Below are 230,686 nucleotides of genomic sequence, written 5' to 3'. Positions count from 1 at the left end.
CTGGCAGTCTGGAAGCCTTTAATGCACGCCATACCGATTTCGAAGAGCGTAACGTAGTGCACTTTTTATGCGCCGATACCGACAACGATATTTCGATTATCTCCGCCCTTGCCAGTGCCCGGGAGAACCTGAGAACGACCCGGGATGTGGTTCCCCGGGAGATTTGGGAAGAGGTGAACCAGCTCTATCTGAGTGTGGCCGATCATGCCGAAAATGGCGTGAGTCCACGCCGTCGGGATAGTTTTCTCAAAAGCGTTATCCGAGGCTGCCAAGCGCTGACAGGATTGATTGAAGGCACGCTAAGCCATGGCTCAGCGCGCACTTTCATTGAGCTGGGGCGTCAGTTAGAGCGGGCCGATATGACCACTCGCATTGTTGACGTGCGCTCCGCCAGCCTGCTGCCGCAAAACCCGGAAGAGCTGCTGCCGTTTGAGAACTTGCAGTGGATGAGCGTGCTTAAGTCACTCACCGCCTACCAAATGTACCGTCAGCAGGTGCGTTTGCGCGTACGTGGCCCCGATGTGCTGCGCTTTTTGCTGCAAGACCCGAACCTGCCGCGCTCGATTGCCTGTAGTCTGGAGACACTGGGCCATGAGCTGGCGCTACTGCCGAGACAGGATCGCCCGGCGGCCACCGTTTCGCTGGTGCGTGCCGACGTGGTGGATGCCGATATTCAAGCGCTGGCCCACTCACCCAGCAAGCTGCACCTGTTTATCGACGAACTGCAGATCGGCTTTGCCGCCATCCACGATACGCTTAGCGCCACCTACTTTGTGAATGATGACAGCGTGCCCCGTGTCACCCAAACCCAGAGTCAGAGCCAAAGTCAAAGCCACGCGGGGGATAACGATAACGACTAGCCGGTAACGGAATTACGTTCTAACGGATTGGCGGCCTGTACGATTTGATGCAGATAGGCCAGCTTCTCGCGCACCGCCGGGGCAAGCACCCCAGGGGCCAAATCGAGCAGGCCCATATCCCGGTTGAGTTCATTCACTGCCATCCCTACCTGGTGAAAGGCAATCAGCATACTCTCCAGGCTGCCGTCGTACTCAACGTGGGTAATACCCATGTGCAGTGCGGTATCCAGCACGGCGACCATATCCAGGTAATAGGCAAATGTTTCGGCAAAGTCCTCCCAGGGGTGCATGGTGGCGTAAGCGGAGATGAAGCGGTTAGGCCAGTCGGCAGGGGCTCCCTGTTGGTAGTAACGCTCTAACGCTTCTGCGTAGCTTGGCCGGTGGTGGTTGCCAAAGACCGCTCGGCAGGCCTCTTCATCGCGATCCTTAACCAGCACATCCCAATAGTAGTGACCGATTTCGTGGCGGAAATGACCTATCAGCGTGCGGTGGGATTCGTTCATATCAACCCGTAAGCGCTCGCGTTCAACGTCGTCGGCCTCTTTAACGTTGATGGTGATATGCCCCGAGGCATGGCCGGTATACACCTTCTCCTGCTTGGCGGTAGAACGCCATAAGCCCTGATCGGGCAAGGCATCAGCCATAAACGAAAAGCTTAACGGCACTGCTATATCATCCTCTTGGGTGCCGTGGGGGAGTTTAAGCAAATCCAGAGTATGAAATAGCCGTCGTTTTGCTGCTTCAAGTGCTGCCCAGCGTTCGCGGTGGCCTGCTACATTGAGGTCGGGTATGACTTCGTTATAACGGCAGCAGTCGCAGAGTGTATCCGCATGCCCGCGCTCCAACACCACCATTCGGTTGCAGACATTCTCAACAGCGTAGTTGTGGCACTTCATTAGCGGTGTATCGCAACCTGGATGGGTACAACGGTAGCCGCCGTTATCCAGGGGCTCAATGGCGGTAATATTGCGACAAACAGGGCACCAGCCCACCTCTGACTGACAGGCAAGGCAGTGGGTGTTTTCGTAGAACAGCGGATTGCCACAGCGGCAGTGAAAGTCCTGCATAGATAATCCCCTGTGTTTAAACACGTGCACTCTGATAAGCCGAAGCATAGCCAGCGTGGCACCACAATGGAAAGGCTAATTGACCTCCTGCTGAAGATTTAGTTTACTCATGCGACACTTGATTGACGTTAACGTCAACTTACTGCTATACCCTGTGTTCTTGCCTTAACGCAAAACACTTTTTAAAGACCGCTTTTTTATCACCGTCAAGACCATAGCAACCATAGTCGTAAATACACAATCATAAATAGGAGCAGCGCTATGTCCGTCCGCGAAATTACCATGTATATCGATGGTCAGCCCGTGCAGTCACAAAGCCAGGAGTGGCGCGACGTGGTCAACCCCGCCACGCAAGAGGTCGTGGCTCGGGTGCCGTTCTGTACCGCTGACGAAGTGGAGCGTGCCATCAGCAGTTCGAAAGAGGCGTTTAAAGAGTGGCGCAAAGTGCCGCTGGGTAAACGTATGCGCATTATGCTTAAACTACAGGCACTGATTCGCGACAACACCTCGGAACTGGCGGCCTTGATTACTGAAGAGCACGGTAAAACCCTGCCTGATGCGGAAGGCGAAGTCGGTCGTGGTTTGGAAGTGGTGGAGCACGCCTGCTCGATTACCTCCCTGCAACTGGGTGAATTAGCCGAAAACGCTGCCAACGAGGTGGACGTTTACACCATGCACCAACCGCTTGGGGTCGGGGCTGGGATTACCGCCTTTAACTTCCCCATTATGCTGCCCTGCTTTATGTTCCCGTTGGCAATTGCCACCGGGAATACCTTTGTTCTTAAGCCGTCGGAGCAAGATCCCAGTTCCACTATGCGCCTAGTGGAGCTTGCCCACGAAGCCGGTGTGCCAGCAGGCGTGCTCAACGTAGTGCACGGTGGCCCGGAGGTGGCCAACCAAATAGCCGATCATCAGGATATCAAAGCGCTGTCATTCATCGGCTCCACCCATGTGGGGTCGCTACTCTACAACCGTGCGGCAGCAGCAGGTAAACGCATGCAGGCGATGATGGGCGCCAAGAATCACTGTGTGGTAATGCCTGATGCAAACCGCAGCCAAGCGATCAATAACTTGCTGGGCTCAGCCTTTGGTGCTGCGGGCCAACGCTGCATGGCGAACTCGGTAGTGGTGCTGGTTGGCGAGGCGCGCGAGTGGCTAAGCGATATAGTCGATGCGGCGCGAGCAATGAAAGTAGGCCCGGGCACTCAGCTTGATGCAGATCTGGGCCCGTTGGTGTCACCGGCCGCCCGGGATCGTGTCCTGCGTTTAATCGATGCGGGGGAAAAAGAGGGCGCCAAGCTGATGGTCGATGGGCGTAAGGTGCAGGTAGAGGGTTACCCCAATGGTAACTTTGTGGGGCCAACCCTGTTTGCTGACGTTACCGCCGATATGACCATTTATCGCGAAGAGATTTTTGGCCCCGTGCTGTGTGTGGTCAGCGTTGAAACGCTGGATGAGGCGATCGCCTTTATCAATGCCAACCCCAACGGCAACGGTACCTCCATCTTTACTAACTCAGGTTGGGTGGCGCGCCGTTTTGAAACCGATATCGACGTTGGTCAAATTGGTATTAACGTACCAATCCCCGTACCGGTCGCTTACTTTAGTTTCACCGGTTCAAGAGCTTCAAAACTGGGTGATTTAGGGCCTAACGGTAAGCAGGCTATAGCGTTCTGGACACAAACCAAAACCGTTACGGCACGTTGGTTCGAACCAGAAAATGTTTCCAGCGGTATCAATAGCACGATTTCGCTGGGTTAAAGAGCCTTGCTTCCTGTATTAACAAAACTGGCCCTGCGTAAAGCAGGGCCAGTTGATGGGGGAGGTGCTGGCCTTCCTTGCTAAAAATTATCGAATAAAGGTAGGCTTTCCTCGAGTAGTTGCTCGATAGGGCCGAGCTGGCTTTCATGCAGCACTAACATTGACTCTCCCTCCATGAAGTGTTCAGCGGGCGGAACCAGTAGGGCGAATTCACCCTCTTCAAGGTGAAATTCGTGTATTTCGCGCATACCCAACGGGGTCATGCACTGAGTGCAGCGGTAGGTGTCATCTTCGCCATAAATCAGCCGATGGTACATTTTAAACAGCGTATACAGGGCTAAACCGCCCTCAAACGCGGGCCAGCGGGCTGGGGTATCGCGAATGTCATTGGTAAGGTCTTGCCCTTCAGCTTTGGCGTCTGCAATTGCATCGGCGAGTGGGGCGGCAAGGATGGCGTTTTTGTCGGCAGGTAACGGCGTGTTGTGCTTGGAGGCTTGTTCAAAATCCTGTACCGCGCGCTTAAAGTCAGGCACACCACCGAGCGCGTAGTCGACATGCTGTAAGTCTTCAGGCTCAAAGCCGCCGTTTTCCCAGCCATGGATAACACGAAGGGTCATCTGATCCCGTTTCATTGGGCGTGCAAGTAACATATGCAGCATAATACGAATGTGCAACTGGCGCTCATCGGTATCATTTTCAAATGCTCGATAGGGGTCAGTAAACAGCTCATTTAGACGACCAGGGGTATGTTCCTTGGCTTCGGCTTCGTTTTGGTTCATGACAGTGTCCCTTTGAACGAACTGTTTATTAAGAGTAGCGCGCGGTTTTTATCACAGATCGATACATCAGTATGGCGAGCAGGTTGGCTGATTAAAAGCCTCTTAATTTAGCTTTTTGTTACCCATCGGCTAAACCGTTTTTACCAGATATTTAAATTTAACAATAAAGAGGTGAACATGTCTGCATCATTAAGTCGTTTTAACGTTCCTGAAACACTGGATGACCTGCCGGAAGATATTCGCAGTACCATTTTAGCGGTTCAGGAGAAAGCGGGTTTCGTGCCCAATGTGTTTCTGATGCTGGCCCATCGCCCCGCTGAGTTTCGGGCTTTTTTTGCCTATCATGATGCGTTAATGGAGCGCGAATCGGAAACGCTCACCAAAGCCGAGAAAGAGATGATTGTGGTCGCCACTAGTGCACGCAACCGCTGCTTATATTGTGTGGTCGCTCACGGTGCCCTGGTGCGTATTTACAGTAAAGACCCGCTGCTCGCTGATCAAGTGGCGATCAATCATCGTGTAGCGCCGATTAGCGAGCGCCACCGTGTTATGCTCGATTTTGCTATGCACTGCGCTATCGATGTGGGTGAAATGACTGATGAATGGCTCTCCCGCCTGCTGGAAGTAGGCTTTAGCCAAGAGGACTGCTGGGATATAGGCGCCATCGCGGCGTTTTTTGGCCTGTCGAATCGGTTGGTCACCCTGGCGGGCACGCCGCCCAATGAGGAGTTCTACTTAATGGGGCGTGTACCTCGCTAACATGCGGCCACGGTATCCTAAGCTTTACTAAGCGGTTATTCTGATTGAGAATAGTTCCTGAATCAGTTCTTAACCTCGTATCTACATTCACTGTCGCCAGGGGAGCCCTGCTTTAAAGGGCTGAGATGCGCGCTGCGCAGACCCTGGAACCTGATCCGGTTCGTACCGGCGGAGGAAGCGCGACATGCTTTATTTGACGTCAGCCGTGCTTGGCGCGGCGCTGTGCTGCTTTGCTTATTTAGGCCTGCGAGCTCGCTGGGTGGATGGCCCACTTGACGACTATGTCACTGCTCGTAATTCGCAAACGGCTTCTACCCTTGGACTCTCCTTTCTAGCCTCCGGGATGGGGGCATGGATTCTCTTTGCGCCCCCTGAAATTGGTGCCTTTGTTGGCCCGCTGGCCCTGGCAGGCTATGCCCTTGGCTCTGCGCTGCCATTTATCGTTTTAGGGCTGTATGGGCCAAAGATTCGCCGTGCGCTGCCCGAGGGGCGCAGCATCGCCGAGTTTGCTGAGGCGTGCTATGGTGCGGGTGTACGGCGCTGGGTAACGCTGGTATCCATTGCCTATATGGCCTGTTTTTTAGCCGCCGAGCTAACCGCCATTGGGGCAATCACTGCGTTACTTTCCGATGTGCCCCCTGCACTGGTGATTATTGGCGTAGCGCTTACTACGCTGGTGTATACCGCAGCGGGAGGCCTGCGAGCCAGCCTTGCCACTGACCGCTGGCAGGCGTGGCTGCTGTTGGTTCTGCTGTGTGTGGTGGGGATCATGGCGCTATGGCGACTTCCCACTATTCCCGCTGAGGCTGTGCTTCCTTCTATTCCCGTTTCCAGTGCGCTCAGCGTAGCGTTAACGCTAGTGATCGCGGTTACTGCAGCTAACCTTTTCCACCAAGGCTATTGGCAGCGCGTGTGGGCTGCGCAAGACGATCAGAGCTTGGGGCGCGGAGCATGGTTAGGTGGGGCGATGACGGTGGTCGTCGTCATGGTCATTGGCGGTTTGGGCGTTTTGGCTGCCATGAGTGGTGTGCAACTGGGAGAGCCACCAATGCCGTTTTTTGCTCTGCTAAGCGATGCGCCTGTTTGGTTGACGCTACCCGCCTTGATATTAGCGGTGACTTTAGTCGCCTCCAGCGTTGATACGCTGCAAAACGGTATTGCCTCGCTGGTGGTCGCACGCAGCGAGCAGAAGGGCGTTTCACTGGTGGCTGCCCGCTGGGTAACGGTGGTGGTGATGATTCCGGTGGTATTGATTGCCTTACAGGGGCTGTCGGTACTGCGGCTGTTTTTGATTGCCGACTTGCTGTGTGCCGCGATTGTGGTGCCTGTATTGCTTGGCCTGTGGCAACGTATGACGCCAATTGCAGCCATTGGGGGTGGTGTTGCAGGTTTGCTAGGTGCCATTCTTCCTGGGTGGTTAAGCCAAGGAAGCCTGATAGCAGGGATCTTGGCTGCCAGTTTTCCAGGCAGTATCCCTACCCTGGGGCCATTCGTCGGTGCGTTAATCGCCTCCACGTTAACGAGTGTGCTGCTCGCGTTTTCAACCAGAAAAAAGTGAGATGTAAGCAGTAAAGAGCTGATCGCGTTATGCTAGCAGAATAATAGCTACCTCATGGTTGATATGACAATGAGTTTCCCCACGGCACCTGACGAAGATGCGCGGTTAGCAGCCCTTTATGAGCTTGCACTTTTAGACACCCCTGAAGAGCCTGCTTTTGACCGCATTACGAGGCTGGTGACCAAGCTGCTAAACGTGCCTATCTCGACGGTGACGTTGGTAGATGCGCAACGGCAGTGGTTTAAGTCGAGTATTGGCGTTGAGACCCAAGAGACATCTCGCGATGTGGCTTTCTGCGCTTATACCATTTTGTCCTCAGAGCCCTTTATTGTTGAGGATGCCAGCCAAGATGCCCGTTTTTCTCAAAACCCCTTAGTGGCTGCTCCCGATGGCATCCGTTTTTATGTGGGTATTCCATTACACTCTTTGCAAGGCTTGGCACTGGGGTCACTCTGCGCTCTCGACACTAAGCCACGCGTCGTGAGCGCGGATGAGTTAGCGACCTTGCAAGACTTAGCGGCAATAGCGACAGAGGAAGTGCATTTGCGTGAGCGGGTGGTGCTGGAGAAGAAAAATGCCGAGGCATATCAGCAACAATTGAATGAATTACACCGCAGTATGGAGTGCCAAATCGAGCGGCGTACCAATGAGCTCAATTTAGTCATCGAGTCAGCTTATGATGCCTATATCAGCATTGATGCCCACGACGTGATTTTGGACTGGAACCGAGCAGCGGAGGTGATGTTTGGTTGGCCGCGCAAAGAAGCACTGGCAAGGACAATAACGGAGCTTATTTTCCCCACCGGATTACCTCCCAGCAATAACCGTGCTGCCATTATATCGACGGCACGACGCCGGGATGATACTGAACTACCTGTTGAAATTCGTATTAAGGCGTTAATGATTGATGGGCGCGAGCGGCGCAGCCTTTTTATCCACGATATTACCGAGCGTCAGCAGCTTGAGCGACTGCGCGATCAACAGGCGCGTGAAGACGTGCTTACCAAGCTACCTAACCGACGGGCTTTGGATGAGCGCTTACCTGAAGCAATGGCTCGCACTCGACGTACCCAGCAACCCTTAGCCGTGCTGTTTATGGATCTGGATGGTTTTAAAGCGATTAACGATATCTATGGCCATGCCATGGGCGATGAACTGCTACGCGTGATTACTAAAAGGTTGGTGCAGGCTATTCGTGAAACCGATTATGTCGCGCGCTGGGCCGGGGACGAGTTTGTTTTACTCTTGGAAGGCAGTGAGCCTACGGCCATTGAGCAGTTGGCTGACAAATTAATCCAGGTAGTTCAAGAGCCAATGGCTGCTGGCAAAGCAGCGCTAAACGTCAGCGTTAGCATTGGGGTTGCTCTGTATCTACCCGCCAGCGCAGAGACCGCCAACGAACTGCTAAAGCGTGCCGATGTGGCGATGTATGAAGCCAAGCGCTCTGGAAAAGCCCAAGTGCGTATTGCCCACCCTGTTGATAAAGCTTGTTAAGCACCAGGGAAACCTTCAAGGACGAGCATGATTCGAACGATTTTGACCACCCCAGAAGGCGAAACTCACGAGGGCGATGAACGCCTAATGGCCGTGTGGCACTCCAACCCTGGCAGCCATATCTGCATCGATATGCAGGGCGAGTCCCAACAAAGTGAGCGGGCGATTTTAGAGGCGTTTGAGTTCCATCCCATGGCGATTCAGGATGCCCACAAAGAGCGCCATCCGCCAAAAATCGAAGAGTTTGATAATCACACCCTAATTATTTATCGTGGCATCTCCTCCTTCGATGCCGAACTAAATTACCTGCCCCAACAGGTCTGTTTCTTTGTGGGCGAGCGATTTCTGGTCACCCTCCATCCCGGCCAAGCGCTCTCCATAGAACGGCTATTCAACGAGCACGGTAAAGCCCTACTGGCCCACTCGCCGGAACATGTCGCGCTGAGGGTGATGTATATTTCAGCGGGCTTTTATATCGATAGCCTACTTGAGTTCGAAACGGCGTTAAGCGACCTGGAAGACGAGCTGCTCGAAATGGTAATGATGTACTAATGCGCAAGATCATTACCTATCGCTCGCGGCTGGTTAAAATGCGCCGCATCTTTAGCTACCACCAGGGTATTACCCAAGAGCTCATCGCTTATGACTATGAGCATTTACCGCGGGAGGAGAGCGAAACCCTGCACGCGATCAACGATGTAGCGGATCGCTTCGAGCGCCTCTATACCTTGACCCAAATGTACTACGACATTTGCGGTGACCTAATCGATGGCTATATCTCTATTTCCTCTCACCAGCTAAATATCACCATGCGGGTGCTGACGGTGATTACCGCGATCTTCGTGCCTCTTACGTTTATTGCCGGGATTTACGGTATGAACTTCGAAAATATGCCCGAGCTGCGCTATCAGTACGGCTACTTTTTTGTCTGGGGAGCCATGTTGGGTATTGCGGGTATCTTGATTTGGCTATTTAAGCGCAAGCATTGGTTTTAGCCCGTGAGCGAAAAGTTGACGCATGCATAGGTGGTCGGTGGCTGAGTGTGGCATCCTCTCCAGTGACCAATACTATAAGGCATAAAGCCGTCGACTAGCGTTTTCACTGGGAGTTGTTCCATGACGATTATGATTATCGGGCTGCTGATTTTTTAGGCAGTCACTCTGTACGTATTTTTGCTGAAAACTGGCGCCAGCAGCAGATTGCCAAACACGGTGAATCCACTTGGAAAGTCGCCTATGCGGCGGTCTCCATCGTTGGCCTGGCCATTGCGATTTATGGTTTTGGGCAGATGCGCCTCGCCCCTCTCTATATCTGGTACCCGCCTATGGGAATGCGCCACGCGGTGGCGCTGCTGATGGTTCCTGCCTTTATTATGCTGGTGGCGGCCTACATTCCGCATAACGCGATTAAGGCCAAGCTCGGCCATCCCATGATGCTGGCGGTAAAAATCTGGGCGTTTGCTCACCTGCTGGCCAACGGACGCTTGGGCGATATCATCTTTTTTGCTGCCTTTCTTATCTGGGCTATCCTGGCGTTTAAAGCCGCCAAAAAGCGCGACCGCCTGACACCGCCTGCGCCCGTCAGTACGCATAAAATGGCCACCATTGCTACCGTGCTCGTCGGCTTGATAGCGTATGTGTTGTTTGCTTTTTATCTGCACACAGTGCTGATTGGCGTCCCTGTTTTTAGCTAATCAGTTTTGAGCAGTTTGACGTTAGCCCAACCTAGGAGTTACTCCATGGCCGAGACGACACACACGGTGCCCACCACCATGGCTGCCATGCTATTGACCGGGCATGGCGGTATCGAAAAGCTGGAATACCATCAGAATGTCGCCACGCCGCAGCCCAAGGCGGGCGAGGTGTTGGTTCAGGTTACCGCTACGGCGAAGAATAATACGGACCGCAAGGCGCGTGAAGGCCTGTACCCGACCAAAGACAAAGGTGATGTGACTTCCTTTGCCATGGGCGGCACCCCAACCTTAACCTTTCCACGGATTCAAGGCGCCGATGTTGCTGGCCGTATAGTGGCGGTTGGCGAAGGCGTTGACGCCAAGCGAATTGGTCAGCGCGGACTGCTGGATTTTAATATTTACGCCGATGAACGCCGGGATATCAATCTAACCCCAGATTACTTTGGCCACGGGGCTGACGGCGGTTTTGCTGAGTATATCGCCGTGCCTGCGGAGCAGTTTTATCACGTGCCTAACCCAGAGCTGCATGATGCCGAACTAGCCTCAATGGGCATGTGTTCGTATCAAACCGCTTATCATATGATGACTGCCGCCAAGGTGGGGGCCGGAGAGCGCGTTCTGGTCAGCGGTGCCAGCGGCGGTGTGGGCACCGCGCTCATTCAACTCTGTCGCATTGTGGGCGCGATTCCTTACGCAGTCAGTCAACTTGATAAAGCCGAGGCGCTCAAAGCACTCGGTGCAGAAACGGTGATTGACCGTGGTGATCTGCCCACTTTTGTTGAGCGGGTGCTGGAAAGCACGGGTGGCAAACCGATTGATGCAGTAATGGATTTGGTCGGCGGTGAGATGACCAATCTGTTTATCGACACCATGATTGTCGATATGCAGGGGCGTAAGAGCTACCCGCGCCTCTCCATTGCCGGTGCCAGCGGTGGCAACCTTAGCGAAATGATGTGGACCCGCATCTATCTTTATCAAGTACAGATATTTGGCGTTTCCCACGGCACCCGAGAAGAGGCCGAACAACTGGTGGCGTGGATTCGCAGCGGGGAGTTAAAACCAGTACTTCACGCCGCCTTTAAGTTGTCTGATCTGCACGCTGCCGAGCGCTATTTTGTCAATCGGGGTAGCAACTACCTGGGTAAAATCGTGCTTGTCCCCGATGCCCAGTGGGCACTCCATGGTGCGCCGTTCGCCCTTGAGAATTCCTCCACTGCCGTTTAGGAGCACCGCCAGTGCCTAACCTTCATACTATTCAGCTAATGGACACCCATGCAGGAGGCGATGTTAGCCGTATCGTCACGGGGGGGATAGATAGTCTGCCTGGCGCTACCGTGCGCGAGCAGATGGAGTATCTGCGCGATGACGCCGACGGTTTGCGCCGACTGCTGCTCGAAGAGCCCTACGGTATCCCGGAAATGTCGGTGGATCTATTGGTGCCGGCTTGTCACCCTGAAGCGGTGGCGGGCTACATCATTATGGAAGTGATGGGGTACCCCATTTACTCCGGATCCAACACGCTGTGTACTGCGACAGCGGTGCTTGAGAGCGGGATTGTCCCCAAGCGGGAAGGTATACAGCGGTTTAAGTTGGAAGCCCGGCGGGGTTAGTGCAAATCGAAGCGAAAGTGCACAACGGTGTGGTGGAATCGGTGACCTGTGGCGGCTTGCCCAGCTATATCGATACCTATCGCGATAAGATTCACGTGCCGGGTATTGGCGAAGTGACTTACTCCATCGCCTATAGCGGTGGCTTTTACGCTTTGGTCGACGCCACTGAGCTGGGCTTTAAGCTTTCCCGTGATGAGGAGCGTGCGCTTTCGGAGTGCGCCTACAAAATTGTTGAAGCGATAAAAGCGCAGCGAGGCTTTTCCCACTACACCCTGGGCGATGTAGGGCCGCTGCCATTTTTGCACTTTATGGGCCCTGAAGAGCAGATAGGGGAGGGGTATACACGTTCACGGTCAACGACCTACGTTCATCCAGGTGTTATTTGCCGCAGCACAACGGGCACCGGCACCTCGGCACGTCTAGCGCTAATGAATTACGAAGGACGTTTGAATGTAGGTGATAAGCTAGAGACGGTATCACTGCGCGAGACGGGGTTTATTGGCACCTTCATTGGCACCCATCAGGAAGGGGCTTACCAGGTCGTCGAAAACACCATTACCGGCCGCAGCTATGTACTGGCCCACTCGGATATCGTTATCAACTGTGATGACCCGATGGTCGCGTGTGGCGAGCTACACCATATATTGCGCGACCGTCACCCGCCGGAAGCCCTGCCTTTAGAAACGTAGCCTTTGGAAACATGGTCTTTAGAAACATAGTCTTTAAAAACATAGTCTTTAAAAACATAGCCTTCGACTACCAAGCGTTCCCATACCGGGGTCTTTTCGGCCTCGGTCATGCTGCCCCAAAGCGCAATTTCATCCAGCGTGCGGCCACACCCTTCGCATACCGATGTGGTTGGTTCAATCTGACAGATCTGTATGCAGGGAGAAAGAGGGCGCTGAGCGGGAGGTGTGGAGTCTTTAGTCATTAAGAGGCCGACACCTTACCGCGCAGCGATTTAATTTTGCCCTTACGGGTTTTGTGATCGACGCGGCGACGCTGTGAGCCTTTGGTGGGCTTGGTGGCGCGGCGTACTTTTTGCTGTTTGGTGGCGCTTTGTATCAGCTCTTTTAAACGCGCCAACGCATCCTCTTTATTCAGCTCAAGCTTACGATGGCTTTGCGCTTTAATAATCACCACACCCTCTTTACTGATGCGTTGATCAGACAGCGCCATTAAGCGCTCTTTATAATGAGTAGGTAGCGTGGAGCTGGGAATATCGAAGCGCAAATGCACCGCTGAGGAGACTTTATTGACATTCTGTCCGCCCGCACCTTGGGCGCGAATCTGACTGATATCAATCTCCCAATCAGCCAGGGTAACGTTGCTAGAAATGGTGAGCATTAATGGCCTCTGTGCTACTTATTGGCTTATAGGCTAGCACAATTGGCACAGAGGCGGTGGCCGTTACGCTCTCTAGCACGCTCAATTAACGGGCTAGATTGTTGACGGGTTGACCATCAATATACGCCAGCAGGTTGCTAAAGGCATCGCCAAAATAGAGCTCGTAGCTATCTTTTTCCACATAGCCAAGGTGGGGAGTGGCGAGCAAATTGGGTAATTCCAGCAACGAGTCTTGGAGCACAGGTTCAGCATCGAATACATCGACTGCTGCCTGACCAGGGCGCCCGGCTTTTAGCGCCTGCTCTAGTGCGCCGGGCGCCACTAACTGAGAGCGGCTGGTGTTGACCAGTAACGACGTTGGCTTCATTTGGGCAAGTGATTCAGCGTTGACGATGCCCCGGGTGTCGTCATTCAGGCGGAGGTGCAGGCTCAGTATATCTGAGCGCTGGAACAAGTCAGCCTGGCTTTCGGCCACTTCTAGCCCGACATCAGCAGCCCGTTGCCGAGTACCCTCACGGCCCCACACCAACACCTTCATTTCAAATGCTTGACCGTAGCGTGCGATTAAGCTGCCGATTTTTCCGTAGCCGAAAATACCCAGTGTGCGTCCTTTGAGACCGGTGCCTAGCGTGCGTTGCCAGCGGCCCGCTTTCAAATTCCCAACTTCTGCCGGTATGTGCCGCATAGCCGAAAGCACCAATCCCCAGGTAAGTTCTGCAGCGGCGTACGGCGAACCTGTCCCCGTCATTACGGTGACGCCATGGCGGCGGCAAGCTTCCATATCCACATGGGCAGCACCCCCTCCTGTCTGGCTAATCACTTTCAGGTTGGGCAGGCGCTCAAGTAGGGCCGCCGTGATCGGTGTGCGTTCGCGAATAAGCACTAACGCCTCTGCCTCCTGGAAACGTGCACTCAGCGCGTCAAGGTCGGTCAGCGTATCGTGGTAAACCTTTACATCGTGACCATCTAGCTGTTTGAAGGCGTCTAAATGGCGCACACAGTCTTGGTAATCATCAGGGATAACAATCTTCATTAAATGGAATCCTCAAACTGGCCGCATCGATAATGGCAAAACAGAGCGTTGTGGGCTTTGCTGTTATAAAGTGATACTAACCTGAAATCTTGCCACCAAGGAGTCATCAATGAGTGATTACCTATTAGAGGATGCACCGCTAAGCCCGGGGGTTATATACCGGCTGCTATCCGGTAGCGTTTGCCCACGGCCCATTGCCTGGGTATCTACCCAGGATAAGCAGGGAAATGCCAATTTGGCGCCGTTTTCCTTTTTTAATGTGGCCAGCGTAAACCCTCCAGTGCTGGCGTTTTCGCCGCTACTGAATGGTAGCGGCGAACGTAAAGATACCGTGCGCAATTTAAATGAAGTACCAGAGTGTGTCGTGCACGTGGGTAGTGAAGGGCTCATTGAAGCGCTGAATACCACCAGTGCCAGTTTGCCGCCAGGGGAGGACGAGTTTGCCCTGGCAGAGCTTGAAAAGGCTGAAATGATGGGCGTTAGCGTGCCGCGGATTGCCAACGCGCCCGTGGCGTTTGGTTGCAAACTGTTCGATATGATTAGCTTTGGAGATCAACCCTTGGCAGGCACATTAGTACTGGCTCAAGTCGTCTCCATCCATATTGATGATTCGCTGTGGGACGGTCGCCATGTGGATATGGATTTACTCAAACCTGTTGGACGTCTAGCAGGCAGCGATTACATCCGCATTAGCGATCGTTTCGCTATCGAAAGGCCCGCTTAGCAACCGGTTGAGATTTTAAGAGCATGATTTTTGGGATCATTTGGCTTGCTTTGTCAGCTTGTGAGTGAGTGTTACAGAGTGGGTAACAAACGTTACTCATTAATTAACGATAATTAACCTTTAGTCGTATATTCTCCTGCCGATAGTAATACACAGACAGTAATACTCAGATAGCAATAAACAAAAGTTCGGTAATGTGGCGAAAGTGTGAGGGGAAAGCTACGCACTTTCGCCCATGCTACTTACGTGGGGAAGTGATCTAGCTATTAAGGAGCAGATCAATGCGACGATTGGGAACCAAGTTGTTAAGAAAGACCTTGCTAAAAAGGGCTTTATTCACAATGGCTGTATTAGGCGGAGTGTTTGCTCCCCTATTTGCGCAGGCAGAGCTTACCTTTGGCATTGTCGCCCCGTCCAGTGGAGGCGCTGCACCGCTTGGGTTGGGCATGCAAAAAGGTATCGAAACCTACTTTGCCGAGGTCAATGCGGCGGGCGGGGTTAATGGCGAAAATTTGTCGCTGATTGCACGAGATGATCAGTACAAACCGCTACAAGCCGCCAGCAATACCCGACAGATGATTCAGGATGACGATGTACTGGCGGCGATTGGTAATGTCGGCACACCCACCGCTACGGTGACCATTCCCATTTATAATGAATATAAGACTTTGCTTTACGGTGCTTTTACCGGCGCCGGGGTGCTGCGCAAGTCGCCGCCTGATCGCTACGTGATCAACTACCGGGCCAGCTACGTACAAGAAACTGCCGCGATGGTGGATGGGTTGCTGGAAGCCGGTGTATTGCCCGAAGAAATTGCCTTCTTTACCCAAAACGATAGCTTTGGCGATGCGGGATACAATGGTGCCATCCAGGCATTAACTGCCCATGGCGTCGATAATATCGCAGCACTCGCCCATGGGCGTTTTACGCGTGGCACGCGCAATATCCATCAGGGGCTAGCGACTATTCTGGAAGCACCAGTGACGCCTCGCGCCATTATCATTGTCGGTACCTACGGCCCCGCCGCTGATTTTATTCGTGAAGCGAAAAACGACTTACCTGACGCGGTATTTTTGAATGTCTCTTTTGTGGGTAGCCAGGCGCTTATGGATGAACTTGGTGAACTGGCCGAAGGCGTCATTATTACTCAGGTAGTGCCCCCCCTGGATGCTGACTTGCCCGCCGTAGAAGCTTACCGTGCAGCGTTGGATGCCCATGCCAGTGGTAGTGAACCGGACTTCATTTCGCTCGAAGGTTACCTGGCCGCGAAGCTCTTTGTGGAGGGTGTGAAAGCCGCCGGTGCCAACCCAGACCGTGACGCTATCGTGGATGGCTTGCTCGGTTTGGGGTCGGTTGATATTGGACTGGAAGAGCCCGTTAGCTTGGGACCGAACGACCATCAAGCCAGTGATGCGGTGTGGCCAACTATTATTGCCAATGGCCGCTTCGAGTCGGTGGAGTGGGCGAGCTTGTTGCCTTAAAGCTTCGATTCACAAAGCTTACGTTACCTGTAAGACCCTGACACAAGTGAAAACAGATAATGAAAAAAACCTTAAGTATTCGAGCAATGCTGATCAGCCTGTTCTTAGCAGCGGTGCTGGGCGCCGTGGTACTGGCGGCAACCGGTTGGACGACCAACCAACGGCTGATCGACTCCCAGCGATATATTACCAATGAAGTATTGCCGCTTCAGAATGCCAGCATGGGCATGGTGCTTACCATGGGGGCCTTTGGCCAACGCCATGCGGATTTGCTTGCCGCAGAAAGCATGACTGGTATAGATGAGGCCACCACTCAAGCGGCACTGGATGAGCGTTTTAATGATGCACGGCAAGGTCTCCATGAGGTTGGTCAAGGGCAAGGGTTGAGTGAGCTGGATAGCCACTATCAAGCATTGCTTGAGGGAGATACGGCGCTGGAGGCCGTACGCCGTGAAGAGCTGAGCCTACAGACCCAGATGGCTGAGCGCATCAGCGCAATGCAAGCGCTTATTTCTCAAGTAATGCTAAGTGCCGAAGATATTGCCGGGCGTACGGCGTTAGCACAGGTACGTAGTGACCGTGAGCAGCGCGTGTTAATGGAAGCTTGGCGCGAAGATGGCATGACCACGCTGCCTACGCAGTTATTAGATAATATGTATACGGTGCAAGCGGATATCGGCCGCTTAAGCGGCAATGCACGTATGGCATTAGCGCAGCTATCTGACCTTGGACGCCAGATGATGCAGACGAATAGCGCCGATGCACTGGTCAACTTGCGCCACAATGAAATTTCTCAGCAGGTGGGTTTAGCTCGCCAATCACTGGCGGCGATCGCCGACGCTCCTAGCACCGAAGCAGATCAGCGCGCGCTAATCAACGATTTAGATGATGTCATCGTAGAGCTGGATGGGTTGATGGTATCCGATGATAACGCTGTCTATGAGCTTCGTTTACAGCAGTTGGAGTTAAGCGCCCAGGTGCAAGCGGCGCTCACTAATGTTGCCCAAGCCATGACTCAGATGCGCACGGCGCTAAGTGATGTCGAAGCGTACACCGTTGCTCAGGCGGATAGTGCCGCAACGCAAGCAGAGACGCTAGCCAACGCTGGTCGCTCGTTACTGATCATGGTCACTCTAGCGGTTATCGTGTTACTTGCGATTTTTGGCTGGCGCACCATGGTGCGTGTCTTGGGGCCCTTAGTCGCCATGCGTCGGCAGATGGAAAACATCAGCGGCGCCGCGGGTGAAAATGCCGACTTGTCCATGCGCCTTGAGCTAAAGCGTAACGACGAAGTGGGCCAAACTGCTCAAGCGTTCAATAATATGATGGATACCTTTGAAAGCATGGTGGCGCAAATCCGCGAAAGCGCTGAAGCCATCGCGGCCAGCAGCCGTCAAATTGCCGCCGGTAATGAAAACCTCTCCCAGCGTACTGACCAACAGGCGGCGTCATTGGCGGAAACGGCCTCAAGTCTGGAAGAGATTACTGCCACGGTGAAGCAAACCGCTGAGTATGCTGATCAGGCCAAAGACGCCAGCGGCAATGTCGATCAGCGTGCCCGCGCCGCAGGCGATGTGTCCACGCGCACGACGTCGGCGATGAGTGATATTCGCGAGGCAAGCGAGAAAATTACCTCGATCATTAAAGCCATCGACGATATAGCCTTTCAAACCAACTTGCTGGCGCTCAACGCATCTGTTGAAGCGGCGCGTGCAGGAGAGCAGGGGCGTGGGTTTGCCGTGGTGGCCCAGGAGGTTCGCAAACTAGCCGGACGCAGCGCCGAAGAAGCCGCCCAAATTCGCCATTTGGTAGACGATAGTGTCGCCAAGGTAAGCGAAGGTGAGCAGTTGGTAAACGCCTCAAGCAAACACCTGCAGGAAATCATTGATAGCCTGAGTGAGGTAACACGCTATGTTACCGAAATTGCGGGAGCGACCCATGAGCAATCGGCTGGGATCGACCAGATCAACCAGGCGATTTCGCAGTTGGATCAAGTGACCCATCAGAATGCCCGCTTGGTACAAGAAGCGACCACTGCCAGCCACACGTTGGATGATCGTGCCGGTGACATGCATGCGCTGGTAGGGCGCTTCCGTGTTAGCGACCATGCCGGACAACCTCAACTGACGCTGCCGCCGCAGAAGGAAGTTTCACTGTAGTATTGACCTACTACCCGATGGCTGGGCGCGCTTGCTAGTCTGATCTAACACGCCCCGCGTGTGCTCAAACACTCGATCAATAACCATAAGATAGATAAGAGGAGCACTGAGATGAGCAGCAAGCGCATTTTAATGATCACCGGTGATTTCACCGAAGATTATGAAACCATGGTGCCATTTCAGGCACTCATGGCCGTTGGCCACCGTGTCGATGCTGTCTGCCCTGGGAAAGCCTCAGGCGATACGGTGGCGACGGCAATTCATGACTTTGAAGGTGATCAAACATACTCCGAAAAGCCCGGCCACCGCTTTGCATTGAATGCCGATTTTGCCAGCATTAACCCCACCGATTACGACGCCTTGGTGGTGCCTGGTGGCCGTGCCCCAGAATATCTTCGTTTGAACAAAGAGGTGCTAACCATGGTTCAGCACTTTTTTGAGACCAACAAGCCCGTGGCGGCGATTTGCCATGGTGCTCAGCTATTAGCCGCTGCAAAAGTACTGGAAGGGAAGCAGTGCTCCGCTTATCCGGCCTGCCAGCCGGAGGTGGAGCTTGCCGGTGGTCACTTTGCCAATCTGGAAGTAACCGATGCGGTAACCGATGGCAACCTGGTTACTGCCCCTGCATGGCCTGCACACCCAGCTTGGCTTGCGCAGTTTATGACACTACTGAATAAGTGATATTGGTCGCAGGAACTTATGACGCTTGCGCCCGGCAGTTGCCGGGCGCTCTTGTTTGCCGTGTCCATAAATGCCGCTATGCTAAGCGTAGATACCAAGACACGAGAGACAACGCCCATGTGTAAGCTCTTTATTCAAGCCGACCCGTCGCTTTGGCGCAGCGAGACGCACTCGCTGCGCATCGATGGTATGGTCACCAGCGTGCGTATGGAGAATTACTTCTGGCACATTCTTGAAGAGATTGCCCAGCGGGATGGAATGAACACCGCGCAAATGATTACCCGGCTGTATCACGAATCCATTGACGCTGGGCATGATTTGGGTAACTTCACCTCGTTTTTACGCGTTTGTGCCCTGCGTTATCAAGCGCTTCAGTTGAGTGGAGATATCCCCACCCATCACCAGGTGCCTATCGCCACCCTGGATGCTGAGCAAATTTTAGCGCGCGAAGATAGCCATAAGCGCGATCAGATACATTAACGAATACGAGCTATTTAAGCCGCGCTTCCAGCGACGTTAAAAACGCTTCGATTCTTGCCGCGTTTGTGCCCACATCGCTGGCGCCCAGGCGCGATGCCGAGCGCATGTCTACCTGCACCCCGTTTTCAATCTCGGTTAAGCGAATGACCACATCATCCTCAAAGCCAAACCAGCGGGTAGTTGCGGTGGCTTCTATGTGATTGTCGGTGATACGGGCGATCCGCCAGCCCGCCTCCTCGGCCTCAGCCTGGGCGGCAGCCAGCACCGTTTGCGGCGCTTCGTCCAGGATCAGTGGCTTGATATAAGGGTAAGCAGCCTGCTGCTGCTGAGCGGTGGTATCGCCTGGATAGTCGACCGCGTTAGGTGCCGCTTCTCGTGCGTCAGCTAACGCTTCAAAGGCAGGAGGGTTTTGCGTATCTGTGGTGATGTCGTGAATCGCGGGCACCTGTTGAGCGCGTTGCCAATGCTGCCAGGGTATGTAAAGCAGTGCAGCCGCGGCGACGATGACCAGTGTGGCGATGAATGCCGGCCTGGAACGACGCACCAGCATGCTAAACAGCAGCGTGATAATACTGATCGCTATTGCGGCTCCGGCGGCATAGACGCCGTTGCGAAGTAAGTTAAACGCCTCACCTAAGCTGACGAGTTCGCCCCGGTAAGCAGGCCCAGCGCCCGCCATTATTAGGGCCGCCACCGCTAGCAGCAGAATGGCCAAGCCAGCCAGTATACCTGGCCAACGGCCTCCACGAGAGCGTACCGTTGTTAGTCGCGTTACCATGTTCTCTCCTTATCACCGCGTATTTCGCTATTCTTAGCACAAATACTTCGCCAATGGGCAGTGTGAACGTTTTAAACCAGACGATAGGATAGATATGACCGATAACGTAGCCGCGCTTCGCCAGCTACTGCTCAGTGCACCGCCTGATGCTCTACCCATGACGTATCAGCAGGTGGCTAGTGCACTAGCGCTCACGCCGCCGCGCACTATTGCTCAAGTCACCCAGGCGTTAGAGCAGTTAATGCGTGAAGACGCTGCCCAGCAGAAGCCTTTTATTGCGGCACTTGTCGTCAGCCGCCGAGGCGATGGTCTGCCCGCGGCTGGCTTTTTTGAACTGGCGGTCGCCCTAGGCCGCTTTCCTGCGGATACTGTACAGCATGAGACGGCTTATCGGGCTGAATTTCAGCGTGCTCTGAACGAGCGTTAGAAAGCCGATAAAACCGCAAATCCTTAGATTTCGCCACGCTGACTCGGCGCTTTACGCAGTGGATCAAGCAGCGGGCCAAGCCCGTTGTGATCGATTTCATGCATTAAATGCAGCAGCTGACCAATCTCCCCGGAGGGAAACCCTTCCCGTGCAAACCAGTTTAAATAAGGGCCGGGAAGATCAGCGATAAGCCGACCCTCATACTTGCCAAAGGGCATGGTACGCGTCACTAATTTTTCCAGATCCTCTGGCTTCATCCATTTACTCCTTTTTCAGGTCGCTGGGCGATTTCACCAATCAGATGAGCAAGCGCCCTAGCGGGTTCGTTTAAATGGCCGCTGGTAGGATGAATCAGACCCACATCGCGGTGAAAAGTGCGCTCGCCTAAATCAATCGCACGCACTCCCGATGGCCAGCGTGGCTGTGCTATCGCTTGGGGCACCAGGGCAATGCCTACTCCTTTGGCGACGAGTTTAACAATGGCTTCCAGTTCATCGACTTCGCATACTTCACGCACGTTGCAGTGATTGTGACGAAGGAAGCGATCTACCTGACGGCCCCCAAAAGAGGCACGGTCATAGCGGACAAACGGCTGCTGGGTGATGAGTTCCTGCCACTGGTCGCCGTCAATATGGTGCGGGACGATTAATCGAAAAGGCTCATGGGCTAGGGGCGTCCAGCGCAAATCGCTGTGCAGTGAAAAGGGCGGGCGAATAATCACTGCCATGTCCAGCTCCCCAGCGTCGACTTGATTCACTAGTTGCATAGATAGCCCAGGTACTACGCGAGTGCGACATTCGCGATAGAGGTGATGAAAGCGAGCTAGCACATCGGGCAACAGCGAGCGCTGTATCGAAGCGATGGCGCCAATGTTGACTCGTTGATTGGCTGGTTGACCCGCTGTGGTGTCACCCAGTGTGCTGTAGAGGGTGAGCAGCGCATGGGCTTGCTTTAACGTTTCCTGACCACGCTGGGTCAATATGGCGCCCCGCCCTTTGCGCTCAAACAGGGCTATACCCAGCGCTTCCTCAAGACGTTTCATCTGTGCGCTGACCGCTGCTTGAGTCAGGCCGATTTTGTTGCCTGCGGCGGCGAAGGTGCCTTCCTGTGCAACCGCAATAAGCGTTTTTAGCTCGCGGATCATTGATAAATCCTTTTTGTGAATCAGCTAAATAGTTATTGATTTTATTTTCCCATGAGCCGCCTTAGGATGAACAGAGTGGAGCCTTATAAAGTGCCCGCTAACCCTGATAACTTCCCATAATATGGAGAATGACCATGAGCCTTTCACCCTTCCATCTGGCGATTCCCGTTTACGATGTTGCGCTAGCCCGGGCGTTTTATAACGATGTGTTTGGTTTGGAAGAGGGGCGTTCCAGCGAGCAGTGGGTCGACTTTAATTTCTTTGGCCACCAACTGGTCATTCATGAACAGCCCAAAACGCCAGGGCAAGAGAGCGCACACACCAATCCGGTAGATGGACACAACGTGCCGGTGCCGCACTTTGGCGTGATCTTGACGTGGGACGAATGGGAGGCCTTGGCCGAGCGCTTGAAAGCGAGGGATACACAGTTTGTGATTGAGCCTTACGTGCGCTTTAAAGGCGAGGTCGGCGAGCAGGCCACTATGTTCCTGCTCGACCCATGTGGCAACGCCCTGGAATTCAAAGCGTTTAAAGATATGAGCCAGGTCTTTGCAAAATAAATTTTGCTAAATAAGCCCTGCGTTAAATCTCGTTTTAAGCTCGTAACGCCTGTTCCTGGCGGCGATGCTGAAGCGGCGGCTCGCCAAAGTAGCGCTTATAGTCGCGGCTAAACTGAGGCACGCTGCGGTAACCCACTGCCGCAGCTGCCTGTTGTCATTTCAGCTTCACGCCTGACGGGTGGTTCTTGCTGCTAGCATACCCGGTAAGATCATCAACCCAGCCAGCAACCAAGCAGGCCAACTACCCAAGCGAGTGAAGGGGGTCAGGCCCTCCATAGCGTAGAACTCGCCAGTAAGCGTTGTGGTTTCAAACTGTGGGGCGCGTTCAACAATTTGCCCATTGGGATCGATAATAGCGGTAATGCCGTTACTGGTGGCACGCACCACATAGCGACCATTCTCTAACCCACGTAGGCGTGCCATCTGCAGGTGCTGGTGGGGGCCGATCGAGGCGCCAAACCAGGTATCGTTAGACACCGTCATGATCACACCGCTGTCTTGGGCTCGGCGAGCGACCAACTGCGGGTAGATGATCTCATAGCAAATGGCATTGCCAATTGAGATCCCGGCGGCCTGCATCGGCGTTTGCTCCGTTGCACCTTTGGTGAACGTGGACATGGGTAGGTCGAAAAAATCGATCGCCCCGCGCAATATGCTCTCCAGCGGCAGGTACTCACCAAAAGGCACCAAGTGCTCTTTTTGGTAGCTGCCTTCTACGTCGCCAACGCCAATCACGCTATTGAAGTAGCGCTCTTGTTCGTCGCGCTGAACGATGCCGGTGAGTAGGGCGACGTCGGGGGGCAGGTTCGCTTGCACCCGCTCCAGGACTGGGCGAGCCTGGGTTTCCATCATTGGCAGGGCGGTTTCTGGCCAGATGATCAGGTCGACCTCATCAGCGACTTCGCGGGTGAGTTCACTATAGGTATTCGCCGCCGTGCGCTGCCCTTCGGGCGTCCACTTCAACAGCTGCGGCAGATTGCCCTGTAGCAGTGCCACACGGGTAGGTTCGCTTTCTGGCGTGGTCCATTGTTGGGGGAGTGCCAGGGGGATTAACCAAATAGCCGCAAGGGGGGCGAGTGTCCACCACTGGCGGCGAAGCAGCAGCTCAGCCCCCAGCGCGCCGCTAAGTGCGACTAGCAGCGAGAGCAGGTAGACGCCGCCAACGGGCGCCCAGGCGGCCAGCGGCGAATCGACAAAACCAGAGCCCAGTAGTAGCCAGGGGAAGCCGGTAAACAGGTAGGTACGCAGCACTTCGCCCAGCACCCAGGCGCCCGCAAAGCTGATAAACGCGAGGCGGGCGGAGGTAAAGCGTCGATAGAGCCAGAAAGTGCCAGCAAAAAACAGCGCCAGAATCGTCACGAACAGCGCGGTGAGGAAAACAGCTAGCGGTACGCCGGTGTAGCCGTAGTCGTGGATAGAAACATACACCCATGAGGTGCCGCTGGCGAACAGTGCCACGCCGTATAACCAGCCTTTCAGAGCCGCCTGGGCGGGGGTTAAGGTGTGCAGGCCAACATAGAGCAGACCAATCGCCACCGGACCTAGCCACCAAAGCTCAAAAGGGGAAGCCGTTAGGGTGGTGAAACCGCCCGCCACCAGGGCAGCAAGCAGCTGTAACAAAAACGCGGGGGGGAAACCCATAGCGATAACCTATCTACGGTAAGGTGCAAGAAAGTGGGTAGAGAGCAGCACGACAGCAAGCGCCTAGTCGGGCTTGTTCTCCTGGTCATCATCCTCTTCATCACCGCGGCGGGTGTCGCGGTAGGCTTCGAGTAGACGAATGCGCCGAGTGTCGGCATTGAGAATCACAAATCGCCAGCCGCCTAGAATGGTGTGTTCACCGCGCCGAGGCAGATGGCCAAATTGCTGCATTACCAGGCCGCCAACGGTATCGAACTCATCGTCAGAGAACTCGGTGTCAAAGCGTTCGTTGAAGTCTTCGATGGGGGTCAGCGCACGAATAGCAAAATGGCCATTCTCTAATTCGCGGATATCATCCTCTTCATCGGTATCGTGCTCATCTTCAATGTCGCCGACGATCTGCTCAAGGATATCTTCGATGGTGATAATGCCCGCGGTGCCGCCGTACTCATCCACCACCACCGCCATGTGATTGTGGGTATCCCTAAACTCTTTGAGCAGGCTGTTGAGCCGTTTTGATTCAGGGATAAACATCGCCGGGCGCAAAATGTCATCTAACTTGAACGCATCACGCTGGGCCTGTGTCTGGGAGAGTAGGGGGAGCAGGTCTTTGACCAGCAGAATGCCTTTTACATCATCCAAGTTCTCGCCAATCACCGGATAGCGGGAGTGACCGGTTTCCTGAATCAGCGGTAGGTAGCCGTCGCTGGTTTGATCCAGCGCGATGGCGGATACCTGGGAGCGGGGTATCAGCACTTCGCGAACCTGCTGGTCGCTGATCTCAAGGGCGCCTTCGATGATCATGATGGCGTCCTGATCCAGCTTTAGTTTCCCTGCGGTATGGCGTAAAAACGTCATCAGCTCATCCCGCGAGCTGGGTTCGTCATTGTCTCCGGAAAGGGCGCCAAAGAGTTTCTCGAGCCAGGATTTTTGATTGGGGTTGCTCGATCGGTCTTCGCTCATGCGTCAATTCTCTCGTTTGCGGGCAGACAGTTGCTATCTCATTGACTAGGTCGTCAGGTAGCTGTTTTATCACTGAAACGTGGGATAGTACCAGATTAGTTGCTACGTGATTTAACGCACCTACCGCCAAATAATAGAGAGTCAGGCTTTTAAGCGTCATCACTATTGGGCATGCGGGTGTGGTCCACATAGGGATCGGGGATGTTTAGCTCCGCTAACAGCTCGCGCTCAAACTGCTCCATCTCCTCTGCCTCTTGATCATCCATATGATCGTAGCCCATTAAATGCAGGATGCCATGCACGACCATATGGGCGTAGTGATGCTCAATCGGCTTACCTTGCTCAGCCGCTTCCTGGGCCACCACGGCATGGCAAATCACTAGGTCGCCGAGTAGCGGTAATTCCACACCCGGCGGGCTCTCAAAGGGGAAGGACAGCACGTTGGTGGTTTTGTCTTTGCCGCGGTAGTCGCGGTTGAGCGTTTGGCTTTCGAGTTCGTCCACAAAGCGAATAGTCACTTCAAGGCGCTGATCGTCTGGGTGGTGAGCAAACACACAGTCCACCCATTGGGTAAGCTGTGTTAACGAGGGGAGCTGGGGATCGTTGATCGCCGCCTGGCGATCAACGATGCATCCATTCTTTGTACCTTCACTCATCGCGAACTATCCCAAGCGCCTTCACGTGCCTGCATGCGTGCATCGCGCTCTTGCTGGCGCACTTCGCGGCGGGCGCGCTCTTCCACTTCCTGCTGGGATTCAAACATATCGTAGGCTTCGATAATGCGCTGAACCAGCGGGTGGCGTACCACGTCCTTGGCGGCAAAGTGGGTGACGCCGATGCCTTGAGTGTCTTTCAATACGTCGAGCACCTGAATCAGCCCCGAACGCTGGCCCTTGGGTAGGTCGACCTGGGTCACGTCGCCAGTAATCACGGCTGTAGAGCCAAAGCCAATCCGGGTCAGAAACATTTTCATCTGCTCCGGGGTGGTGTTCTGACTCTCATCCAGAATGATATAGGAGTTATTGAGCGTACGGCCGCGCATATAGGCCAGCGGGGCGATCTCAATCACCTGGCGCTCAATCAGTTTTGCGACTTGCTCAAAACCGATCATTTCGTACAGGGCGTCGTAAAGAGGGCGCAGATAAGGGTCGATTTTCTGGGCCAGGTCGCCGGGCAGGAAGCCAAGTTTTTCACCTGCTTCAACCGCCGGGCGTACGAGCAGAATACGACGTACTTCCTGCTGATTGAGTGCTTCTACCGCGGCGGCAACGGCAAGGTAGGTTTTACCGGTACCCGCAGGCCCAATGCCGAAGTTGATATCGTGTTCGCGGATGCTAGAGACGTAGCGTTGCTGGTTAAGCCCGCGCGGTTTGATCATGGTGCGCGGGGTGCGCATGATCACTTCATCGCCGCTGCCGGTGCCGTCTTCTTCCTCTTCCAGCGCTTCAAGCCCTGACTCTTGCAGGAACAGGTGCACGGTATCGGCGTCGAGTTCGCTCGCCGCTGTCTCGCGATAGAGGTGTTCCAACACGTTTGCCGCTGCTTTGATGCGGTTGGCTGGGCCCGCTAGTTGGAACACATTGCCCCGGTTGCGCAGCGTCACATCTAGGCGGCTTTCAATCAGCTTCAAATGCTCGTCCTGCTGGCCGCAAAGGCTAGCAAGGCGCTGCGGATCATTGGGTTCAAGGCTTAAGGTGATGATGCGATTGGCCTGAGGTGTTGGCTGGCTCAAGAGTGGGGAACCCCTCGTTAGTGTGTGTATCGTTCAGCTTACTGCCCCACCAGAAGCGGGGCAATGATCTATGCTAACTGAAAGGTACTTTATACAGTACGGTGCCGAGAGCAGGTTTCCGCGAGGGCGCTGTGAACCCTTCCTTGGGCGCTACTTTTGCCATCTGACCGCCATGGATGGCGGGAATGCCGGAATTGTTGGGAACCCTTTCCGGCCCTGGCAAAAGACCCTTGCTACAACCTGTTCTCGCACTCGTTATCGGGCATTTATAAATGCGTTAAACAATCAATAGCGCTCAGGTGAGGCAAGCTCACCGCGAAGCGAATTGGGAAATGCCTCGGTGATCTCTACATCGACAAAGTAGCCGATCAGCTCGGTGGGGTTGGCAGCGCGGAAGTTAACCACGCGGTTATTCTCGGTGCGACCTGAGAGCTGGCCAGGGTCGCGGGGCGAAAAGCCGTTAACCAGTACACGCTGTGTGCTGCCGACCATGCGGCGGCTAATTTGTGCGGTTTGCTGAATGATCCGCTCCTGCAGAATTGCCAGACGCTGCTTTTTGACACTCTCCGGCGTTTCATCCGGCAGGCCAGAAGCAGGTGTGCCGGGGCGTGCGGAGTAAACGAAGCTGAATGAATGATCGAAGCCGATTTGATGAATTAAATTCATCGTCGCTTCAAAATCCTCTTCTGTTTCGCCGGGGAAGCCGATGATGAAATCAGAGGAGAAGCTGATGTCCGGGCGATTGGCGCGGATGCGCTCCATCTTTTCGATGTATTCGGCCGCCGTATGCCCGCGCTTCATGGCAGTAAGAATACGGTCTGAACCCGACTGTACCGGTAGGTGTAGGTGGCTCACCAGCTCAGGGATATCGGCAAAGGCGTCGACCAGGCTGTCGGTAAACTCCACCGGGTGTGAGGTGGTAAAGCGGATGCGGTCAATGCCCTCTACCGCCGCCACACAGGCAATCAGTTCGGCCAGGTCGATTTCATCGCCAAGCTGGTTCTCACCACGGTAGGCGTTAACGTTCTGGCCCAGTAGGTTGATCTCGCGCACGCCCTGGTCGGAAAGATGGATGACTTCATCCATTACCGCTTCGAAGGGGCGTGAGACTTCTTCACCGCGGGTATAGGGTACCACGCAGAAGGTGCAATACTTGGAGCAGCCTTCCATGATCGATACAAACGCCGTCGCACCGTCGGAGGTGGGCTTGGGCAGGTAATCGAACTTTTCGATCTCGGGAAAGGTGACATCCACGGCAGCAATCTGGTTGTTACCACGGGCATCCAGCATGGAGGGCACGCGGTGAAGGGTTTGCGGCCCGAATACCATGTCCACGTGAGGGGCGCGCTTGCGAATGGCTTCGCCTTCCTGGCTCGCCACGCAGCCACCTACGCCAATCACCAGGTTCGGATTAGCGTCTTTCAGTTTTTTCCAGCGTCCCAGCTGATGAAACACCTTCTCCTGCGCTTTTTCGCGAATCGAGCAGGTGTTGAGCAGAATGACGTCGGCTTCACGCTCATTATCAGTGAGTTCGAGCTGGTGAGATTCGCCGAGCAGATCCGCCATGCGGGAGGAGTCGTACTCGTTCATTTGGCAGCCGTGCGTTTTGATGAAGAGCTTCTTCGCCATCGGTACCTGTCATCTATGAGTCGTCGGTGGACGAGGATGAATGGAGTGTTGTCGCGCGGTCGGCAAGTATGCTGTGCCAACCACTGTCATGTATAGGCGCATTATACGGATACAGGAAACCAGCGGCTAGCGTTCATCCATAATCGATACTTGACCCTCACGTTTCTATGAGTATACTACGCACCGTGTTTGAGCAGTTCCTCGATAGCTCAGTTGGTAGAGCAAATGACTGTTAATCATTGGGTCGCAGGTTCGAGTCCTGCTCGAGGAGCCAATCTTTCGCTGGGTTTTTTTAATCTACCTGGTAATGGTTGGGTTCTGTTTTAGACACGACAACTTACAATGTTCCTCGATAGCTCAGTTGGTAGAGCAAATGACTGTTAATCATTGGGTCGCAGGTTCGAGTCCTGCTCGAGGAGCCAAGTTGTCCTGCTGTTGATTGATATCTATACGTTGTTCCTCGATAGCTCAGTTGGTAGAGCAAATGACTGTTAATCATTGGGTCGCAGGTTCGAGTCCTGCTCGAGGAGCCATTTAGTTTTCCGCACCACATCCTTTCCTTTTTTTGTTTCCCGATGCTAACTATGGCGTCAGGGTGTTTTGTCGTGTCTGTCTGTTGCGTAACCGAGTGGTGCTTACCGCCAGCGATGGTTGTGACGTAAACTATATACAGTGCATAGATGGTTAATCGGTCTGGGGCCTTTATGGTGGGTAAAGTAAATACACCGCAAGCCTTGCAGGTGTTTAAATGTTTAAGCGATGAAACGCGCTTGATGTTGGTGCTTCTGGTGGCTCAAGAGCAAGAGCTTTGCGTGTGTGAAATGACCCATGCGCTGCAGGAGTCGCAACCTAAGGTGTCGCGCCACTTGGCGCAACTGCGTCAGTGTGGGCTACTGAGTGACCAGCGCGAAGGCCAGTGGGTCTATTATCGGCTTGCACCAAAGCTACCTGCATGGGCCCTTGAGATTATTCGCGCGGGGAGTCAGGGCAGTGCCGTTCAGTTAGCGGCGCTGACTCGGCGCTTAACTAAAATGGGTGACCGGCCAGCGCGTCTGGCGGCGCTATGTTGAAACTAGGTTTAAGGCCAGAGTGTTAAAACCAAAACGCCGCCCCTTCGCAGGAGGCGGCGTTTTTTAACTGGCTTATTTTATTCGGCGTACTTAGCGCTTTGCGGCTAGCCGCTGGGTGTCTTGCAGGTGGGCGTAGTCGAGCAAAATTTCAGCCGATTCGAGTACATAGGCGCGATCAACGGCCAGTGCGTCATCTTCGCCGTTTTCCTCTTCACTGGCAGCCTCTGCGTCTTCAATTCCGACGCCTTCGGTAGCATCCGTCCGGGCATCCATCCACTCGTCCAGTTCTTCAAGACCCAGCGCGCGCCGGCGTTGGTTTTCCAGCGAAAGCTGCTCGGCTTCCTGGGCTTCCATTTCTCGCTTACGCTGCTCGCGGTTTAAGCTCACGCTGGTGTGTTGCTCGCGTAGCTGGCGGGCCAGCGCGGACTGACGCTCTAAATAGCGGAAGTTAGCGTTGTCCTGAGCGCGTGTATCGTGCTGGGCAATCAGCTTGTCCAACACCGTTTCGGGTTCGCCATAGCGGCGGTATTGAACATTCTGCACGGTGTCCCAGGCCAGGGCGTTGTCCAGGCTGCTTTCACCGATACGCTCGGGGTCAATCAGGCTGGGGAAGTCGATATCCGGCTCAACGCCACGGTTCTGGGTGCTGTCGCCGGAAATACGATAGAACTTGGCGCGGGTTAGCTTGATTTGTCCATGGCTCAGGTCGTTAAGCGTCTGCACCGTGCCTTTGCCAAAGGTGGGCGTGCCCAGTACCAGGCCGCGACCATAGTCTTGAATGGCACCGGCAAAGATCTCTGAAGCGGAGGCAGAAAGGCGATTCACCAGCACCCCTAGTGGGCCGTCATAGAGCGTACCGGCTTCGCTGTCACCATACAGCTGAATACGGCCCTGGGCATCACGCACTTGTACGGTGGGGCCGCGATCAATAAACAGGCCAATAAGTGAGTTGGCTTCTTGTAACGCGCCGCCGCCGTTGTTGCGCAAGTCAAGTACGATACCTTCCACACCCTCTTCTTTAAGCCGTTCGACTTCCTTGGCAACATCACGGGTAGTGCTGCGATACTCCTCTTCACCCGCTTGCCAAGCGTCAAAATCAACGTAGAAAGTAGGGATGTTAATCACCCCAAGGCGGTGAGGTTCGCCGTCGCGCTCGACTTCAATCACTTCACCGTGAGCGGCTTGATCTTCAAGGCTGACGGTGTCGCGGGTAATCTCAACGGTCTGGGAGCGGGTCATATCCACCGCTTGGGCGGGCACCACGTCCAAACGAACCACGGAGCCTTTGGGGCCACGGATGAGATCCACCACGTTGTCGAGGCGCATGCCTACCACATTGACCATCTCGCCCTCTTCCTGGCCTACAGCGATAATGCGATCCGCTGGCTCAAGCACGCCGGCGCGCTCTGCAGGGCCACCAGGCACAAGGCTGGAGACTTTGACATATTCACCGTCCGACTGAAGTAGGGCGCCAATACCTTCAAGGGAGAGGCTCATCTGAATATCGAAAGATTCGCCCTGGCGGGGGGAGAGGTAGCCAGTATGTGGGTCGATACTGCTAGTAACGGCTGCCATCAGTACGCCAAATACATCCTCAGACTCGGTTTGCTCCAGCCGTGTTAGTTGGCCTTCATAGCGTTGGCGCAGGTTGTCTTCAATCTGTTCGCTATCCTGGTCGGTCAGGGCAAGCGTTAAAGCGTCGTTTTTAAGCCGCTTGCGCCATAGCTCGTCAAGCTCGCTTTGCCGGGATGCCCAGGGTGACTCTTCACGATCAATTTCTAAACGCTCATTGCTTTCGAAATCGAAATCAAGGCCTTCGTCCAACTGCGCGAGCAGCGACTCAAGGCGCGCCCGCTGGCGCTCACTGAAAGCGTTATAGAGATTAAACGCATCATCCAGCTCGCCATTGAAAAGGGCGTCTGCCATGCCCGTCTCCAAGTGACGATAGGGCTCGATGTCGCTGCGTAGTAGGTAGGCGCGCTGGCCATCCAGAATGTCCAGATAGCGTTGGAAAGCGTCCTGCGACCACGCTTCGTCAAAAGTAATATCAGCATAGTGGCCGTAGCGGAGCGAGTCCGCAATTTCCACTGCCGCCTGGCGTTGTTCATCGGTCGGTTCAAGTTGCGCGAAGGCGGCTGGGCTGGTAATAACCAGCATGACAGCCAGGGCGACCGAACGCGAAAGCGTTGCAAACAAGCTCATCAGTCAAGCTCTCCCGGATTTGTGTACACTCATTCTTCCCTAGACTCGCATATGACCCATGAGTTGCGTAGGTCGAGGGAGTATTGTAGCAGGTCACCTGCGCTATGAGACTCAATCATTACTGTTATGAGGATTTCCATGTCCGAGACTTTCAACGCTGATCGTTTAACGCGGTTATGCGATTTTCTGCGCCAGTCACCGACCCCTTGGCACGCTGCCAGTAATATGGCCGCGCGATTGGAGCAAGCCGGTTTTCAGCGGCTGGAAGAGAAGGCTAGTTGGCAGCTAACGCCAGGCAAGCGCTACTACGTCACCCGTAATGACTCCTCAATTATTGCGTTTCAACTGCCTGAGTCTGAATTGACGGCGCTGCGGATGATGGGGGCTCACACCGATAGTCCGGGCCTGCACCTAAAGCCCAACGCTACTCAGTGTTCCGCTGGTTGGCTGCAGATGGGCGTGCAGGTATACGGCGGTGTTTTGTTGGCGCCGTGGTTTGATCGTGATCTTGGGTTGGCGGGGCGGGTGTATGTGCGCCATGCCGATGGCCGCTTGGAAAGTGTGTTGCTCAATATCGACAGGGCGATTGCCGTGGTGCCAAGCCTTGCGATTCACCTGGATCGTGATGTCAACGCTGGCCGTCAGATCAATCCGCAGACGCAAATGGCGCCGGTGTTAATGCAGAGCGACTCTGCCACTTTGGAGCAGCTGTTGGCGCAGTGGGTAGAAGAGCAGCATGGGCTGCGTGCTGTGGAAATAGTTGATTTCGAATTAGCCTTTTACGACGTTCAGCCACCCTCCTTGGTGGGCGTGAAGCAAGAGCTGGTAGCGAGTGCCCGACTGGATAACCTGCTCTCCTGCTTTATAGGTTTAGAAGCGCTGCTTGCTTGCGATGGCAGCCAGGGCGCTTTGTTGGTGGCCAACGATCACGAGGAGGTCGGCAGTGCCAGTGCCTGTGGTGCTCAAGGCCCATTCTTGGCGGATGTGCTAAAGCGCATTAATGGCCAAGTGGGCAAGGGGGGCGACGAGTCGCTGATTCAACTGATTCAGTCGTCGCTGATGATCTCTTGCGATAACGCCCACGCGCTCCACCCTAACTTTCGCGATAAGCACGATGAGCGCCATGGCCCGGCGATTAACGGTGGCCCGGTCATCAAGGTGAATGCCAGCCAACGTTACGCCACCAATAGTGTCACTGGCGCGCTGTTTCGCGATGTGTGTCGTGAGGCTGACGTACCCGTGCAGTCGTTTGTAACCCGGGCGGATATGGGCTGCGGAAGTACGATTGGCCCGATTACCGCCACCGAGTTGGGTGTGCCCACCATTGATGTGGGAGTGCCTCAATGGGCGATGCATTCGATTCGGGAGACCGCGGGTACTAAAGATGTTGAGTGCCTCACCCGTGCTCTAACGCAATTTCTAAACCGCCCGACATTAAGCTAATCTAAGCAAATAGGTGAATTTTATTTAGCAGTAAGCGTTTGGCAACATAAAATAAAAAAGCCCGCTAATAAAATTAGCGGGCTTTTAATATGTTTGGTGGCTACGCCCTGATTTGAACAGGGGACCCCATCATTATGAGTGATGTGCTCTAACCAGCTGAGCTACGTAGCCTTTCAACGGGGGCGAATGATACTGATAACCCCGTCTTTCGTCAATCTTTTATTGTCGTAAGTGTGCTGGCTGCTGATTACACATTAAAACGGAAGTGCACTACATCGCCATCTTTGACAATGTACTCTTTGCCCTCCAGGCGCCACTTGCCAGCGTCTTTGGCTGCCTGTTCGCCGCCTAGCGATACGAAATCCTCGTAGGCCACCACTTCAGCGCGGATAAAGCCTTTTTGGAAGTCGGTGTGAATCACGCCTGCGGCTTCTGGGGCCGTGGCGCCCTCTTTGACTGTCCATGCGCGCACTTCTTTAACACCGGCCGTGAAGTAGGTTTGTAGGCCTAGCAGTGAGTAGCCCGCGCGAATCACGCGATCAAGGCCTGGCTCATCCATGCCCATCTCGGTTAAGAACATTGAGCGCTCTTCGTCATCCAGCTCGGCGATTTCGGCTTCCAGCTGGTTGCATACGGGCACCACCAGTGCGCCTTCCTCAGCGGCGATTTCATTAACAATATCCAGGTAGGGATTGTTCTCGAAACCATCTTCATTAACGTTGGCGATATACATGGTCGGCTTCAGCGTCAAAAAACCGAAGCTTTTCACCTGGCGCTGCTCTTCTTCGCTTAAGCCAAAGCTGCGTAGCGGCATGCCTTCCGCCAAGTGGGGCTGGATACGGTCAAGAATTGCCTTGGTGGCAATGGCATCCTTGTCGCCCCCCTTCACCGAGCGAACCAGGCGCTGGCTGGCTTTTTCGACGGTATCCAGGTCGGCCAGCGCCAACTCTAGATTGATTGTTTCGATATCGGCGCGTGGGTCGACCTGGTTGGCTACATGGATGACGTTATCGTTGTCGAAGCAGCGAACGACGTGGGCAATCGCTTGTGTTTCACGAATATTGGCCAGGAACTTGTTGCCCAAGCCTTCGCCTTTGGAGGCTCCAGCAACCAAGCCTGCAATGTCGACGAACTCCATGGTCGTGGGCAGTACTTTCTGCGGCTTGACGATCTCTGCGAGCTTATCAAGGCGCGGATCCGGCATCGGTACGATACCCACGTTCGGCTCAATGGTGCAGAAGGGAAAATTTTCTGCATCGATGCCTGACTTGGTCAGTGCATTGAAGAGTGTGGATTTGCCGACGTTAGGCAGGCCGACGATGCCGCAATTGAAACCCATAAAATGTTCCTGAGAATAAAGTGGTAGGGCGTAAAAGTAACCGCCATTCTACGAGATGCGCAGGCCGTCAGCTACCGGCGTGACTAGCCGGCTTTTGGCGACGTCTATTCTGGCTTGAAGCTATGTAGCTGGTTCATGGCTTTGGCCCAGTCACCCGCGAGCGCTAGCGGTAGCGTGGCGATGCACTCATCCAGGGCACGAAAAATAGCTTCGCTCTCGGCCTTGCCAGGACGCCCCAGCACATAATTCGTCACCTGCCGCGCCTCGCCGGGGTGGCCAATGCCAATGCGGGTGCGGTGAAACTGCTTCTGATCGCCTAATGCGCTGATAATATCGCGAAGGCCGTTGTGGCCGCCGTGACCACCGCCGGTTTTGTAACGTGCCTGGCCGGGGGGGAGGTCGAGTTCGTCGTGAGCAACCAGTAGGTTTTCAGGGGCGAGTTTGAAAAACTGGCACAAGGCTGCCACCGCAGCGCCACTACGATTCATAAAGGTGGCGGGGTTGAGTAGGTGCAACTCATGGTCGCCTAGGCGTACCTTGGCGTAGTGGCCAAAAAATTTCTTTTCTGGGCGCAGCTCTGCATGGGCGCTCTGCGCAATCGCTTCTACCAGCCAGAAACCGGCGTTATGGCGTGTGGCGGCATACTCTGCGCCGGGGTTACCTAATCCAATAATGGCTGTTACCTGGCTCATCTTCCCACCTCATAAAAATATCCAGAAGAGCAACACTATCCAGAAAACATGGTTGACGCCGTCCCAGCGATGGCCCCAAAAAAAATCAAGCGCCGGGGCGCTTGATTCTAACATCATGTCAGCACCACCAGGGCTATGCAGGCATAGCCCCAGCAGAAGTGCTTGACGGAGGCTTACTCGGCGCTGGTGTCTTCTTCACCTTCGCTTTCACCGTCTTCATCTTCATCAACACGCACTTTTACTTTAGTGATGCTGAGTACTGCATTGTCGTGCTCTTCACCGTGGGACAGGTCAACCGAAGTGACGCCGGCCGGCAGGGTAAGGTCAGACAGGTGCAGGGTAGTGCCCAGCTCCACGGCAGTGATGTCGACTTCGATAAAGTCAGGCAGATCTTTCGGCAAGCAACTGATGGCAACTTCGTTGGCCAGTACGTGCAGTTCGCCGCCTTGGTCTTTAATGCCGACACACTTCTCTTCGCCCGTCACGTGCAGCGGCACGTTGATGGTGATTTCGTGAGTGGCATCAACGCGCAGGAAGTCGGCGTGGGTCAGCAGCGGCTTGAAGGGGTGACGCTGCAGGTCACGAACAACCACTTGCTCTTCTTTGCCTTCGATCATCAGTTTGATGACGGAAGAGAAGAAAGACTCATCTTCAATCGCTTTGTAGAAAGCGGTTTTTTCAACAGCGATGGACTGCGCGCCTTTTTCGCCACCGTATACAACGGCTGGCACTTGCTGGTTCGCACGACGCAGGCGGCGGCTCGCACCTTTCCCCAGGTCGTTACGAACGCTGGCTTTCAGGATAAAATCAGACATGGAATTGCCTCTTAGTTAAAGTAAGGAATACGCTGCCGACCGCGACCAGACGACAGCGCTTCCGTGGCCCCAAAAGGGGGGCTTTATCGTCAGCGAATTAGTGGAACATCGCGCTGACAGATTCTTCATTGCTGACCCGGCGAATCGCTTCCGCTATCAGGCCTGCAACGCTCAACTGGCGAATTTTTCCGCTCCGACGAGCAACGTCAGATAGCGGGATGGTGTCGGTCACCACCACTTCATCCAGTACGGAGTTAGTAATATTGTCGACCGCTGGGCCGGACAAAATCGGGTGTGTCGCATAGGCCACTACGCGCTTAGCGCCGTGGTCTTTAAGCGCTTCACCGGCTTTGCACAGCGTGCCTGCGGTATCGATCATATCGTCAACCACAACACAGGTGCGGCCTTCAATCTCGCCAATGATGTGCATCACCTGGGCTTGGTTAGCCTGGGGGCGACGCTTGTCGATAATGGCAAGATCGGCATTCAGCTGTTTGGCGATGGCTCGAGCGCGAACCACACCGCCTACATCAGGAGAAACGACCACAAGGTCGCTGTAATTCTGACGTTCAATGTCATCAAGCAGAATGGGGGAGCCGTAGACGTTGTCGACCGGGACATCAAAGAAGCCTTGGATCTGGTCTGCGTGTAGATCCATGGTCATTACACGGTCAACGCCCGCTTTAACCATCATATCCGCCACTACTTTAGCGGAAATCGGCACCCGTGCGGAGCGCACGCGGCGATCCTGGCGGGCATAGCCAAAGTAAGGCAGTACCGCTGTGATGCGAGTTGCCGAGGCGCGACGCAGGGCGTCGACCATCAGAATCAACTCCATCAAATTGTCATTTGTCGGTGCACAGGTGGATTGCAGGATGAAAACATCCTTACCGCGCACGTTCTCATTGATCTCGACTGCGATTTCGCCGTCGCTGAATTGACCCACCGTGGCGTTACCCATACGGCTGTCTAAGCTCTCGGCAATTTTTTGAGCGAGTGCGGGATTGGCATTCCCGGCGAAAACCATCAATTTTGACACGCGCAGCCACCTTTGCAGTGTTGGGGATCAGGGGAGAAAACGCAGATCATACTTAGGCCATATATAAAATGAAATTGGCTGGGGTACCAGGATTCGAACCTGGGAATGCCGATACCAAAAACCGGTGCCTTACCACTTGGCGATACCCCAACAATGGCCCTTCGTTAGCCGGGCGCTTTCAACTGCCCAGAGCGGGCTCTTACTAAAAGCCCAGAGCGGGCTTTTACTAAAAATAGCCCAGTGCAGCATGTAGAGGAGAGGTGTTGAGTCCGCGTGCAACCCATGTCGGCCAGTATTGTTCCGCTAATTGCGCGGTTGCCTGTGCTGTTTGCTGTGTTTCAAAAGTAGCAAATAAACAAGCGCCCGTGCCGGTCAACCGGCTGGGTGCGTGCTGTGCGAGCCAGTGAAAGGCTTCCGCAATTGGCGGATAGCGTTCCTTTACCACGGCTTCACAGTCGTTGCGCCACTCCGGCGCTCCCCCCTGCAGTGCGCGCGCCATAGTAATGGGGCGGCTGTCACGTGTCAATTGCGGGTCTTGGAAGACGCTGGGGGTGGAGACACTTATTCTGGGGTGAATAACCACAAACCAGGGAGTATCAAGCATGACCTTAGTGAGTTGTTCGCCGACCCCTTCGGCCCAGGCGCTATGGCCGTGGACAAAGACCGGCACGTCAGCCCCAAGACGAAGCCCGAGGCGGGCTAATTCTACAAGCGATAGGTTGAGCTGCCAAAGGTGGTTAAGCCCCACTAACGCGGTGGCTGCGTTGGAGCTGCCGCCCCCGAGACCGCCGCCCATGGGCAGTTGCTTTTCAATCTTAAGCGTAGCCCCTAATGGTGTGCCGCTATGGGTTTGCAATAACCGTGCTGCGCGCACGACCAAATTGTCATCGTGGCTAACGCCGCTCACCTCACTGATCAAGTGGATCTCCCCGTCACTGCGGGGAGTTAGCGTAAGCTGATCGCATAGATCGATAAACTGAAAAAGCGTTTGCAGTAAGTGGTAACCGTCATCACGACGGCCCACGATATGCAGCATGCGGTTCAGCTTGGCCGGAGCCGGGAGCGTTAACGGCGCGTTCATGTAAAAGCCTACCTTTACTCGCTGGCTTGCCACTGATTAACGACCAGCGTAATCCGCACATCATCGTAATGCATGACCATGCGACGGGGTAGCCACAGGTCGTCGACTTTTTCCCAGTCGCGGTAGTCAATTTCCCAACCGTCCTGTGCAAGGTGGCTTGGGAAGCCCAGTTCGTCGGTTTCTAGCTGATAGCTGCTGGCGTTGTCGCTATCCGGGTCACCGGGCAATCCGCGTACCCAGTTGGGCATGGCGGTGACGGGTAGCGACCAACCCAACTGCTCTTCCATTAGTGCTTCTGGGGTTTCTGCCTCAAAGCGGCCGTCGCTATTGGAGAGCGAGAAACGTCCCTCGCGACCTTCGAGCACGTTGCGCCCGCCGCCAAAGGGGCCGCTGATCAGCATACGGAAATAGTGGGGGGTTTGATTCCAATCCAGGTTGGTGCTGACATTCTCTTCTGGTGTACGCAATCCGGCTTTGCCGACCAGTGTCCAGGTGTCGAACGCCTCTACCTCAGCTTGCTGGCGTTCCCACTGGCCTGCCTGGCGGCCGCCTTCATCCATAGGCGCCTGGGAAGCACACCCGGCGAGTAAGAGTAGCGTAAAACCGGCAAACCAGAGGCGCGAAGAGTGTCGTGTCATTGGCCAGCGGCGGGAAGGGGACGTCAGTGTCAACATAAACAGGCTCCGTGTTAGGTAGTTACGGCGTAATACGCTTAAAAAGTGTGGTTCGCAGAGTTAGGGTGTCTCTGGCGGCGTTAGTTCAGGGTAGCGTTCAAGCAGCTCGTCGATCAGCGGATGCTGGTTCGTTCGCTGCATGATTTGCTGGATCAGTTGGCGCGCCTCGTCATCACGCCCCAACGCTTTGAGTACTTCGGCTAAATGTGCGGCAACTTCTTGATCAGGTAGCTGCGTGTAGGCACTTTCAAGCCAGGGTAACGCTTCTTCAGGCTCCCCGAGACGGAAGTAGACCCAGCCCATGCTGTCGAGTACCGCAGGGTTGTTCGGGTCGGCCTCGTAGGCGCGCTCAATCAGCTCAAAGGCTTCCTGTAAACGTCCAGGCAAGTTAAGGTCAGCCAGGGTGTAGCCAAGGGCATTGAGCGCTTCGGCATTGTTTGGGTCGGTGCGCAGTATCTGACGTAAATCCTGCTCCATGCCCGAAATATTGCCTGCTTCCCAGCGTCGCATAGAACGCATATAAAGTAGCGATGCATCATCAGGCGTACGGCTAATCTCGCGGTCTAATAGCGCATCGGCATCCGCAGGCTGATTTATCTCGTCCAGCAACTGCACTTCAAGCATCACCAGCTCAGAGAAGTAGTTATCGAAACGCATTCGCTCAATACGCAGGAAGGCACGAGCATCCAGTAGGCGATCCTCCTCAATCAGCATCTGCGCTGCCGCCGCGCGAGCAGGTAAAAATTCACTGCCCTCGCTAACTTGGCGGTAATAAAGCAGCGCATTATCGATATCGTCTTGCGCTTGAGTGATCGCGCCAAGTAAGTAATAAGCTAAATCCGGCACCTGTGGCTGGCCGATAAGCGGCTGCAACAAGCGTTGCGCGGGTTCGGGGTGGCCTTCCTCAAGATAGAGTTGGGCTAGCGATAAGCGTAGATCCTCATTACCGCCATGGCTTTCCAGTAGGGCGTTAGTCTGCACTTCCGCGGCACTAATATTGTTAAGACGAATTTCCGCCTGAGCCAGCAACAGAATGAAGCGCACATCGTCAGGCGCAAGCTCCAGGCCCTGCTGGGCAGCGCGCTGAGCAGTGGGGTAGTCCTCAACTTCCAGTGCCAAGCGTGCTTTCACTAACCATAACGCAGCGGATTCTGGGTCGAGTACTTCGACTTGATCAAGACGCCGCTGCGCCGGTGCGGTGTCGCCAAGGGTAGCCTCGATCAAAGCCGTGCCCAGCAGCACATCGCTGTGGTGTGGCAACTGGTCAGCGTTAGGGCGAGCTAAATGCTCCTGCAACTGCTGGGCAATTAACCTCAATGGCGCCTCCTCTTCTGCCGCGGCAATCTCGGCAAAGGCGGTGATATCGCCGTGGCCGCCCGCTTCGACGATATCCAGGCGCTGTTCGAGGCTGTCTAACCAATCGCCACGCTGGAGTGAGAAGGCCGCCAGCAAACGATTAGGCGCTTCTGCCTCAGGGTCAAGCTCTCGCCAGCGTAGTGCAGAAGCCTCTATTAATGAGGCTTCATCGCCAAAGCGCGCCGCAAAGGTGGCACGTTCAGCCAGCGCTGGCTCGCGGTAGCGCTTAGCCGCTTCCAGGTAGCCCTGGCTTGCGTAGCGATAGTCGCCACGCTGGCCCGCAAGCTCGGCGCCGAGTAGCGTGCTGAGTCCACTAGCATCAAGCCCCCGAGTGATCGGCGGCGCATTGTGCATCGGATCCTCGCCCCAGGTGCCGAGAGGGCCATCCTGTGGGCTGGGTGTTGATTGGCAGCCACTCAGCAGTAGAGCCGCAGAGGCAGCCGCGGGTAATAGTATTGAATGCCGTAACATAGCGCTCACTAATGAGAAGCCCGAACAGGTGGAGCCCATTAATACAGGGCCCGATAATGAAAAGCGAGGTCGCATGCGTCTCTCGATTAAGTGGCCGAATGCCCAGCATAGCGGCTTGCCTGCCTGCGGCAAAGTGGTGTGGGCCAGATGATAGCCTGCTGTGATAGAATGTTCCTCCTTGAAAAAGTGGTCAGCAAACTTTATGCCTACTTATGACAGATTATTGTAGGCAGCGCTTGAACCACGCAAAAGACTTGTTTTAGCAAGCCGTAACCGATGGCGCAGCTGCTTATCTCAAGAGCGGCTGACAAAAGTCCGACACACTAGCGAAGACGCATAACGCATGACGCTTCTTGCCCTGGGAATAAATCATCGTACCGCCAGCGTGGCCGTGCGTGAGCAGGTGGCTTTTACGCCAACGCAGCTTGAAACGGCGTTGGCAGAGTTGCGCGACCTGCCACAAGTTAGTGAAGCGGCGGTGCTCTCTACCTGCAACCGCACGGAACTTTACTGTGTCACGGATGCGGCTGGCGAACAGGCAGTACTCAATTGGCTCGGACGCTTTCATAACTTACGCGTCGATGAGCTGACGCGCTGTGCCTACCACTATTTGGACAACGATGCAGCGCGCCATTTAATGCGCGTAGCGGTTGGCCTGGATTCTATGGTGCTGGGCGAACCGCAGATACTGGGCCAGTTGAAAGATGCCTATCAGCAGGCGCGTCAATCCAAGGGGTTGGGCGGCGAGCTTGAACGTCTGTTCCAACACACCTTTGCGGTAGCCAAGCAAGTGCGTACCGAAACAGGGATCGGTAAAAACCCTGTTTCAGTGGCCTACGCTGCGGTCAGTATGGCCAGCCGCATTTTTGATGATTTTAGCCGTTCACGGGCGTTGCTCATTGGCGCCGGTGAAACCATCGAATTGGTCGCTCGCCATTTGCACGAAGCGGGCGTTCGCCAGCTTACTGTCGCCAACCGAACTCGTGAACGGGCTGAACTGGTGGCAGGCCCCTTAGAGGGAACGGCGATTACCCTGCAAGAGATTCCTGACGCCCTTGAACACGCCGATATTGTGATCTCTTCCACCGCCTCACCTTTACCCATACTTGGCAAAGGCATGGTGGAGCGCGCACTTAAAAAACGCCGCCATCGTCCGGTATTTATGGTCGACATCGCGGTGCCTCGGGATATTGAGCCCGAAGTGGGCGAATTGGCCGATGTGTTTCTCTATACCGTGGACGATTTGGAGGAGGTAATCCAGGAAAATCGTCGCCACCGACAGGTGGCTGCTGATCAGGCCGAGTCGTTGATTGAACACGGGGTGGGGAGTTGGCAGCACGAGCGGCGTATTCGTAGTGGCGGTGATCTGATTCGCGACTACCGCCAGCATGGCGAAGCGCTGCGAGATCTTTCCCGCGACCAAGCGCTGGAACGGCTGGCGCGGGGTGAAGACCCTGCTAAGGTCATTGAACGCTTGGCCCACCAACTGACCAACCGTTTGCTCCACCAGCCTACCCAGGCGATACGGGATGCGGCGTCTGAAGAGCAGCACGACTTGCTGAATGCCGCTCCACGCCTGCTGTTGCCTATAAAACCTGCATTCGAGACCACGCCTGCGCCCACGGTTAACCGCCAGAAGGATGATACGCCCGCATGAAAGAGACGCTACGCCAACGCTTAGACAGCTTCACCGAACGCTTTGAAGAGCTGGCGATGCTGCTATCGGATCCCGAAGTGATCAATAACCAGCAGCGCTTTCGCGACTACTCTCGTGAATACGCTGAGTTAGAGGAGCTGGTGGCTGCCTGGCAGCGCTACCGTGAGATCGAAACCAATATGCACGAAGCCGAGCAGCTAAGCCGTGATAGCGACGCTGACATGCGCGAGTTGGCGGAGATGGAGTTAAGCGAAGGGCGTGAACGCTTAGCCGAGCTGGATCTCGAATTGAAGCGCTTACTGGTACCGAAAGACCCCGACGATGGCCGTGGGGTGTTTCTGGAAGTGCGTGCGGGCACGGGCGGTGACGAGGCGGCTATTTTTGCCGGTGATCTGTTTCGCATGTACTCACGCTATGCGGAAAAACGCGGTTGGCGGGTCGAGGTGGTGAGTGCAAGCCACGGGGAGCAGGGAGGCTACAAAGAGATTATTTCACGGGTGAAAGGCGAGGGTGTGTACGCCCAGCTAAAATTTGAATCCGGCGCTCATCGTGTGCAGCGGGTACCGGCGACCGAATCTCAGGGCCGCATTCATACTTCTGCCTGCACCGTTGCGGTAATGCCTGAAGTGGATGACGTGGGCGATATCGATATTAATCCTGCGGATCTGCGTGTTGATACTTACCGCTCCAGCGGCGCTGGCGGTCAGCACGTTAACACCACCGACTCTGCAATCCGCATTACCCACCTGCCCACCGGTGTAGTAGTGGAGTGTCAGGAAGAGCGCAGTCAGCATAAAAACCGTGCTAAAGCGATGTCGCTGTTGGCCGCTAAGTTAAAGCGTAACGCCGTCGATAGCCAGCGTCAGACGCAGGCGGATGCTCGCCGTTCACTAGTGGGCTCCGGGGATCGTAGTGAGCGCATTCGCACCTATAATTTCCCCCAGGGACGGATTACCGATCACCGTATAAATTTGACGCTTTATAAACTCAATGAAGTGGTTAGCGGTGAGCAGTTGGATGATGTGATTAGCCCGCTGATTCATGAGTATCAGGCAGAGCAACTCTCGGCCCTTCAGGACGTCTGATGTCCCTTGATGCGCTGCTTAAACAGGCCGCCCAGCGCTTGCAGAGAGCGGGTTCCAGCTCGCCACGTATTGATGCTGAAGTGTTGTTATGCCACGTGCTTGGGCGTGACCGCACTTGGCTCTACACCTGGGGCGATAAAACATGCTCCCTCTGGGAACAGGCCCGCTTTGATGCGCTAGTGGCTGCCCGTGCTCAAGGTACGCCGGTTGCCTACCTCACCGGCGAACGCGAATTTTGGGGGCTGCGCCTAGCGACGTCGCCTGACACTCTGATACCTCGGCCCGATACCGAAACCCTGGTAGAGCTTGCGTTAGGCTGTGTGAGCCAGCCCACAGGCCGCATGCTCGATCTTGGTACGGGCACTGGCGCCATTGCCCTGGCATTCGCCAGCGAGCAGCCCGACTGGCAAGTATTGGGTGTGGATCTGCGCTTTGAAGCGGTCGCATTGGCAACCCGTAACGCACAAGCGCTGGGGATTGCCAACGCCAAATTCTTACAGAGCGACTGGTTTGCCGCCTTGGGAAACCATGTGGAAGAGGGGGAGCGTTTCGATATTATCGTTAGTAACCCCCCCTATATCGCCGCAGATGACCCTCATTTAGGTGAAGGCGATGTGCGTTTTGAGCCTCGCTCAGCGCTTGTTGCTGGTGCCAGTGGGATGGCGGACTTGCTACATTTGGTGAGCTCGGCGCAGCGTTATTTAGCGGCTTCAGGCTGGCTACTGCTTGAACATGGTTACAGCCAGGCTGACAAGGTGCGTGGGGCGCTCAAAGACGCAGGTTACCAAAACGTTGAAAGTGTTCGTGACCTGGGGGGGCATGAACGGGTTACCCTGGGTCACCTTTAATAACTGCCTGATTCATCAGTATTGGATCCTGCCATGAAGCCAAAAAATAGAACGCTGGACCGTATCGACCTTAAAATCCTGCGCTGTTTGCAGGAGAATGCGCGTATTTCATACGTTGATTTAGCTGCTGAAGTGGGCTTATCCACAACCCCTTGCCTTGAGCGCGTTAAGCGTTTGGAGAAAGCAGGGATTATTCGTGGTTACCAAGCCATCCTTGATCCGCGGGCTCTGAAGGCCAATTTATTAGTCTTTGTCGAGATCAGCTTGGAAACGCAGTCGCCAGCGGTCTTTGATGAGTTTCGCCGTGCTGTCGAGAAGCTGCCGCAGATTCAGGAGTGCCACCTCGTCTCGGGGCAGTTCGACTACATCTTGAAGTGCCGCATTCCCGAAATGGCTGCTTACCGTCAACTATTAGGCGATGTGGTGTTAACGCTACCGGGCGTAAAAGAGTCAAAAAGCTACGTGGTGATGGAAGAGGTAAAAGAGAGCTTCAATTTACACATCCCCGCCTTCGAGGAATTTGAGGATAAGTAAGCCGATGATGGATGACCAGGCGCTGCTGCGCTATAGCCGCCAAATCATGCTGCCCGAAGTGGATATCGAGGGGCAGGAGCGCCTGCAGTCTGCTCATGCAGTGATTATTGGGGCTGGTGGCTTGGGCTCTCCGGCAGCGCTCTATTTAGCTGCCGCGGGGGTAGGGCGCATTACCATCGCTGATGCCGATCACGTCGAGCTTTCCAATCTTCAACGTCAAATTGCCCACCAGCACGCCAGTATTGGTTTGAATAAAGCGCACTCTGCCCAGGCCAGCATGCAGGCACTCAATCCTCACTGCCACGTGATTGCATTAGATCAGCATGTGGCGGGCGAGCCGCTGGAGCGCTTAGTCGCTTCGGCGGATGTGGTGCTCGACTGTACTGATCGTTTCTCAAGTCGCTATGCGGTGAATGCCGCCTCACAAAAGACCGGAGTACCGTTGGTGTCTGGGGCAGCGATTCGCTTTACAGGCCAACTGGCGGTATTTGATCCCCGCGACGTAACTTGCCCCTGCTACGCCTGCCTCTATCCACCCGATGACAGCGGAGACGAAGCGCTTAGCTGTGCAGAAAGTGGGGTAATGGCGCCACTGGTGGGCTTAATCGGCTGCTTTCAGGCGGTAGAAGCCTTCAAGCTGCTGAGTGGTGCAGGTTCTGCCCATCAGGGGCTCTCCACCTTTGATGGCTTAAGCGGGCAGTGGCGGCATTTTCAAGTACCCCGTGATCCCGCTTGTCCGGTGTGCGCTCAGCGCCATTGATGCTGCTGGCAACGCTTTAATCGTTTGCTTTTACTTCCGCTGTCTCTTGCTCCGCTGGGTCGGCACTAAGGGGTGCACGTTTATCGGCGGTTGTCTTGGGCGCGTTAGCGCCTGAGGCGCTGTTCAGTGCAGCCGTTTTGGTTGTGCTTTCAGTGGCGTCGTTAAAGGCACTTTTCAGCATTTCGTTGTCGGGATCCATATCGATGCTGCCATGGAAAACACTGCCATCTTCCAATACCAGACAAGGAGCAACAATGGTGCCTGAAACCTGGGCACCTTTGTGGATCGTCGCGCGGTGCAATACCACTAAGTTGCCAATGACTTCACCGGATACATGTAGGGTGTGGGCGAATACATCGCCATTGATATACCCATTGACACCTAGGGTAACGGTATGCTGTTTACAAGTGATAACGCCGCTGACGCGCCCCTCTACCGTCAAATCTTCATCGCTATTAATATCCCCCTCCACTTGTGTATGTCCCCCAATTACGGAGAGGCTTGGACGCGCACTGCTGGTCGCGGTGCTGGGCATTGCTGATGAGCGCGTATCAGGTGCTATTGGCGTCGCGGCCTTGTTTTCAGGCGGGGCATTCTTGGCTTTGTTAAACATAGGGTGACTCCTAGTGAACGACGCCAGAGCGCCTTTGGGGTACATGGTAATGAGCATTAAATACCTTAATCGGCTTGGAGACGTCTTAAAGCCTGGAGTTAAGCCAAGTGAATGGGCTTATTCACGCCGCCGCAATATAACAGAACGAGTATAACGTTAGCTGGGGCAACTACATCTAAAGCGGCAGGAAGGGTATGGGCATTCAAGTATGGTTTATTGTGCTGGGCGTTGGCGTAATGACGCTGATCGTATGGGATGGCAAGCGACGTAAGCTAAAGCAGCGCTCCTCAAGTGCGGCTGGTATAACGCAAAAAAACAGGCAGTGGAGGCTGCGCCCATCTCCAATCAACCCGCTGAACCGATCTCACCACCCCAAGCAAATGCCTCTACTGTGTCGACTCCCAACATAGAGGGTATAACGAGTGGCAGCCGCATTGGGTCAGCCACCCACATTCTAGGCAAAGTGATCGCTGATGAGCCGGTACTTATTAAAGGCCGCTTAGAGGGTACGCTCATAGCGCCAAATCACCCTGTCTCTGTGACCGCCTCTGGCCACGTAGCGTCTTATATTGAGGGGAGTTGTGTCGATATTGACGGGCATATGGTGGGTACGCTTAAAGCCAATACCAAGGCCACGCTGCTATCGCGGGCACGCTTACAGGGGGTGGTCGAGGCTCCTCGCTTGGAGTGTATGGCAGGGGCTTGGCTTCAGGTAGACGTGGCTCAATCTGCCAACCGCCAAAGGGTTGCCATGGTGTTGTAAAGGCCATGTTAGGACGGGATCTAAATTCACCCTATAGCATTTTAGATTATTTTATATTGGCCGATATGATGTTGAATAAACTATAAATATTAAGGAATAAACCGAATGAAGCACCTCTCTATCAAATGGAGCCTGACTGCTGCGTTAGCCCTACTGGTGCTTATGATTGGCTTGATCAGTGGCCTTGGATTTTACTCCAGTCATAGTAGCTCGCAGGCGCTTGAAGAATTGGCTGCCACCAACGTCCGGCTCGTTAACTTAGCCAACCGCACCCAGGTACACGCACTTAGAGCGCAAACATTTTTAGACCGTTCGGCAAGTTTCAGTACCCAGGGTAATCCGGAAAAAGGGCAGGAAAGCCTTGCCATGGCCACAGAAGCGGTAGCTGAGGCAGAGGAGCGTTTTGATGAGTTTCGTGCTGTGCCAATCAATCCCGACGGCGCGCTGGCATCCCACCGTGATGCGATTATCAGCGCTTATGATGCTTTTGTGACGGAGGGTATTTCGCCACTGCTCGAGGCCGCGCCTTTTCAAATTCAACGCAGGCAAGAGGAGCTGGGGGCATTAAGCGCCGAACTGGATCTGGCCATGAGTGGTTTTATCTCTTATACAGAGGAGCGCGGCGCCAGCGTCCTTCAACGGCTCAATCGCTTGGCAACGACTATTGGTGGCATTGCCATTACCCTTTTAGTGATTTCACTCGTGGCGGTGGTGGTGATTCGGTGGGCAATGATGCGTAGCGTTGTGAGACCCCTTAGACGTGCCAGTGAACACTTTGCGAGGATTGCCGACGGCGATCTAACTGACCGGATTGAGGATCGTGGGCGCAACGAAATTGGTCAGTTGTATAGTGGTCTCTCGGCTATGCAGGAGAAGTTAAAACAACTGGTGATGGCGTTGAGAGGCAGTAGCGAGCGGGTGTTCAGCGGGGCAGGTGATATCTCTGTAGGAAGCCAGGATCTCTCTTCACGAACTGAACAGCAAGCCTCGGCTCTCCAGCAAACGGCCTCAAGCATGGAAGAGATGTCGACGACAGTCAGTAAAAACGCTGAAACAGCTCAAGAGGCGGATCAGCTTTCGGTCGCGGCGTCACAATCGGCGGAGTCAGGAGGCGAAGAGGTGGAGCGCACGGTGCAACTCATGCGCGAGATTGCCGCCAGTGCCAGCCAAGTCAACAATATTATCGGCGTTATCGACTCCATTGCCTTCCAAACCAATATCTTAGCACTCAATGCATCCGTTGAAGCCGCTCGGGCCGGTGAGCAAGGCCGTGGCTTTGCCGTGGTGGCCAGTGAAGTACGTTCACTAGCGACGCGCAGCGCTGACTCTGCTAAAGAAATTCGCCACCTGATTGAGCAGACCACCACGAAAATTAACGGTGGCGCTGAACAAGCGGAGCGCAGTGGCCAGACGATTCATCAAACGGTGGATGCTATTCGCCAGGTCACTACCCTGATGGGCGAAATTTCGACCGCGACGCGGGAGCAAAATAGTGGCATTGAGCAGATTAATGCTGCCCTTACCGAAATGGACTCGGTCACCCAGCAAAACGCGGCACTCGTGCAGCAAACCAGCATGGCCGCTAGCTCGCTAGAGGGGCAGGCCCGCGAGCTGGCCGACTTGATGGCGACCTTCCGCATTGATGAGAACACTGCCAGCGCTGTTGCGATGACGCATAAGGGCGCCTCACAGCAGCAACAGGTCGGCGGTCGCAGTGATCTCGCGCCGCGCCCTCATGTGACGCAAAGCAAAAAAGAGGCCGCCGATGAATGGGATGAGTTCTAGTTCTTAATAAGCTAAAAGCCGCCGACGATAAGTACGCTTATCGTCGGCGGCTTTTTTACATCTAGATAGGGGATTAACGCTTATGCGCGGGCAGCAACGCGCAGCCGCACATAATCTGCTGTCCAGTTTCCTTGCTCATCACGAAGACTGTGGCCCAGCAGCGTTAAGGTATTTTCCAGTACGGCATCGCGCACATCCTCGTCGAGCCCATGCAAGAAAGGGCTGGCAAAGGTTTCCAGCCACCCGATCATTCCAGCAGGCAGTAGCGTAGGGCGGGGGATTAGCTCAATGCTTTCTACTTTGAAACCGACGGTTTCCAGCATATGGCCATACTCGTGCGTTGTAGGGAAGTACCAGGGGTGACGCCCACGGGCACTAATGCCCCGAAACTGCAGGGCGGCGATCAAGGCGGTACAAATAGCAGCCACATTGCCATGACCGCCGAACTCCGCGACAAATCGGCCTCCCGGCTTTAAGGCACGCTTAACGCCAGCAAGCACTGCCTGGGGGTCTAGCATCCAGTGCAGCGCCGCATTGCTAAACACCGCATCAAATTCATGATCGAAAGGCAGTTGATGCCCATCAATGACTCGGGCGGTGATGCCGCGTTGGCGGGCGGCGTCAACCATTTCTTCTGAAGCATCTACCCCGAGAACATCAGCGCCCAACTGTATAAGGCGCTCTGTCAATGAACCGTCGCCACAACCAAGATCCAAAATACGTTCGCCGGGTTGAGGCGCTAATAGCTTGACCACTTCACTGCCTAGCTTAGGTACAAAGTTAGCATTCTGGGCGTAGTTGCTGGCATTCCACTCTTGCCCGGGTGCATTTTGAGAGGTATTGGTCATATTGGCTTCCTGGCGACGTTATTATTCCGCCACATGGCAGTTATCAGCGTATAGCCTTAACAGTATAGCTTGCTGGTGTCTAACTTATTAGATAGACAATGAAAATCTAATAAATAAGTCGCCATCGGCTCTCTGGTTGATAGCTTAGATATCGGCTCCGGTGCGCAACTTTTAATAGCGTTCTAGCAAAAAAAGCTACAAATATGCGATTTGTCTGCGCAGTGAGGTTGTAAATGTGTCCATTCGTACCGTGCTACAGCATTGATACTCCTATTGGCGTAATTGCCGATACCCATGGTGTTCTGCGTGATGAGGCTCTTTATCTACTTGACGGGTGCGAGCTCATTCTGCACTTGGGGGATGTAGGCAGCAAAGAGGCGGATATAAAGATCTTGCAACGTTTGGAGGCAATGGCGCCAGTGCACTGCGTAAAGGGCAATATCGATACGCCAACGTGGGCAATGAGTTTGCCCATACACCAGGACATCATTGTGAACGAAAAACACCTGCATCTTGTCCACCGCTTAGAGGATTTTGATCCAAGGACTCCCTGTGCGGCTGTTCTGCATGGCCACTCCCACAAGCCACGCAACGAACATCAGGAAGGAAAGCTGCTCTTTAACCCTGGTGCGGCGGGAAAGCGGCGATTCAAGCTGCCTATTACGCTAGGCAAATTATGGATTGATGAAAGTGGCGTGCGCGGTGCAATTATCCATTTGCTGTAGTCAGTTTTAAAACAATCAGCCAACCCCGTCATGTTGTACGAATCTGTTACTCTATCGGCTAGTTATGTCAGATAAGCGTTATCCAGAAAAGCGAGGCTCCATGAACGACGTTATTAAGTTACTGAAATCCCACCGTTCGATCCGCAAATTTAGTGATCAGCAGATTTCAAGCGAGTTACTGCGCGAGCTAATTCAAGCCGGCCAGGGTGCAGCCACATCCAGCCATGTTCAGGCATATACCGTTATCCATGTAAAAAACCAGGCGAACCGTGAGCAGATAGCCGAGCTGGCCGGAGGACAAGGCTATATTGCCACCTGCTCAGACTTTCTGGTTTTCTGCGCCGATATGAAGCGTCCAACGGAAGCTTCAGAGCGCACGGGTGCGAACGTTGTTCGCGGCATGACGGAGCAACTGTTGGTGGCGACAGTAGATACAGCGTTGATGGCTCAAAATGTAGCGGTAGCCGCTGAGTCTGAGGGACTAGGAATCTGCTATATCGGCGGCATCCGTAATAACCCCCAACAGATTAGCGATCTGCTACGCCTACCCAAGCACGTTTACCCGGTGTTTGGTATGTGCCTTGGCTATCCTGACCAAGCGCCTGAAGTAAAGCCACGCTTACCCGTGGAGGCGGTTCTCAAAGAAGACTACTACACTGAAGACGGTGAGCAGGTAGAGGCCTTCGACACCACGATGCAGGCTTATTATCAGGCTCGCAGCAGTAGTAATAAAGATACCGACTGGTCCCACAATCTTAAGCCCCTGTTCGATAACAAGTTGCGCCCTCATATGCGCGATTTTTTGATCGAGCGCGGTTTCGAAATGAAGTAAGGGGTGCAGCACACTTTTTACAGGACTTTTGGAGAAGAGAGCTTTAGTCACGCGACAGAGGTTCTCTTCTCCTTGCTTTCAGGAGCTTTACCGTATGCGCGTCTTTTCAAATCCCGTCGGATCCGGCTCTCTATGGTTCGACAATCTCGCCACCGCAGACGGTATCCCCGTTGCCTATGACCCCCAGGCCCGTGCCTTTGTGCCCATGCCGCCTTTCTGCATCAACCGCGACATTATCGGCTGTAACTGGATCGCCCCTAAAGAAGGCGCTTTTTGTCGCGCTTGTGCTATGACAGCGCTGGCGCCCGACCCTAACCTGCCCGATGCGATGCCAAATTGGGCAAAAACAGAAGCAGCCAAACGCTGGGTTTTAGATAACCTGGGCCGTTGGCACTGGTTCCGCCCGGAAGATCCAGGCGCACCGCCGGTTTTCCATCTATTGGCGGAGGGGCGTTCGCCTGTCCCCATGGGGCACATCGAGGGGGTGGTGACCATTAGTGTGGCCGAAGTAGACCCTGTGTTAGTCACGACCCGTCGAGAAGCACTAGAAGAGCCCTACCGCACGATGATCGGACATATGCGTCACGAAATTTCGCATATGCTTTGGTGGCGGCTCAGCTTACGTGAAGATTTCCTGGATGCTTTTCGCGAGATGTTTGGCGACGAGCGTCAAGACTATCAGGCTGCGCTACAGCGCCACTACCAGGATGGCCCACCGCCCGATTGGAAAGAGCACTATTTAACTACCTACGCCTCAGCACACCCACACGAAGATTGGGCCGAAACGGCCGCGCACCTGCTGCATTTAACTGATATTGCCGATAGCTTTGCAGCATCAGATCTGGCTTCGCCGGAGCTGCCAAGCCCCCAGTGGGATCCTTATGCCGAGCCTGATGCCGAGCGTTTAATATACGTGGCAGCAGCGCTAACCGTCGGGGTTAACCATGTTAACCGCTCGATGGGATTACCGGATCTGTATCCGTTTGTGCTATCAGAGATGGCTCGTCGTAAGCTTGCCTTTGTCCACGACTGGTTACGCCGGGGCGCGCAAGGACTGTGACCCGGAACGCTGATACCCCTGCTGATTGCCACCGTAATAGTGAAGAATTGTGGTGATCATCTATACTGCAATTCAAGGCTTTATCCGCATGCCTATAACAATAAAGTCGATGGCGCCATAAGCCATCGGTTACTCTGCATGGAGACTGTATATGACCCTGGATCGTGCTTACTACCTGTTGGCTGCCTTCTACAGTTTGATGGTCATCATTGGGGTGATTGCCATATTGGCTGGAGGGGGAACGCTACTTGCTCCCATTCATTTGCTGTTGGGTGCATTAGCCGTGATTGGACTATGGGGATACATCCTCAAACGAGGGTTCATGAACCCTCGTATGTGGAGGCCCTTGGCCGGTGTGCTGGCGGTGGGTGTTGTGGTTCAACTGGTCATCATGCTGACATCATCGCTTTCGAGCGTTTTACTAACCTGGATGCTGACCAGTAGCATATTCTCCGTCATGCTGGTGATTATGCTTTACCGTTATGGCGATCGGGATCAGCCCCTCTGGGCATCCGACGAGGAGCGCACTGCCGCTCAGCAGCTAGACTTGTTACTCAGCGAGCACTCCCCAATTACGGCAATTAAGCGTGACGGCTCCCGTGAGAATAGCGTGAAAGTGTCTAAATCGAATGAAGGTTATAAAGCAAGCGTGACGCGGCGCTCGCAAGAGGGTCAAGAGAGCTTTGAAGAGCGTTTCCACTATCCCGAAACGCTAGTGTTTTTTTTGGAAAAATTTACCAGTGTAACGGTTAATGACTTTAGACGCTCATCATCATTGGATGAACGTGGAGGGGCCACCGTAGAAATATAAACGCAAGGCTCAAGTTGTGAGAGGGGTGCTAGCAAATTCATGAGGCACTTCTCTCAATTGGAGCGTTAGTGTTTCTTGTATATGTTGATAGAGTGGTAAAAGTGTTAGTTTTAATCCGTTTTCTGCTTGTTGCTTATTGATGTAGTAGGCGCTTCTGCGACCATGGAAGTCGATCGTTTCGCCTACCTTGGTGAAGTGAAACCCAGTAAGGGAGAGAAGTCTAGGTAAACTAGGTTCCATCATTGCAAAAACCTGATTTTTACCTAGTTGTCTACCTAAAACATAGCCTGTGATAAATAGGCTGGTAGCTAGTAAAGGAAAAAGTTTTCTCTCTTCAGTAGAAAAAGCAGGAGTATCATTCATGGAATTAGAAGTAGTAGACACAATCTCCTCCTTAGGCCTTGTTCTAAAAAGACGATTTACAGCCAGCCGAGAAATTTCATAAAAACTCTCTGGATCTAATTTGTCGGGATGTAGTTCAGCGTGTGTCAGGCTATCACGTCCATAAGACTGCAAAGGAAGCTGGTTAAGCGGATAGAGGTTAGAGGGAGTTGGAACAACAACTCGCACGCAGCCTGCTACTAGTCCAGTTCTGCGATGTTCAATCAAACAGTGAATAGAGTTTTGGTCATAGATATCAAATTCGAGTTTTTTAATGGGGTCGCTGGCTTTTTCATATTGAAGCTCTTCACAGTAAACGTCATGCCTTAGGCGATAAACCAGCTCTTTCTCATGTGCGGCTATGCAAAGCTTGAATTTGAATTCTTTAATGAATCTCTCAATCAATACATCTGGTGATTCCCTATTGTTAGCTTTCTGCTGTGAAGGCTTCATGCGCTATCCCTATTTAAACCCAGAATGAAATTTACGGTAGATTTTTGGTTATACCAAACGCTGTGTTAAGTTTTATTGGTCTGCCAAGGTGGTATCCTTGCCCATAAGTTATGCCGTAAGTCTTTAAGATTGGTAATATTGTTTCCTGGTCAACAAATTCCGCAATCGTTTGTTTACCAAACCCTTTAGCAATGTCTGCAATAGCACGTACGATAACGCGGCTGTCAGGGCTGATTAATAAGCTGCGAATAAAGGAGCCATCAATTTTTATATAATCGACGGGCAACTGTCCTAGATAGTGGAAACTGCTAAAGCCAACCCCAAAATCATCCAGCGCGGTGCGGCACCCCAGGTCGCGTACTGTCTGTAGTACGCCGCGTGCGGTAGAGAAATCAGTCACCGCCGCTGTTTCTGTGACTTCCAGTATTAGGTGATGAGGGTCAGCTCCACTGGCAGTCAGCTCGTCAGCCAAATACTGTTTTAAGCCTCCATCGTGAAGGGATTGCCCGGAAAGATTCACTGCTAGAGTAATACCTCGATCCTGCAATTGGCTAAGTGCTTTTAAACTGTGTCGCAATACCCAGCGGTCTATTAAGATAATTTGTCCGCTCTGTTCAGCAATAGGAATAAAATGGGCGGGAGAAATAAGGCCGCCATCTGTATCGCGCATTCGCAGCAGTACTTCGTAGTGTTTTACGTCATTGTCTTCCAAGCGCATGATGGGCTGCACCATTAGCTCGAAGCTATCCTCTTCAAGTGCATTGCGTATGCGATCAACCCAGTAAACTCGTTCTTGTAGTTCGTCCTTTGCATTCTCTGATTTGGAAAGAAGATGCCAGTGATGAAGACCACTTTCCTTGGCTTTGTACATAGCCACATCAGCACTGGCCATAAGGTCGGCAGGTGTGTTGCCATGGGTGGGAAATAGAGCAATGCCAATACTGGCAGTTACGCGGTGCCGTCGCTCGCCGACAACGAAGCCAATACTATCCATCAGTTGGACTATATATTGCGCCACACTGACTGCTTGATCTGCATTGGTGTCTTCTAACAGGAGTGCGAACTCGTCGCCACCAAGGCGGGCAATAACACCACGGCGGCCAAGGTTATGAAGGAGGGTGTCGGCCACTTCGCTTAATAATTTGTCGCCCACATGGTGACCACTCAGCTCGTTTACCTCTTTGAATTGGTCTAAATCCAGCAGCAGTACCGCCCCATTTTTTTTCGAGGGACGATCAAGAGCTATTTGCAGCGCATGTTGGAAATAGCGACGGTTGTATAGCTCTGTCAACGGGTCGCGTTCTGCCAGCCAGGTTAGACGTGCTTCGGCAGCCTTACGATCGGTAATATCGAGCCCGATAGATAGGCGAGATACTTTCCCCTCACTACCTGTTTGTAACGGTGCATGGTACCAAGCAATAGTATGAAGCCGGTGATCGGGCGTGCGTAGCGTTTTCTCTTCTTGCTGGGGATGGGAAAACGTATGCACAGCGGTAGGGGCACCTGCCCCGAAAACATCAACAAAATGTCTTCCAAGCAGCGAAGCCTCATTTAGTCCCAACATCAACTGCGCATACTCATTGGCTAGGCTGATCCGACCAGTGCCGTCTTGGGCAATAATAAATACCTGCGCTGTGTCTAGCAGGCCACTAATGAAATCACGCTCTTCAGCTAACTCTTCAATGCGCTCGGCTAGTTGATGACCGCGCTCCTGCACTTCGCCTTCTAACAATTCAAGTTGCTTCGAGAGCTCGAGCGTGCTGCTCTCAAGCACATCTATCTCATCGGGGATCCGTCGCCGGTGGCTGGGAATGGCGGAGTGTATGTCGCTGAACTTGCCGTCGGCTAGGGCAGGGAGCAGCCCGGCGATTCTTCGTAACCTAGCCATTGGGCCTAGCAATATGACTAATAACAGTAGTTCAGCGGCAATCCAGCCGAGCACACCTACGAACAGCAGCATGCGGGTATCCTGATTAATCGCCTTAATTTGCTCAGTAATGTCTGATATCAGCAGGAAGTACCCGGTATTGCTACGTTCATTATCCTCTTCCATACGTACTGCGCTGAGTTCTAAATGTCTGCCGCCATACTCAAGGCTGAGGGGGGCTTCCATCAAACGGCGAACAGAGGTCGTATCGGCGGCTTGCTGTAGAGGTATTAAGCTATGTTCTTCGCTGGTGAGTGCCAGCAACTGACCATTCCACGCTTGTAACTGCCGTGTCGCGGTTACCTGGCTGTCTTCAACGGGCCCTGTTACGAGTAGCGCGACTTCGCTGCCAGAAACTTCTTTGGCTTGCCGAGTGACATCGGCTAGCGAGCGGGACAACACGACCATACCGACACTTTCGCCCTCTTCTAGCACCGGCACGGCAGCGAACTGCTGGCAGCTAGTTGAGCAGCGAAGCGCTGAGAGAGGTAGTTCGGAATTGATGACACGCCTTACCCAGCTCAGTAGGGGGAGCTGTCCTTGCGAATTCCCGGTGCCCCAACTGCCCAAGACTTCTCCGTTAGTATTAATGATTAGAATCTCATCAATCCCTGCCTCCAGCTGTAGAGCGGGCCACTGGGCGTCCAGAGCTTGCCCGACCTCGGCTGAACTGCCTGTTTTAAGGGCACTCCAAGGCTCGCAGAGGCGGCCGTTAAGCCGGCTAGCTGCCGTAAATTTTCCGATGAGCGGAGTATCGCTAAGCGGATTTCTCGCTGCTGGCGTTCATGGTGCTGAGTTCGACTTTCCTGAAACTGACGAGTTAAGTTGTCGTGACCTAGCCAAGTGAAAAGTGATACCAGCGCTAAAAGCAGCAGGCTACTTAACGCGATAACCCTCCAGGTCAGGCTAAGGCGCTGAGGCGCTCGCAAAAGGGTAGGTGTTTTCATTGCGGTAACGTCCTAGCCAGGAGTGAGGGGAGCCTTAAAAGCGCAACGATAGCTGGAATAACCACATGTTCCATCTGCGGCTTGTTGCTGATGAATCTGGGTTGTCCTGGATGGGCAGCCAGCCAGTGCCGTCCACATGGTGATATTCCCCTGCCAACATAACTTGAGGATGCGGTGTCCACTGCAGGCCAAAAGTTAGATCATCTGCAAATTGGGTATGTGCAGGCCCCTGGCCATTAGCCTCATACGCTTTCCCCGAGGCGTCATTACGATTACTGATTAAACTGTCATATCGTATTAGCCACTGCCAATCGTCATAAAAGCGTCTTGTATATTGTAAATACCAACTCTCACCTGTGGTATCAAAATTCAAAGAGGACTGATCGAAGTTTTTTAAACCTGAGCGGCGCAGCGCGTATTCAGCCGTTAAACTCCAAAGCTCTTGATTGTACTGGAGGGAAAATACCCAAGGTGTAAAGTAGAAATCTCCGTCGCTTACTCCCGGTTGGTGTGACTTTATTCGGGATTTCACTTCGGCCTTGCTCACCGCTGCAACAACGCGCCCCCCGTCATGCTCATAGCGAACCTGTGCAATGGCGGATTGCTGCGGATCGAAGGTACCCGCAATACGATTCAACTGAAGAGTTTGGTTTAAGTCATCTCCAGCCTGGGGTTCACCTAATCCAACCTGCCCCCGTAGAACTCCATTGTTCAATCGCTCTTCCAAATAAAACGTCACTCCGTCGCCTGTAAGAGCCATTGAGCGTGTTCGATCAAAGTAGATAGACTGAGGTAGCAAGATACTTGGTCGTGTAAAGGCTACATCGCGTGTTTGGTTATAAAAACCAAAAGGATTTTTAATTCGGCCTAGTTGTACGCCAAAGTTACGCTGTTGATTAGAGATCATTTGATAATCGATCAGACCGTAATCCAGTTTTGGTTCTGCATCGCTGATATCGCCACCGGCTCGACGACTCAGCACCTGAGCAGCAACAAGCACATCCTGATGAGGACGTAAGGAGACATTAAGGCCGACCTCGGTGAATTCTAAGCTGCCTTCATCTCGACTACTGTGGCCAAAAAAATTGTTATCGTCAGTAATAACCAGCGCCTGACTAAGAAAACCGTGCACCTGCAGAGTATCCAGCACCTGTTCATCGCTTTGGGCGTCAGCAGATAACCCCATCACAACGGTGCCTAGCACAGCGGCAACGGCTCGGCATTCATTCCATCGAAATGACTTGGACGCTATCATCCAGATACTCCCTTTCAAGATACCCAATAGCACCCGGTGTCGAGGCGACGCGCTCGCGCATCTCTTCCTGGTCATTTACTCGGTTGGGGGCTTGCCCGGTACCTGAAAAAACCATGCGATCCCAGGCTAATTGAAGTTGGTGCGGGTAAACCGCCAACTGCTCTTTGGTAAAACGAGCATGCAATGGGTTGTTGTTACTAAAAACGAAAACCCTAACCGCTTGGCCATCCGGCCAGGTGCGTTGGCGCATGGCGAAAATCGCGCGGGTAGTATCACGGTTCAGCCAGTGGGTAGTGACGTCAGGGTGAGCCACTAAAAAAAGCGGTGCTTCTCGAGCGATGGCATTCGTTGTTGCGAAAGTGAACCCCACCAAGACAATAAAGGTGGTCACTGTCAGTAAGGCCAATCGTATTAGAGAGCCGCTTATAACGGGTAATGGCATTGGTGATGGCTTACTGGTTGATTGATGAACGCCAGGTTCATGCACGGTGCAGCTCTACTCTGCACTGAAAATGTGTATGAATTGATGACGTGTTCTCCCTCGCAGCACTAACAATACTGTTTTTATATTCAGCCATGATAGTATGACTGAAAGATAAACATCTAAAGTAACTGTGCCGTATCGATACGGCGTATACGCAAACACTACATCAATTCAAGAAAAATAACAGAAAGTTATGTCAACGAATAACGAGGATAAGCTGAGGCTATTCCATTACCGTATGTTTCTACATAATAGCTAATCGTCTGGGCGACACTGAGATTGGCATCTATCTAAAAGGAGCATCCACTATGTTTACTGGCCTCAGTGCATTTCCGCTAACCCCTGTGAGCGAGCAGGGCATCAAGGAGTTTGAGTTTGCCCGTTTGGTTGAGCATTTAGCTGAGGCTGGGGTGGACTCCATTGGCGTGCTGGGCTCGACGGGGAGCTACGCCTATTTAAGCCACGCTGAGCGTGCCCGTGTTGTGAAGCTTAGCGTTGAAAATGCAGCGGGTGTGCCTATTATCGCGGGCATTGGTGCGTTACGTACTCGTGATGTGCTGGCCCATGCAGAGAGTGCTCAGGAGGCAGGCGCCAGCGGGGTGCTGCTTGCGCCAGTTTCCTACCAAAAGCTCACCGATGACGAGGTATTCGACCTCTACGCCACGGTATGTCAATCGCTGAGTGTGCCGCTCTGCGTGTACGACAACCCTGGTACCACCCATTTCGAATTCAGCGATGAGCTGCATGGTCGAATCGCCCACTTGCCCCAGGTTCGCTCTATCAAGATTCCCCCGGTGAACAGCGATATTCAAGCAGCAACGGAACGAGTTGCACGGCTGCGCAAGCTAATCCCCTCTGATGTCACCATCGGTATTAGCGGCGACGCGGCGGCAGCCATCGGTCTAAATGCGGGGTGCGATGCCTGGTACTCGGTTATCGGTGGAATATTCCCGAAAGCAGCGCTGGCACTCACCCGAGCTGCTCAGGCGGGGAATGCCCAAGCGGCTCAGCAGCTTTCAGAACAGCTTGAGCCACTGTGGTCGCTTTACCGTGAATACGGGGGGAGTCTGCGAGTAGCGGCTACTATTGCAGAAGTCACTGGCAGAGTGAGCCAGCCCTGTTTACCTCAGCCCTTGCAAGCGCTGCAAGGGGATGATCGCAGAAGAGTGGAGCAGGCACTGGAACAGCTTGGGCTTGATTAACGCTAAGCCTTTGTGCAATAGACCTACCCTCTCTGAAGCCTAAGCGCCGACCTTGAAACTATTCACCAAGGCTTGGGCTTCTTTTATGGAAGTCAAACGTACAAACTGTATATGCGCATAGCGGGGGTTAATCATATCGGCAAAGTAGCGTTTCCGGTTTTGTCTCCATGTTTTAAGCGACCATAGCAGAACCGAATCACGGCTTAGAAATGTTTTGCGGAAGCTCTCGCGATTACCTGTATCAGGCCAGAGTTCCTCTTGGCTGATGATGCGTTTAACAGCACGGGTGAGGGCTTGGCTAAATACTCGCCAAAAAGGGTAGTCGATCCACACCACCATATCCACATCACGCCACTTTATATGCCGAGTGCGGTCGAAGTTACCGTCCAACACCCAGCCTTCGGGTGAAGCGGCTAACGCCTTTTCCAGGGCGACAAAAAACTCGTCATCTGGTGTGCCTTGCCAGTCAGCTCGCCAGAATAGTTGATCAAGCTGAACGCATGGGGCGTTCAAGGCGTCCGCGAACTGCTTTGCAAGGGTACTCTTGCCACTGCCACTGGTGCCGACCACGTTTATTTTCATGGTGAGTCCTCTTTAAGTGGCGAAGCATCTTATAAACTGATCCGTCAATGGGCAACTGATACCCATGGTCAATTCCAGAGATCAACCAGGCTTGTAAGGTGCTAAGCATATTTAAACGTCAACGCTGAGGCGCAACTACTAGGGTAATCAACCTATGATCCACTCAGAGCATCATCGATCTCACCGTAACGGTTGGCTGCGTGCTGCTGTAATGGGCGCTAACGATGGCATCGTTTCGACGAGTAGTTTGATACTGGGCGTTGCCGCGGCCAGTACCACTCAAAGTGATATTATGTTGGCGGGTATTGCGGGCTTGGTGGCAGGTGCCATGTCGATGGCCGCAGGCGAGTATGTTTCGGTAAGCTCACAATCAGACACCGAAAACGCTGACCTTGAGATCGAACGCAAAGCACTGGATGAGCATTACGAACTAGAACAGGAAGAGCTTGCGGCTATCTATGAAACCCGCGGCTTGGCGCCTGAACTGGCAAAGCAGGTCGCTGAGCAATTGATGACCAACGACGCCCTGGGCGCGCATGCGCGAGATGAGGTCGGCATCACCGACACCAGCCAGGCTCGCCCACTTCAGGCAGCACTCTCTTCCGCTACGACGTTCACCATCGGTGCACTGCTACCGCTGCTGGTCGCGTGGTGGGCACCAAATGCACTGCTGATTCCACTAGTAGCGCTGTTCTCACTGCTCTTTTTAGCCTTTCTGGGTGCTATTGCTGCCCGAGTGGGCTGAGCACCCATCCTAAAAGCGGCGGCAAGAGTAATGTTCTGGGGCGCGCTCGCCATGGCTTTAACATCCGCCATCGGGCACCTGTTTGGCGTGATGGCTTAGAGGCAAGCTGCGCCGACACTGCTCGCATCCCGGGGTTGAATTCCACCTAAGTGCCTGCACTCATAAGGGAGTAATTGATTCACAAGGAGCCGTTATGACAACGTTAGTGATTGGCGCGAACGGACAGATTGGTAAACAGTTTTGCGAGCTGGCCCAGCAAGCCGGCACGCCTATTAAAGCAATGATTCGTAGTGAAGAGCAGGCGTCGTGGTTTAAAGAGCGCGAAATCGACACCGTAATAGCCGATTTGGAAGGCGAGTTTGAGCACGCCTTTGAAGGCTGCGATCAAGTGGTCTTCACGGCGGGTTCTGGCCCCCACACCGGGCCAGATAAGACGCTGATGATCGACCTTTATGGTGCCATTCGTACCGCCGACTTAGCCAAGCAAAAAGGTCTTTCACGCTACATTATGGTGAGCGCCATGCGGGCAGAAAAGCCGCTGGAGGCACCTGAGAAAATGCGCCCCTACATGGCTGCGAAATTTGCAGCTGACGCGCATCTACGCAATAGCGGCCTTCCCTATGTCATTCTCAAGCCCGGAAGGCTAACCGACGAAGCCGCTAGCCAGCAGTTTGCCAGCACGGTGGAGGAGTCTGGCGATAACCAGATCTCCCGTGCCAATGTGGCTCACGCACTGTTGCATGTGGTGCAAACCCCAGGTGTTGTAAACCAAGAGTACCTACTGCTGGATGGTAAGCGCCCGATTAGTGAGATTGTTCAGTAGGCAACTGGCCGCCACTCACGCATTCACCCCCTTCATGCCCTCCGGTGTATAGCGCTCGCCGATGACCGGATGGAGTGCAGTGGCCGCCTCAAGCTTTTGCTGCTCATCGGTGGTCAGGGAGATGGACGCCGCTGCCGCATTCTCTTCAAGGTAGCGCAGCCGCTTGGTGCCGGGAATCGGCACAATGTTATCGCCTTTGGATAGCAGCCAGGCCAGCGAGAGCTGCGCAGGGGTGCAGCCTTTGAGTGCTGCCATGTCACCAATCACCTCAGCGATTCGGCGGTTAGTATCCATGGCCTGTTCAGAGAAGCGCGGCAGGTTAGAACGAAAATCGTCTTCGCCGAAATCAGCGTTTTCTTGAAACCTACCCGTTAAAAATCCTCGGCCAAGAGGAGAGTAGGGCACAAAGCCGATGCCGAGCTCCTTGCAGGTGGGCAGTACCGCTTGCTCCACGTCCCGTGTCCACAGCGAATATTCGGTTTGCACAGCGGTGACCGGATGTACCGCATGGGCACGGCGCAAGGTATCAGCGCTGACTTCGCAGAGGCCAATGTGGGCGATTTTTCCTTCTGCCACCAACTGGGCTAAGCCCTCCATGGTCTCTTCAATAGGGGTTTCCGGGTTAACGCGGTGAACGTAGTAGAGATCGATCTGTTCGATGCCCAGCCGCTTTAGCGACGCCTCGCAGGCTTGGCGGGCATAACGGGCGCTGCTATCCAGGCTACGCTGATACTCGCCGGGGTTGCGCACAATGCCAAATTTGGTGGCGATACTTACGTTTGGCTTATGACTGGCAAGAAAACGGCCAATCAGCTCCTCGTTATGGTGTGGCCCATACATATCTGCCGTATCGAAAAAGTTGATCCCCAGCTCCACCGCTTGGGCCAATACGCGAAGCGATTCGCTATCGTCTCGGGGGCCATAAAACTCGCTCATTCCCATGCAGCCTAAGCCAATGGCGGAAACGGTTAGGTCGGTTCCGAGTGTACGTTTTTGCATGCTATGTCTCCTGTCATTACTTACGAAACCATGGCTCATCAAGAGATCGTGAGCCGTTTTCGAGTGCTTGTTGAAACGCGCAATAACAGCGTGGCACTATCCAATAATGAAAAAAATTAACGATTTCGGTAAGCCGTTTACCAGTTTTGAAAACCAGATGCCCCGTGGTTGGGTATGGGATGACACACGAGCCTTTCTGGCGGTGGCCCGCCATGGCACTTTGAGCGGCGCAGCAGCGGAACTCCACCTGGGTATCGCGACGCTCTCCCGACGTATCGAGCGGCTGGAAAAAGCCTTAAAGCTGCCGCTGTTTGTTCGCCAGCAGTCGGGCTATCAGCTTACCGAGGAAGGGGCCGGGCTAATCGAAAAAGCCGAAGCGCTGGAAGCCGCCGCAGCGGCCTTCTCTAGCGGCGGCGCACTCGCTACGCAACTGAGCGGCAGGGTGCGTTTGGCCACGGCTGAAAACCTGGCCACGTCGTTGATTCTGCCTGCATTGCCACAATTTTATGCTCAGTACCCCGGCATCACACTTGAGCTGGTGACCGATATCACCACCGTTAATCTGCACCGCCGCGACGCCGATGTAGCACTTAGAATGGTCAAGCCCGAGCGGGGTAATGTCACCCTTCGTCGCCTTGGCACCCTGGGTTTCGGGCTATACGCCAGCCCTCATTATGTAGCGCAGCGTGAGGCTCACCACGATGCTGGCAATTACGACACCGACGCCTTTATCACCTGGGGCGAAACGCAGGCGCACCTGCCTGCCGCCCAATGGGTTGAGCGGGTTCTGCAAGGGCAGGAACCGGCGTTAACCACCACCTCGCTGGCGACCCAGCTAGCGGCGGCGAAAGCGGGGCTGGGGATAGCGGTGTTGCCGCATTTTCTGGCGTTGGAGGCTGGACTGGTGTGTGTCGCTGCGGATATTGGCGTGGATCAGCCCATCTATCTCGTTATTCAGACGGATCTCACCCAATCAGGCCGTACCCGGGCCGTGGCGGACTTTCTGACTGAGCTGGTGGCCAGTAACCGCAAGCGCTTGAGTGGGTGATATAGTCACTAATTACTCACTTTTTATCTTACAGGCCATCCATGACACCCACTGATATTGGCAGCGCCTACGATCAGATCACCCACCTCTGGGAAAGCGAAAAATTCAATCTCGCTAACGGGATAGAGGCGCACAAAAGGGCGCTTTCGTTTGTGAAGGGCCGAGGAAAGGCACTCGATATCGGTTGTGGGTGTACCGGCCGCTTTATCGACTTCTTGCAACAAGAAGGCTTTACGCCTGAAGGCGTGGATATTTCCGATGAAATGCTGCGCCTCGCTAAGCAGAAGCACCCTGACGTGACCTTTCACCACCAGGATATTTGCCAGTGGCAGCCGCTGGAAAAATACGACTTTATCACCGCCTGGGACAGCATTTGGCATATTCCGCTAGTGCAGCAGGAAAGTGTGATGACCAAACTTATCGGAAGCCTGAATAAGGGTGGGGTACTGATCTTCTCTTTCGGCGGTACCGACGAACCTGGTGAGCATACCGATAGTTTTATGGGGCCCGAGGTCTACTACTCTACGCTTGGCACAAACGGCTTCGTATCCTTATTGATGAAGTTAGGCGCGGTGTGCAGACATCTGGAGTACGATCAGCACCCGGAGTTGCATACTTATTTGATAGTGCAGAAAAGGTAGCGTCGTGCTTTTCATCAATTAACTATTATCAGGACTGATCGTAATGTCCGCCGATGGCAAAAATATAAATGGCTTTGTCATCGAACCGGTAGATCAGCCGATCTCTGTGTGAAATGCGCCTTGACCACAAGCCAGAAAGATTGTGTCTGAGTGGCTCGGGTTTTCCGATACCAGCCGTTGGATCGTCAGAGCGGAGCATTTCTTTTAAGAGTTTGCAGAGCGCTTTATGCAGCTTCTTATCTGTTTCACGCATTTTTTCATAGGCTTCCCACGTACGGCCCTCAAATACCAGTGATCTCATTCATCTGCTCATTATCAGGTTGGTATCCTTGACCACGACTATGGGTATCTAGAGAAGCCGCAATTTGTTGCATGAGGTCTCGGTTCTGAAGCACATGCAGTGTTTCTTGCTCTCTTTCCCAGTCCTCAGCGCTAATCACCACAAACGCCTCTCCGGCACGACGGGTTACCTTTAAGGGTTCGTGCTGGCTAATCACTTGTTCTACTACGCTTTTCAGGTTGTCTCTGAATTTGTTAACACTGATAATATCCATAACGTCACCATAATGTACGGAAATTCCGTACAACTATATCTCACTAGCTCCGACAAGGCCAAGCGCAGCGATAGCTTTATCGCTGCGCTTGGCCTAGATTTCCTGAATTCATAGTTGCACGTGCTGGTAATATTGTGCAGCTAATAATACTTTGTCTGCATGATGTTGCTGTCTAAAAATCTGCTAATGGTCGATGTGAATGGTCAGTCCCTCTTTCCCCATAGCAATATGGTCAGCGAGTATATTTTGCTGATACTCCCCACCATTTTGCCGCCGGAATGGAATAGGAGATTCATTAAAAAGATTTTCGAGGCGTAGACGCCAAGCGGCTAGCTCCTTCGCTACGCTGACTTTCGAAAGTTTGCCGGTGCCATACACGGCATGGGTTGGCAGTACATCCATACCTGGGAAAAACAGGGCGCCGTGGGTGATGGGGAATAGCAATTCCTCCAAGGGGCCATTAATACCTCGGGGTGAATAGTCCTCCGCTGGGCCACCCACCATTACCGACAGTAATGCCCGTTTGCCTTTGAGAATACCGTCTCCATAGCGATAACGATTGCCTTCATCTTTGTATCCGTAAGCAAATCCATAGGCGTACACCCGGTCTATCCAGCCTTTGAGAATGGCGGGCATACCAAACCACCACAAGGGAAAGTGGAATATGACGGCGTCGGCGGCAAGCAGCTTGTCCTGCTCTGCGGCGACATCCTGCGTCTGCTGGTGAGTGGCATAGGCGTGCTGCGACTCTTGAATAAAGCCTAGCCGGTCATTGTTTATACGGTTGGGGAAATCGTGCTCATCAAACGTCGCTTTCCAACCCATGCCATATAGGTCTGACTGCAGCACGGTTTGGCCTTGTTGCTCCAGTATTTGTACCGTTTCAGTTACGAATCGGCGGGTCAATGATGTGGGCTCTGGGTGCGCATACACAATTAATATGGTCTTGGACACTCTAATGCTCCTACAGGCGAATTTACTTAGTGGATACGCTAGAGATTGTGGGCAAGAATAAGCTATCAATGAAATTAATAGTTTTATGACCTACTATATAAAATATGGATACTAAAAGGCTGGATCTTAATTTGTTGGCGACCTTAGAGGCTTTGCTTGAAGAGCAAAATGTCACGAGAGCCGCCGCACGGCTGCATCTTAGTCAGCCTGCCGTTAGCGCTCAGCTGAGCCGCCTTAGGGATATGTTCAACGACCCGCTGCTCATTCCGGCTCACCGCGGGATGATGCCTACCACCAAAGCGTTGGAGTTACTTACCCCACTACGTATTGCACTGGATCAGGTGCGAGAGACGCTGATAACGCACCAGCACTTTGAACCTGCCCAAGCGTCGCTGACCATTACGATTGCATGCACCGATTACCTTCAAGCGGTCATTGGTTTGGCGGTCATGAACGAATTAAGGCGTCAAGCACCTGGCATTAGAATCGCCATACGTAGTCTGGAGCCACCCAGGCTGGAAGCTCAAATGGCACGGGGTGAAGTGGATCTTGCACTCATGACACCCGAAGAGGCGCCCAAGGTTTTACGAATCAGGCCGCTGTATGATGAGAACTATGTGCTGGTTGGGTGCTGGAATCACTCACAGCTAAGTGAAGAAATGACGATTGAAGAGTATGTCCAGCTCGAGCATGTAATCGTTTCGCTCAGCGGAGGCGATTTTTCCACTCAGGTGGATCAGGTCTTACAAACATTGGGCTATAGACGCAATGTTGTTCTGTCGACATCTTCATTCCTGTTCGTCCTTGAGATTGTTGCTCACTCACGTTTTGTAGCACTGGTGCCGCGGCGTTTAGTTGCCCAGCGTTCCGACCTTAAAATTGTTGAATCCCCCATTAAATCACTGGGATTCAAAGTCGGTATGGTGTGGCATGAGCGCAATCATGGTCACAGCGCGCATCGTTGGGTGCGTGAGCAAATATCGCGCATCCTTTGCGTGAAATAAACGTTCATCAAGTAGTCATATTAGCAGCGGTCAGCCCCCAGCTCCCGCTTGAGCCACTCTGCCAGTGGCTCGCTGCGGCGAGGGTGGGTGAGTAAGTCGGCTTGGCTGGGCAACCACAGGCACAGCCGGGCGGGGGTTTCGATACTTCCCCAGGGCGCAATTAGCCGCCCGCTCCTCAGGTCGTCTTCCACCAATAGCCTCGGCGCGATGGCGATACCCAGGCCCGCCACTGCCGCTTCCATCAAGTAGTAAAGGTGATCGAACCCCTGGCCTCTGCTTAGCGTCGCTTCAAGCTGTGCTAGCTCCAGCCCTTTGGCAGTGGCCCACTGCGGCCATGCCTGGGGGCGGGAAGATGTATATAAAAGCTTATTGGCAAGCAGCGATTCGGGCTTGGTCGCATCGCACTGGGCCGCCAGCTGCGGGCTTGCCACCGCACATATCTGCTCTTCCATCAGCTCGAATACCTCAACACCTGTGGGCCAGGGTGGCTCGGCAAATGCCAGGGTGGCGCTGGCATCCGTTTGCGTGCCCGGCTGCTCGCTTTCACTCACCACTACCTGCAATTTCAGCTGGGGCAGCTCGCGGTGCAGGCGATCCAGACGGGGAATCAGCCAGCGCGCCAGCAGGCTGCCAGGGCAGGCCAGGGTGAAGGGCGCCTCTTCCACGTCACGCTTGAGCGCTGCACAACTATCCTTCAAGCGTGAGAACGCTTCACCCACACCACTCTGCAGCCGCTCGCCGTGTGGTGTCAGCACAATGCCACGGCCCGCTTTGGTAAAAAGCGCCACGCCAAAATGGTCATCCAAGCTCTTTAGCTGGCGGCTAACAGCACCGTGAGTCACGCTTAGTTCATCGGCAGCGGCGGTCACGCTACCCAAACGGGCAGTGGCTTCAAAGGCGCGCAGAGCGCTAAGCGGCGGCATGCTGTGTTGCATGAGACATCCTGCTGATAGTTGACTTAAGCTCACATGTTGCTGACATCTTATCGATTTTTATCCCCACCTGCTTGCGCTACTTTCACTACATTGTTTGATAACGCATTCAGAGGTCGTGATGAATCAACCTGTAGACGTATCCCAGAGCCTGCCCGATGCCAACGGGCTATTCGGCAGCTTCGGCGGCCGCTTTGTCGCCGAAACGCTAATGCCACTGATTCTAGAGCTGCAAGACGAATACACCACCGCCAAGAACGATTCCGAATTCCAGCGCCAGCTGGCCTACTTCCAGGGTGACTACGTGGGGCGGCCAAGCCCGCTCTACTTCGCCGAACGGCTGACCGAGCACTTTGGCGGGGCGAGCATTTATCTCAAACGCGAAGAGCTGAATCACACCGGCGCGCACAAGATCAACAACTGCATCGGTCAGGTGTTGCTGGCCAAACAGATGGGCAAGAAGCGCATCATCGCGGAAACCGGTGCGGGCATGCACGGCGTTGCCACCGCTACCGTTGCGGCGCGCTTTGGTTTGCCCTGTGTCATCTATATGGGCGCAACCGACATCGAACGCCAGCAGCCCAACGTATTCCGCATGAAGCTGCTGGGCGCGGAAGTCATCCCCGTTACCTCGGGCACAGGCACGCTAAAAGATGCCATGAACGAAGCGTTGCGCGACTGGGTAACGAATGTCGACGACACCTTCTACATCATTGGCACCGTAGCGGGGCCACACCCGTACCCCGCGATGGTGCGTGATTTCCAGGCGGTAATCGGACACGAAACCCGTACGCAAATGCTCGAAAAGCACGGCCGACTGCCGGATTCGCTGGTGGCCTGCATTGGCGGTGGTTCAAACGCTATGGGGCTGTTTCACCCCTTCCTGAATGACCTTGATGTGAAGATGATTGGCGTGGAAGCGGGTGGCAAGGGCGTTAAAAGCGGGCTGCACGCGGCCAGCCTGAACGGTGGCACCCCCGGCGTGCTGCACGGCAACCGCACCTACTTGCTGCAAAACGAAGATGGTCAGATTATCGACGCTCACTCGATTTCCGCCGGGTTGGACTACCCCGGTATTGGGCCAGAGCACGCATGGTTGCATGAGCAGAGGCGGGTCGAGTACGTCTCTGCCACTGACGACGAAGCGCTGGAAGCCTTCCAGGTTTGCTGCCGCCAGGAGGGTATTATCCCCGCCCTGGAGACCGCCCATGCCCTGGCCGAAGTGGCCAAGCGTGCCCCCAGCCTGCCACGCGAGCACTTAATGGTGGTCAACCTCAGCGGCCGTGGCGATAAGGACATGACGAGCGTCGCCCATCACCTTGGCGATAAATTCGGAGTGAAAAACGTATGAGCGCGATCCAGGACAACGCGATGAACACTATCGTGAATCAGACCATGCACAAGCCCACGCGTATCGAACACTGCTTTAGCACACTCAAGCAGCAAAACCGCCCGGCACTGATCAGCTACCTGACCGCCGGCGACCCGGATGCCGACACCTCCCGCCGCCTGTTGCACGGGTTGCCAAAAGCGGGGGTGGATATCATCGAACTCGGCATGCCGTTCAGCGACCCGATGGCCGATGGCCCCGCCATCCAGAAAGCCGCGCTGCGCGCCTTGAATAATGGCCAGACCCAAGTCAAAACGCTGGAAATGGTGCGCCGCTTCCGTGAAGAAGACAGCACCACTCCCATTGTGCTGATGGGCTACTACAACCCCATTTACTGCTACGGCGTCGAGCGCTTCTTGACCGATGCCGCCAAGGCCGGAGTAGACGGCCTAATCGTGGTAGACCTGCCGCCCGAGCACGACGAAGAGCTCTGCCAGCCAGCGGCGCAACACGGCATTGATTTTATTCGCCTGGCCACGCCGACCACCGATGCCAAACGCCTGCCCAAGGTGCTGGCGAACGCCTCCGGGTTTATCTACTACGTTTCCGTGGCGGGCGTCACCGGAGGCAGTGCTCCCACCCCAGAACGGTTGGAAGGCGCAGTAGCCGAGCTTCGTGAACATACTGAACTGCCCATCGCCGTTGGTTTTGGCATCCGTACAGCCGAACAAGCGGCCATGATCGGCCGCTTCAGCGATGCAGTCGTCGTCGGTTCTGCACTCGTTGACTGTATCGAAAATGCCAACACGCCTGATGAAGCTGTGGAGCGTGTGCATGGCCTGGTAAGTGAACTGGCGGAAAGCGTCGGGGCTTGCCGGGAGGTGGTTGAGCCGCAAGTTTGCTGATCAGGGTATACGTCCCTTACTTACCGATTAACGCTGCTGTTGGGAAATGTATCGCCTCTGTTTGGTATCAAAGATTGAGCCAAGCCTTCGTGAGCAGCTAATCTAAGCACTTGGGCATATAGTCTAATGCTAATGAAGTACTTTGCTGCGAGCCTAGAGAGGCGATTTTCATGAACCTGACCACGCTACTGCTGTTTATTCCGGCCTGCTTCGCTCTCAATATGGCGCCAGGGCCTAACAATCTGCTGTCACTGACCAATGCCAAGCGCTATGGCGTTAGGGCCGCTTGTCTAGCAGGTATTGGGCGGTTGGCAGCCTTTGTTGGCATGATTACGCTGGCTGCTACCGGTTTGGCGACGCTGCTTTACACCTCTGAAAAGATTTTCCTGGTCATCAAGGTAGTAGGTGGCCTCTATCTGATATGGCTGGCGTATCAATTATGGGGTGCCGACAGCACTGAAAGTGTTGGCGAAAGCACCCAGCCCAAGAGCCTGTTTGAGCTGGCGCGACAAGAGTTCCTGCTTGCCGCTGGTAATCCAAAAGCCATCCTGATTTTTACTGCATTCCTGCCGCAGTTTGTGGAGCCCAGCGGCAATGTAGGGCAGCAATTTATAGTGCTAGGTGCGCTGTTTTTGCTGCTGGAATGGGTAGCGATTGCCGGTTACGCCTATGCAGGCAGCTTTTTAAGCCACTGGTTTTCACGCCCCGCCATGCGGAGTTTATTCAACCGCGGCTGCGCAGGCTTATTGGCCAGCGCAGGAGTAGGGCTATTGCTTGCTAAAAAAGAGTGAGCAAGCTTTAACATGGGAGGCAGCTTTAGCTCGTGACCTTCCCAGGCTGTCTATAGACGTTGGGATATCGAAAAGATAATAGGTGATATACCTTCAACCTGATGCATTAATAAGGTAGCGCTATGAACATTCAAGAGCTTGTTAGTGAAGCAGAGTCATTACCCGTTGAAGAGCGTGCAAGAGTAGTTGATGCGCTGCTGCGTAGCCTCAATTCTCCTGAATCCACTATCGACAAGCAGTGGGTCAATGCTGCCCAATGTCGTTTAGATGATATCCGGGCGGATAGGGTGGCTACCGTTTCAAGTGAGCAAGTGTTCGCTAATCTGCGCGCAAGGCTTGAAAGATGAATGTTCGCTTTCACCCAGAGGCGGAAGCAGAGCTAGCTGAAAGCACATAATACTATGAAGCCATTGAACCTGGCCTAGGATGGGTCTTTGCACTAGAAGTGCACTCAGCCATCGAACGCGCAAATAGCCACCCAGAAGCATGGGCCGTATTAGAGGGTGATATACGCCGTTCGGTGGTACGCTGCTTTCCTTTCGGTGTCCTTTATGCTTTTGAGAACGAAGATATTTTTGTTCTCGCTATCATGCATTTACATCGTGAGCCACATTGTTGGAAGCATCGGCTATAAGTTAGGTCACCATGTTAGGTTAATAAAAATTGTTCCTTGGCGTCACTTTTCTGAACGCGCTTAAGTGGTACATAAACCACGAGAGGCCTGCAAAGGGCGGGGATTCTTACCCAGGTTTTAGGAGAAAACGCTCAGCAGAATACGCAACTGATTAACAAACAGCGAGGTAGCAACAAGTGGCCTTTTCGGATGCAGAACGAGGCGCGCTTTTGAGCGTGAAGGGCGTTGGCCCCACCGTTATAAAGCGTTTTGAAGAGATAGGTATCGATTCATTCAGCACGCTTGCTGCCCGCGAGGTCGATGAGATAGCCGATAGGGTGGCCGACATGCTGCAAACAACTTGTTGGAAAAACAGCCCACAATCCAAATCAGCTATTGCCGCTGCCATTGCTAGGGCGCAAAAAGGGCTATAAAAGCCTGTAAATTAGATAAACCTGGACAAGTAAGGCAGTTGCGATTTCGAGTGAGCAAGTATTCGCTAACCTCCAGGCAAAGCTCGAGAGATGAAGGTGCGCTTTCAACTTGGGGCGGAAGCAAAACATCGTCAGCATTCTGATAGCGCGAGCCATCACGTCATAGTTGCTATACTCAATCATTAGATATATATCAGGTACACAGCGATGCGGCTGACAGAGAATGAGGTCAATGTCGTTAAGAGCTCGATTCAAGAAGTGTTTGGCTTAGATGCCGATGTGACGCTGTTTGGGTCGAGAACCAATGATGTGGCAATAGATCAGGTCGCTCACAGCCAGGGAATTGCGCTAGTGACCTAAGGTTCTATAAAACAGAGAGAAATAATGGGAAAGCTCTTTTCACTGGTGGTATTGGTAGCGCTTGGCTATGCAGGTATCTACTTCTATTACGGCGTTGTGGTTGAACGGGAAGTTCAGCAGCAGCTGGATGACCGCGGCCTCTCTGCCGTCAGCGTGGATAACATTGAGTATGGGGTGCTGGCGCCTATTAACACGATCGCGAACCTAGAAGTAACCGTCACTTATCGCGGCTCTCAGGCGACGCTGGATTTAATAGTAAAGGGTCATCCCTTATTCTCTGACGAGGTAAGTGTCGAATTCGACGGGCTGCAAGCTCTGCGCTTAGGCATCGGCTTCGGCCAATAGATAACGCCTCTGTCGTCTGAAAAAACAACTAAGGAGCAGGCTATGAACCAGCATGAAAAGCTCAACTACGTCGAGTTCGCCGCGAAAGATTTAGCTGCAACAAAAGCGTTTTTCTCAGCGGCGTTTGGTTGGGAGTTTGTCGATTACGGCCCTGAATACACCGCGTTTTCAAACCAAGGGCTAGATGGCGGCTTCTACCAAGCGGATGCCTGTAACCAAACCTCAAACGGTGGCGCACTGCTGGTTTTCTATAGCACTGACATTGACGCAACGCTTAACAAAGTTGAGAAGAGCGGAGGCGAAATCATTCGGCCCATTTTTGAGTTTCCCGGCGGCTGCCGTTTTCACTTTCAGGAGCCCAGTGGCAACGAGTTTGCGGTCTGGTCGGAGTTGCGCCCCTAATCAAACAGTCAAGTTAGAGAGCCATAGATGTGAGCGGCACCCACACATGCTCATAGCCAATCGATAACGCCACGGCTATCAGCAACCCTGCCATCACCCAATTGAAGCGCTTAACGATGTTGGCGTTTCCAATACGCTGGCCCACTAAACTGCCGATCACGATATAACTGCCAGGCGCGCCAGCGGCCAACATCGCCAGCCCTAACGCCCAAACCACTAAGCTAATCCCCTCAATACCCGCCGCAGGAAACTGCAGTGTGGTAATGGGCAGGGTGGCCACAATGGCTTTGGGGTTAAGCAATTGCATGACCAGCCCATCACGATAATTGACCAGCCGTGGGGCGTTGTCAGGCTCGCTTATATCAACACTTGAACGGGCAATCTTGCTCGCGAGATAAACAATATAGCCGCATCCCAAGGCGCTCACTACGATGAGTGCTTCATCATCGATCCATGCCGCACCCGCCCAACCCAATACTAGTAAGTACGCCAGCATCGCAGTGCCTACCCCAAGGCAAAACCCAACCGACTGCCTGGCTTGCCCATTGATGCCAATATTCAAGCCAAGCAGATTCACAGGCCCAGGTGAATACATCGCGCCTAGGGCATAGGCGACAATTCCTAACATGGTTAAACCTCTATGGTGGTATTTAGGTGTTAGCGTGCGATATCACGCTGGTACTGATAGGGCGTCATGCCATAAATGCGCTTAAAGCGGCGATTGAAATGGCTGAGGTCGGCAAAGCCATAGCGCAAAGCGACCTCCGTTAGGGAAGCGCCCAGGTCTAGCGCCGAACGGGCCGCGTTAATCCGGCAATTAATCACATATTGGTGGGGTGTGATGCCGTAATGTTGACGGAACAGACGCAAGAAATGGTACTTGGATAGGTGTGCTGCCTGGCTGATGTCATCAAGGGAGATATCGGCGTCCAGGTGTGCATGAACGTACTCTTTCGCCAGGCCCAGCAGCGCATCGGGGCGGTTAGTCCCGTGGCTTGGCTGGGTCATGCCGCCAAGCTGCACGGTTCGCTCGATTACCTGATAAAGCGCGTTCTCCTGGTCGATACAGCTACCAGAGTGAGAGGTAACTAAGCGCGCCAATTCCAGAATGGCATTGCGTAGCCAAATGTCCTGAACAAGGGTGTTCTTTGAGCGAAAGTCAGCCGTGTGCTCGTGCCCCAGTGCGTTAGCAAACAGAGCGTTAACCTGTTCAGGGTGGGCATACACCATCAGGTAATCCAGCGTGTGCTCCCCGCCCGGTTGGCCGTCGTGAACTTCCTCCGGATTGAACAGAATAACGTTGCCCGGTGGGCTGCGGTGAAACTGCCCGCTGCTGAAGAAATCCTGGCGCCCCGCCAGCGTTACACCGAAGGCATACTCCTCGTGGGCGTGGCGGTCGTAGCTGAAATCCTCAATCGCTGCGTGAAGCACCGTTAGCGTTGGCACGTGCTGGCTCTTGATGAATTGAAATCGGCTTGCGTTACTCATGCCGCCCCCTCCTGATTAGTCACACCGTCTAGCTTATGCAGCCCTGCCTCTTAATGCTTGTACATAATTGCTAATCAGCGGTAACCACGAACAGGATGACGTTTTTACGCCGGTGACTGCTTGCGAGCCAGCACCAGTAATAATACCAGCGCGAAGGAAGCGGCCGTTAATAAGGTGCTGATAGCGGCGATGGTTGGGTCGATCTCGTCGCGCAGCGCAGTGAACATGCGAACGGTCAAAGGCTGGTTTTGACCACCCGAAATAAATAGCGCCACCATGGTTTCGTCCAGCGCCTGAATGAACGCAAAGATCGCCCCGGTTACCACACTCGGCATGATCTGCGGCAGGGTGACGCTCATGAAGCTACGGAAACGATTCATGCCCAGGCTTCTGGCCACCATCTCCTGGGTCTGATCAAAACCGTGCAGGCCTGCGGTTACCGCAGTAATTACATAGGGCAGCGCCAGCATCACATCCGCCATGATCAAGCCTGGAATGGTATAGAGCATCCCCGACAGGGCGTAAATGAAGAACACGCCAGTGGCAACAATGATGATCGGCACGATCAATGGCAGCAGAAGCACGAGCTTCAGATAACGCATCAGCCAGTGAGTTGAGCTATTGATGGCATAGGCGGCTGCCACGCCAATCGGTGTGGCAATCAATGCCGTGGAAAACGCCACGATCAGACTTGTCTTCGCTGCAGACATCCATCCCGGATTATTGAAGAAGGTATCGTACCAGCGAAATGAGAAACTGCTGGGCGGAAAGGAGAGGAAACGGCTGTCCGAGAACGACATGGGCACAACGATTAGCAGTGGCAGGATCAAGAAGATCAGCACCACGACCACATAGCCAATAAAACTTATTCGACTCAAGGATAGTTTGTTCATTTTGCACCCAGTATCTTCTCAAGGGGAACGAGGCGGCTCACCACATAGAAAATAACCAGCACGCAGATCAGCAGCACGACACTAACCGCGCTGGCGGCGCCCCAATCGCTATACAGCTGGATGTTGCGGCTGACCAGCATCGAAGCCATGACCGTGCGCCCCCCGCCTACTAGTTCGGGGGTGATATAGAAGCCGAGGCATAGCACGAACACCAGTGTCATACCCGCCAACACGCCACTAAGCGAAAGAGGGAAGAACACCCGCATGAAAACGTGCAGAGGCGTGCCTCCAAGGCTCGCGCCAGCCTGTATTAGATCGCCGGGAATTTTCTGCATAGTGGCGTAAAGCGGCAAAACCATGAAGGGCAGCAGGATATGCACGGTGGCGATGATCGTGCCCAGCTCGTTATGCACCAGCGCCAGCGGCGCATCGATAAGGCCTACGCCCAACAGGGATTCATTCACCACGCCTGAGCGTTGCAGCAGAATCAGCCAGGCATAGGCCCTCACCAGAACACTGGTCCAGAATGGCAGAATCACCAGCGCCAATATCAGCATCGACCAGCGCCGTGGCAATATCGAGGCGGCGTAGGCAATGGGGTAACCCATCAGCAGCGCCAGCAGCGTCACGATAAAGCTGATGCGAAACGTGACCCAGAACGTATTCCAGTAGATACCTTCCGTGAAGATTCGCTGATAATGCTCCAGCGAAAAACCATTGGCATAGAACGATTGACCAATCAACCAGCCAAGGGGGATGAGGAGCAGCACGAAAACCACCAGTACGGCAGGTGACATCAGGAGCAGCATGAGCGCATGCTCGCGCCGCCGATAGCCCAGTGACGCATCCCGGTGACGAACGTGAGGGTAATTATTGTTGATGGCGGTCGCTTTCAAAGGATGTCTCCTATCGGGAAGTCGACAAGCGTTACCGCAACTCGCAGGAGTGCTACGGCAACGACGCGCTTATCGCTGCATAAACTCCAGCCAACGACGTTCCGCCTGTTCACCTGCCGAAGAAGCCCACCACTCGTATGACATCAACACCTGACGCTCGGCATTTTCAGGAAAACTTGGCAACTCCCTGGCACGCTCATCAGGAATCTTACCCGTGTCGAAGGCGGCCGGGTTACCGGGGCCGTAGTCGATATGCAGAGGCAGGTTGGCCTGATACTCAGGGTCGATAGCTGCGTTGATGAACTCGGCGGCGGTCTCCTGATTGGGCGCGCCTTCGATAATGCACAGGTGCGTGTTCTGCAAGACCCCATCGTTATAGGTGAAGTCAGCATCAGCGCCTTCATTGATGATGGCGCTAACTCGGCCATTCCACATCATCAACATATCCACTTCGCCATCGTAGAGGAGCTGCGCCGACTGCCCGCCGGAGGTCCACCAGGTGGTGATATGCGGTTTGATCTCCTCGAGCTTGGCGAAGGCCCGGTCAACATCCAGCGGATAGAGCTCTTCTCGTGCAACACCATCAGCCATCAAGGCGGCTTCAAGCGTTCCCAGCGGGTGGTTGCGCAGAGCACGGTTACCGGGATACTCCTCCACATTCCAGAAGTCCTCCCAGCTTTGCGGCGGATTGCCATCGAAGGCCTCTGGATTGTAGGCCAGTACGCTGGAGTAGAACTCGTAGGCAACCGAGTAGGGCGTCTTATACTCCTCGGGCATCGACTCGGCGTTAGGAATCTGGCTGAAGTCGAGTTCCGCAATCAGCCCTTGATTGCCGCCCCGCACACAGTTCAATGGTGGGGTGTCGACCACGTCCCATACCGCCTGGCCGGTGGTGCCTTGTGTCTTGATCATCGGCCAGGCGTCGGGGGCACTCTCCTGACGAATGGTGATGCCCAGCGCCTCAGCAACCGGGTCAAGAATGGCCACCGTCTGGGCCTCCTGATACGCGCCACCCTGAGAGACGAACGTGATTTCGCCGTCGGCCAGCGTTTGCCCGGCGCCAAGCGCACCAACAACCATTACCGAGGAACCAAGCAAGTATTTGAAGCAGTTAGTATCTTTCATCTTGCGACCTCCAACTGAGTAAATGCTTCCGACGCCCAATCAGCGCCCGATTGCATCAAGGAACTGGTAGTAACCCGCTACCAGTCGAATACCGACTTCACGCAAGGGGTAAAGCGGGACGGCCTTGAGCCGATCCGCGGCGAGCAGCGCCACGTCAGGGCTTTCACCCATGGCGTAGTCTGCCGCCAACCGCCCGAGCAATGTCGACATGGCCACGCCAGCGCCGTTGTAACCGGCGGCGTAGCAAACACGGTCGTCAAATCTGCCGACATGGGGTAAAGCATCCAGCGTCATGCCCACATGCCCCGACCAGCGATAGGCAATGCCGATATCGGCAAGCGCTGGAAACAGCGACACCATGGCGCTCTGCAGGGAATCGAACGCCGCCTGAGAATCACGCTTCCCAAACGCCCCACGACCGCCAAATACGATCCGTCCATCGACCTTGCGAAACCAGCGCATCATTCGTCGGGTTTCGCCATAGCTTCTATCCTTGATCAACAGGTAGTTCTGCAGCGCCTCTGGAAGAGGGTGAGTGGCGATAATCGAACTTCTAAACGGCACCAGGCGCGCCTTGATCGTGGCACTGACAGGCGTAATGTCCGAATAGGCATTAGTGGCCAGGATCACCTGTCGTGCCTTGATCTCACCGTTTGGCGTCGTGATATGAACACCATCGTTCAGGCGGCGAATGCTAGTGGCCGGAGTTCGCTCGAAGACAATCTCGCCATGGCGTTGGTTGAGCCCTTCCGCCAAACCCCGCACATAGTCGAGAGGGTGCAAGGTACCTACGCCAAGCCCTAAAACCCCACCCTTAAACGCATGAGACCCAGTCTCTTCAGCTACCTCGCCAGCAGAAAGGCAGCGCAGCGAATCATCGCCCATTTCCCGCCGCATCCAGTTGGCTTCCTCGGTAATCTCTTCCAGAGCCTTGGCCGTATGGGCACAGCGCAGGTTGCCGCAGCGTGTGAAGCGGGCGCTCTCCAGGCTATAAAACTGAATCAAAGCGTCCACCTCGTCCACTGCCTGATGGCAGAGCCGGTGCATGGCAGTGGCGACCGGCACGCCGTGGGCCTGGGCGATGCTGGGAAACGATAGTCGGAATTTGGCGGATACCACTCCGCCATTACGTCCGCTTGCGCCCCAGCCGATAGGGTTGGCATCCACCACAATCGATTGAACGTCCCTTTCTGCCAGCCGGTGGGCCGCTGTTAATCCCGTGTATCCTCCCCCGATTATTGCGACATCGACGGTTTTATCGTTGGAAAGACGCGAAAAATTCGGGGCAGTCTTCGCCGTATCACGCCAAAGCGAAGCAATCTGGGATACCGGCTGAGGCCCATTCATGTCACACCTTCTCCACGGCGTCGGCCAACGCCTTCAGCGTGGGAAAATGGAAGTCTGGCGTTGTCACCTGTGCCGGTTCCGGTGTGCCGCCGAACCCCGGCTGGCCTTGACGACGCTCAATCCAGCAAGTGGTGTAACCCAGTTCCTTGGCAATGCCGATGTCGTGGTACTGGCTCTGGGCGACATGCAGTATTTCCGAGAACTGATAGCCATGGGCTGTCTGACGGCCACGGTTGTAAGCGAAGAATTGAGGATTGGGCTTGGCTACACCGGTCTCGTCGCAGGTCACGCTATCGTCGAATGGATTGTCGAGAATATGCGAGTAGCAGGAGAACGCTGTGCGATCAGCATTGGTCATCGCCACCAGGCGATAGTGTTTACGAAGGCGCTTCAGTGCCGCCACCGAATCCTCAAAAGCGGGCCAACGCAGCACCGCCAACTGGAAGGCGTCGGCCGAAACCGAATCCGCAGGTAGCTTCAACTCCTCCGCCAGCGAGCGATAGACATCCGCCATGGCACTGCTCGAACGGCCAGGGTAGCGATCCCGCCCACGTTTGTAGGCCTCGAAGATGGTGTTGTCGCTCAGGTCTTGAGCAGCATGGCCACCAATTCGACGGACAGCGTCCAGTACACCGGTTTCGAAATCGATCAGCGTGCCCACGACATCGAAGGTAAGAACTTTAAAATTGGAAAGTTCCATGATCGTGTATGACTCCTTGCTAAGGTGCTTTAAAGTTATATCAGGCAACGTTGGTCGCCGGAGTGGGGCATCCCGAACGAGGCACGATGATGGTGTCCTCTGGATGCAGTACCACGCTCAAGCGCTCGCCGAGCGGTGGAATCTGTAGCCTTGCGGCATGGTGGCTGGGTTGACGCAGACTGATGGAGATGCCGCCTTCCAGTTCGAGGAACAATCGCAGGCTATCGCCCTGGTAGACGGCCTCCATGATTCGGCATGGCAGGCGATTGATGCCCGGTTCATGCTGGCCGTCATCGATCAGCAGTTTTTCGGTTTGAATCGCCAGCAGTAGTTCGGCATGAGGAGTGATAGGCTTGGCCGAACGCAGTGTTTGATCGCCTAACCGGACAGTATGCTCATCGATGCGGATCACCGGGAGCAGGGTGGAATCACCGATGAAGCTGGCCACAAAAGAGTCTTTAGGATTGTTGTGCAGCGTTTCGGGGGCGCCGATCTGAACCAGTTCGCCATCCTTAAGGATCGCGACCCTGTCGCTCATGGTCAGTGCCTCACGCTGGTCGTGGGTCACATACACCACGGTAGCCCCCAGCTTGCGATGCAAGCGGCGCAGCTCTATCTGCATCGTCTCGCGCAACTGCTTATCTAGCGCTGAAAGCGGTTCGTCCATCAGGATTAGCCGTGGCTCGAACACGATTGCTCTGGCAAGAGCGACCCGCTGCCGTTGGCCGCCTGAAAGTTGTGATACACCCCTATCCTGATAGCCATCCAGTTCCACCATGGCCAGCGCCTGACGAACCCGCTCCGGCCATGTTGACTTGGGGAGGCGACGAGCCCGCAAGGGAAAGGCGACGTTTTCGCCGACACTCATGTGAGGAAAGAGAGCGTAACTCTGAAAGACGATGCCGATGTTGCGCTTGTGCGGCGGCATGTAGGTCATGTCCTGATCACCGACCCATACTGACCCTGAAGAGGGCATGACGAACCCGCCCAAGGCGCCAAGCAAAGTCGTTTTTCCCGAGCCCGAAGGGCCCAGCAACGACACGAATTCACCCGGCTCAATATTTAAGGTTATGTCTTTCAGGGCTACCGTGCTGCCATACCGCTTACTGATGGAGCGTATGGCAACCCCCACACTGTCTCGCTCATCCATAGGATTTATCACCTTTCATTGTTGTGATGCCTATCGGTTGTCATTGAGTACAGCAGATAAGGGGGGCACGGACAATTGCGAAATTCTTGGTGGTGGCATAACCTGAAATCATGCCTACATTGCGCCGACAACTACCCAGCGCCAACGCCCTGTTTGTTTTTGAGTCCGCGGCCCGCTGCGGTAACTTCACCAAAGCTGCCGCCGAGCTCGGGGTTACCCAGCCGGCGGTCAGCCGCATGCTGGCGCTTCTGGAAGAGTATCTGGAGGTTAAGCTGTTCTTGCGCACGCCCGGTAAAACCGAGCTGACCGAGAGTGGCGAGATACTTTACCAAGGCGTGGTCGACGGCTTTCATAATATCGAAGCGGCGATTCAGGAAATTCGGGCGCGCAGCACCGGGCTTGAAACCGTCACGCTATCGGTGTCAACCGCCTTCACCACCCATTGGCTGATGCCGCGCATGCACAGGCTGCAGGCGCAGCTACCCCATATCGATCTGCGCTTTCAGCTGATATCGGGGTCGGTCAGCGGCTCGGTCGAGGATGTTGACCTGGGGATTCGCTTTGTTACGGGGGAGGACATCCTGCATGATGCCTCTTTGATACTGCCGGAGATACTGGTACCGGTCTGCAGTCCGGCCTATCGAAAGCAGCAGCTCGAATCGTCCGGTAACGATGTCTCCACCACCCTGATTAGCCTCAGCGATAGCCGCATAGACTGGTTTGAGCTTTTGCCCAATTTCCATCTGCAGGCTTATGGAACGACGCATTCACTGGTTTTTTCGGACTATGCCGTCGTGATCCAGGCGGCCCTGCTGGGCCAGGGTATCGCCATCGGCTGGCTGAATATCACATCCCACTGGCTGGAGACCGGCTCGCTGGTTCCCGCCACACCAACCGCGATTGCCACCGAGCGGCTATGCCACCTGGTTCACTCACGTAAGAAGCCGCTAAGCGATGCAGCCAAGCAGGTTCGGGAGTGGATAATAGAAGAAACACGCAATGACGTTGCGAATGTGGCGAAGCAGTATCCCGAGTTGAAGCTTGAATCCTTTCTGGCTAAGGACTTCTGATTTTTCAGTCGATAAAAGCCTCCCACTAGCAACTCAATAGATAGTACGTGGGTGCTAAGCGCTGGTAAGTGGCCGCCACACATGCGCAAACCCAATCGTTAGCGCCACGGATGCTTGTACATAATTGCTCATCGACTGTGCAATGATGGCCTAACGATAGTGAACACCGCCAAGTATTCGGCATGGGAAAGCTCTTTTCACTGATGATTGTGCTGGCATTGGCCTTCCTGCTTGCCGACCGCGAGGATCACCCGCTGGTGGGCCGGGTGCGTGAGGCGCTGGTGGCGGCGGTGGATCCAGCCAGCGGCATCATCCCCTCGTTCGCGGAGGGAGAGGGGGTGGCGGGTGGTGAACACCGCAACGTTCTGACAACTTGAGAAACGCGATGAAAAAGCTTTTATCACGTTAGTTGTGCTCGCGCTGGATTTAGCGGTGTAAGGGCACCCGGTGTTTTCAGACGAGGTAAGCGCCGAGTTCGACGGCCTCCAAGCGATGCGCCTGGACATCGGCTTGGGGCAGGGTGATGATTAAAAAGCCAGGATCAAAAAGCACAACAAAACAAAGGAGCAGGGCATGAACCAGCGTGAAAAGCTCAACTACGTCGAGCTTACCGCCAAGGACTTGAACGCCACTAAAACCTTTTTCTCAGCGGTGTTTGGCTGGGAGTTCACCGACTACGGCCTGGAATACAGTGCGTTTTCCAACCAGGGCTTGGATGGCGGCTTCTACCAGGCGGACGCCTGCAGCCGTACCGACAACGGCGCCGCCTTGCTGGTGTTTTATAGTGCTCAGTTGGAAGAGACCTACACCAAGGTGGTGGGCAATGGCGGCGAGATCGTAAAGCCGATTTTTGAGTTTCCCGGAGGCTTCCGTTTTCACTTTACTGAACCCAGCGGCAACGAGTTTGCCGTGTGGTCAGAGGGACGGGGCTAAGGCCAGTCGAGAGCACCGATATTAGCGATATAAACTAGGCGATCTCAATTTCCTACCACCCTCAAGCAACAGGCACAGTACCACCATCAATCACATATTCCGTAACCGTGATGGTAGCCGCCAGCGGTGAGGCCAGAAACGCAATCAGGTTGGCTACTTCAGAAGGCTTTGAAGGGCGGCCAATCGGGATGCCGCCCAGCGAATTCATGATGATCTGTTTGCCGCCTGCGTAATCGGTGCCTGCATCTTGGGCAATCCGCTCGGCCAGCGCAACGGCGGCTTCCGTCTCGATCCAGCCCGGCGACACCCGAACCACACGCACCCCTTTGGGTGACACCTCTTTTGACAAGCTCTTGCTATAGGTGGATAGCGCCGCCTTGGCCGCCGCGTAAGCCGTGGTCGATTCGGGCAGGGGGAGCTCACGCTGAATGGAGGTCACGTGGATAATCACTCCATCGCCCTGGGCAAGCATGCCGGGCAGTAGGGCACGATCCAGCCGTACGGCGGGAAACAGGTTGATGTCGAGCTCACGCTGCCACTCCTCCTCCCCAAGGGCTGCGAATCCACCGCCGGGCGCGGATGAGCCACCCAGCACATGAACGATAATATCCACGCCACCCAAGCGTTCGTTGACCGCATCGGCCACCGAGGAACAGCCTTTGGCCGTCGTTAGGTCAGCGGTTACAAACAGCTCATCGGGCAGGTCGGCGGGGCGAGTACGGGCGGTTGTTAGCACTTGCGCGCCTTCCTCGCGAAAGAGTGCCACCACGGCAGCGCCAACCCCTTTGCTACCACCGGTGATCAATACGCGTCGCCCGTTCAAGTTCAGGTTCATTAGTGAATCTCCAATGACTGGATTTGCGCATCGGCAAGCTGAAAAGTGTGATCCAGTTGCACCGGGCTGCCGGGGAAGTCGCCGGTCACGGTGGCGGTAACCACCATCGTGTTGTCTTGATGGGAAACACTGACCGGCTCGACGCAATACTCAATCTTGGCACGGGTGGCGCGCAGCCAGGCTTGAATAGCCGGGCGCCCGCGGTGCGTCTCGCCTTCATCAAACACACAGGCATCTTGGGTAAAGCAATCGCCAAGGTGGGTGTCGTCCGCCCCGTTGCTGATGCTGAAGTAAGTGGTGATCGCGTCTGGCAGTGACAAACTCATGATGGTCATCTCTCGCAAGGGTTAATATGCGAGAATCTTCTGCCTGGAATTACGCGTTAGCAAGAACGCACAAAAAGGTAAGTGGCTTACTCATGAGAAAGATTTATACGCCTGCTACCGCCGCAAGCGATGTGGAAAATGTATTAAAAATGCTGGAAGGGCGCTGGAAGCTGATTATTCTCTTTCATCTGTTCGATGGGAAAGTGCAGCGCTACTCCGATTTTGGAAAACTCATCCCCGAGATCTCCCAGAAAATGCTGGCCCAACAGCTGCGCCAACTGGAAGCGGATGGCATTGTGGCCCGAAAGGTCTATCCCCAGGTGCCGCCAAAAGTGGAGTACCGCCTGACCGAATGGGGGCAAACGCTCTGCCCGGCGCTGGATGCCTTGCTGAAATGGGCAGAGCAGAAGTAGCACTTCAACCACCCTGCCCAGCAGACTGAACAAGACGATACCACCACCCAATGAGAGCCGCCTGATGCACTACCGCACCATGACCATCAACGACTACGAAGCCGCCATTGCCCTGTGGAGCGAAAGCGAAGGCGTGCGGCTGCGCGATGCGGATTCCCGAGCAGGCATTGAGAAGTACCTGCTGCGCAATCCCGGCCTGAGCTTTGTGGCAGAAGGAGAAAGAGAAGGGGAACTGGTGGGAACGATCATGGCGGGCCATGATGGCAAGCGCGGCTATATTCAGCACTTGTCGGTGGCGGATTCCCATCGCCGCAAAGGCATCGCGACAAAGCTGGTCAACCTTTGCCTGGATGCACTCAAAAACGAAGGCATCCTGAAATCGCACCTGATGATCCTTCCCGAGAACGAAGCCGCCCAGACGTTTTGGACAAGCCAGGGCTGGGCCTATCGATCAGATATTTTGCTCTATTCGTTCGTGAATGGAGATAACCATAACGTTTAGTTTTTATACGTTATGGGATTGGATTGACGCAGGTTAGCCTACACCGGGTCGGTTGGCATGGAGGCGCACTCATTATTGGCAACTTTCAAGATAAATACTCAATGTTTCTGAACGTGAGCCGATAATGCTAAACGGTGACTAGCAGGGTACGTTCTGTCCGAACTCTTGCAGTTACCGAGATGGCTTTCACCTGCCCAAAGACAAGTACTGCGGGCTTCTACGAGATCTTTCCATGCTACTTCTGAATCGAAGCGTTAAACTACGGCTGGCCGTGAGTTTAGGCGCGTGCATCCTGATGTTAATCGTCGTCGGTACTATCGGTCTCTTTAGCCTCAGTAGCGCCAACGATGCCCTCAATAGAACTTATGAGGGTAACGTGCTCACTTTGGGTAACCTTACTAAGATTAACCAAGCCCTGCTCGGCAATCGGGTGAAAATAACGGCCGAACAGCGTGATCGGAATCCAGCATCTGCCATTACGACACAACAAGAGATCGTGGAGAACGATGCCATTATCGACGCCGCCTGGAGTGATTACTTCCCTGATCGTGTGTCTGATGATCAAGAGCGTGCGATAGCCGAAGAGTTCATCGTCTCGCTTGCCAGTTTGCGTGCTGGTATCGACGAGATTAACGAGGCAATGATCGGCAATGATTATGATGACGCAAGGGAGATTGCCACCACCACGCTACGTGCCGCATACCCTAAAGTACTCACGGCTATTCAGAGTCTCATCGAACGTAACAGCACCCAAGCCGCCGCCAATAACCAGCAGTCATCTAGTGACTATATTTGGACGCGCAACTTCGTTATGGGGGTTATGGCGGCAGCAATCATCTTCAGCATTCTGCTCGCAATATGGTTGATTCGCGGCATCATGACCCCGCTGAGTAAGGCGCAAGCGCTCGCCAACGCCATGGCAGAGGGCAAACTGGATAACCAAATCCACATCACCTGCAAAGATGAATTCGGTGACATGTTGGCAGCGTTAAAGAGCATGGAAACGAAGTTTTCACAGGTGGTGATGTCCGTGCGCAATAACTCCGAGTCTGTCAATAGTGCCGCTGATGACATTGCTCGGGGTACTGAAGATCTGAGCAGCCGGACTCAGCAGCAGGCCGCCAGCATCGAAGAGACAGCCGCATCAATGGATGAAATCACCTCCACCGTGAGGCAGAACGCTGATAACGCCTCAGAAGCTGACAAGCTCGTTTATGACGTTAGCCAGCAAGCCAACGCCGGTGGGGAGGTTGCAGGCCAAGCCGTACAAGCAATGGAGGGGATCAATGCCTCAAGTCGCAAAATCGCGGGTATCGTGGGCTTGATTGAGGAGATTGCTTTCCAAACCAACCTGTTGGCGCTGAATGCGTCGGTTGAAGCGGCACGTGCGGGTGAGCAGGGGCGCGGATTTGCGGTAGTTGCCAACGAAGTACGCAATCTGGCGGGGCGCAGTGCCAATGCGGCCAAAGAGATCAAACAGCTGGTCGATGAAAGTATCGGTCAAGTGGACAACGGCTCTAAGCTGGTCAACCGAGCGGGTAAATCACTGGAAGATATCGTCAGCGGTGTACAGCGTGTCTCGGTATTGATGGGTGAGATCGCCACCGCCAGCCGCGAACAGTCCCAAGGGATCGAGCAAGTCAACACGGCCATTGCGCAGATGGACAGTGTCACCCAGGAGAATGCGAGTCTGGTGGAAGAGTCCAGCGCGGCAGGCCGTTCACTGCAAATTCAAGCGGCGGCATTGTTGAAAGAAGTGTCATTCTTTAGAGGGGCGACCACGGGGCAGCACCAGACCGCATTACCTGCAACAGTACGACACAATGCCAGTCAGCCACGGGCCGCCCAACGGCCGAAGCCCCACGTTCTGGGGAGCCAGCAGGGCACTGATGAATGGGCATCTTTCTAAGTGCCTGAGTAGTGAGAAGCGCCCCAGCCGGGGCGCTTCTGTAATAGGGGAGACTGACGTTTTGTGTTCAGCGGCAGATCACCGACTCCGCTGCAGTCATACCCTTGTCGGGTCGCCAGCATTATTTGTATCATGATGAGTCTTTCCGCGCTAAACAGAGGTAGTTGTCCAATGAACCATTGATGCCCGCCGTTGCAATGACGGCCAGTCTCCATTAGCCCCTGACCCAGGGGGAGAACTCGGCATCGCTGGAATCAACTATGACCACTACCCATCTCACCTTAAAAGGTGTCTCCTACGTTTTGTCGGATGGCAGAACGCTTTTTACCGACCTTTATGAGCAGTTCGATACACGCCCAACCGGGCTGGTTGGGCGCAATGGTATCGGTAAAACAGTCTTGGCCCAAATCCTCGCGGGCCAGTTGCAACCCACCACTGGCGAATGTCAGCGCCCCAACAGCGTGCATTACCTTGCCCAGCAAGTAGCCCCGCCCAAGAGTGCTTCTGTCGCCGATCTCGCAGGTATTCAACCAACGCTGGATGCGCTGGCGCGAATAGAGGCTGGCAGCACTGCCATAGAGGATTTTGAGGCCGTGGATGAGCGTTGGGATATGCCCCAGCGATTTCGCCATGAACTTGAACGCAGCGGCCTGGGCTATCTCGAGGCCAGCACACCGGCCAGCACGCTGAGCGGTGGGGAAGCCATGCGGATTGCCTTGATGGGCGCTATGCTCTCGAATGCCGATTTTCTGATTCTTGATGAGCCAAGTAATCACCTTGATCGACCCAACCGTCAAGCGCTCATCGAACAGTTGCAACGTTGGTCGCGTGGGCTGATCGTGGTTAGCCATGACCGGCAACTACTGGAATCCATGGCGCGTATTGTGGAGCTTTCCCCCTTGGGGCTGCACAGCTACGGTGGCAACTACACCTTCTATGCAGAAGCGAAAGCTCATGAGCAGCAAGCGGCGATTGATCAGCTCAATCAACATAAGCTGGAGCACCAACGCCAGGAGCGGGCAATGCGCAAACAGCGTGAACGCCAGGAGAAACGCCAAACCCGCGGTAAACGGCAGGGTAAGGAAGCCAATCAGGCTAAGGTGATACTGGATGGGCAGAAAGAGCGCAGCGAAAACTCCACCGGCGCGTTGCGCCAAAAGCAGGCGGCCAGCCGTGAACAACTGAACTGGCGCGTGCGGGAGGTGGCAACGCAGGTAGAAGACGCAATTCACATCACCCTGCACGAGATACCCGTCAATCAGGTCGCCAAGCGCTGTTTGGCAGAATTGGAGAGGGTAGAGCTACCGTTCGTGATGGGAGCCACTCGTCAGATTAGCCTACTGCTAAGAGGGCCGCAGCGAATCGGAGTTGTCGGCCCCAACGGCTGCGGTAAATCCACGCTGCTCCGCGTGCTAGCGGGCCAGATCGAACCATTATCCGGAACCTGCAAGGTGACTCCAGAAAAGGCTTATCTCGACCAGCGGCTGGAGAGTCTTGAGCCCGAAAAGAGCGTGCTCGAACAGCTGCAACTGGCTAACCGCTCAACGACGGAAGGCGAGTTGCGTATGCTACTGGCCCAACTAGGCCTGGACGCGCAAAAGATCACCACACCCAGCGGACTATTAAGCGGAGGTGAACGTCTGAAAGGTGCACTGGCCTGCCTCCTCTACGCCGACTCACCACCGAAACTATTGCTGCTGGATGAGCCAAATAACCACCTCGACCTGCCATCGGCACAAGCGCTGGAAACGCTGTTGCGCAGTTACCAAGGCGCGTTAGTGGTGGTATCCCATGATGATGCGTTTCTGGGAAACCTCGCCCTGACAGACCGCTTGCTGGCAACCGAGCAAGGGTGGCATTTGGAGCCTCAATCCAGCTGAGCTTCTATTGCGGCCTTGTCGATCACCGACCAGACTTCCTGAATCTTATTATCACGGAAGAGGTAGAACGCGTTCTCGCAAAACGTCACTTTTTTCCCATTGATAGGTAAGCCCAGGAAGCTGCCATTAGGCGTTACATCGAAGCGCAGCCTGCAAGTGACATAGGGTGAATCAACGGCCAACAGCTCAATATTGAAGTGCAGATCCGGTATCTGCTCATAATCGGCTTCCAGCATGGCGCGATAGCCATCAATCCCCAGGCGCTGGCCGTTGTGGTGGACATCGTCATGCACGAACTGGCCAAGATTCGTCCAGTCTTGATTGTTGAGGCAGGTGATGTAATCACGGTAGGTCGCTTTCAGGTCATGTTTGTTCATGTTGTTCTCCTTTCCTAGTCAGGCGTGAAGGTATTCGCCACGGTGCTCCTGGCTCAGTATTATAAGCAGCCTAAACCAAAACCACAGAAGTCATCATCCATGTCATGCCCACCGTGCCCCCATTGCCAATCCGAATTCGTCTATCAGGATCAAAGCCTGTTCATCTGCCCCGAGTGCGCCCACGAATGGAACCCTGCTGAGGCTGAGGCGGAAGACTCCGTGACGGTAAAAGATGCCCACGGCACCCTGTTAGCGGAAGGCGATAAGGTAACGATGATCAAAGACCTCAAGGTCAAGGGCAGTTCACTGGTGCTCAAGGTTGGCACCAAAGCCGTGATCAAACGGCTCGTGGATAGTAAAGATCACCAACTGGACTGCAAAGTCGACGGCGTCGGCGACATGATGGTGACCGCCCATTTTGTGAAGAAGGCCTGACTAAAATCTGAACTTACCTGACAAGCGTGCCGCCGATGACTGCCAACCGACATTACCGCTGGGTTATTCTGTTGATAGCCACCCTTGCGCAAGCAGCGGCCTGTTTTTTCGTGCAGGGTATCGGCGCCATCAGCGTTTATATACAGGCAGATATGGGGCTCTCCGCATTTCAGATTGGAGCGCTGGTTTCGGCGGCCCAACTGGTGCCTTTGGTGGGGTTGTTGGTTGCCGGGGAGTTGCTGGATAGGTTCAGTGAGCGTTTAGTGGTGGGGGCAGGCACTCTCATAGTTGGCGTTGCGCTAAGCGCTGCCGTGCTGGCTGAGAGCTACTGGGCCATGCTGCTGTTTTTGGCCATCGTCGGGGCGGGCTACAGTACCGCCCAACCCGGTGGTAGCAAATCGGTAGCTGCCTGGTTTAATAAATCCCAGCGCGGTTTTGCTATGGGCATTCGTCAGGCAGGCTTGCCTCTTGGCGGGGCGCTGGCGGCGATCGTACTGCCAACCGTCGCGATCACCTGGGGATGGCGCGCCTCTTTTCTGGTGGGTGGGCTGATTGCGATCTTCGGGGCGCTGATCTTTATGCTCTTTTATCGTGCCCCTGCTGGCGCGGTGCCGGTCGCAAAAGCCTTTGAAGGTAGCCTAACAAACGTCGTCTTGTCGCGACTGGCGATGATTCGCGAACCGGCCATGAAACAGATTATGGCGTCCGGTATTAGTTTAATCTCGGTTCAATACGGTATTTTGATTTTTACCGTGCTTTATCTGCACAGTCGTTTGCAGATGGACGTGCTGCAGGCCGCGACGTTGCTATTTGTGGCCCAGGGTGCCGGGGTTGCCGGGCGTATTTTGCTGGCGGCCTGGAGTGATCGCTGTCGCTCGCGCTATTTTCCGGTCATGGTGTGCATGGTAGCGGTAATCGTCGGGTTGCTGGTACTGGTTTGGCTACCGCTCAGTTCAATGTTTATGCTGGGTTGCTTGATGGGCTGGTTGGGTTTCTTTGGTTTCGGCTGGTACGGCCCTTGGGTGGCTTATGTGGCGGAGTCGGCACCCGCCGATAAAACCGGCTTTGTGCTGGGGCTGGCCATGGCGATTAACCAACTGGCAATTGTGTCGGTACCGCCACTGCTGGGGTGGATGCTGGATATAACGGGCAGCTTCATGCTCGGCTGGAGCCTGCTGATTACCATGACACTGCTGGGGCTACTAATGACCATCCAACGGCAAGGAGACGTGAATGAAAGCCATCGTGTTTGACGTATTTGGCACTATTGTCGATTGGCGCTCCAGTTTGATTAACCAGTTCCGGGCGTTAGAAAAAGAGTTGGGAATTGAGCTACCCAGCGAAGCGCTGACGGATCAATGGCGTCAGCATTATGCGCCCTCTATGGACCGGGTGCGTAAAGGCGAAATTCCGTGGACGGGATTGGATGATCTGCATCGGGAAAGCCTAGTCACACTGCTCAAGCAACACGGGATTACGCTAGACGAAGCGACCATTGATCGCGTCAATCACTTTTGGCACCAGTTAGACCCATGGCCGGATGTTCAGCGCGGTCTTCAACAATTGAAAGAGCACACCATCATCGCCACCCTGACCAACGGCAATTTGTCGTTAATGGTGGACGTTGCCCGTTATGCCAAACTGCCATGGGATATGGTGTTTTGCGCCGAGCTATTCCAGCACTATAAACCTGACCCAGAGGTCTATTTAGGGGCTTGCCGCCTGCTGCGCCTGCCGCCTGAAGAGGTGATGCTATGCGCAGCGCACAATTACGACCTGGCGGCTGCCCGTGCATTGGGAATGAAAACGGCGTTTATACCCCGGCGTACAGAGTATGGCCCGCAACAGAGCAAAGATTTAACAGCCGAGCAAGAATGGGATTTGGTGGCTGAAGATCTCGTCGCGTTGAGTGAGCTTCTAATAGGATACTAGCCATTTCGTGCGCCCGCAGTGTCCTCAACAATAGATCCATTCGCCGACGGTTAACCAAAACTTAGCTAAAAGATGGAACAGTCATGCACTCGTTAGCCGCCCAATGGATAGTGGGTCTACTCAGAGAGAGAAATATCCCGTTTCAAATCTGCGGAGGGCTCGCCGCAAAGGGCTATGGTGCTGAGCGAGCGCTGAATGATATTGACCTGTTTGTCCCCGATGAGCATTTTATGACAGTGGTGCAGGCAGGGCAGGCGCACATATCCAAACCCGCTGCGCACTACTGCGAAGAGGGCTGGGATTTAACCTATGTCCAGTTCAAGTATAAAGACATTAAGGTGGAAGTAGGCAACGCTGAAGGTGCCCACATTTTAGATGCCGCCAGCCAGACTTGGGTACCGCTCCATATAGCTTTTGATCGTTATGAAACCGTCAATTTATTGGGCCTTGCGCTTCCCCTGATGTTGAAGGAAGACTTGATCCGGTATAAATCTATGCTCTCAAGGCCAGTGGATATCGACGATGTTCGTGCCATAAAATCGGAGATTAAGATGCAAGCGTCAGTCTATGACAAATGCGGAGATCCAACGGTTCTGCGCTATGCGGATGTTCCTGACCCAGAGCTCGGAGCATTTGACGTGCTCATCGAAGTTCAGGCGATCTCGATAGAGGGTGGTGATTTAATCAACCGCCAGATGACGCCCCCTCCGCAAGTAGATTACATCGTGGGATATGCAGCGGCAGGCGTTGTCGTTGCATTGGGTAGTGCGGTGCGTACGCGCAAGGTTGGTGACAGAGTAACGAGCTTCGGATTGGATGGTTCGCATGCAACACTACGCGCTATTCCCGAAAGCCAGACTTGGCTCGTTCCCGATGGCGTTGATATTGCTGAGGCTGCGGTGTTGCCCATATCCTTTGGTACCGCACATCACTGCCTATTTGCGCGCGGCGCACTCCAGAGTGGAGAGACCGTTTTAATACAGGCTGGTGCGGGTGGTGTCGGTATTGCCGCTATTCAACTTGCGAAACGGATCGGCGCTACTGTCATTACCGTTTCAAGCGGCTCGGAACGGCTTGCGAAACTCAAATCACTGGGCGCTGATCATGTCGTCGACCATCAAAGCGAAGACGTGGTTAAGGCAGTGTTTGAGTACACACAGGGCAGGGGAGTTGATCTCGCTGTTGATCCTGTCGGATCGACTTTGCAGACTTCGCTTCAGTCGCTGGCCCCTGAAGGGCGCTTGGTTTTCGTCGGTAATGCGGGAGGCGGCGAGCTCACTGTGGATCTCTGGCCAGCGCTACAGGCCAATCACTCTCTTTTTGGCGTCTTTATGGGCACACAATTCGGGTACCCAAACGTCGCGGCCACGGTGGATCGTATGCTCGACGATGTCGCTAACGCCAAGCTCAAGGTTCTTATAGACCGGCGCTTTCCCTTGGAGAATGCGGCCGATGCCCACGAGTATGCTGAACGTGGAAAGCCGTTTGGTCGGGTGGTTATGCATCCTTGATACTCCTCTTCTAGATCCCCGCACTCTCCTTAACCACTGCGCCACGCAACGTTTCAGCGAAGCTTGCCAGAGCGGGTGTCCAGGTCTTGGGTTCGAGGGCGGCAAAGTAAGTATCGACATTGGCGATGGACGAGGGCAGTTCCAGGGTGTGAATTCCAAATCGGTGTTGGTGGGCTTCGACTGTCCCACGGGGCAGCACCGTGTAGCCCATTCCAGCCGCGACACAGCCTAGCATCGCGTCTAGTGAGCCAAATTCAAATATCCGGCCCGCATTAATCCCATGGGAGGCCAGCAATAGCTCGATACGCTGACGGTAGCTACACCCTTGGCGAAACGCCAGAAATGCCGACGTCATCAGCTCCTGAGAAGAGGGCATCGTCATCATCGGCGTTGAGCCCACCAGTACAAGCTGCTCGCTGAAAGCATTGAGCAAGTGATAGCAGCCATGCTCAAGTCGACCTGCCACAAAGACACAGTCCACCTGCCCGTCCAGCAACAACTCGACCAGTTCCGCCGTTGGCCCGGTCTTGATCTGGATATCAACGTCAGGCTGCGCTGCGTGGTACGCCGCCAGTATCGGCGGCAGGCGCAGGGCGGTCGTGGTCTCCATGGCGCCTATACGTAGCCGTCCACACGCTTTCTCCTGGCCTTTGAATAGCGATACCGCTTCATCGTGAGCGTTCAGCATGCGTTCAGCGTACTCCACCAATGCCAAACCAGCGCTCGTAGGGCGAACGCGGCCCAGGCGCTGAATAAGCTGGACGCCTAGCTCATCCTCAAGTTTCTTGATATGAGCCGTCACGTTGGATTGCACCGTGTGCAACTGATTTGCAGCCGCCACGAAACTGCCCGTTTCGGCCACCGCCATAAATAGCCGCAGTGATTTAAGTTGCATACCCCATCTCCCCGCCAAGCGATTGTTATGTCAAAAGCGCCATCTCGACAAAGCGTTATCTCAAAAAAGATAGTAGCTATCAAAATTAATCGTTTCTAGAAATAGTTCTTCACGCGTAGTCTGGCTGTGTACCAACGCGCTGCCCACCTTGCCTGAATGGCGGCACGAAAAGGACACAAGATGATGAATCGAACACTCACTGCCCAAGACCGACCCGCCCTAATAACCGGGATAATGGCAACCTTGGCGGGAATTGGCATTGCGCGCTTTGCCTATACGCCGCTACTACCCGCGATTATTCAGGAAGGCTGGTTCACTGCCAGCCAAGGCGCCTACCTGGGGGCCGCCAACCTGCTGGGATACTTTGTCGGCGCGCTCTGCGCCCACGCGTTGAGTGAGCGCTTCTCTCCCCGCTTAGTCATCGGCGCAAGCTTCGCGGCTATCGCCCTCAGCTTTATGCTTTGCGCTGGGGCGGGCGGTTTCACCTGGTTCTTCTTCTGGCGACTGGTATCCGGTATTGCCGGGGCCATTTTAATGGTGGTTGGCCCCTCGCTGGCGCTGGCGGCCACGCCTCCTGAAAGGCGAGCCAGCGTTGGTGCCATGGTGTTTACCGGTATTGGTCTCGGCGCGCTGCTTTCGGCATCCATTGTGCCCATGCTTCTTGAATTAAGCCTAACGGTCACCTGGGGGACGCTGGGGTTGCTTTGCATTGCGGCGGGTCTTTTAGGTGACTGGGGAGTTAACCACTTATCCGTAGCTTCACCTTCGGCAGCTAGCCCGTCGGCCAATAGCCAAAAGGGCGTTGCGGGAGTCAAGCTAGTGGTGTGGCTGGTCATCGGCGCCTATGCCCTGGACGCGGTCGGGTTTGTGCCCCATACCGTGTTCTGGGTGGATTATCTTGCCAGGGAAAACGCCCTGGGTAACCACGCCGCTTCCCTACAGTGGGGCATCTTCGGTTTGGGGGCCGTGTGTGGGCCGCTAATGGTGGGCGTCCTAGTGCAGCGTGTGGGTTGGCATCGCGGCTTGGCGATCGCTTTTGTGGCGAAGGCCGCCGCTGTCTTGCTGCCGGTGTTCTCGCTAGCACTGCTCAGCCAATCCGCCTCCTCCTTTATTGTGGGGGCGATGATCCCCGGTATTGTCGCACTCACCTCCGGGCGCATTGCTGAATTAGTAGGCCCGACCGCACACAAGAAGCTATGGGGGCAGGCAACCGCTGCTTTTGCGGCTGCCCAGGCGCTGGCGGGATATGCCATGTCTGCGCTTTATGGTGCCTGGGAGACCTACGCGCCACTGTTTGCCATTAGCGGCATTATGCTCGCAGCAGGCTTTTTGTTGGTGCTGCTTAGCCGTGGTGTACAGCAACGCCACGCGCACTTTACTCAGCAATCTACATCACATCCTGGGAGGCAATAATGGAACTCTACCTAAACGCTACATCACCCTATGCGCGCCTGGCGCGAATCGTTTTACTGGAAAAAGGCCTAGCGGAAAGCGTCACGCTGAAGTGGTGCGACCCTTGGGCAGACGATGCCGATCTATTAGAAGCCAATCCCGCCGGGCGTATTCCGGCGCTGGTAACGGAGGAGGGCACCGCGCTAAGTGAATCAATACTGATTGCCGTTTATCTGGATGGCGTTAGCCCTAACAAGCCGATGATCCCCACGGCTGGTTTAGGTGAGGTGCTGCACCTGACCGGGGTGGGTCAAAACCTGATGGATGCCGCGTTCAACACCGTGATTGCCAGAAAGCATTACGGCAAAGAGATTGATGCTAGCGAGCTGGGCCAACGGCGTTCGCGAGCCATGCAGCGGCTACTGAAACAGTTGGACGGTGAGCTTGGCGAAGAACAACAGAGCTTAACTATCAACCTGGGCCACATCGCCACCGCAGTGGCGCTGGATTATCTAGCCTTCAGGCTGCCAGAGGTGAACTGGAAAAAAGACTACCCGCAGCTTCTGGCATGGCACGCTAGCGTGACAGCACGTGCAAGCTTTGAGCAGACTGCATTCAGTTAGTATCGCTGATTGGCACCAACGATTTTCTAAATTGACACTTCCCGCGCTTATCACTCATGCCAGGTTGTATATTCAAAATAAGAATATTAAAAATCTCTTTTATGCTTTTTAGTAAATTAAGTATGCACTAAAATGGCGCCCTTTCTGAGCCAGGCCGCTGGGCGATTGCCGCCGCGTTAGGCCAACGATAGGGATGTCACCATGAGTGAGCCAGCAAGTGATCAAGAGGGGGCGCACTTCAAGCGCAGCATGCAGACGCGCCATTTGGTGATGCTCTCCTTGGGGGGCGTGATTGGCACCGGGCTGTTTTTGAGTTCCGGTTATACCGTGCAGCAGGCCGGGCCTATTGGGGCAGTGCTGGCCTATCTGGTGGGTGGCATTGTTGCTTGGCTGGTGATGATGTGCCTGGGCGAGCTGGCGGTGCATATGCCCAATTCAGGCGCCTTCAGCGCCCATGCCAGCCGCTATATCGGCCCCGGCACCGGCTATATGGTGGCCTGGATGTACTGGCTCACCTGGACGGTGGCGCTAGGTTCAGAGTTCACCGCAGCGGCGGTCTTTATGGGGCGCTGGTTTCCCGACATCCCCGGCTGGTACTGGAGCGGCTTGTTTGCAGCGATTGTCTTTGGTGTTAATGCGTTTACCTCGCGCTTCTTTGCCGAGTCTGAATTCTGGCTTTCACTGATCAAAGTGATTGCGGTGGTGGTGTTTGTGCTGGTGGGCGCCGTGGCGATTATTGGCTGGGTACCGCTGCATGATGCCGCTGGCGCAGAGGTCGCCTCACCGGGGCTATCGGCACTGTGGGGAGAGGGCGCCATGCCGCCCAACCTGATGGCCATTGGTACCGCCTTACTGGCAGTGATGTTTGCCTTTTCCGGCACCGAACTGATTGGCATTGCCGCCGGAGAAACGGTGGATCCGGCCCGCAATGTGCCCAAGGCGATCCGCGCGACCCTGTGGCGATTGATCCTGTTTTTCGTCGGCACCATCGTCGTGATTGCGGCGCTGTTACCCCAGGATCAAGCCGGGCTCAGTCAAAGCCCCTTTGTGGCCGTATTCCAGCGCCTTGGCGTGCCGGGCGCAGCCGATATCATGAATTTCGTGATCATTACCGCGCTGCTTTCGGCGGCCAATTCAGGGCTTTATGCCTCGTCGCGCATGCTATGGACGCTCGCTGACCAAGGCACCTTGCCCAAGTCGCTTGGCCGCCTCAACAAGCGTGGCATTCCGATGAATGCGCTCTTACTCAGCATGGTCGGTGGCCTGGGCGCGCTGTTCTCCAGCGTTTATGCCCCTGAAACCGTCTATTTGGTGCTGGTCTCGATTTCCGGTTTGGCTGTGGTGGTGGTCTGGATGGCGATTGCGCTTAGCCAGTTTAACTTCCGGCGCCACTACCTGCGTGAAGGCGGGCAACTGAAGGATCTGGTTTATCGCACGCCGTTCTACCCCTGGGTGCCGATTATTGCGTTTGCAGCCTGTCTGGCCGCGTGCATTGGCATTGCCTTCGACCCGCATCAACGCGTGGCGCTCTATTTCGGTGTGCCTTTCATTGGCCTGTGCTACCTGGTGCACTTCGTGCGCCACCGTTCGGCCTCCCAACGTTCTGAGCATTCGCCCAACGCCGTTGAGGAAAAGACCGCATGAGTGAGTTAAATCCGATCAAAGCCCTGTTGGCCGACGTACCCTTTATGGTTATCGACGGTGCCTTGGCCACCGAACTGGAAGCGCTCGGCTGCGACCTCAATGACGCCCTATGGTCGGCGCGCTTGTTGGCGCAAGCCCCGGAGAAGATTCGTCAGGTGCATCAAGCCTACTTTGAAGCCGGTGCCGATTGTGCGATTACCGCCAGCTATCAGGCCACGGTGCCGGGTTTTACGCAGGCGGGAATGACGGCAGAAGAGGCGCGGGCGTTGATTCAGCTATCGGTCACGCTGGCGCAGCAAGCGCGGGATACGGTCTGGCAGCCGGGCCAAACCGATCGCCCCAAACCGCTGGTGGCCGCATCCGTCGGCCCTTATGGCGCGTATCTGGCGGATGGCAGTGAGTACCGGGGTGGCTATGATCTGGATCGCGCCGGGCTGGTTGAGTTTCACCGTGAGCGTTTTGAACTCTTGCTGGCCGCGGGGGCGGATCTACTGGCCGCTGAAACTTTGCCCTCATTGGAAGAAGCGCTGGCGATCACCGATTTGCTGGCTGAGCACTCAGGCTCCCAGGCCTGGATAACCTTCTCGGCGGAGGATGGCCAACACATCAGCGATGGCACGCCAATTGAGGAGTGCGCGGCTGCCCTGGCCAACTGCCCAGGCGTGGCGGCGATCGGTGTGAACTGCACGGCCTTGGCCCACATTGAATCGCTGATTCAGGCGATACGGCGTCAGTGCGATCTGCCTATATTGGTCTACCCCAACTCTGGGGAAGTGTACGACGCGGTAACCAAAACCTGGCACCCGGCTCTGTGTGATCATACCGATGCGGATATTTCCGGGCTGGCTCAAGGGGTAGAACAATGGCTGGCAGCAGGTGCGTCAGGCATTGGCGGATGCTGCCGGACGACACCGGAGGATATTCAGGCTCTGGCCCAGTGGCGGCGGTCGCGCTAGCTGGGTGAGTAATAGGTATGAACTAGCAAGTAGCGCCGCTTTCGCCGCTACCCAGGCGATGGTGATCAATTAAAGGCCATCCCCGTCGGACGTATTCCCGCGCTGATAACGGAGGAGGGCACCACGCTAAGCGAATCAATGCTGATTGCCGTTTAGATAGCGTAAGCCCCAACCCGCCCATGCCTGCCAGCAGCCAACGTGGGGAATGTGCTGCACCTGGCGGGGCTGGGCCAAAACCTGATGGATGGCGCTTTCACGACCGTGATTGCCAGAAAGCATTATGGCCTAGCTGGGCCAGCGGCTATTAAAACAACTGAGCAGTGAGCTTGGCGCTAAACAGCTGCACGCCCGACCATCAACCTGGGAGGAAATCGCTATTGCGGTCGCGCTTGATTATTTAGCCTTCAGGCTGCAAGAGGTGAACTGGGGATAAGCGTACCCACAGCTTCAAGCATGGCACATTGGTGTGACTGCACGTGTAAGTTTACAGGAGACTGGGTTCGCTTAGCAGAGCCCACGCCAATACCATTGCTGCCTTCATTGCCTCGCTACCGTGGGGCGTTCTCCCTAGCCAATTCTGATATGCAAAGAAGCACAGAGCTCTGCACGTGCTGCTTAGCTATAGTCTAAAGTGTCAAGAAGTAAACATGGGTTTCAGCGGACTTAACTGCTAATCTGAAATGACTAGAGCGAAAAACCGTCGCAGGGACAATCTAAATGCAAAAAACTCATGTACTGAGCTTTACTGCGTTAGTTAGCGCGTGCAGGTTGATGCGTAAAATTCTTTAAACGTAAGGTTTATGACACAAGATCAAAGTGTTTAATTGAATTTAATTTTTTATGAAAATTGAGGGAGAACTTTTAATGTCTGATAGTGTGAACGAGTCATTAGAAAATATTGCTAATAAAGATATTCAAAGCTCGCATTTAATATCAATTAGTAGATTTAATAAGAGAAGCAATAAGACAACAAGGTTAATTGGCAACGAAAGTGTTGAAAACTATGTTAAAGGCCAGCATCGAGAGTATAAGTTTTTACTGGAAGAACCGTTTTTTATCCAGTCTATTCGTGTAGAGACTGAGGGCTATCTTAATTATAAGACAGCTGACTTTTTTGGAATAGTCTTTCTGGGGCTAGTGTAAAAAAAGAAGTCAAAAAAATTCTAACGAAGTTTTTGTAGTAAGAGTTAATGATTTTGTAAAAGATTTTTGTTTTAAACCAAGTAGGCAGTATAGTGGAGAGACTTTAATAAAAAAAGTAACGGTTTACGGGTTAAGCGCTTTTGAGTTTGAACGTGCGCTTTCTGATGCTGGTGATTTAGATGCATATCGTGATGAATTGTTATTAGCTGCTCAGGAAAAAGTAGATGAGTTTAATGAGCTTAATGAAAAGGTAAAGGTGTTAGATTTAAAAGAAGATGAGCTAAATGATAAAGTTGTTTTATTAGAAGAGGAGAATGAAAAAAAGAGGCTTTGATTGCTAGCCTGGAGAAAAAGCAAGCTGAAATTAATTCGGATATAAATCGACGAAATGCGGAAGAGAGTGAGGTGAAATTAAGAGTTGCGAAACTTGATGATGATATTGATAAGAAAAATAAGCAAAGAGAGTCTTTAAATCAAGAGATTGTAAATAAAGAACGAGAGCTGAAAAATTTGCAAAATGATGTGAACTTGTTCCCAACAGAAATAAGTGGGTTTGTTTCTCAAGGGGCTCGAAATATTTCAAGGTATACAGTTCTTGCATCCTTACCGATTTTTATACTTGCATATGTTACTTTCTATGTTTTTAATAGTGCAGCAGACTTCTTGCAAGCATACAGTTTGGTTACAACTGATAACATGATTGCAGTTTTTCTCTCTCGCCTTCCATTTGCAATGGTAGCTCTTGGTATTGTAGGCGCATCTTACAAAATAGCGAAACTATTTATAAGTGAGATCATCAAAATAAATACTCAAAGATTGAGCCTTTCTAAAATAAGTATTATTGCGAAAGATGTGTCTGAGGCTTCAGAACAAGGTCTTGATATGGATGAAGAGCAACGCTATAGTTTGCGTACAAAACTAAAAATGGAACTTTTGCGGTCTCATCTCAAAAGTTATGTAGAAGATGAATACTATAATACAGTTCCACTTAAGAAAAAAACTGTTGAATCAAAAGAAGATATTGAAGTGGAATAATAAATTTATTTATATTTCTAGAGATGCCTATTAATTTTATTTGATAATGCTTTGTGCCTTATATAAAAAAATTTTTATTTCTTTTTTCTGTATTATTATTGTTTCTAATAATTAATGTATTACGGTCAATGGCTTTCCTTGGATATCGCCAGTTTTTTTATGTTCTTTCTCTAGTTTTTAATATTTAGTCTGGATTTTTTTAAAATCAAGTTTCTTAGATGATTTGTTATCATGACCCTCGGTAATCCTCCCACTATTAGAGGGCTTCAAAAGTGGAGTTTGAGCGCTAAGTCCTAAAATAAATGTCTAAATCGTCTCTAGTGAAGACGATGATTAGATAACAGCAGAAATAAATACATGGATGGCGATAACATTACAACTACACTTGTCACCGCAGTTCACCTGATTAATTTTAGCCCGTTGAATATGCTTAAAAGACGACAAAGTATTGAGAATCTCATCGGTATAACAGTGCTAATTAAAATGAATTTTACTGTTAGCTAAATGGGAGGTCATACTGCGCGGGCTTTTTATCATATATAGGAAATGGAAATAGATCGTTTTCAAACTCAATAGCTCTTTCTATGATTTTTTTGAGAAGCTATACGGTGCGCCGCCTTGTAATAGTTCATTGACTATTTCTGATTGGCTGTATTCTTGTGTAACTTTCGAAACTAAAATTGAAAGTGATTGGTCGCAATATTTAACATTGTTTCTATATATTGAAGTTAATATTTTTTTAGTAATTTTAAGTTGGATGGAGAAGTCGGATTAACTACTTTAAGGTATCCGCTTTTAATATCATTAATATAGTTGTCTCCGCAGATTAGCTTTTTGTCTTTAATGTCGTACATTATTGCTTCATAATTAGTTTGCGTAGTTTTAAGGAGCGATATTGGGCTTTCATAAACTATTGCCCCAGTCTTAAAAGACCAAGTTTCTTCTAGGGGCCAAATATCAATAATCCAACGATTGAATGTTATACGATAACCTCCAAATTTATTTTTTATAGATAGTTCTTTTAGTTCTCTTTCTTGAATAATTCCTGTGTACACAATATCAATATCTGATTTGAAATTATTTAAACCATGAATGGCTATATCTCTTATAACCCCACCAAAAATATAGGGTCTTCCGTGAGGGAATAAGAGATTTATAAAACGCATTAAAGGTTTTTGAGTTGGCGTAAAAGAATCACAAAAATATACCATTCTCTTTTGTAATGATTCTAGACTATCAACAACGCTATATTTATCTTGAGCTGATGTGGTTTTCATAAAGAGGTATGATTTCGTCATGCATTCTGATTAAAAAGTTTTCTGTCATTCCAGAAATGTAGTCAGTCATTAGCTGATAGCGATAATAATCTAATTCTTGATCTCTTTTGTTCTCTTTGCATTTTTTAAATGCTCGTTTGAATTCTCTTAGATAGTTTTTTGAAATTAAGGATATGATATATTTCTGATAGTGATTTTGGCCTTTTAAGTTTTCATCAATGTTTTCAAAACCTAACCATAGAGCATCCATTAGCTTTTTTATATAATTACCACCAGTTAGTTCCAGTTTTAGTACTTCTTTGTTGTTGAATCCATAGTGAGCTGTGAATTTTTTCAAGCACTTGAGCTCATTTTTATGTTTAAAATTATCCGAGATTTCATAGTAGCTAGGCTCGTTTTGTTTTTTCCACTCCAGAGAGTCATTTATGAAGTCTTCATTGAATTTATTGGTGGCTTCTGAGAGAAGCTTGTTTATGACTATGGAGCGGAATATCTCCATAGATACTTCTCTAGTTGTATCACTTGTTAGTTTTTCTTCGCTCCTGCTGTTGAAGTCGACTATTTTTTCATCGATAGTTTTATATATGCTTTCAAAAAATCTTTATCTATACTGCTGTCACTGCTAATCCAGTTTTTTAAGTCATTAAATGATGCGTAACCCTTCTTGATAGTGTCTTCCACATCTATAGTGGCATAAGCGATATCGTCACAAATTTCCATTATAAAAGTAAGAGGGTGACGCTGGTGGTTGTTTAGTCCAGTATGTTTCCAAATATCTTCAGCGATTTCTTTTTCTGAATAAAAGATCCCTGCTTTTTTGTAAGGGCCTAAGTTATTGTTAAGTGAGGGGTACTTTATTATTGTAGCTAAAGTGGCATAAGTGAGATCCATGCCATAATCACCATCAGCAGCATGTAATCGGGTGACTAAGCGGAACGTTTGAGCATTTCCATCAAAGTGAATAAAGTCACTATAGATTGAAGGTGTAGATGTTTCATTTTTGTATTTGTCAGCTAAGTGCTTTTTAAACCAAACTCTTATTGCCTCTTCTCCTTGATGACCAAAAGGAGGGTTGCCTAGGTCATGAACAAGGCCTGAGGTTGCTAAGAGAGATGGGATGTCACGCAATAATCTTTTATCGTTTACGTCAGATTGGTTAAAAAAACCATTGCAACATAAAGACACTCCAGCGCCTCTAGCTAAATTCGATACTTCATGAGAGTGAGTTAAGCGTGTTCTAACAGTATCATTTTCATCCAGGGGAAAAACTTGAGTTTTATTTGATAAGCGTCTTACAGGCGCCGAGAATACAATTCTATCATAATCTCTTTCAATTTCCGTTCTGTCTACTTTATCGACACTGACTTTTTTTAGAGTTTTATCAGGATTTTTTCTTCTGTTTGAAGATAGTAATTTCTCCCAGTCAAGAATATTGGTATTTGATATGTCTTTTTTTGAGCTTTAAAGAATCGCATTATTTTCATCGTTAACTCGTTCTACTGTTAAATATATGCTTAACATATAACGCTAGCATAGTTTTTGTAAACCACTAACCCTCATAACCTCCCTAGCCACCGCATCATTCAATATCCCGCGCTTGGCTTCGATTAGCGTGAGCCAATCACGGGCGCGGGTGATGCCGGTATAGACCAGTTCACGGGTGAGAATCGGGTTGGGTGTTTGCGGTAGCAGTAGGGCGGTGTGCTGAAACTCCGAGCCTTGGGATTTGTGTACTGTCATCGCGAACACGGTTTCTACCGCGTGTAGGCGGGAAGGCAGCACCCAGTGAATGGGGTTTTCCGGGTCGCTGGTCGGAAAGGCGACTCTTAATAATGACCTACCGGGAGAGCGTGGATCAGGCACCGCCATTGTGATGCCGATATCGCCGTTCATCAGTTTTAGGCCGTAGTCGTTTTGGATGACCAGCACCGGGCGGCCTTCGAACCAGCCTTTCTCTAACGTGTGGTCGTTGCCAAACAGCAGCTTTTCGCGGCGCAACGTTTTGGCGATGCGCAGGTTTAATCCTTCTACCCCCAGGGGCCTTTGCGTAGCGCGCACAGCAGCTGAAAGCGGCTGTAGGCGTTGAGTACTTGCTTCGCCCAGGTATCGTAAATCTCACCGTTCTCTTCAAATGCCAAGGTGGTATCAGGCCGTTCACTCGCCAGGGTATTCAGGTAGTGCTGGTAGCCGGTGGGCGGTGCAATTGGCTCGCCCTTGAAATTGGTGCGGCCTTCGCCTGCGTTGGGAAAACTTTGCGGGCTGCCGGTGATTACCAGGCGCTCTAGGGCGCTGTCTTCGTTTTGTGCATCTGGCTTTAACACTAAGTGGTGCAGGTCGGCGTAGCCGTTATTCAGTACTCCATGCACGGCTTGGTGTTTATCCCGTTCCCGCATTGCCTCACTTAGCGGCTGGTTAATCGCTTGGGCGAGCTGGCCGATACCGCTTTGAGCATTAAAACGGTGGCTTACCCGCAGCATGGTAATGGCTTGATCCAGCGGTTGGCCGTCCGGGTCGATTAATGCCTCTGGCAGCGGGTGGTCGGTGAGTTCGGCTAGCCACTGCGCCGTGGCGGGTGTGTAGTGGGCCGCGTCGGCGCGGCGGCATAGGTCGCCCAGCACGGCGCCTGCCTCTACGGATGCCAACTGGTCTTTATCCCCCAGCAGCACCAGCTTGGCGCTGCTGGGCAGGGCGCTGAGCAGCGCCGTCATCATTTCGATATCCACCATTGAGGCTTCATCTACCACCAGCACATCCAGCGCTAGCGGGTTGGCGGCGTTGTGGCGGAAGTGGCGGGTGTCTGCTCTGGCACCTAACAGTCTGTGAAGTGTGTTGACTTCTGTGGGGATAGTGGCTTGAAGCAGCTCTGTGGCTTTTTCTTCGTCGATGTGTCGAACCAAAGCTGAAGCTGCCTCCCACAATGATATTAGCCCTCTGAAAGGTAACTGGCTCACTTGCCCGGCGATGGATTCATTTAGCCGTGCGGCGGCTTTGCCGGTGGGAGCGGCCAGGCGAATGCGCAGCGGGTGGGCGTTGGGCTGGGCCAGTTGCAGGGTTTGCAGCAGTGCAAGCAGGCGCACCACGGTGGTGGTTTTACCGGTGCCGGGGCCGCCGGTGATGATTGCAAACGGGCTGCGGGCAGCGAGCGCGCAGGCGTTTTTTGCCAATCCAGCCTATCGCTAGCGGGGAATAATGTTTCTAACGCGCTTTTGAGTAGCGGCCTATCCGCCGAACTGTTTAACGGGCTATCCACACTAACCCGGTGGGCGATTTCCTGGTGCAGCGTTTGCTCGAACTGCCAGTAGCGGCGCAGGTAGAGTTTGCTGGTATTACCGCTGTGGCTTACCACCAGCGGCGTATTGCCGGGGCCGTCGCTGATCAGTGTGGGGTGGTTGAGCGCGGCTTGCCACTCTGGCAGCGTTAGCGTGGCCAGCACATGGCTGGGCAGCGGCGGCGGGTCGTTCAGGTCGTCGCCTTCCGGCGGCAGCGAAAGCGCAAAATCCGGCGCTTCCAGCGTAGCGGCTATATCCAGGCACACATGGCCTCGGCCAAGCTGGTGGCTGGCCAGCGCCGCGCCTAGCAACAGCAGCGGCGGGGCGTTTTGGGTTTCGCGGTCGAGAAAGCGCACCAGGGCCAGATCCAAATCCCGCAGCCAGCCACGGGAAACCCAGCGCTCACACAGCAGGAATAGCGCGGCGGTATCGCTTAGCGCGGGGTGCGGCTGAGCGGCACTGGTGGTGGATTCTGTCGGTGGTGTTACCGATGCGGTTGAATCAGGTGCAGCGGCCGGGGCGTCATCGTAGAACAGGTCAAGATTCATGGACTCGTTCTTGGAGGCCGTGTCTCGCTTACTCATACCAGTGCCTCCTGGTTGCTTGCTGCTGACGCTGTTGCTGAGCCTGTAAAGAGTGCATCCAGCGCTTCGATCAGCGCGACCGGCGCAGGCACGGCGTGTACCCCACGGGCGGTGGTGCGGCTGCCGCGCAGAAATACCGTCATCGAGCCGCCCAGGTGCTGGTGTGGGTCGTAGTCGGGCAGGCGCGCTTTCAGCAGCCGGTGAAGGGCGAGCATATACAGCGCCGCTTGCATGTCGTAGCGCTTTTCGAGCATGGCGTTGCGCAGGGCGTCAGCGGTGTAGGCGCTGTCGTCGCTGCCCAGGTAGTTGGATTTCCAGTCGAGCACATAGAAGCGGCCTTCATGCTCAAAGGCGAGGTCGATAAAGCCCTTGAGCATGCCGTTGAGGGTGTCAGCATCCAATACGGGGCGCGATACCCCTGGCAGTAAGTGGTCACTGACCAGCTCATCCAGCTTGCGCGTTTGTACCTGGTGCGCGGCAAACCAGAACTCCAGTTCCACCTGATAGCTTTCGAGTTCGCATAGCGCCACTTGGCTGCCTTCGCTGGGATGTGACAGCGAAAGAGGCAGGGGAAGCGGTGTGGCGAGCAGTTCTTCCAGCCAGCCCGCCAGGGTGTCGTGCCATGCTTGCCAGCCGCGCAACTGCACGCGCCGCCGCAGCATGTCTTCCCGGGCGTCGGGGTCTTCTAGCGCTTTGTTAAAGCCTAGCTGGCCCGCCCACTCTAAAAGCCCGTGCAGAAAGGTGCCGGGGCCTGGGCCACGCGGAAACCGGTGCAGGTGAAACGCTTCGGTGTTGATGGCGTTGTCGTGGGGTTCATCCAGCACTTCCAGGGTGGTGGCCTCCTGGGGCGTGGTGGGTTCCGGCGTGGGCGTTGGCAACGCCGCGCCTGGAATCGATTCTGAGACGGCGCCTGATGTACGCAGCGCCGAGTAGCTGGCGATCCACCATTGTTCACGGGCGGGGCGCAGCGGCGTGCGGGCGTGGCCCAGCGCCTGCTGTTCCGGTGCCGGGGTGAAGCGCAGCGCGGTGGGTTCCGGGGCGGGGCTTAGTGCGATATCGCTGCCTTTCACTAGCTCGCCTAGCGCTTGGGTAAACCCGCTGGGGGCGATGGCTTTGCCGCCGTTGATCAGGTGACCGATGGCGCTATTCTCGCTGCCTTTTAGCGGCGCCAGCCCCAGCCAGGTGGCGTGGCGGGCACGGGTGAGCGCCACGTAGAGCTTGCGCAGGTCTTCGCCCAGGCGTTCACGGTCGGCGGTGGTAAGCGTGGCTTCATCGGCGCTTAGGCTGAGTTGCAGCGTGCCGTCGCTATCGTGCCAGCGCAGCGGCAGGTCGGTGTCGCTCACCGGGCGGTGGTTGGCGATAAACGGCAGGAACACCAGCGGGTACTCCAGCCCCTTGGATTTGTGAATGGTCACGACCTTGACCAGATCTGCGTCGCTTTCCAGGCGCAGCTTGTGGCTGTCGCCGTGGCTATCCGGGTCGGCGATGGCTTCGGCCAGAAAGCGAATCAGCGCGTGTTCGCCATCCAGTTCCTGGCTGGCATGCTGCAGCATTTCACCCAGGTGGAGCAGGTCGGTTAGCAAACGCTCACCCTCGGCAAACTCGCCCAACAGCCGTGCGGCGATATCAAAATCAACCATCAAACGGCGCACCAGCGGCAGCACGCCTTGGCGCTGCCATAGGCGGTGGTAGTCGCTGAACTGCTCGACCCGCGCTTCCCAGGCCAGCTCGCTCTGGTTGAGGTGGTCGAGTGCTTCAAGGCTCAGCCCCAGTACTGATGTTGCCAGGGCGGCGCGCAGCTTGGCTTCCGCCTGGCGGGAGTTGGCCTGGGGCTCGGCGCAGGCGCGCAGCCAAATGGCTAGCTGCGGGGCAATGGGGGAGCTGAACACCTTGTCGTGATCGGAAAGGTAGACGCTCTTGATGCCCCTGCTGGCCAGCGCCAGACGAATCGCCCGCGCTTCCTGCAGGCCGTTGACTAGCACGGCCATGTCCGAGGGGGCCAGCGGAGTGAGTCCGTTATCGTGGCTGTCATTAGCCACTTTCGCAAAGCCCGCCTGCTGTTGGCGGCCTGCTTCCAGTAGCGCGGCCATATGCGAGGCACAGCGCTCGGCCATCTCGGTTTGGTAGGCGGTTTTGGAGAGCGGTTCTTCGCTTTCAAGCGGCCATAGCGTCATCGCGGGTAGCGGTTTGCCGTTGAGTACCAGGGTGTCAGCGGTGCCTTTGGCGTTGACGGGGTTAAACGGCAGTGGGTTGTCGCCACCTTCTGCGCGGAAAAGAAAGGCCCCGGCATCGTGCTGGTCGGCGTAGCTGAAGCAGTGGTTGACCGCTGCCACCATGGCTTGGCTGGAACGGAAGTTGGTGCCCAGCGTGACGTGGCGGCCCTCAGTATGCTGGCGGGCCTGCAGGTAAGTGAAGATATCCGCGCCGCGGAAGGCGTAGATCGCCTGCTTGGGGTCGCCAATCAGCAGGATGGCGCTATCGCGGCGGGGCGTTGCGACGTCATACACGGCGTTGAAGATGCGGTACTGGATCGGGTCGGTATCCTGGAACTCGTCGATCAGTGCCACGGGGAACTGGCGCTGGATCTGCGCGGCCAGGGCTTCTTTGTTGGGGCCTTTCAGGGCGCGATCCAGATGGGTGAGCAGGTCGTTGGGGCCCATCTCGGCGCGGCGTTCCTGTTCGCGCTCCAGTCGGGCGCGGCACCATTGTACGGCGTGAATCAACAGGTCGTTGCGTGGCTCGGGTAGGGCATCCAGCGCTTTCGGTAGTTGTGCCAGCGCTTCCCAGGCTTGCGGGCAGGGCGGTGCGCCCTCTTTCCAGATATCGGCCATGCCGTCGGGGGTCATGCGTTTCCAGGCGGCGTCGGTGAGCGCCGGGCGGTCGGCATCGCTTTCGCACCACTCGCGCAGTGCGCCTAGCCAGTTGGCGCGGCTTTTGGCGTTGAAGCTTTGGCCCTTGAAGGCTTTGCGCGTGGCGGCCTCTTCCAGGGCGGGCACTAGTTCGTCCAGCCAGGCGGCCCAGGGGGCTTTGAGCTCGTTGAGCTGGGCGGCGCGTTCGGCCTGGGTGGCGGCCAGGGTCTTGCTGGGTTCGGGCTTTGCGCCGCCAAGCGCTTCGCTTTCGGGCAGTAGCCTTTGCAGCGGGGCGTGCAGGTCGTCCGGTGATTTCCAGTAGCGGGTGACAATGCCGAGGGCGTCGCTGTCCAGCGGGTAGTAGAAGCTGCGCCAGTAGTCGCGCACCACTTCCTGCTCCAGTTCGCGCTGGTCGTTTTCCAGGTTGAGGGAGAACAGGCTGCCGCTGTCGAAGGCGTGTTCGCGCAGCATGCGGTAGCACCAGCTGTGGATGGTGGAAACCGCGGCTTCGTCCATCCATTCGGCGGCCAGCGCCAGGCGCCGGGAGCAGGCGGGCCAGGTGGCAGGGGCGTATTGGTCGCGGAGTTGGAGGAGTAGTGGATCTGCCCCTCCTTCTACGTCCTCAGCTCGAAACACTTCTGCTGCTTCTACCAACCGGTTGCGGATGCGTTCGCGTAGCTCTTGGGTGGCGGCGTTGGTGAAGGTGACGACCAGAATTTCCGGCGGCGTAAGCGGGCGGATAAACGCGGTGTCGTCATCAACGCTGTGGCCACCGAGCACCAACCGCACGTAGAGCAGGGCGATGGTGAAGGTTTTACCGGTGCCCGCGCTTGCCTCTATCAGTCGGCTGCCGTGGAGCGGGAGGCTCAGGGGGTCAAGAGATGTGATAGAAGGCATGGCGGTATCCCGAGCAGTATTCACTGGTCAGCACGGCAGGGCGCTGTAGGACGAGGCTTGTCCAATGCTTATTTGAACACGAGAAGGTAGCTGGGTAGAAGTCGGGCTTTTCTGGAAGTCGTTACTATGACTTTTTCAGGCTACCTGTATTCAATCAATAAATACACATCATTGTTTACAGTTATTGAATAGGTTCTGGTTCTTAATTTAAAAAGTGCATTTTAACCAGTGTGCTTGAGTAGAGATATAAAGCTGGCGTGGCTTAGTCATTGAGACCGCCGTCTTTTATATATTTTATTTGTCGTTATAAAGGCGGCGTAATGGGGCGTTCCCGTAAGCTATTGATGATCGCCTCGGCTGCTTTAGTCAATATACGTCCCCTGCGAACACAGAGGATCGTCGTCGCAGAGGGGAGCTCGTTTTCTGCGATATCGACAATGGCCATGGTTTGGTGCTTCTCTTCATGGCTCACCGCGTAGTCGGGTAATATGGTGAGGTTACCGGTCTGCATGACGTGTACCTTGATCAACTCGATGTGGTCGAGTTCGAAGCCAATCCTGGCGGTAAGATCCAGCCTTAACAGGGAGGTATCAAGCGCTCGCCGAGTATGAAACGTTGGATCGAGCATTGTAAGTTCGTAAGAGGTTAAGTCTTTCAGGTTCAACGTACTATGCTTGGCCAATGGGTGTTGGTGAGGCATGGCCGCCTTGAATTGGGTCGTGAATTTTTCAACGATACCGATATCAGGATAGAAGTCATCTTGCATGGTAATTCCGAAATCCACCTGATCATTTTCAAGGGCCTGGTAGACGGCCTCTGCCCCTGAAATACGCCCTTTGAATTCGACGAGTGGATGGGCTTTTTGAAACTCTGCAATGGCAGGGAACAGCCAGGCCCTGGCAACGCCTTCGATAGTGGCATACCTCACCGTGCCTGCCGTCAATCCGTGTATATCGGCTATTTTGGCTCTTGCCAGCTCCATTTCACGCATGGTGCGCTGCATGTGGAGCGCCAGAACCCTGCCTTCTTCCGTAAGCAGCATCCCATCCGCGCAGCGATCGAACAGCGTTGTCTGGAAGCTGTGCTCAAGGTTCTGTATTTGGCGACTAATGGCCGAAGCGCTGACATGAAGGGAGAGTGACGCCTGGCGTATCGACCCCGTTTCCGCGACAGCCAAAAAGTACTTGAACATTGAAATTTGCATGTTGGTTCCCTGTTTTTTAATTAAAACAATAATGTAGATAGGTGTTCACTTTTCGGCAACGAGTCGTGCTAACAATAGCGTTTTTCTCATACCCTGGCCCTTCCTATCCTCTACCTTACTGCAATGCAGTACTTGGGTATCTCTTGATAGCGACAATCGTGAGCTCAGTAAGCTATGTGAAGGCTTGTATAAATATGTGTCTGTAAACAGGTCTGTAAATATAGCTTAAGGAAATTCGAGACGCTTGCTCAACACGGTTTGTTATAAAACTAACAAGTAAAGCTAAAAAGAGATGTTGGCTTTGGCTCTACGCTTAAAGGTGACTTAAATGTTGACAGGAATGAATCGGAAGTTGTTCTGGTTAGTGCTTATATTGGCACTTATCGGAAGCTGGCTTCCCTACTTTAATATTCTCAATGAACTGGTGTGGGTAGGCCCACTATCTCTGCCTCTGGCCTGGGTATTGACCTGTAATATAGTGCTGACACTTTGTGCCATTGCACTTTATCCACTCTACTTCAAGCCACTCTCTGAACGTATTGATGCATTTGAACGTAAGGAGGGCGGGCATGAATAGCACCGCTGTCACTATCATCATACTGATCGCGTTCATCGCTATCTTTGTCGTGATATCGCTGCGTGCCCGGCAGCATAATGCGTCGACCATTGACGATTACGTCGTGGGTGGGCGCTCCATGAATACCGCGCTGCTGCTGATGTCCATGGGAGCGACTTACTTTTCTACCTGGACGCTGCTGGGTTCATTCGGTGTCTATTATCGGGAAGGGATCTGGTTCGCGGGTTTTACCACTTGGGCGATCATTCAGGGCAGTGTGTTTATTTGGCTGTTTGGCACGCGCATTTGGTATATCGGTAAACGCTTTAACTTCATTACTCCTGGGCAAATGGTAGAGCACTACTACTCGAGCCCCACGCTTCGTTTGCTGTTTTCCATTGTCGGTATCATCGCTTTGGTTCCGGTGATGCTGATTCAGGTAACGGGCAGTGCCCGTGCCCTGGAAAGCCTGACCGGCGGTGCTATCCCCTATGCCGTTGGGGTTATCGTGACCTCGGTGGTGGTCGGCTTTATCGTGCTCTGGGCGGGTTTCAGGGGCACCGCATGGGCGGATGCCTTTATGGGGACATTCTTTGCCACGGTACTGGTGTTCACGGCGGTCTTCATCATCGGTAAAGCGGGCGGCTGGTCGTTCCTGCAGAACGTGGCCGAAGTCGAGCCACAGCTATTGACGAATAAAGGCAATCCGGTGGCCATGCTGGAGTTATGGGTCGGGCTGAGTTTTGGCGCCTGGGCGTTGCCCCACATGTGGCAGAAGTTCTACTCGGCGCATTCAGCGAAAGTGTTGGGCAAGGTGGCCATGTTCACCCCTTTCTGGAACTCCTGGATGATGGCCTGCATTCCGCTGGTGATAGGCCTTTCTGCCAACATTCCTGGGCTGGTGCCAGGGGCGGCAGACAATAGCGATGCGATTCTGCCCCTGATCTTTGCTGAATATGCACCCATTCTCGGCTCCTTTGTGGTCGCCGGTATCCTTGCCGCTGCCATTTCTACCATCAACAGCCAATTGCTCTCTTCGGCAAGCCTGGTGGCTGAGGATGTATGGCGCAGGTTCTTCGATAAAGAGATGAGTGAAAAGCGTTTGCGGCTGGTCAATAAGGTGGTCATTGGGCTGATCACCAGCATTGTTCTGGTGCTTGCCCTTAGCCCTTCCGGGGCTGGCTACTTGGTGCCCGTCGCCTCCCTGGGCTTCAGCCTTGGCTTGCAGCTGGTACCCACCGCGCTGGGGATGCTCTATTTCCGCTGGATTACTCCCGCTGGGGCGTTAACCGGGATGGTGGCGGGCGTCATCACACTGTTCGTGAGTGCTGCTACCGATTTCACGCTGTTCTTTGGCCCGGGTATCAGCGCGATCATCGTCAATGGCCTGTTGGTGGCCGTTGTTAGTCGCTTTACCCAGGCTGCGCCAGTGAATGGCGACAATGACTACCATGCGCTGTTCGCTCAGCTCTATGGCAAGCAACCTACGCAAAAGGTAACTGCTCATGCAATCAACTAAAAAAGTCGCCGTCGTTCAGGCGGGATCCCATCCCTTTGACCCTATGTTGACCGCTGAAAAGGGGGCAAGGTTAATCAGTGAAGCTGCCGCCAAAAAGGCAACGGTGGTGGTTTTTCCAGAAGCTTTTTTGGGGGGCTACCCTAAGGGTGCAAGCTTCGGTAGTCCGGTAGGCAAACGAACCGAGGAGGGACGTGATGAGTTTCTGCGCTACTACCGAAGCGCCATCGACCTTGATGGGCCGGAGCTGACCCTGATTACCGATGCAGCTCAGGCACATAACGTCTTCGTGGTCATGGGGGTGATTGAGCGTACGGCCTATACCCTCTACTGCACGGTACTGTATATAGATCCTGAGCAGGGCTTGGTGGGCAAACATCGCAAACTGATGCCTACTGGCGGTGAGCGTATCATCTGGGGGTTTGGCGATGGCTCGACGCTGCCGGTTTTCAAGACCGGTGCAGGTACGGTGGGTGCGGTGATTTGCTGGGAAAACTATATGCCCATGATGCGCTCGGCCATGTATGGCAAGGGGGTCGATGTATACTGCGCGCCCACCGCTGATGACCGTGATACGTGGCTGGCCAGCATGCAGCATATCGCTCTTGAAGGACGTTGCTATGTGTTAAGCGCCTGCCAGTATCTGACTAGGGGCGATTTTCCCGACGATTATGACTGCCTGCTGGCACCGGCGAGTGAGCCGGAAACGATACTGATGCGAGGCGCGAGCATGATCGTAAGTCCCATGGGAGAAGTTCTTGCCGGCCCGCTGTTTAACGAGGAGGGCATCCTCTATGCCGAGGTCTCCCAGGACGTCATCGTACGCAGCAAGCTCGATTTCGACCCGGTCGGACACTATGCCCGCCCGGATGTATTCAGCCTGCATGTGGATACAGAAGCGAAGTCGCCGGTAAGAAGTGACTGATCACGTTTAAGCTTGCTGTGAAATCAACTCATCCGATGGCTGTTTCATGCTCCACTGGATCAGCCATCGTTGAGATGGAGTATTGCCATGACTTTTCATATCGACTACCCCCGAGTGGTACCCGAGCGGCGGCCACCCGGTCATGAGCCGGCGGCCCCCCGCTATACATTGCGCTGGACACGGCCGGTCAATCGACTCTGCTGTGTCTATTTTGGCATCCAGGGGCGCGAGCTTGCCTGGGATGACCAGGCGGCGTTTTTCAGCCGTATCAGAGACTCCTTTGTTATCGACTCCGCGGCAGAAGCCCACGAAACGCTGCGCTTTACCGATGAAGCGGGCTACACCAATGCGGTGCTGGTCGCTTACTGGACCGATCCTTCGGTCTATATGGAGTGGTTGCGGGATGCTGCGTTTATCCAGTGGCTGGCACAGCCACAGCGCACTGACGATACGTTCGGCTATTGGCGGGAGACCATCCACGTCCACTATGACCGTCATGAAACGATCTACTCAGAAGGTAATTATCTAATAGGGTTGGGGCGTTGTCCTGACACCAAGGTGGTTCCCATGACTACCAACGGCTATTTTGGCGCTGCCCGTGACCGCTTTCCGGTCTCTGCGGTGGATCCACTCTCGAGCACCTTTAAGGTGAAGATGCCTGCTCCGGGTAGCAAAACGACACTTGGGCGACGTTTGTTTGCTCAAGTGCCTCATAACCTGACCTCGATTCGATCCGGTCAGTATTGGGGGGAGGCGAAGCAGGAACAGTTTGACGACTACGAGGAGTCATTACGCCCCAAATTGATGGAAGGTATGCAGTACTTGCTCGACCATAAGGAGGAAACGGGCACGCTCTGCTTGAGGGTCATGTCAAACCTTGATGATAATGGTGACGAGCGTTACGAAACCTCGGTACATGCTTACTTTGCTTCTTTGGAGGAGATGGAAAGCTGGGCCAGTTCACATCCTACCCATAAAGCCATTTATGACCATGCCATCGCGAAGAATAGGGAGTATGGCAAAAAGCGTGAAGTGGTGACCTGGCATGAAGTCTTCCTGTTAACCGAGGGCGTGCCATTTGAGTACATCAACTGCCACCCTGAAACTGGCATATTGCCATTTTGCACGCTTTATGAGCGTTGTTAATATATTGCTGGTTTTAAGAACGTCCTGACTCATGCCGCTTCCTCACTTTCAACCGGGCTCGACTGTGCCAAGGCGATTGCTTGGAAGGGTGTGGGTTCAGCCGTCGAGTCATAGGTCACGATATCTACAGGCAGTTGGAGGCGTTGTTCGAGTGCCATTTTGAGTTCGGCGCTGGCAAGCAGCGGAATCGTTGTCTGGGAGATCAACAGTAGCTCCACATCGCCGCCTCGCTTTGCATCATCAAGACGCGGGCCAAACACATGAACATTGACATCTGTGCCCATGAATTCGTGCACGCCTGAAAGAATGGCGGCGCGCTGTGCTTGGGTAAGACGCATGAAGACAGCTCCTGCTTGTTAAAGTCTAGTCCTGACTGAATGAGTCTCGGCTACTTAATCAATAGGCAGAGCTTCAGCTAAGGCTTTCTCCTGGAGCGGGCTTGGTTCATCGGACGGATCATAGGTTATAATGTTAACCGGCAGCTTAAGATACTCTTCCAATATGCCTTTAAGTTCGTCGCAAGAAAGTTCGGAGATCTCTGTCTTGGAGGTCAACAATAGATCCACACTGCCGCCTAGCTTGGTATCATCAAGTCGTGAACCGAAGACAAGAACTTCCACATCAGCATCAATATACTCTTCCACCCCGGAGAGAATGATCGCGCGATGTGTTTGAGTAATACGCATGAAGTCAGCTCCTTAACTGTATGACAGCCCCGCCACCTGATAATCTTATTGCCGAGCCACTTTAGGTGCATTTTAGTTTACGCTACCGGCGGCTTCGGTTCACTCTAACGATGGGATCTCATGCTGACATCGCTGCTGGATAATGACTTTTATAAGATCACGATGCAGAACGCCGTGATCAAACGCTTTCCGTATGCCCATGCGCGCTACGCCTTTATCAATCGTGGCGAGCATGCTTTTCCTGAAGGCTTTGGCGCCGAACTTCGCCGCGAAGTCGATAAGATGGCATCGCTGCGATTGAGCGATGGCGAGAAGCGCTATCTCGAAATCACGTGCCCTTATCTCGACCCGACGTATCTCGATTTCCTTGCCGGGTTTCATTACAACCCCAGCGAAGTGATCGTCGAGCAGCAGGGCAGTGAACTTTCGGTGATCATTGAAGGGCCCTGGTACCGCACTATTCTGTGGGAAGTGCCGCTGATGGCGTTGATCAGCGAGCTGTGGTATCGGCTGCGTGGCGTAACGATCACACCTGACGCCGATGCGAAGATTGAGCAGCGTGCCAAGGAGAAGATCGAACTCTATCGCCGCTTGGGGCTGAAAATTGCTGAGTTTGGCACCCGGCGGCGCTTCTCTTCTGACGTTCACGACCGGGTGGTTGGCGCGCTTAGCCACCACGGCGGCGAGGCGTTTAGTGGTACCAGCAATGTGCTGATGGCCATGCGCCACGGCGTCAAGCCGATCGGCACCCACGCCCACGAGTGGTTTATGTTCCACGGTGCCCGCTTCGGTTTCAAAATGGCCAATAGCCTGGCGCTGGAACATTGGGTGGATGTGTATCGCGGTGATCTGGGGATCGCCTTAACGGATACCTTTACCTCACGGGCCTTTTACGACAGCTTCGATAAGAAGTTTGCCAAGCTGTTCGATGGCGTTCGCCATGATAGCGGTGACCCTATCGAGTTTGCCTCCCAGACCATAGAGCACTATGAGCGCCTGGGGATTAACCCGCTGAGCAAGACGATTATCTTCTCCGATGCGCTAACACCGGAGAAGGTCGAGCGGATCCAGGCTTTTTGCCAGGATCGTATCGGTATGGCGTTCGGTATCGGCACCAACTTCACCAACGATGTGGGCGCTGAACCGATGAATATGGTGATCAAGATGGTCGAGGCGCGCCCCGAAGGGCAGGGCTGGCTGCCGGTGATCAAGCTTTCCGACGTGGCGGAAAAGAACACCGGCGACCCGGAAATGATCGCGCTGGCGAAGCGGGTATTGTCGCTGAATGGGCAGATTATTTAGCCAAAGGCTGGTTGCTTTCGCTGATCGTTTATTCCTGGTTCGGTAACGTTAAGTCACCCCTTGACCGAACGGTGCAGCGGCGCGTAGAGCGCCTCGGTCAGCGTGACGAAGCTATGCCCTAGGGCGCGCTCGTTAAACAGTCGCTCAAAACTAGGCCATTGGTGGGAAAGGTAGGCGCTTTGGGCGACTTCCCCGGTTTGGAAGCGGCCGCCTTCGTAGGCGGTTTCGGCGGCGGCGTAGGCGTCGCTGTCGGGTTCTGATTCGGGAGTGCCCAGCTTGGCGAGCCAAGCGAAAGCTGCCTGGGGGGCCAGCGGTAGCGGGGCCTGCATACCATCGCACCAGGCGCTGAGTAGGTTTTGTAGCTGGTAGTGTGCATTCTCGGCGTCTAGCGGTTCCAGCCGTACATGGCCCGCTTTTGAGAGTAGCTGGGTGGTCATCGGCCGCTCAATGTTGCCCGCCAAGTGGGCGACCCAGGGGGGGAGCAGGTGCTGCCAGCGGTACTGGCCACGACCGCGCCCTTGGCTGACCAGGCTACTGCTGAGCAGTAGCAGCCGGCAGCGGTTGCCTTCACTATCCTGGCGAAGCTCTCCCAGCCAGTCTTCCAGTGTTACCCTTCCTTGAGCTCTTTCAACAATGCTTTCTTCAACAACATGCACCGCCTGTGGTGCGGCTACTGCGTGGGGCCACTCTTGCAGTGCGTCTTCGTAAGCATCAAACAGCGCCTCCATCGGTTCCGCCAGCGCTTCGCGCATCCGTTCACCAAAGGCGCCTACGGCCAGCACGCCCTGGCCTTTAAAGCGTTCCAGTGCCGCATGCAGCGCTTCGATACGCGGCTGGCCGTTATCCACGGCGTGGCGCTGGGCGGCGATTAGCTGATCCTGTAGTTGCCAGTTCTGTAGCCCGTCCAGGGTGAAGGGCTCTACATCCAGTTGAGTGAGTTCTTCCTGCTCGAAGTAGACCCCTAGCCGGTTATTGAAAAACGCTTTGGCCGGTTCACGCAGAAAGCCGCCTAGCTGGGCCAGAGTTAAGGTGTTCTGTTGTTCCCTGTCCGCCTTAAGCTCAGGTGCTTTTGAGCCTTGGGTACTTTCGCTACGCGGGACGTGTAGGGCGTGCCATTCATGCGCGTAAGTAAAGAGCCTAGCTTGAGCGGGGGAGTCGCTGGCGTGTTCGGTAAAGTAGCGGCGGCTAAATGGTTGCAGCGGGTGCTCGGTAGTCAGGGCTTCCAGCAACGGCTCGCCGGTTTGCGTTCGCCAGCCCGCTGCCAAATGGTCGCGCAGTTGGCCCACCAGCACCGAGGGTGGCATTGGGTTGTTGTCGATCTGGCTGCGGCCGACCCAGCTAATGTAGAGCTGCTGGCGGGCAGAGAGCAGTGCTTCCAGAAACAGGTAGCGGTCATCTTCGCGGCGGGAGCGGTCACCGGGTCGGTAGTCACTGCCCATCAGGTCGAAGTCCATCGGCGGCTGGGAACGCGGATACTCGCCGTCGTTCATGCCCAGCAGGCACACATGCTTGAAGGGAATCGCCCGCATCGGCATCAGGGTAGCGAAGTTTACCGCCCCAGCAAGAAACCGCTGGGAGAGGCTGTGCTCATCGATTTGCCCCAGCCAGTGTTCACGCACCATGGAGAGCGGCATTGGGTCAAAAAGCTCGGCTTCTTCGGTACTGTCCAGTAGCTGCTGAAGCGCGGTTTCCAGCTTGGTGAGCATGACGCTCTCTTGGGCGTCGTCGGTCAGGAAGTAGGTTTCCAGTAGCTCCCGCAGCCGGGCCACCCAGGTGGCGGCATCAGTGGGCTGGCAGAACGTTTCCCAGGTGTTTTCCAGCTTTTCCAACAGGCTCGCCAGCGGGCCTGCCAGTGAGGCTTCCAGACCACCAATGTCATCGAATGGCTCGATGCCTTGCCAAGCGTCGGCGCTGCCTACCGTATACCCCAGCAGCAGGCGGCGCAGGCCAAACGCCCAGGTGTTTTGGGTGAGGCCCTCGGGTAGATCCAGCCGAGTGCGCTGTTCGGCATTGAGTCCCCAGCGGATACCCGCGCCCTCGATCCATCGGCTGAGGGTGGGCAGGTCGTGCTCATCAATGCCAAAACGGGTGCGCAGCGCGGGGACTTCCAGCAGGTCTAACAGGTCGCTTACCGAGAGGCGCAGTTCCGGCAGGCGCAGCAGTTTTTCCAGCGCAATCATCAGCGGCAGGCGGTGGCGGCTGGCCTGATCCGACAGCGTATAGGGAATGTAGCGCGGGTCGTCGGGGCGGGCGTTAAACGCATAGCTGCTGAAAGCGGAGCGGTACTGGCCGAAGACGGCTTCAATATGCGGCGCGTAGCGGTCGATGTCCGGCACCATGACGATGATATCCCGCGGGCGCAGGTCTGGGTCGGCGCTGAAGGCCGCGAGCAGTTGATCGTGAAGAATCTCCACTTCCCGCTGGGGGCCGTGGGCGATATGAAACACGATAGAGGCGTCGCTGGCCGGGTCTAAGGCGGGCCAGTGGGTTTGGGTCTCTGCTACCGGGCGCAGCTCGCGGATATCGTCCTGGAGCTGGCTGAGCAGGCAACTGTGTTCGCCATCGCTAAACGGCTCGAACATATCGATGCGCAGCGCCTGCTGCTCGAATAGCGTTTGGTAGTTGCCCGAATCGTCGTGTTCATCGAGCAGGCGCAGGTAGTCGCGTCCTTGCTTGCCCCAGGCGGCCAGCAGCGGTTGGGCGTGCAGGTGCAGGGCATCACTGGCGTCGCCAGTGCCCAAAACATCTAACGCATCGGGCATGCCTGCCTTGCGCCGCTGGCGGTAGCGGCTCGCGCGTAGCAGGTCTTTGTGTTCGATAATATCCGCCCAGTAGAACTGGCAGGGGTTGTGCACGCAGAGCACGATTTGGCAGCAGCGCGATAGCGCCGCCAGTGCTTCTAATGTCTGTTGCGGCAGCGAGGAGATGCCGAAAATAATCAGCCGCCGGGGCAGGCCGTGTGGGCAGTCCTGGCCTTCAAGCTGAACGGCGGCTTCCAGAAAGCGGCTGTGCACCTGGGCGCGGCTGCTGTTAAGGCCTGCATCGCCAAGATTATTAGCCACATCATCGCGTAGTGCGCGCCACAGCTCTGGCTGCCACAGCTGGTGTTCTTCCAGCGGGCGGGCTTCGCCACGGGCGGTGATCAGCACATCGTTGCCCTTCGCCCAGGCGTCCAGCCAGTCGGCACGATACACCTGATACTGATCGAACAGATCCGCCAACCGCTCGGCCAATTGGTAGTGCTTGCGCTGGTCGCGGTCGACCTCTAAAAAGCGCGCCAGCGGTGCGAACGCTTCCTGCTCGGCTAGACTGGGTAGTAGGCGCAATAAGCGCCATATCAACCGCGACTTATCAAACGGCGAGGTTTCGGGCACTGCCTGCTCGTCATGGGTCAGCTGCGTCAGCACCGTGCGGTAGGCCTGCCATAAAAAACGCGCAGGTAGCGTGACGTTGAGTGCCGCCGCTATACCTGCGCCGCCTTGGGCCTGGTCTTCAGCCAGCGCCAGCTTCAGCCACTGCCCGATACCGTTGCTCTGCACCAGAATGGTCTCATTCTCCAGCGGGCCGAGCGGATGGAGACGCATCCACTCTACCGCCAAGCCGCGCAAATCTTCCAGGCGATTGGCATGCACTACCATAAAGCCCGGCGTTAGCGGCGTTTGTGAAAGTGGCGAGTTTGCAGACATGCACGGTGTTCCTTAATGGATGGTTCCTTCACGGCGGTGGCGGAGAGGTTAAGTGTATGGTGCCATAAGTTTAGTTCTGAAGCTTGAAACCCTAGCGTCCTGCTTTAGATTTGCTATGATGAAAATACGATGCATATGAGTTGCATATTGGCTGTATAAGCGTAGCAGGAGGTTGCCCATGGCAATTGACACTGTAAAAGAATCCCTTAATGAGTCATCCGGGTATCTGGTGCCTGATTCGTTTGAGCGGTTTTTGGCTGATTTGAAGGGCGCTGCTCGAGAAGATCGCCACCCACTGATTAACCCGAAGTTGTTTGCCAGTGCATTGAGCATCGATATCCAAACGCTTGCTAGTCAAGCGCACGTGCATCGTACGACGATCTCACGTGCTCAGGGGGCAGAAAAACTTCAACGTTATCTTCGTGATGCACTTCGTGTGCTCGGTGCAGCGGCGGATATTAATGGTGACTTTCATGACGCTCTGTTTTGGTTTCGCAACGAGCCGCTTAGCGCATTTGACTATAAAACACCCGAGCAACTCGTAAGTGAAGGGCGCGCAGAAGACTTGTTGCGCTATGTTCAGGCGCTGCAAGCAGGTGTAGCGGGATGATAGTGCTGCCGGAGCTGAAAACTCAGGCATACCGTGTACATGTTCCGCGCTGGGCATTTTCGCCTACTAGTGGGGCTGGAGCGAGAGAGCATGGAGGAAGGCTAAACCGAGTTGGCGTCGATGCATTATACTTGTCGCTAGAGGAGCAAACAGCGTTAGCGGAGTACAAACAGCTTTCTGCATTAATGCCACCTGGGCTGATTGTTAGCTATACGGTCAGCGTGACGACTATTATCGATTTTCGATCAGGCTATAACTCGAAATGGGATAGCCTCTGGCAAGAGCTTAACTGTGACTGGCGTAAGTATTGGTTTAATCAGCGTATTGAGCCGCCTAGCTGGTTACTAGGCGATATGGCGTTGGAGCAAGGTGTTAAAGGAATACTGTTTCCTTCTTTGGCACATGCTTCAGGTACTAATCTTGTCCTCTATACCGAAACGTTAACAGAATACGATAGTCTAGAGGTCTATGATCCGAAAGGTGATTTGCCCCACAACGCGCGCTCCTGGCAGTAATTGTTTTATTTTGATCTTCTTTTAAGACAGAGGTCATGTTGTAGAGCTAGGTATCATAAGTTAATCGTTTTCCGCGATGCTCGCTAGGCCGTCCTAGCTGCCCGCTTCTGGCCGCGATAGCGGTTTAATAGATAGGCGCATTCCCAAGGAATTAGCGACCTTGCTGATGGTCGAAAATGCAGGATTGCCTTCCCCCGAAAGAGCTTTATAGAGCCCTTCCCGGCTCATTCCAACGTCTTTGGCGAGTTGGCTCATGTTGCGGGCACGGGCGATATCACCAAGTGCGGCGGCAAGAAGAGCAGGATCATTTTCTTCCATTACTGCATCAAGATAGGCCGCAATATCTTCCTCAGTTTGAAGATAATCAGCAGTATCGTAGTGACTGAAAGTAACATTAGGAACGGTCATGGGGTTACTCCTTCCATTGCGCGGCAATGGCTTTGGCCTTTTCGATATCATGGGGCTGACTGGTTTTATCACCACCGCATAGCAGCACCACGATCACAGGCCCCTTGGTAATATAATAGACGCGGTAGCCTGGCCCATAAGGAATTCGCAGTTCAGAAACGCCTTTACCGACCGGCTTCACATCTCCGCTTCAACCTTGGCGCGGGCACGGATATCGCGAAGCTCTCGTAGCCATCTATCGAAGACATCGGTTTTAATCAACTCGACCATATTGATAACTATAGTTGGCAGTTCTGCGAGTGTCAACTTTGGTTGACGCCTAATCAAAAGCAAAGAAACGATGGGGGAACGCTATGATGTCAGGAGTTAATCATCTTGCGGGATGCGATATATATCGCCAAGCTATGCGGATACTGTGAGCCAAGCAAAGAGGAATCCCCAATGAGCGAGTCATCGCAAAACTCCCGCCGCCACTCTTCCCAAGTGGTCGATGGCCCCGGCAAAGCCGCCAGCCGCGCCATGCTGCGCGCCGTGGGCTTTAACGACGAAGATTTCAAAAAGCCTCAGGTGGGGATTGCTTCTACCTGGAGCATGGTGACGCCGTGCAATAGCCATATTAATGAACTGGCCGAATTTGCCCGCGATGGCGCCGATGCGGGCGGTGGTAAGGGTGTGATTTTCAATACCATCACCATTTCCGATGGTATTGCCAACGGCACCGAAGGGATGAAGTACTCGTTGGTATCGCGGGAAGTAATCGCCGATTCCATCGAAACCGTCGCCGGTTGTGAAGGCTTTGATGGCCTCGTGGCCATTGGTGGCTGCGATAAGAATATGCCCGGTTGCCTGATGGGGCTGGCGCGTTTGAATCGCCCCAGCGTGTTCGTCTATGGCGGCACCATTATGCCCGGCAAGGGGCATACCGATATCGTTTCGGTCTTCGAGGCCATGGGCGCGCACTCCCGTGGTGATATCGACCTGATCGAGCTTAAGAACATCGAAGAAACGGCGATCCCTGGCCCTGGCTCCTGTGGTGGCATGTACACCGCCAACACTATGGCCTCGGCCATTGAAGCCTTGGGCATGAGCCTGCCGGGTAGCTCGGCGCAAAATGCCATCTCTCAAGAGAAGCGCGACGACTGTAAAGCGGCGGGTGAGGCGGTGCTGGCGCTGCTGGCCGACGATATCAAACCTTCCGATATTATGACCCGGGAAGCGTTTGAGAACGCCATTACTGTGGTGATTGCTCTGGGCGGTTCTACCAATGCAGTGCTCCATCTGATCGCCATGGCGCGCACCATTGGCGTTGAGCTGTCGTTGGCCGATTTTACCGAGATTGGTAAGCGTGTGCCGGTACTCGCTGACCTGCGCCCCAGCGGCCACTATATGATGAGCGAACTGGTGGCGATTGGCGGTATTCAGCCGCTGATGAAGATCCTGCTGGACGCGGGTCTGCTCAACGGCAACTGTTTGACCGTCACTGGTAAAACGCTGGAAGAGAACCTGGCCGAGGTCGCGCCTTATCCTGCCGAGCCGCCGATCATCGCACCGCTGGGCAATCCGGTTAAAACCGAAAGCCATCTGCGCATGCTCTATGGCAACCTTGCTCCGGAAGGTGCGGTAGCCAAGATTACCGGCAAAGAGGGTACTCGGTTTTCTGGTTCTGCGCGGGTGTTCGGCTCCGAGGAAGAGGCCCAGGCGCGCATTAACGATGGCACTGTAGTTGCCGGCGATGTGGTGGTGATTCGCTATGAAGGACCGAAAGGTGGTCCCGGTATGCGCGAAATGCTCACACCGACCTCGGCGATTATGGGCCGTGGTTTGGGTAACGATGTGGCGCTGATTACCGATGGACGCTTCTCCGGTGGCAGTCACGGTTTTGTGGTCGGCCATGTGTCACCGGAAGCTTTTGACGGCGGCCCGCTGGCGCTGGTGGAAGATGGCGATACCATCACCATTGATGCCGAAGCGGATACCATCGACGTTGACCTCTCCGATGAAGAGTTGATGCGCCGCCGCGCTGCCTGGCAGCAGCCAGAACCCCGCTATACACGGGGTGTGCTGGCTAAGTATGCGCGTTTGGTTAGCTCGGCCAGCACCGGCGCGGTGACCGACCAGGAGTAATCCGTGTTGCCGCTATGAACGTATCGTCATGAACATGCTGTCATAAACAATTAAAGCGCAAGGCTTACTATAAGAGCCTTGCGCTTTTTTATTGGGATAACAGGTGGCCGAAATGGTGGAGCAATCGCAGGTACGCGGGCGTATAGGTGAGGTGTTTTGGGTATTTTTAGCACTCGGCTTAACGTCCTTTGGCGGTCCGGTAGCGCACCTGGGGTATTTTCGCACGGCCTTTGTGGAGCGCCGCCAGTGGCTCTCTGAGCAGGCCTACGCAGATCTAGTGGCGCTGTGTCAGTTCTTGCCGGGGCCAGCCAGCAGTCAGGTGGGCTTTGCCCTGGGCTTACTGCGTGCGGGGCCTTGGGGAGCTGCCATGGCGTGGCTAGCGTTTACACTGCCCTCGGCAATTATCCTGGTGCTGTTTGCGTTTGGCGCGGCGGTGCTGGATGGCCCCGTTGCCAGTGGCATTATCCACGGCTTAAAAGTGGTGGCGGTGGCGATTGTAGCCCATGCGGTGTGGGGGATGGCGCGCAATCTCTGCCCGGATAAAACCCGCACGGGAATCGCGCTTGCGGCGGTGTTTACAGTGGTATTGGTCAGCGGCCCGCTGGGCCAGGTCGCGGCGATTATCTTGGGGGGCTTGGTCGGGCTAGCGCTGTGTCGCGAAAGTTCTGCTGTCACAGCAAGTGAATCGCTGCATTTTCCGGTAACGCGGAAGGCAGGCATGGTGGCGCTGGGAATGTTCGCAGGGCTATTGATTCTGCTGCCGCTATTGGCGGGAATGGCTGCGTGGCTGGATATCGCCGATGCGTTTTATCGTTCAGGTGCATTAGTGTTTGGCGGCGGGCACGTGGTGCTGCCGCTGTTGGAAGCGGAAGTGGTGCAATCGGGCTGGGTGACGCCGGATGAGTTTTTGGCTGGTTACGGTGCCGCCCAGGCGGTACCGGGGCCGCTGTTTACCTTTGCGGCTTATTTAGGCGCGCTGCTGCCTGGGGTTAATGGTTTAGTTAGTGTTTTGCTAGCGCTATTGGCCATCTTCATTCCTGGCTTTTTGTTATTGGTGGGCGTGCTGCCTTTCTGGAACCAATTTCGTCAGTGGGGCAGTGCCCAGGCGCTAATGCGCGGTGCCAATGCCGCAGTGGTGGGCATTTTAGGTGCAGCGCTTTACCAGCCGGTATGGACGAGCGCGATCATTGGTGCGGAAGAGTTTGCCCTGGCGCTTACCGGTTTCTTGCTATTAACCGTATGGAAGTTGCCCGCTTGGGTAGTGGTGGCCCTATTGGCGGTTGCAGGGGTATTTATTCCTCTTCAGTAGATGTCGATGCTTCAAACTGCAGGCATGATGGTTAATAACCTAACGCTTGTATCGCGTGCGTCTCAAGTTTTACCTACTCAGTGGTTATCTTCTACGCTGGTAAAGGTGCAATTAATGGCAAACTTGGGAGACGTCACTATGACTGACATGGGAGTGTGTGCTTGTACGGGCTGTGAGCATCAGGTCTCCAGCGAGCATGCGGCTATCAGTGAAGGGCGCACCTATTGCTGTACTGCATGTGCCGCTGGCCACCCTGCAGGAAGGGAGTGTATTCATGAGGGGTGCGCCTGCAATGAACTTAATCGTCCCCCGGCTGGGGAAGAGGTAATGGAAGAGCCCAGTAATATGCAGTTTTAACCAACTACATCGCTTTGCTGCAACATTGACAAGGAGTCTGCAATGTCTAGACAAGCTCGTATCGACCCCGTTATTGATGCCGACGATCTAAAAGAGACTGTCACAGGGTGGCTGGTGATTGATGAGACAGTGCCCGAAAACGAAGTCGTCGTTTCCGAACATACCTCCAAAAAGGAGGCTATTCAGGCTGCAGAGGCGTTAGAGCAGCGCGAAGATTAACGGTTATCGAAAGATAAAACGCCTCGCTTAAGCGAGGCGTTGATTGGCTCTCGGCTATGGCGCCTCCAGCTCTAAGGTGCGACGCAGGGCGTGAAGTTCATCTACCCCCAGGTGCTCTAGCCTTCCGGCGAGCAAGTCGCTAATTTTTTGAACGGGAAGTCCTGCCCGGCGGGCAATTTCTCGGCTTCCTAGGTCTGATACGGCGATCAGACGCGTGATGATACGCATTAATCGCGTACGTTTTTCAAGTTCCCTGACGTCGAGGTCAGGGCTGCTTCGCGGAGGATCAAGCTGTTCCGCAGTGGCAGTTGCGCGTGCCGTGCTCATGTGGCTCCATCAGTCTGAAATGACAATCACACAATGCCGCCAACTGGTGCGTATTTCAATGCCTATTTTGATGAAAATTTCACGACCTCGACAAAGCCCGCAAACGCCGTGGCTCTGGTAGACTATCCGCCTTCCAATTTTGATGTGTGCCTGATGCAGCGCACGCTGTTTTTTTAATTCGGTTTCGCTTTTTTTAGGCCGTTGGGCCGAGGAGTTTTGCATGTCGTCGAACAGCGCACCCAAGGTGGGCGTGATCATGGGATCCAAGTCTGATTGGCCGGTCATGGAGCATGCGGTCTCCATGCTGGAGCGTTTGGGCGTGGCTTATGAAACCCGTGTGGTCTCGGCGCACCGCACGCCTGACCTGCTGTTCGATTATGCCAAGAGTGCTGCTGAGCGTGGCTTACAGGTCATTGTCGCGGGTGCGGGCGGTGCTGCGCACCTGCCAGGTATGGTGGCCTCGCAAACACCGCTACCTGTGCTGGGTGTGCCGGTGGAGTCGAAAGCCCTTAAAGGCTTGGATTCACTGCTCTCCATTGCCCAGATGCCCGGCGGCATCGCGGTGGGCACCCTGGCGATTGGCAAAGCGGGCGCCACCAATGCGGGATTGCTGGCGGCGCAGATTGTTGGACTACAGGATGCGTCCGTACGCAGCGCGGTTGAAGCGTTTCGCGCAGAGCAGACACAAAAAGTCCTCGATAACCCTGATCCGCGCCCCGAGCCGGAAGCGGAATAAGGAGCCTGTCCATGAACTCTGGTATTGCAAAGAGCGCCGTCGTCAAAACCGACGTTGCAAAAAACATCGGCGTACTTGGCGCAGGCCAATTAGGGCGTATGTTGGCGCTGGCAGGTTATCCGCTGGGGAATCGTTTTACCTTTCTGGATACCACCGGTCACCCCAGTGCAGGTATCGGGGAAGTGATTGTCGATCCTGACAACCAGCACTTGGCTGAGTTTTTGGCCAAGGTTGATGTGGTGACTTACGAGTTTGAACACCTTCCTGTTCAACTGGTGCGTGAAATTGAACAACACAAACCGGTCTATCCCAGCAGCCGCGCCATTGAAGTGTGCCAGAACCGGGTCGAGGAGAAGACGCTGTTTGATCGTTTAGGCATCCCCACACCCGCTTACCGGGTGGTCGAGAGCGCCGAGCAGCTCGAAGCGGCCGCCCGTGAATTGGGTTGCCCGGTGGTGGCTAAGTCGGTCACTGAAGGTTACGACGGCAAGGGACAGGCGGTATTAAAACAGCCAGAGCAGGCTTTCGAGGCGTGGAGCGCTATCGGTCATTCACAGTTGGTCGTTGAAGCATTCGTCGACTTCGTGCGTGAAGTCTCGATGATTGCCGTGCGCGGTCGCGATGGTGAGGTGGTGTTCTATCCCATGGCCGAAAACCAGCATGTGGATGGCATTCTCCGCTACTCCGTGGCACCACTGCCTGACCTGGATGCCAGCGTTCAGCAGACCGCTGATGGCTATATTCGGGCGCTGTTGGATGAGCTGGATTACGTGGGTGTGCTGGCGCTAGAGCTGTTTCAAACCCGCGATGGCAGTCTGCTGGCCAATGAAATGGCCCCCCGGGTGCATAACTCCGGCCACTGGACGATGGACGGCGCAGTGACCAGCCAGTTTGAAAACCACCTGCGGGCGATACAGGGCTTACCCTTAGGCGATACCCAGGCGATTGCGCCTACCTGCATGATTAACGTGATTGGTCGTGAAGGCGACAACGCAGCGATTCTGGCGCTTGCTAATACACATCTGCATCGCTATGACAAAGCTGAGCGCGCCGGCCGCAAGCTCGCCCACGTGAATATCCTCGCGCCTAATCATGCCGAACTACTGGAAAAAGTGAACGCCTGCAGCGCGTTACTACCGGAGGCGCCAACTCCAGCCTTAAGCTTTTCCATTAAGCAGTAGCTACTGAAGCCGCTTATTATTCGGGCGGCTTTTTACGCTCAGTTGTTTTTCAGATTGAGACGGCTAGTTAAGCCAACTGACCGATGAGCAGTAGCCATAAGGCGATTAATGCAAAGTGGCCGGGGTACCAGGCCAGCCATAAACGGCGTGGCATAACCAAACGGACAGGTGGGATTCGTTGCGCTACGCCTGCGGCAAGCAACAGCACGATGACACACGTGCCTACGGTAAACGACTTGGCCATATCAGAGGCATTCATCTGCCCGGCTATCCAGAGTACTGGAAAGGCCGCTAAGCCTGCCCATAAGCGCGCCTGAAAGTGGCTCTCTGCCTGGCTCAAGGCGTGCATGGCGAACATTAACAGCGGAATCAGCAGCAGCCCGTTGTGCCCGTATTCCACCCAGAATCCGAGCAAGTACCAAACGGTAACGCCTACCGCCGCGCCTGCTAACAGCCAGGGTAAACCTAACGTTTGCTGCTGGTAGTGTTGCCAGCCTTGACGCACTAAGGTGCCTAGGGCTAAACCACTGGCCAGGGTAAAGCAGACGTTGAGGATAAAGGCGTCTGATGCACGGGGCATCATCATATAGGGAAGTTGGGCGACCAAGCCGATAACCAAAATTCGTCGTGAGTAGCGTAGCGGGTTGCGGGTATTAAACAGCCCGTGCCAGGCCACCATGGCGGCAAACAGCGGAAAGGCGATACGGCCAATGGAAGATCCCGCCCAGCTTAAATCCCAGTCCCCGGGCAGCACATAGCGCGTGAGGTGATCCACGGTCATGGTGATCAGTGCCAGCCACTGCCCCCAGCCGGTCCAATGGGAAGAAGGGCGAGGGAGCGTGCCTGCATGCGGGCTAGTCGAGTGAGCCATAAAACCTCCGTGTTGAACATGCGCAATGATACACAGACAGAGGTCGCTTTACCTAGTTCACTGAATTGGCTACGTTTGACAGAAACGCATCACCCCGGCATTTGCCGGGGTGATGGTTGTTGTGACAGCCATTCAAGCTTGCTGTGAGGATTACTCGGCTTCACCAAAATAACGGGTATAGATTTCGTCGTAAGTGCCATCTTCTTGCACTTCAGCCAGGGCTTCGTTGAACTTCTCGGCGAGCGCTTCATCGCGCTGACGGAAGGCGATGCCAAAACCGTCACCGAAGTACTCTTTAGGCTCACTGATGCGCTCGCCAATCACCACGTACTCAGCATCTTCGCTTTCCAGCAGCGTGGATTGGCCAATCGGGAAGTCGAGGAATACGATGTCCAGACGCTCAGCTTCCATATCCAGCACCATATCGTCGGCAGTGGAGTAGCGGCTAATCTCGGCCACGTCACTAAAATTATCGGTGACGTAGTTGTCCTGCAGGGTGCCACGCTGAACGCCGATGGTCATGCCTTCCAGCGTCTCTTCAGTGGCTTCGCTGATGCCCAGGTCGCTGGCAGCAAACCATGCTGAGGGCATAGTGATGTAGGGGTCAGAGAACAGCACTTGCTCGCGACGCTCGTCGTTAATGGTCATTGACGACATGATGGCGTCGTAGTTGCGTGACATTAGGCCGGGAATGATGCCGTCCCACTCCTGCTCGATCCACTCGCAGGTAACGCCCATACGGTCACACAGCTCGTTACCCAGGTCGATGTCAAAACCAGTGAGTTCTCCTTCAGCGGTGCGGAACTCCATAGGCTCGTAAGGAACGTCAACGCCAATGCGCACGTTTTCGTAATCACGCGCCTGTGCCGAGGAAGCGGCGGCTACTGCCAAGCCTAGCAGTGAAAGGGATAGTAGTTTTTTCATCTTATTACTCCGTAGAAAGCGGGTTCACTTGAAAGAGAGCCCCGTTTTTAACTGACAAATAGTTGTTAGCCGACAATTAAACTAACCCAGGTTGGCGTTGACGAAAAGGGGGCGTTGGCTTGTGAACCAACGTTTGTTTGATGGTTGCACCGTTTTTCCATCATCGACCGCTTTTCCATGATTAAGCATCTTGCGGCCGCAGGTGTGCGAGTAGCTTTTTCTCTAAATAGCGGAAGAAGAACAAAATCGCGAAGGTTAAGCATAGATAAATCGCAGCCACGAACAGAAACGCTTCGAACGGCGCGTAGTAGCGGGCGTAGACAAAGCGAGCGGCACCGGTGAGATCCATCAGCGTCACCACGCTGGCAATAGCGCTGGCGTGAAGCATAAAAATCACTTCGTTACCGTAGGCGGGCAGGGCGCGACGAAAGGCGCTGGGTAAGATGATGCGGCGCATCATCAGGCTCTGCGACATGCCATAGGCGCGGGCGGCCTCAATCTCGCCTTTAGCCGTGGATTTGATGGCGCCGCGAAAAATCTCGGTGGTGTAGGCGGCGGTATTCAGCGTGAAGGCAATCAGCGCTGGATAGAAGGCTTCACGCAGCACTGGCCACAAAAAACTCTCTTGGATACCGTCAACAAAGACCACGCCGTAGTAGATGATATAGAGCTGAATCAACAGCGGTGTGCCACGAAATACATAGGTATACAGATAAACCGGCAGACTAATCCATCTATGCTTGGAGCTGCGCATAATGGCCAGCGGTACGGCCAGAATTAACCCTGCCACAAGCGATAAAAATACCAGTTGCGTGGTCGTGACCAAGCCTTCCCAGTAGTATCCCATTGTATTGGCGGTGAAGATGGTGTTGCCAGCGAGAAGGTCATTGAACCAGGTGGAAATATCGAGCATATCACTGACCTCCAAAGCCGATGTCGTAGTGTTTCTGCAGGCGCGCGAAAATCCATTCAGACACGCTGGCGATGAGCAGGTACGCTATGGCGACGGGTAGCAAAAAGGTAAACGGCTCGTGGGTCGCCCGGGAGGCTTCCGCGGCCACACGCACCATATCGGTTAAGCCAATGACCGACACCAGTGCGGTGGTTTTGAGCAGTACCATCCAGTTATTAGATAACCCCGGCAGCGCGTGGCGCATCATTTGCGGAAAGCGAATGCGTCGAAACACCAGACCATCGCTCATGCCATAGGCTTTACCGGCTTCAATCTGGCCGCTATCCACCGCCATAAAGGCGCCCCTGAAGGTCTCGCCCATATAAGCGCCGAAGATAAACCCAATGGTAATGACGCCTGCCGCGAAGGCATTGAAATTAATGTATATATCGATGCCGTAATCGTAATAGAGAATATCGCTGATGGCGTTAACGCCAATCTGGCCGCCAAAAACAGCAGCATCATCAAGACAAGATCGGGTACGCCGCGAATAAGTGTGGTGTAAACCGTTGCCGTGCGTCTTAAAAACCAGTTGCGCGACATCTTTGCACTGGCGGTCAGTAGCCCCAAAATAATCGCTAAAATCAGCGACAGCACCGCTAATTGGATGGTGACGCCTGCCCCCTCGATCAGCCGGGGACCATAACCTTGCAAATCAATCATGGTGAGCCTCGCGGATCAGTATTTAGGTGCCAGGAACTGCTGCAGACGCGGTGATTGCGGGTTTTCTAGCACTTGCGCTGGGGGGCCGGCTTCTTCCACCAGACCTTGGTGAAGGTAAATCACTTGGCTGGAGACATCCCGGGCAAATCCCATCTCGTGCGTCACCACCACCATGGTGCGGCCCTCTTCAGCGAGGCCGTGCATGACTTTCAACACATCACCCACCAGTTCAGGGTCAAGGGCAGAGGTGGGCTCGTCAAACAGCATTACTTCTGGATCCATCGCCAGTGCGCGAGCGATCGCACCGCGCTGCTGCTGGCCGCCGGACATTTGTGCAGGGTAGGCGTTTGCGCGGGCGGTTAAGCCCACCCGATCGAGCAAGGCGTGAGCCTGTTCCAAGGCCTCTTTTTAGGTTTTTTCAGCACATGTATCGGCGCTTCGATGATGTTCTCCAACAGCGTCATATGCGCCCACAAGTTAAAGCTCTGGAACACCATGGAGAGCTTGGCACGCATCTGTACCACCTGTTTCCAATCGGCGGGTTCACGGCCGTGCTTAGTGGTTTTAAAGCGAATAGGTTCGCCATGAACAATGAGGTCGCCCTCATCGGGCTGTTCCAGTAAGTTCATACAGCGCAAAAAAGTACTTTTACCCGACCCAGAGGCACCAATCAGGGTAATCACATCGCCCTTTTGGGCTTGTAGTGAAAGACCTTTCAGAACTTCCGTATCGCCAAAGCGTTTTTTAATATTACGCACTTCAAGGGGAGTAGGCGTAGCGGCCATATCATTGGCTCCAGTACAGAGTTGCCGCAGCAACATATGGGTTTGATGCGGCTGGCGCGAAAAAAGGGGCGATTCTATCAGGCTGGGCGCATTATGCGCGCTTTCCTTATAACATTATGCACTCGACGATAGTCGAATCGACATCGACAGCCCATTTATCGCCTCACCATTATTATTGTCTTAATTAAAGTAGTTCCGGCTTGGGGGATTAAACGATAGGCGCCACCAACAGCGCGGCGCGGGCGCCCACTTCTACCTGGGCATTGGGAAACACCACATAGAGGGGAGTATCGCCTACCCGGAATTCACCCGCCTTAGCGTCTTGGGCCAGCAGTGTACCCGGCTCAAAGCAGCTGAAGTTGGCCGTGTCCTCGGCAAAGCAGAGTGTAAACTCCTCCGAGTGACGCATTAACTCGTGTTGAACCTGGAAAAACTGCATTTGCGTGGTGGGCTGATTCGGCGGCGTATGTCCTTCACTCAGCGCGGTGAGTAGTGTGCGCATCGGTTGCAATGATGCCATATCGTTGTGGCCAAAAGGCGCTACCCGCCCTAGCTCAAAGGTAAATGCCTGAGCGCCATGATAGTGCTTGCTGTAGTGGGAGAACGTCCAACTGTGCTGGTGTTGATGTAGCACCGCCTGCATATCCGCCGCCGCTAACCAGCCCCACTGCTCGGCAGCGGTGGAAGATTCGGCAAAGGGTTCCACGACGAAACGGGGGTAGCGGCTATCCCGAATGGCGGTATGTAGGTCGTAGTGCAGTTTGGGTCGCCCGGAATGGCGGGCATAAAAACCATCCACCGCGGCCATTAATTCCCTGGCGCGATCTGGTTCCTCCCCCTTGGCGGTGAGTTCACGGCTAAATAGCCGGTTTAAATTGGTGGTCAGAAAACGCTGCTGCGCCTTAAGCGCGGGCAGGTTGCCTAAAATCACCAGCACGGGCGCGGCAAGCGATATGCTGCCTGCTTCTACGCCGCTTAACCACTCTCCTATCAATTCAACCGGCGCAGTCTCATTGCCGTGGATGGCCGCTGAAAAGATGCACGCGTGAGCGCCCTCCCTAGCCGTGTTGGGAGAGAGTTCCAAAATGCCAGGCGCATGCAAATGGTAAGTGCCGCTGGCGAAGACGCCTTGGCTGGTGGTGGGGAGTTGCCCATCAAGCGACCAGTCGAGCCATTGGCCTAGCATTGTCGCTCCTCAGTTAACTGTTTTGAGTATCGTTGTCAGTATAAAAGCGAGCCTAGGTTTACCATGCTGGGCGTATGCCACAAGCCTGCAGGTCGTTCGCGTGTAAAAGCCTAGCGTATTCGTGAAAAAGCGTAATCATGAGACAAGCGGGAACTGACAAGTAGCTTTCTTTAATCGCTAACAACAAAAAACGCCCATGGTGTGCATGAGCGTTTTTCAATTTGTTCATCCAGTTACGCTGAACGCTGACGCTGCATCTCTTCTTGGTACTCCCCAGCGAGAGACGTCTTCTGTTTATCTTGCAGGCCCCGGCCAGCCAATTGGAAAACCTCTTGCTCCTCTTCATCGAGGTGATGGGTGACTAAATCCTGGAGCTGTTTGGCGTGGGTGAGCCAATGAGTTGCGCTGTAGTCAGTTTCATCGAGCAGTTCTAAAAGCTCATCAATTTCATGATGTTCAGCAACGCTATGGCGGGCTTTTTCCTGGGTCAGGTCAATCGACATCATCGGGATATAGAGCGCCCGCTCTTCGGCGGCGGCGTGATAGCGCAATTCGGCACGCACCTGCTGGTATAGGTTATCGCGCTCGTCGCTATCTCCATGTGTTTCAACTAAGCGGGCGAGCAGATCGCGCTGAATGTCGTGATCCTGGCGCAGGGCTTCAAAAATCGTCATTCCAGACTCCTTGGATACGTTTGATGTAGGCACGTCAAAAGTTAGTGGTGGTTGGCGTAAAGTGCAAGGTGGCGTGCGTCGATGAAATCGACGCCCACGGACGAAAACATTCGCTTTTTTCTACGTTTAAGTGCGCTATGTTGTTTGTATTACCTTTTGGGCGAGGCCCATTGCGCGACTCATTAATGAAGGTCTAAGTGAAGGAGATAGTAATGACGAAGGTACTGGTACTCTATTATTCCATGTATGGTCATATCGATACGCTGGCCAAGGCCGTGGCAGAAGGTGCAAAAGGGGTAAGCGGCGTAGAGGTCACCGTCAAGCGCGTGCCGGAAACCATGCCTGACGAAGCATTCAAGAATGCAGGCGGTAAGCAGGATTACGATACGCTGGAAGCGACGCCTCAAGAGCTTGCCGATTATGATGCGATTATCTTCGGCACTCCGACCCGCTTCGGTAATATGGCCGGCCAAATGCGTACTTTCCTGGATCAAACCGGTGGTCTATGGGCGAATGGCGCACTGCGTGGCAAAGTCGCCAGCGTGTTCACCTCTACCGGTACGGGCGGGGGCGATGAAATGACCATTACCTCTACCTGGACCACGCTCGCCCACCACGGTATGATCATTGTGCCGATTGGTTACGGCCTAGAAGAGCAGTTTGATATTTCTAAGGTAAGCGGTGGTACACCATACGGCGCCGCAACGCTGGCCGGTGGCGATGGTTCGCGCCAGCCGGACGAGCGGGAACTGAAAATTGCCCGTTTCCAGGGCGAGCTGGTCGCGAAAACGGCGGCTAAACTGGCCAGTTAATGGGCTCACTAGCCAAGCCATATACGAGTTAGTCATGGTAAAAGCCTCGCTGGACATAACCAGCGAGGCTTTTTGGGTTGGGATATGGAGGCTGGGATTATCGCCTTACTACGCTCCTCGCGCTGCCGTGTAAATGGTGTAGACAGATTGACTGGCCGTCATAAATAGCCGATTGCGGCCCTTGCCCGCAAAACACACGTTTGAGCAGACTTCGGGTAGCAATACTCGGCCCAGCAGGGTGCCTTCCGGTGAAAAGACCACTACTCCGTCGATACCTTCGCCACCATTGGCACTTGACCAGATATTGCCATCCTCGTCGCAGGCCATACCGTCGAAAATCGTGTCTTCGCTGGTCACGATAACTTGCCGATCGCTGACACTGCGCCCCTCATCCCCCAGCGACCAGCGAATAATTCGCGCGGGTTCGTCGAAATGGGTGGGGGCACTGTCACTGGCGTAGAATCCCTCGCCATCCGGCGTTAATACAATACCGTTTGGCTTATAAATATCGTCGGTCAGCATGATGGGCTCATCCAGGCTGTCATCGACGTAATAGATGGCCGTTTCTAGCTCCAGGTCTCGTTTTTTGCCCTCGTAATCGAAGTGAGCTCCATAGCCTGGATCGGTGAAGATCACTCCTCCAGAGGGCAGTGCCACCACGTCATTGGGGGCATTGAGCGGTTTGCCCTGATAGCGGTCGGCGAGCACCGTTGTGCTGCCGTCCCACTCGTAGCGCAAAACGCGTGAGGGGTAGTGTTCGCAAGCAATTAGCCGACCCTGGTGGTCGAAAGTATTGCCGTTAGAGTACCCGACATTGTCTCTCAAAATGCTGACTTCACCAGTGGATTCGTCCCAGCGCATCTGCTTGGCACGGGGTATGTCGCTGAACACGACATAACGACCTACGGCGTTCCATGCTGGCCCCTCTGTCCACAGTCCTCCACTCCAGTGGCGCTCTAGAGGAGTGTTAAAAATCATGTAATCACTAAAGCGGGAATCTTCGACTTTCCAGGCATCAATTGGGTAGCGTTCCGGGGTGGAGCCTGGTGAGCTCTGCATAGCAAAAAGCTGGGGCGATGTGCCAACAGCGGCCAGGGCGGCCGATGCCGAAAGGAACTGACGGCGTCCAAGTTTCATAGCATTGTCCTGATGGTTGTTTGTTGATGTTGTTATGAGCGGAGTGAAACTAACGTTTCTTCCACCCTCAGGACAAATGTAGAACATAGGTGCTCGAAGAGCATACATAGGCTGTCCGATTGGGTTCAATCGGACAGCCAAATGCTATGACATAGCTGTGTCAGTGCGAAATAGCGTTGGCAATTGCCTTGCCTAGGCTTGCAGTGGTGCCTTCGCCACCCACATCCCGGGTAAGTACGGTGGTATCGCCTTCACTCAACACGTTTTCAATGGCGGTTACCATTGCATCGCCCGCTTCTTTATAGCCCAGGTGCTCCAGCATCATCGCGCCTGACCAGATCTGACCGATCGGGTTGGCGATACCCTTACCGGCGATATCCGGCGCGCTGCCGTGTACGGGTTCAAACAGGCTGGGAAAGTTGCCTTCCGGGTTGATGTTGGCCGAAGGCGCAATGCCAATGGTGCCGGTGCAGGCGGGGCCGAGATCAGAAAGAATATCGCCGAACAGGTTGCTGCCTACCACTACATCAAACCAATCCGGGTGAAGAACGAAGTTGGCGGTGAGAATATCGATATGAAATTTATCCACTGCAATCTCAGGGTAGCCCTTGGCCATTTCGACCACCCGTTCATCCCAGTAGGGCATGGTGATAGAGATGCCGTTGGACTTGGTCGCAGAGGTGAGCTTTTTACGCGGGCGGGTTTGGGCCAGCTCAAAGGCGTACTTCAGTACCCGGTCAACGCCGGTGCGGGTCATAACGGTGTCTTGAATCACCACTTCCCGGTCGGTGCCTTCAAACATTTTACCGCCAACGCTTGAGTACTCGCCTTCGGTGTTCTCACGCACGACGTAAAAGTCGATATCGCCGGGTTTCCGGCCTGCCAGCGGGCTTTTGATCCCAGGCATGAGCTTGCAGGGGCGCAGGTTGATGTACTGATCAAAGCGGCGCCGGAATTGCAGTAGCGAGCCCCACAGGGAAATATGGTCGGGCACTTTATCCGGCCAGCCCACCGCGCCATAAAATAGCGCATCGAAGCCTTTTAACTGCTCAAACCAATCATCCGGCAACATCTGGCCGTGTTCGAGATAGTAGTCGCAGCTACCAAACTCAAAAGTGGTGAACTCGAGATCGATATTAAACCGCCTGGCGGTGGCCTCAAGGGCGCGAATGCCTTCGGGCATGACTTCGGTGCCGATGCCGTCACCGGCGATAATGGCGATACGGTGGGTCATACTGGTTCCTTATCTTGTGGGTTGCTTTTTATGCTTGTGAGTCGTGAGTCGTGAGTCGTGAGTCGTGAGTTGTGAATAGTAAGTAGTAAGTAGAGTGTAGCGGCTATTTTGGTGGAGATAATCAGGCTACTATTCAAGCTATTGTTGCGTAAAAGTATAGAATGGCTGGGGAGAGGCATGGCGCATCTGGATGATTTGGCTTTTTTTCAGCTCTTGGCGCGGGCAGGTAGCCTCACCGCGACGGCTCGTGAGCTGGGAGTGTCGCTCTCGGCGGTGAGCAAGCGGCTTAAACAGTTGGAAGCGCGCCTGGGGGTAGAGCTGGCGTCCCGCACCACGCGGCGGTTGACGCTGACGGCGGAGGGGGAGCGCTATCTGGCCCGTGGCGCTTTGATTTTAGATGAGCTGGGTGAACTGGAAAACTCACTGGGTGAGGGGCTGACCAAGCACTTAGCGGGCGTTTGCGGGTTAACGCCACCTTTGGCTTTGGCCGTCGTCATATCGCGCCACTGCTGTCGCGCTTTTGTGCCGAACACCCCGAGGTGGAAGGGTGGTTAGAGTTAACCAATTTTCCGCTCAATTTGAGCGACCATGGTTTTGATATTGGTATTCGCGTGGGTGAGCCGCCGGAATCGCGCTTGGTCGCTCGGCGTATTCTGGCCAATCGGCGGGTGCTCTGTGCGTCGCCTGCCTACATTGCCATGGCGCCGCCTCTGCAAGTACCGGCAGATTTACAGCAGCACGCCTGTTTGGTGATTCGCGAGAACGACAGTGACTTTCCACTTTGGCGCTTTGAACAAAACGATCAGCCTGCACAAGGAGGCGTTGGCAAGGTGCAGTCGATAAAGGTCAGCGGTCGATTAGCCAGCAACGATGGAGAGGTCATTACCCGCTTAGCCTTGGACGGCCACGGTATCATGCTGCGCTCCTGGTGGGACGTGAACGAACACCTTGCCAGCGGTGCATTAGTTGAACTGCTGCCTGGCTGGCAAGGCGTGAGGGCGGATTTTTACGCGGTGTTCGAGCAGCGCCGCCATGTGCCCGCCCGGCTACGCGCTTTTATCGATTATATTCAGTGTGAGATGACCGGCAGGGTCTCGGCGCTGCCAGCGGGATAAGGCGTTATCGGCTGGGGCACGCCTCGCCCTGGGTAATGTCGATCAATTCATCGGTGGGGAAATCCAGTTCGGCTGCTCGCTGGCGCAGGTGGTTTTCTGCCGCGCTATCCATCTCCGGCGTGCGCGAAAGGATCCACAGGTAGTCACGGTTAGGGCCTGCCACTAGCGCCCATTGGTACTCCTCATCCAGCGCAAGGACGTTATAGCCGCCGTAGAAGGGGCCAAAAAACTCACTTTCAGGCGCCCGACGTTTTCGTCATCAATAAAGTAGGCGCGGCCTTCGGCTTCATCCCACGCTTGCTCCTCAAGGTTGTAACCGCGGTTGATCACTCGCACACCGCCGTCATCGCGCAGGCTGTAAGTGGCGGTAACGCAGTCAAGACCGCGTTCAAAGGAGTGATCCAGGCGAGCTATTTCGTACCACTGGCCCAGGTAGCGGTCTAGCTCAAAGCCCGTGACGGGCTCGGTGCCATCAGGGATGCCGGTACACCCCGTGAGTAGGGCCATGGTGATGACACTGCTTCCTAGCACTGCTTTCATTAACGCGCTCCTTGGCGAAAAATCATCGGGATCGGCTATCTTAAGGACTATTTGACGCTATTTTGCCATACAAGAAGAGCACGTTGGTGATGTCGTGCCGTTATTAAACAGCAAACAAAGGAGTGTTTATGTGGTTCCAACAAGAGATCCATTTCCCCGAAGTGGCGCGCGGTTTTCATTTGATTACGGATGATATAGCCCGCGCGCTGCCATGCTTAAACGACTGCCATATTGGCATGCTGCATTTGCAACTGATGCATACCTCTGCCTCGTTAACGCTCAATGAGAACACTGATCCGGATGTGCGCCACGATTTAGATGCGTTTCTGCGTCGACTGGTGCCCGAAGATTTACCCTATTTCCGCCACACCCTGGAGGGGCCTGATGATATGCCCGCCCATGTAGCCGCTAGCCTGTTGGGTACACAGCTTACCCTGGCGGTGAGGGATGGACGCCTGGCCTTAGGTACCTGGCAGGGCATATGGCTGGGGGAACACCGCAATCAAGCGGGGCCACGGCGGTTACTGGCTACCCTAAACGGGTGCGAGGCGCGCTAACCTGGGCCGCCAACTCTAGGCAGCGTTGCTGTATAGTAAAGGCGTTTTTAGGCTCAAACCGCCAGCGTGGCGGCTACATCATGTTTATTATTGAAAAGCGCTTTTAAATGCCTCGACGCTCCTTTTTTCGCCTTTCCCGTCAGCGCTGGTTGCGGCTGTTCTTTTACCTTAATCTCGCCCTGGTGGTGGGGCTAATTGCTCACCAAATTTGGTTGTATGTCGCAGAACCCAAATTTGAGTCGGTGCATACCCTTGAAGTGGCTGATATACGCGAGGTACTGAGGGATCGAACCGACTACCGCTTTGCGGTGGTGGGCAATATCAATAACTCGGTAAACGTGTTTCAGGAGGAGATTGTGCCGCTCATCAATCAGGGCGGTATCGACTTTCTGGTTTCTGCGGGCAATGCCGTGAATGGAGGGCGACAGGAGAGCTACCAAGCGATCTATCAGAGCCTGGAGACGCTCAATGTCCCTTACTTACTCACCTACGGCGAAAACGAAGATAGTGATTTTGGTAGCTACTTGTTTTACGAATACTTTGGCCCCCATTTTTACTCCTTTGTCGCGGGTAATAGCCACTTTATCTTCCTTGACGGCACCGGGAAGTCTTCTACCTCCTGGCAGCTTGATTGGTTGGAGCGGGAGCTTGCGGCCTCAGAAGCACAACATAAATTTTTGTTTGTTGGTTTGCCGCTGCACACTGTGGTGAGCGACGCGCCGCTGTTTGAAGCGGACAATTACCTCAATGATCCCCGCCTGGCTGATGGAATTATGGCGCTGGCGGAGGCGCACGATGTCGATACCGTGTTCTCCGCCAACCTGACGCTTTTCTCTAAGCAGACGGTTAATGGGGTGGATTACGTCACCACCGGTGGTGCGGGCGGCATCCTGATCGATGCCGACAGTAGCTTTCACCACTACGTTATCGTCGATGTCGACAGTGACAGTGTGACTATTGCACCAGTACGTTTGAACGTGAATAGCCCTGGCTGGTGGCGGATGCTGAGTAGTGTGGCTTCTACGGTGTATGCATTTTTCTACGTGAGCTATACCCGGTTTTTGCTGATTGTGGGGGTATTGGCGCTGCTCGCGATGCGCTTGCATCGGCTGATTTTTGAAGATCGCGACTACTACCCCGATTTTGATATCGACCCGACGCCTTTCCTGGGTAAATCTTTGCGCGTAGCGATGGTGTCTAATAACTACTTCCCCTTTGTGTCGGGGGTGTCGGTCTCCGTGGATCGACTGCGCAATGGCTTATGTGATCTAGGCCACACCATCCAACTGTTTGTGCCGCGCTACCGAGAAACGTGGCAGGACGACAGTTCGATAAGACGCATCCCCACGCTGATGGCGTTTGGCCAGAAGGGCGAGTTCCGGTTAACCAATCCCTTTAGCGCGCGTTTTCGCCGCTGCCTACGGGCGTTCGGGCCTGATCTTATTCACGTCCACCACCCTTTTTGGCTCGGTTCCATGGGGCTGTTTATGGGCCGTCGGCTCAAGGTGCCGGTGATCTACACCTATCACACCCGCCTGGAGCACTATGCCCACTTTGTGCCATTGCCCGGTGCGCTGTTTCGTAATCTGATCTCGCACTACCTGATCAAGCGCTTTTCCAACCGCTGCCAAGGGGTGATTGTGCCGACCCACTCCGCAGAGGAGTATCTGCGCATGATAGGGGTGAAAACCCCCACGCTGGTGCAACCCACGGGCATAGATGTTGCTCGGTTTGCCCAGGTTGAAAGGAGTGCGTTGGAAGCGTTGCGCGAGCAATTAGGTATCGACCCTGCGAGCAAAATATTGATCAGCGTCTCGCGGATTAGCAAGGAGAAAAATATTGGCTTTATGCTGGAAGCCCTCGCCGAGCTTAAGGCACAGGGGCACGCCGATGTTCATCTTCTCCTGATTGGTGATGGGCCGGATCGAGCGGCGATTCAAAAACAAATCGATACTTTGAAACTGACCTCGCAGGTCACCTTGGCAGGAGCGGTGCCGCCGGAGCGCATGGCACTTTATTACCATCTAGGCGATATATTTGTGTTCGCTTCGACTTCAGAAACCCAGGGCATGGTGATTCTTGAGGCGATGTCGGCGGGGTTGCCCGTCGTGGCGGTGCGTTCCAGCGGTATCGATGACGTGGTACGCCAGGGAGTAAACGGCTTCAAAACACCGCAAAATCGCCAAGCGTGGGGGCAGCAAGTGGTGAAGTTAAAAGATAACGCAGAGCTACGCCAGCAATTGGGCAAGCAGGCCAGCCACTTTGCTGAGGAGTTCGATATCGTCAATTTCGCCTCAGCCGTGGCGAGCTTTTACGCTGAGGTGCTGGCCAAGTATCACTCGCCCTCACGGTGAGGCTGTTTTTTTGCTGCTTGGCGATGGCTGGCATAACGTTTAAGGCCTATTAACAGGCCGACTCCGGCAGCGAGTCCGACAGCCGCGAGGATGAGTTCTTTAGCTGAAGCCGCGGTGAAAAGGGCGCCGAGTTGGCTGCCCAATAGGATCACCGCTGCCAACCCAGGCACGATACCCAGGGTGGAGCCAATCATATAGTCGCGGAACTTGAGGTGGAAGGCGCCCGCCAGCATATTGGTGAGTGTGAACGGGGCCAGCGGCAGCAGGTTGATCACCGTCATGGTACGAATGCCGCGCTTCGATAGATAGCCGGAGAGGCCGCGTAGATGGCGCCCGCCATAGTGCATGAGCGCCTCTCGACCTAGCCAGTGGCCTACCCAGTAAGATACAACCGACGACGTCAATGTTCCTAACGTGGCGTACACCAGCCCCCATATCGGGCCAAATAGTAAGCCTGTTATGACGACCAGTAGGCTAAGCGGAAACATCACCAACAGGGCGCTGGCGTAAGTGACCATCACCGCGGCAAACATCCAGGGCGCGGTACGCCACTGGCGAACGTAGCCGATCAATTCGCTAAGCCGCGCCTGGGTGAGTAGGTCGTAGCGCTGCAGTAACTGCCACATGACGCCCAGCAGCACGACGACTACCAGCAGGCCTACGCCCTTGCTCAATGTCCGCGACATGCCCCCCTCCCATCGGCGAAAAAAGCGCTAGCATACGCTAGCTATCCGATGGGATGAAGGTGCGTTTACACCAAGCGTTAGTTGGCGAGCTGTGCTTCAATGACGGGCCAGGCTGGGTCGCCGTCAGCGGTGGTGACGTCTGCCAGCATGGCTTCTATGCGTTCCGGGTGGTCGTTGATCCACTGTTCGGCGACATCATTAAGGTCTTGCTCTTCCTGGCCATACGCCTGAATCATCCAGCTCTGCTCTTCAGCCGAAAAGGTAAACTGCTCAAAGAAGGTCACCACATTGGGGTTGGCTTCAGCATAGCCACTGCGCAGCAGCGTTAACACATCGCTTTCACCGTTGTTCTCACCAAATAGGTTTTCGGGATCTTCCAGGTAGCGCATGGGAAGATCAAGGTTCATCCAGTGGGGCGTCCAGCCGACCCAGACAATCGGTTCTTCACGGGAGATGGCATCACGTGCAGCGGAAAGCATGCCCACTTCACTGGTATCGACTACCTGCCAGTCACCTAGACCCCAAGTGTCGTTATCAATGGCATTGTGGAGAATCTCACTAGCGGCGGAGCCGGCCCCAAAGCCATAAATTTTACCGTCGAACTGGTCACGGTTTTCGTCTAAATCAGCAAAGCTCTGAATGCCGTTCTCATACAGGTATTCCGGCACCGCCAGGGTCATTTGCGCACCATCGACGTTATTCGCTACGTCAATCAGTACACCCGACTCCTTGCGGGGATCGAACATCTCACGCTGGGCAGGCAGCCAAGCCCCTAGGAAGGCGTCGATATCGCCGCTCTCGATACCCTGGTAAATCACCTGCAGGCCGATTTCCTGGGTACTGGTTGCGTAGCCGAGTGGGTTTAAAAGCTGTTCGGCGATGGCCGTTTTTACCGTAATGCCGGGCCAGGCGGGCACACCGAAATCGAGGGTTTGATCGTCGGCATGGGCCGCCGAGGCAAACATCGCGGTAGTGGCGAGGGCAATGGCTGAGGCGAGAGGCTTGAGGTGTGTCATAGGATCTCCTTGCTTGGTTTTTGTCTGGATAGGTGTTGTCGTTCAACAGTTATTATTGGATGCCACTAAACGTTGCGGGCCAGCACGCGTAGGCGTGAAGCCAGCATATCGCGGTCTAAATAGGTGCCCTGTAAATGGCGTGCGCCGCTGTTGGGATCAAATGCGCGCCGCCCGTGGAGTACCCGGCGGTTATCAAAAGCGACCATCTGCCCTGGGAGAAGGGTGAACTCTATCTGGTGCGCTTCGCTGTGAAACAGCTTCCATAGCAGGGCGTAGGCGCTGTACCAGGCATCCATCTGCTCTACCGGCAGATGAAGGGCATCTCGAATCCAGTTGTTTAAGCGCATTTCGACCAGGTTACCCGCGCCATCCAGGGTGATCACCGGTGCCCGCATGGAGATATCGTGGGTTTCATCCTGAAAGCGAAAATCAATCGGCGTTTCGCTAAGAATCGCCAGCGCTGCCGGGTCTTGCCGACGCAGGGCTTCGACCACACGCGCACCATCGGCAAACAGCGATTCGCCGCCGCTGGCGCCATTCTGTAGGCAGTAGAGCAGCTGAATATCCGGCGGCTGTCGCCAGTTGGGCAGGTCGATATGCAGCGGTAACCCCACCGCGGTATAGGCCGCGTTATTGGGGTTGGGTTTGGAGCGCACGTCAAAGCGGGCGCCAAAGTTGGTAGCGCGCTGGGGGCCAATACGCTCGGCTAAACGGCTCACTTCCTCTTCCACCAGTGGGCCATCGGTCATCAATGCCAGCCCGTCCCGTAGCATGGCGGTCAACCAGGCTTTTTCGCCCTGAGGGGTTAAAAAGTCGCTATGGCGGATGCGCTCGGGAGCAAAGTTATCTTCCCACGATGCAACCCTGGGAACGGCTGAGGCGAGCGTGGCTTCTGGACGGCGCTGATAGAGCCAGCCGCTATGAAAGGCACTGACATGACCATCCAGCCAAGTAAGGTGCAAGTGACCATCCAGTAGCGCAACGCTGGGCGGCTCGGTGATGGCTTCTAGGGGCAGGTAGAGTCGTTCACGGGTCTGCGGGTGGCGGCAGGCTGGGCAGGCGCAGTGGTCTCGTAGCCAACGCAGGGGCAGGGTCGTTTGTTGACTATCTTGCCACGTTAGCGCTACGCCATGCTGAGTCAGCGTCGCTTGAGTGAGTGCCGGGCCTGAGTGATAAGGCGTTAATTCGCCCATATCGGGGATGTGGGGAGCCGTTAGTGAGGCTTGTACAGAGATATTCATGATAACTCCAGTTAACTTCCTTAGCGGCAGTGCCCCAGAAGTATTGGTGTAAGGGCTTTGCTTAAAGGGTTGTGCATAAAAGGTGTACGTAAGCGTTATTTAGGATGAGGAGTAGCCGCGGCAGTGACAAACGATTAATCTGACCCCTTAGATGTCATTTTATTTATAGGTCTCTTTTTCATGAGTCAGTTACCGCCTCTGCTATGGCTGCAAGCATTTGAATCAGCGGCGCGCACTTTGAGTTTTACTGCCGCCGGCAATGAGCTGGGTGTCACTCAAGCGGCCATTAGTCAGCGCGTCAGGCTGCTGGAAGACCGCGTGGGGCAGAAGTTGTTTGTGCGTCATGCGCGCAGTTTGACGCTCACCCCCGCCGGGCAGGCGTGGCTGCCAAGTATTCACGATGCCTTTGTGCGTATTAGCGAAGGCACCCTGGAAGTGTTTGGTAGCACCTCCGAGCAGCCGGTAACGCTGCGGGCCACGCCGGTTATTCAGCAGTCATGGCTGGCGCCGCGCTTGATGACTTTCCACCGCGCTCACCCCCAGGTGGCGATTCGCCTGGTGAGCGCTATCTGGCCGGACGACTTTGGCCCCGAAGGAGCAGATATCGAGATTCGTTATGGCAAAGGGGAGTGGACGGGCATCGAAATGCAGCCGCTAGGCGAAGAGCAACTGCTGCCGGTTTGCTCGCATGCCTTAGCGGAGATGCTAACCGCGCCGAGCGATCTAGCTGGGCATACGTTGCTCCACGCAGTGGGGTTTGGCGTGGGGTGGCCGGGGTGGTTGCAGGAAGCGGGGGTTGCCCACCTTGAAGCGCAGTGCTGGTCGCTCACTTGCGATAATCAGGTGATGACGTTGGCCTTGGCTAGCCAAAGTGGTGGTATCGCTCTAACTCACCGCCGCTTAATGGAGCAACGTAGCGATTTAGTGGCGCCTTTTGAACTCAGTGTACCCAGCGAAGAGCGCTTCTGGCTGGTTCGCCCTAGCCGTCGGATTGTGAGCGATGAAGCTGAATTAGTGTGGCGATGGCTTTGTGATTCAATAGCGTAAGAGGTTATGACTGTTTTTAGCTCTTTTTCCAATTTTCTTGCCATTTTGGTGCAGCCGTGAAGAATGATGCGCCTTCATTGTTTAAAAAGGCGTGACTTTCATGGATTTTACTCTTCCTCCGCTGCTGACATCGCTGGTGGATCGCGGCAACGGCCTGCTCTGGGGCAGTGTGTTGATTTACCTGCTGATAGGCGCAGGGCTCTATTTTACGGTGCTGACCCGCGGTATTCAGTTGCGCTATTTCGGCCATATGTTCAAGCTGCTGGGCAGTTCCCGCCAATCAAATGGTGGTATCTCTTCGTTTCAAGCACTCTCAACCAGTCTGGCGGCCCGGGTAGGCACGGGTAACCTGGCCGGTGTCGCGGTGGCTATCTATTTTGGTGGCCCTGGCGCCATTTTCTGGATGTGGATGACCGCCATGGTGGGTATGGCTACCAGTTTTGTGGAGTCAACCCTGGCTCAGGCGTATAAAACCGACCACGGTGATAACACCTTTCGTGGCGGCCCTGCACGTTATATCGAGCGAGGCCTGGGGCTGCGCTGGCTGGCGGTCTTGTTCTCTATCTGTTTGATTATTGCCTTTGGGTTGGCGTTCAACAGCGTTCAGGCCAACTCTATCGCCCAGGCCATGGAGCAGGCATTTGCCGTTCCCACCTGGGCAATGGGGTTAGTTTTGATGGTGGTGGTGGCGCCGATCATCTTTGGCGGTTTGAAGTCGATTGCCAAGGTGGCTGAACTGGTGGTGCCGCTCATGGCGCTGCTCTACTTAATTCTGGCGCTGGTGGTAGTAGGGTTGAATATCAGCGACTTGCCCGCAGCGATCATGACCATTGTGCGCAGTGCTTTTGGCTTTGAGCAGGCGGCCGGTGGGGCGGTAGGCTACGCGGTTTCCCAGGCGATTATGAACGGCATTCAGCGCGGGCTATTTTCCAATGAAGCGGGCATGGGCTCGGCGCCCAATGCGGCAGCCACCGCCTCTACGCGGCCCGATCACCCCGCTGCCCAGGGCTTTATTCAGATGCTTGGGGTGTTTCTCGATACGCTGGTGATCTGTACTGCCACGGCGGCCATCATCATTATGGCCGGGCCTGAATTGATGGCCGGGGACGAGAACAACGGCATCCAGTTGACTCAAATGGCGCTTTCCAGCCATGTGGGCGAGTGGGGCGGTATGTTCGTCGCGGTGGCGATTCTGCTGTTTGCGTTTACCTCGGTGATTGCCAACTACTCCTATGGCGAGTCCAACATTGAGTATCTGGCCGGGCGCCGCGCCCCGGTTGCCGTGTTTATATACCGCTTAGCGGTGCTGGCAATGATCATGATTGGCTCGGTGGCAAGCCTGGGGGCGATTTGGAACTTTGCCGACCTCTCTATGGGCATGATGGCGATTATTAACCTGGTCGCTATTTTAATGCTGTCGCCGGTGGCTTTCTCGCTCTTCCGCGACTACGAAGAGCAGTTGAAAGCGGGTAAAGAGCCGGTATTCGACCCCAGCCGTTTCCCCAAGCTGGTTAATAAAGTCGATCCCAAGGCCTGGCCCAAGAAGTAATCGAGCTTAAGTAAACGAGCTAGCCATTTAATCCACTGACTGCGCCCCGCCTCGCATTTTGCGTCGCGGGGCTTTTTATTGGTCGTCGCACAATTCGATTTAATCGAATACAAGTCGGAAAACGTTGCGCTTTTGCTTATTGGAAAGCGCCGTAGAATAGCTCCCATTCCTTCCCCTTAATGATTTTGGAGCTTTCAATGACAACGCGTGCCCTGGTGATTACTTCTTCTATTCTGGCTGAAAATGGCCAATCCAATGCGTTGGCGAATCGCTTTATTGAACAGGCGAATGCCAGTAACGATATCGAGGTCACCCAGCGTGATGTCGTCAAGAACGCACTGCCCCATTTGGATATCAGTGAACTAGGGGCTTGGCAAGTGGCGGCCACAGAACGTAATGCCGAACAGCAGGCGTTAGCCGCGTGCTCGGATGAACTGCTGGCTGAGCTACGCGCCAATGATGTTCTGGTGATTGCAGTACCGATGTATAACCTGGGTATTCCTTCACAGTTAAAGGCGTGGTTTGACCGTGTTCTGCGTGCCGGTGAAACGTTCCGCTATACCGAAAACGGCCCGCAAGGTTTGGTAGAGGGGAAGCGAGCGATTATTCTGGCCGCTCGTGGCGGCATGTATGCTGGCACCGAGATGGATAGCCAAACGCCTCATCTGAAAACTATGCTAGGTCTGATGGGCATTAAAGAGGTTGACGTAGTCTATGCTGAAGGCCTGAATGTGGGTGAGCAACAGCGTGAAGCGGCGATCAAAGAAGCTTTCCAAGCGATCGATCAATTGGTTGAGGGGCTTTAAGCACGTTTAGAAGCGCTCTCAAGGCATATCTTAAAGCATAGAAGGATAATCACATGGCCCGGCCGGAACTGCTCGAACAAATCTACACCATTGTCGATCAAATTCCACCGGGGCGTGTCACCACCTATGGCCGCATAGCCGCCATGACCGAAGGCGCTACGCCGCGCATGGTGGGTTCAGCGATGCGGCATCTGCCGGATGGCCACCAGTTGCCTTGGCATCGCGTGATCGCATCGTCTTTGAAACTTGCCGATCACGGTGGCGCTGAACGTCAGCATCGTAAGCTACGCGATGAAGGGGTGTTGTTTGATGCCAAAGGCCGCGTGCCAGCGCACCTCGTTTGGCCTGATTAAGCTATATAAAACACTTTTAGAAACAACAACGCCGCCCAATTTGGGCGGCGTTGTTGTATTTATGAATTGCGTTGGTGAGCCTTCTCGCGATTCACGATTCAATCCTCCAAATTAGCCCCCGACTTCCACGACCAGTCGCGCCAGCGTAGATCAAACAGGTCTTTGCGGCGGTCTTTAAGGTTGGTCACCGACCCTTCGGCACGTACTACCGTTAGGCGGGTGAGATCCAGATCCGAGAAGAAGATCATCTCGGTATTGGGCGTGGTTTCCGCTAGTACGGCATCGTGGGGAAACGCGAAGTCAGAGGGCGAGAACACCGCTGATTGGGCGTACTGGATATCCAGGTTTTCAATCGAAGGCAGGTTGCCGACGCTGCCGCAGAGTACTACGTAGCATTCGTTTTCAATTGCCCGCGCCTGAGCACAATGGCGCACCCGCAGGTAACCGTTTTTGGTGTCGGTCCAGAAGGGCACAAACAGAATGTCCATATCCTGGTCGGCCAGCAGGCGGCCAAGTTCCGGGAACTCCACGTCGTAGCAGATCAGGATGCCTACGCGGCCTGCGTCAGTATCAAACACCTGTAGCTCATCGCCGCCCTCGATCACCCAGTCGCGGCGCTCTTGAGGGGTAATGTGCAGCTTGGCCTGGCGCTCAACGGTGCCGTCGCGGTGGAACAGGTAGGCGATGTTGTAGAGGCGATCATCGTCACCTACTTCAATCATCGAACCGCCAACAATATTAATGTTGTAAGAGACCGCCATACGCGACAGTTCAGTTTTAAAGCGCTCGGTAAAACCGGCCAAAAAGCGAATCGCGCCCATTTGATCCTGCTGGGCGGCGCGATCCTGTAGGCCCATCAATGGCGCGTTAAACAGCTCTGGGAAAACGGCAAAGTCACTCTGGTAGTCGGAGAGCGCATCGACAAAGTATTCGATCTGCTGAAGCGCGGCTTCCACCGAGGAAAACTCACGCATCTGCCACTGCACCGCGCCCACCCGCACCTGGGTCGGCTTGTTGTCGAGCACGCTGGCCGCGGGTTCAAACAGAATATTGTTCCACTCCAACAGAGTGGCGTAACCCCGCGACTGCTCATCTTCCGGCAGGTATTTGCGCAGTAGGCGCTTTACCTGGAAGTCGTTGGCCTGCTGAAAAGAGAGGATCGGATCGTAGATCTCTTTGCGGGAGACTTTATCGATGTATTGAGCGGGGGTGAGCTCATCGGCATGCTGGTGATACTCAGGGATCCGCCCACCGGCCAGGATCGCCCGCAGGTTCATGGAGCGGCACAGCTCTTTACGCGCTTCATAAAGGCGGCGGCCCAGGCGGTAGCCCCGGTAGTCCGGGTGAATCAGTACATCCAGCCCGTACATCGCGTCGCCATCCTCATCGTTGAGGATGATCTCGCGGTGGCCGATCAGGTCATCGTACTTATGCGGGTTGGAGAATTCGTCGTAATCCACCTGTACGGTGAGCGCTACGCCCACCAGAAGGCCGTCGTCTTCAATGGCGATTTGGCCGTCGGGGAATTCCTGAATTAATTTGTCGATGGTGTGCTTCGGCCATGACCCGCCGATATCGTGATAGACGGCGTCCATCAATGCCTTGAGCTGATCGTAGTCATCGCTCATTAGGTTGCGCAGATTCAGATGCAGTTCTTCCAGGGACATATCAGGGCTTTCCAGCGTTAGAAATCGACGGCCATTCTAGCATTATCGGGCGCTGCTCGGCTTATCCGAGGTTAAACCGCGTGTTAACGGGCGTGTCAGCGTTTGCGCCATGATCACCCCGGCCAGAATCAGCAGCCCACCGGTAAAGTGGAACCCCGCCACTTGTTCACCCAAGAACGCCATCGCAATCAACGCACTGAATAGCGGCATCAAGTTGATGAAAATACTCGACTGGTTGGCACCAATTTGACGTACTGCGCGCATCCATAGAAAGGTGGTGATAACAGAGGCGGGGATGCCCGCATAAACGATGAGTCCGATGTTTTGGCTATCAATAGGCGTCATTGGCCCCATCAAATAGGGCGGTAGCAAGAACAGCACCGCAAAACAGACCTGAGCGTACAGCATCACCCAGGGCGGTAAATTCATCGACCAGCGCTTGAGCATCACGCCATATAGCGCGTAGCAAGTGGCGGCTACCACCATCAGCGCATCTCCCAGGGCTACCTGGAGCTGTAGCAGTGAGAGGGGATTGCCGCGGCCCAGGAGCACGGTAACCCCCACGAAGGCCAGTACGCCGCCTAAAACGCCACCTAATGAGGGGGGCTCGCGCAGAATCAGCGCGCTCAGCAGCACCGTTAACAACGGCACCATGGCGGCGAGAATCCCCATGTTCGTAGCGGTCGTCGTTTCGGCCGCCACATAGGCCAGCCCTTGCCATAGACCCATGCCGAGTAGTCCAAGCAGCGCTAGCTTAGGCCACTGGCGGCGGATTTCGTCACGGTGACGTAACGTTGCGGGGAGCACAAAGGGGGTCATCACCGCCAGAGCAAGCAGCCAGCGTAAAAAAGCGATACTGCTTGGCGCGATGGCGCCTACGCTAAGCTGATTAATGGTCATATTGCCCGACCAGATAAGCACGGTGGCGAGCGGCGGCAAAAAATACATCAAGGGCATAGCAACGGTTCCTTATCGTTAGCCGGGTAATGTGCCGCGGATTTGCACGCTGGGCAAGCGGTTGGCCCCAGTATCTAGAAACCAAACATCGAGAGACCCGGTATCGAGAGACCCGTATCTAGGGGCTATACGTGGCGTTAAGGATGTCATACGCTTGTTTGAATTTGTTTTATAATGCTTCTAATAAAATTAAGGAGACTGTGATGAGCCAAACGCCCGCGTACCCAAACCTGTTTCGCCCACTGACCGTAGGCCATTTAACCCTGCCCAATCGCGTGTTGATGGGCTCAATGCACACCAATCTGGAAGAGGCGCCCAATGGCTTTGAGCGCTTAGCGGCCTTTTATGCCGAGCGGGCGAGGGAGGGCGTTGGCCTGATTGTCACCGGCGGTATCGCGCCTAATCCAGAGGGCGCGGTGTTCCAGGGTGCCAACGCGCTTATTGATGAAACGCAGTTGCCGGAACACCGAGGGGTGGTTGATGCCGTGCATGCTGAGGGCGGCCACCTGTGTATGCAGATTCTCCATGCTGGACGTTACGCCTACTCGCCGGATTTGGTAGCACCTTCGGCTATTCAGGCGCCGATTAACCCCTTTATGCCTAAAGCACTCGCTAGCGAAGAGGTTGAGCAACAAATTGCCGACTATGTTCGCTGTGCCAAGCTTGCTCAACAGGCGGGTTACGATGGTGTTGAAATCATGGGGTCAGAAGGCTACCTGATCAATCAGTTTATTTGCCAACGCACCAACCAGCGTGACGATGAGTGGGGCGGGGCGTTTGAGAACCGCATGCGCTTTGCGGTCGAGATTGTGCGTCGGGTTCGCGCGGCGGTGGGGGAGCGCTTTGTGATTATCTTCCGTCTCTCGATGATCGATTTGGTGGAAGAGGGCAGCACCTGGGAAGAGGTCGTTACGTTGGGGCAGGCGGTCGAAGCTGCCGGGGCGAATGTGATCAATACTGGCATTGGCTGGCACGAAGCGCGGGTGCCCACCATTGTCACCAGCGTGCCCCGCGCCGCCTTTACCGAAGTAACCCACCGCATTAAGGAGGCACTCTCCATCCCGCTTATCACCACCAACCGTATCAATATGCCTGAGGTGGCCGAGCGCGTACTGGCAGCAGGCCACGCGGATATGGTCTCCATGGCGCGACCTTTCCTGGCTGACCCCGCCTGGGTGCGCAAAGCTGAACAGGGCCTGGCGGAAGAGATCAATACCTGCATCGCCTGTAATCAGGCCTGCCTGGATCACACCTTTGCTGGCAAGCTGACGTCTTGCCTAGTTAACCCTCGCGCTTGCCATGAAACCGAACTGACTATTGAGCCGACACAAACGCCCAAACGGGTAGCCGTAGTGGGCGGTGGCCCGGCGGGGCTGGCAACGGCTGTGACAGCCGCAAGCCGCGGCCATAGTGTGGTGCTGTTTGAGCAGCGCAGCGAGCTGGGCGGGCAGTTTAACTATGCGCGTAAGATTCCCGGTAAAGAGGAGTTTAATGAAACCCTGCGCTACTACCGGGTAATGCTGGAGAAATATGCGGTAGAAGTACGTCTAAACACTACGGCAAGCGCAGAAACCCTCGCCGATTTCGATGAGGTGGTGATGGCCACCGGCGTTCAGCCCCGGGAACTCAATCTTCCAGGTCACGACCACGACAAGGTGCTGAGTTACGCCGAGGCGATCGAATCCCCTGAGCGCGTTGGCCGTAAAGTGGCTGTGATCGGTGCGGGGGGCATTGGCTTTGATGTGTCTGAATTGCTGGCGCACCAAGGCCACCCGGCACTGGACATTGTCGAGTGGTGTGACGAGTGGGGCGTGGATTTGGCGGTGGGCGAACGGGGCGGCCTAAAAGCACCCGCGCCGCCTGCGGTTCCCCGTGACATTGTCATGCTCCAGCGTAAAACTTCAAAGCCCGGCAAGTACCTGGGCAAAACCACCGGTTGGGTACACCGCGCATCGCTTAAGCAGCGGGGGGTAAAAACCCTTACCGGCTGCGAATACCTCAAAATCGACGATGAGGGGTTGCACATTCGCCGCGACGGTGTCGATCAAGTGCTAGACGTTGACAGCATTGTCGTGTGCGCCGGGCAGGAGTCGGTGCGAGATCTGCTGGCGCCGCTGGAGCGTTCGCGTGCGGCGGTACATATTATTGGCGGCGCGGATGAAGCCAGCGAGCTGGATGCCAAGCGCGCCATTGAGCAGGGCACTCGTTTGGCCGCTGGCCTGTAGGCTGGTTAGAGTAAATTTTATAAACGCCCATTCACTAGGTGTGAGGGCAGGTTGAAGCGAGGGTCTTTCGCCATGGCCGGAATAATGTTCCCGACAATGCCGGCATTTCCGCCATCCATGGCGGTCAGATGGTGAAAGTAGCGTCCATGGATGGATTTACAGCGCCCTCGCGGAAACCTGTCCTCGTCACCGGTGCGTCATGAGATAGTTCTGTGCAGGAACGTTGAGCAGGTGACGTTAGCCCATAAATGGCGATAGACTAAATGACTAATCTAACTATTAAGCATGGTTAGATATTAAAGGCGCGAGTGGCACCCAGCTCGCGCTGTTCGATCGCCAGATAAAAGGACTGTCGTCATGACCTCGGAGTGTAGCCCGCGATTTTTAGCCAGTGATAACACCTCCGGTATCTGCCCGGAGGCGATGGAATACCTGTTGGAAGCCAACCGTTGCGATGATTTGGCTTACGGCAACGATCTCTGGACCGCACGCGCTGCGGATCGCTTCCGCGAGATGTTTGACTACGACTGCGATGTCTTCTTTGTTTTCAACGGTACTGCCGCCAACTCCCTGGCACTCTCAGCCATGGGGCGTAGCTACCACAGCGTGATTTGCCACGAGCTGGCGCATATCGAAACCGACGAGTGCGGCGGTCCTGAGTTCTTCTCAAACGGCGCTAAGCTGCTTACCTCGCCCGGCGCCAACGGCAAACTAACCCCAGAAGGCATTGAAGCGCTGGTCACCAAGCGCAGCGATATTCACTACCCCAAACCCAAAGTGGTATCGCTCACTCAAGCCACCGAAGTGGGCACGCTCTACTCCCGGGAAGAGCTTATGGCGATTCGCGCCATTGCCGATAAGCATGACCTGCGCCTGCACATGGACGGCGCCCGCTTTGCCAACGCCTGTGCCAGCCTAAATATGTCACCGGCCGAGCTTACCTGGCAGGTAGGGGTAGATGCATTGTGTTTTTCGGGTACCAAAAACGGTCTGGCGTTTGGTGAGGCGATCCTGTTTTTCAACCGGGAGCTGGCCGAAGATTTCTCCTACCGTTGTAAGCAGGCGGGGCAGTTGGCCTCCAAAATGCGCTTTGTCTCAGCCCCATGGTTAGGACTACTAGAGAGCGGTGCCTGGTTAACCAATGCCCAGCATGCCAACGAGATGGCTCGCTATTTATCGGAAGGGTTGCAAGCGCTGCCGGGCGTATCGCTTATGTTCCCTACCCAAGCCAATAGCGTCTTCGTTGAATTGCCGCCCTCCGCTATTGAAGCGTTGAAAGCCAAAGGGTGGACCTTCTATACCTTTATAGGCGCAGGCGGCGCCCGTTTTGTGTGTGCTTGGAACACTACCGTTGAACTGCTGGATGCCCTGTTGGCCGATATACGCTTGGTGCTAGCACACTAAAGCCTGTCATTGCGCTCTTGAGGGCGCGGCTGTATACCCATCAACCAGTGACACCGCTGCCAATGGCAGCGGTGTCACTGGTTGAGTAGGTTGCGTTTATTGTTGACGCCTGGACTAACGCAACTATTCGTCGGAATAATTCTCTTATCTATATCGCTGCAGCGTTGAAGGTTTTAGTCATCACTTTTTGCTAATGCTGACTACGCTAAAAAAGCGACACCTCGTTTGGCACACCGTTGCGAAACACTTGGTTTGACGGTGACTGCCTGGGGATGGGCCACAGGAGAGTTCCATGAGCATCTTTGATCACGTTCAAGACCGTTTTTCCCGCGTTCAGCAAGAGGACATGAGCCTTGAGGAGTATTTGGCGCTTTGTCGTCGTGATCCGAAGGTTTATGCCAGCGCCGCCGAGCGCATGCTGGAAGCTATAGGCGAGCCTGAAGTGATCGACACGGCGAAAGATCCGCGTCTATCACGAATTTTTTCCAACAAAGTGATTCGCCGCTATCCTGCCTTTGCCGAATTTCACGGTATGGAGGAGGCCATTGAGCAGATCGTCTCCTACTTCCGTCATGCGGCCCAGGGGCTGGAAGAGCGCAAGCAGATTCTTTACCTGCTTGGCCCGGTGGGAGGCGGTAAATCGTCACTTGCTGAACGTCTTAAACTGTTGATGGAACGGATACCTTTTTATGCCATTAAAGGGTCGCCGGTTTATGAGTCGCCGCTGGGCCTCTTTTCGCCAGAAGAGGATGGCGAGCTGCTGGAGAAAGAGTACGGCATTCCACAGCGCTATTTACGCAGCGTAATGTCGCCTTGGGCAGCGAAGCGGCTGAAAGAGTACGGCGGCGATATTTCCCAGTTCCGGGTCGTGCGTTTGTACCCATCACGGCTTAACCAGATCGCTATCTCCAAAACCGAGCCGGGGGATGAAAACAACCAGGATATCTCGTCGCTGGTGGGTAAAGTCGATATTCGCCAGTTAGAGCTCTACTCCCAGGACGACCCGGATGCCTACAGCTTCTCCGGTGGTCTATGCCGGGCAAACCAGGGGCTGATGGAGTTCGTGGAGATGTTCAAGGCGCCGATCAAGGTGCTGCATCCACTGCTTACCGCCACCCAAGAGGGTAACTACAACCCCACCGAAGGTATGGGGGCGATTCCCTTTGATGGTGTGATTCTGGCCCACTCCAACGAATCGGAGTGGCAGGCGTTTCGCAACAACCGCAACAATGAAGCGTTCCTTGACCGGGTGTATATCGTTAAGGTGCCTTATTGTCTGCGGGTTACCGAAGAGATCAAGATCTATCAAAAACTGCTTGAGGACTCTTCGCTTAACGCCGCGCCCTGCGCACCGGACACGCTGCGCATGCTGGCCCAGTTCTCGGTGCTATCGCGGCTAAAAGCGCCGGAAAACTCCAATATCTACTCGAAAATGCGCGTCTACGACGGTGAAAATCTGAAAGACACCGACCCACGCGCCAAGTCTATTCAGGAGTACCGTGACGCCGCTGGCGTCGATGAGGGCATGCAGGGGCTTTCTACACGCTTTGCATTCAAGATTCTCTCCAAGGTCTTCAACTTTGATAGCACCGAGGTAGCCGCTAACCCCGTACACCTGTTGTATGTGTTGGAGCAAGCATTGGAGCGTGAGCAGTTGCCCTCGGAAGTGTTTGAGCGCTACTTGGGCTTTATCAAAGAGTATATGGCGCCGCGCTATGTGGACTTTATCGGTAAGGAGATCCAGACCGCTTACCTGGAGTCCTACAGTGAGTATGGCCAGAATATCTTTGACCGCTATGTGACCTACGCAGACTTCTGGATTCAGGATCAGGAGTACCGCGACCACGAAACCGGTGAGTTGCTAGACCGCCAGGCGCTCAACGAAGAACTGGAGAAAATCGAAAAACCCGCGGGCATCTCGAACCCCAAAGATTTCCGCCACGAGGTGGTCAATTTTGTGCTAAGGGCGCGAGCGCAGAACAATGGCATGAACCCAAGTTGGCAGTCCTATGAAAAACTCAAAGGTGTTATTGAACACAAGATGTTCGCCAATACCGAAGAGCTGCTGCCGGTGATTTCGTTCAATGCCAAGGCTTCCCGCTCGGATCAGAAGAAGCACGAAGACTTTGTGGCGCGGATGGTCGATCGCGGCTACACCGAAAAACAGGTGCGGTTGTTATCCGAGTGGTATCTGCGGGTGCGCAAGTCCCAGTAAGGAGTGGCGTGCTTAAGATGGGCGTTTAAGGAGGTCGTATGACCTACTTTATTGATCGAAGACCGAACGCGAAACATAAAAGCGCGGTAAATCGTCAGCGCTTTTTGGAGCGCTACCGTAAGCATATCAAGCGTTCGGTTGAAGAGGCCGTTAACCGCCGCTCCATTACCGATATGGAGCGCGGGGAGAAAGTCTCCATTCCAGCGAAGGATATCTCCGAGCCGGTCTTCCAGCACGGGCCGGGCGGGGCGCGGAATATCGTTTCCCCCGGTAATAAAGAGTTTGTCGCCGGTGACAAAATCCGCCGCCCGAGTGGCCAGGGAGGCGGCAGTGGCACCGGTGAGGGCGGCGCCTCTAATCAGGGCGAAGGCGTCGATGAGTTCGCTTTTACCCTTAGTCGCGAGGAGTTCTTGGAGTTTGTGTTTGATGGCCTGGAGCTGCCCCATCTACAGCGCAAGCCGCTGAAGTCGCTGGAAGAGGTCAAAATGGTGCGGGCAGGGCTCTCCCGGGACGGCGTGCCGTCGCGGATTAGCATTACCCGTTCGATGCGCGAAGCCTATGCCCGGCGTATTGCTATGCGCGCGCCGATTAAGCGGGCGCTAAGAGAAGCGATTGATGCCTTGGAGGCCGAAGAGCGTAAAGACCCGGTACTGCGTAATCCAGCTCGCATTGTCGAGCTGAAAGCCGAAATTGAGCGCCTGGAAAAGCGCATTGCCGGGGTGCCGTTTATTGACACCTACGACCTGCGTTACCACCAGCTAAGCGCCCAGCCACAGCCCTCCAATCAAGCGGTGATGTTTTGTGTTATGGATGTCTCCGGCTCGATGACCCAGAACCACAAGGACATCGCCAAGCGGTTTTTCCTGCTGCTCTATCTATTCTTGGAGAAGCACTACGAGAAAGTCGAGCTGGTGTTTGTGCGCCACCATACGGCTGCCCGGGAAGTCAGTGAAGAGGAGTTTTTCTACTCCCGGGAAACCGGCGGTACGATTGTTTCCAGTGCGCTGAATCTGGTGAATAAGATTATTGAAAAGCGCTATCCCGTTGGCCAATGGAATCTCTATGTGGCCCAGGCCTCCGATGGCGACAACTGGGACGATGACTCCAATATCTGCCGCGACCTGCTGGTCAAACAGCTTATGCCGCAGCTGCAGTACTACGCCTACGTTGAGATCACGCCCCATGACCATCAGTCACTGTGGCATGAGTATGAGAGCGTGGTGAAAGAGTTCCCCGAACGCTTTGCCATGCGCCAGATTGTGGAGGCGGGCGATATTTATCCGGTCTTTCGTGAGTTGTTTAAGCGCCGCTTAAGCCAGTCGTCTTGACCGTGTGTAGAGGAGTGGGCTATGAGTGCGACCCGCAAGCGTAAGCCGATTGCTACCGGCTCCGATTGGAACTTCAGCGTACTGGAGCGTTTTGATGCGGAGCTGGCAAGGCTCGCCGATGAGTATCGGCTGGATACCTATCCCAACCAGATAGAAGTCATTACCACCGAGCAGATGATGGACGCCTACGCCAGTGTCGGTATGCCGGTGGGTTACCACCACTGGTCATTCGGCAAGCAGTTTCTGGCCGTTGAGCAGGCGTACAAGCGCGGCCAAATGGGCTTGGCCTATGAGCTGGTGATCAATTCCGACCCCTGCATCGCTTATTTAATGGAAGAGAATACGCTGATGATGCAGGTGTTGGTGATGGCCCACGCCTGCTACGGCCACAACTCTTTCTTTAAGGGCAACTACCTGTTCCGCGCCTGGACCGACGCCTCGTCAATCGTTGATTACCTGGTGTTTGCGCGTAAATATATCGCCAAGTGTGAAGAGCGCCACGGGGTGCAGGCCGTTGAGCAGTTACTGGATGCTTGCCATGCGCTGCAAAACTACGGAGTCGACCGTTACAAGCGCCCATCGCCGATCTCCGCCGAAGAGGAAGCGAAGCGTCAGGAGGAGCGCGAAGCCTATCTGCAGACCCAGGTTAATATGCTCTGGCGTACTATTCCGGAGACATCCACTGGGGAAGCACCGCTACCTGGCAGCCTGCATGCAGAAGATGATCCGCTCGGGTTGCATAGCGGCGGTCAATACCCGCCGGAGCCCCAGGAGAATCTACTCTATTTTATCGAGAAAATGCGCCGCTGTTGGCGCCATGGCAGCGTGAAATCGTGCGTATTGTCCGCAAGCTGGCGCAGTATTTTTATCCTCAGCGGCAAACCCAGGTAATGAATGAGGGGTGGGCGTGCTTTTGGCACTACACGCTGATGAACCGACTCTACGACGACGGCAATGTCGATGAAGGATTGATGCTGGAGTTTTTACAGTCGCATGCCGCAGTGATTAACCAGCCCGCGTTTGACAACCCTCACTTCAGCGGGATTAACCCCTATGCCCTAGGCTTCGCGATCTTTATGGATATTAAGCGGATCTGTGAAGCGCCCACCGATGAGGATCGTGAGTGGTTTCCTGATATTGCAGGCACTCCGTGGCGGGAAACGCTGGAGTTTGCCATGCGCAACTTCAAGGATGAGTCGTTTATCCAGCAGTTTCTATCACCGAAGGTGATGCGCGACCATAAGCTGTTTTTGGTCGTGGATGATGATCAGGTAGAGACGCTTGAGGTCGCAGCGATTCATAACGAGCAGGGCTACCGGCAGGTGCGTGAGGCACTTGCCACCCAGTACGCACTCTCCGTCCGCGAACCCAATATTCAAGTGGTCGAAGCGGCTATTCGCGGAGATCGCTCTTTGACCCTTCATCATGTCCAGGATAGTCGGCGCCCTTTGGGGCGCAGTGTCTATCCCGTTATTCGCCACCTACAGCAGCTATGGGGCTTTCCCGTTCATCTCGTCTCTTTGCAAGAGGGGCGGGTAACGCGACGTTTTCACTGGCCGGTAGAGGATGAAAGCCCGACCTCTTAGCCGCTAGCGTGTCTTCAACAAAGCTACCCCGCTCAAAAGGCGGGGTAGAGGTATTTATCAGCGATCAAGTGTTAGATGCTTAAGCTTGGGCGGTCCAGGATTGGCACCAGCCAGCAGGCGCTACGCTATTCTCCGGAAATAGCTGGCAGCCCTCGTTTTCTGCTTTGTAGAACATGCAGTTATCGCAGCGTTCGCCCTCTTCATACGCAGGGTGATCGCTGGCTTCACTGGCGTCTTCCACGTAGTTCAGCGCTTGGGCATTGCTTGAGGAAGGATCAAGGCGTGGCAGCTCTTGGGCGAAAGCATTTTTAGAAAGAATGCCCGCTCCCAGTGGCAGGGCCGCAAGGCCCAGCATGCTGTTGCGCATAAAGTCACGACGGCTTTTATTAGCCATGATTACTCCTTATCGTCACGGTCTGACGTTTGGTCACGTTATCGGGTGGTTCTCCACCTCTTTATGCTCCGCATCATCATATAAGCCGGAGCTTTTGGCTGCATCTTTCAATCCTATACTTCACTACATGCTAGCGGATGTACAAAGGTTGTGCGAATACTGGTGCAGGTATAGCGACAATTGGTCACGCTGTCGCCGAGTGCTGCGCTCGCTTCCTCGTCGCTGCTATACTCTGCCCAGCTTTGACACTACTTTTATGACCATTTTCTCTCAACTTTTGACTATTTTCTCTAACCTATATTTCTCTAAAGAGGCGCGCCATGCAAAACGCAGTCATTTTAATCAATACCGATAAAGGACAGGTTAAGGCTGTGGCCGAGCGCCTGGCCGATGTAGAGGGCATTAGCGAAGTTTACTCCACCTGTGGCCGCTACGACTTAGTAGCCATTGCTCGCACCCGTGATTTTGAAAGCTTGGCCGAATTGGTGACGGAGCGCCTGAACGCTGTAGAAGGCATCAGCGATACCGAAACCCTGAATGCCATGCAGGTTCACTCCCGCCACGATCTTGAAACCATGTTCTCTTTGGGTTGGTAGCCCTTTATTATTTGGTTACACGCAAAGCGTTCACGAACGCAGTAAAAATGAAAAAACGCTAATGTAAGCATTTAACAAGGGGACAGTCTGTTGGGAACATCGCTTTTGAGCTGGCGTCGGCAGGGGCGACGCCTGGGCATTGCCGTGCTTTTTTGGTGGTTGGCACAGGACTATGGGAGTTTCAGGAGCGCCAGCATAAAGATGCTTACACCTGGATGGGGGTGCCCACTTGGGAGGAGTTTCGCCCTACCACGATGCACCGGGTATTGCGCAATGATGGCTACTTGGTGGGCTGGTCCGATGTGCGGGTCAATCCGCTATGGGTAAGCTATCAGGTTGAAGCAGTAGACGACTCGAGCATTGGCCCAAGGCCAAATTTTCAAGCCGATTGGCGCACGCTATGGCCGATAGGCACCGATAGCTACGCCGGTAGTGGCTATGATCGAGGGCATATGGCGCCCAATTATGCGATTGCCGCCGTGCATGGTCGAAGTGCCCAGGTCGATACCTTCCTAATGAGTAATATGACCCCCCAGCGGCCCAACCTGAACCGACAGCTCTGGCAGCGCTTGGAAGAAGCGGTCATGGATCACTTCGCGCCGCGTTTTGACCGTTTGCAAGTGATTACCGGCCCCATTTTTCCAGAACACTTTATGGATAACGTCTTTAATCGCGTTGGGCTGGTTGAAGTGCCGGAAGCGTTTTATAAAATCATCGTGGTGCCGCATAGCGAAGGGCCTCTCGCGCTGGCCTTCATCATGCCGCAAGACGTGCGCGGCAATGAGCCGTTAGATGACTACTTAGTGACCATCGATGAAATTGAAGCGCGCACAGGACTTAACTTCTTCCCAGACCTGACACCACCGCTTGAGGCTGTACTGGAAGGCGAGCTGCGTACACAAGGGTGGGCGCTGGAAGAAGTAGCGAAGCGGCCAGGGCGTTATCAATAGTCGTTTAAGTACTTAGCGGCTGACCTATCTGGGAGTCGTCTTTATCCAATACCCAATGGCGGAAGGCGCGCATGGGCTCTGTCAGGTGTCGATGCTGTGGCGTAAAGAGCGAGAGCTTTCCCCGGCTGGGTATGGTGAGCGGCAGTGCTTGAACAAGGTTCCCCTGTTGCAGTTCGGCATCTAAAAGTCGCATCCAGCCTAAGGTCACTCCTTGCCCAGCCAGAGTAGCATTCATCAGTAGTTGGAAGCTGTTTGCGCGCAGCGTATGTAGCGGCGCCTGCCACGCTAATCCAAGTTCTTGGAACCAGATCTCCCAGGTAAGCCAGTCATGGTAGTGGTCTTCTACAACCATTAGTGTGTGATCCACGAGCAGTTGTTCAGGCTTGATGGTGTTGCCGTGACGCTCCAGGTAAATCGGACTACAAACGGCCGCTACCTTCTCACATTCAAAAATGGCATTCGCTAAAAGCCCCGGGGGATCGACTTCATGGGGAACGTGGTAATAGATGCCCAGGTCAAACTCCGCCAGATCAAGGCGATGCGGGTCTTCTACCGTTAGGATGCGTATCTCGATATTGGGGTAAGCGCGCTGGAAGGCGGGCAGCTGACGGGCCAGCCAGATCGAGGCAATGGTGGGGCTTGAAGCGAGGGTTAATTGCCGGTCATCTCCGCGCCGCCTGAGGCGCGCAGTTTCATCGCCCAGATCGCGCAATAGTCGTTGCACAACGCGAAAGTAGCGCTCCCCGGTGGGGGTGAGCCGCAGTCCCTCGTGATGTCGTTCAAAAAGGAGGCGCCCTAGGTCATGCTCAAGGCGCTTGATTTGCCGGCTAATCGCGCTTTGCGAGAGGTTTAGCTCGCTTCCGGCTTGCGTGAAGCTACAGTATCGTGCGGCAACCTCAAAAGCGCGCAGGCAAGATAGCGGCGGTAAAGCATCACGCATGGAGCAAGCCTTACAATAGGGAGTCAGTGGTTGCAAGCATACCACCGCCGAGCGGCGACTGCCGCCCGGCTGGATAGCCGAGGCTAGATGGCTGTACGGGGAATTTCTCGCTGCCAAGCTTTATCGCTCACCAATTTGTCGTCTTCATATGCGTGCTGCTCGGCATTCAGGTAAAACATGCTTTCATCGCAGTGTAGGTGGTAGCGGCTGACCACGGTAACGGCAAAGCTATCTTTTTCGCCTTCACGGCGAGCGCGGTACACCCATTCGATATTGGCGCGTGTCCGGGTGGCATCGTCAGGATGACTGGTGTAAGTCTCCTTGGCGTACTGTTCAACCTGTAAGCCGTGATCAAGAAAGTTGATGTCCCCCATATCATCTTCAATGATGACGCTTACCTCGCCGCTGCCCACATCTTCGCTGATTGTGCGCTTGGGATGGCCAGTGCGTATGGTGTCCACCCGGCAGGGCGGAGCACTTTCTGGCGGCTCGAAAGGCATGGGAATATAGGGCGCTTTGGATAACGGCAGCTCCAGGCTAGGCGTCCCAGACTTAAGGGTCAGGTCAGCGCGTTTTTTAGGCGACCACACCAGTGGAAAGCTGGCGCTGGAGAGTGCGACCCGTAAACGGTGCCCTTTGGGCAACCGATAGCCAATCAGATCCATGGCAAGCCTTACCTGCATGGCCTCACCAGGAATGGGGGGAGTAATTGTGCCTGCGTCGTCGCGCAAGTTCAGGTTGAGCGTGCCGTAGGTGATCAAAGCACTTTCACCGCTAGGTGATACGTCGCATAGGCGTGCGTGCAGTTGGCCGCACGCCTCGTGACTAACCAGCGTCAGTGAAACACAAGGCTGCCCCAGAATGTCGAGCCCATGTGCATACGGTTCGGAGTCAAATGTTAGCGACAGCGCATCGTCACGGCGCTGGTCGGGCGGGAAGTCGGCGCCAAACCATAACGGGATATACTCCCCCTGCAGTGCGCCCGTAGTAAGCGGCGATGCAATCAAGCGATCTTGGCTTAGCTGGGTGGCGGGGGCGAGACCGCGATCACCCAAGGTCAGCGTGATGGATGCGCACTCGTCGTTAGGGGCTGGCCAGCCATGGGTGCGCACCCACTTCCCTGGCCGCACCCGATACTTAGGCGCAGGAGCCACGCCATCCTGAAGGTAAAATGTGCAGGCGGGTTCGTCCATGACGCCTGTTTCAATACCTTTGAGCCAGTAATCCCACCAACGCAGCGCTTCCTGCAGAAAGCCAATAGCCGGATCAGGCAGTGCAAAGTGCGGATACTTGTGCATCCAAGGGCCCAGCAGCGCTTTTTTCGGGCATTGAAGATGCTCCATCATTCTAGGGATCGTATTGATATAGGAGTCGCCCCAGCCGCTTATCATGTAAACGGCCGCTTCAATGTCGGCATACTCCTCGCAGATAGAACCATGCTTCCAATACGCATCGCGATGCTGGTGGGTGAGCCAGGTTTCAGCCAGCAGCGGCATATTGTCGAGGCGAGCCTTCCACATATCGCGCCATTTGGCGCCCACTAATGCGGGGTCTGGTACCGCCGCTGAAAAACTCAGCATGGTGGCCGCCCAGCCCAGATTCTCCAGCAGCATATTGCCGCCCTTGTAGTGAATATCATCGGCGTAGCGGTCATCGGTTGAGCAGAGCGTGATGATGGCCTTGAGCGGCGCGGGGCGCAAAGCGGCGACTTGCAGGCTATTAAAACCGCCCCAGGATATGCCCATCATGCCAAGCTGACCGTTGCACCAAGGCTGGCTGGCAATCCACTCGATGACTTCAAGGGCGTCTGCCTGCTCTTGAGGGGCGTACTCATCTTCCATCAAACCATCTGATTCGCCGTTTCCGCGCATGTCCACTCGAACGCAGGCATAGCCGTGACCCGCGAAGTAGGGATGGGTCAATTCATCGCGAATCGCGGTTCCATCTCGCTTTCGGTATGGGAGATATTCCAGGATGGCTGGAACCGGTTGTGCTTCGGCGTCAACGGGCAACCAGATACGTGCAGCTAAGCGGGTGCCGTCTGCCAGTGGAATCCAAGTATTCTCTATTTCGTGGGTGCGATGCGGAAAATCCTGCTTGATATTCATGAGTCACGCTTGTTACTGGTGAGTGTAGGAACACGATTAAGTTGCTCAGGGTTTTTTAGCCAGACCCAAAGCGAACCTGTTGCCATCAGTACGATGAAAAGTGCAGGAAGTCCGCCCAGATTAGACAGCATCTTGACGCCATCAATGCCGACGAAACTCACCATCACCCAGGCGACGATACCCACGATCACCCCCCAGGTGACTTTCATGGCAATCCCTGCATTGAGGTCTGAATCCGCTGTCAGCCCACGGGTGCAGAGATTGCCGATGGCATCGGTCTGGGAGTCAGCGGCGGTTACATAAGAGATATAAGCAATGAACAGCAGTAGCGGTATCCACAGCCCTGAAAAGGGTAGTTGCCGGAATAGCTCATAGAGCACGTTTTCCACCCCGCGGTCATTGAGGATGGCGTAAAGATCGACCCCAGTGTGGGCCTGATAGTAAAGCGCAGTTCCAGAAAAGATCAGAATCCAGACGCTGGCGAACAGCGCGGGGTAAAGCAGGTTAACGCGAAGAAACTCACGCACGGTGTAGCCGCGGGATATCTTACCGAGAAACAGGGCGGCGACAGGTGCCCAGGAGAACCAGACGGCCCAATAGAATATAGACCACCACTGAGGCCACTGATCTTCCCCCGCCGCGCCGGTAAACAGGCTCTTGGTAAGAAAGTTATCGATAAACACCCCGAACGACTCTACCCCGAGAGCCAAGCGGAAAATGGTGGGACCCGCGACGAAAGCGAACAAGCCCAGAATAAGCAGCAGGACTGCATTTAGAGAAGAGAATCGCGCAATGCCTTTTTGCAGTCCGCTGGCGGCGGAAAGAACGAACGTTGTTACAATAATGGCAACAATGATACCGAGCCTTAGCGGGCTGGTTTCGCCCCCCAGATATTGACCCACACCACCCGCCAGCGTTAAGGCGCCGGTGCCCAGCGAAGAAGCCATGCCTGCTACCAGGGCATAGAGTGAAATTGCATCAATAAGTCCTGCGAAGCGTCTAATCCTTGAGCCGAAAAGAGGTTCCAGCATGCTGGAAATAGAAAAACGCAGGCGCAAATTGTAAAACGCCAGGGCAAATATTAGTGCGGGTACGGCATAAATAGCGTAAGGCGTGAACGTCCAGTGTAAAAACATGGTCGACATCGCAAACACCATGGCATCACTGGAGCCCGCCTCTAAGCCACTTGAACTTGGCGGGCTCATGAAGTGATAAAGCGGTTCCGCGGTGGTCCAAAACAGAACGCCGACAGCCAATGTGGTGCAAAGGGTGATCGAGAACCAGCGCAAAGGTGATAAAAGCGGCTTTGCATCAGGGCCACCAATGCGAACATGGCCGATTGGAGAGAAGTAAACAATAACCGCCATAACGAGAAGGTAGAGGCTACCTATACTGAACAGCCATGAAAAATTATTCAGGATGGCTGAATTTAGCCCACTCGCAACGGCTAGAAAGGCGTCTAAATTGATATAACTGGCAATGACTGCAGCAAATAGAACCAGAAATGTTGGCCAGAAGACCAGCGGTCGCAGCGATGGTATCGGCATACCGTTCTCCCTTTATCGTTATTGCTATGCATGAATTTCATGGCATAACAACCTAACGCCATTCTAATCCTGACATAAAGCGAAGACTCGGAATGGGGGTATGCGTTGAATGCATGGGCCACTGATAGATTATCTGGCCATATAGACAGAAATGTCTTGAGGTTAAAATCTAAAAGACGAAGAAGCAGCAATACTGCACGACTGTTGGTGTAAATTCTGAAGAAGGAGAAAGAAATGTCTAGGCGATGAGGGGAGACTATAGAGAGTCGAGAATATATGAAGAGTATATAATGATGCGGACTGGCCCATGGGTAAATCATGGTGCCCAGGAGAGGACTTGAACCTCCACGTCCATACGGACACTAGCACCTGAAGCTAGCGCGTCTACCAATTCCGCCACCTGGGCGCATCATCTAACGCTTTGATTAGCTACTTACCGTTTGTGTTCGTATGGTGCCCAGGAGAGGACTTGAACCTCCACGTCCATACAGACACTAGCACCTGAAGCTAGCGCGTCTACCAATTCCGCCACCTGGGCGAACACAAACCTTGCCTTGCTTGTTACCACCTGCCTTAGCACCGTCCTGCTTATACAAATAAATAGCATAAAAGCAGTTTGGTGCCCAGAAGAGGACTTGAACCTCCACGTCCATACGGACACTAGCACCTGAAGCTAGCGCGTCTACCAATTCCGCCATCTGGGCAAGTGGCGCGTATAATACCGGGGTGATGGTTAAATGCAAGACCCCGCAGGCGCTTTTTATAAGTTAAATTGTATAAACAACGTCTAAGACGGTTGGGTGATTGAACGTGCAGCGCTATACTGCGCCTATGACTAAACAAAACCCTATTCATTTCAGCCTATCAAGCGCTGAAATACCCAGCTCGCAACGCACCGCGTTTGCGCCTTTTTTATGCCTCTCGCAAATGACGCCATCAAGGATGTTGATCGCATGAAGTACTGGACGTTGAGTGATGATCCGCACGCTGAGCGCGAGGCGCATAAATATGGCAACCCAGCGCCGAGCCGTGAGTATCTTCTGGCTGCGTTAGAAAGCTACGGTAAGCCGATTACCCACGAAAATATGAGCCGCATGCTGGGGCTGGAAGACGAAGAGCTGATCGAAGCCGTCAGGCGCCGATTGGCGGCGATGGAGCGCGACGGCCAGGTGCTGCGCGATCGCCGCGGTGCCTATGCGCTGATCGACAAACTCGATCTGATTAAAGGCAAGGTGCTTGGGCACCGTGATGGCTTCGGTTTTCTGCTGCGCGATGATGGCAAAAAACCCGACCTGGTATTGCCCCCGCGCCAAATGCGCCGTGTCTTTCACGGAGACCACGTGCTCGCGCGCATTAGCGGCCGAGATCGCCGTGGTCGTGATGAGGCGACCATTGCCGATGTCATTGCGCGCAACACGCAAACCATCGTCGGCGTTTACCGCAGTAATACCCCCGAGTTCGGCATTCTAATTCCGGAAAATCCGCGTATTACTCAGGAAGTGATTATTCCTCATAGCGCCTGCGGTGGGGCTAAAGATGGTCAGGTGATCTCGGCCAAAATCGTTCAGCAGCCGGCCACCCGTGTACAGCCGGTGGGGGAGGTGATCGAAGTGCTGGGCGAGCGTATGGATCCTGGTATGGAAATTGATATTGCGATTCGCAGTTACGATATTCCTGCAGAATTTCCGCCTGAAGTGCTGGATCAGATCGCTGGTATTTCAGCGGAAGTGCTGGAAGAGGATAAGCAGCACCGCGTCGACTTGCGTGATGTACCGCTGGTTACCATTGACGATGAGTCTGCCAAAGACTTTGACGACGCGGTGTGTGCTTGGAAAACCAAATCCGGCAGTTGGAAGCTGCTCGTCGCCATCGCGGACGTTTCCCACTATGTACGTCCCGGTACGGCTCTTGACGATGAAGCGCGGACTCGGGGCAACTCGGTCTATTTCCCTGGGCAAGTGGTGCCCATGCTGCCGGAGCTACTCTCCAACGGGCTCTGTTCGCTTAACCCCCATGTGGATCGCTTGGTCATGGTTTGTGAGATGAATATCTCGCAAACCGGTGCGATTAGCCGCTACCGCTTCTATGAAGCTGTGATGAACTCCCATGCTCGCCTGACCTATAACAAGGTGGCCGCCATCCTTGATGAGGAGAGCGAAGAGGGTGAGGCGCTTCGGGCAGAACACAGCGAGCTTGTTAAGCCGCTGAAAAATCTGGAAGAGCTTTATTATTTGTTGCGAGAAGCGCGTGTGGAACGTGGCGCTATTGATTTTGATACCACTGAAACGGCGATCATCTTCAACGACGAGCGCAAAATCGAAAAAATTGTTCCGCGTAGCCGTAACAATGCTCATAAACTTATTGAAGAGTGCATGCTGGCCGCCAACGTGGCGACTGCTCGCTTCCTGGATAAGCATGATTTGCCGGCACTCTACCGGATTCATGAGCGGCCAACGCCAGAGCGCCTCGACAAACTGCGCCTCTTCTTAAACGAGCTGGGGCTTTCTGTTGGCGGTGGTGATATGCCGACGCCACAGGATTATCAGGCGCTGCGTGAGGCGATTGCTGATCGCCCTGACTTCGATATCATCCAAACGGTCATGCTGCGCTCGATGAATCAGGCGGTCTATTCGCCACAAAACGAAGGTCACTTTGGCTTGGCGTATCAAGCCTACGCCCACTTTACCTCGCCAATTCGCCGCTATCCTGATCTGTTAGTGCACCGTGCTATTCGTTCGGTGATCCGCGGCCCACGTCAGACCAACACGGTGCTGCGCGTAGAAGGTGCCCCGGTTGAGCCGCCAAGCAAGTGGTGTCCGTATACCTTTGAGCAGATGCTGGAGCTGGGCGAACACTGCTCAATGACCGAGCGCCGCGCCGACGAAGCCACCCGTGACGTAGAGAGCTGGCTGAAGTGCGAGTTTATGTCTGACAAGCTCGGCGAGATGTTCGAAGGAACCATTGCTTCTGTCACTCAGTTCGGTCTGTTTGTACGCCTGGATGAGTTCTTCGTAGAAGGTCTGGTGCATGTGACATCGCTGCCTTCGGACTACTACCACTACGAAGCTGAGAAGCACCGCCTTAAAGGTGAGCGCACCGGCACGACCTATCGCTTGGGCGATGGCCTTACCGTGCAGGTGGCGCGTGTGGATATGGATGACCGTAAGATTGACTTCGGTCTGGGGGATGAAAAACCTCGCCCCCGCCGCCAGCCGCGTAAGAGCCGTGGTGGGCAAGAGGGTGCTGGTGCTAAAGGCGCTGGTGTGAAAGGCGATAGCGCAAAAAAGGCGGGTGAGAAGAAAGCCAATGGCGATAAGCCCGCCACCCGTCGTGGCCCCCGGCGCACCCGCAATGGCCCGCGCAAACCATCACCGAATAAGGGTTGAGCATGAAGTCGGCGTCATCTCGGCGGGGGCCAAAGACTCCCGATGGCCTGGATCAGGTATACGGCGTTCATGCCCTGCAAAGCCTGCTGGACAGAGGTGAAGCACCGCGCGAACTCTGGGTGCAGCAGGGGGCGGGGAGTCGCTTGAAGGAGCTGATTGCTCAAGCCCAGGCGCATGGTGCTCGAGTAAAAGAGCAGTCGCGAGATTTGCTTGATCAGCTAACTCAGGGCGCAGCTCATCAGGGGGTGGTGGCGTTTTGTCCGCCGTTAACGCCTGAAGGTGAAGAGTCGCTTTGGCTTAAGCTGCGCGCCTGGCCCTCGAATACACCGCCGCTGTTGCTGGTTTTGGATGGCGTGACGGATGTGCATAACTTTGGCGCCTGCCTGCGCAGTGCTGATGCCGCCGGTGCCCATGGGGTCATTGTGGCAAAGGATAAGGCTGCACCGCTCAATGCAACGGTGCGCAAAGTCGCCTGTGGTGCCGCTGAAGTCGTGCCGGTTTATCAAGTGACCAATCTGGCGCGTACGCTCGCAAAGCTGAAAGATGCCGGTGTGTGGATAACCGGTACGGCAGGTGAGGCCCAGGCAAGCGTATTCGAGATAGATATGACCGGCCCGACGGCGTTAGTGATGGGGGCCGAAGGGAAGGGAATGCGACGCTTAACTCGCGAAGCGTGCGATAATCTTGCCAAGTTACCGATGGCCGGTAAAGTCTCTAGTCTTAATGTTTCGGTGGCCACCGGTATTTGTCTATTTGAGGCTGTCCGCCAGCGTCAGCTTGCAAGTTAATCGCCGTACTACTAAGATACACGCGCCCGTTTGTCTGCAAGCGGGCGTTAGCTGTGAGAATTAGTAATTGAAACTGTCGTGAAAAACAGTTGTTGAAATAAAAGTTCTGTTTGATGTCCCGGTGGCCGCCTGGTGCGGTGGCGGAGCACTTCAGTTAACTCCTTGCTTCCTTGTCGTCGTTTATTGCACTTCGCAGTGGCACACAATGGAAGCTGTCAAACCGCAAGGAGATCCCATGCGTCATTACGAAATCGTGTTTATGGTCCACCCGGATCAAAGCGAGCAGGTGCCGGCGATGGTTGAACGCTACACCAGCATCGTTACTGAAAACAGCGGCACTGTGCACCGTCTAGAAGATTGGGGCCGTCGTCATTTGGCTTACCCGATCAACAAGATCCACAAAGCCCACTACGTGCTGATGAACGTTGAATGTTCCGGTGAGACTCTCGACGAGATCGAGAATATCTTCCGTTACAACGACGCCATTATCCGCAGCCTGGTTGTTCGCTGCAAAGAAGCTGTTACTGAAGCTTCCCCGATGATGAAACCGGCAGAAGAAAAACGTCCGCGTCGCGAAGAGAAACCGCGCGCTGAAGAAGAAGAAACTGCCTGATTTTATTCACTGCACGTTTTAAGGAGCTAGTCCATGGCACGTTTTTTCCGTCGCCGTAAGTTTTGCCGCTTTACCGCTGAAGGCATCAAGCAGATCGATTACAAAGATCTGGACACGCTGAAGGCCTACGTTACTGAAACCGGCAAGATTGTTCCAAGCCGTATTACCGGCACCAAAGCACGCTATCAGCGTCAGTTGGCGACCGCTATCAAGCGCTCGCGCTATCTGGCACTGCTGCCCTACTCCGATAGCCACCAGTAAGCGTTTAACGTGATGCTGGCACTAGCCCGATGGCTAATGCGGGGCACGCCTTACGCTGCTGGCGGGGCGGCCCTGGCAACGCTAGTGCCCTGGCTGTTCTGGTTAGGTGCAGCCATCGCCGCGTTGATGACCTTACGCAAAGGTTTTGCACCTGCGCTGCCGGTCATTATCGCTGCAGCACTCCCGGCCGGTTGGTGGTGGGCCCAGGGTGACGTGATTCCGCTGGCTAGCTTACTGCTAGTTACGCTGATGGCCGTTATCCTGCGCGAGAGGATGCGGTGGGGTGAGACCCTGATTGTGGGAACCTTGGTTGCCGCTGTCATGGTTCAACTCGGCATCTTCAGTCCGCCAGGTGGCACTGAGCTAATGCTTGAGCAGTTGCGAGAAGGTTCAGAAGAAGTGGATCGCATGCTCACGGAATTTGCCAATCAGGGCTACGATACTCAAACCATTGCTTCGCTGGTAGTGGGGGGAGTGACCGGATTTGTGGTGCTGTTGGCAGCCATTCTGTGTCTGGCACTTGCGCGGAGTTGGCAAGCTGGGTTGTATAACCCGGGTGGCTTCCGCGAAGAGTTCCACGCACTGCGCTTGACCCCCAAAGAGCTGGCCGTGCTGGCCGTTATTGGGGTGATCGGTATGCTGCTAGGTGCTCATGCTCTGGCGATGCTGGGTTGGATTCCGCTATTGGTCGCTGGCGTTGCGTTAGTGCATGGTTTTATTGGAATAAAGGGGATGAACGGGCTGTGGCTGGTAGCATTTTATGTGCTACTGATCACGACCTGGCCCACGATTCTCATTGTGCTGCTGTTGGGGCTGATTGATACATTCGCGAACGTTCGCGCACGCCTTGCCCGCAGCAACTGACAAGAGGTTTACGAGATGGAAGTCATTCTGCTCGACAACATTGGTAAGCTGGGCGGCCTGGGTGACAAGGTCACTGTGAAGCCTGGTTATGGTCGTAACTACTTGGTGCCTTACGGCTTAGCCGTACCGGCCACTAAAGATAACATCGAAGCGTTTGAAGCACAGCGTGCTGAGCTCGAAGCGCAAGCCGCTGAGCGTAAGGCAGAAGCCGAAGCGCGTGCTGAGCAGCTAAATGATATCGAGCTCTCTTTGGTTTCCAAAGCAGGCGACGAAGGCAAACTGTTTGGTTCTATCGGCCCGCGTGACCTGGCTGATGCGATTTCCTCTGCTGGCATCGATATTGCCAAGAGCGAAGTCCGTATGCCGAATGGCCCGATTCGTCAAACCGGCGAATACGACATCACCCTTCATTTGCATGCTGAAGTGGACGCTGTTGTACGCGTAGTAGTGGTTGCAGAGTAAGTGAGTGTAATTAAGTTAGTAACAGTGTAAAGCCGTTACTAACTGCAGCTAAGACAGCTGCCTCAAAAGGCGCGGGGTTTCTCCCGCGCCTTTTGTTTTTCTGGGTGCTGGGTGTTGCCTAAACTATCTAGCCCATTGCTGCTGGGTATTTTAAGGCAACATCTTGATCGTGTTGGTAGTCGCGCTACATACGGCTAAGATAAGCATCTTCACCGGCTATACCGTTGTGTTTAAAGGAGCTCGCTATGCAGGACCAGCCTTCTGCTGATAAAGAAACGGCAGCGTTAAAACTGCCGCCGCATTCGTTGGAGGCGGAGCAGTCGGTACTAGGCGGGCTCATGCTGGATAACCAGGCTTGGGATAACGTCTCAGAGCGGTTGGTCGCTGATGATTTCTACCGCTATGAGCACCGTTTGGTATTCAACGTGATGATTCATCTGGCGGAATCCGGTCAACCTCTGGACGTGGTGACGCTTTCCGAAGCGCTGGAAGCGCGTGATCATTTGGATACCGTAGGCGGCCTGGCGTTTCTAGCCGAGCTTGCCCGTAACACACCCTCAGCGAGCAATATTCGCGCCTACGCGGATATCGTGCGAGAGCGGGCAACGCTGCGCAAGTTGATCCGTGCGGCCAATCAAATTGCCGATAGCGCCTTTGCGCCCCAGGGGCGTCCAGCGGATGAGTTACTCAACGAAGCCGAGCGGTTAGTGTTCCAGATTGCCGAGGAGCGTCCCAAAACTGGCGGGCCTATTGGCATGAGTGATCTACTGACCAAAGCGGTTGATCGCATCGACGAGCTGTTTAATCTAAAAGGTGAGATGACCGGGCTTTCCACCGGATTCCGTGACTTGGATGAAATGACTTCCGGTTTACAGCCTTCCGATATGGTGGTCATCGCCGGAAGGCCCTCTATGGGTAAAACCACCTTCGCTATGAACTTGGTGGAGCATGCGGTTATCTCCAGCGACAAGCCGGTGATGGTGTTCTCCATGGAAATGCCCGCCGAGTCGCTTATGCTAAGGATGCTGTCGTCTCTAGGTAGGATTGATCAGACCCGGGTGCGTACCGGGCAGTTGGAAGACGAGGATTGGCCACGCCTTACCTCCGCCGTCAATCTGCTTAAAGACAAGCAGCTGTTTATCGACGATACCGCGGCCTTGTCACCCAACGAGATGCGCTCAAGATTACGCCGTGTAGTGCGTGAACACGGCAATATTGCGCTGGTGATGATCGATTATCTGCAGTTGATGCAGATCCCTGGCTTTGGTGAAAACCGTACCGGCGAGATTTCCGAGATTTCACGCTCCTTGAAGGGGTTGGCAAAAGAGTTTAGTTGCCCCGTCGTGGCACTCTCCCAGCTAAACCGCTCCTTGGAGCAGCGCCCTAACAAGCGTCCCGTTATGTCGGATCTGAGGGAGTCTGGAGCGATCGAGCAGGATGCGGACGTCATTGCCTTCGTTTATCGCGATGAGGTCTATAATCCAGATAATCCTGACAATCAGGGGATAGCCGAGTTGATTATCGGTAAGCAGCGTAATGGCCCTATCGGCACGGTGCATATGGCGTTTATCGGCAAATATACCCGTTTTGAGGATTTGGCCCCGGACAGTTACGGCCAAGCGTTCGGCGACTAGTTTTGTTAAAGACTGGTTTTGTAACGACTGGTGTGCAGAGACAGCTTTGTGATGAGTCACTTGAGGATGGGGAGCGAGCTCGTATAATGCCCCACCCACGATATGTAAAAACGGGAGCAGCAAATGGCAGGTGGATTTCGGCGCGGTAACCGGCAGCGTCTTCCTAAGTTAGAAGGCCGCGGTGAACTAGAGGCGATAGAGCGGGAAGGCCCTTTCAAAGAGTGGCTGGGTATGCCTGACCTTTATCGCTATCATTTGGTAGTCGCGGGCGAGAAGTATAGTTACCAGACCGAAGATGGTGAGCTGCCTGTGACGGTGGGAGATAAGGTCGTGTTTCGCTACAAAGAGACTAAGGGTGGCAACTGGATTGACCGCAATTCGCTTGGTAAAGCCATCGACCCCTCTGAATATCAATGATCGAATGATGTCTTGACCTTCCGGTCAGGAACTCTCTTGCACTATTGGCCTCCTAGCTATTAATGTCTAGTGATTGCTTGTTGTCATTACATTGCAATGACGGGGCAACAGAAGTGCCATAGGGTGCAGTCATGCTGTGCCCTGATGACATATTCTGAAGACATGCCGTCTGCCATAACGTATGAAATAGCCAAATAATAGGAGGGAACCATGGAGCTTAAAGATCTTAAGCAATTTGTTGCCAATCACGACAATTTTGAAATTCGCGTGATTACCCATTCGGGCAGCCGTTTTTATCAGGTTGAGCTGGAAGACGTTGAAGGCGAGCGCCATATGCTGACGCAGCGCACCAAGCCGATGCTGTTTCGCTCGTTGGACGATGCCTATATGGATCTCAAGCGCGCAGGGATCCATCGCGCTTACCTGGTACAACATGTGCCCCATGATGAAGTGATAGGCCGCGATGCGCATTACAGTGAGCCGCTCACATCGCGCATGCCGCTTGTTTTTTAACGCTGTTAACACCCATCAACGTTTAGTTTGACGCTTTTCCCACCACCGCCCAAGCCGGATTCGGCGACGGGCAAAAAATCGGTAACCGGCGTTTATTGCGCCGTATAGACCCGGTAAGCACGACAACTTCACCAGCCGCCGATAGCCCAACACCGCATAGAGGGCACGGCTGGCATCCATACCGATATACCACTCTCCTTGGCTATCCCGCAGGTGCAGCTGGCCCATCATGGCGTTAAATTCTTTTCCATGCTCCTTGGCGTTAAAGCCCTGAGCCTGAATATCGACCAGCGCGATGTGTTCCCGATGGCGATGCTTTTCCAACCACGCAACTTCCTGTTGGCAAAAGGGGCAGTGGCCATCGTGAAAGAGGGTAACAGGCGAGGTTGCCTTCAGCGGTGAGTAGCGGCTCATCGTTATTCCTTATTGGCTTTCGGTTGCGGACGTTACATAGCCAGCCGTGTGGCAGAGTTGCCCGTAGCCAGATGACGTTTCCAACTGATCCAGAAAGTGCTCGGCCTGTTGGCGGATAGCCTCGCGCTTCTCATCGGCCATGCGGTTGAGCGAGCCGTAAATCAGCTTCATACGTGGATTCTTATTCAGACGTTCAGCGTTGGTTTCAAGGAAGTGCCAGTAAAGGCTGTTAAAAGGGCAGGCCTTTGGGCCCGTGACCTGTTTTGGCGAGTAGCGGCAGTGCTGGCAGTGATCGGACATCTTGTCGATATATTTACCCGAAGCACAGTAAGGCTTGGAGCCCATTAAACCGCCGTCGGCATGGAGCACCATCCCCAGGGTGTTAGGCAACTCTACCCACTCGCTGGCATCGGCATAAACGGCCAGATACCAGTCGCATAGTGCCTCGGGCTTAACCCCGCATAGCAGTGCGAAATTGCCCGTGACCATCAGTCGTTGAATATGGTGGGCGTAGCTGTTGTCGATAGTCATCTGAATGGCACGCTGCAGGCAGCGCATCTCGGTATCAGCGTCCCAGTAAAAGGCGGGTAAATCGCGCTCAAAACCTAGCTTGTTGGCGCTTTTGTAGCTTGGCATCTGTGTCCAGTAGAGCCCGCGCACATACTCGCGCCAGCCAAGAATTTGACGGATAAAGCCTTCGGCGGCGTTGATCGGCACATCGCCGTCATAGTAGCGCTGCTCGGCGGCTGCGCAGACTTCCTGGGGTGACAGTAAGCCGATGTTCATGGCAGCTGAGAGACGCGAATGATACAGATAGGGTGCAGAGTCGCTAATGGCATCCTGGTAGCGGCCAAAATCAGCCAGTCCATGGTTTATAAAATGGTCTAAATCCACCAGCGCTTGGCGACGAGTGACTGGCAGATTGAAATTATCCAGAGATCCCATATGGTCGCCAAAATGGCGCTTGGCATCGCTGAGCGCTTCTTGGGTGAGTGCATCCTGGCGATGTTGAGGTGGCTCAGGGAAATCCAGTGTGGCTTTGATAGGTTGGCGATTGTCGTGGTCAAAATTCCACTTTCCGCCAGCAGGCTCGTCGCCCTCCATCAGGAATCCGGTACGCTTACGCTGCTCTCGGTAAAAGTACTCGAGGCGTAGCTGTTTGCGGCCTTTGGCCCAGTTGGCGAAATCATCGGGGGTGGTGAAGAAGCGCTCATCCTCAATTAGTCGCCAAGGAATCGTTGGGTTTTGGCGCTGCTGCATCGTCTCCCATAGCCGCCATTCGCCAGGTCGGGCAACGCGTATCTCATCGCAGCCATACTGTTGGGCTATGCGTTCAGCTTCTTCAATAAGGGAGTGGCAGTTGTCCGCGTCATCCAGCGCGCTGTAGTGGACTTGAAAGCCTTTATCGCGCAGAGCCTGGGCAAAATGACGCATGGCGGCCAAAAAGAGGCCGATTTTGTGGATATGGTGGGGCACATAGCTCGCCTCTTCGCCAACTTCGCATAGGGCAACCACGGCATTGGCGGGCGCGTCCTGCAGCGTTGTGAGTGACAATGAGAGCTGATCGCCGAGCACCAAAAGCAGAGGCTTGGACATGAGTTGGCCTGTAGTTATACAAATAATGTCGATAGTATAACTTTATGCCGCCGCTTTGCCGAAAAGTGATAGGATTTAATTAATTAATAGATGAGCATCATCGTTATTTTTCCAGGAGCATGAGTAATGACCGAGAATGTCGTCAAGGATCAGTCGGGGGAGGGCCGTTTGGCCCATGCACCCAGCGATCATCCGCCGGTAGCGCGTGCCAAAGTGGGTGTTGTGCTAGCGAACCTGGGCACCCCGGATGCCACCGACTACTGGTCAATGCGTCGTTACCTCAATGAATTTTTGTCGGATAAGCGCGTGGTCGACTATGCCGATTGGAAATGGCAACCACTACTTCAGCTGATTATTTTGACCAAGCGTCCGTTCTCATCGGGAAAGGCCTACCGCGGCATCTGGAATAATGAGAAAAACGAAAGCCCACTGCTGACAACGACGCGTGCTCAGACTGAAAAAATGACCGCGCGGTTAAAAGCGCTTTACGGTGACGATGTTGAAGTCGATTTTTGCATGCGCTACGGCAACCCCTCGACGGAAAGCGTGCTGACGCGATTAAAGGAGAAGGGCTGTGAACGTATCGTATTCTTTCCGCTTTATCCTCAGTATGGGTCTCCGACAACGGCCACGGCGAATGATCAGGCGTTTCGCACCCTGATGAAGATGAAGTGGCAGCCTTATATACGTACGGTGCCAGCATATTTTGAACATCCTGCTTACATTCAGGCGCTAGCCAATTCGGTGCAAGAAGCCTATGACGGTTTCTCGACCCGGCCGACCAAGCTGGTGGCCAGCTACCACGGCGTTCCCGAGCGCTACCTGATGGAGGGTGACCCCTACCACTGCCAGTGCCAGAAAACGACGCGACTACTCCGCGAGAAACTCGGTTTTAGCAAAGAGGAGGTGGATACCGCTTTCCAGTCGCAGTTTGGCCCCGAGAAATGGGTCGGCCCACAAACCGTTAAGCATGTGGCCGAACTTGCCGAGCAGGGGCATAAGCACATTGCGATTATGTCGCCTGCTTTCTCTTCCGACTGTGTTGAAACCTTGGAAGAGATCGAAGAGGAGATTCGCGATAGCTTTATGGAAGCGGGTGGCGAAACGTTCAGCTATATACCTTGCCTGAATGATCGCGATGACCATATTGAGGCACTGTTAGCCGTCATCAATAATGAATTAGCCGGATGGCTATCGGCTCCATAGCTTAACTATTTGCCGTTAACACTCGCTTGCAACAGCCGCAGTGCGCATTAAAACGCCTGCGGCTGTTTGCGTTTAAGGGTTTGACTGGCCAGTTAAAACTGATTGTTATAAGGTGTACAACTTTAGAATCACTATTATTCAACGCTGGCATGCCAGTGATAAGGCACGATGCCTGGGCTATAGCCGCTGTTTGATGGTGAACCTTTCGTTTTTCAGGAGGTTTCGCTTGATACAATTTGCCGTGTTAATGGGTTTTGTACTGGCGGCGCTATCGCCAATGTTAAACCACTGGTTCGGTCAGCGTACCAGTCTTGTGCTGGCTCTGTTTCCTGCGGGGTTGGCCGCATGGTTGGCGCTCCAAGCTCCAGAGATCATTGAGAATGGTAGCCTACTTTTAGAGTGGCAGTGGGTGCCTTCTTTGGGGATCAGTCTTACCTTCCTGTTGGACGGTCTATCGCTGCTGTTTGGGCTATTGATTACCGTTATGGGTGCCTGCGTGCTGGTCTATGCCGGCGGGTACCTTAAAGATCACCCTGATCTTGCTCGATTTCATATCGCCTTGGTCGCCTTCATGGTGTCAATGCTGGGGCTGGTACTCGCTGACGGCCTATTAACGCTCTTCGTTTTTTGGGAATTGACCAGTATTACCTCCTATTTGCTGATTGGTTTTAACCACGCTGATATCAATGCACGTAAATCAGCGCGGCAGGGCTTATTCGTTACCGTGGCGGGCGGGTTAGCATTAATGGCTGGGCTCGTGCTGCTAGGGATTGCCAGCGGTAGCTGGTCGCTGGCGGAGATTCTGGATCAGGAGGCGGATCTGCGTGAACATGCACTCTATACGCCTATGCTGATCTGTTTGCTACTGGGGGCTTTCACCAAATCGGCTCAGTTTCCGTTTCACTTCTGGTTACCCAACGCCATGGCCGCGCCGACTCCGGTTTCGGCTTACCTGCACTCGGCCACCATGGTGAAAGCGGGTATTTATCTGCTGGCGCGCTTACACCCGGAGCTTGGCGGCACGGCGATGTGGGTTGGCGTTCTTTCCTTGGTCGGCGCGACCACGATGCTGGTGGGGGCGTTTTTAGCGATTCATCACACCAATATCAAAAAGCTGCTCGCTTACTCGACCATTATGGCGCTAGGCACGCTGACGATGCTATTGGGCATCGGTACCGAGTACGCTATGACAGCGTTTGTTACGTTTCTTTTGGCGCACTCTCTCTATAAAGGGGCGCTGTTTATGATTGCCGGTATTCTTGATCATGAAACCGGCACGAAAGATGTCACTCAGATGGGCGGGTTACGCTCAGTGATGCCGCTGACTGCCACCATTGCGTTGGTGGCTGCGCTTTCGCTTGCTGGTGTGCCGCCGCTACTCGGTTTTATCGGTAAAGAGCTGATGCTGGAATCAGTTCTCGGCGCCGATAGCTTCCGAACGCTACTGGTACTGTTCGCCTTTCTGGCATCTATTTTAACTATCGCCGTTGCTTTCATTGTGGCGTTACGGCCTTTTTACGGTAAACGTCACCAAACCTTGCTTGAGCCACATGAGGCCCCGCCAAGTATGCTGCTTGGGCCCGCGTTGCTCGCGCTAGGGTCGCTCCTGTTAGGCTTGATGCCCGCTGTACTGGGTGCTGATGCATTGTTAACGGTAACCGCCACGGCTATATCCGGGCAAACAGTAGAAGTGGCGCTGTCGCTTTGGTATGGCATTAACGTTGCGTTGATCATGTCGATCATTAGCCTTGGCTTAGGCTTTTTGCTGTTTAAGCGTTGGGATAGCGTGCGTGGCAAGCTTTCTGTGTTGGCCCCGCTGATGCGGCATGGCCCTGAGGCCGGATATGAAAGCATGATGAATGGCATTGTGCACTTCTCCGAGTGGCAAACGCGGATACTGCAAAACGGCTATATGCGGAACTACATCCTGGTGATGTTAATCACGCTCATCGCGCTTATAGGTAATTCAATTCTGCTGCGCCATTCACCGCAATTTGCCTTTGACCTGGATGTTCGATTTCATGAGGTAGTTGTGGTGGGGAGCATGGTGATGGGAGCTCTGTTCGCGACTATTTCTCGATCTCGGCTGGGGGCAGTGGTGTCGGTCGGGATAATGGGGTTCTCTATCGCGCTGATTTTTATTCTGTTCAGTGCGCCAGATTTGGCGATTACCCAGCTGCTGGTAGAAACCTTGACGGTTATTTTGCTGGTACTGGTGTTGTTTCGCCTGCCGCGCTTCTCGAATCTTTCCACCAGCCTGGAGCGCATACGCGACGGCGTGGTGGCCGCGATGGCAGGTATTTTAATCTGCCTGCTGATTATGACCTCCTGGAGCATTCAACAGTTTGAGCCCATTTCGACCTATATGATTGAGAACAGTGCGCCTTTGGCTTATGGCCGCAATATCGTCAACGTCATTTTGGTCGATTACCGTGCCTTGGATACGCTAGGCGAGATGTTCGTATTGGCCCTTGCTGCAATCGGTGTTATCGCCATGTTAAAGCTGCGCAACAACACCAAAACCACCGACAGCAGTAAAGTGGCTGCCAAGGAGCCTTACGATGGTTAAGTCAGGCACGATTATTCTTAATACCGCTGCGCGCTTTTTAATGCCGCTGCAATTGCTGTTTTCCGTTTTCTTGCTGCTGAGAGGGCACGATGAGCCGGGCGGTGGGTTTATCGCAGGCTTAGTGGCGGCGGGGGCGTTTACGCTGTATCTGTTTGCCTTTGGTGTCAGTGCCACCAAAGAAGTACTGCGCATGGTCGACTCTCGCGATTTGATCGGTGTTGGCTTGCTGCTGGGAATGATCTCGGTGGTACCGGCTTGGTTTATGGGCCAGCCCTTTTTGACCGCTCAATGGTGGACTATTCCGGTTATCGACTTTAAAGCCTCCACGCCGCTAATTTTCGATATAGGCGTCTACTTTGCCGTGTTGGGTTCGGTCACCGGTATGGTGATGACGCTGATGGAGGTCGACAAGGATGAACCTTGAGTTAACAGGAGGCACACCATGGAACCTTTAATGGCAGTGGCGATTGGCCTGCTGTACGCGACGGCTATTTTTATGATGTTGCGCCGCTCTATCGTCAAGTTAGTGATTGGTCTGATGCTGCTCTCTAATGCCGCCAATTTACTGATTTTTACCACCGCAGGCATGACCCGGGGGATACCGCCACTGATCGCAGAAGGCATGATGTTGCCACCCAGCGGGGTAGCCGACCCCTTACCCCAAGCGGTTGTGCTGACGGCTATTGTGATTGCCTTTGGGGTGCTTGCCTTTGCTGTGGTATTGATTCGACGCGCCTACGAAGTCGTTAAGGCTGATGATCTCGATAAGATGAAGGATACTGATACGTGAGGCCTGAAGTTGCTCTTCCCGTCCTCTTGCCCCTGCTGACCGGGGCGGTTTCCTTGCTGTTTTGGCGCTCGCGCCCCATGCAGCGTTTCTTGGCGGTGGCAGGCAATGTTGCGCTGCTAATGGTTAGCCTGTGGCTGTTTGTATCCACGCTGTCGGACGGCTATGTCACCATGCAGATGGGAAGCTGGCCCGCCCCCTTTGGAATTACCTTGATTGCGGATCTGTTAAGCGCGGTGATGGTGTTGATGACCGCGATTATCGGTTTGGCAATGGGTATCTACTCGCTGGCCACCACTGGCCGTGGCCACGAAAAATTTGGCTACTACCCGTTAATGCACCTGCTACTCGCCGGGGTGATGGGGGCCTTCCTAACCGGCGATATCTTTAACCTCTATGTATGGTTTGAGGTAATGCTGGTAGCTTCCTTTGCGCTGCTGATTCTGGGGGGAGAGCGCGCGCAGATGGAAGGGGCGATTAAGTACGTCACCTTGAACCTGTTGGCATCGGTCATCTTCCTGACCGCGGTGGGGCTACTCTATGGCATGGTGGGTACACTCAACATGGCTGACATTGCGCTGCGCATGGATGCGGCGGAACATACGGGCATGGTCGAAGTGCTTGCAGTTATGTTTATGGTGGCCTTTGGGATCAAAGCGGCCGCGTTCCCGCTGTTTTTCTGGCTGCCAGCCTCGTACCACACACCGCCTGTCGCCGTTTCTGCGTTATTTGCGGGGCTGCTCACAAAAGTGGGTGTATATGCCATGTTCCGTGTGTTCACGCTGATGTTCGATCAAACCATGGGCTACCTTCAGGACATTATGCTCTGGGGCGCTGCATTCACCATGGTAACGGGCGTGCTCGGTGCCGCCGCCCAGTACGAATTTAGGCGGATCTTGTCGTTTCATATTGTCAGCCAGATTGGCTATATGATTCTGGGCCTGGCGCTGTACACGCCTCTCGCTATTGCCGGCGGTGTATTTGCCATCGTGCATAATATGGTGGTGAAGACGAACCTCTTCTTGATCAGTGGTATCACCCACCGCTTGCAGGGAACCTATCAGCTCAAAAAATGGGCGGGCTGTACCGGGAGCGTCCCTGGCTGTCGGTAGCGTTCTTCCTTTCAGCCTTCTCACTGGCGGGGATACCGCCGCTGTCAGGCTTTTTTGCCAAGTTTGTGATTGTGCGTGCCGGTTTAGAGATTGAAGCCTATTGGGTTACCGGTATCGCGCTGGCCGTGGGGCTAATGACACTCTACTCCATGGTGAAAATTTGGAACGAGGTGTTTTGGAAGTCTCTCCCAGAAGATAATCACGTTCCTGAAACGACCACGCCGACTGGCGATGACGGGCGGTTGCTAAAGCCCAGCCTGTGGATGATGTATTTGCCGGTCATGGTGTTGGCGCTATTTTCGCTCCTCATTGGTGTGCTTGCAGAGCCGCTCATGTGGGTAATGGTGGGCATTGGAGATCAGCTGTTCGAACCTTCGGGATATATTGAAGCGGTGCTTGGGGTGGCTGCCAGTGCAGACGATGTGCTGCTGGAACCACCCTCACCAGAGCCTAACGCCGAGGAGGAGGCGCCATGACCGGGGCCATTTGGAACCTGCTGCTAGGTCTTGCCTGGGTGCTGTTAAGCGGTGATTTTAGCGGGTTAAACCTTCTAGTCGGTTTAATATTTGGCTATATCACCCTGGTATTGATTGAGCCTCAGCTCGACTCTTTGAAGGGCTACCCGGCGCGTGTACCGCGCTTCATCGGCTTTATTGGTTTTTTTCTAAAAGAATTGGTTCAAGCCAATTTGCGCGTCGCTTTCGACATTGTGACTCCACCCTGGCATATGAAGCCTGGCGTCATCGCGATGCCGCTTTCGGCACGTACTGAAATGGAAATTACCCTGGTGGCTAACCTGATCTCGTTGACACCCGGAACGCTGAGCCTGGATGTGTCGGATGACCGTAAAGTCTTATATATCCACGCGATGTTTTTAGACAACGAGGAAGAGCTACGGCGCAACTTAAAAGAGATGGAGCACCGGGCTTTGGAGCTGTTTCGCTAATGGACACCGTTATTCTTATCAGCCAGGTGATTATGAGCCTGGCGCTTATCCTCACCTTTGTTCGCGTAGTGCGCGGCCCGAGTCTGCCCGACCGCGTCGTGGCGTTAGAGCTTTTTTCGACCACCGTGGTGGGGTTAGTTGGGGTTTATGCCATCAAATCTGACGTGGCTAGTTTTCTGGATGCCGCGATTGTAATCGCATTAATGGGGTTTTTAGCAGCCATTGCCTTTGCACGCTTTTTGGAAAGGGGAGGCCCGAGGGATGATTGACTTTATAAAGGGCGTGCTAATCATCGGTGGGGCACTGTTTATACTGCTCGCTTCAGTTGGGCTGCTGCGGCTGCCCGATTTGTTAACCCGCATGCACGCCACCACCAAGGCCGCGGCGTTAGGCGTCATTTTAATTATGTTGGCGGCCGCTATGCACTTTGCTGAAGTGGGTATAGTGGCTCGCTCGTTCGCTATTATCGTGTTTATCCTGATGACCGCTCCGGTGGCGGCTCACGTGATTGGTCGCGCCGGCTACTTCGTTGGCTCCAAGCTGTGGAGCGGAACCGTAAAGGATGAGTTACGCCCCAACTACGATCCACTCACCCATGAGCTGAAAAGTGGCCTGGAAACCCAGGAAAATGCCAAGCGCCAACCCCGCGAGACTGACCCTGATTAGCGTCTGCTTAGAGCTGGCTAAATCGCCAGCCAATGCGTAACCGCCAAAGCCACCTTAGGGTGGCTTTTTGCGTCTGGCGTAGGGAGTGTGTAATCACTCGCTATTATTTCAACTGAAGCAAAGTGTGTACAATAAAATAATGTACAATAATTGTACTGTATAAGATAATTGGTTCATGTTTTTACCATAAAACGCCAAAAAGTGATTAAACGTGAGTATGCGACGCAAAGGAAACCTGCCGGAAAAAAACTGTGTTGAATGCCAGCGACCGTTTACATGGCGGAAGAAATGGGCGCGCTGTTGGGATCAAGTGCGCTACTGCAGCGAGCGGTGCCGCCGTAGTGCTAAGCAGCCATATCCTAAAGTACCAGCATCCATGTACCAGGCATCAAAGCACCTCTAGGAGGCTCAAGCATGAACAGCACGATTGATATTGTCTGGTTGCGGGACGACTTGCGCATTGCTGATAACCCTCTTTTTCACTTCACCGCCCCCCCTTGTTACCTGCTGTGCCTCTACGTATTGGACGAGCAGTGGTTCTCTCCTTTATTTGACGGCGAATCGACACCGCGTATCGGGCCTGCTCGATTGCGTTTTTTGTGGCAAAGTTTAATGGAGTTGCGTGGGGAGCTTCTGCAGCGCGGCAGTGACCTGCTGGTTCGTATTGGCAAACCCAGTGACGTAGTGATTGAACTGGCTTCTACACTTAACGCACGGCAAGTCCGAGTTGCTGAGCATGCAGGGGTTGAGGAAACCGCTCATATTCGGGCGGTTAAGGAAGGCTTGCCTAGTCAAACAGCATTTGACTGTCTTGAGAGTGGACGCCTCATCGACCAGTCGTCATTGCCTTTCGGGCTTGAAGCGTTGCCGGCGAGCTTTTCTTCCTTTAGGCGCAGTGTGGAGAGAGAATGCACCGTACCTGCCAGTGGCTGCGCCCCTGTCACACTGCCCCCCTGGCCCGAGGCGCCAAGGGGATTTCCACCACTCAAAGCCGTCTGTGAGCAGAGCGCTACCTGGCATCCCGATGCTCGTCAAAGTTACGCCTATAGAGGGGGAGAGTCATCAGCGCATGAGCGCCTGAAAGATTACTTGTGGTGTCAAAAGGGCGGTGAAACGTATAAGAAAACCCGTAATGGGCTGCTGGGAGCAAATTTTTCAACCCGAGTTTCACCCTGGTTGGCGCGTGGCTGCCTGTCTGCCCGTCAAGTCTATGATGCGGTGAAGGCGTGGGAGGCTGAAAATGGGAGTAACGAATCGAGCTACTGGATTACTTTCGAACTACTCTGGCGGGAGTATTTTATCCGTGCCGCTCAGTTGGAAGGAGAGACGATGTTTGGCTCCCATCAAACTGATAGGCCTTGTGCCGCCTTCGATGCCTGGCGTAGCGGCACCACAGGGCTGCCCTTTGTAGATGCCGCCATGCTGGAACTTAGCCACACTGGCTGGCTATCCAATCGCGCCCGCCAAAATGTAGCCAGCTTTTTGGTTAAAGACTTAAAGGTCGATTGGCGTTTGGGAGCGTTATGGTTTGAGCACTGCCTGATTGATTATGACGTGGCCAGTAACTGGGGCAACTGGCGCTATATTGCCGGCGTTGGGCGCGATCCACGCCAGGATCGCTACTTTAACGTGTTGAAGCAGGCGGGGCATTATGATCCCCAGGGGCTTTATGTGGCTCATTGGCTGAAGCCGCTTGAAAAGCTGCCCCACGGTTTAGCGCGCCAACAGCCGTGGCGTGCAGCCCCCTCAGTGTTTGAGCCTCCTTGCGTTGTGCCCGAGCAGTGGGAGCGGTGGTTGATTGCTAGTGGTGAGGCAGGCGGTTTAGAAGAGCAAGCAATCATTACTTTTGAGCCGCCGTGAAGGCTGGTATCTGGCTCTTTTCTAGGCCATCATCCCTGGTATGCCAAGGACTGCCTAAGGATCGAAATAATGCCTCGTCATTTCTTTATTGGGCTGCGTTGTAGCCCGTTGCTGTGTGCCTCATTAATGGCCGTGTTAAGCACGCCGTTTGCAGCAAGTGTAGCGCTTGCTAATCCTCAACTGATGTCTGAAGTCGATACTCAGACGGCCACGGAGGTGAGCTACGCTAATTTCCAGCAGTGGCTGCGCGATTTTCGCCAGTATGCTGCGGAACAGGGAATCAGTGAGGCGACCCTAAGTAACGCGCTGGATAGCGTTCGCTATCGTGAACGGGTGGTTGAACTTGACGGTTACCAGCCGGAATTTGTCCGCCCTATTTGGGAATATTTGGATACCGCCGTTTCATCCACGCGTATTAATAACGGGTTAGAAAAGCTGGCCGAACACCGCGAAACGGCACAGCAAATGCAGCAGCGCTATGGAGTGCCAGCCGAAATCATTGTCGCCATTTGGGGCATTGAGAGCAATTACGGCAGTAATTTTGGCGATTTTTCGACCCTGGAGTCACTCGCCACGCTAGCTTACGATGGTCGGCGCCGTGACTTTGCCCGCGGTGAATTGCTCGCAGCGTTGCGGATTATTGATCAAGGGGATATTGCCGCTGATGAAATGAAAGGCTCCTGGGCCGGGGCCATGGGCCATACTCAGTTTATTCCCAGCAGCTTCGAAGCCTACGCGGTAGATGGCGATGGCGATGGTCGACGCGATATTTGGGGCAGCATTCCCGATGTCATGGCCTCAACGGCCAACTATCTTGACCGAGCTGGATGGCAGGCTAACCAGCCCTGGGGGGTTGAGGTAAGACTGCCTGAAGGGTTTGATTACGCCCAGACCGAGCGGCGCAGCAGCGATGAGTGGCGCAGTCAAGGTGTGCGGGCGCAGCAGGGTGAATTGCCGAACTTTGATAGTGCAGCCATTGTGATACCCGCTGGCGCGGATGGCCCCGCCTTTTTGGTAGGTGCCAATTTCCGTGCGATCTTACGCTATAACAATGCCACCAGTTACGCACTGGCCGTCGCAACGTTAGGCGATGCGATCGCTGGACGCGAGGGCATTCAGCACAGCTGGCCGCGGGAGCAAGCGCCGCTGACCCGTGACGATGTTCAAGAACTTCAGCGCGCATTAAACCGTGCAGGCTACTCAGTGGGTGGCGCTGACGGCGTTATGGGGCCCAACACGCGGCAAGGGTTGCGGAACTTTCAGCGTGATCAAGGGGTAATACCGGATGGGTTTGCGACCCAGGAGCTGCTTGAACAGCTACGTCAGCGTTCGCAGTAAGTCGCGTTTATCGGATGCTTTTACTTTACAAGGATGATGTTATGCAATTGATGGGTAAAATATTTGTTAGCAGTGTGGTACTAGGAGCCTTTCTGTCTGCCTCCACGACGATGGCGAATGATGACCAGGTATTCGGCTGGGTTGAAAAAGCTACCCTGCAGCCCTGGGATATTGAAGTAAAAGCCAAGCTGGATAGCGGAGCATTAACCTCCTCGTTAGACGCCCGCGATATAGAGATGTTCGAGCAGGATGACGAGGAGTGGGTTCGCTTTCGGTTGAAGCTTGAAGATCAGGCAAGTGGTGAAGTGTTTAGCGATCAGATCGAGCGCCCGCTCTATCGGGAACTATCCGTGCGTGGCGCAGGCGGCCGTGACGAACGCCCTGTGGTGCTGCTGGAAGTGTGTATGGGGGACACCATTTACGAAGAGCAGTTTAGCCTACGCGACCGTGAAGAGATGAACTATCCGCTGCTGCTTGGGCGCCGAACCATCAGCCACCTTGGCCTACTGGATGTGCGTGAAACCTTTTTGCAAGAGCCCGAGTGCGGGGAAAACGCTGATGTTGTACCCCACGACCCGGCAGATGATCAGTCCTGATGCTCTCGGCCTGATGCACTAAAATAAGGCTTAGAACAGCCGTGACAGAAGCGCAGTGACGGCTGTTTCAACCCGTAAAATACGCGGGCCAAGGTGCATTCCCTCGCAGCCTGCCAGCAGCAATTGCTCTACCTCCCAAGCGATAAAACCGCCCTCAGGGCCTACCAGTAGTAGGGTAGGGTCACCGATGCCTCTTGGGCAGGCGTTGGCCATGCCAGGATGCGCCACCAATCCGCGGCGTTGGCTTAGCAAAGCAGGTAGTTGCTGTTGCAAAAAGGGCGGAAGCCTTTGCTTAGGATTACCGAGGGTAGCTGCGTATCACGCGCTTGCTCTAAGCCAAGTACCAAATGCTGGTGAATTTTATCAGGGCGTAGCTCTGGGGATTGCCAGTAGCTCTTCTCGACCCGTTTAGTATGTAGCAGGGTGATCTCTTTAACGCCAAGTGCCGTCACATGCTCCAAGGTACGCGCCAACATACGCGGGCGGGGCAGGGCCAAGACCAGATGCACGGGTAATGGCGCTGGCGGTGGCTCGTTGAGGCTCTCCACTTGGAAATACGCCCGCTCAGTGGTGAGCTCTTTTAGCAGCGCTTTACCCATGTTGCCGCCTTGAACTCCGACGGTGAGCAGGTCGCCGGGTGACGAACGATGAACATCGCGAAGGTGTGTCAGGCGGCGTGGGTCGGTGATACAGACGTGGCCATCGTCGGTAAGATCGTTGGGATTGAGCAGAATCAAATTCATAATAGTGGTCTATTGGTCAAGAATTAGCGCAGTGCGGCTATCTAAACGATTAAGGTGGCTTGCATAGGCGCGTGGTGCAGGCACAATACCAGTAACGGGAATAAAAGCCCCTATCGCGTTTAAGGAGATGCGCCGTGCGCGTAATTCGCAAATATGCCAACCGCAGGTTGTACGATACTCAGCAGAGCCGTTATGTAACGCTGGAAGACCTGCGCCGTTTAATCATCGAAGAAGAGCCGTTCAGGGTGGAGGATGCCAAAAGCGGAGAAGACCTGACGCGCACTATTCTGCTCTCTATCATTATTGAGCAGGAACAAGCCGATAGCGAAGCGGAAGTATTTTCAAACGATCTGCTGGCGCAGCTAATCCGTGTGTACGATATGACGTCACCGCTGCCGCTGTCGCGTTATCTCGAGCAAGGTACGCAACTGATGCTGGAGCAGCAGAAGCGTCTGCAGAGCCAGTGGAAGCAGGCTATGCGTAATACGCCGCTTGAATTTATGCGTGAGCTCGCTGAAGAGAACATGCGTTTTTGGCAAAAACCTTGAATCAGCCAGGGCAGATCGATGAGCCGGGTGATGCTGAGCAGCATGAGAGCGATAGCAGCGATGCCAACAAGGATAACAAACCCTCCTCCTGACCCCACTTGGTGCTGCGCTGTGGCATAATGCCGCCGATATACGCTCTCCCGTTTGAGAAGGATGCACATGAAGGTTTTGATGATAGGCGGCGGTGGTCGCGAGCACGCCCTGGCTTGGAAATTGGCGCAATCTACCCAGGTTGAGCAGGTCTTTGTTGCACCTGGCAACGCGGGCACCGCGACGGAAGCCAAGCTGGCCAATGTAGCGATTGCCGCAACGGATCTCGACGGTCTGGTCGCTTTTGCCCGTGATGAGCAGATTGGCTTGACCGTGGTGGGCCCGGAGGCCCCTTTGGTGGAAGGCATCGTGGATCGTTTTCAGGCGGCGGGTCTGACTATCTTTGGCCCTACTCAGGCGGCCGCTCAGTTGGAAGGTTCAAAATCTTTTACCAAGGACTTTTTGGCCCGCCACAATATTCCTTCAGCTGACTACCAAACGTTTACTGAAGTAGACCCTGCGCTTGATTGCTTAAGCAAAATGGGCGCGCCGATTGTGATTAAAGCGGATGGTCTGGCGGCGGGCAAAGGTGTCATCGTAGCGCTCAGTGAGGCCGAAGCTGAGGCAGCTATTCGCGATATGCTGGAAGCCAACGCCTTTGGCGATGCGGGCGCCCGTGTCGTCATTGAAGAGTTTTTGGAAGGCGAAGAGGCGAGCTTTATTGTCATGGTGGATGGAGAGAATGTCGTCCCCATGGCCACCAGCCAAGACCACAAGCGCGCCTACGATGGTGATACCGGCCCCAATACCGGCGGTATGGGTGCCTATTCGCCAGCGCCGGTGGTAACGCCCGAGGTTGACGCCCGCATCATGGAGCAGGTCATTCTGCCTACCGTGCGCGGTATGGCCGAAGAGGGCAATGCGTATACCGGGTTCTTATATGCAGGCCTGATGATCGATGCAGCGGGGAACCCCAAGGTGATTGAGTATAACTGCCGCTTTGGCGACCCTGAAACCCAGCCGATCATGCTCCGTTTAACCTCTGATTTTGCTGAGCTCTGTTTAGCGGGTGCTGAAGGTAAGTTGGCTGGATTACATTGCGAATGGGACGACCGTGCGGCTGTAGGGGTGGTACTGGCAGCCGGTGGGTATCCCGGTAGTTACCGCAAGGGTGATGTGATTCACGGTCTAGCCGCGGCGGAAGCAACGGGCTGCAAAGTGTTTCACGCGGGTACGGTGCAAAATGCCAAAGGTGAGGTCACCACATCAGGTGGTCGCGTGCTATGTGTGACAGCATTGGGTGATAGTGTCTCAGCAGCGCAACAGCAAGCGTACCAGGGCGTTAGTGCCATTCAGTGGGATGGCGTCGAGTATCGCCGTGATATCGCCTTCCGGGCGATTGCCCGCGAGGAGTAAATAAGCCTTACGCTAAGCAAATACTGAACGGATACCCCGATTAATCAGTGGTTTCCTAATTCACTGACGAGGAAACAGGCATGGAGCGTGTCAAGCTGGACTTTCCCGCTGAGGCGGTTATTCATCGTCACCCTATGACGGTGCGAGTAACCGATATGAACTACGGCCGCCACTTGGGGCATGATGCGTTGGTGTCGCTGCTCCACGAGGCGCGTATTCAAGCTTTCGCGGCACTGGATCTGCCTGAGTGGGATATGCACGGCTACCCTTCGGTAGTCGCTGATCTCGCCGTTCAGTATCAAAGCGAAGCGCGCTGGCCTGATGCGTTAACGATTGCTACCGCTGTACCTGAGCCGCAGGGTAAATCATTGACGATCTATCAGCGTATTTATCAGTTGGATTCTCAGCAGGTGGTCGCCACCGCGCGAATCAATCAGCTTCTGATTGATCTTGCTAGCGGGCGTCCTGTCGACGTGCCTGAGCAGGTGAAACAAGCGCTTTCCCGCGCGAGGTGTGGCTGATGTCTCGGGAGTATCCGATTATTGCGGTAACCGGCTCCTCAGGGGCGGGTACCACCACCGTTCGGCGCAGTTTTGAGCGCATGTTTTTGCGCGAAGATGTGCATGCAGCGATGGTCGATGGCGATGCCTTTCATCGCTATACACGCGATGATCTGCATCGCATCTTCCGGGAGGAGCCGGAGCGCAAAGATGAGCTTTCGCATTTTGCCGTAGAGGCGAATTTGCTGGATCGCCTTGAAGGGCTGTTCAGTGAGTACGGTGAGCATGGTTCGGGCACTTTTCGGCACTATATCCACGCTGAAGATAAGCAGAAAATTGAGGCAGGCTGTCGGGTCGGTACTTTCACAGAGTGGCAGTCGCTGCCCTGTGGTACCGACCTGCTGTTTTATGAAGGCTTGCATGGTGGGCTGGTCACTGAGGAGTATGACATTGCGCGCCATGTGGATCTGTTGGTAGGCGTGGCGCCGACCATGAATCTTGAGTGGATTCAAAAGATCGACCGTGACACCAAGCTGCGTGGCTACTCACAAGAAGCGGTCATTGACACTATCCTGGGGCGGATGGATGACTATGTGCGCTATATCCAGCCGCAGTTTTCGCGTACTCACATCAATTTTCAACGTGTGCCGACCGTCGATACCTCCAACCCTTTTGAGGTGCAGGATATTCCCACCGATGCAGAGTCATTCGTGGTTATCCGCTTTCGGGATCCCTCCACCGTCGATTTCCCTTGGCTATTGGCAATGATTAGGGATTCGTTTATGACCCGACCGCACACACTTGTGGTGCCGGGTGCGCGGATGTCGTTGGCGATGGAGTTAATACTTGCCCCCTTGGTCAGGCATCTTCTTGCGCAGAGGCGCTTCCGCTGATGAAGGGCGTTGGGTTGCTGTCTCCCCGTCAACGCTATCATTGCTTGAAGAGATAATTCCACACTTGAGTGACAAGACGTAAACAATGGAGAGTTGTATGGATTGTCTGTTTTGCAAAATCATTAACCGTGATATCCCTGCGGATATCATTTATGAAGATGATCATGTGCTGGCTTTCAATGATATTAGCCCGCAGGCACCTACTCATCAGCTAATCATTCCTAAAAAGCATATCGCCACGCTCAATGATATCGATGAGGCCGATCTGGCCTTGATTGGGCGGCTTCAGTTTACCGCTGCCAAGCTTGCTCGCGAGCAGGGCTTTGCGGAAGATGGCTACCGGGTGGTGATGAACTGCAACGAAATGGGCGGGCAAACGGTCTACCATATTCATATGCACTTATTGGGTGGGCGTGCCTTCACCTGGCCTGCCGGTTGAGCTCAGCAAGCAGCCATTGCAAGTTTTAACGGAGTGTTGCCATGGATCGTCAACAGAGTCGTTCAGATCGCCTGATACATCAGTTTGATACCGCCTTACGGACGCTGATGCCCCATGCGGCCTCGCCCCAGCGTATCAGCCCTGGCGAAGGCGTCGTTGAAGTGGGGCTTGATGATCAAAAACGCCGTCATGCGGCGGGCTTAATGCGTATCAATCATACCCGTGAAGTGTGTGCTCAAGCGCTTTATCAAGGGCAGGGCGTAACCGCTAAACTGCCCCATGCGCGTCACCAGATGGAGCAGTCGGCACTGGAGAAGATTGATCATCTCGCCTGGTGCGATGATCGCCTGGAGCAGTTGCAGAGTCGAACAAGCTGCCTAAACCCGCTGTTTTATGTGGCCTCCTTTGGGGTGGGGGCGGCCGCGGGGGCGGTCAGTGATCGCATTAGCCTGGGCTTGGTCGCTGCGACCGAAGAGCAGGCAGGCAAGCAACTTGCTGCACACCAACAGTCGCTACCCAGTGGCGATAACCGTTCACGCGCCATATTGCGTCAGATGGCCGTAGATGAAGCCCACCACGCCCAGCTTGCCTTAGAAGCAGGAGGCGTTCGTTTTCCGGCGCCGGTGAAGTGGGGGATGCGTCTAGCCTCTAAGGCGATGACTAAAAGCGTCTATCATCTCTAATACGGATTCACGACGTAAAAATGGGCTATGCGCTGTTTTAAGGAAGTGGTTGCCAAGGAGAGGAGTAAGGCGATGCTAGGTAATGCGGTGCTATTTTTAATTATTGCGATTATCGCGGGCGCGGTCGGTTTTTCTGGTATCGCCGGGGCGGCTTCCTCCATTGCGCAAATTTTGTTTGTGCTGTTTGTGATTTTATTTCTTGTGTCTCTTTTTACAGGCCGCAGAGGTTAGGGGGGGGTACGCTGACGCCAATGCAACTACCAACCAAAAGCGCCCCGCGGAGCGGGGCCTTTTGCTGCCAACACGATGCTAATGATTAGGCATCAATGCGCTTATACTTCATGCGCTTAGGTGTATCGTTACCCACCCGTTTTCTATGATCCTCTTCGTACTCGGCGTAGTTGCCTTCAAACAAGACCACTTCAGAGTCACCTTCAAAGGCCATAATATGCGTGGCGATCCGGTCAAGGAACCAGCGATCATGAGAAATCACCATGGCGCAGCCAGGGAAGGCCAGAAGAGCGTCTTCGAGTGCCCGCAGGGTTTCGATATCCAGGTCGTTGGAGGGCTCATCGAGTAGCAAAACGTTAGCGCCTTGCTTAAGCGTTTGAGCAAGCTGTAAACGGCCGCGTTCACCGCCAGAAAGCTCCGACAAGCGCTTCTGCTGGTCATTACCCTTAAAGTTAAAGCGACCAACATAGGCGCGGGAAGAGACTTCATAGCCATTAATGTTAAGGATGTCCTGGCCATCGGAAACGGCTTCCCAAACGGTCTGCTTGTTGTCCAAAGCATCGCGCAACTGCTCGACGTAGGCAATGTCGACCGTTTCTCCAACCAGGACTTCGCCCTCATCCGGCTGCTCTTTGCCGGTAATCAGTTTGAAGAGGGTCGATTTACCCGCACCGTTACCGCCGACGATGCCGACAATTGCACCTTGGGGAATGGTGAAGGAGAGGTTCTGGTAGAGCAGCTTGTCATCGAAGCGCTTGGCCACATCACGAAACTCAATGACGTTATCGCCCAGGCGTGGGCCAGGCGGAATATAAATCTCATTGGTCTCATTACGCTTCTGGAAATCGCCTGACTGCATCTCTTCAAAGCGGTTAAGACGCGCTTTGCTTTTTGCCTGGCGGCCCTTAGCGTTACTGCGCACCCACTCAAGCTCTTGCTTGATGGCTTTCTGGCGCGAGGCTTCCTGCTTGGCTTCTTGATTCAGGCGCTGATCTTTCTGCTCCAACCACTGAGAGTAGTTACCTTCAAACGGGATACCCTGACCACGGTCAAGCTCCAGAATCCAGCCTGCCACGTTATCCAGGAAGTAGCGGTCGTGGGTAATCGCCACGACGGTACCGTTATAGTCGTGAAGGAAACGTTCCAACCACGCCACCGACTCTGCGTCAAGGTGGTTGGTAGGCTCGTCAAGCAGCAGCATATCAGGGCTGGAAAGCAGCAAGCGGCAGAGTGCGACACGACGTCGCTCACCGCCCGAGAGATTACCTACCTTGGCCTCCCAGGGTGGCAGGCGCAGTGCTTCTGCAGCTACTTCAAGCTTACGCTCCAGGTTGTGCGCATCGGCGGCCTCGATAATATTCTCAAGCCGTGCCTGCTCGCTGGCCAGCGCATCAAAGTCAGCGTCGGGTTCAGCGTAGGCTGCATACACCCCATCCAGCTTCTCCTGCGCCTGTTTAATCTCTCCTAGCGCTTCTTCGACGGTGTCGCGGACGTTTTTCTCGTCGTCAAGCTGCGGCTCCTGGGGAAGGTAGCCAACATTGATGCCGGGCATCGGACGAGCTTCACCTTCAAACTCTTTATCGACACCGGCCATAATGCGCAGCAGTGTGGATTTACCCGAACCGTTAAGCCCCAGCACACCAATTTTGGCGCCCGGGAAAAACGAGAGCGAAATATCCTTGAGAATTTGCTTTTTGGGCGGCACTACTTTGCCGACCCGGTTCATGGTGAAAACGTATTGCGCCATGGAGATCCGTTAAGTTGATGAAAAGAATAAAGCGACAGCAGCAGACTACTGGCTCTTATTGCCGACTCGTATTACTGACCAGGGGGATGATGATAGTGGTCTACGCCAGGAAAGGCTAGGAACGTATAGCAAGCCAGGCCCACTCAATTGCTGAGAAGGCCGTGCTACTCAAGGTTTACTCTTCTTCGTCCCAGTCGTCTTCAATGGCGCGCTGGAGTCGGCGCTCTTCCAGCCATGCTTCAACTTGGCGTCGCGCACGTAAGCTGTCCGCTTTGCTTGGTTTGCTTTTGCCGTAGTGGTCATCATTGACGGCGTCTAAGCTTTCAAACTCGTCTGATTCGAGTGCATCGGTAGTAAACGTTTCACGACTTAGGGGGTCACGGCTCATGTGATGTCCTCCAACCCAGCCGGCGTGCCGGCGAAACAACGGCTTCACACTAGTGCACATGCAGTTCAAAAACACATGCTACGTAACGTGAAGCGCCTAGCGCAGTTCAAGCGCCTTGCCGCTATATAACGCCAGTTGGGATGAAGTTCAAGCTTTATAGTTTTTTTTAGTGAGAAAGTTAATGATTACGCTGCTTTTGTAACTCTGCAAGTGCGAGTTGGGCCTCTACGCGCTCCGTCACATCTTTTTGCACGCCGATGTAGTACATCAGCTCATCAGCTTCGTCATAGACAGGCGTGATAGACAGCTCGTTCCAAAACATGGTGCCGTCTTTGCGGTAATTGCGCAGTACTTCTCGGGAAGGGTGGCCATCTTTAAGCGCATCCCGAATAGTGACGAGCGCTTCCTGGTCACGGTCTTCGTTTTGTAAGAAGCGGCAGTCGCGATACAAAATTTCATCCGCACTGTAGCCCGTTAAGCGCTCAAAGCCTTTGTTGACATAGATGAGGATGTTTTCATCCCCTTCCTGTTCGGCAACGACGATGCCGTCTTCCGATGCGTCAACAATACGTTCAAGCAGCTCCGGGCTGATCAAAGGGGATCGTTTCATCAAGTGGTTCCTGTTGCAGCTCCAAGTCCTTTCCATGATTCACAGCCGTTTCTACGCCTGTGAACCTCGGAATGTCCGTTCACTTATTATAGGTAGCATAGCAAATGTGCCAACGCATCACTGCTATCTGGCCCTATCATGGCGAGCGTTGTCATGTATTGCAATCGTGAACGCTAGCCTAACGCCAACGTGCTTATTGAAAATAACCTTTTGTTTCATATTGCTTGCCAGCGGCATGTTACTCGACTTCGGGTAATTGATGCGCGCTTAGAATCGCTCCGGCGCCGGTAGCTGCCAGAATGAGCAGTAATACGCCGCTACCAAACCACTGTGCAAAGGCGCCAATAACACCACCTACGAGCAGCATTAATACGCCGGTTAAGGTGTTTGATAGGGCAACATAAAGGGCGCGATTATCTTGATTTGCCATATCGACGAGATAGGTTTTACGCCCTAATCGCACGCCGTGGTGGACAATGACGAGCAGGGCGTAAATCGTTGCATAGGGCCAGATGCTGTGTGTCCATTCGCCGGGGAGCCACGCCAGACTGGCGGCCACTAAGCAGCAAATAGTGGTGCCCATCGCTGCATCGCGCATCACGCCCCGGCTTGAATGATCTGCGCGTTTTCCCCATACCGGGCTGGCCACCATGGCGGCTAGCCCTGACACCACAATCAGTATGCCCAGCCCCCCCAGGTCTGTGCCGCTTTGGTTCTGCCCGAGAAGAGCGATATAGGGAAGAGCAAGAGCACTTGAAAGCAGGAGTGCCCGCGAAACATTAAAGTGTAAAAAAGTACGGTCATCTTTCAGCAGCGAGAGCCCCAGTTTAATGCTGTCCCAGCCGTTTTCTCCTCCCTCTACCGCGCCGGCGGCTTCTTGAATGCGCGCGGCAGCGATGGCATTCATTAGCCAACCGCTGGCGGCTATGACCAGTAGTATTGCCACGACTAAATTGCCGGGGCGGCTCTCAAACAGCATTAGCACCGCCCCTGCGGCCAGCGTAGCACCACCGGCAATACTGCCGCTCCAGCCCATTAACGTGCCACGGCGGCGCTTGGCAATGGTTTTACCCAGCACATCTTTTGTGGCAATTGAAGATAACCCCCGTGCCAGTGAGAGCAGAACGAGCGCTGCGAGCACTAACGCACCCCCTAGGGTACCGTTGGCGAATAACGCTAATACGGCAAGCGCTAAGGCAGCGCATGCTTGGGTAAGTGCACCGGCGACCCATACCCATTTGCGCCTGGGCTTTAAACGGATAAACCCAGCCACAAAAATTTGTGGCAGCAGGGCGCCTGATTCTCGGATGGGAACCAGTAGGCCTACCATCCATACGGGAGCGCCAATAATGCCCATCAGCCAGGGTAAAACCAAACGCGCGCTCGACAGTTCGTCAGCCAACTTATTGCCCAAAGAGGCCCATACATGGAGAAAAAAATTGTGCGGTTGCTCGTCGCAGGCGCTTTCAGGTATGTCGTCGCACATGCGGCTGTCGTCATCACCCGTCAGCCACTCATACAGTCGAGACTGTGAAACATCATGTTCGGCCATCGGGGCTCCTTCTTAATTGACCTATCTCAAACGACCTATCTCAAGTCATCTCAAGATGACAGAATATCTTCTTAGGATGCCACATTAACTTGCCTTGGAGGTCAGGGATGTCACGTATTCAAATCCGTTATTGTACTCAGTGCCAGTGGCTACTGCGCAGTGGTTGGTATGCACAGGAATTGCTTTCAACTTTTGGTGAAGGATTAAGCGAGGTTGCGCTCGCCCCTTCCCATGGCGGTACGTTCGAGATCTGGTGTGATGAGGTGCTGTTATGGGAGCGCAAGCGCGATGGCGGTTTCCCTGATATCAAGCTTCTCAAGCAGCGTGTACGCGACCAGTTGGAGCCAGGTCGCGATTTGGGACATATCGACCGATGAATCAGGATCGACAAGCCATCCTGTTTGGGCTGGGAGCCGTCGCATTATGGTCGACGGTGGCGACGGCTTTTAAAGTAGCTCTCGCCTGGATGAGTCCCGTTGAGCTGATGTGGCTCGCAGCACTCGTTTCCTGGGCGTTGATGGGGGCGCTGGTCATCAAGCAGGGCAATACCGCTATAGCGTTACGTACCGGCTGGAAAACAGCTGCGTGGGCGGGGCTGATGAACCCGGTTGCCTATTATCTGGTGCTCTTCGCCGCCTATGACCGCCTCCCAGGACAAGAGGCGATGGCACTCAATTACACCTGGGCCTTAGCGATGGCGTTTTTGGCCGTGCCTTTGCTCGGTCAGCGCTTAACGCGTATGGATATCATTGCTGGATTAGTCGCCTATTCGGGCGTATGGGTCATCGCTACACGAGGCTCGGTTTTTAATGTCTCTTTCGCTGATCCGCTCGGGGTCGTGCTTGCGCTCGCTTCGACACTCCTATGGGCGCTTTATTGGCTGCTTAACGCGCGCGACAGTCGCCCACCCCTTGTAGGCCAGTGGCAAAATTTTAGCGTGGGCCTGCCGGTGCTGACCCTGTTATTACTGCTTGGCCCTGGTTTCCAATGGCATGGTTGGCCAGCCTTGGGTGCGGGTGTGTATGTGGGGCTCTTTGAGATGGGGGTGGCGTTTATTCTTTGGCAGTTGGCGGTGCATAAAGTGTCGCGCACAGCCAAAGTCTCAAACCTGATCTTTCTCTCACCGCCTGTTTCATTGCTGTTACTTTCCCTGGTCGTTGGAGAGCCTATCTTGCCGTCAACGTTGATCGGGTTGGCGCTGATTCTGCTGGGACTCGGGCTGCAACAAACCCAGAAAAACGAACAATACTGAATTTTTTTGTGTTTTATTGATGTTCTTATTGTAATTTTTTGTGACATTTGGTTTTATGTCCTCAGAATGAGTAGGAAATTAACTAAATCAGGCTAAGCTCAGCTGATTAAGGTTTAACTACCATTGGCTTACTTCAGAAATTGGGCGCTCGCAGGGTTGTAGGCTCACTGAGTGATGAGTGATTTGCGAGCAGATACTTGATGCAACCGCCTAGCATAGCTGCTCAATGAATCACACGAATAATGAGCTGCGTGCGATGAATGACAAACTATAAGGGAACGCTGACGATGGAAAAAAACGCCGTATCGAAACTCAAAAAATCTTCTGTCACCATGTTTTTAAGCCGCTGACAGTGACCTCGTTAGCCTGTCTTCCGCTTACCGCATTGGCGCAGTCTCTTCCCGCTAGCCTCTATGCGCCTGGCAACACTGATCTTCCCAGCACTATTCAACAAACGATTATTTCCAATCCTGATGTCAATGCTGCTTGGGCGAACTTTAGCGCTTCTGGTAGCGATGTCAGAGTCGCGAAGGGGAATTACCTCCCATCGGTTGATATCTCTGCGGGTGTGGGGCGTCAAGACCAGCAAAACGATGGTCGTGGGAGCTACGGCAGTGATTTTGCGGAACTAACGCTCACCCAAATGGTGTTTGATGGGTTTGCCACCCGTAGTGAAGTAGAGCGTTTGGATCGCACTCGGTTGATTGCCTATTTTGAGCTGCTGGGCGCCAGTGAAGAGGTGACGCTTGAAGCTTTTCGCACCTATCTTGATGTGCTTCGCTACCGCGAAATGGTGCGTTTAGCGCAAGATAATTACCGCGAGCACCAACGGGTGTTCTCGCAAATTGAAGAGCGTGCGCTTTCCGGAGCGGGGCGTGGCGTTGACCTGGAGCAAATCAGCGGCCGTTTGGCATTAGCTGAATCCAACTTGATGACTGAAGCGTCGAACCTACACGATGTAACGGCGCGCTATCAGCGTATCGTAGGTGAACTTCCTCCTCAGAATATGTCGCCTGCACCTAGTTTGGCTGCAGAGCTGCCCGCTGATGTTGATCAAGCTATCCAGATGGCCTTTGAGGGAAACCCAGATTTCCATGCCGCGATTGAAAATATCGCTGTGCAACGTGCTGAGCAAGGGGCTGCGAAGGCCGCCTTTATGCCCCGCCTTGATATACAGGGACGCACGGGAACCAATAATCAAGACGACTCGATAGCTGGACGTAGTGATGAGCACAGTATTCAACTGGTTGCTAGTATGAACCTCTATCGCGGTGGTTCTGATAGTGCCGCCTTTGATGCGGCGGCTACGCGGATTGAACAAGCCGTCAATCAACGTGAGGCGGCTTGTACAAACGTTCGTCAAACTACTCAAATTGCCTATAACGATACTCAGCGCTTGGGCGAGCAACTGAGCTACCTTAATGAGCATCGTCAGTCGATTAACCGAGTGCGCGGGGCTTATCAGCAGCAGTTTGATATTGGCCAGCGAACGTTGTTGGACGTGCTTGACAGTGAAAACGAATATTTCGAGGCCAGCCGAGCCTACGCAAATGCGGAGTTTGACTTAACCTTGGCCCAAGCTCGCACGCTAGCGGCAATGGGGCAACTTATGCACACTCTTGAAGTGGTGCGCGATGATATTCCTAGCCTTGCCGAACTTGGCTACGACGATATAACGCTTAGTAATGAGATGACCTGTGGAACGGAAGGGCCTCGTGGCTTTAATTTAGAAGACTTTACGCGCGGTATTTCTTCGTTACCCACTCACTCTGATACGCTAACGTCGTCTTATGCCAACAATGAGCAGCTAGCTATGATTTCCCAGTATCTGCAATTGGGCCACGAGGATGCGCTGGTCACTAACGGATAATGTGTTTGAATAGTTTTCTGTACAGAAACAGCGTTATTCGTCGTTTGGCGGCGATGGATTAGCGGCCTCCGCTAATCATAGGGGAAATAGATGCCTACATAGGCATTAGGGGAAAGAGGTCTTTGTGACACAAACCAAGCTGGAAAGGCCGACCGCTGCAAATGCTGGCGAGCAGCCATTAGGCGATGAGTTACTCGAATGTTTGAAAGCGGTTGCCTCATTTCATCAGCACGAGGTGTCATCAGAGGCTCTTAGAGCGGGCTTACCCTTGGAGGAGGGTAAGCTGACGCCTTCCGTCTTTGGTAGGGCCGCTTCCCGTGCCGGGCTGACGTCGCGGATTGTTAAAAGCAAGCTGTCGGTACTAAACCCTGCACTATTTCCCGCTATTCTCTTGTTGGAGCCGGGTAGGGCGTGTGTGCTGTTGGGGATTGATCTTAAGCAGCAAAAAGCAAACGTCATCTTTCCTGAGCTATCTGAATCAAACGTTGAACTGCCTCTTGAAGAGCTGTATGCGGGCTATAGCGGCGAAGCTATTTATGTCCGTCCTAAGTTTCTCGCCGATAATGCCTCTGAACCTGGGGTCAAGAAGCGTCGCGATCAGCACTGGTTTTGGGGCGTTATTCGCGAAAACAGACCTCTCTATCGCGATATCGTGCTCGGGTCGGTGGCCATTAACGTGTTTGCCATCGCCATGCCGCTGTTTGTGCTTAACGTCTATGACCGGGTAGTGCCCAATCAGGCAACGGAAACGCTCTGGGTGCTCGCGATAGGCATCTTTATTGTGCTGTGCTTTGATTTAGTGCTCAGGCTAATGCGCAGCAGCTTTGTCGATTTGGCCGCTAGCCGGGCGGATGTGAAGCTCTCTTCTTCAATCATGGCCAAAGCATTAGGTTTGCGTTTAGAAGAGCGTCCCGCATCAACCGGGTCGTTTACCTCGACACTTCAATCCTTTGAGTCGGTACGCGCCTTTATTGGTTCTGCGACTATTTTGGGGATTGTCGACCTTCCATTTGTACTGATGTTTGCGGCGATTATCGCGCTGATCAGCCCCTGGCTAGTGCTGCCGGTATTGGTGGGCATTGTATTTGTGCTGCTTTACGCCTTGGCCGCTCAGGGTAAGCTTCATGAACTTTCCCAGACAACCTGGGAAGTCGGTGCCCAGCGCAACTCGCTGTTGGTGGAGTCGATTTCCCAATTAGAAAATGTTAAAGCGCTGCGGGCGGAGAGTCGTATTCAGCGCCACTGGGAAAAATCATCGGCCTTCCTTTCCCGTACCGGTGCGCAGTTAAAAATGGTCAGCACCTCTGTCTCCAATGTGGCCCAGTGGGCGCAGCACAGCGTGGCGGTATGCGTCATCATTGTCGGTGTTTATCAAATCATCGAAGGTAATCTCACTCAGGGCGGTTTGATTGCCGCCTATATGCTCTCTTCACGGGCGATGGCACCTATCAGTCAGGCAGCGGCGCTGCTGGCGCAATACCATCAATCCTCAACGGCGCTTGAGTCACTTAACGCAGTAATGGACAAAAAGGTAGAGCGCCATGAAGGCAAGGCCTATGTAGAAAAGCCCAGCTTCATTGGCAATATTCGTCTTGAGAAAGTGACGCTTCGCTACCCCAATGAAGAGCGTGAAGCGCTGAAAGACGTATCGATAACGGTCAAAGCCGGTGAAAAAGTAGCCCTGCTTGGCCGCATTGGTTGCGGTAAATCTTCATTAAATAAATTGGTGCTGGGGTTTTATCAGCCAACGTCGGGAGCGGTGTTGGTTGATAACGTGGATATTCGTCAGTTAGATCCACTGCAGTTACGCCGCCATATTGGCTATGTTCCCCAGGACGTTAGCCTGTTTTCAGGGTCGCTGCGGGACAATATTGTCGCGGGTGGCGGTAGCGACCGCGTTGATGACGACGCGTTGCTGCGTGCCATTGGTTTGGCGGGTTTGGAGTCCCTTGTCAATAGCCACCCCCATGGTGTGGATCTGCAAGTGGGTGAGCGAGGTCAAGCGCTTTCCGGTGGGCAAAAACAGTCCGTCGCTATCGCCCGAGCGCTGGTACAGGATCCGCCTATCCTGCTGTTGGATGAGCCAACAAGCTCTATGGATAACGCCAGCGAAGAGGCATTTAAAGCCAACCTGACCAACGTGGCTGCAGGAAAAACGATTCTGGTGGTGACGCACCGCACCTCGCTCCTCTCACTGGTCGACCGAATTATCGTCATGGATGCCGGCAAGGTTGTGGCTGATGGGCCGCGGGATACTGTGGTCGAGGCATTGCGCAAAGGCCAGATCGGGAGGGCATCGTAATGGCGCGCAAATCCTCTTCTACCTCCGAGCAAAAAGGCTTTGATGCCATTGGTCGTTTCTCAGAAAAAGGCCAAAAGCCATTTCGCCCTTTTATGGATCGCCTGTTTGCCAAGCGCGTCTCTTCTGCCCACTTAAGCCGTGATTGGGCAAGCGATACCGACTGGGCGCGTATGCAGCAAGAGCCCATTCGTGCGCGGCTATTCCTGTATACCGTTTTGCTGACCGTTGTGGCGCTTTTAGTGTGGGCGTACTTCGCTTCTATCGATGAGGTGACCCGTGGAGCGGGGCGTGTGATCCCCGCCAGCCAGTTACAGCGTATTCAGTCATTTGACGGTGGCGTTATTGAGCAAATCTTTATTCGCGAAGGACAGATTGTTGAGGCAGGCCAAGTGTTGATGCAAATCGATCCCACTCGTTTCGTGTCTGATTTTCGCGAAAACCGCGCTCAGCGTTATGCGCTTCAAGCGCGCGCTGAAAGGCTGCGGGCGCTTGCGACGGGGACTGCGTTTGAACCCTCCGAAGAGCTCCGCCAAGAAGTACCGGATATTGTGGCCCAGGAGCGCGAGGTCTATGAGAGCCGCCGCGAAGAGTTGCGCGAACAGGAAAATGTACTTAATGACCGTATTCGTCAGCGTCGGGAAGAGCTGCGAGAGGCACAAGCTCGCCGTGATACAGCTCAACGTGAGGTCAATATGGCCAGTCAGGAACTCAACTTGACGCGCCCATTGTTGGCTTCGGGGGCCGTCTCTGAGGTAGAAGTCCTGCGCTTGCAAAGGGACGTATCCAGCGCCACCGGGGAACGTAACCAGGCGGATGCTGCCGTTTCACGATTAGAGGCCGCGGTAGAAGAGGCCGAGGGGCAATTGCTGGAGCTAAGCGCAGAACGTCGGAGCGAGTGGCGGAATGACCTTGCGCAAACGCTCGGCGACTTGAACGCATTACAACAATCGGGCACAGGGCTGCAGGATCGCGTTCGGTTGACCGAAATTCGTTCGCCGGTTGACGGTATCGTTCAACGTATCCACATTAATACCATCGGCGGTGTGGCCCAGCCAGGGCAAGAAGTTGTTGAAATCGTGCCTACTGACGACCAGTTGCTGGTTGAAGCGCGCATCGCCCCGCAAGATATCGCCTTTTTGCACCCAGGGCAGCCTGCCACTATCAAACTCACGGCCTACGACTATGCCATTTATGGTGGCTTACAGGCTGAGCTAGAGCGTATTAGTGCCGATACCATTACTGATGATGACGGTAATACTTTCTACCAAGTGCGCGTGCGCAGTTTAGAAAACGAAAATGTCGCCGATAGATTACAAGTAATTCCCGGCATGACAGCGCAGGTGGATATAGTAACGGGCAAACGAACTGTGATGCAGTTTATGCTCAAGCCTGTTTTAAGAGCTTGGCGTGATTCCATGGGGGAGCGCTGATGAAGCATTGGTTTATTACCACCGACGGTAACTTGAAAGCGCGTTGGAAAAAAGCGTTTCCCGAGATGGTTACTTCAAAACCTGATGTTTTTATTGGTAAAGCACAGCCTAATGATGTGGTGTGGTTGTCTACGACGGTTGAGGGGTGGTCAGAACTTATTGGTTCACTAACCGCTAAGGGAGCCATTGTCGTTGTGCTCAGTTATTCGCCGAATGACCGAGAAGCGTTGAGATCCCTCGATCTTGGGGCGCGAGGATATGTTCACACCCTTGCTGCACCGGAGGTGCTTAAGCAAGTAGCACTTGTGGTGACTAATCAAGGTGTGTGGGTTGGCCAAGAGTTGTTGGCGAAAGTGCTGGGTGGTTCTTTCAAAGCGCTTCAGCAGCGGGCTGAAGGTGGTGAAACTTTCAATACCGCCGAGCTTGGGAGTCTCACTGATCGTGAGCGGGGAGTAGCACTCGCTGTCGTGCGTGGCGCGACAAATAAAGAAGTTGCGCGTCAGCTCGATATTACTGAACGTACGGTAAAAGCACATCTTAGCGCTATTTTCAAAAAATTGGCTGTTCGAGATCGCTTACAGCTTATTCTGAAACTAGCACCGATAGTGGAGCGCGTTCCAGAGCGCTTCTAATTTATTTCATTTAGCGCGGGCAAGCCTCAATGTGATGCAGCGCTTCTTCGCTATATGGCTGACCCTCAGATTAGCCTCCATTACTGAGCCACTCCATGCCGGCTATTAAAGATTCTTCACTGCACTGCTTGTTTCCATCAAGTCAGCCGAGCGCTGAACACTCTGCCCGGGCGGCAGAGGTTTCGCGTGTTTTGGAGAACATGGGCGATACGGTGATGCCTATGTGGTTGGACAAACATGCAAAGGTGACTGAATTTATACCGGTGATGCTGATTTCGGTAAGCGATGGCTATGAACGTGCCCAAGTCACATCCGTTCATCTCGATTTGGTCAGTTTGCAGGCAGGCAACTGGGCAGCGTTATTACCCACTTTAAAGCAAGCGTTGATACAGCTGGAGCGAAAGTTCTCCCATCCTTTGGTGTGGTGTCGGTTGGAATGGCCTTTTGCCGTGCGAGAGTGGCAGTGGCAGGCGCTGAAACAGGAGATTAAGCGCTGTAAGCGTAACTATTATCGTAGCGGTTTAGCGTTTGTGGGTAAGAAATTTCCTCGACTCTTACTAACAGAGATGGAACTCAACGCCAATGCCTGTTTGTACGCAGGCAATAGGGTTGCCCACGCTGAAGTTAACCAGGCGAACCTTGAGCGTTATATAAAAGCACGTCATGGTTCCAGCCAAATGCCGGATTTTGCCGATAATATGCCGGTATGGAGCTTTTTCACTGCTGGCGTGTTTCTAGACGTGAGTGGTGAAGCGCCAAGTGTACATGCTTTGGATACCCAGCCAAGGCGCTGGGGGCGTCGAGAGACACCTCCTCTGACAGCCGTATCTACTGGGGAACTGATAGCTCGATCCACGCGTTTTTTGGGTAAGCAAGTGAGTCAAGGTGGCCACTATGTGTATGGCTATTTCCCCTGCTTTGACCGCCGCATCAACACTTACAATGTGCTACGGCACGCCAGCAGCACCTATGCTTTAGTAGAGGGGTATGAGGCCTGCGCAGATCAATGTCTTTTAAACGATGAGCAGCTTGAACTGATACGCCAACAGATAGTTTGGGCGCTTTCCGGCTTATGTTCCCAGTTTATTATTCATCGCCAAGGGGCGGCTTATGTAGTGGACACCGGCGATATCATTAAGCTAGGTGCCAATGCGGTCGCTATCCTTGCGCTGGTAAAGTATCACCAGGTCACCGGTGACGACGGTTATACCGATCTGGCAGATGCGCTTGCGCTGGGAATTGCCAGAATGCAGGAAGCCGATGGTAGCTTTGTACATGTACTCAACGCTGCGGATTTATCGGTCAAGGAAAAGACACGCATCATTTATTACGATGGTGAAGCTGCCTTTGCCCTGATGCGGCTTTACGATCATACAGGTGACAGCCGTTGGTTGGATTGCGTGGTCAATGCGTTTGATTACTTTATTGCCAATGGACATGAAAAAGCACACGACCATTGGCTCGCCTATTGCTCAAATGAATTGGTATCACATCGTCCGGAGCGAAAATATTTTGCCTTTGCAGTGCGTAATATCGCGGGCTATGTCGATTTTATCCGCGAACGAATCACTACCTTTCCCACGCTACTTGAGCTGTCGATGGCATTTCACAAGACGCTACTCCAGCTGGAGGCACGGCCTGATTTAGTCGATGTGCTGGACGGGTTTGATGTTAATGCGTTTTATCGGGCGCTACACGCCAGGGCTAACTATCTGCTAAATGGTTTTTTCTGGCCGGAAGTGGCGATGTACTTTAAGGCGCCCGCTACTATCGTGAATGGTTTTTTTATTCGCCATCACAGTTTTCGGGTGAGGATTGACGATGTGGAGCACTACCTTTCGGGGTTAGTCGCCTATCAACAAATGCTGCGCCAAGGTGAATATGCCAGCATTAAGCCTACGCTAGAGAATAAGCTTGATGCTAAGGCTATGGCTTCTGCAACAGGTGGCGTATGGGCAGTAGCGCCACCTGTTGGTTGGCTGGCAAGAGGGTTGTGCTGTTGGCCAAAATCCTTTCAGCCTGGGCAGGTGGTGGTGGCTCGGGGCAAAGAAATGGAGAAAGGTTTTTTGCCGTTTGCGGCGGTGAAGTCACTGGTCACTAAAGGTGCTTCTGCAGTGCTTTGCGATGATGGCGAGGCGTATCGTGATATCGGCGTCCCTGTGTTAAAAGTGCACGATGTGCGTTCAGCGATATTGGCCATAGGCCAGCGGCAGCGGCGCTGCTATGCTGGTCGCGTCGTTGGTATTACTGGCAGTGCAGGCAAAACAACGGCAGTGGCGATGCTAGCCCACGCGCTGAGCTACAATAGTTCAGTAGGGCAAACGCAAGGCAGCGCCAACCTGCCGGTTGGTATTGCCTGGAATATCGCTTCAATGCCCCAAGAAGCACCGTACTGGGTGGTTGAAATGGCCATCGGCTCCATGGCCCAAAATACGGCGCTTGCTCGCCCTGATATTGCCATTATTACGAATATTGCTGCGTCGCATCTGGAATATCACCACACCTTGGATGAAATTGCCCGCAAGAAAGCGCTTATTTTTCAGGGTATGCCACCCAATGGTGTCGCCATTCTCTATCGTGATATGCCGCAGTATGCGTATCTTGCAGAGCAGGCAAGAACCCACAACCTAACAGTAGTCAGCTTTGGCGAGCATGCTGATGCTGACATACGCATGCTTGAATTTGCAGGTAATAGTGGCCGTATTACGTTCGATGGTGCTATTTATCCGCTCCGCATGAACGCCGCTGGACGCCATATGCTGCTTAACGCCATGGCAGTGCTGGCAGTGGCCAGACACGACAACTTACCTTTAGATGCCGTTATGGCACGCTTAGCCTCTTTTAAGGCGGTGGCAGGGAGGGGAGAGGTGCGGGCCATTGAGTACCACGGAGTGGCGATCACCCTTTATGATGAGGCCTATAACGCTAATCCGCTATCGATGCGCATGGCGCTGGAGTCCTTCTCCGCACTACCTGTGGCTGCGGAACAAAAGTTATTGATTATTGGCGATATGCTGGAGCTTGGGTCGGAGGCCGATGTGTTGCACCAAGAGCTCGCTCCTATCCTTGCCGCACTACCGGCGCGCCGAATATTGTTGTGTGGCCACCATTGCCAAACACTAGGTTCGCTCCTGGGTGGAGAAGACGCCGGAGTGTTTTGCTTTGCGGATGCTAAAGCCCTTGAATCAGCACTGCCTGACCACCTAATGCCGCAAGATAGCGTCCTTGTTAAAGCGTCTCACGGTATTGGTTTGCACACGTTTTTTTCCTCCCAGCCCCGTGAGTAAACGCCTATTGTCAACCCCGCGTTGGTGGGTCGCTCTGATACTGCTTTGCGCAATGATGGGCAAGCTAACGCCCGCTATTGCTCAGCCGCAGCCTGAAACCGGCGAATGTTATTACCTGGAGCGTGATAGATCGCTTGAGGAGTGGGTGCATGAGTGGACTCATACTGAAAGCGTTGATGATATTCACTTCTTTGGTGAGACTTCCAACCAGCGTGAGGTGCTAACCTCCACGCAACTTGATGACTTGGAGCTGCAGCTAGCGGTGGCGGATATCCTCTATCGCGACGTATTGGGCCTTACACCGCCCTTGCTTATGCAGCGCTACCAACGTGCAAATTTCATTATGGTGATTTTACGTGACGACCAAACACACGGTGGGCTGGCTTATGATGAAGTTGTACGTAGCCCCGCCGCCTCTGATTGTCATATTCGTATGTCTCTGGGAGGCGAGGTGGAGGCAGCTCGAAACGTAACTCCTGCACATGAGCTTTTCCATCTTTATCAAAACGCGCACATGATGTTCAAACAAGCGTGGTTGCACGAGGGGTTAGCGCGCTGGTCGGAAACATTATTGAGAGGTGATGCACAAAAGGGGCATCCCTTGCCTGCGGCTGTCGAGGCACTTGAGATGGTGATGCAAGAGAGCTATGACGCAGCGTCATTTTGGCAACGGCTGTTTTATCTAATTGATTCGCAAGGGGATGTATCTATCCCCGATGAGGTTAAAGATAAGCGCTATCACGATGGTAGCCAGGTAATCGCAGCAACGACGTTGTATGGGAGTGCCTTCCTTCCACAATTATTCTCCTCACTGAAGGAGGCGGGAGTATTGCTGGCTCGTCAAGAGCAGTGGCCTGTATATGGCTGGGCAGAGGCAGAGCAGCGTAGTCTGCGCCATAATGCGACCATCCTTTCCGCTGTGCATCATGCCGTTTCGACGTATATGCCGGTGGCCGACCAGCCGGACGAGTTACGTGCATTTATGCAACTTATTGAACCACTGATTGATTGATGAGCAACCTAGCGGCGCGAAGTGATAAGGGTGATAAAAACAAGATCCATGGCCATCAAGTCCGTGACTTAATGGCTGCGCTGGCCCGAGCGGTGCTGTGGCCATTTCGCTGGCGCGTGATCACTATCTTGTTGATGCAGGTCGCCATCCAGGTAATGCTGCTGGCAAGCTTGGTGCTCCCCTGGCAACTACTTCAAGTGTTGATAACCGGGCATAGCCGCATTGATGGTTGGGTTGTCGAGATGGGGGCTCGTAGTGACAAGATAGCGGTGCTCATCGTTTTGGCAGTACTCTGCTTTTGTGCCTATGCCTTGCTCAAATGGCGGGTTAAAAAAGCCATTGCCACTCTCTCTGCATCGATACTATGGCATTTGAATAAAACCCGCTTAGTCGCCAACCACAGATTACTTGGTAAACGTGTGCTGGGTGTTGTGATAGGTGCCTTATCATCCACGCTTATTGCGCTACTATTCTGTTTATTGATTGCGCTTTTGCACCCGCTGTTAGCGCTATTGGCCGTTGTCTGTGTCGTTGGTTTGGGGGTGGTCGTTGGTATTTACTATCGATTTGAAAGGGTGCAGAAAATCCAGGATATGCTTCAGGGTAATGTTCTTACCGTTATCAATATCAGCTTTGTATTGGGCTTTTTGATCATTGTACTGGATTACCTTAATGGCACTATGCGCCCGATCCTAACGCTTTTTATACTGCTGCTGGGGATGCGCCAATTAATGGCGGCAAGCGTCAATGGGTTAGTAAGTTTTTTAAGTATAATCAAGTATTTTCAACAGATTAACATGCTGCTTTTGCCACGCTGCCAGCAGGTATCGCTCTTTTCAACCACTGATTTTGTGCAACGTTTTGAGCAAATGGCTCTCAAACAGTGGCTGTTACCATGGCTGGTTGAGCGCGAGCACTGCGGCTGTGACAGCAATATTTTACAATGCCGTCTGTTACATGGACGTACGATAGCGCAAGTATTGGTTCGTGATACTGAGAGCAACGGTGCCCCGCGCTATATGTTGTTCAAGTGCTATGTGCCTGCTCGGGAGAATGAAGCACTTCATGAAACTGCGCTTTTGAACGAAGTAAACGGCTATTATCATGGTGCCATTCCCACTGTACCTGTTCTGTTGGACAGTGGCCGCTTGCCTTGGTGCTCTTTTGTGTTGTTGGCGTTGGGTGACAAACTTCCTCAGTGGAAAAATTCAGAAGAACGAAAGCCGTGGATGCATGAGTTGCGCCAATGCCTGCTGCATGTCCCTTTACCCGACGCTCTTATTGGGCAATACACAGCAACTTTTGCCTCATTACCCGAGTGGATGAAGAAGATAGACGCTGCGCATTTTGCATATTTGACCCAAGAGGATAAAGAGAGCTTTCAAGTTGAGCGGTTTATGCGTTTATGGCCACGAATGGTGGCTGCGGTGGAAAGAATCCCCAAATGCCTGACGGTGCAAAACCCGAGTAGTGCACGGATGGCAACCATAAACAGCCATATGCTTTTGATGGACTGGCAGGGCTGGGTCTATGACACGCTTGGGGCATACTGGCCGTTATCTGCAAAACTGCATGCCGAAGTGCTTGAAGTGATTGGCAACCAATGGGAGCACCCGAGTAGTCAACAAGATTGGTCTGAATTTAATACCCCCGCCATGGCGGCGAATTACGTTGCGCTGGCTGCTCGCGCGCATGAGTTTTGTCAGCGCTGCCACACGAATAACGATTCCGGAGCACTGAATATGGTTGCTGGGCTTCTAAAAGCCTACGAGGCAATCAGTCAGGAAGATTAATTAGTTCAGGCTTTGTTGAACTATTCTGACGGACGCTCAAATATCAACACGCCTCCGGTGTGCTCCAGACTCCTCTTCCTATCGCTTTGTCCGTATTGTCCACCGGTACAATATGAATTTGCCTTCATCAAGACTAGCCTTGTTCCACAATGCCGCTAATAGCCACTTTTATTAGGCCTTATTAAAGCGGCGACCCTTTAATTAAATCGCGGGTGGGGCATTACACATGGCAACGGCAACGGTTATCGCTATTTCAGGTCAAGCATGGGCACGTGGTGAAGACGGCAATCTACGCGAACTGCGTATTGGCGATGTTCTTCAGGAGGGCGAGACGCTCATCACCTCTGCGGACGGCCGTGTTGAGCTAGACTTTGCCGATGGAACTGGCGCTAACATTGTCGAAGGTGGCCAAGAAGTTGCTGTTACTCCCGAGCTTGATGTTGATGCGATTGTCACCACCGATGCCAGTGTTCAAGACGACGACCTTGAAGCGTTACTTGCTGCTCTTGACGACGAAGAAGGTGATCTCCTCGACCTCCTTGATGCGACTGCTGCCGGTGGAGGCGCCGGTGGCGGTGGTGGCGGTAGCGATTTCGTCCGCGTTGCACGTATCGCTGAAGAAACCGACCCGCTAAGTTTCGAGACTGCTGAAGGCGGCCTAGAAAGTACTGAGTTTGTTGAGTTTGGTGATGGCGCAGCGGCTGTCTCAGATGAGCTAGATGATACAGATGCTGACGCCGATGCCGACGCTGATGCAGATGCCGATGCGGACGCAGACGCTGACTCAGATGCAGACGCTGACTCAGATGCAGACGCTGACTCCGATGCAGACGCCGACGCAGATGCGGACGCAGACGCCGATGCAGACGCTGATGCTGATGCCGATGCGGACGCAGACGCTGACTCAGATGCAGACGCCGATGCAGATGCAGACGCCGACGCAGATGCTGATGCGGACGCAGACGCAGACGCAGATGCAGACGCTGATGCTGATGCTGATGCTGATGCTGATGCTGATGCTGATGCCGATGCGGATGCGGATGCGGACGCTGACTCAGATGCAGACGCCGATGCCGATTCAGACGCTGACTCCGATGCTGATGCCGACGCAGATGCTGACTCAGATGCAGACGCTGATGCGGACGCTGACGCCGATGCGGATTCAGATGCAGACGCTGATGCTGATGCAGATGCAGATGCAGATGCAGATGCAGATGCAGATGCAGATGCAGACGCCGATGCAGACGCTGATGCCGATGCGGACGCCGACGCTGACTCAGATGCAGACGCTGATGCGGATTCAGACGCCGATGCAGACGCTGATGCAGATGCAGATGCAGACGCTGATGCAGATGCAGATGCAGACGCAGACGCTGACGCAGATGCTGATGCAGACGCCGACGCCGACGCCGACGCTGATGCTGATGCGGATTCAGACGCTGATGCCGATGCCGATGCCGATGCCGATGCCGACGCAGATGCTGACGCCGATGCTGATGCGGATTCAGACGCCGATGCAGATGCGGATTCAGACGCCGATGCTGATGCGGATTCAGACGCTGATGCCGATGCCGATGCCGATGCCGACGCCGACGCAGATGCTGACGCCGATGCTGACTCAGATGCAGACGCCGATGCAGATGCGGATTCAGATGCAGACGCCGATGCCGATTCAGACGCTGACTCCGATGCTGATGCAGACGCAGATGCTGATGCAGACGCAGATGCTGATGCAGACGCCGATGCGGACGCTGACGCTGACGCCGATGCAGATGCGGATTCAGACGCCGATGCGGACGCTGACGCCGATGCAGATGCGGATTCAGACGCCGATGCGGACGCAGACGCTGACTCAGATGCAGATGCAGACGCTGATGCAGACGCAGATGCTGATGCGGACGCTGATGCAGATGCAGATGCAGACGCCGATGCGGACGCTGACTCAGATGCCGACGCAGACGCAGATGCTGATGCCGACTTAGAAGCCACTATCACCATCGACACCATCGCCGATGACGACGTGATCAATGCCGCTGAGTCTGAGCAGAACTTCACCGCTATTAGCGGCACGGTGGGCGGAGACGTGGTGGCGGGTGACCAAGTCACGTTGAGTGTCAATGGCAACAGCTACACCACTAACGTGGTCGACGATGGTGCGGGCAACCTTAGCTACAGCACTGCCGTGGCAACTGCCGATCTCATCGCAGACAATCGTGTGGAAGCGAGCGTGACTGCTACCGACGCGGCGGGTAACAGCGAGACCGCCACTGCCGCGCGGGATATCACGGTCGACACCGAGATCGCAGCGGGTATCACCATCGACACCATCGCCGGAGACGATGTGATCAACGCCGCTGAAGCCGCCGAAGCCAACACCACCATCACCGGCACGGTGAGCGGTGACGTAGTAGCGGGTGACCAAGTCACGCTGAGCGTGAACGGCAACAGCTACACCGGCGACGTAGTAGACGACGGCGCAGGTAACCTGGGCTACAGCATCGACGTGCTCACAGCGGATCTGATCGCCGACAATAGTGTGGAAGCGAGCGTGACCGCTACCGATGTGGCGGGTAACAGCGAGACCGCCACTGCCGTGCGGGATATCACGGTCGACACCGAGATCGCAGCGGGTATCACCATCGACACCATCGCTGAGGACGATGTGATCAACGCCGCGGAAGCCGCTGAAACCAATACCACCATTACCGGCACGGTGAACGGTGACGTAGTAGCGGGTGACCAAGTCACGCTGAGCGTGAACGGCAACAGCTACACCGGCGACGTAGTAGACGACGGCGCAGGTAACCTGGGCTACAGCATCGACGTGCTCACCGTGGATCTGATCGCTGACAATAGTGTGGAAGCGAGCGTGACCGTCTCCGACGCAGCGGGTAACAGCCAGACCGCCACCGCCACACGTGATTTTACGGTCGATACCGAGATTGCCGCGGGCATCACCATCGACACCATCGCCGATGACGACGTGATCAATGCTGCTGAAGCTGAGCAGAACTTCACAGCTGTCAGCGGTACGGTGAGCGGAGACGTGGTGGCGGGTGACCAAGTCACGTTGAGTGTAAATGGCAACAGCTACATCACTATCGTTGTCGATGATGGTGCGGGCAACCTAAGCTACAGCACGACCGTGGCAACCGCCGATCTGATCGCCGACAACAGTGTTGAAGCGAGCGTGACTGCTACCGACGCGGCGGGTAACAGCCAGACCGCGACCGAAACACGTGACATCACTGTCAACACCGACGCTAGCGCTACCATCATCATCGACACCCTTGCCGGTGACGACGTGATCAACGGCGACGAAGCCACCCAGACCATCAGCGTGACCGGCTCGGTCGGCGGCGACGCCAAAGCCGGCGATACCGTCACCCTGACCGTGGGTGACGACACCTTCACCGGCCAGGTAGCGGCAGACCTCACCTACGCCATCGACGTGCCCGGATCGGTGCTGGCCGAGAACGACAGCATCCGTGCGGAAGTCACCGGCGAAGACGCCGCCGGCAACCCCTACAGCGCCGAGGCCGACCGTGGCTACGGCGTGGACACCGACGCTAGCGCTACCATCACCATCGACACCCTTGCCGGTGACGACGTGATCAACGGCGAAGAAGCCGCCCAGACCATCAGCGTGACCGGCTCGGTCGGCGGCGACGCCAAAGCCGGCGACACCGTCACCCTGACCGTGGGTGACAACAGCTACGAAGGCACCGTGGGTGAAGACCTCACCTACGCCATCGACGTCCCGGGCAGCGTACTGGCCGACAACGACAGCGTGACTGCCGAAGTCACCGGCGAAGACGCCGCCGGCAACGCCTACAGCGCCGAGGCCGACCGTGGCTACGGTGTGGACACCGACGCCAGCGCTACCATCAGCATCGACACCCTTGCCGGTGACGACGTGATCAACGGTGAAGAAGCCACCCAGACCATCAGCGTGACCGGCTCGGTCGGCGGCGACGCCAAAGCCGGCGATACCGTCACCCTGACCGTGGGTGACGACACCTTCACCGGCCAGGTAGCGGCAGACCTCACCTACGCCATCGACGTGCCCGGATCGGTGCTGGCCGAGAACGACAGCATCCGTGCCGAAGTCACCGGCGAAGACGCCGCCGGCAACGCCTACAGCGCTGAAGCTGATCGCGGCTACGGCGTCAACCTGGACGCTTCCGCCACGATCACCATCGACACTCTCGCCGGTGACGACGTGATCAACGGTGAAGAAGCCACCCAGACCATCAGCGTGACCGGCTCGGTCGGCGGCGACGCCAAAGCCGGCGATACCGTCACCCTGACCGTGGGTGACGAGAGCTACAGCGGCCAAGTGGACGCCGACGGCAACTACGCCATCGACGTGCCCGGATCGGTGCTGGCCGAGAACGACAGCGTGACTGCCGAAGTCACCGGCGAAGACGCCGCCGGCAACGCCTACAGCGCCGAGGCCGACCGTGGCTACGGCGTCAACCTGGACGCTTCCGCCACGATCACCATCGACACCCTCGCCGGTGACGACGTGATCAACGGCGAAGAAGCCACCCAGACCATCAGCGTGACCGGCTCGGTCGGCGGCGACGCCAAAGCCGGCGATACCGTCACCCTGACCGTGGGTGACGAGAGCTACAGCGGCACCGTGGGTGAAGACCTCACCTACGCCATCGACGTGCCCGGATCGGTGCTGGCCGAGAACGACAGCATCCGTGCCGAAGTCACCGGCGAAGACGCCGCCGGCAACGCCTACAGCGCCGAGGCCGACCGTGGCTACGGTGTGGACACCGACGCCAGCGCTACCATCAGCATCGACACCCTTGCCGGTGACGACGTGATCAACGGTGAAGAAGCCACCCAGACCATCAGCGTGACCGGCTCGGTCGGCGGCGACGCCAAAGCCGGCGATACCGTCACCCTGACCGTGGGTGACGACACCTTCACCGGCCAGGTAGCGGCAGACCTCACCTACGCCATCGACGTCCCGGGCAGCGTACTGGCCGACAACGACAGCGTGACTGCCGAAGTGACCGGCGAAGACGCCGCGGGCAACGCCTACAGCGCCGAGGCCGACCGTGGGTACGGTGTGGACACCGACGCTAGCGCTACCATCAGCATCGACACCCTCGCCGGTGACGACGTGATCAACGGCGAAGAAGCCACCCAGACCATCAGCGTGACCGGCTCGGTCGGCGGCGACGCCAAAGCCGGCGACACCGTCACCCTGACCGTGGGTGACAACAGCTACGAAGGCACCGTGGGTGAAGACCTCACCTACGCCATTAACGTGCCTGGGTCTGTGCTGGCCGAGAACGACAGCGTGACTGCCGAAGTCACCGGCGAAGACGCCGCCGGCAACGCCTACAGCGCCGAGGCCGACCGTGGCTACGGTGTGGACACCGACGCCAGCGCTACCATCAGCATCGACACCCTTGCCGGTGACGACGTGATCAACGGTGAAGAAGCCACCCAGACCATCAGCGTGACCGGCTCGGTCGGCGGCGACGCCAAAGCCGGCGATACCGTCACCCTGACCGTGGGTGACGACACCTTCACCGGCCAGGTAGCGGCAGACCTCACCTACGCCATCGACGTCCCGGGCAGCGTACTGGCCGACAACGACAGCGTGACTGCCGAAGTGACCGGCGAAGACGCCGCCGGCAACGCCTACAGCGCCGAGGCCGACCGTGGCTACGGCGTGGACACCGACGCCAGCGCTACCATCAGCATCGACACCCTCGCCGGTGACGACGTGATCAACGGCGAAGAAGCCACCCAGACCATCAGCGTGACCGGCAGTGTGGGCGGCGACGCCAAAGCAGGCGATACCGTCACCCTGACCGTGGGTGACGAGAGCTACAGCGGCCAAGTGGACGCCGACGGCAACTACGCCATCGACGTGCCCGGATCGGTGCTGGCCGAGAACGACAGCGTGACTGCCGAAGTCACCGGCGAAGACGCCGCCGGCAACCCCTACAGCGCCGAGGCCGACCGTGGCTACGGTGTGGACACCGACGCCAGCGCCACCATCACCATCGACACCCTTGCCGGTGACGACGTGATCAACGGCGAAGAAGCCACCCAGACCATCAGCGTGACCGGCAGTGTGGGCGGCGACGCCAAAGCAGGCGATACCGTCACCCTGACCGTGGGTGACGAGAGCTACAGCGGCCAAGTGGACGCCGACGGCAACTACGCCATCGACGTGCCCGGATCGGTGCTGGCCGAGAACGACAGCGTGACTGCCGAAGTCACCGGCGAAGACGCCGCCGGCAACCCCTACAGCGCCGAGGCCGACCGTGGCTACGGCGTGGACACCGACGCTAGCGCTACCATCAGCATCGACACCCTTGCCGGTGACGACGTGATCAACGGTGAAGAAGCCACCCAGACCATCAGCGTGACCGGCTCGGTCGGCGGCGACGCCAAAGCAGGCGATACCGTCACCCTGACCGTGGGCGACGACACCTTCACCGGCCAGGTAGCGGCAGACCTGACCTACGCCATCGACGTGCCCGGATCGGTGCTGGCCGACAACGACAGCATCCGTGCCGAAGTCACCGGCGAAGACGCCGCCGGCAACGCCTACAGCGCCGAGGCTGATCGCGGCTACGGTGTGGACACCGACGCCAGCGCTACGATCACCATCGACACCCTCGCCGGTGACGACGTGATCAACGGTGAAGAAGCCACCCAGACCATCAGCGTGACCGGCTCGGTCGGCGGCGACGCCAAAGCCGGCGATACCGTCACCCTGACCGTGGGCGACGACACCTTCACCGGCCAGGTAGCGGCAGACCTGACCTACGCCATCGACGTGCCCGGCTCTGTGCTGGCCGACAACGACAGCATCCGTGCGGAAGTCACCGGCGAAGACGCCGCCGGCAACCCCTACAGCGCCGAGGCTGATCGCGGCTACGGCGTGGACACCGACGCTAGCGCTACCATCAGCATCGACACCCTTGCCGGTGACGACGTGATCAACGGTGAAGAAGCCACCCAGACCATCAGCGTCACCGGCTCGGTCGGCGGCGACGCCAAAGCCGGCGATACCGTCACCCTGACCGTGGGCGACGACACCTTCACCGGCCAGGTAGCGGCAGACCTGACCTACGCCATCGACGTGCCCGGCTCTGTGCTGGCCGACAACGACAGCATCCGTGCGGAAGTCACCGGCGAAGACGCCGCCGGCAACCCCTACAGCGCCGAGGCTGATCGCGGCTACGGCGTGGACACCGACGCCAGCGCTACGATCACCATCGACACCCTCGCCGGTGACGACGTGATCAACGGCGAAGAAGCCACCCAGACCATCAGCGTGACCGGCTCGGTCGGCGGCGACGCCAAAGCAGGCGATACCGTCACCCTGACCGTGGGCGGCGAGAGCTACAGCGGCCAAGTGGACGCCGACGGCAACTACGCCATCGACGTGCCCGGCTCTGTGCTGGCCGACAACGACAGCATCCGTGCGGAAGTCACCGGCGAAGACGCCGCCGGCAACCCCTACAGCGCCGAGGCGGATCGCGATTATGGTGTTGATGCTGCCCCAGAGGCTGAGGGCGGACAAGTAACAGGTGAGGAAGACACCGCTTTAATACTGAAATGGAGTGATTTTAATATCACTGACGATTCACCTGTTGCTGAACAGGGAATTGTAATTACCGATTTGCCTGCCTCTGGAACATTGGAGTTCAAAGATGCCAGTGGGCAGTGGCAGAGCGTGGCTGTGGATGCAAACTTCAGCAGAGCGGAAATAGATGCTGGGCAATTGCGCTTTATGCCAGAGGCTAATGAGTCAGGCTTCGATAGCTATGATGGCGAGGGGGTAGGAAACCAGGAAGCTAACTATGCTCAGTTACAGTTCCGTCCCATCGATGGTCACAATGAAGGAGCTGAAGCTACCCTCGCGATTGACATTGTGCCTGTTGCCGATGCACCCACTGTTTCTGTATCACTGGGTGACACACTTGAGTCGGTACGAGCCTCCGTCATTAAGGTTGAGCATGGCAGCACTACTATTACCATTGAGGGCACTGAAATCAGTGCTGAAGGAATCAGTGGTCAAGTTATCAAACCACCGTTTAGTGATGGCAACCTCAACCCAGGTAGTGCCAATAATACTAATGGTGCTGATGTTATAGCGCTCATCGGTGACTTCAATAAACTAGTGAATGGTAACCAAGCTGTAAACTCGATCAATGGTGATGATAAGGACTATGTTTACTTAAATAAGGCGTTAACGAGCTATGCCGTTAATTTAGGCGAGCAGCATCAAAACTCTGGGTATGACGGAACGATTACCGATTTGGCCACTGGTGTGACCATTAGTGTCAATAACATCCGCGGGATCATATTTGGCGATGGCTCCACTATGTTGCCCAGTGATGCGACTACCACGATTACCCAAACCGGCTATGACATTATCGAGGTCGAACTCTCTGCCCTGTTAACTGATACTGACGGCAGTGAGGTGCTTTCGGATATTATTTTGACGGACATCCCAGCTGGAGTTGAACTGACCGGTGAGGGCGTCGTTATGCAACCGGATGGCAGCTGGCTGGTGGCTAATCCTACTGGGGAGAGCATCGACCAGTTGACGTTGACGATGAAAGTGCCTGTGAGTGTCGGAGCATTTGATATCACGGCTACGGTAACTTCCAGCGAGATATACGAAGATGCCGCTGGAGACCAGCAAGTCATCGACAGTGAAACAAGCACTGATACCACCGCCGTGGAGCAATACAATATTGTGGTAGGTTCGCCAGGCGGTGATAGCATCACGGGTACCAGTGCAAATGACATCATTATTGGTGATGTTGCTGGTCTGCAGTTGGTGCCAGGTGAAAACTACAACCTGGCGTTCATGGTGGATACATCGGGCAGTATGTCGAATGCCGATATTGCCAATGCTAAGGCATCACTGACCGAAGTGTTCAATACCCTTAAAGAGAGCGTCGGCGAGGATAATGCCGGCACAGTAAACATCTTCTTGGTGGAGTTCGATACCCAGGCAGGGAGAAATGTCAGTGTTGATTTGTCGGATCCACAAGCGCTGTCGAAGCTGCAAACAGTGCTGGATGGCTTCCAACAAGGTGGTGGTACTAACTATGAAGATGTCTTTAAAACGACTGCCAACTGGTTCTATACGGATTCTGTCCAGGCCAATTCCGGCACTAACATGACCTATTTTATAACCGACGGTTTACCGACATATTACCAGGCTAAGGAAAAAGAGAGTGCGGTGGTGGGCTCCAGAGGAGGGAATCGCTGGAATCTTAATATCGATGACATTGATTACACACCTGGCCAAGCATACTCAATGAATATCGATGGCCAGATGAGAGAGGTCATCGATACAAGTGGCAATGTGCAACAGTGGACTCATAGTTCTGGATGTGGCGGTGGAAGTTGGAGTAGCAGTATTATCGGTCAGGTAAGGCCTGAGGGCGACGGTACATACGAAATTTCTGAACTTGCTGGTGACGGCAGAAGTACTACACAGACGGTTGCACAGAATTCATTGGAAGCCTTTGCACTGCTGGATGGTAAGTCCTCGGTCAATGCCATTGGTTTGGGTGGCAGCTTGAACGAAAGTAATCTTCAGGCATATGACTCTGATGGCATCGTTCAGTCGAACATCAATCCGGAGCAGCTCGCTGATGCTATTCTGGGTGAAAATGTTCAGTTGCCTTCTGGCAATGACACAATTTCCGGTGGTGAGGGCAATGATGTTCTGTTTGGAGATCAGATTACCTTTGCTGGGATTGAAGGTAACGGCTTGCCCGCTATTAAGGCTTATATTGCAGGCCAGTTGGGCCTTGCAGACTCTAACCAAGTTACTGCTGAGCAGATCCATACATACATTACCAATAATCATGGAGAGTTTAATAACTCCACGGGTACCGTTGGTAACGATATTCTAATCGGCGGTGATGGGGATGACATTCTATTTGGGCAAGGTGGCAATGATACGCTGGTAGGGGGAGCTGGTGATGACATTATGTATGGCGGTAACGGCGCCAATACCTTTGTATGGGATTCGAGCGATGAAGGGACTGAGCAGACACCCGCTGTAGATCAGGTCATGGACTTCAATATGGGGCAGTTTGGCGCCGACTCTGCGGCCGATCGATTGGATATAGCGGATCTTCTGCAAGGGGAAAATGCGGAAAACCTGGATCAGTACATTAAAGCAGAACAGCAGGGCGCTGATACTGTACTGCATGTTAAATCTGATGGTGGGTTAGCCGCAGATGGTAGTAATGCGGATCAGCGTATCGTATTGAAGGATGTGGAGATGCCGCAAGGTGGCAACTCTTCGGACTTTATTCAAAGTATGTTGGATGATGGCCAACTTAAGATAGATCAATAATTAGTACGACTGAGCGATAAAAAATGCCCCATACTCTTCGTGTGGGGCTTTTTCAATTGTGAAGGGGGCAATATGTACTTTGATGAGATACAGCTTTTGCGCTGGATGAAAGGCGATAAATTAGCAGTCGAATATATAGAAATGATTTGCGATATCGCTCATAAATGGGACGATTTGATCGATAAAGATAAAGTGCTTAGTGATGAAGAAATTAATAAGCTCTTTTTTGATGTGCTGATTAAACTTCCAAGAAATACTTTCTATCGCAAGAATTTTGAACACTTGAACTCAGTGCTAATGAATGCTATTTCGAACTGGCAAATTGCGACGCAAATGGAGCGTGAGGGTGGCGATTATGAAAAAAGTATCGCTTTTATCTTGCGGTCTTCCTATGTTGATCTGATTACGCAAGCAGCTTTGCTGTGTGGTGGCAACCAGTGGGCTAGTAAAGTAGGTTCCGAGGCACGCGCGATCACACACAGCGAAACCTACGAAGGTTATTTGAAGAATCTCGATCTTGAGAAAAATGCCAGAACATCGCAAAAGTAGTTTTACAGTAAGTCGGAAAATTTGGCTTTATAAAATGGGGTTATAGATAATGCTCTACATCAAACGCAATACATCCGGCGAGATCGCGATGCTCAGCAAAGAACCAACGGCCGAGTGCATCGAAGCGATCGCCCCTAATTCACCTGAGGTGCTGGCTTTTCTTGCCGACCAGCCGGAATCTTCTGCGAACTTTATCGCCTCTGATTTGGCGTTTGTTAGGGTGGTCGAGGATATTCTGGAGGTGTTACTGAGCAAGGGTATTATCACCTTCACTGATCTGCCGGAAGCCGCCCAGGCGAAAGTGATGGAGCGTAAATCGCTGCGGTCAAAAAATGATGTGGGGCTGCTAAGCGACGACGACACTATCTAGGTTGTATATCTCAGTCGCCGCCGTTCAAGTCTATTTGTTAGGCACGTACGCCTGGCCCGGTGGCGCCATCGACACCCACGCGGAACAAACAGGCGATCTCCTCCTCGTCTGCAACCCCTTCTCCTATCACCTGAATACCCAGTGAATGGCAGAGCGTGGCCATGCCGCGCACAATGGTTTGCTGCTCATTTGAAGCATGCAGTTGGTGAATAAGACTGCTATCCATTTTTAGGTAAGCAAGCCCTACATCGTGCAAGTCTGCCAGTTTGGTGAACTCTGCCCCTACGTGCTCTATACCGAATGCGCAGCCAAGCGGTCGTAAGGCCGTACATAGCCCCCGTAAGCTGCCAATCGCGTGGGTGCTAAGGGTGGCGGGCACTTCAAAGCAGAGCTGCTTGGCCAGTAAGGGGTGTGCTACCAACAGCGTGCGCAGGTCATTAACAAACTGCGTATTAGTGATAGACGCCGCAGAGAGGTTAATCCCTACCGGTTTAAGGTCATCTTCTAGATTCGTGAGCGCTTTTTTGACCACGGCTAAATCGAGCGCTGGCTCCATTTCAAAGCGGGTAATCCAGGGAATAAAGACACCGGCGGTTTGCCAATTCCCGCCTAGCAGTAAGCGGGCCGGGCATTCGTAATGGATGATCTCTCCCTGGGCGTCCACGACGGGGAAGTACGCTAACTCCGGGCCTACCAGAATGGCTGCTTCCAGCGCATTTCGCCATTCGGCATGGCTGCTATAGAGGGAGACACGCTTGCGCTGCCGTACAACTACCTGTTCAAAGGAAGTTAAGCTTTCGGCCTGTGCCAAGGCGTCATCCAGGGTGGCTAAAAGCGTGCCGCGTTCATCATGCGCTGCATAAGGCACAATGGCCGTTGGCAAGTACACCTTGGCCTCGGGCGCCGTGGCGGCAACCTCGGCCAACACGGCCATCACTTGGATTCTAAGCTCCTCGACATCGTCCATAAGCGGCAGCATAAAGATAAAATCACTGCCGTTAAGGCGGCCTACCATCGGCTCTGCCGACACACTGTCCAAATGCCCCAGTTGGCTAACGAGGGCGCTCAATAGTTGGTCGGTGGCGGCGTAACCGAGTTGCTCGTTGAGTGTTTCTAAGGCCTGAACGCGAACCATGACCAGCATACCTGTTGATCGAGCGTCCTCACTGTTGAGTTGAGATGCAAGCTTGCCCATAAATACGTCACGATTTAGTGCGCCGGTGACACGGTCATGCTGTAAATGCCGACGTAATTCATCCAGCTTATGGCTTTCTTGACTGAGCATCTGATGGACATTGGCCGATAGCACGTTCATTGCTTGAGTGACTTGGCGTAACTCCAGGGTGCGTGGCTCTTTAATGGTGGTGAAACGACGCGCGCTGATATCTTGTGCCTGCGTGACAACGCGGGAAAGGGGATGCTTAATACCACGAACAATCACGGTAGCAATTGCTAAGCTGATCACCCCGGCGAGTAAAAACCAAGCAGCGAGTTCCAGCATGCTGCGCCATAAAGAGGTGTAGGCAAAACTGTGTTGGCTCTCAAGCTCCAACGTACCGTACTGTCGCCAGCCATCTTGAATCGTCGCTGTGCCGCTGGGCACATCAAACTCAATAAGCTGACGAAACCAGGCGGGCACATCGCCACTATACTCTTCGGCGGAGCGTTCAATAAGTACGCTATCGTCCGTATCGCGCAGGGTGATTCGGCGGTAGTACCCGGTGTCAAATTGAGCTGCGATTAGCAGTTCGAGGGTGACAAGGTCTTTATCGAGCTGGCTCATGGAAAGCGCCAAAGCGGTAGCATTGTCTTCATTCTTAATACGCACTTCCTGCTCGATATAATCGCGGCTAGAGGTAATGCTAATGGCGAGACTACCCATGAACGACAGCAGCAGCAGGGCGATAATGGCAATCCAAAGTTGTTTGATAAGTGACATCGTGCCAATTCCTCTTAAATGAAACCCTGGGTTTGCATACGTTCAATGACGTTGCGCCAGCGTGATAGCCGAGCCAATGGGTCTGCGCGGGATTCAGAAGAACCACCTGCCCAAAGTCCATCGCTATTAAAACTAAACAGTGGGTCGAGATCAGTCCGCTGAGAGGCAGGGGTGATCGACGGTACAATATTGTCTAGCACCAACGGTTCTGCATCCGGGGTCGAGTAATAGCCCAGCACCATGTGGGCTTGGGTAATTTGACTACGCCCGATGCGCGCACGGACATAAATCATGCGTAGGTACTGACTAGTAATGCCTAATTGTTTAAGGGTAATGTACTTGGCAATGGAGTAATCCTCGCAATCTCCCTGGCCTTTACCCATTGCTTCCAAAGGCGTAGCCCAATAATCCTCTTGCCCCCACACCTGGATATCGTCAATCCACCGGATGCGGCGATTAAAGAAGTCATTAACCCCACGCAGCTTGGCTTGAACGTCTTGGTTTTGTAGCTGTTGAAGCAGGTTAAACCACTCCTCTAATACGGACAAACCAGCCCGCCCATACTGTTGCTGCATGCTTTGGCGTAGGCGTTGTGGATCAAACGCTGCGGCAGGCGTTGGATGAATGCCAAGACCTGCGCCTAACCAAAGCGCGCCGACTGTTGCTAAGAACTGTCGACGCGAGAATGCAGGAGGGCTGTGATGAGAGGGTGCAGGCATGAGTCGCCGTTAATAACCGCCAAATTGAGGTTAAGATTACAAGCTGGCGGGTTGAAGTGCTACACCTCTCAGTCAAAAGGGTGGCGCTAGTTGCTTATTGAGTCGCTGCCTGCTGCGTCGTTTCTAACTGTCGCTCAACAAGAGGCTCCAAAAGTTGTTCAAGTTCGGGCCACACATTCTCCAAAATAATAGGCTGCGCATCGGCGGTAGGATGAATGCCATCGCTCTGCATTAGCGCGTCATCAAGGGCGATATCGGCAAGTAAAAAGGGTACTAATGAGACGTCATACTCTTCTGCCAGCGAGTAAAAGACACCGGTAAAGGCATCCCGGTACGCTTGGCCATAATTGGGCGGGATATCGATTCCCAGTAGCAGTACCTGAGCACCTGCATCCTGGCTCTGCTCAATCATGCTGGCTAGGTTCGCCTGCATTTGATTGGGTGGTAAGCCGCGCAGCCCATCGTTGCCGCCCAGTTCAATAAGAACAATATCCGGCTGCCGCTGTCCGATAATCTCAGAGAACCTTTGCAGACCCCCGGATGTGGTCTCACCGCTAATGCTGGCATTAATAACGTGCACCTCGCCTTCTAAACGTTCTGCTAGCAGGTTCACCCAGCCCTCTTCACGTTCTATGCCGTACGCGGCGCTTAAACTATCGCCCATCACCAATAGGGTGGGGCCAGTGTCTGCATTAACAGGCTCTGCGTTGATAGACGGTGAGGCAACGGTGACTATCAGCAGCACCAGCCATCCGGTTACCATACGGTTCAGTCCATGCCATGCCACAGGGATGCCACGCTTCATGTCTTACTCCTCAAATTCCAGTTCTTCAAATTCCAGCTCCTCAGATCAAACTGCGAATTCATCTATCGATAAAACAGTGTCAAGCGAGTCACCCCAGGGCAAGCGCCAGCCTACTACCGACAACCAAGCGGTTAACGATGTTCCCCTAGGCGCTGTTAGGCCGCCTGTACTGCACGCAGATAAGCTGTCTAAAAAAGTCACCAGTGGTGAACGCTCGCTCACCATCTTACACGACCTATCGCTGAGCGTAGCGGCGGGGGAGAGCGTCGCCATTTTGGGTAAAAGCGGCGCAGGTAAATCAACACTGCTGGGCCTGCTGGCCGGTCTTGATACTCCAAGTGACGGCGAGCTAACGCTATTTGGCCACGCGCTAAGCCGTTTGGATGAGGATGGGCGTGCAGCACTGCGTGCCGGACGCGTCGGCTTTGTGTTCCAGAACTTTCAACTGCTGCCCACTTTGAGCGCACTTGAAAACGTCATGCTGCCCCTTGAGCTGTCGCCCCGGGCTGGGGAGACGCATACCGCTGCTCAGTGGTTAGAGCGCGTGGGTCTTGGCGAGCGGGTGAATCACTTACCCAAACAGCTTTCCGGGGGCGAGCAGCAACGTGTTGCCGTAGCCCGTGCTTTCGTTACCGACCCTGAGCTGGTATTCGCCGATGAACCCACTGGCAATCTGGATCCTGACACTGGTGCGCAAGTCATTGATCTGCTCTTCCAACTTAACAGGGAGGCGGGCACCACGCTTATTCTGGTTACCCACGACCACGCTCTGGCGCGGCGCTGTGATCGTTGCTTGCGTTTAGATCATGGCAAGTTAGAAGCCGTACTTGAAAACATCGAGCCAACCGCAGTGTCGATTGATGAGGATGGGCGATGAGTGATGTGAATTGGCGCTTGGCGATGCGCAGCCTTAAGCGAGATCTGCGCGCTGCTGATGTGCGTGCGCTGTTTATTGCCTTGGTATTGGCCGTGGCAGCCTCCACCATGATCGCGTTTTTTCTAGACCGTTTAGAGCGCGGTTTGGAGCGCCAGGCGGGGCAGATGCTGGGTGGCGACCTAGTGCTAGAGCAGCGTGATCCGTTTTCCGAGGAGCTGCGCGAACGTTTGGAGAGCGCGGGCTTTGTCCTTAGCGACCAGATAGATCTGGTATCGATGATTAGCCGCGATGGCCGTTTTCAGCCCGCCAGCTTAAAAGCCGTGGATGATGTCTACCCACACTACGGGGTCTCCTACGTCGATTTTGGCAATGGCACTGAGCAAATAGCCTCTGGCCCGCCGCCGGGAGAGGCATGGGCTGACCCGCGACTGATGGAGCTGGTCGAGATCGAGCTGGGCGACCGGGTGCAAGTGGGGCAAACCGAACTGACCGTTAGTGGGATTATTGAGCGCGAAGCGGATCAGTCCGGTGGGTTTGGTAATTTTAATCCGCGCCTGATGATGAACACGGCGGATGTCGAGGCCACGGGCCTGGTTCAGGAGGGCTCGCGGATTGAGTTTGAAATTTTAGCTGCGGGCGCTCCTGCAGCGCTGGATCAAGTGCAAGGGCTGCTGGCCGAGCTCCGCCGCGACGGGGTAGAAGTACGCGATGTGCGCGTTGACCGCCCCCAGCTAGGCAATGCATTACAACGAGCAGAAAGCTACCTGGGGTTAGCCGGTTTAGCGGCGGTGCTGCTAGCGGGCGTGGCCGTGGCAATGTCAACCCGCCGCTATGTGGAGCGTCACCTGGATACCGCTGCGCTGTTACGCTGCTTTGGTGCCAGTCAGCGTCAGTTAGTGACCATTTTTACCCTTCAGTTACTCGGTTTGGCACTGGTCGCGGCAGCGATCGGAGCGCTGCTTGGGCTGCTTGGCCAAGCGGTACTGATCTGGCTGTTGGTGAGCTTTCTTCCCATGACACTCCCGCCGCCGGGGTTAATGCCCCTAGGACTAGGAGTATTCACAGCCCTTGCTGTGTTAGTTGGCTTTGCAGGGCCAACGCTGCTGCGTATCAAACAAGTCAGCGCCTTAAAAGTACTGCGTCGTGAGCTTGATCCACTGCCGCCTTCGGCCTGGCTGGTCGTGGGCGTAGCAAGTGTCGTGTTTGGCGGGCTGCTTTGGCTCTACTCGGGCAGCCTGCCACTGGCAATCGGGTTGTTAATCGGTGGTGCGCTTTTGCTGGGTGTGCTGTGGATGATTAGCGCGCTGCTACTTAATGGCCTTCTACGTGTTGTGCAGCGATTCTCTGGGAGTAGTGAGTGGTCACAGGCGCTGAGACTCGGTGGCCGCCAGTTGGCGCGCAGGCGTCAAGCGGGGCTTGGGCAATTGCTGGCCTTTTCGGTCACCTTCTTTGCCATGGCAATGATTGTCTTGGTGCGCGGTGATTTGCTAAGCACCTGGCAGGATCAACTGCCCGAAAATACGCCCAACTATTTTGCTATCAATATTCAGCCCTCTGAGCGTGACCCCTTTGAAGCCGCGGTTTCGCCGCGAGTGGAAACCCAAAGCACCCTCTACCCGATGGTGCGTGGCCGAGTGATTGCTATTAATGATCAGCCGCCGAGAGACGCCGTACCGCCGGATGCGCGGGGCGACAACTCGTTACGCCGAGAACTCAACCTCACCTGGCAATCAGATGTGCCAGAAGGCAATCAAGTGGTGGCCGGCGAGTGGTTCTCAGCCGCGCAAACGGAGGGCGACGCAAGTCGAGGCTGGATGGGCGCCGTCGATGCCACGCCCCAAGCGGCCCCGGTGCCTATTTCGGTGGAAGATGGATTGGCTGAAAGGCTTGGTTTGGGGATTGGCGACGAGATGACGTTCTCGGTAGGTAGCGACGAAATCACTACCCAAATCACCAGCCTGCGCAGCCTGAATTGGGATAGCTTTCAGCCTAATTTCTTTGTCATCTTCCCGCCGGGCGTGCTGGAGCAGTTTGGCCATAGCTACCTTACCGCTTTTCATCTACCGGAGGCGGAGCAGGGGCTTATTCGGGAGTTGATCACCGATTTCCCCGGCGTCTCGTTGCTTAACGTGGATGCGATTTTAGGCCAGGTGCGGGATGTGCTCGCCCAGGTCACTCGGGCGGTAGAGCTGGTGCTCGCTTTGGTACTACTGGCAGGCATTAGCGTGCTGTATGCCGCGCTGACCGCAAGCCTTCCGATGCGCGCCCATGAAAGCGGTCTGCTGCGCGTATTTGGCGCAGGCAGCCGGATGATTTCGCGGGTTCAGGGGGCTGAATACGCGCTGTTGGGTTTTGCCAGTGGTTTGATGGGCGCGATGCTGGCAGAGCTAACCTCGGCCGTACTGTATATTTACCTGCTGGATCTCACCCCGCGTTTGCATCTGGGGCTATGGGTCTTACTGCCCATTGGCGGGGCGCTGTTGATCGGTGTCATTGGACACGCGCTTTCGCGAGGTTTGCGTCGTCAGGCACCGGCAGCCAGCCTGGGGCTATTGGGTGAGGCTTAGTGATCATGAACTTATTTAGCTAACCAGAAACCGACGACGGTGGCGCTGATGACAGCAACAAAAAAGACCAGATTACGGGCGCGAGTATCACGACGTGGTTTCATAACGGCACCAATGCAGTGTTAAGTACAAGGTTGAAGTAAAATATGCCTAGCATGGTAACGTTTGTCGTCTGCGCCGTCATCTTACTGATCCAGTGACGTGTCCGTTCGGTTAGGATCATTAGCTGTTTATTCAGGACTGCTATTTATGCCCCACAACACTCCGGCGACGCACTCTGTTGCGCCAAAGCCGCTTTCCCTTGCTCAAGGACGCCTAGGGGGGCTGAGCTGGGGGCGTGCTGACGCCCCAACCTGGTTGGCTTTACATGGCTGGCTGGATAATGCCGCCAGCTTTACTCGTCTAGCCCCGCCGTTGGTCGAGGCGTTGAATATTCGTATTGTGGCGCTGGATTTTCGCGGCCACGGCCATTCGGCACACGCGCCATCTGGTGGTGACTATGCGCTTTGGGACTATTGCCACGACGTACTGGACGCCATGGACTCCCTAAACCTGGAGCAAACCAGCTTGCTGGCCCACTCTATGGGCGCGGCAGTGGCCTGCCTGCTTGCCGCTT

The 230,686-nt window shown here is 54.4% G+C and carries 204 protein-coding genes, 8 tRNA genes, 15 pseudogenes and 1 riboswitch (2 of these 228 only partly in view); of the genes and pseudogenes, 135 read left to right on the top strand and 92 right to left on the bottom strand.

Going from position 1 to position 230,686, the window contains the following annotated elements:
- Positions 1 to 860, top strand: the 3' portion of a protein-coding gene (locus tag OM794_RS15310; RefSeq protein ID WP_226247235.1) for an alpha-E domain-containing protein. Its footprint begins 151 nt before the window's first position; the window shows 860 of its 1,011 coding nt (coding positions 152-1,011); the start codon falls outside the window, past its left edge; its stop codon occupies positions 858 to 860.
- Here the strand turns inward: OM794_RS15310 and OM794_RS15305 are convergent.
- Positions 857 to 1,927 carry a putative zinc-binding metallopeptidase gene (locus tag OM794_RS15305; protein WP_226247234.1) on the bottom strand — a complete coding sequence of 357 codons (1,071 nt, stop codon included), beginning with the start codon at positions 1,925 to 1,927 and terminating at the stop codon, positions 857 to 859. The two genes, OM794_RS15310 and OM794_RS15305, sit on opposite strands and share 4 nt — an antisense overlap.
- 261 nt (positions 1,928 to 2,188) lie before the next feature.
- Here OM794_RS15305 and OM794_RS15300 point away from each other — a divergent pair, with 261 nt between their 5' ends.
- The gene (locus tag OM794_RS15300; protein WP_226247233.1) at positions 2,189 to 3,688 is read left to right on the top strand and encodes a CoA-acylating methylmalonate-semialdehyde dehydrogenase; all 1,500 of its coding nucleotides are present in this window, start codon (positions 2,189 to 2,191) and stop codon (positions 3,686 to 3,688) included.
- An 80-nt stretch (positions 3,689 to 3,768) separates the two neighbouring features.
- Here the strand turns inward: OM794_RS15300 and OM794_RS15295 are convergent, their stop codons facing one another.
- Positions 3,769 to 4,467, bottom strand: coding sequence for a hypothetical protein (locus OM794_RS15295; protein ID WP_226247232.1), 699 nt, complete (start codon positions 4,465 to 4,467; stop codon positions 3,769 to 3,771).
- A gap of 177 nt (positions 4,468 to 4,644) precedes the next feature.
- Here OM794_RS15295 and OM794_RS15290 point away from each other — a divergent pair, with 177 nt between their 5' ends.
- The 7 genes and pseudogenes from OM794_RS15290 to OM794_RS15260 all read left to right on the top strand — a co-directional run bounded on the left by OM794_RS15290 (position 4,645) and on the right by OM794_RS15260 (position 12,270).
- Positions 4,645 to 5,226 carry a peroxidase-related enzyme gene (locus tag OM794_RS15290; protein ID WP_211595548.1) on the top strand — a complete coding sequence of 194 codons (582 nt, stop codon included), beginning with the start codon at positions 4,645 to 4,647 and terminating at the stop codon, positions 5,224 to 5,226.
- An 88-nt stretch (positions 5,227 to 5,314) separates the two neighbouring features.
- Positions 5,315 to 5,421, top strand: a riboswitch (TPP riboswitch).
- Positions 5,411 to 6,784: a sodium:solute symporter gene (locus tag OM794_RS15285; RefSeq protein ID WP_226247230.1), complete on the top strand. Its 1,374-nt coding sequence runs from the start codon at positions 5,411 to 5,413 to the stop codon at positions 6,782 to 6,784. It overlaps the preceding riboswitch by 11 nt.
- 69 nt (positions 6,785 to 6,853) lie before the next feature.
- Complete coding sequence (locus tag OM794_RS15280; protein ID WP_226247228.1) at positions 6,854 to 8,278, top strand: diguanylate cyclase domain-containing protein; 1,425 nt, start codon at positions 6,854 to 6,856, stop codon at positions 8,276 to 8,278.
- Positions 8,279 to 8,305: 27 nt separating this feature from the next.
- Positions 8,306 to 9,273 (top strand): annotated as a pseudogene (locus OM794_RS15275) (magnesium transporter CorA family protein).
- A gap of 113 nt (positions 9,274 to 9,386) precedes the next feature.
- The gene (locus tag OM794_RS15270) at positions 9,387 to 9,971 is read left to right on the top strand and encodes an NnrU family protein (RefSeq protein WP_265153883.1); all 585 of its coding nucleotides are present in this window, start codon (positions 9,387 to 9,389) and stop codon (positions 9,969 to 9,971) included.
- Positions 9,972 to 10,016: 45 nt separating this feature from the next.
- The gene (locus OM794_RS15265; protein ID WP_226247222.1) at positions 10,017 to 11,195 is read left to right on the top strand and encodes a zinc-binding dehydrogenase; all 1,179 of its coding nucleotides are present in this window, start codon (positions 10,017 to 10,019) and stop codon (positions 11,193 to 11,195) included.
- A gap of 11 nt (positions 11,196 to 11,206) precedes the next feature.
- Positions 11,207 to 12,270 (top strand): annotated as a pseudogene (locus OM794_RS15260) (proline racemase family protein).
- Here the strand turns inward: OM794_RS15260 and OM794_RS15255 are convergent.
- The 3 genes from OM794_RS15255 to OM794_RS15245 all read right to left on the bottom strand — a co-directional run bounded on the left by OM794_RS15255 (position 12,237) and on the right by OM794_RS15245 (position 13,961).
- Positions 12,237 to 12,512, bottom strand: coding sequence for a DUF1289 domain-containing protein (locus tag OM794_RS15255; RefSeq protein WP_226247218.1), 276 nt, complete (start codon positions 12,510 to 12,512; stop codon positions 12,237 to 12,239). The pseudogene OM794_RS15260 and the gene OM794_RS15255 sit on opposite strands and share 34 nt — an antisense overlap.
- Positions 12,512 to 12,928, bottom strand: a complete 417-nt coding sequence (gene arfB / locus OM794_RS15250) for an alternative ribosome rescue aminoacyl-tRNA hydrolase ArfB (RefSeq protein ID WP_226247216.1) — start codon at positions 12,926 to 12,928, stop codon at positions 12,512 to 12,514. The genes OM794_RS15255 and arfB overlap by 1 nt, the downstream gene beginning before the upstream one ends.
- An 85-nt stretch (positions 12,929 to 13,013) precedes the next feature.
- Complete coding sequence (locus OM794_RS15245; RefSeq protein WP_226247214.1) at positions 13,014 to 13,961, bottom strand: D-2-hydroxyacid dehydrogenase family protein; 948 nt, start codon at positions 13,959 to 13,961, stop codon at positions 13,014 to 13,016.
- Positions 13,962 to 14,070: 109 nt separating this feature from the next.
- Here OM794_RS15245 and OM794_RS15240 point away from each other — a divergent pair, with 109 nt between their 5' ends.
- The 5 genes from OM794_RS15240 (at position 14,071) to OM794_RS15220 (ending at position 19,486) form a co-directional block, all read left to right on the top strand.
- Positions 14,071 to 14,685 (top strand): flavin reductase family protein, encoded by a 615-nt coding sequence (locus OM794_RS15240; RefSeq protein ID WP_226247212.1) that lies wholly within the window; start codon positions 14,071 to 14,073, stop codon positions 14,683 to 14,685.
- 341 nt (positions 14,686 to 15,026) lie between these two features.
- Positions 15,027 to 16,166, top strand: a complete 1,140-nt coding sequence (locus OM794_RS15235; RefSeq protein ID WP_226247210.1) for an ABC transporter substrate-binding protein — start codon at positions 15,027 to 15,029, stop codon at positions 16,164 to 16,166.
- A 59-nt stretch (positions 16,167 to 16,225) separates the two neighbouring features.
- On the top strand, positions 16,226 to 18,325 hold the full coding sequence (locus OM794_RS15230) for a methyl-accepting chemotaxis protein (RefSeq protein ID WP_226247208.1): 2,100 nt from the start codon (positions 16,226 to 16,228) through the stop codon (positions 18,323 to 18,325).
- 111 nt (positions 18,326 to 18,436) lie between these two features.
- Positions 18,437 to 19,006 carry a DJ-1/PfpI family protein gene (locus tag OM794_RS15225; protein WP_226247206.1) on the top strand — a complete coding sequence of 190 codons (570 nt, stop codon included), beginning with the start codon at positions 18,437 to 18,439 and terminating at the stop codon, positions 19,004 to 19,006.
- 117 nt (positions 19,007 to 19,123) lie between these two features.
- The gene (locus OM794_RS15220) at positions 19,124 to 19,486 is read left to right on the top strand and encodes a ribbon-helix-helix domain-containing protein (RefSeq protein ID WP_226247204.1); all 363 of its coding nucleotides are present in this window, start codon (positions 19,124 to 19,126) and stop codon (positions 19,484 to 19,486) included.
- A gap of 10 nt (positions 19,487 to 19,496) precedes the next feature.
- Here the strand turns inward: OM794_RS15220 and OM794_RS15215 are convergent, their stop codons facing one another.
- Entirely contained in the window at positions 19,497 to 20,264 is a 768-nt protein-coding gene (locus OM794_RS15215; protein ID WP_226247202.1) for a DUF1499 domain-containing protein, read from the bottom strand.
- A 94-nt stretch (positions 20,265 to 20,358) separates the two neighbouring features.
- On the opposite strand from OM794_RS15215, the gene OM794_RS15210 reads away from it, so the two are divergent.
- Positions 20,359 to 20,691, top strand: coding sequence for a hypothetical protein (locus OM794_RS15210; protein ID WP_226247200.1), 333 nt, complete (start codon positions 20,359 to 20,361; stop codon positions 20,689 to 20,691).
- Positions 20,692 to 20,714: 23 nt separating this feature from the next.
- Here OM794_RS15210 and OM794_RS15205 read toward each other — a convergent pair whose 3' ends face one another.
- Together OM794_RS15205 and OM794_RS15200 are read right to left on the bottom strand one after the other, a co-directional pair.
- Entirely contained in the window at positions 20,715 to 20,948 is a 234-nt protein-coding gene (locus OM794_RS15205) for a DUF3820 family protein (protein WP_226247198.1), read from the bottom strand.
- Entirely contained in the window at positions 20,945 to 21,835 is an 891-nt protein-coding gene (locus tag OM794_RS15200) for a LysR substrate-binding domain-containing protein (protein WP_226247196.1), read from the bottom strand. The genes OM794_RS15205 and OM794_RS15200 overlap by 4 nt, the downstream gene beginning before the upstream one ends.
- 134 nt (positions 21,836 to 21,969) lie before the next feature.
- Between OM794_RS15200 and OM794_RS15195 the strand changes: the two genes are divergently transcribed.
- Positions 21,970 to 22,395, top strand: a complete 426-nt coding sequence (locus OM794_RS15195; RefSeq protein WP_226247194.1) for a VOC family protein — start codon at positions 21,970 to 21,972, stop codon at positions 22,393 to 22,395.
- A gap of 34 nt (positions 22,396 to 22,429) precedes the next feature.
- Here the strand turns inward: OM794_RS15195 and OM794_RS15190 are convergent.
- The 6 genes and pseudogenes from OM794_RS15190 to miaB all read right to left on the bottom strand — a co-directional run.
- A pseudogene (locus OM794_RS15190) lies at positions 22,430 to 22,546 on the bottom strand (AraC family transcriptional regulator); the annotation flags it as partial.
- A 14-nt stretch (positions 22,547 to 22,560) separates the two neighbouring features.
- Positions 22,561 to 24,036 (bottom strand): apolipoprotein N-acyltransferase, encoded by a 1,476-nt coding sequence (gene lnt / locus OM794_RS15185; protein WP_226247192.1) that lies wholly within the window; start codon positions 24,034 to 24,036, stop codon positions 22,561 to 22,563.
- A 63-nt stretch (positions 24,037 to 24,099) separates the two neighbouring features.
- The gene (locus OM794_RS15180; RefSeq protein ID WP_226247190.1) at positions 24,100 to 24,999 is read right to left on the bottom strand and encodes an HlyC/CorC family transporter; all 900 of its coding nucleotides are present in this window, start codon (positions 24,997 to 24,999) and stop codon (positions 24,100 to 24,102) included.
- A gap of 149 nt (positions 25,000 to 25,148) precedes the next feature.
- Positions 25,149 to 25,655 carry an rRNA maturation RNase YbeY gene (gene ybeY, locus OM794_RS15175; RefSeq protein ID WP_226247188.1) on the bottom strand — a complete coding sequence of 169 codons (507 nt, stop codon included), beginning with the start codon at positions 25,653 to 25,655 and terminating at the stop codon, positions 25,149 to 25,151.
- Complete coding sequence (locus tag OM794_RS15170; protein ID WP_088699213.1) at positions 25,652 to 26,731, bottom strand: PhoH family protein; 1,080 nt, start codon at positions 26,729 to 26,731, stop codon at positions 25,652 to 25,654. The genes ybeY and OM794_RS15170 overlap by 4 nt, the downstream gene beginning before the upstream one ends.
- Positions 26,732 to 27,016: 285 nt before the next feature.
- The gene (gene miaB / locus OM794_RS15165) at positions 27,017 to 28,360 is read right to left on the bottom strand and encodes a tRNA (N6-isopentenyl adenosine(37)-C2)-methylthiotransferase MiaB (RefSeq protein WP_226247186.1); all 1,344 of its coding nucleotides are present in this window, start codon (positions 28,358 to 28,360) and stop codon (positions 27,017 to 27,019) included.
- Positions 28,361 to 28,558: 198 nt separating this feature from the next.
- Between miaB and OM794_RS15160 the strand changes: the two genes are divergently transcribed.
- The 4 genes from OM794_RS15160 to OM794_RS15145 all read left to right on the top strand — a co-directional run bounded on the left by OM794_RS15160 (position 28,559) and on the right by OM794_RS15145 (position 29,430).
- A tRNA-Asn gene (locus tag OM794_RS15160) sits at positions 28,559 to 28,634 on the top strand.
- A gap of 72 nt (positions 28,635 to 28,706) precedes the next feature.
- A tRNA-Asn gene (locus OM794_RS15155) sits at positions 28,707 to 28,782 on the top strand.
- A 35-nt stretch (positions 28,783 to 28,817) separates the two neighbouring features.
- Positions 28,818 to 28,893, top strand: a tRNA-Asn gene (locus OM794_RS15150).
- A 171-nt stretch (positions 28,894 to 29,064) separates the two neighbouring features.
- The gene (locus OM794_RS15145; RefSeq protein WP_226247183.1) at positions 29,065 to 29,430 is read left to right on the top strand and encodes a metalloregulator ArsR/SmtB family transcription factor; all 366 of its coding nucleotides are present in this window, start codon (positions 29,065 to 29,067) and stop codon (positions 29,428 to 29,430) included.
- 90 nt (positions 29,431 to 29,520) lie between these two features.
- Here the strand turns inward: OM794_RS15145 and OM794_RS15140 are convergent, their stop codons facing one another.
- On the bottom strand, positions 29,521 to 31,632 hold the full coding sequence (locus OM794_RS15140; RefSeq protein WP_226247181.1) for a carboxy terminal-processing peptidase: 2,112 nt from the start codon (positions 31,630 to 31,632) through the stop codon (positions 29,521 to 29,523).
- 138 nt (positions 31,633 to 31,770) lie between these two features.
- Here OM794_RS15140 and OM794_RS15135 point away from each other — a divergent pair, with 138 nt between their 5' ends.
- Entirely contained in the window at positions 31,771 to 33,075 is a 1,305-nt protein-coding gene (locus OM794_RS15135) for a M18 family aminopeptidase (RefSeq protein ID WP_226247180.1), read from the top strand.
- A gap of 94 nt (positions 33,076 to 33,169) precedes the next feature.
- On the opposite strand, the gene OM794_RS15130 is transcribed toward OM794_RS15135, so the two are convergent.
- The 9 genes from OM794_RS15130 to OM794_RS15090 form a co-directional block, all read right to left on the bottom strand.
- A tRNA-Met gene (locus tag OM794_RS15130) sits at positions 33,170 to 33,246 on the bottom strand.
- Between the two features lie 76 nt (positions 33,247 to 33,322).
- Positions 33,323 to 34,414, bottom strand: a complete 1,092-nt coding sequence (ychF, locus tag OM794_RS15125; RefSeq protein WP_226247177.1) for a redox-regulated ATPase YchF — start codon at positions 34,412 to 34,414, stop codon at positions 33,323 to 33,325.
- 104 nt (positions 34,415 to 34,518) lie between these two features.
- On the bottom strand, positions 34,519 to 35,106 hold the full coding sequence (gene pth, locus OM794_RS15120) for an aminoacyl-tRNA hydrolase (protein WP_226247175.1): 588 nt from the start codon (positions 35,104 to 35,106) through the stop codon (positions 34,519 to 34,521).
- A gap of 173 nt (positions 35,107 to 35,279) precedes the next feature.
- A complete protein-coding gene (locus OM794_RS15115; RefSeq protein ID WP_226247173.1) occupies positions 35,280 to 35,921 on the bottom strand; it encodes a 50S ribosomal protein L25/general stress protein Ctc in 642 nt (213 codons plus the stop codon).
- A gap of 97 nt (positions 35,922 to 36,018) precedes the next feature.
- Positions 36,019 to 36,960, bottom strand: a complete 942-nt coding sequence (locus OM794_RS15110) for a ribose-phosphate pyrophosphokinase (protein WP_009287569.1) — start codon at positions 36,958 to 36,960, stop codon at positions 36,019 to 36,021.
- A gap of 75 nt (positions 36,961 to 37,035) precedes the next feature.
- Positions 37,036 to 37,110 (bottom strand) — tRNA-Gln (locus tag OM794_RS15105).
- A gap of 76 nt (positions 37,111 to 37,186) precedes the next feature.
- Positions 37,187 to 38,041, bottom strand: coding sequence for a 4-(cytidine 5'-diphospho)-2-C-methyl-D-erythritol kinase (gene ispE, locus OM794_RS15100; protein ID WP_226247171.1), 855 nt, complete (start codon positions 38,039 to 38,041; stop codon positions 37,187 to 37,189).
- A gap of 14 nt (positions 38,042 to 38,055) precedes the next feature.
- A complete protein-coding gene (gene lolB, locus OM794_RS15095) occupies positions 38,056 to 38,715 on the bottom strand; it encodes a lipoprotein insertase outer membrane protein LolB (protein ID WP_226247168.1) in 660 nt (219 codons plus the stop codon).
- Between the two features lie 60 nt (positions 38,716 to 38,775).
- Positions 38,776 to 40,542 carry a tetratricopeptide repeat protein gene (locus tag OM794_RS15090; RefSeq protein WP_226247166.1) on the bottom strand — a complete coding sequence of 589 codons (1,767 nt, stop codon included), beginning with the start codon at positions 40,540 to 40,542 and terminating at the stop codon, positions 38,776 to 38,778.
- 343 nt (positions 40,543 to 40,885) lie between these two features.
- On the opposite strand from OM794_RS15090, the gene hemA reads away from it, so the two are divergent.
- The 5 genes from hemA to OM794_RS15065 are packed head-to-tail and all read left to right on the top strand — an operon-like array spanning position 40,886 to position 45,426.
- On the top strand, positions 40,886 to 42,199 hold the full coding sequence (gene hemA / locus OM794_RS15085) for a glutamyl-tRNA reductase (protein ID WP_226247164.1): 1,314 nt from the start codon (positions 40,886 to 40,888) through the stop codon (positions 42,197 to 42,199).
- The gene (gene prfA / locus OM794_RS15080) at positions 42,196 to 43,284 is read left to right on the top strand and encodes a peptide chain release factor 1 (protein ID WP_226247162.1); all 1,089 of its coding nucleotides are present in this window, start codon (positions 42,196 to 42,198) and stop codon (positions 43,282 to 43,284) included. The genes hemA and prfA overlap by 4 nt, the downstream gene beginning before the upstream one ends.
- Positions 43,284 to 44,132 carry a peptide chain release factor N(5)-glutamine methyltransferase gene (gene prmC / locus OM794_RS15075; protein WP_265153867.1) on the top strand — a complete coding sequence of 283 codons (849 nt, stop codon included), beginning with the start codon at positions 43,284 to 43,286 and terminating at the stop codon, positions 44,130 to 44,132. The genes prfA and prmC overlap by 1 nt, the downstream gene beginning before the upstream one ends.
- A 33-nt stretch (positions 44,133 to 44,165) precedes the next feature.
- Positions 44,166 to 44,666, top strand: coding sequence for an Lrp/AsnC ligand binding domain-containing protein (locus tag OM794_RS15070; RefSeq protein ID WP_088698996.1), 501 nt, complete (start codon positions 44,166 to 44,168; stop codon positions 44,664 to 44,666).
- A 4-nt stretch (positions 44,667 to 44,670) separates the two neighbouring features.
- The gene (locus tag OM794_RS15065; protein ID WP_226247160.1) at positions 44,671 to 45,426 is read left to right on the top strand and encodes a HesA/MoeB/ThiF family protein; all 756 of its coding nucleotides are present in this window, start codon (positions 44,671 to 44,673) and stop codon (positions 45,424 to 45,426) included.
- A 16-nt stretch (positions 45,427 to 45,442) separates the two neighbouring features.
- Here OM794_RS15065 and OM794_RS15060 read toward each other — a convergent pair whose 3' ends face one another.
- Positions 45,443 to 46,039, bottom strand: coding sequence for a bactofilin family protein (locus tag OM794_RS15060; protein ID WP_226247158.1), 597 nt, complete (start codon positions 46,037 to 46,039; stop codon positions 45,443 to 45,445).
- Positions 46,040 to 46,430: 391 nt separating this feature from the next.
- Here OM794_RS15060 and OM794_RS15055 point away from each other — a divergent pair, with 391 nt between their 5' ends.
- Both OM794_RS15055 and OM794_RS15050 read left to right on the top strand, forming a co-directional pair.
- Positions 46,431 to 46,802, top strand: coding sequence for a bactofilin family protein (locus tag OM794_RS15055; RefSeq protein ID WP_265153864.1), 372 nt, complete (start codon positions 46,431 to 46,433; stop codon positions 46,800 to 46,802).
- 105 nt (positions 46,803 to 46,907) lie between these two features.
- Positions 46,908 to 48,587 (top strand): methyl-accepting chemotaxis protein, encoded by a 1,680-nt coding sequence (locus OM794_RS15050; RefSeq protein WP_226247154.1) that lies wholly within the window; start codon positions 46,908 to 46,910, stop codon positions 48,585 to 48,587.
- Between the two features lie 80 nt (positions 48,588 to 48,667).
- On the opposite strand, the gene OM794_RS15045 is transcribed toward OM794_RS15050, so the two are convergent.
- Positions 48,668 to 49,435 carry a class I SAM-dependent methyltransferase gene (locus OM794_RS15045; protein WP_226247152.1) on the bottom strand — a complete coding sequence of 256 codons (768 nt, stop codon included), beginning with the start codon at positions 49,433 to 49,435 and terminating at the stop codon, positions 48,668 to 48,670.
- A 233-nt stretch (positions 49,436 to 49,668) separates the two neighbouring features.
- Here OM794_RS15045 and OM794_RS15040 point away from each other — a divergent pair, with 233 nt between their 5' ends.
- From OM794_RS15040 to OM794_RS15025, 4 genes are all read left to right on the top strand, one after another.
- Positions 49,669 to 50,160, top strand: coding sequence for a metallophosphoesterase family protein (locus OM794_RS15040; RefSeq protein ID WP_226247150.1), 492 nt, complete (start codon positions 49,669 to 49,671; stop codon positions 50,158 to 50,160).
- Between the two features lie 100 nt (positions 50,161 to 50,260).
- Positions 50,261 to 50,992, top strand: coding sequence for an oxygen-insensitive NADPH nitroreductase (gene nfsA / locus OM794_RS15035; RefSeq protein WP_226247148.1), 732 nt, complete (start codon positions 50,261 to 50,263; stop codon positions 50,990 to 50,992).
- Between the two features lie 94 nt (positions 50,993 to 51,086).
- Positions 51,087 to 52,052, top strand: a complete 966-nt coding sequence (locus OM794_RS15030; RefSeq protein WP_226247146.1) for a putative zinc-binding metallopeptidase — start codon at positions 51,087 to 51,089, stop codon at positions 52,050 to 52,052.
- A 151-nt stretch (positions 52,053 to 52,203) separates the two neighbouring features.
- The gene (locus OM794_RS15025) at positions 52,204 to 52,863 is read left to right on the top strand and encodes a hypothetical protein (protein WP_226247144.1); all 660 of its coding nucleotides are present in this window, start codon (positions 52,204 to 52,206) and stop codon (positions 52,861 to 52,863) included.
- A 9-nt stretch (positions 52,864 to 52,872) separates the two neighbouring features.
- Here the strand turns inward: OM794_RS15025 and OM794_RS15020 are convergent, their stop codons facing one another.
- From OM794_RS15020 to OM794_RS15005, 4 genes are all read right to left on the bottom strand, one after another.
- The gene (locus tag OM794_RS15020; protein ID WP_226247142.1) at positions 52,873 to 53,697 is read right to left on the bottom strand and encodes a PEP-CTERM/exosortase system-associated acyltransferase; all 825 of its coding nucleotides are present in this window, start codon (positions 53,695 to 53,697) and stop codon (positions 52,873 to 52,875) included.
- 31 nt (positions 53,698 to 53,728) lie between these two features.
- Entirely contained in the window at positions 53,729 to 56,272 is a 2,544-nt protein-coding gene (locus OM794_RS15015) for an EAL domain-containing protein (protein ID WP_413927729.1), read from the bottom strand.
- A 333-nt stretch (positions 56,273 to 56,605) separates the two neighbouring features.
- Positions 56,606 to 57,826 carry a hypothetical protein gene (locus OM794_RS15010; protein ID WP_226247138.1) on the bottom strand — a complete coding sequence of 407 codons (1,221 nt, stop codon included), beginning with the start codon at positions 57,824 to 57,826 and terminating at the stop codon, positions 56,606 to 56,608.
- Positions 57,795 to 58,232, bottom strand: a complete 438-nt coding sequence (locus tag OM794_RS15005; RefSeq protein ID WP_226247136.1) for a hypothetical protein — start codon at positions 58,230 to 58,232, stop codon at positions 57,795 to 57,797. Before OM794_RS15005 ends, OM794_RS15010 begins: the two co-directional genes overlap by 32 nt.
- Before the next feature lie 386 nt (positions 58,233 to 58,618).
- Between OM794_RS15005 and OM794_RS15000 the strand changes: the two genes are divergently transcribed.
- Entirely contained in the window at positions 58,619 to 59,512 is an 894-nt protein-coding gene (locus OM794_RS15000; protein ID WP_226247134.1) for a dihydrodipicolinate synthase family protein, read from the top strand.
- A gap of 39 nt (positions 59,513 to 59,551) precedes the next feature.
- On the opposite strand, the gene OM794_RS14995 is transcribed toward OM794_RS15000, so the two are convergent.
- Positions 59,552 to 60,094, bottom strand: coding sequence for an adenylate kinase (locus OM794_RS14995; protein ID WP_226247132.1), 543 nt, complete (start codon positions 60,092 to 60,094; stop codon positions 59,552 to 59,554).
- 154 nt (positions 60,095 to 60,248) lie between these two features.
- Between OM794_RS14995 and OM794_RS14990 the strand changes: the two are divergent.
- Positions 60,249 to 60,938: pseudogene (locus OM794_RS14990) on the top strand (VIT family protein).
- Between the two features lie 94 nt (positions 60,939 to 61,032).
- Complete coding sequence (locus OM794_RS14985; protein ID WP_226247130.1) at positions 61,033 to 61,662, top strand: SDR family oxidoreductase; 630 nt, start codon at positions 61,033 to 61,035, stop codon at positions 61,660 to 61,662.
- A gap of 15 nt (positions 61,663 to 61,677) precedes the next feature.
- Here OM794_RS14985 and OM794_RS14980 read toward each other — a convergent pair whose 3' ends face one another.
- Positions 61,678 to 62,661 (bottom strand): aldo/keto reductase, encoded by a 984-nt coding sequence (locus tag OM794_RS14980; RefSeq protein WP_226247128.1) that lies wholly within the window; start codon positions 62,659 to 62,661, stop codon positions 61,678 to 61,680.
- A 106-nt stretch (positions 62,662 to 62,767) separates the two neighbouring features.
- On the opposite strand from OM794_RS14980, the gene OM794_RS14975 reads away from it, so the two are divergent.
- Positions 62,768 to 63,709 carry a LysR family transcriptional regulator gene (locus tag OM794_RS14975; RefSeq protein WP_226247126.1) on the top strand — a complete coding sequence of 314 codons (942 nt, stop codon included), beginning with the start codon at positions 62,768 to 62,770 and terminating at the stop codon, positions 63,707 to 63,709.
- A 41-nt stretch (positions 63,710 to 63,750) separates the two neighbouring features.
- The gene (locus tag OM794_RS14970; protein ID WP_161463039.1) at positions 63,751 to 64,350 is read left to right on the top strand and encodes a class I SAM-dependent methyltransferase; all 600 of its coding nucleotides are present in this window, start codon (positions 63,751 to 63,753) and stop codon (positions 64,348 to 64,350) included.
- A gap of 28 nt (positions 64,351 to 64,378) precedes the next feature.
- Here OM794_RS14970 and OM794_RS14965 read toward each other — a convergent pair whose 3' ends face one another.
- The 3 genes from OM794_RS14965 to OM794_RS14955 all read right to left on the bottom strand — a co-directional run bounded on the left by OM794_RS14965 (position 64,379) and on the right by OM794_RS14955 (position 65,858).
- Positions 64,379 to 64,651 carry a Txe/YoeB family addiction module toxin gene (locus OM794_RS14965; protein WP_226247124.1) on the bottom strand — a complete coding sequence of 91 codons (273 nt, stop codon included), beginning with the start codon at positions 64,649 to 64,651 and terminating at the stop codon, positions 64,379 to 64,381.
- A complete protein-coding gene (locus tag OM794_RS14960; protein ID WP_035584465.1) occupies positions 64,632 to 64,904 on the bottom strand; it encodes a type II toxin-antitoxin system Phd/YefM family antitoxin in 273 nt (90 codons plus the stop codon). The genes OM794_RS14965 and OM794_RS14960 overlap by 20 nt, the downstream gene beginning before the upstream one ends.
- Positions 64,905 to 65,087: 183 nt before the next feature.
- A complete protein-coding gene (locus OM794_RS14955; protein WP_265153854.1) occupies positions 65,088 to 65,858 on the bottom strand; it encodes an NAD(P)H-dependent oxidoreductase in 771 nt (256 codons plus the stop codon).
- Between the two features lie 131 nt (positions 65,859 to 65,989).
- Here OM794_RS14955 and OM794_RS14950 point away from each other — a divergent pair, with 131 nt between their 5' ends.
- The gene (locus OM794_RS14950) at positions 65,990 to 66,862 is read left to right on the top strand and encodes a LysR family transcriptional regulator (protein ID WP_264167756.1); all 873 of its coding nucleotides are present in this window, start codon (positions 65,990 to 65,992) and stop codon (positions 66,860 to 66,862) included.
- A gap of 20 nt (positions 66,863 to 66,882) precedes the next feature.
- On the opposite strand, the gene OM794_RS14945 is transcribed toward OM794_RS14950, so the two are convergent.
- Entirely contained in the window at positions 66,883 to 67,797 is a 915-nt protein-coding gene (locus tag OM794_RS14945; protein WP_226247121.1) for a LysR family transcriptional regulator, read from the bottom strand.
- A gap of 118 nt (positions 67,798 to 67,915) precedes the next feature.
- On the opposite strand from OM794_RS14945, the gene trpB reads away from it, so the two are divergent.
- The 8 genes from trpB (at position 67,916) to OM794_RS14905 (ending at position 72,974) form a co-directional block, all read left to right on the top strand.
- Positions 67,916 to 69,145, top strand: a complete 1,230-nt coding sequence (trpB, locus tag OM794_RS14940) for a tryptophan synthase subunit beta (protein WP_226247120.1) — start codon at positions 67,916 to 67,918, stop codon at positions 69,143 to 69,145.
- A 44-nt stretch (positions 69,146 to 69,189) separates the two neighbouring features.
- On the top strand, positions 69,190 to 70,029 hold the full coding sequence (trpA, locus tag OM794_RS14935; protein ID WP_226247894.1) for a tryptophan synthase subunit alpha: 840 nt from the start codon (positions 69,190 to 69,192) through the stop codon (positions 70,027 to 70,029).
- A 170-nt stretch (positions 70,030 to 70,199) separates the two neighbouring features.
- Positions 70,200 to 70,820: a LysE family translocator gene (locus OM794_RS14930; protein WP_226247119.1), complete on the top strand. Its 621-nt coding sequence runs from the start codon at positions 70,200 to 70,202 to the stop codon at positions 70,818 to 70,820.
- 122 nt (positions 70,821 to 70,942) lie between these two features.
- Entirely contained in the window at positions 70,943 to 71,167 is a 225-nt protein-coding gene (locus OM794_RS14925; protein ID WP_226247118.1) for an addiction module protein, read from the top strand.
- A gap of 463 nt (positions 71,168 to 71,630) precedes the next feature.
- On the top strand, positions 71,631 to 71,867 hold the full coding sequence (locus OM794_RS14920; protein ID WP_226247117.1) for a helix-hairpin-helix domain-containing protein: 237 nt from the start codon (positions 71,631 to 71,633) through the stop codon (positions 71,865 to 71,867).
- A 207-nt stretch (positions 71,868 to 72,074) separates the two neighbouring features.
- On the top strand, positions 72,075 to 72,227 hold the full coding sequence (locus OM794_RS14915; protein WP_226247116.1) for a hypothetical protein: 153 nt from the start codon (positions 72,075 to 72,077) through the stop codon (positions 72,225 to 72,227).
- Between the two features lie 24 nt (positions 72,228 to 72,251).
- Positions 72,252 to 72,572, top strand: a complete 321-nt coding sequence (locus OM794_RS14910) for a hypothetical protein (protein WP_088699017.1) — start codon at positions 72,252 to 72,254, stop codon at positions 72,570 to 72,572.
- A 42-nt stretch (positions 72,573 to 72,614) separates the two neighbouring features.
- The gene (locus tag OM794_RS14905; protein ID WP_226247115.1) at positions 72,615 to 72,974 is read left to right on the top strand and encodes a VOC family protein; all 360 of its coding nucleotides are present in this window, start codon (positions 72,615 to 72,617) and stop codon (positions 72,972 to 72,974) included.
- A 13-nt stretch (positions 72,975 to 72,987) separates the two neighbouring features.
- On the opposite strand, the gene OM794_RS14900 is transcribed toward OM794_RS14905, so the two are convergent.
- From OM794_RS14900 to OM794_RS14865, 8 genes are all read right to left on the bottom strand, one after another.
- A complete protein-coding gene (locus OM794_RS14900) occupies positions 72,988 to 73,602 on the bottom strand; it encodes a LysE family translocator (protein ID WP_226247114.1) in 615 nt (204 codons plus the stop codon).
- Positions 73,603 to 73,631: 29 nt separating this feature from the next.
- On the bottom strand, positions 73,632 to 74,462 hold the full coding sequence (locus OM794_RS14895) for a helix-turn-helix transcriptional regulator (protein WP_226247113.1): 831 nt from the start codon (positions 74,460 to 74,462) through the stop codon (positions 73,632 to 73,634).
- A gap of 104 nt (positions 74,463 to 74,566) precedes the next feature.
- On the bottom strand, positions 74,567 to 75,355 hold the full coding sequence (locus OM794_RS14890) for an ABC transporter permease (protein WP_226247112.1): 789 nt from the start codon (positions 75,353 to 75,355) through the stop codon (positions 74,567 to 74,569).
- Positions 75,352 to 76,251: an ABC transporter permease gene (locus tag OM794_RS14885; RefSeq protein WP_226247111.1), complete on the bottom strand. Its 900-nt coding sequence runs from the start codon at positions 76,249 to 76,251 to the stop codon at positions 75,352 to 75,354. Before OM794_RS14885 ends, OM794_RS14890 begins: the two co-directional genes overlap by 4 nt.
- 69 nt (positions 76,252 to 76,320) lie before the next feature.
- The gene (locus tag OM794_RS14880; protein WP_226247110.1) at positions 76,321 to 77,376 is read right to left on the bottom strand and encodes an ABC transporter substrate-binding protein; all 1,056 of its coding nucleotides are present in this window, start codon (positions 77,374 to 77,376) and stop codon (positions 76,321 to 76,323) included.
- A 39-nt stretch (positions 77,377 to 77,415) separates the two neighbouring features.
- Complete coding sequence (locus OM794_RS14875) at positions 77,416 to 78,723, bottom strand: NAD(P)/FAD-dependent oxidoreductase (RefSeq protein ID WP_226247109.1); 1,308 nt, start codon at positions 78,721 to 78,723, stop codon at positions 77,416 to 77,418.
- 1 nt (position 78,724) lies between these two features.
- Positions 78,725 to 79,423 carry an HAD-IA family hydrolase gene (locus OM794_RS14870; RefSeq protein ID WP_226247108.1) on the bottom strand — a complete coding sequence of 233 codons (699 nt, stop codon included), beginning with the start codon at positions 79,421 to 79,423 and terminating at the stop codon, positions 78,725 to 78,727.
- Positions 79,424 to 79,463: 40 nt separating this feature from the next.
- Positions 79,464 to 80,573 (bottom strand): ABC transporter ATP-binding protein, encoded by a 1,110-nt coding sequence (locus OM794_RS14865; RefSeq protein ID WP_226247107.1) that lies wholly within the window; start codon positions 80,571 to 80,573, stop codon positions 79,464 to 79,466.
- A gap of 110 nt (positions 80,574 to 80,683) precedes the next feature.
- Between OM794_RS14865 and OM794_RS14860 the strand changes: the two genes are divergently transcribed.
- The 3 genes from OM794_RS14860 to OM794_RS14850 all read left to right on the top strand — a co-directional run bounded on the left by OM794_RS14860 (position 80,684) and on the right by OM794_RS14850 (position 82,576).
- Complete coding sequence (locus OM794_RS14860) at positions 80,684 to 81,643, top strand: LysR family transcriptional regulator (protein WP_226247106.1); 960 nt, start codon at positions 80,684 to 80,686, stop codon at positions 81,641 to 81,643.
- Between the two features lie 182 nt (positions 81,644 to 81,825).
- Positions 81,826 to 82,020 (top strand): DUF3541 domain-containing protein, encoded by a 195-nt coding sequence (locus OM794_RS14855; RefSeq protein WP_226247105.1) that lies wholly within the window; start codon positions 81,826 to 81,828, stop codon positions 82,018 to 82,020.
- A gap of 196 nt (positions 82,021 to 82,216) precedes the next feature.
- Positions 82,217 to 82,576 (top strand): VOC family protein, encoded by a 360-nt coding sequence (locus OM794_RS14850; protein ID WP_226247104.1) that lies wholly within the window; start codon positions 82,217 to 82,219, stop codon positions 82,574 to 82,576.
- Positions 82,577 to 82,637: 61 nt separating this feature from the next.
- On the opposite strand, the gene OM794_RS14845 is transcribed toward OM794_RS14850, so the two are convergent.
- Positions 82,638 to 83,411 (bottom strand): SDR family oxidoreductase, encoded by a 774-nt coding sequence (locus OM794_RS14845; RefSeq protein ID WP_226247103.1) that lies wholly within the window; start codon positions 83,409 to 83,411, stop codon positions 82,638 to 82,640.
- Complete coding sequence (locus OM794_RS14840) at positions 83,411 to 83,737, bottom strand: nuclear transport factor 2 family protein (protein WP_226247102.1); 327 nt, start codon at positions 83,735 to 83,737, stop codon at positions 83,411 to 83,413. Before OM794_RS14840 ends, OM794_RS14845 begins: the two co-directional genes overlap by 1 nt.
- A 92-nt stretch (positions 83,738 to 83,829) precedes the next feature.
- Here OM794_RS14840 and OM794_RS14835 point away from each other — a divergent pair, with 92 nt between their 5' ends.
- The 4 genes from OM794_RS14835 to OM794_RS14820 all read left to right on the top strand — a co-directional run bounded on the left by OM794_RS14835 (position 83,830) and on the right by OM794_RS14820 (position 88,441).
- Positions 83,830 to 84,150 (top strand): winged helix-turn-helix transcriptional regulator, encoded by a 321-nt coding sequence (locus tag OM794_RS14835; protein WP_226247101.1) that lies wholly within the window; start codon positions 83,830 to 83,832, stop codon positions 84,148 to 84,150.
- Positions 84,151 to 84,214: 64 nt separating this feature from the next.
- The gene (locus OM794_RS14830) at positions 84,215 to 84,652 is read left to right on the top strand and encodes a GNAT family N-acetyltransferase (RefSeq protein ID WP_226247100.1); all 438 of its coding nucleotides are present in this window, start codon (positions 84,215 to 84,217) and stop codon (positions 84,650 to 84,652) included.
- 232 nt (positions 84,653 to 84,884) lie between these two features.
- On the top strand, positions 84,885 to 86,561 hold the full coding sequence (locus OM794_RS14825) for a methyl-accepting chemotaxis protein (RefSeq protein WP_226247099.1): 1,677 nt from the start codon (positions 84,885 to 84,887) through the stop codon (positions 86,559 to 86,561).
- A gap of 260 nt (positions 86,562 to 86,821) precedes the next feature.
- Positions 86,822 to 88,441, top strand: a complete 1,620-nt coding sequence (locus OM794_RS14820; RefSeq protein ID WP_226247098.1) for an ABC-F family ATP-binding cassette domain-containing protein — start codon at positions 86,822 to 86,824, stop codon at positions 88,439 to 88,441.
- Here OM794_RS14820 and OM794_RS14815 read toward each other — a convergent pair.
- On the bottom strand, positions 88,429 to 88,818 hold the full coding sequence (locus OM794_RS14815; protein ID WP_226247097.1) for an ester cyclase: 390 nt from the start codon (positions 88,816 to 88,818) through the stop codon (positions 88,429 to 88,431). The genes OM794_RS14820 and OM794_RS14815 overlap by 13 nt on opposite strands.
- 99 nt (positions 88,819 to 88,917) lie before the next feature.
- Between OM794_RS14815 and OM794_RS14810 the strand changes: the two genes are divergently transcribed.
- The 4 genes from OM794_RS14810 to OM794_RS14795 all read left to right on the top strand — a co-directional run bounded on the left by OM794_RS14810 (position 88,918) and on the right by OM794_RS14795 (position 92,696).
- Positions 88,918 to 89,253 carry a zinc ribbon domain-containing protein YjdM gene (locus OM794_RS14810; RefSeq protein ID WP_226247096.1) on the top strand — a complete coding sequence of 112 codons (336 nt, stop codon included), beginning with the start codon at positions 88,918 to 88,920 and terminating at the stop codon, positions 89,251 to 89,253.
- Positions 89,254 to 89,288: 35 nt separating this feature from the next.
- Positions 89,289 to 90,506: an MFS transporter gene (locus OM794_RS14805; protein ID WP_226247095.1), complete on the top strand. Its 1,218-nt coding sequence runs from the start codon at positions 89,289 to 89,291 to the stop codon at positions 90,504 to 90,506.
- The gene (locus OM794_RS14800; RefSeq protein ID WP_226247094.1) at positions 90,487 to 91,185 is read left to right on the top strand and encodes a haloacid dehalogenase type II; all 699 of its coding nucleotides are present in this window, start codon (positions 90,487 to 90,489) and stop codon (positions 91,183 to 91,185) included. Before OM794_RS14805 ends, OM794_RS14800 begins: the two co-directional genes overlap by 20 nt.
- An 83-nt stretch (positions 91,186 to 91,268) precedes the next feature.
- Entirely contained in the window at positions 91,269 to 92,696 is a 1,428-nt protein-coding gene (locus tag OM794_RS14795) for a quinone oxidoreductase family protein (protein ID WP_226247093.1), read from the top strand.
- A 10-nt stretch (positions 92,697 to 92,706) separates the two neighbouring features.
- Here the strand turns inward: OM794_RS14795 and OM794_RS14790 are convergent, their stop codons facing one another.
- A complete protein-coding gene (locus tag OM794_RS14790; RefSeq protein WP_226247092.1) occupies positions 92,707 to 93,591 on the bottom strand; it encodes a LysR family transcriptional regulator in 885 nt (294 codons plus the stop codon).
- A 183-nt stretch (positions 93,592 to 93,774) separates the two neighbouring features.
- Here OM794_RS14790 and OM794_RS14785 point away from each other — a divergent pair, with 183 nt between their 5' ends.
- The 7 genes from OM794_RS14785 to OM794_RS14755 all read left to right on the top strand — a co-directional run bounded on the left by OM794_RS14785 (position 93,775) and on the right by OM794_RS14755 (position 100,384).
- Entirely contained in the window at positions 93,775 to 95,004 is a 1,230-nt protein-coding gene (locus OM794_RS14785) for a YbfB/YjiJ family MFS transporter (RefSeq protein ID WP_413229644.1), read from the top strand.
- Positions 95,004 to 95,606 (top strand): glutathione S-transferase N-terminal domain-containing protein, encoded by a 603-nt coding sequence (locus tag OM794_RS14780; RefSeq protein WP_226247090.1) that lies wholly within the window; start codon positions 95,004 to 95,006, stop codon positions 95,604 to 95,606. Before OM794_RS14785 ends, OM794_RS14780 begins: the two co-directional genes overlap by 1 nt.
- A 201-nt stretch (positions 95,607 to 95,807) precedes the next feature.
- Entirely contained in the window at positions 95,808 to 97,250 is a 1,443-nt protein-coding gene (locus OM794_RS14775; RefSeq protein ID WP_226247089.1) for an amino acid permease, read from the top strand.
- Positions 97,247 to 98,206 (top strand): homocysteine S-methyltransferase, encoded by a 960-nt coding sequence (gene mmuM, locus OM794_RS14770; RefSeq protein ID WP_226247088.1) that lies wholly within the window; start codon positions 97,247 to 97,249, stop codon positions 98,204 to 98,206. The genes OM794_RS14775 and mmuM overlap by 4 nt, the downstream gene beginning before the upstream one ends.
- An 864-nt stretch (positions 98,207 to 99,070) precedes the next feature.
- On the top strand, positions 99,071 to 99,349 hold the full coding sequence (locus tag OM794_RS14765; protein WP_265153847.1) for a hypothetical protein: 279 nt from the start codon (positions 99,071 to 99,073) through the stop codon (positions 99,347 to 99,349).
- A 196-nt stretch (positions 99,350 to 99,545) separates the two neighbouring features.
- Positions 99,546 to 99,683 carry a hypothetical protein gene (locus OM794_RS14760; protein WP_265153846.1) on the top strand — a complete coding sequence of 46 codons (138 nt, stop codon included), beginning with the start codon at positions 99,546 to 99,548 and terminating at the stop codon, positions 99,681 to 99,683.
- Positions 99,680 to 100,384: a hypothetical protein gene (locus OM794_RS14755; protein ID WP_265153845.1), complete on the top strand. Its 705-nt coding sequence runs from the start codon at positions 99,680 to 99,682 to the stop codon at positions 100,382 to 100,384. The genes OM794_RS14760 and OM794_RS14755 overlap by 4 nt, the downstream gene beginning before the upstream one ends.
- Before the next feature lie 728 nt (positions 100,385 to 101,112).
- On the opposite strand, the gene OM794_RS14750 is transcribed toward OM794_RS14755, so the two are convergent.
- The 6 genes and pseudogenes from OM794_RS14750 to OM794_RS14725 form a co-directional block, all read right to left on the bottom strand.
- Positions 101,113 to 101,661 carry a hypothetical protein gene (locus tag OM794_RS14750; RefSeq protein WP_265153844.1) on the bottom strand — a complete coding sequence of 183 codons (549 nt, stop codon included), beginning with the start codon at positions 101,659 to 101,661 and terminating at the stop codon, positions 101,113 to 101,115.
- The gene (locus OM794_RS14745; RefSeq protein WP_265153843.1) at positions 101,636 to 102,160 is read right to left on the bottom strand and encodes a hypothetical protein; all 525 of its coding nucleotides are present in this window, start codon (positions 102,158 to 102,160) and stop codon (positions 101,636 to 101,638) included. Before OM794_RS14745 ends, OM794_RS14750 begins: the two co-directional genes overlap by 26 nt.
- Before the next feature lie 59 nt (positions 102,161 to 102,219).
- Positions 102,220 to 102,996, bottom strand: a complete 777-nt coding sequence (dgt, locus tag OM794_RS14740; protein ID WP_265154637.1) for a dGTP triphosphohydrolase — start codon at positions 102,994 to 102,996, stop codon at positions 102,220 to 102,222.
- Positions 102,997 to 103,188: 192 nt separating this feature from the next.
- Positions 103,189 to 105,478 (bottom strand): annotated as a pseudogene (gene recD, locus OM794_RS14735) (exodeoxyribonuclease V subunit alpha).
- 32 nt (positions 105,479 to 105,510) lie between these two features.
- Entirely contained in the window at positions 105,511 to 109,260 is a 3,750-nt protein-coding gene (gene recB / locus OM794_RS14730; RefSeq protein WP_226247083.1) for an exodeoxyribonuclease V subunit beta, read from the bottom strand.
- A 304-nt stretch (positions 109,261 to 109,564) separates the two neighbouring features.
- Complete coding sequence (locus OM794_RS14725; protein WP_226247082.1) at positions 109,565 to 110,464, bottom strand: LysR family transcriptional regulator; 900 nt, start codon at positions 110,462 to 110,464, stop codon at positions 109,565 to 109,567.
- Positions 110,465 to 110,792: 328 nt separating this feature from the next.
- On the opposite strand from OM794_RS14725, the gene OM794_RS14720 reads away from it, so the two are divergent.
- The 4 genes from OM794_RS14720 to OM794_RS14705 all read left to right on the top strand — a co-directional run bounded on the left by OM794_RS14720 (position 110,793) and on the right by OM794_RS14705 (position 114,607).
- The gene (locus tag OM794_RS14720; RefSeq protein WP_039859658.1) at positions 110,793 to 111,041 is read left to right on the top strand and encodes a hypothetical protein; all 249 of its coding nucleotides are present in this window, start codon (positions 110,793 to 110,795) and stop codon (positions 111,039 to 111,041) included.
- Positions 111,034 to 112,539 (top strand): sodium:solute symporter family protein, encoded by a 1,506-nt coding sequence (locus OM794_RS14715; protein ID WP_226247081.1) that lies wholly within the window; start codon positions 111,034 to 111,036, stop codon positions 112,537 to 112,539. The genes OM794_RS14720 and OM794_RS14715 overlap by 8 nt, the downstream gene beginning before the upstream one ends.
- Positions 112,526 to 113,461, top strand: a complete 936-nt coding sequence (locus OM794_RS14710) for a carbon-nitrogen hydrolase family protein (protein WP_009287628.1) — start codon at positions 112,526 to 112,528, stop codon at positions 113,459 to 113,461. The genes OM794_RS14715 and OM794_RS14710 overlap by 14 nt, the downstream gene beginning before the upstream one ends.
- Before the next feature lie 87 nt (positions 113,462 to 113,548).
- A complete protein-coding gene (locus OM794_RS14705; protein ID WP_226247080.1) occupies positions 113,549 to 114,607 on the top strand; it encodes a phenylacetaldoxime dehydratase family protein in 1,059 nt (352 codons plus the stop codon).
- 29 nt (positions 114,608 to 114,636) lie between these two features.
- Here OM794_RS14705 and OM794_RS14700 read toward each other — a convergent pair whose 3' ends face one another.
- Entirely contained in the window at positions 114,637 to 114,945 is a 309-nt protein-coding gene (locus tag OM794_RS14700; protein WP_226247079.1) for a nucleotidyltransferase domain-containing protein, read from the bottom strand.
- A gap of 54 nt (positions 114,946 to 114,999) precedes the next feature.
- Positions 115,000 to 115,293 carry a nucleotidyltransferase domain-containing protein gene (locus OM794_RS14695; RefSeq protein ID WP_226247078.1) on the bottom strand — a complete coding sequence of 98 codons (294 nt, stop codon included), beginning with the start codon at positions 115,291 to 115,293 and terminating at the stop codon, positions 115,000 to 115,002.
- A gap of 120 nt (positions 115,294 to 115,413) precedes the next feature.
- Here OM794_RS14695 and pncB point away from each other — a divergent pair, with 120 nt between their 5' ends.
- Complete coding sequence (gene pncB / locus OM794_RS14690) at positions 115,414 to 116,595, top strand: nicotinate phosphoribosyltransferase (RefSeq protein ID WP_226247077.1); 1,182 nt, start codon at positions 115,414 to 115,416, stop codon at positions 116,593 to 116,595.
- Positions 116,596 to 116,648: 53 nt separating this feature from the next.
- Here the strand turns inward: pncB and recC are convergent, their stop codons facing one another.
- Complete coding sequence (recC, locus tag OM794_RS14685; protein WP_226247076.1) at positions 116,649 to 120,281, bottom strand: exodeoxyribonuclease V subunit gamma; 3,633 nt, start codon at positions 120,279 to 120,281, stop codon at positions 116,649 to 116,651.
- A 178-nt stretch (positions 120,282 to 120,459) separates the two neighbouring features.
- Here recC and OM794_RS14680 point away from each other — a divergent pair, with 178 nt between their 5' ends.
- A complete protein-coding gene (locus OM794_RS14680; protein WP_226247075.1) occupies positions 120,460 to 120,891 on the top strand; it encodes an MbcA/ParS/Xre antitoxin family protein in 432 nt (143 codons plus the stop codon).
- Positions 120,888 to 121,406: an RES family NAD+ phosphorylase gene (locus OM794_RS14675; protein ID WP_226247074.1), complete on the top strand. Its 519-nt coding sequence runs from the start codon at positions 120,888 to 120,890 to the stop codon at positions 121,404 to 121,406. Before OM794_RS14680 ends, OM794_RS14675 begins: the two co-directional genes overlap by 4 nt.
- 93 nt (positions 121,407 to 121,499) lie before the next feature.
- Here OM794_RS14675 and OM794_RS14670 read toward each other — a convergent pair whose 3' ends face one another.
- Positions 121,500 to 121,814 (bottom strand): addiction module antidote protein, encoded by a 315-nt coding sequence (locus OM794_RS14670; protein ID WP_226247073.1) that lies wholly within the window; start codon positions 121,812 to 121,814, stop codon positions 121,500 to 121,502.
- A gap of 4 nt (positions 121,815 to 121,818) precedes the next feature.
- The gene (locus OM794_RS14665; RefSeq protein WP_319001054.1) at positions 121,819 to 121,995 is read right to left on the bottom strand and encodes a type II toxin-antitoxin system RelE/ParE family toxin; all 177 of its coding nucleotides are present in this window, start codon (positions 121,993 to 121,995) and stop codon (positions 121,819 to 121,821) included.
- Between the two features lie 260 nt (positions 121,996 to 122,255).
- On the opposite strand from OM794_RS14665, the gene ilvD reads away from it, so the two are divergent.
- From ilvD to OM794_RS14650, 4 genes are all read left to right on the top strand, one after another.
- On the top strand, positions 122,256 to 123,938 hold the full coding sequence (ilvD, locus tag OM794_RS14660) for a dihydroxy-acid dehydratase (RefSeq protein WP_226247072.1): 1,683 nt from the start codon (positions 122,256 to 122,258) through the stop codon (positions 123,936 to 123,938).
- 112 nt (positions 123,939 to 124,050) lie between these two features.
- Positions 124,051 to 125,247: a chromate efflux transporter gene (gene chrA / locus OM794_RS14655; RefSeq protein WP_226247071.1), complete on the top strand. Its 1,197-nt coding sequence runs from the start codon at positions 124,051 to 124,053 to the stop codon at positions 125,245 to 125,247.
- Positions 125,248 to 125,604, top strand: coding sequence for a hypothetical protein (locus OM794_RS23400; RefSeq protein ID WP_413927722.1), 357 nt, complete (start codon positions 125,248 to 125,250; stop codon positions 125,602 to 125,604).
- Positions 125,605 to 125,646: 42 nt separating this feature from the next.
- Complete coding sequence (locus OM794_RS14650) at positions 125,647 to 125,823, top strand: hypothetical protein (RefSeq protein ID WP_226247069.1); 177 nt, start codon at positions 125,647 to 125,649, stop codon at positions 125,821 to 125,823.
- A gap of 54 nt (positions 125,824 to 125,877) precedes the next feature.
- Here OM794_RS14650 and OM794_RS14645 read toward each other — a convergent pair whose 3' ends face one another.
- Positions 125,878 to 126,150, bottom strand: coding sequence for an XRE family transcriptional regulator (locus OM794_RS14645; protein ID WP_008958942.1), 273 nt, complete (start codon positions 126,148 to 126,150; stop codon positions 125,878 to 125,880).
- A 220-nt stretch (positions 126,151 to 126,370) separates the two neighbouring features.
- Between OM794_RS14645 and purE the strand changes: the two genes are divergently transcribed.
- Both purE and OM794_RS14635 read left to right on the top strand, forming a co-directional pair.
- The gene (purE, locus tag OM794_RS14640) at positions 126,371 to 126,886 is read left to right on the top strand and encodes a 5-(carboxyamino)imidazole ribonucleotide mutase (RefSeq protein ID WP_226247068.1); all 516 of its coding nucleotides are present in this window, start codon (positions 126,371 to 126,373) and stop codon (positions 126,884 to 126,886) included.
- 11 nt (positions 126,887 to 126,897) lie between these two features.
- Positions 126,898 to 128,067 (top strand): 5-(carboxyamino)imidazole ribonucleotide synthase, encoded by a 1,170-nt coding sequence (locus tag OM794_RS14635; protein WP_265153835.1) that lies wholly within the window; start codon positions 126,898 to 126,900, stop codon positions 128,065 to 128,067.
- Positions 128,068 to 128,134: 67 nt separating this feature from the next.
- On the opposite strand, the gene OM794_RS14630 is transcribed toward OM794_RS14635, so the two are convergent.
- The 7 genes and pseudogenes from OM794_RS14630 to OM794_RS14600 all read right to left on the bottom strand — a co-directional run bounded on the left by OM794_RS14630 (position 128,135) and on the right by OM794_RS14600 (position 134,122).
- Positions 128,135 to 128,938 carry a TraX family protein gene (locus tag OM794_RS14630; protein WP_226247067.1) on the bottom strand — a complete coding sequence of 268 codons (804 nt, stop codon included), beginning with the start codon at positions 128,936 to 128,938 and terminating at the stop codon, positions 128,135 to 128,137.
- A gap of 150 nt (positions 128,939 to 129,088) precedes the next feature.
- On the bottom strand, positions 129,089 to 129,862 hold the full coding sequence (locus tag OM794_RS14625) for a transporter substrate-binding domain-containing protein (protein ID WP_226247066.1): 774 nt from the start codon (positions 129,860 to 129,862) through the stop codon (positions 129,089 to 129,091).
- A gap of 181 nt (positions 129,863 to 130,043) precedes the next feature.
- Positions 130,044 to 130,775 (bottom strand): ABC transporter permease, encoded by a 732-nt coding sequence (locus OM794_RS14620; protein ID WP_226247065.1) that lies wholly within the window; start codon positions 130,773 to 130,775, stop codon positions 130,044 to 130,046.
- A gap of 1 nt (position 130,776) precedes the next feature.
- Positions 130,777 to 131,477: pseudogene (locus tag OM794_RS14615) on the bottom strand (ABC transporter permease).
- A gap of 15 nt (positions 131,478 to 131,492) precedes the next feature.
- A pseudogene (locus OM794_RS14610) lies at positions 131,493 to 132,262 on the bottom strand (ABC transporter ATP-binding protein).
- Positions 132,263 to 132,470: 208 nt separating this feature from the next.
- A complete protein-coding gene (locus OM794_RS14605) occupies positions 132,471 to 133,448 on the bottom strand; it encodes a succinylglutamate desuccinylase (protein ID WP_226247063.1) in 978 nt (325 codons plus the stop codon).
- Positions 133,449 to 133,681: 233 nt separating this feature from the next.
- Positions 133,682 to 134,122 carry a hemerythrin domain-containing protein gene (locus OM794_RS14600; protein WP_226247062.1) on the bottom strand — a complete coding sequence of 147 codons (441 nt, stop codon included), beginning with the start codon at positions 134,120 to 134,122 and terminating at the stop codon, positions 133,682 to 133,684.
- A 212-nt stretch (positions 134,123 to 134,334) separates the two neighbouring features.
- On the opposite strand from OM794_RS14600, the gene wrbA reads away from it, so the two are divergent.
- A complete protein-coding gene (gene wrbA, locus OM794_RS14595) occupies positions 134,335 to 134,934 on the top strand; it encodes an NAD(P)H:quinone oxidoreductase (protein ID WP_226247061.1) in 600 nt (199 codons plus the stop codon).
- Positions 134,935 to 135,042: 108 nt separating this feature from the next.
- On the opposite strand, the gene OM794_RS14590 is transcribed toward wrbA, so the two are convergent.
- Positions 135,043 to 136,071, bottom strand: a complete 1,029-nt coding sequence (locus OM794_RS14590) for an SMP-30/gluconolactonase/LRE family protein (protein WP_226247060.1) — start codon at positions 136,069 to 136,071, stop codon at positions 135,043 to 135,045.
- 160 nt (positions 136,072 to 136,231) lie between these two features.
- Positions 136,232 to 137,305 (bottom strand): tartrate dehydrogenase, encoded by a 1,074-nt coding sequence (locus OM794_RS14585; RefSeq protein ID WP_226247059.1) that lies wholly within the window; start codon positions 137,303 to 137,305, stop codon positions 136,232 to 136,234.
- Between the two features lie 177 nt (positions 137,306 to 137,482).
- On the opposite strand from OM794_RS14585, the pseudogene OM794_RS14580 reads away from it, so the two are divergent.
- Positions 137,483 to 138,420, top strand: a pseudogene (locus tag OM794_RS14580) (LysR family transcriptional regulator).
- Between the two features lie 4 nt (positions 138,421 to 138,424).
- On the opposite strand, the pseudogene OM794_RS14575 reads toward OM794_RS14580, so the two are convergent.
- Positions 138,425 to 138,960: pseudogene (locus OM794_RS14575) on the bottom strand (lipocalin family protein).
- Positions 138,961 to 139,088: 128 nt separating this feature from the next.
- On the opposite strand from OM794_RS14575, the gene OM794_RS14570 reads away from it, so the two are divergent.
- Positions 139,089 to 139,517, top strand: coding sequence for a secondary thiamine-phosphate synthase enzyme YjbQ (locus OM794_RS14570; protein WP_226247057.1), 429 nt, complete (start codon positions 139,089 to 139,091; stop codon positions 139,515 to 139,517).
- 107 nt (positions 139,518 to 139,624) lie between these two features.
- Entirely contained in the window at positions 139,625 to 141,871 is a 2,247-nt protein-coding gene (locus OM794_RS14565; protein WP_226247056.1) for a glycosyltransferase, read from the top strand.
- Here the strand turns inward: OM794_RS14565 and OM794_RS14560 are convergent.
- From OM794_RS14560 to OM794_RS14550, 3 genes are all read right to left on the bottom strand, one after another.
- On the bottom strand, positions 141,853 to 142,557 hold the full coding sequence (locus OM794_RS14560; protein ID WP_226247055.1) for a TVP38/TMEM64 family protein: 705 nt from the start codon (positions 142,555 to 142,557) through the stop codon (positions 141,853 to 141,855). The genes OM794_RS14565 and OM794_RS14560 overlap by 19 nt on opposite strands.
- Before the next feature lie 77 nt (positions 142,558 to 142,634).
- Positions 142,635 to 143,573: an ABC transporter substrate-binding protein gene (locus tag OM794_RS14555; RefSeq protein WP_226247054.1), complete on the bottom strand. Its 939-nt coding sequence runs from the start codon at positions 143,571 to 143,573 to the stop codon at positions 142,635 to 142,637.
- Between the two features lie 65 nt (positions 143,574 to 143,638).
- Entirely contained in the window at positions 143,639 to 144,814 is a 1,176-nt protein-coding gene (locus OM794_RS14550; RefSeq protein ID WP_226247053.1) for a TauD/TfdA family dioxygenase, read from the bottom strand.
- Positions 144,815 to 144,994: 180 nt separating this feature from the next.
- Here OM794_RS14550 and OM794_RS14545 point away from each other — a divergent pair, with 180 nt between their 5' ends.
- The 4 genes from OM794_RS14545 to OM794_RS14530 all read left to right on the top strand — a co-directional run bounded on the left by OM794_RS14545 (position 144,995) and on the right by OM794_RS14530 (position 148,569).
- The gene (locus OM794_RS14545) at positions 144,995 to 145,861 is read left to right on the top strand and encodes a LysR substrate-binding domain-containing protein (RefSeq protein ID WP_226247052.1); all 867 of its coding nucleotides are present in this window, start codon (positions 144,995 to 144,997) and stop codon (positions 145,859 to 145,861) included.
- 100 nt (positions 145,862 to 145,961) lie between these two features.
- The gene (locus OM794_RS14540) at positions 145,962 to 147,410 is read left to right on the top strand and encodes an alanine/glycine:cation symporter family protein (protein WP_226247051.1); all 1,449 of its coding nucleotides are present in this window, start codon (positions 145,962 to 145,964) and stop codon (positions 147,408 to 147,410) included.
- 197 nt (positions 147,411 to 147,607) lie between these two features.
- On the top strand, positions 147,608 to 148,216 hold the full coding sequence (locus OM794_RS14535) for an FMN-dependent NADH-azoreductase (RefSeq protein ID WP_226247050.1): 609 nt from the start codon (positions 147,608 to 147,610) through the stop codon (positions 148,214 to 148,216).
- A gap of 53 nt (positions 148,217 to 148,269) precedes the next feature.
- Entirely contained in the window at positions 148,270 to 148,569 is a 300-nt protein-coding gene (locus OM794_RS14530) for an MGMT family protein (RefSeq protein WP_022522712.1), read from the top strand.
- Positions 148,570 to 148,667: 98 nt separating this feature from the next.
- Here the strand turns inward: OM794_RS14530 and OM794_RS14525 are convergent, their stop codons facing one another.
- A complete protein-coding gene (locus tag OM794_RS14525) occupies positions 148,668 to 150,236 on the bottom strand; it encodes a bifunctional GNAT family N-acetyltransferase/carbon-nitrogen hydrolase family protein (RefSeq protein WP_226247049.1) in 1,569 nt (522 codons plus the stop codon).
- A 42-nt stretch (positions 150,237 to 150,278) separates the two neighbouring features.
- Entirely contained in the window at positions 150,279 to 151,193 is a 915-nt protein-coding gene (locus OM794_RS14520) for a DMT family transporter (protein ID WP_226247048.1), read from the bottom strand.
- Positions 151,194 to 151,396: 203 nt separating this feature from the next.
- Between OM794_RS14520 and OM794_RS14515 the strand changes: the two genes are divergently transcribed.
- From OM794_RS14515 to OM794_RS14495, 5 genes and pseudogenes are all read left to right on the top strand, one after another.
- A complete protein-coding gene (locus tag OM794_RS14515) occupies positions 151,397 to 153,418 on the top strand; it encodes an NADPH-dependent 2,4-dienoyl-CoA reductase (protein ID WP_226247047.1) in 2,022 nt (673 codons plus the stop codon).
- A 357-nt stretch (positions 153,419 to 153,775) separates the two neighbouring features.
- Positions 153,776 to 154,822, top strand: a complete 1,047-nt coding sequence (locus OM794_RS14510; protein ID WP_226247046.1) for a threonine aldolase family protein — start codon at positions 153,776 to 153,778, stop codon at positions 154,820 to 154,822.
- 292 nt (positions 154,823 to 155,114) lie between these two features.
- Entirely contained in the window at positions 155,115 to 157,037 is a 1,923-nt protein-coding gene (locus OM794_RS14505; protein ID WP_226247045.1) for a PrkA family serine protein kinase, read from the top strand.
- Positions 157,038 to 157,075: 38 nt separating this feature from the next.
- Positions 157,076 to 158,365, top strand: a complete 1,290-nt coding sequence (locus OM794_RS14500) for a YeaH/YhbH family protein (RefSeq protein WP_226247044.1) — start codon at positions 157,076 to 157,078, stop codon at positions 158,363 to 158,365.
- Between the two features lie 21 nt (positions 158,366 to 158,386).
- Positions 158,387 to 159,951, top strand: a pseudogene (locus OM794_RS14495) (SpoVR family protein).
- A gap of 79 nt (positions 159,952 to 160,030) precedes the next feature.
- Here the strand turns inward: OM794_RS14495 and OM794_RS14490 are convergent.
- Entirely contained in the window at positions 160,031 to 160,345 is a 315-nt protein-coding gene (locus OM794_RS14490) for a high-potential iron-sulfur protein (RefSeq protein ID WP_088699078.1), read from the bottom strand.
- A gap of 320 nt (positions 160,346 to 160,665) precedes the next feature.
- Here OM794_RS14490 and OM794_RS14485 point away from each other — a divergent pair, with 320 nt between their 5' ends.
- Positions 160,666 to 160,941: an Lrp/AsnC family transcriptional regulator gene (locus OM794_RS14485; RefSeq protein WP_008958975.1), complete on the top strand. Its 276-nt coding sequence runs from the start codon at positions 160,666 to 160,668 to the stop codon at positions 160,939 to 160,941.
- 90 nt (positions 160,942 to 161,031) lie between these two features.
- Positions 161,032 to 161,891: pseudogene (locus OM794_RS14480) on the top strand (DNA/RNA non-specific endonuclease).
- A 4-nt stretch (positions 161,892 to 161,895) separates the two neighbouring features.
- On the opposite strand, the gene OM794_RS14475 reads toward OM794_RS14480, so the two are convergent.
- The 6 genes from OM794_RS14475 to OM794_RS14450 all read right to left on the bottom strand — a co-directional run bounded on the left by OM794_RS14475 (position 161,896) and on the right by OM794_RS14450 (position 167,190).
- Positions 161,896 to 162,831, bottom strand: coding sequence for a LysR substrate-binding domain-containing protein (locus tag OM794_RS14475; RefSeq protein ID WP_226247041.1), 936 nt, complete (start codon positions 162,829 to 162,831; stop codon positions 161,896 to 161,898).
- Positions 162,832 to 162,914: 83 nt separating this feature from the next.
- The gene (locus tag OM794_RS14470; RefSeq protein WP_226247040.1) at positions 162,915 to 164,939 is read right to left on the bottom strand and encodes a CocE/NonD family hydrolase; all 2,025 of its coding nucleotides are present in this window, start codon (positions 164,937 to 164,939) and stop codon (positions 162,915 to 162,917) included.
- Positions 164,936 to 166,486 (bottom strand): BCCT family transporter, encoded by a 1,551-nt coding sequence (locus tag OM794_RS14465; RefSeq protein ID WP_226247039.1) that lies wholly within the window; start codon positions 166,484 to 166,486, stop codon positions 164,936 to 164,938. Before OM794_RS14465 ends, OM794_RS14470 begins: the two co-directional genes overlap by 4 nt.
- 319 nt (positions 166,487 to 166,805) lie before the next feature.
- Positions 166,806 to 166,892: transfer RNA gene (locus tag OM794_RS14460), tRNA-Leu, on the bottom strand.
- A gap of 45 nt (positions 166,893 to 166,937) precedes the next feature.
- Positions 166,938 to 167,024 (bottom strand) — tRNA-Leu (locus tag OM794_RS14455).
- A 79-nt stretch (positions 167,025 to 167,103) separates the two neighbouring features.
- Positions 167,104 to 167,190 (bottom strand) — tRNA-Leu (locus OM794_RS14450).
- Between the two features lie 249 nt (positions 167,191 to 167,439).
- Between OM794_RS14450 and rnr the strand changes: the two genes are divergently transcribed.
- The 9 genes from rnr to OM794_RS14405 all read left to right on the top strand — a co-directional run bounded on the left by rnr (position 167,440) and on the right by OM794_RS14405 (position 175,424).
- Complete coding sequence (rnr, locus tag OM794_RS14445) at positions 167,440 to 169,872, top strand: ribonuclease R (protein ID WP_226251403.1); 2,433 nt, start codon at positions 167,440 to 167,442, stop codon at positions 169,870 to 169,872.
- Between the two features lie 2 nt (positions 169,873 to 169,874).
- Positions 169,875 to 170,660, top strand: coding sequence for a 23S rRNA (guanosine(2251)-2'-O)-methyltransferase RlmB (gene rlmB, locus OM794_RS14440; protein ID WP_226251402.1), 786 nt, complete (start codon positions 169,875 to 169,877; stop codon positions 170,658 to 170,660).
- Positions 170,661 to 170,895: 235 nt separating this feature from the next.
- Positions 170,896 to 171,273 carry a 30S ribosomal protein S6 gene (gene rpsF / locus OM794_RS14435; RefSeq protein ID WP_007113338.1) on the top strand — a complete coding sequence of 126 codons (378 nt, stop codon included), beginning with the start codon at positions 170,896 to 170,898 and terminating at the stop codon, positions 171,271 to 171,273.
- A gap of 33 nt (positions 171,274 to 171,306) precedes the next feature.
- Positions 171,307 to 171,534, top strand: a complete 228-nt coding sequence (gene rpsR / locus OM794_RS14430; protein WP_007113337.1) for a 30S ribosomal protein S18 — start codon at positions 171,307 to 171,309, stop codon at positions 171,532 to 171,534.
- A 12-nt stretch (positions 171,535 to 171,546) separates the two neighbouring features.
- Positions 171,547 to 172,398, top strand: a complete 852-nt coding sequence (locus tag OM794_RS14425; protein ID WP_226251406.1) for a hypothetical protein — start codon at positions 171,547 to 171,549, stop codon at positions 172,396 to 172,398.
- Between the two features lie 15 nt (positions 172,399 to 172,413).
- Positions 172,414 to 172,860: a 50S ribosomal protein L9 gene (rplI, locus tag OM794_RS14420; protein ID WP_022522724.1), complete on the top strand. Its 447-nt coding sequence runs from the start codon at positions 172,414 to 172,416 to the stop codon at positions 172,858 to 172,860.
- Between the two features lie 245 nt (positions 172,861 to 173,105).
- A complete protein-coding gene (dnaB, locus tag OM794_RS14415) occupies positions 173,106 to 174,494 on the top strand; it encodes a replicative DNA helicase (RefSeq protein ID WP_226251401.1) in 1,389 nt (462 codons plus the stop codon).
- A 123-nt stretch (positions 174,495 to 174,617) separates the two neighbouring features.
- Positions 174,618 to 174,911, top strand: a complete 294-nt coding sequence (locus OM794_RS14410; RefSeq protein ID WP_022522725.1) for a hypothetical protein — start codon at positions 174,618 to 174,620, stop codon at positions 174,909 to 174,911.
- Between the two features lie 210 nt (positions 174,912 to 175,121).
- On the top strand, positions 175,122 to 175,424 hold the full coding sequence (locus OM794_RS14405) for a DUF6482 family protein (RefSeq protein ID WP_027960145.1): 303 nt from the start codon (positions 175,122 to 175,124) through the stop codon (positions 175,422 to 175,424).
- A gap of 15 nt (positions 175,425 to 175,439) precedes the next feature.
- Here OM794_RS14405 and OM794_RS14400 read toward each other — a convergent pair whose 3' ends face one another.
- Together OM794_RS14400 and OM794_RS14395 are read right to left on the bottom strand one after the other, a co-directional pair.
- On the bottom strand, positions 175,440 to 175,838 hold the full coding sequence (locus OM794_RS14400; RefSeq protein WP_226251400.1) for a thiol-disulfide oxidoreductase DCC family protein: 399 nt from the start codon (positions 175,836 to 175,838) through the stop codon (positions 175,440 to 175,442).
- Between the two features lie 9 nt (positions 175,839 to 175,847).
- Positions 175,848 to 177,434 carry a cryptochrome/photolyase family protein gene (locus OM794_RS14395; protein WP_226251399.1) on the bottom strand — a complete coding sequence of 529 codons (1,587 nt, stop codon included), beginning with the start codon at positions 177,432 to 177,434 and terminating at the stop codon, positions 175,848 to 175,850.
- A 126-nt stretch (positions 177,435 to 177,560) separates the two neighbouring features.
- On the opposite strand from OM794_RS14395, the gene hemH reads away from it, so the two are divergent.
- From hemH to OM794_RS14335, 12 genes and pseudogenes are all read left to right on the top strand, one after another.
- Entirely contained in the window at positions 177,561 to 178,640 is a 1,080-nt protein-coding gene (gene hemH / locus OM794_RS14390) for a ferrochelatase (protein ID WP_226251398.1), read from the top strand.
- A 229-nt stretch (positions 178,641 to 178,869) separates the two neighbouring features.
- Positions 178,870 to 181,209, top strand: a complete 2,340-nt coding sequence (locus OM794_RS14385; RefSeq protein ID WP_226251405.1) for a putative monovalent cation/H+ antiporter subunit A — start codon at positions 178,870 to 178,872, stop codon at positions 181,207 to 181,209.
- A complete protein-coding gene (locus OM794_RS14380) occupies positions 181,202 to 181,633 on the top strand; it encodes a Na+/H+ antiporter subunit B (RefSeq protein ID WP_180091219.1) in 432 nt (143 codons plus the stop codon). Before OM794_RS14385 ends, OM794_RS14380 begins: the two co-directional genes overlap by 8 nt.
- An 18-nt stretch (positions 181,634 to 181,651) precedes the next feature.
- A complete protein-coding gene (locus tag OM794_RS14375; RefSeq protein WP_226251397.1) occupies positions 181,652 to 181,999 on the top strand; it encodes a Na+/H+ antiporter subunit C in 348 nt (115 codons plus the stop codon).
- Positions 181,996 to 183,584: pseudogene (locus tag OM794_RS14370) on the top strand (Na+/H+ antiporter subunit D). Before OM794_RS14375 ends, OM794_RS14370 begins: the two are co-directional and overlap by 4 nt.
- Positions 183,581 to 184,054, top strand: a complete 474-nt coding sequence (locus OM794_RS14365; RefSeq protein WP_088699089.1) for a Na+/H+ antiporter subunit E — start codon at positions 183,581 to 183,583, stop codon at positions 184,052 to 184,054. Before OM794_RS14370 ends, OM794_RS14365 begins: the two are co-directional and overlap by 4 nt.
- Positions 184,054 to 184,323, top strand: coding sequence for a monovalent cation/H+ antiporter complex subunit F (locus OM794_RS14360; protein ID WP_008958995.1), 270 nt, complete (start codon positions 184,054 to 184,056; stop codon positions 184,321 to 184,323). The genes OM794_RS14365 and OM794_RS14360 overlap by 1 nt, the downstream gene beginning before the upstream one ends.
- Complete coding sequence (gene mnhG, locus OM794_RS14355; RefSeq protein WP_226251395.1) at positions 184,316 to 184,720, top strand: monovalent cation/H(+) antiporter subunit G; 405 nt, start codon at positions 184,316 to 184,318, stop codon at positions 184,718 to 184,720. Before OM794_RS14360 ends, mnhG begins: the two co-directional genes overlap by 8 nt.
- 217 nt (positions 184,721 to 184,937) lie before the next feature.
- Complete coding sequence (locus OM794_RS14350; protein ID WP_226251404.1) at positions 184,938 to 185,123, top strand: DUF2256 domain-containing protein; 186 nt, start codon at positions 184,938 to 184,940, stop codon at positions 185,121 to 185,123.
- A gap of 11 nt (positions 185,124 to 185,134) precedes the next feature.
- On the top strand, positions 185,135 to 186,580 hold the full coding sequence (locus OM794_RS14345; protein WP_226251394.1) for a DASH family cryptochrome: 1,446 nt from the start codon (positions 185,135 to 185,137) through the stop codon (positions 186,578 to 186,580).
- Positions 186,581 to 186,649: 69 nt separating this feature from the next.
- Positions 186,650 to 187,918 carry a lytic murein transglycosylase gene (locus OM794_RS14340; RefSeq protein WP_226251393.1) on the top strand — a complete coding sequence of 423 codons (1,269 nt, stop codon included), beginning with the start codon at positions 186,650 to 186,652 and terminating at the stop codon, positions 187,916 to 187,918.
- 41 nt (positions 187,919 to 187,959) lie between these two features.
- Entirely contained in the window at positions 187,960 to 188,514 is a 555-nt protein-coding gene (locus OM794_RS14335; protein WP_226251392.1) for an ATP-dependent zinc protease, read from the top strand.
- A gap of 30 nt (positions 188,515 to 188,544) precedes the next feature.
- On the opposite strand, the pseudogene OM794_RS14330 reads toward OM794_RS14335, so the two are convergent.
- Positions 188,545 to 189,257 (bottom strand): annotated as a pseudogene (locus OM794_RS14330) (16S rRNA (uracil(1498)-N(3))-methyltransferase).
- A 134-nt stretch (positions 189,258 to 189,391) separates the two neighbouring features.
- On the opposite strand from OM794_RS14330, the pseudogene phaR reads away from it, so the two are divergent.
- The 7 genes and pseudogenes from phaR (at position 189,392) to OM794_RS14295 (ending at position 193,997) form a co-directional block, all read left to right on the top strand.
- Positions 189,392 to 189,897, top strand: a pseudogene (gene phaR / locus OM794_RS14325) (polyhydroxyalkanoate synthesis repressor PhaR).
- Between the two features lie 67 nt (positions 189,898 to 189,964).
- Entirely contained in the window at positions 189,965 to 191,251 is a 1,287-nt protein-coding gene (gene purD / locus OM794_RS14320; RefSeq protein WP_226251389.1) for a phosphoribosylamine--glycine ligase, read from the top strand.
- A gap of 80 nt (positions 191,252 to 191,331) precedes the next feature.
- Positions 191,332 to 191,772 (top strand): acyl-CoA thioesterase, encoded by a 441-nt coding sequence (locus OM794_RS14315; RefSeq protein WP_226251388.1) that lies wholly within the window; start codon positions 191,332 to 191,334, stop codon positions 191,770 to 191,772.
- Entirely contained in the window at positions 191,772 to 192,644 is an 873-nt protein-coding gene (locus tag OM794_RS14310) for a phosphoribulokinase (RefSeq protein ID WP_088699098.1), read from the top strand. Before OM794_RS14315 ends, OM794_RS14310 begins: the two co-directional genes overlap by 1 nt.
- A gap of 97 nt (positions 192,645 to 192,741) precedes the next feature.
- On the top strand, positions 192,742 to 193,083 hold the full coding sequence (locus OM794_RS14305; protein ID WP_226251387.1) for a histidine triad nucleotide-binding protein: 342 nt from the start codon (positions 192,742 to 192,744) through the stop codon (positions 193,081 to 193,083).
- Between the two features lie 41 nt (positions 193,084 to 193,124).
- Positions 193,125 to 193,766: a 2-polyprenyl-3-methyl-6-methoxy-1,4-benzoquinone monooxygenase gene (gene coq7, locus OM794_RS14300; RefSeq protein WP_226251386.1), complete on the top strand. Its 642-nt coding sequence runs from the start codon at positions 193,125 to 193,127 to the stop codon at positions 193,764 to 193,766.
- 72 nt (positions 193,767 to 193,838) lie between these two features.
- Positions 193,839 to 193,997: a DUF1328 domain-containing protein gene (locus OM794_RS14295; RefSeq protein ID WP_226251385.1), complete on the top strand. Its 159-nt coding sequence runs from the start codon at positions 193,839 to 193,841 to the stop codon at positions 193,995 to 193,997.
- An 85-nt stretch (positions 193,998 to 194,082) separates the two neighbouring features.
- Here OM794_RS14295 and ettA read toward each other — a convergent pair whose 3' ends face one another.
- From ettA to OM794_RS14275, 4 genes are all read right to left on the bottom strand, one after another.
- Positions 194,083 to 195,744 (bottom strand): energy-dependent translational throttle protein EttA, encoded by a 1,662-nt coding sequence (ettA, locus tag OM794_RS14290; RefSeq protein ID WP_226251384.1) that lies wholly within the window; start codon positions 195,742 to 195,744, stop codon positions 194,083 to 194,085.
- Between the two features lie 175 nt (positions 195,745 to 195,919).
- Positions 195,920 to 196,132 carry a PA3496 family putative envelope integrity protein gene (locus OM794_RS14285; protein ID WP_064234679.1) on the bottom strand — a complete coding sequence of 71 codons (213 nt, stop codon included), beginning with the start codon at positions 196,130 to 196,132 and terminating at the stop codon, positions 195,920 to 195,922.
- 178 nt (positions 196,133 to 196,310) lie between these two features.
- Positions 196,311 to 196,742, bottom strand: a complete 432-nt coding sequence (locus tag OM794_RS14280) for a PAS domain S-box protein (protein ID WP_226251383.1) — start codon at positions 196,740 to 196,742, stop codon at positions 196,311 to 196,313.
- A gap of 238 nt (positions 196,743 to 196,980) precedes the next feature.
- Positions 196,981 to 198,294 (bottom strand): MFS transporter, encoded by a 1,314-nt coding sequence (locus OM794_RS14275; protein ID WP_226251382.1) that lies wholly within the window; start codon positions 198,292 to 198,294, stop codon positions 196,981 to 196,983.
- 107 nt (positions 198,295 to 198,401) lie between these two features.
- On the opposite strand from OM794_RS14275, the gene OM794_RS14270 reads away from it, so the two are divergent.
- The 12 genes from OM794_RS14270 (at position 198,402) to OM794_RS14210 (ending at position 223,163) form a co-directional block, all read left to right on the top strand.
- Positions 198,402 to 198,671 (top strand): SelT/SelW/SelH family protein, encoded by a 270-nt coding sequence (locus OM794_RS14270; RefSeq protein ID WP_226251381.1) that lies wholly within the window; start codon positions 198,402 to 198,404, stop codon positions 198,669 to 198,671.
- Entirely contained in the window at positions 198,668 to 199,546 is an 879-nt protein-coding gene (locus tag OM794_RS14265; RefSeq protein WP_226251380.1) for a DMT family transporter, read from the top strand. Before OM794_RS14270 ends, OM794_RS14265 begins: the two co-directional genes overlap by 4 nt.
- Positions 199,547 to 199,898: 352 nt before the next feature.
- Positions 199,899 to 201,416 (top strand): TolC family outer membrane protein, encoded by a 1,518-nt coding sequence (locus OM794_RS14260; protein WP_265153818.1) that lies wholly within the window; start codon positions 199,899 to 199,901, stop codon positions 201,414 to 201,416.
- Between the two features lie 124 nt (positions 201,417 to 201,540).
- On the top strand, positions 201,541 to 203,718 hold the full coding sequence (locus OM794_RS14255) for a type I secretion system permease/ATPase (RefSeq protein ID WP_226251378.1): 2,178 nt from the start codon (positions 201,541 to 201,543) through the stop codon (positions 203,716 to 203,718).
- Positions 203,718 to 205,148, top strand: a complete 1,431-nt coding sequence (locus OM794_RS14250; RefSeq protein WP_226251377.1) for an HlyD family type I secretion periplasmic adaptor subunit — start codon at positions 203,718 to 203,720, stop codon at positions 205,146 to 205,148. Before OM794_RS14255 ends, OM794_RS14250 begins: the two co-directional genes overlap by 1 nt.
- Complete coding sequence (locus OM794_RS14245; protein WP_226251376.1) at positions 205,148 to 205,780, top strand: response regulator transcription factor; 633 nt, start codon at positions 205,148 to 205,150, stop codon at positions 205,778 to 205,780. Before OM794_RS14250 ends, OM794_RS14245 begins: the two co-directional genes overlap by 1 nt.
- Positions 205,781 to 205,875: 95 nt before the next feature.
- Positions 205,876 to 209,067, top strand: a complete 3,192-nt coding sequence (locus tag OM794_RS14240) for a UDP-N-acetylmuramoyl-tripeptide--D-alanyl-D-alanine ligase (protein ID WP_226251375.1) — start codon at positions 205,876 to 205,878, stop codon at positions 209,065 to 209,067.
- 7 nt (positions 209,068 to 209,074) lie between these two features.
- Positions 209,075 to 210,079, top strand: a complete 1,005-nt coding sequence (locus OM794_RS14235; protein WP_226251374.1) for a hypothetical protein — start codon at positions 209,075 to 209,077, stop codon at positions 210,077 to 210,079.
- On the top strand, positions 210,079 to 211,872 hold the full coding sequence (locus OM794_RS14230; RefSeq protein WP_226251373.1) for an ABC transporter ATP-binding protein: 1,794 nt from the start codon (positions 210,079 to 210,081) through the stop codon (positions 211,870 to 211,872). The genes OM794_RS14235 and OM794_RS14230 overlap by 1 nt, the downstream gene beginning before the upstream one ends.
- Positions 211,873 to 212,098: 226 nt before the next feature.
- Positions 212,099 to 222,244, top strand: a complete 10,146-nt coding sequence (locus tag OM794_RS14225) for an Ig-like domain-containing protein (RefSeq protein WP_320442886.1) — start codon at positions 212,099 to 212,101, stop codon at positions 222,242 to 222,244.
- A gap of 72 nt (positions 222,245 to 222,316) precedes the next feature.
- Positions 222,317 to 222,793: a hypothetical protein gene (locus tag OM794_RS14215; protein WP_088700425.1), complete on the top strand. Its 477-nt coding sequence runs from the start codon at positions 222,317 to 222,319 to the stop codon at positions 222,791 to 222,793.
- Between the two features lie 49 nt (positions 222,794 to 222,842).
- Positions 222,843 to 223,163: a tryptophan synthase subunit beta like protein gene (locus tag OM794_RS14210; protein WP_226250734.1), complete on the top strand. Its 321-nt coding sequence runs from the start codon at positions 222,843 to 222,845 to the stop codon at positions 223,161 to 223,163.
- Positions 223,164 to 223,200: 37 nt separating this feature from the next.
- Here OM794_RS14210 and OM794_RS14205 read toward each other — a convergent pair whose 3' ends face one another.
- The 3 genes from OM794_RS14205 to OM794_RS14195 form a co-directional block, all read right to left on the bottom strand.
- Positions 223,201 to 225,102: an EAL domain-containing protein gene (locus OM794_RS14205; protein ID WP_265153815.1), complete on the bottom strand. Its 1,902-nt coding sequence runs from the start codon at positions 225,100 to 225,102 to the stop codon at positions 223,201 to 223,203.
- 14 nt (positions 225,103 to 225,116) lie between these two features.
- Complete coding sequence (locus OM794_RS14200; protein ID WP_226250737.1) at positions 225,117 to 225,821, bottom strand: transglutaminase-like cysteine peptidase; 705 nt, start codon at positions 225,819 to 225,821, stop codon at positions 225,117 to 225,119.
- 94 nt (positions 225,822 to 225,915) lie between these two features.
- Positions 225,916 to 226,626, bottom strand: coding sequence for an arylesterase (locus OM794_RS14195; protein WP_226250738.1), 711 nt, complete (start codon positions 226,624 to 226,626; stop codon positions 225,916 to 225,918).
- Between the two features lie 76 nt (positions 226,627 to 226,702).
- On the opposite strand from OM794_RS14195, the gene OM794_RS14190 reads away from it, so the two are divergent.
- From OM794_RS14190 to OM794_RS14180, 3 genes and pseudogenes are all read left to right on the top strand, one after another.
- Positions 226,703 to 227,503 carry an ABC transporter ATP-binding protein gene (locus OM794_RS14190; protein WP_413229709.1) on the top strand — a complete coding sequence of 267 codons (801 nt, stop codon included), beginning with the start codon at positions 226,703 to 226,705 and terminating at the stop codon, positions 227,501 to 227,503.
- On the top strand, positions 227,500 to 230,070 hold the full coding sequence (locus OM794_RS14185; protein ID WP_226250739.1) for an ABC transporter permease: 2,571 nt from the start codon (positions 227,500 to 227,502) through the stop codon (positions 230,068 to 230,070). Before OM794_RS14190 ends, OM794_RS14185 begins: the two co-directional genes overlap by 4 nt.
- Before the next feature lie 249 nt (positions 230,071 to 230,319).
- Positions 230,320 to 230,686: pseudogene (locus OM794_RS14180) on the top strand (alpha/beta fold hydrolase) (it continues 535 nt past the right edge of the window).

The organism is Halomonas sp. BDJS001, from assembly GCF_026104355.1.
In the GTDB taxonomy this organism is placed as follows: domain Bacteria; phylum Pseudomonadota; class Gammaproteobacteria; order Pseudomonadales; family Halomonadaceae; genus Vreelandella.
Note: the sequence above shows the minus strand (reverse complement) of the source record. Positions and strands in the feature narration are given on the sequence as shown.

Coding starts and splice junctions, on each gene's coding strand:
- OM794_RS15135 (WP_226247180.1), top strand. CDS start 31,771: ATGTCCGAGACTTTCAACGCTGATCGTTTAACGCGGTTATGCGATTTT.
- OM794_RS14865 (WP_226247107.1), bottom strand. CDS start 80,573: ATGGATGAGCGAGACAGTGTGGGGGTTGCCATACGCTCCATCAGTAAG.
- OM794_RS14840 (WP_226247102.1), bottom strand. CDS start 83,737: ATGAGTTTGTCACTGCCAGACGCGATCACCACTTACTTCAGCATCAGC.
- ispE (WP_226247171.1), bottom strand. CDS start 38,041: ATGAACGCGCCGTTAACGCTCCCGGCTCCGGCCAAGCTGAACCGCATG.
- OM794_RS14215 (WP_088700425.1), top strand. CDS start 222,317: ATGTACTTTGATGAGATACAGCTTTTGCGCTGGATGAAAGGCGATAAA.
- OM794_RS14265 (WP_226251380.1), top strand. CDS start 198,668: ATGAATCAGGATCGACAAGCCATCCTGTTTGGGCTGGGAGCCGTCGCA.
- OM794_RS14850 (WP_226247104.1), top strand. CDS start 82,217: ATGAACCAGCGTGAAAAGCTCAACTACGTCGAGCTTACCGCCAAGGAC.
- OM794_RS15255 (WP_226247218.1), bottom strand. CDS start 12,512: ATGACTAAAGACTCCACACCTCCCGCTCAGCGCCCTCTTTCTCCCTGC.
- OM794_RS14980 (WP_226247128.1), bottom strand. CDS start 62,661: ATGCAAAAACGTACACTCGGAACCGACCTAACCGTTTCCGCCATTGGC.
- OM794_RS14810 (WP_226247096.1), top strand. CDS start 88,918: ATGTCATGCCCACCGTGCCCCCATTGCCAATCCGAATTCGTCTATCAG.
- OM794_RS14720 (WP_039859658.1), top strand. CDS start 110,793: ATGTTGACAGGAATGAATCGGAAGTTGTTCTGGTTAGTGCTTATATTG.
- OM794_RS14400 (WP_226251400.1), bottom strand. CDS start 175,838: ATGAGCCGCTACTCACCGCTGAAGGCAACCTCGCCTGTTACCCTCTTT.
- OM794_RS14680 (WP_226247075.1), top strand. CDS start 120,460: ATGGCAATTGACACTGTAAAAGAATCCCTTAATGAGTCATCCGGGTAT.
- OM794_RS15040 (WP_226247150.1), top strand. CDS start 49,669: ATGTGTCCATTCGTACCGTGCTACAGCATTGATACTCCTATTGGCGTA.
- OM794_RS15210 (WP_226247200.1), top strand. CDS start 20,359: ATGACCGATAACGTAGCCGCGCTTCGCCAGCTACTGCTCAGTGCACCG.
- OM794_RS14825 (WP_226247099.1), top strand. CDS start 84,885: ATGCTACTTCTGAATCGAAGCGTTAAACTACGGCTGGCCGTGAGTTTA.
- OM794_RS14410 (WP_022522725.1), top strand. CDS start 174,618: ATGGCAGGTGGATTTCGGCGCGGTAACCGGCAGCGTCTTCCTAAGTTA.
- OM794_RS14750 (WP_265153844.1), bottom strand. CDS start 101,661: ATGAAAACCACATCAGCTCAAGATAAATATAGCGTTGTTGATAGTCTA.
- OM794_RS14315 (WP_226251388.1), top strand. CDS start 191,332: ATGGAGCGTGTCAAGCTGGACTTTCCCGCTGAGGCGGTTATTCATCGT.
- recC (WP_226247076.1), bottom strand. CDS start 120,281: ATGTCTGCAAACTCGCCACTTTCACAAACGCCGCTAACGCCGGGCTTT.
- prmC (WP_265153867.1), top strand. CDS start 43,284: ATGTCCCTTGATGCGCTGCTTAAACAGGCCGCCCAGCGCTTGCAGAGA.
- OM794_RS14525 (WP_226247049.1), bottom strand. CDS start 150,236: ATGTCCCTGGAAGAACTGCATCTGAATCTGCGCAACCTAATGAGCGAT.
- OM794_RS14900 (WP_226247114.1), bottom strand. CDS start 73,602: ATGTTAGGAATTGTCGCCTATGCCCTAGGCGCGATGTATTCACCTGGG.
- OM794_RS14835 (WP_226247101.1), top strand. CDS start 83,830: ATGAGAAAGATTTATACGCCTGCTACCGCCGCAAGCGATGTGGAAAAT.
- dnaB (WP_226251401.1), top strand. CDS start 173,106: ATGCAGGACCAGCCTTCTGCTGATAAAGAAACGGCAGCGTTAAAACTG.
- OM794_RS14705 (WP_226247080.1), top strand. CDS start 113,549: ATGACTTTTCATATCGACTACCCCCGAGTGGTACCCGAGCGGCGGCCA.
- OM794_RS14625 (WP_226247066.1), bottom strand. CDS start 129,862: ATGAAAAAACTACTATCCCTTTCACTGCTAGGCTTGGCAGTAGCCGCC.
- trpA (WP_226247894.1), top strand. CDS start 69,190: ATGCACAAGCCCACGCGTATCGAACACTGCTTTAGCACACTCAAGCAG.
- OM794_RS15065 (WP_226247160.1), top strand. CDS start 44,671: ATGATGGATGACCAGGCGCTGCTGCGCTATAGCCGCCAAATCATGCTG.
- purD (WP_226251389.1), top strand. CDS start 189,965: ATGAAGGTTTTGATGATAGGCGGCGGTGGTCGCGAGCACGCCCTGGCT.
- lnt (WP_226247192.1), bottom strand. CDS start 24,036: ATGGGTTTCCCCCCCGCGTTTTTGTTACAGCTGCTTGCTGCCCTGGTG.
- trpB (WP_226247120.1), top strand. CDS start 67,916: ATGAATCAACCTGTAGACGTATCCCAGAGCCTGCCCGATGCCAACGGG.
- OM794_RS14715 (WP_226247081.1), top strand. CDS start 111,034: ATGAATAGCACCGCTGTCACTATCATCATACTGATCGCGTTCATCGCT.
- OM794_RS14185 (WP_226250739.1), top strand. CDS start 227,500: ATGAGTGATGTGAATTGGCGCTTGGCGATGCGCAGCCTTAAGCGAGAT.
- OM794_RS14565 (WP_226247056.1), top strand. CDS start 139,625: ATGCCTCGACGCTCCTTTTTTCGCCTTTCCCGTCAGCGCTGGTTGCGG.
- OM794_RS14870 (WP_226247108.1), bottom strand. CDS start 79,423: ATGGAACTTTCCAATTTTAAAGTTCTTACCTTCGATGTCGTGGGCACG.
- OM794_RS14875 (WP_226247109.1), bottom strand. CDS start 78,723: ATGAATGGGCCTCAGCCGGTATCCCAGATTGCTTCGCTTTGGCGTGAT.
- OM794_RS14555 (WP_226247054.1), bottom strand. CDS start 143,573: ATGACACACCTCAAGCCTCTCGCCTCAGCCATTGCCCTCGCCACTACC.
- OM794_RS14500 (WP_226247044.1), top strand. CDS start 157,076: ATGACCTACTTTATTGATCGAAGACCGAACGCGAAACATAAAAGCGCG.
- OM794_RS14845 (WP_226247103.1), bottom strand. CDS start 83,411: ATGAACCTGAACTTGAACGGGCGACGCGTATTGATCACCGGTGGTAGC.
- OM794_RS14295 (WP_226251385.1), top strand. CDS start 193,839: ATGCTAGGTAATGCGGTGCTATTTTTAATTATTGCGATTATCGCGGGC.
- OM794_RS23400 (WP_413927722.1), top strand. CDS start 125,248: ATGTCGATGCTTCAAACTGCAGGCATGATGGTTAATAACCTAACGCTT.
- OM794_RS14695 (WP_226247078.1), bottom strand. CDS start 115,293: ATGCGTATTACTCAAACACATCGCGCGATCATTCTCTCCGGGGTGGAA.
- OM794_RS14245 (WP_226251376.1), top strand. CDS start 205,148: ATGAAGCATTGGTTTATTACCACCGACGGTAACTTGAAAGCGCGTTGG.
- OM794_RS14335 (WP_226251392.1), top strand. CDS start 187,960: ATGCAATTGATGGGTAAAATATTTGTTAGCAGTGTGGTACTAGGAGCC.
- OM794_RS14360 (WP_008958995.1), top strand. CDS start 184,054: ATGGACACCGTTATTCTTATCAGCCAGGTGATTATGAGCCTGGCGCTT.
- OM794_RS14600 (WP_226247062.1), bottom strand. CDS start 134,122: ATGACGATTTTTGAAGCCCTGCGCCAGGATCACGACATTCAGCGCGAT.
- OM794_RS14985 (WP_226247130.1), top strand. CDS start 61,033: ATGACAACGTTAGTGATTGGCGCGAACGGACAGATTGGTAAACAGTTT.
- OM794_RS15145 (WP_226247183.1), top strand. CDS start 29,065: ATGGTGGGTAAAGTAAATACACCGCAAGCCTTGCAGGTGTTTAAATGT.
- OM794_RS14515 (WP_226247047.1), top strand. CDS start 151,397: ATGAGCCAAACGCCCGCGTACCCAAACCTGTTTCGCCCACTGACCGTA.
- OM794_RS15200 (WP_226247196.1), bottom strand. CDS start 21,835: ATGATCCGCGAGCTAAAAACGCTTATTGCGGTTGCACAGGAAGGCACC.
- miaB (WP_226247186.1), bottom strand. CDS start 28,360: ATGGCGAAGAAGCTCTTCATCAAAACGCACGGCTGCCAAATGAACGAG.
- OM794_RS14765 (WP_265153847.1), top strand. CDS start 99,071: ATGTCTGATAGTGTGAACGAGTCATTAGAAAATATTGCTAATAAAGAT.
- OM794_RS14795 (WP_226247093.1), top strand. CDS start 91,269: ATGCACTCGTTAGCCGCCCAATGGATAGTGGGTCTACTCAGAGAGAGA.
- OM794_RS14775 (WP_226247089.1), top strand. CDS start 95,808: ATGAGTGAGCCAGCAAGTGATCAAGAGGGGGCGCACTTCAAGCGCAGC.
- OM794_RS14490 (WP_088699078.1), bottom strand. CDS start 160,345: ATGGCTAATAAAAGCCGTCGTGACTTTATGCGCAACAGCATGCTGGGC.
- OM794_RS14570 (WP_226247057.1), top strand. CDS start 139,089: ATGTGGTTCCAACAAGAGATCCATTTCCCCGAAGTGGCGCGCGGTTTT.
- OM794_RS14250 (WP_226251377.1), top strand. CDS start 203,718: ATGGCGCGCAAATCCTCTTCTACCTCCGAGCAAAAAGGCTTTGATGCC.
- OM794_RS15030 (WP_226247146.1), top strand. CDS start 51,087: ATGCGCGTCTTTTCAAATCCCGTCGGATCCGGCTCTCTATGGTTCGAC.
- OM794_RS14305 (WP_226251387.1), top strand. CDS start 192,742: ATGGATTGTCTGTTTTGCAAAATCATTAACCGTGATATCCCTGCGGAT.
- OM794_RS15240 (WP_226247212.1), top strand. CDS start 14,071: ATGAGTGATTACCTATTAGAGGATGCACCGCTAAGCCCGGGGGTTATA.
- mnhG (WP_226251395.1), top strand. CDS start 184,316: ATGATTGACTTTATAAAGGGCGTGCTAATCATCGGTGGGGCACTGTTT.
- OM794_RS14230 (WP_226251373.1), top strand. CDS start 210,079: ATGAGCAACCTAGCGGCGCGAAGTGATAAGGGTGATAAAAACAAGATC.
- ybeY (WP_226247188.1), bottom strand. CDS start 25,655: ATGAGTGAAGGTACAAAGAATGGATGCATCGTTGATCGCCAGGCGGCG.
- OM794_RS14635 (WP_265153835.1), top strand. CDS start 126,898: ATGAACTCTGGTATTGCAAAGAGCGCCGTCGTCAAAACCGACGTTGCA.
- OM794_RS14670 (WP_226247073.1), bottom strand. CDS start 121,814: ATGACCGTTCCTAATGTTACTTTCAGTCACTACGATACTGCTGATTAT.
- arfB (WP_226247216.1), bottom strand. CDS start 12,928: ATGCTCACCATTTCTAGCAACGTTACCCTGGCTGATTGGGAGATTGAT.
- OM794_RS14225 (WP_320442886.1), top strand. CDS start 212,099: ATGGCAACGGCAACGGTTATCGCTATTTCAGGTCAAGCATGGGCACGT.
- OM794_RS14965 (WP_226247124.1), bottom strand. CDS start 64,651: ATGAGATCACTGGTATTTGAGGGCCGTACGTGGGAAGCCTATGAAAAA.
- OM794_RS14930 (WP_226247119.1), top strand. CDS start 70,200: ATGAACCTGACCACGCTACTGCTGTTTATTCCGGCCTGCTTCGCTCTC.
- OM794_RS14520 (WP_226247048.1), bottom strand. CDS start 151,193: ATGCCCTTGATGTATTTTTTGCCGCCGCTCGCCACCGTGCTTATCTGG.
- OM794_RS14425 (WP_226251406.1), top strand. CDS start 171,547: ATGCTGGCACTAGCCCGATGGCTAATGCGGGGCACGCCTTACGCTGCT.
- OM794_RS14650 (WP_226247069.1), top strand. CDS start 125,647: ATGTCTAGACAAGCTCGTATCGACCCCGTTATTGATGCCGACGATCTA.
- rlmB (WP_226251402.1), top strand. CDS start 169,875: ATGAAGTCGGCGTCATCTCGGCGGGGGCCAAAGACTCCCGATGGCCTG.
- OM794_RS14310 (WP_088699098.1), top strand. CDS start 191,772: ATGTCTCGGGAGTATCCGATTATTGCGGTAACCGGCTCCTCAGGGGCG.
- rnr (WP_226251403.1), top strand. CDS start 167,440: ATGAAGTACTGGACGTTGAGTGATGATCCGCACGCTGAGCGCGAGGCG.
- OM794_RS14210 (WP_226250734.1), top strand. CDS start 222,843: ATGCTCTACATCAAACGCAATACATCCGGCGAGATCGCGATGCTCAGC.
- OM794_RS14630 (WP_226247067.1), bottom strand. CDS start 128,938: ATGGCTCACTCGACTAGCCCGCATGCAGGCACGCTCCCTCGCCCTTCT.
- OM794_RS14405 (WP_027960145.1), top strand. CDS start 175,122: ATGGAGCTTAAAGATCTTAAGCAATTTGTTGCCAATCACGACAATTTT.
- ychF (WP_226247177.1), bottom strand. CDS start 34,414: ATGGGTTTCAATTGCGGCATCGTCGGCCTGCCTAACGTCGGCAAATCC.
- OM794_RS14560 (WP_226247055.1), bottom strand. CDS start 142,557: ATGTCGCGGACATTGAGCAAGGGCGTAGGCCTGCTGGTAGTCGTCGTG.
- OM794_RS14535 (WP_226247050.1), top strand. CDS start 147,608: ATGACAACGCGTGCCCTGGTGATTACTTCTTCTATTCTGGCTGAAAAT.
- OM794_RS14585 (WP_226247059.1), bottom strand. CDS start 137,305: ATGACCCACCGTATCGCCATTATCGCCGGTGACGGCATCGGCACCGAA.
- OM794_RS14800 (WP_226247094.1), top strand. CDS start 90,487: ATGAAAGCCATCGTGTTTGACGTATTTGGCACTATTGTCGATTGGCGC.
- OM794_RS15305 (WP_226247234.1), bottom strand. CDS start 1,927: ATGCAGGACTTTCACTGCCGCTGTGGCAATCCGCTGTTCTACGAAAAC.
- purE (WP_226247068.1), top strand. CDS start 126,371: ATGTCGTCGAACAGCGCACCCAAGGTGGGCGTGATCATGGGATCCAAG.
- OM794_RS15000 (WP_226247134.1), top strand. CDS start 58,619: ATGTTTACTGGCCTCAGTGCATTTCCGCTAACCCCTGTGAGCGAGCAG.
- OM794_RS14780 (WP_226247090.1), top strand. CDS start 95,004: ATGGAACTCTACCTAAACGCTACATCACCCTATGCGCGCCTGGCGCGA.
- OM794_RS14285 (WP_064234679.1), bottom strand. CDS start 196,132: ATGAGCCGTGACCCCCTAAGTCGTGAAACGTTTACTACCGATGCACTC.
- OM794_RS15230 (WP_226247208.1), top strand. CDS start 16,226: ATGAAAAAAACCTTAAGTATTCGAGCAATGCTGATCAGCCTGTTCTTA.
- OM794_RS14830 (WP_226247100.1), top strand. CDS start 84,215: ATGCACTACCGCACCATGACCATCAACGACTACGAAGCCGCCATTGCC.
- OM794_RS14375 (WP_226251397.1), top strand. CDS start 181,652: ATGGAACCTTTAATGGCAGTGGCGATTGGCCTGCTGTACGCGACGGCT.
- OM794_RS14785 (WP_413229644.1), top strand. CDS start 93,775: ATGAATCGAACACTCACTGCCCAAGACCGACCCGCCCTAATAACCGGG.
- OM794_RS14475 (WP_226247041.1), bottom strand. CDS start 162,831: ATGCGTGATGCTTTACCGCCGCTATCTTGCCTGCGCGCTTTTGAGGTT.
- prfA (WP_226247162.1), top strand. CDS start 42,196: ATGAAAGAGACGCTACGCCAACGCTTAGACAGCTTCACCGAACGCTTT.
- OM794_RS14530 (WP_022522712.1), top strand. CDS start 148,270: ATGGCCCGGCCGGAACTGCTCGAACAAATCTACACCATTGTCGATCAA.
- OM794_RS15245 (WP_226247214.1), bottom strand. CDS start 13,961: ATGAAGATTGTTATCCCTGATGATTACCAAGACTGTGTGCGCCATTTA.
- chrA (WP_226247071.1), top strand. CDS start 124,051: ATGGTGGAGCAATCGCAGGTACGCGGGCGTATAGGTGAGGTGTTTTGG.
- OM794_RS14745 (WP_265153843.1), bottom strand. CDS start 102,160: ATGGAGATATTCCGCTCCATAGTCATAAACAAGCTTCTCTCAGAAGCC.
- OM794_RS14550 (WP_226247053.1), bottom strand. CDS start 144,814: ATGAATATCTCTGTACAAGCCTCACTAACGGCTCCCCACATCCCCGAT.
- OM794_RS14350 (WP_226251404.1), top strand. CDS start 184,938: ATGCGACGCAAAGGAAACCTGCCGGAAAAAAACTGTGTTGAATGCCAG.
- OM794_RS14855 (WP_226247105.1), top strand. CDS start 81,826: ATGGGAAAGCTCTTTTCACTGATGATTGTGCTGGCATTGGCCTTCCTG.
- OM794_RS14540 (WP_226247051.1), top strand. CDS start 145,962: ATGGATTTTACTCTTCCTCCGCTGCTGACATCGCTGGTGGATCGCGGC.
- pth (WP_226247175.1), bottom strand. CDS start 35,106: ATGAGCCAGGTAACAGCCATTATTGGATTAGGTAACCCCGGCGCAGAG.
- OM794_RS14365 (WP_088699089.1), top strand. CDS start 183,581: ATGACCGGGGCCATTTGGAACCTGCTGCTAGGTCTTGCCTGGGTGCTG.
- OM794_RS14700 (WP_226247079.1), bottom strand. CDS start 114,945: ATGCGTCTTACCCAAGCACAGCGCGCCGCCATTCTTTCAGGCGTGCAC.
- OM794_RS14270 (WP_226251381.1), top strand. CDS start 198,402: ATGTCACGTATTCAAATCCGTTATTGTACTCAGTGCCAGTGGCTACTG.
- OM794_RS15195 (WP_226247194.1), top strand. CDS start 21,970: ATGAGCCTTTCACCCTTCCATCTGGCGATTCCCGTTTACGATGTTGCG.
- OM794_RS14200 (WP_226250737.1), bottom strand. CDS start 225,821: ATGCCTGCACCCTCTCATCACAGCCCTCCTGCATTCTCGCGTCGACAG.
- OM794_RS14470 (WP_226247040.1), bottom strand. CDS start 164,939: ATGAATATCAAGCAGGATTTTCCGCATCGCACCCACGAAATAGAGAAT.
- OM794_RS14970 (WP_161463039.1), top strand. CDS start 63,751: ATGACACCCACTGATATTGGCAGCGCCTACGATCAGATCACCCACCTC.
- OM794_RS14380 (WP_180091219.1), top strand. CDS start 181,202: ATGGTTAAGTCAGGCACGATTATTCTTAATACCGCTGCGCGCTTTTTA.
- OM794_RS14925 (WP_226247118.1), top strand. CDS start 70,943: ATGAACATTCAAGAGCTTGTTAGTGAAGCAGAGTCATTACCCGTTGAA.
- OM794_RS15235 (WP_226247210.1), top strand. CDS start 15,027: ATGGCTGTATTAGGCGGAGTGTTTGCTCCCCTATTTGCGCAGGCAGAG.
- OM794_RS14710 (WP_009287628.1), top strand. CDS start 112,526: ATGCAATCAACTAAAAAAGTCGCCGTCGTTCAGGCGGGATCCCATCCC.
- wrbA (WP_226247061.1), top strand. CDS start 134,335: ATGACGAAGGTACTGGTACTCTATTATTCCATGTATGGTCATATCGAT.
- OM794_RS14590 (WP_226247060.1), bottom strand. CDS start 136,071: ATGAAACTTGGACGCCGTCAGTTCCTTTCGGCATCGGCCGCCCTGGCC.
- OM794_RS15205 (WP_226247198.1), bottom strand. CDS start 20,948: ATGAAGCCAGAGGATCTGGAAAAATTAGTGACGCGTACCATGCCCTTT.
- rpsR (WP_007113337.1), top strand. CDS start 171,307: ATGGCACGTTTTTTCCGTCGCCGTAAGTTTTGCCGCTTTACCGCTGAA.
- OM794_RS14645 (WP_008958942.1), bottom strand. CDS start 126,150: ATGAGCACGGCACGCGCAACTGCCACTGCGGAACAGCTTGATCCTCCG.
- OM794_RS15045 (WP_226247152.1), bottom strand. CDS start 49,435: ATGACCAATACCTCTCAAAATGCACCCGGGCAAGAGTGGAATGCCAGC.
- OM794_RS14890 (WP_226247112.1), bottom strand. CDS start 75,355: ATGAACAAACTATCCTTGAGTCGAATAAGTTTTATTGGCTATGTGGTC.
- lolB (WP_226247168.1), bottom strand. CDS start 38,715: ATGTTGACACTGACGTCCCCTTCCCGCCGCTGGCCAATGACACGACAC.
- mmuM (WP_226247088.1), top strand. CDS start 97,247: ATGAGTGAGTTAAATCCGATCAAAGCCCTGTTGGCCGACGTACCCTTT.
- OM794_RS14905 (WP_226247115.1), top strand. CDS start 72,615: ATGAACCAGCATGAAAAGCTCAACTACGTCGAGTTCGCCGCGAAAGAT.
- OM794_RS14395 (WP_226251399.1), bottom strand. CDS start 177,434: ATGTCCAAGCCTCTGCTTTTGGTGCTCGGCGATCAGCTCTCATTGTCA.
- OM794_RS15180 (WP_226247190.1), bottom strand. CDS start 24,999: ATGAGCGAAGACCGATCGAGCAACCCCAATCAAAAATCCTGGCTCGAG.
- OM794_RS14945 (WP_226247121.1), bottom strand. CDS start 67,797: ATGCAACACAGCATGCCGCCGCTTAGCGCTCTGCGCGCCTTTGAAGCC.
- OM794_RS14605 (WP_226247063.1), bottom strand. CDS start 133,448: ATGCTAGGCCAATGGCTCGACTGGTCGCTTGATGGGCAACTCCCCACC.
- OM794_RS14815 (WP_226247097.1), bottom strand. CDS start 88,818: ATGAACAAACATGACCTGAAAGCGACCTACCGTGATTACATCACCTGC.
- OM794_RS15010 (WP_226247138.1), bottom strand. CDS start 57,826: ATGATAGCGTCCAAGTCATTTCGATGGAATGAATGCCGAGCCGTTGCC.
- OM794_RS15295 (WP_226247232.1), bottom strand. CDS start 4,467: ATGAACCAAAACGAAGCCGAAGCCAAGGAACATACCCCTGGTCGTCTA.
- OM794_RS15025 (WP_226247144.1), top strand. CDS start 52,204: ATGACCCTGGATCGTGCTTACTACCTGTTGGCTGCCTTCTACAGTTTG.
- OM794_RS14280 (WP_226251383.1), bottom strand. CDS start 196,742: ATGAAACGATCCCCTTTGATCAGCCCGGAGCTGCTTGAACGTATTGTT.
- OM794_RS14545 (WP_226247052.1), top strand. CDS start 144,995: ATGAGTCAGTTACCGCCTCTGCTATGGCTGCAAGCATTTGAATCAGCG.
- OM794_RS14995 (WP_226247132.1), bottom strand. CDS start 60,094: ATGAAAATAAACGTGGTCGGCACCAGTGGCAGTGGCAAGAGTACCCTT.
- OM794_RS15020 (WP_226247142.1), bottom strand. CDS start 53,697: ATGAAGCCTTCACAGCAGAAAGCTAACAATAGGGAATCACCAGATGTA.
- OM794_RS14880 (WP_226247110.1), bottom strand. CDS start 77,376: ATGAAAGATACTAACTGCTTCAAATACTTGCTTGGTTCCTCGGTAATG.
- rpsF (WP_007113338.1), top strand. CDS start 170,896: ATGCGTCATTACGAAATCGTGTTTATGGTCCACCCGGATCAAAGCGAG.
- OM794_RS14975 (WP_226247126.1), top strand. CDS start 62,768: ATGAAAAAAATTAACGATTTCGGTAAGCCGTTTACCAGTTTTGAAAAC.
- ilvD (WP_226247072.1), top strand. CDS start 122,256: ATGAGCGAGTCATCGCAAAACTCCCGCCGCCACTCTTCCCAAGTGGTC.
- OM794_RS15060 (WP_226247158.1), bottom strand. CDS start 46,039: ATGTTTAACAAAGCCAAGAATGCCCCGCCTGAAAACAAGGCCGCGACG.
- OM794_RS15285 (WP_226247230.1), top strand. CDS start 5,411: ATGCTTTATTTGACGTCAGCCGTGCTTGGCGCGGCGCTGTGCTGCTTT.
- OM794_RS14895 (WP_226247113.1), bottom strand. CDS start 74,462: ATGAGTAACGCAAGCCGATTTCAATTCATCAAGAGCCAGCACGTGCCA.
- OM794_RS14485 (WP_008958975.1), top strand. CDS start 160,666: ATGCAAAACGCAGTCATTTTAATCAATACCGATAAAGGACAGGTTAAG.
- hemA (WP_226247164.1), top strand. CDS start 40,886: ATGACGCTTCTTGCCCTGGGAATAAATCATCGTACCGCCAGCGTGGCC.
- rplI (WP_022522724.1), top strand. CDS start 172,414: ATGGAAGTCATTCTGCTCGACAACATTGGTAAGCTGGGCGGCCTGGGT.
- OM794_RS14345 (WP_226251394.1), top strand. CDS start 185,135: ATGAACAGCACGATTGATATTGTCTGGTTGCGGGACGACTTGCGCATT.
- OM794_RS15115 (WP_226247173.1), bottom strand. CDS start 35,921: ATGTCTGATTTTATCCTGAAAGCCAGCGTTCGTAACGACCTGGGGAAA.
- OM794_RS15300 (WP_226247233.1), top strand. CDS start 2,189: ATGTCCGTCCGCGAAATTACCATGTATATCGATGGTCAGCCCGTGCAG.
- OM794_RS15215 (WP_226247202.1), bottom strand. CDS start 20,264: ATGGTAACGCGACTAACAACGGTACGCTCTCGTGGAGGCCGTTGGCCA.
- OM794_RS14465 (WP_226247039.1), bottom strand. CDS start 166,486: ATGCCGATACCATCGCTGCGACCGCTGGTCTTCTGGCCAACATTTCTG.
- OM794_RS14675 (WP_226247074.1), top strand. CDS start 120,888: ATGATAGTGCTGCCGGAGCTGAAAACTCAGGCATACCGTGTACATGTT.
- OM794_RS14725 (WP_226247082.1), bottom strand. CDS start 110,464: ATGCAAATTTCAATGTTCAAGTACTTTTTGGCTGTCGCGGAAACGGGG.
- OM794_RS14910 (WP_088699017.1), top strand. CDS start 72,252: ATGGGAAAGCTCTTTTCACTGGTGGTATTGGTAGCGCTTGGCTATGCA.
- OM794_RS14510 (WP_226247046.1), top strand. CDS start 153,776: ATGACCTCGGAGTGTAGCCCGCGATTTTTAGCCAGTGATAACACCTCC.
- OM794_RS14205 (WP_265153815.1), bottom strand. CDS start 225,102: ATGTCACTTATCAAACAACTTTGGATTGCCATTATCGCCCTGCTGCTG.
- OM794_RS15050 (WP_226247154.1), top strand. CDS start 46,908: ATGAAGCACCTCTCTATCAAATGGAGCCTGACTGCTGCGTTAGCCCTA.
- OM794_RS14240 (WP_226251375.1), top strand. CDS start 205,876: ATGCCGGCTATTAAAGATTCTTCACTGCACTGCTTGTTTCCATCAAGT.
- OM794_RS15070 (WP_088698996.1), top strand. CDS start 44,166: ATGAAGCCAAAAAATAGAACGCTGGACCGTATCGACCTTAAAATCCTG.
- OM794_RS14860 (WP_226247106.1), top strand. CDS start 80,684: ATGCCTACATTGCGCCGACAACTACCCAGCGCCAACGCCCTGTTTGTT.
- OM794_RS15140 (WP_226247181.1), bottom strand. CDS start 31,632: ATGAGCTTGTTTGCAACGCTTTCGCGTTCGGTCGCCCTGGCTGTCATG.
- OM794_RS15265 (WP_226247222.1), top strand. CDS start 10,017: ATGGCCGAGACGACACACACGGTGCCCACCACCATGGCTGCCATGCTA.
- OM794_RS15220 (WP_226247204.1), top strand. CDS start 19,124: ATGTGTAAGCTCTTTATTCAAGCCGACCCGTCGCTTTGGCGCAGCGAG.
- OM794_RS14960 (WP_035584465.1), bottom strand. CDS start 64,904: ATGGATATTATCAGTGTTAACAAATTCAGAGACAACCTGAAAAGCGTA.
- OM794_RS15225 (WP_226247206.1), top strand. CDS start 18,437: ATGAGCAGCAAGCGCATTTTAATGATCACCGGTGATTTCACCGAAGAT.
- OM794_RS14820 (WP_226247098.1), top strand. CDS start 86,822: ATGACCACTACCCATCTCACCTTAAAAGGTGTCTCCTACGTTTTGTCG.
- recB (WP_226247083.1), bottom strand. CDS start 109,260: ATGCCTTCTATCACATCTCTTGACCCCCTGAGCCTCCCGCTCCACGGC.
- OM794_RS14505 (WP_226247045.1), top strand. CDS start 155,115: ATGAGCATCTTTGATCACGTTCAAGACCGTTTTTCCCGCGTTCAGCAA.
- OM794_RS14790 (WP_226247092.1), bottom strand. CDS start 93,591: ATGCAACTTAAATCACTGCGGCTATTTATGGCGGTGGCCGAAACGGGC.
- OM794_RS14275 (WP_226251382.1), bottom strand. CDS start 198,294: ATGGCCGAACATGATGTTTCACAGTCTCGACTGTATGAGTGGCTGACG.
- ettA (WP_226251384.1), bottom strand. CDS start 195,744: ATGGCGCAATACGTTTTCACCATGAACCGGGTCGGCAAAGTAGTGCCG.
- nfsA (WP_226247148.1), top strand. CDS start 50,261: ATGAACGACGTTATTAAGTTACTGAAATCCCACCGTTCGATCCGCAAA.
- hemH (WP_226251398.1), top strand. CDS start 177,561: ATGACCGAGAATGTCGTCAAGGATCAGTCGGGGGAGGGCCGTTTGGCC.
- OM794_RS14340 (WP_226251393.1), top strand. CDS start 186,650: ATGCCTCGTCATTTCTTTATTGGGCTGCGTTGTAGCCCGTTGCTGTGT.
- OM794_RS14620 (WP_226247065.1), bottom strand. CDS start 130,775: ATGCTCGATATTTCCACCTGGTTCAATGACCTTCTCGCTGGCAACACC.
- OM794_RS15090 (WP_226247166.1), bottom strand. CDS start 40,542: ATGTTACGGCATTCAATACTATTACCCGCGGCTGCCTCTGCGGCTCTA.
- coq7 (WP_226251386.1), top strand. CDS start 193,125: ATGGATCGTCAACAGAGTCGTTCAGATCGCCTGATACATCAGTTTGAT.
- OM794_RS14915 (WP_226247116.1), top strand. CDS start 72,075: ATGCGGCTGACAGAGAATGAGGTCAATGTCGTTAAGAGCTCGATTCAA.
- OM794_RS14195 (WP_226250738.1), bottom strand. CDS start 226,626: ATGAAGCGTGGCATCCCTGTGGCATGGCATGGACTGAACCGTATGGTA.
- OM794_RS15290 (WP_211595548.1), top strand. CDS start 4,645: ATGTCTGCATCATTAAGTCGTTTTAACGTTCCTGAAACACTGGATGAC.
- pncB (WP_226247077.1), top strand. CDS start 115,414: ATGCTGACATCGCTGCTGGATAATGACTTTTATAAGATCACGATGCAG.
- OM794_RS14805 (WP_226247095.1), top strand. CDS start 89,289: ATGACTGCCAACCGACATTACCGCTGGGTTATTCTGTTGATAGCCACC.
- OM794_RS15280 (WP_226247228.1), top strand. CDS start 6,854: ATGAGTTTCCCCACGGCACCTGACGAAGATGCGCGGTTAGCAGCCCTT.